Raw genomic sequence first — 230686 nt, forward strand, 5'->3', positions numbered from 1 at the left:
AATCAACATTTCCACTTGTCATTAACTGCTTCTGCTTGGCTAATGTCAGTTTTTACTTTTTCGGCAGTTTTTCTGGCTTTGCCAGGAGGTGGAATTGTCAGCAAATTAGGCCCTAAAAAGTTACTCATTGCTCTAATGAGTTGTCTTATTTTAGGTAATTTGTTAGGTCTAATGGCAAACAATTATCCTTTATTGTTATTGTCGCGCTTTATTGAAGGTATCCCTTTTGCCATGATTATTATGGTGGGGATTGTTTTTATTAATAAGTGGTTTCCTCAACACAATAGTGGCCTTGCAACCGGAATTTGGGGCACATTTTCCGCTGCGGGTTCGTTAATTGCAATGAATATCTTCAAACCCTTAAGTGTTCATTTTGGGTTAAAATCACCTTGGATTTTCATCAGCATTTTGGGCGTTATTTTATTAGTTTTATATTTAACTTACTTTGAAAATGACGCAGTACCTGCTTCAGACAAAAATTCAGCCTCAATGTTGCAATTGCTCAAACCAATTCTGCATAATCGTAGTATTTGGGCTTTAGCCATCGCCCAAGGAGCCATGGCCTTTGTCTTATATGCTTTTATTACTCTGTATCCACTGCTTTTTACTAATTTTTATCATGTCAGTGCTAATCAGGCCAACTTCCTTGCTAGTTTATTTGGTCTATTTGGGGTACCGTTTGGCTTATTAGCAGGTTACTTAATGGATAAGTTTCCACAGCACAATTCTTTAATTACCTTGATAGCTTTTGTCCTGATGACTTTAAGCTGTATTCCTATGCTTTGGCTGCACGGAACTGTCAGCTATATTGTTCAGGTATTTTGTCTCTCAGCTACCATTATGATGGCTTCTTCATGTGTAATGGTTTTGGCACCAAAAACCGTCGCGGCTGGACAATTAGTAGGTTATGCGGTTTCTTTTGTTAACTTTTTATATTATATTGGGATTATCATTGGTACCCCAATTGTTACTAGTATGATTGAAATTTCTTGGTCAGCAGCTAGTTGGCTGTTAGGAGGTGTTTGCCTGTTAGGAGCAATTAGTATTATTATGTTCATAATTTTTAATCATAGAAAGGAAATATCTTAATGAAATATCAATTTACTAATGACTTAAAACAAGCTCAAGAACTTGATCAAAACGATCCCTTAGCTTCAATTCGTGACCATTTTTATATTCAACCGGGTCAAATCTACATGGACGGTAATTCTTTGGGGTTAGCCTCTAAAGATGCTGAACAAGCTTTATTAAAAATGATGGACGTCTGGAAAACTCAGGGTATTAATATGTGGGATGACTATTTCCATTACGGAATGCAACTTGGTGCCAAATGTGCCCAATTAATTAATGCCAAGGACAATGAAGTACTTATTACCGGCAGCACTACTTCCAATGTTCATTCAGCTGTTAGTACCTTATATCATCCAACTAAAGAACGCTACAAAATTTTAGTTGATGATTTGAACTTTCCTACGGACCGTTACGCAATTGACAGCGAAGTCCGTTTGAAGGGCTATACTCCACAAGAAGCTGTTAAAGTGGTCAAAAGTCCTGATGGCAAGTATATTGACGAAGATGCTGTTATCGAAGCTATGACTGATGATGTAGCTTTAATTTTATTGCCTACTGTCTTATATCGGAGCGCGCAAATCTTAGATATGGAACGAATTACTAAGGCTGCCCATGAGCGAGATATTATCATTGGTTGGGATCTTTGCCATGCTATTGGTGCCATTCCGATGGACTTTGAAAAAGTACAACCAGACTTTGCTATTTGGTGTACTTATAAGTATCTATCCGCAGGTCCAGGCTCAATTGCCGGTTTGTATTTAAATCAAAAGCACTTCGACAAACAACCCGGACTAGCTGGATGGTGGGGAAATCGGGACGATACCCAATTTCAATTAAAACATCAATTTGAACATCAACAAGACGTCAGCGGTTGGCAAATCGGAACTCCAACCATGTTAGCTATGGCACCATTAGAAGGTACTTTAAATCTTATTAATAGTATTGGCATGGATAAAATTCGGACCAAATCATTAAAAATCACTGCCTATTTAATGTACTTAATTGATGAAAAGTTAGCACAATATGGCTGTACTGTTGGTAATCCTCGTGAAGATGATAAACGTGGCGGTCATGTCTGTTTGGAACATCCACATGGTTATCAAATTTCTTTAGCGCTAAAAGAACGTAATGTGATTCCAGATTTTCGGGAACCTGATGTTATCCGTCTGGCTCCAATTGCACTGTATACTTCTTATCAAGAAGTCTATCAAATGGTAGAAATTCTCGAAGATATTCTTAAAAACAAGACCTATGAACAGTACAGTGAAAAACGTGGCTTGGTAGTTTAGAAATTTTATTAATATGCAAAACAAAAAGGTATCCCAATTTGAAGGGGTACCTTTTATCTTGATATTAATAACTGCCTACCATATTATCAGATCGAATCCATTCATTAGTAGAAACTTGATAATAATCATAGCCATCTAATTTCAATCTATTGTTGGCTGCCCAGGCAGTATTTTCAGCTAATCTTCTGCCCGAATCAACCATTTGTAGCTTATCTTTCAATGCATAAACAATTGCACCAGCAGCTTTATTCGTTAATAAAGAAATATGAACAATTGCTGGCTTACCGTTCGAAGTGACATCCATCCCTCGGACAGTAACATCGCCATCTTTAAGCCATTCAACAGAAGAAACTTTATAATAATTGACACCGTTAACTTGCTTCATCGCAGCTGCATGCCAAGCTGAGCTTTGAGGCATTACTCTACTAGTAACAGAAACTTTATCGTCATTAATTGAATATACGGGAATGCTTTCTTTCTTAACTACTACTGTAGCACTAAAGTCTCTATCATCACGTCGATCAGAAGGTAAAATTCCTGGAGTAGTTGAGTTATTATTATCTTGATTTCTTAGATAAGTGACAGAATCACTTTGCGAAAGTTCAAAATTATCATTTGCTATAAATGTGACTGTTGGTCGACTAGGAGTATAACCTGCTATTTGAGGTACCGTAACTTGGACAGGAGTATTCTTATAAAAAGTATAAGAATCATCGGTCATAAAATATCTTTCTTGACCATCGATGGTCGCAGTAACTGGAACTCTGCCAGCAGTATATCCTATATAGTGTGTTCCATCAGGAAATTCATCACCAATAGCTGGTTCTGCTTTTACAATCTGTGAGGGTAAACCTATCAGTCCACCAATAGTTAAGAAAGCAATACTAAAAAATAATAACACGGTATTCTTTTTAATCATTAAATTACCTCAACACTACTGACATAGAATCTGCATCTAACCATTCATTAGGTGAAACTTGGTAATATACTTTACCATCAATAATTATAGCTGAAGTAGTAAGCCAAGGAGTTCTAGCAGCTAATACTCTGCCAGATAAAGTCAGCATATTATTTTTAATATTATAAACTTGAGATCCACTCTTTAACATAACTTTAATAACGTGTTGGCCGATACTTTGACCAGAGATTGATACATCTGCTGATTTAATCCATTCATTTGTAGAAACACGATAATAAACTACACCAGCAATGGTCTTACTCTTATCAGATCTCCAAGGAGTATTTAAGGCTAGGAAACGGTCAGTTTTAGTCACTGTATCGCCATTTATTGCGTAAAGTTGGGCATTATCTTTATTAGTCTTAACTACACCTCTAAATGAAACAACTTCATCGGTTCCATCTGGATTATGATGGATAATTCCATCTTTAGAGGTATCATCATCCATACCCACAATAGTTATATCTTCACCCTCATGGGTATCAGTAACAGGATGAGTTTCAGGAACATCATCAATGTAATTATTATCTATATTATCAGACGTTGCAACTGCTGCTGTTGCACCAGTATCAGGAACCTCAGAAATATCATCACTCTCTGGATCATAATTTGGTCCAGGTACGAATTCCTTAGATGAATCTGGTTTTCCAATGGAAGTTCCTGTAGCTGTATCAATTGCTGCATTTACCACTTGTGTAGTTGAACTTGCTAAACCACCTGTAGTTAAGAGAGCAATTGCTGCCAGTGAAGTTAAAACCAATTTTTTATTCTTTTTAAACATATAAAACATCCTCTTTCTTCATTCTTAAGTAAAAAAGTCGCTATGTGACTTGTTTTTTAGTACACTTTACGTGAACATAATATCTTTAATTTCTTACATTGTCAACACCAATTAACACATTACGTGTACTTAATGTATTAGCTTAATAATTAATCTTCTAACCTGCAAATAATTATTTCAATTTGATACCATCAGCTGCTAAATTATGCTGTATGGTAGTTAGCGATTTATTAACCGAGGTATGACTGGCATCATCATCAGTATTAATTTTATCAATATTTAGTACATTGTTTTGGTCCTTCAAGTTAGAAATAGTTACTTCAACATATTCTGGCTTGTTGTCCTCTTCTTGATCAACATATTGACATTGATATAGAGCAATAACTTTCACTCGTTTATTTAAAATTTTCTTAGCCGTATGATCATTAACTTCAACCTGAGATGTTATTTCTGCAGAATTAGAGCTATCATAACTAGAGTCATCCTTAGTCTTAGTAGAATTAGGGAAAGCATACAGATTAATGAAAGTCACCGTATAATGATCATCATCATAACTATCTTTAACAACTGAATCAGTTACTTTTTTAACTTCATCCACATTAGAAATTTTAGTAAATTCACTTAATCCTCGCACCTTAAATTTGACAGTGCGCCTGCCCACATATTTCACGCCATCTTCTTGAAATAAACTTTCTGGAGCTTTTACTGTAACTGTCTGTCCATTAGATAATGATCCATTTCTTTTTACAGTAAAAGTTGTATTACTCTTAATTTTATTACTACTTAAAACAACAGCCCCATAACCGTCAAACCCAACAAAGTCAGCTTTAATGCTCGACAATAAACTATTCGTCGACTTAGTTTTAACGGATTTCAATCCTTTAACTTTAAAAGTTTTTGTTTCAGCTTTAATTGGATTATTTTTGTCGTTACTAGTATCCACAGTAACTTTAATCTTATCACCATTGCTTAAATGTGAAGTTGGTTCAATATCCACTTTAGTTTCTTTAGCCCACTGAACCATTTTTATAATTTTATCACGCTGGTCTGACGTATAAGCGTATGAACTATACGGGTTAGTAGAATTCCACAAAGTAGTATCGCCACTTTCAAGTAACTTGTTCGCAACTGATTCGTCCAGTCCTACTTTCTTTGCTAAAGTATGAAACATATTTAAGTTAGCGGTTGTAGTATCATAAATAGCACTTCCCGAACCATCATAGCCACTAAATTTGACATTAGCAGCTTCACCAGTTAATATACTGGTCTTACGATTTAAATAAAAATATGTTCCCGCTACTAGGACTACAACTACTAAAGCAATACCTATCCAAGTTTGGCTGGGTACTTTATGGATTTTAGAAGCAACTTTCGAAACAGTTTCGTTTTCACTTAATTTTGTATTTTTAACTTGTTCTTCTTTATCTTGTTGTATATCATCCTTATTCTCTGACACCACTTATCCTCCTCTTTAAGTAACTATTGCTGTTTCTTTTCAAAGAACATGTTCAAATCAGTCTTATCAGTATCTTGAGCTAACATTTCAGTAATTGCATCTTGAATAGTTAATAATTTAGCTTTTTCAAAAAAGGGAACTGGAATTAAATAGTCTGAACCAGCACGTTGGATTACTAGCACATTTTGCAGACCACTACCTAAAATCCCTGCACCAATTAATAACAAAACAAGAGCCCCTAAAAAGCTTTGTCCTATAGCACTAAAAGCTAGAAAAATTATAATAATTCCTAGAATAATTGGTTTAATTTTATATTGTGAAGAAATCATTGTAGAACTAATATTTTTCAGAGGAATATTCTGATTATCTCTACCTGCAGGTATAAAACCTAAAATAGTATTTCCCTTAGAAACCCTAACAAATCTTGAGTCAACAGCAATAAAACCTTTGACCCAAAAAAATAACAGCGATAACGAAACATCAACTCTTTTTTCCATCTAACCTACTCCTTATTTAGATTTATTGATGATTTTGAATAAAAATAGTGTACAAAAGCTTGTTTAGCTCAATACACTAAATTCAAATCATTATAATCAATAGCGATATGTAACTATGTAGCGATTTGCTTTCGCTAAAAAGTTAACGCTATGTGTACATGTTATTCCATGCTTCGCCGTCTGTCAATATCCCTTGACAACAATTTGTGTACTTAGTTGTACTCTCTTGTATGAGACATTTATAATCTCGATGGGGGACTGCTAATGACCATTGGACAAAAAATCAAAAAACTGCGTCATGCCCAACACATCACACAAACCGAGTTAGGACAACATTTAAATATGACTAAGTCGACAGTCTCAATGTGGGAACGGGGAGAACGTACACCTGATATCTCGACAGTCATTAAGATAGCTCAATACTTTCAAGTTTCCACTGATTATTTATTAGATAAAAATGCTCCCTCAACAACTCTGAATGATTCTTCTATTAGTGATTTAGGTCTTATTTTAGAAGAATTACTATTAGTTATTAAGCAAAATTCTAATCTCCAATTTTGGGGACAACCAGCAACAAAATCTCAAATTGCACGCTTACAAACGGCTTTAGAAATTACCATTAAACTTAATAAGAATGAAAACAAATAAAGCAATCTATCGTTTATGATAGATTGCTTTTTAATATTATGAATATCTGCTTTAATCTGGGATGGGTGTTAGTTTGGTTTTGTTCAAGAGTAAGGAACTAGACACCACTGAAATTGAACTTAATGCCATCGCCAAACCAGCTATTTCTGGACTTAAAGTTAAGCCCCAGCCGACAAATAAACCCGCCGCAATCGGAATGCCCAAAGCATTATAGATAAAAGCCCAAAACAAGTTCAATTTGATTCGTTGAAAAGTTTTTTTACTTAATTCTAAGGCTTGAACTACTCCGCGCAAATCGTTTTTGACCAGAACAATTCCGCCGGATTCAATAGCAATATCAGTTCCTGAACCCATAGCAATTCCGACATCAGCAATTGTTAGAGCGGGCGCATCGTTAATTCCATCACCCACAAAGGCTACTCGACTTTGCTGCTGCAGTTCTTGGACTTTAGTGGCTTTATCTCCCGGCAAAACATTAGCAATTACTTGATCTATGCCAACTTGTTGCGCAATAGCCTGGGCTACTCGTTGATTATCACCTGTCAGCATCACTGTTTTTAGACCTTGCTTTTTTAAGGCTGTAATAGTTGGTCGAGCACTAGCTTTAGGTGTATCTTGAATTGCAATTAAACCAATAATTTTCTCCTGAAATCCAACTAAAACTACTGTTTTGGCTTGATTTTGCAACTGAACCATTTGTTGTTGCAAATCCTGACTCAATTGATAATTAGCTACCAATTTGTCATTACCCACAAAGGCTGTTTGGTGGTCAATTTCACCTTGAACCCCCTTGCCGGTAATAGCTTGAAAATTTTGAACAGTTGGTGTTGCAATGTGTTCTGTCTGAGCTTGGTGGAGAATTGCTGCGGCTAAAGGATGCTCGGAATTGGTTTCTAACGCTGCGGCAATTTGTAAAATTTGTGTGTGATTATCCCCCACAACATCAGTCACTTGGGGTTGTCCATTAGTAATGGTGCCGGTTTTATCAAAAACTACTGTCTGAATATTATTAGCTGCTTCCAAAACTTCACCATTTTTGATTAGTACACCCGACTTAGCACTGCGGCCAGTACCAACCATCAAAGCAGTCGGTGTCGCTAAGCCTAATGCACAAGGACAAGCAATAATGATTACAGATACCGCAAAGAGTAACGCTCTTACAGGAACAGCATTCAAAAAAACATTCCAAACGACAAAGGTAACAATCGCAATGATTAAAACAATCGGTACAAATATATTAGAAATTTGATCAGCTGTTTTTTGAATGGGCGCGCGACTGTTTTGAGCTTTTTTAACCATTTCTACAATTTGTGCCAGTAAGGTGTCGTTCCCAACTTTTTGAGCTGTATATCTAAAGGTACCTGTTTTATTAATAGTTGAGCCAATTACCTGATCACCAACTTTTTTGGTGATGGGCATACTTTCACCGGTTACCATTGACTCATCGACACTAGAAGAACCTGTGGTGATAATACCATCGACTGCAATTTTTTGCCCCGGCTTAACTTGCAGTGTATCACCCACTTGAATTTGTTCTAATGGTACTTTAACTACTTGACCATCGCGAATAACATCAGCTTCTTTGACCTGTAAATCCATCAATTTTTCAACAGCACTGGAAGCATTGGTTCGCATTTTTTCTTCCAGGACTTGACCTAATAAGATGAAGGTAATGACAAATGCTGCACTTTCAAAAAATACCCCTTGATGATGCAACAAAGCATAAACGCTATAGAGATAAGCGGTAGCAGTTCCAATTGCTACAAGAGTATCCATGTTAGCATGGTGGTTCTTAAAAGCTGCCCATGCACTGTGAATAAATGGCCGCGCAGATACCAACATAATTGCTGTTGTTAGAGCAAACATCGTCCAAGCCCCACCAGGTAACATCCAGCCAAAGGGCATTGCTATCATTTGCACCAACATTGGCAATGAAAGTACTAAAGAAAATATAAAGCGTTGTTTAATGCTCATGAGTCAATAACGACCTTTCCGTGAAACATATTCATTCCACAAGCAAATTCATATTCTCCTGGTTGACTAGTATCAATTGTGACAGTTTTTGTATCGCCGACTGCTAATTGTACCTTGAATTGAAGTGCTGTTGATTGTACTTCGCTTAAGCAAGGTGATGAGTCTTCTTGCTGAAAGATAATTTGTGCTGGTTGTTGAGCTTGAAAATAGACTTCAGTAGGTTGATAGCCGTTTTTAATAATGATAGTTGCTGTTTGCATTGTTATTTCTCCTTTTATTTGACAATTACTTTTCCATGAAACATGTTCATCCCACAAGCATAGTCATATTCTGCAGTTTGGCTAGTATCAATAGTAATAGGATGATCTGCTTGTTCTGGTAAGAACTCATTAATTCCTAAATCTGGAAACACGACCCGTTCCAGACAACTAGAAGGATCACGCCGCTTAAAGGTTACTTGGGCCGGAATGCCCTTTTTGAGCACTACTGTTTCTGGTTTATAACCGCCATCGACAATCACTTGCACATTTTGCTGATGAGCTGGTGATACATCCGCAGCTACAGCTGCTTGTTGGTGATTGCCGAAGAACCACCAACTAATAAAACCAATTAAGACTATAGCCACAATCATTACTACAATTTTACTCATTAATCAAACCTCCACCACTTTTGTTTACATTTGTAAATGTATCTTCATTATAGCATCAAATTTACAAATGTAAACTAATGAGACAATAATAAAGGGTTAAGACAATATTTTGCCCTAACCCCCTATTTATTAATCCAAACTATTAGTAGCACTCCAGGTCATCTTGCCTGCATAATGTCCTGTTTTATTCGGTTGCGCCCTCGTCTGCAAAAAAAGACCCGATTTTTGATTTTGTTTACTATCCCACCAATTATCTAAAATATGTTTCGTTTTTAGATTATCTGTTGGCGAACTCTTAATTGTATTAATGGTTGTTGTTTTATTCGTCAAAATTGTGAAAGATTTTATCGGTACTATTATTTAAAATATGATGACCATAATCAATAGTATCGGGAACTGTTAACAAGAGATAGTAAGGATTAGCAAATTTCAAAGATTTTGTTTGTGCTAATGGATGATCCAGCTCATTGCCAGCATGATTAACGGATGGCGTTTGCTTGTCATTAAAGATTAATGATTGTATTTGTATTACTGCTCAAAATTAGTATCCGACTGTGCAGATTGAGCAACATTAACTTACCATGAAATGAAAAATACCAGTATTATAAATAAATTTGTAAAAAGACCAACATGCTATTTCAAACATTAACAGAGATATTATATTAAGTAAATAGTATAAAAATACCAATCATAGTAAAATCAATCTAATTATAGGCAATAAAAAAGCTAAGACATCCTGATATCTCAGCTTTTTTATCGTTTAAAGTGATAATTAATTAATGCTGTTTTTTATTGTCCAAGTTATTTTGGTGGAATATTTACCAATAGTTACTCCCTTAGGTACATTCAAATGAATAGTATTACTATTCCAAGTTAACTTCAGTGATTCAGACTTATAAGTAGGACCTGATAATGTATTAGGAGTATCCTTTAATCCGTTCACTTTTAGAACTTGATGTTCCATCTTATCTAAAGGTAAAGTAAAGCCACTCTGTAAATAGGTGGAAAAACTGTCATTAATGGTAGGTTCGTTCTTAAGACCAGTCGATTTATATTCAATGTTTGACGGTTTATCAAATTTAATAGTAGGTATTACTGACATACTAGTGCCATTACTCAATTTGAAATTATCTGCTTGTACAGATAAATCCCATTCTCGATCAGGCCATTGCATACTCTTATCTGCATAAGTGAAACCATCGTCTATTTGAACGGTAACAGGATTAGCTTGATTCTTATTATCACGTTTTAAGTCTTCCAAAAATCCCTTACCAAAGTCAATATTGTTAGAAGTTTTTACACTAAGACCATTATCAGCATCTTTGGAAACATAGACAAAAACAATTACTTGATTATCCGCGCCATATTTTCCCATAGCCCACGCATTATTTTTAGTTTTATCTTTTTCCTTAATATTATAAGGATGGAAAACTCCTTGTGAAGTTCCCACGGTATATTGATAGTACCCTAAATAGCGATAATTTTTTATTTGAGGAGCTGGAGAGCCAGAATAAACTTTTTTCACTTTAGACGAATCTTCACCTTGAAATTTAGCCGGTGGAGTAATCGGCCCATCATCACTAGGATTAGTACTAGGAGATACTATTGGTTGGTTAATTGGCAGTTCTTCTGCGATTGGCACATCTTTGTTAACACCATTTTCAACATAGCTGCGAATAGTATAGTTACCATTTGTTGAATGAGCTTTTAGAGAATAAAGATTTAATGAGGGTGAATTGTTAGGCCAACTACTACTACCAGAACTAAAGTAATTAGATGGATCTAAAATATTAGAGCCTTTATTATTATTAACCGCCGCATATTGGAAAGTTACTCGACTTACAGTAGGACTATAATATACTTTGATAGTTTTTGCTTGATTATTATTATAAGTGAATTCTAAATTCGTCAAATCAGTAATGGTTAAAGGTGTTTCATTATTCTTGTCATCAACTAATACAGCTTTCTCAAAGAGATAGTCCTTTTTTGCAAAACTATTGAGATATTTTGGCACTGGTGTAGGACCATCTGTTGCATCAGGAGTTATAGCATTATAACTATTTCCAATTTCTTTAACAACCGAAGTTACATCAGCTGGATGTGTAGTATTCTTGGGATCATTAACATTAATTGGTCTATTATTAGTATTATCAACGTATTTAAAGTTATAAGTTCCATTAGGAACACGAACATTGGAAGTATATGAGTCTTGTAAATAATTTGTGGAATCTGTTATTGAATGATACTTTTCTACCTGTCCTTCCTTTCGGAAAACATCAGTATTCATACCTTGCATTTTAGCAGCAACATAATCTTGACCATCTATTTGTGTCACATCTTTTTTCCAAGGATATTCTCCATTAACCTTTTTATCCCAGTCAATTTTAAAATTCAAATCTCCTTTGATAAACAAGTTGCTGAATCCATTAAAACCAGGAGCAAGTCCTAACACCATGGATGTATCCAGTTTATAATTATATACTTTCTTGCCTGCAGGAGGATTGGCGCTTTCTTCTAAACTCTGTGGTTTATATTGTGGAAGAGAAGGCACACCATTGACAGCACTATCAAGCTGAGAATTATTCAATGCACTAATTTCAATATTTGACAAATCAATGCTGAGATAATTTGGAACCTCAACATTATTAACTTTAACCACTGAAGGAGCTACTGGTTTAGGAGTAATTGGCTGTGGTGGAAGCTTTTGGTATATTTTAAATTGCACCGTCTGAGGACTATATTTGCTTTTATTTGAAGTAACAATCTCATCGGAACTATCAGTTACATTTCCAAAATTATTCGTAGTACCCTCAAAATCAGTATAAGGAATCTCTGCTCTAAAGGTAGCATTATTACTCATATTAGTGTACATAGCACCACCAGTATCTCCTCTACCACTAAAGATATCTGTCACCCTTAAATGACCATGATTAAATAAATATAGAAAACCATTATCTAACCTTGTACCAGAGTTATCAATACCTACTCCGGAAACTTCAAAGTAATTTTCAGCGCCTGGTGCAGTATTTTGATGACCCTTAACCTGAGTAGGAGTACCGCTTATGACAGATTTTTTTCCATTGCTATTTTGTCCATAAGTTACTCCATTATTAATGAGTAAAAGTCGGTTGCCATCACCAGTACCTAAAGTATCTAAGTCAGCTTTATCAAATGCGTATATCTTACGTTCATTAACATTAAACACCTGAAAATTACCGGAAGCATCAATAGGCGTATCGTTTTTTTCGTTTGGAGTAGGATTAGCTTTAGTAGAACGATCATAAACAAACTTAATATCTATAATCCAGCGTGAAGCCTCTGGATTATTATTACGCATCTTTCTAGAAGCTACAGTTGTATAACTTACAGGGTTTAACCAATTTAATGTATTAGGATTACCAGGAGCCCCTAAGTTAAAATAAACGTCTGCATTATCATTACGAGGAATAGCTAGAGTATTAGGATCTATTCTTACAAAATTCATCCAAGCATCTGCAGTCGAATTAGTCCTATCCCAGCCTATAGGACTATTTTGATTTGTATTGCCATTAGTCCCTTCCAAAGTGAATGTGTACACCGCATCAACCCATTTACCTCGATAAAAACCTACTTTTTTAATAATAAAAGAAGCTGGTTTACGATGATCTTTAATTAAAAAACCATTTTGAAAAGGAGATTGCCAAGCCCATAAATTATTTGAAAATAGAAAATTATCAATATTGGTATAAACATTGTCAGGTTTAGTTTTATCTTTATTGTCAGGATTAGTGGGATCATATTGCGCAAAGTTGGCAGGTGCTGACAAGGTTAAATCACTATATTTACGCGGAATATAGTCAGTATCAGGATTATTAACATCCTTTATTTCTACAAAATTCGAAAAATCTTCCGTCGTCTGCTTATTCCTGCCATCTAAGAAATCCCATTTCCCAAATACATCAGTAAATTTTTGATATTCGTCGCCATCAAATATTGTTGGTCCCCCAGCACGTAGCAGAATATTACGATTGTTAATAATATCTTGAAAAGAATCTGCTCGTACAATAGTCAAATTGCAAACTAAAATTAAAAAAACTCCTAATATTGTACTACTCATATAACTGGTTATTTTATGATTCATTGTCATCACATTCCCTTCTCGAAAGCGACTAGTTTTCACTGATATTAATCAAAAAAACTAATTTCTCATAATTTTATAATTGGTTATCTCATCAAATAGTTAAAAATATCGCTGTTTGCTTATAAAAAATCAATTATAGACTTCGATCGCTGACTCTTTTAAACGTGGTTCTTGAACAAAAAATAACTCTACAATGTCTAGTAGTCTCCCAGCTCCTTAATTAAGATTATATTTTTATATAACATCAACAATTTGATTATTATCGCTCTTTTTTAATAAAAAGAGCATTTAATCTCTTACAATGATATAGGTAGTCTGCTAAATTAGCAAGAAAAAAAATTTCTAATTTAATAAAAATTATTTCTAATTTTTAATTAATAAAGCAAATAAAATAGCCTAAGAATCAAAGTAATTGCATAGACTGCAATACTTATCAAATTCTTAGGCTTGTACTATTATTTTGTCAGAATAATACTGTTAGATATGCTCTTATATTGATTTAAAGTCAAAGCCCCCAAAATGGACTTAATATCCACTCTTGAGGGCTTATTAATGTTTGTAATTTTAAAATAATTAATCTAAGTTAGCCCCATTAGAAGCAATGACTTGTTGATACCAAGCAAAGGATTTCTTCTTGTAACGATTAAAAGTTCCATGGCCAGCATCATCAACATCAACATAAATAAAGCCATAACGCTTTGACATTTCCCCAGTTGATGCACTTACCAAATCAATGCAACCCCACGGTGTGTAGCCCATCACATCAACACCATCGTCTAAAGCTTCACCGATAGCTTGAATGTGTTGGCGCAGATAATCAATACGATAATCATCGGCAACATAGTTATTTTCATCTAATTGATCCTTTGCGCCCAAACCATTTTCTACAATAAATAAAGGCTTTTGATAGCGATCGTATAACTGATTAAGTGCAATCCGCAATCCAGCTGGATCTATTTGCCAACCCCAATCACTTGTCTTTAAAAATGGGTTCCGAACTCCTCCCATTAAATTACCTTTTACGCTTTCGTGATTGGCTTGTGTAACTTCTTCAACAGCAGACATGTAGTAACTAAAGCCAATATAGTCAACAGGATATTGTGCAATTAAGTCTAACTCTGCTTCAGTATAATCGATATCTTGTGGTTGCAGATTATATTTTGCTAATAAGCTCGCCGTATAAGCTGGGTAGTGACCTCGTACTTGAACATCTGCGCAGAAGAAATTATTCTCTTGATTAGATTTCATAGCTGCAGTTTGATTAACGGGGTTAGCATCATAACTATAAGTGGTTGCATACAAAATCATACAGCCAATTTGTAAATTGGCATCCAATTCGTGGCCAATTTTAACAGCTTTGGCACTAGCTACAAATTGATTATGCCAAGCTTGGAAAATGTTCTTCTTATCAGTAGCACCATTAGAAACAGCCAATCCCTGACTCATAATTGGAAAATGTGCTGCACTATTAATTTCGTTAAAAGTCATCCAATATTTAACTTGGTCATGGTAACGGGTTAAAACTGTCCGAGCAAATTGTTCATAAAAATCAATCAATTGCTTATTTTTCCAGCCACCATATTTTTTTACTAGGTTTAAAGGTAATTCATAGTGCGAAATTGTAATTACAGGTTCAATATTATACTTAAGACATTCTGCAATTAAATCGTCATAAAACTTCAATCCTGCTTCATTTGGTTCTTGATCATCGCCATTAGGAAAAATCCGTGACCATGCAATGGAAAAGCGATAACACTTAAATCCCATCTCTGCAAATAAAGCAATGTCTTCTTTAAAATGATGATAATGATCAATCCCTATGTGGTTTGGATAAAAATACTTATCTTCATTCAAAGAAAAATCAAAATCAGGCTGATTCACGACGGTCATCCGTTCTTTGCCACCAGGTAAAATATCCGGCAACGAAAGGCCTTTACCATCTTCTTGATAAGCACCTTCTAATTGATTAGCGGCTGTAGCACCGCCCCATAAAAAGTCTTTTGGAAATTGTTGTACTGTCATTAAGTAACCTCCTTATTATTTAATAGTATACAGTAAAATGTCATCATTAGTCACAGTCGTTTGAGAAGGAATAGTAACTTCACTAAATTCAGAAGAATTAGTAATTACCACTGGTGTAGTGATATCATAATCAGCTTGTTTAATAGCATCTAAATCTACATCCATTAAAAGTTAGTTTGGAACAAGCAAAATCTATTAAGGACTTTAAAAAGAAATTAGAACAAAAAACAGTTATTTAAATCAATATTATTTGTTTTAAATGAGTTATATAAATTAAAAAATAAAAATATTTTTAATAAAATAATTAAAATATATTTTTTATTGCACTTTATATAGTTATTTGTTATTATTTGTTTCTAATATATTTTAATTATCGATTTAATGCTTACCATCAAAGGAGGTTAATATGGAAAAGTTATTTAACGCTTTTAATTATATTATTTGGATAGTTTTATTATCTTTTTATTTTCTTCTTATGTTTACTAAAAATGATATATTTTTAGTGCTTTTTATAATTGCATCTATTTGTTACTCTATTTATGGAGTGTTAATTTTTGCTAAATTTATAAATTCTTATGATGAAAAGGATAAGAAAAAATATAGATAAATTTTTAGACAACAAAGCAAAAAATTCTTCCTAAACTATTCTTAATTTGGTAGCTAAAAACACAAAAAGCGGCATTAGCTAGAAAGCTAATGCCGCTTTTACAAATAATATATTATTAAATAATTACATCAATTGGAATATTCAAAAGATCATGTAATTTTTGAATTTCACGCTTAGTAAAGTCAGTATGATTATTAATTTTTCGATTTGTCGCCGATAGCGAACGTCCAATAATTTTAGCAACTTGTTGTTGCTTGATATGATTTGCTTTCAGATACCCCAACAATTTATTTTCTTCCATCATTAATTATTCCCCCCTGATTTTAAATAATTTGATTATCAAACAAATTTTAAAAACCAGCTAATAGCTTTACTATTTATAAGCCAATTTTTTATTTTGATAATTGAAACAATATCGTATAATTGGAACATTGTCAATAATATAAATAATTTTTTTACGGCTTGAGATAATTCAGATATATAAATCCACAATAATATCATTTAGCTAATACTAACTATTAGTTAAAACGAAAGCAAGTACTAATCAACATTTTTTAAGCAAACCGATTCATAATCACTCCTTCAATTCAAAAATATTACAATTGGAATAAAATTATTCTTCTTATGAAGTTGAGGTGACCTTGGTTAACTATTCGTTCGACAAAAACTTTTTGAAAATAGCAGCGGATAGTCAAGCGCTTACACAATGCTCACTATATATTCAAAAATAGACAATTCATTAACTTTAAACAATAAAACTTTTTAATGAATTCAACATTTCATAGGAGTCAAATAATTATAATTTTCTAATTTCAAAACAACTATCCAACGAATAACATTTTTTATAAAATAAGAATGTTTGAGAACATATATCAACAAGTTAATTATCGTTTTCATTATGACCCCCTTAAGATTCTATCCAGCGCAATAAAAATAGCTAATTCAAGTATAATATAGCATATTTGTTCTTTAAATTAAATGATTAATTTTTAATTTTTAAACAAAATTAAAAACATTGTTCTCATTTTCTTATGGCCAAAATTTCATCCATAAGAAAAAATTCAAACAATGTTCTAATTATATCTGGCTGAATTAATTATTTTGTTAAATACTATTGGATAAATTCCAAATAATCTTACCTTTATATTTCCCCCAATGAGCGTCAGTTGCTTTACTTTTCAGAAATACACCAGCTACTTGCTTATCGTTATCCCACCAGTCATTACTTAAGTGCGTATTAACTGGACTATTCTGGGAACCATCAATTCTTGCAGGTAGTTGCTTATCATATATAGGTACGGATATCGGTTGTCCGTTATTATCATAGAAAGATACTTCACGGTGCGGCGCGACTGTTTGCTTAAAAAACAACGCATTCTTCCATATATTATTGCTATCATCAGTCAAATCATTTTGCAATTTCATAGTTACCTGTAAATGGTTGTTCGCAATTGGATCATAAACTAACAACAAGTTGTCATAAACACTCTGTTTATTAGTTAGAGAATAAGTGGTATCAGTAAATTTACCTACTCGATGCTTGCCAAAGTCTAAGCGGTTCGGCACCGTTAATTGAAGATAATAAACATTTCCAATCTTAATTTGGCCACTTTCCCCTAATTGGATATCTTCATGACTGCCATCGCTATGCGTAAAGTCTGTCTGCATATGCAGCGAGGCAAGTTTCAAATCTTTAGTCGGCTTCAAAACTCGGACATTCGTATCCACTTCAAAACTTGTTCCTTGTGGAAAACTACCGCCTACGGCAATTAAACCAAAATCTTTAGGCAACACTTTAATCGGATTACCATTGGTAATATAGGTATGCGTTTGTGATTTACCCGCCTTATTCGTGGCTATCACTTTGACTACATGATTAACCTGTACATCTGGCGAATCTGTATCAGCAGCAGTCCCATCACCTCGAGTAAAGGTGACATTATCAATGGTTGCTGTGTCATCCTTTGGTGTAAAGAAGTCCTTTTCGGTATAATTACCCATTCCCAGACGGTCGGGATTAGTGAATCCCGCTTCTGTACTGAATCGCTTATCCTGGCCTTGATACAGCTGTTTATTTCCAGAATAGCCTGGCAAATTCAGCACCGTATACTTATAAGAGATTAATTGGTCTGCCAAGATATTGCCACCATCATCAAAGGCATTGGTTGGACTTTGTCCACCCTGATCATCAGTACCATAAAATTTTAATTCGTAGTCTTTGGTACTGCCGGTAACTTTATTCGGAGGTGTTGCCGGAATCGTCCAAGTAAGCTGATTGGACTTATTATCACCCTTAATTGTCAAATCACTACTAAAGTCCGCCGCATTCGGTTTTAAAGTTGAGTGAGCCGTCGGATTCAGATAGCCTTTAACATTCATCTGCTTCGAAGAAGCAATATTTTCTTGATAAATCAGTGGTACTTGAATATCATCACCTAAAACGTAATATTTTTTGGCTTGCTTATCATTAAGATTCAGATACAAACTACTGATTTTGACAGTTTTAACCACTGACGCTTGAAAATTATTCACCACCGTTATTTGTAATTTATCATTAGGTACTAAAGTCCCAATTGGATTAGCAGCATTATTCTTATCGTATTCTGCCAGCAGCTTATCTACATCCAACTGGAAATGACCTGTATTATCCCAAGTGACTACCTTGGAATCAGTTACATAACGCCAAGGCTGTGCCAACAAATTGCCTTTGGCTGTCAAATCACTAGTAGCTATTCCAGAACTATCATGATGGTGTTCAAACCACAGTCCTTCATCAGGTTCAACTGCTGTGGGTGTTGGTGCTGGCGTAGCAAAGATATTTCCTGGATCTAAGGAATCTTTATTCGGATTCAACTCCGCAACTGTGGCCCCACTATCGCCCAAATCAATCGGAGTACTAGAACCTGTGCGAGTCAAAGTGACATGCAGACGTGCACCGATAGCAGGTTGACGTGCAGTATTATCATCTACAACATCACCTTCAATTAAACGATGTTGCGGATCAATAGTTGGTAAGGGCTTGGCAATCACTTGTCCCGGATCAATTGCAGTTGCATCAAACACTCTAAATTGTGGGAAGCTACTATTATTATTAGGAGATAGTTGGGCTAAAAGTTGTTTTAATTTAACCAGATTAGTCGCACTTGTTTGCGCGGACATTGTAGTACCATTAGCACTACTTTGCAATCTATCACTAGAAAAAGGTAAGTTCAAATATTGAAATTGTGTATCTCTTATAGAGATATCCGGACCTGAAGGGTCATCAGGATTATCTGCAAGCGCCGTTTCTTTAACACCATGCATTTCAACATTCCCTGTACCATGAAGCAGAACCGAAGCTTTATTAGGGCGCTCTAAATGAAGCTTCTTTGGTTTATAAATATTAATTCTACAAGAACCCCTACTATTAATTAAATAAACTCGCGATGTCGCTTTAGGAGCGCTCATTGAAAAACTCCCATTGCGATCAACAAAAATATTAGCTGCATTGGAAGTAGACAAGAGACTAGCTGTTGCCCCATTATTATTACCCAAATTCTTAGCTTCTACATTCATCTCGCCTTCACCAATATTGGCTTGACCACCAGTCAAATTAATTAAATTATTCGAACCAATGGCACCATCACTTTTAATATTAATCACCGAGTTAGAATTAGTAACATATTGTAAATTACCGCGACCAGATAAAGATAATGCTAGTGGTGTAGCATAAAATCCATCAGTCATTCTTGAATCATACCAAGTATCATTCTTATCTTTTAAAATTAATCCTTTATCAGCAGTTGGGATACTATCAGCTAAGGGCTTGCGGTCAACTATAATATTTAACTGTGCATTATGTTGCATCGTTAAATCACCTTGATTGCCAACAACTGCTAACCCAATAGGTGTATTACCTGCAGGAACTACTCCTGCTTCAGCTGCGGAATTATGGTTAGGTCCACCACGCATATAATGTGGATGTAATTCAACATTAGCTCTGTCGCCAACTGTTACATTACCTGTAACTAAAAGTACGTGGCCACCATACGTATAACCTTTAAAATTACAATCTGCATCAAAATTAATATTCTGACCTTCTAATAATTGTTGAGCAGAACCAGTAATAGTTCCTTGACAACTATATACATTACCATCAGGACCAATATAAGAATACAGTGCATAACCTGTACAATCACCTTGAAAATGGACTGTAACTCCAGAGTTACTATATAATAACTGCGATCCATAATAAGTTATATCTTTATACGTAAGTACAGTGGGTACCGAAGTCATATTCTCAGTTCTAATCGGACCAAAAAAATTACTGCCATATATTTTCATATTATTTAAAGTTATATTTGCAGCGCGACTTTGTCTTAAAAAAATACTAAAATTTCCTAAATTCCAAGTATGTCCTTGGCCATCAATAGTAAAAGTCGACTGTACTTTTCCTGATATTTCAGTAGTAAGATCGTCGGGCTTATTCGAAGAATGAATAATCCTCAAATTCCATTCTCCACCATCTTGTCCTGAATATTTTCCCGAATGAGGTGCTGATGGGCTCGTTAATGAACCATAATTATTAATTCGCGAAAAATTCAACATGTAAGGATCATGATTAACATTATTAATAGCTCCCGTACTGCGAACAGTGGCACCTGCTCCAGTCGATGGAGTAGCAAAGGTAATATCAGGATCATTGGCCAAATTAGGAATATCGATATCTTTAGTTAAAACGATTTTAGTAATATCTGAATATCCCCATGTACCAGTCCCACTACGAATGTCTATATTTTTATAATCCGTACCAAATCCATAGATAGCATGCAGAAGTTGTTTAGCATTATGCACATAAGCTATTTTGCCTCCATCTGGATTATCTGTCAGATAAAAATCATTATTGGTTGGCCAAGGAATAGTGCTGTCATCAACAACAAAAGTTGAGGGCATCCCTAATCTTTCTATATGATTATTTGTTGAGCGAGACTGTGTAGGCAAAATATTTTGCCTAAAATTAACCAGATTGTTGATATCATAATTGGCATCAGAAAAAGCAGCTGCATATCCAACATGGCCCCCCACAGCTAAGAAAAAGCTACTAATTAAAAAAGCAATAACTATTTGAGTTTTTTGAATACTTGTTTTCCAATATGTATTCACACTCTTTGGTTTTGTATCAATCATCTTTTCACCTCAATTATGATAATCTGTCCAACCATTAACTAAAATCATAAGCTCTAATCGAATGATAGGATCTAAAAGTTGCACTCACAATAAAATGTCAATCGGTATCTTTAAAATATCGTGTAATCTTTGAATTTCTTGTCTCGTGAAATCACTATGATTATTAATTTTACGGTTCGTAGATGATAAGGAACGCTCAATAATCTCTGCAACTTGTTGTTGCTTAATATGATTAGCCTTTAAATAACCTAATAATTTGTTTTCTTCTTTCATTTGTTCACCTTTCAACTTTTATAAATTTTTAAAACGATTACATTAAGTCCAAAACAATCTATAAATTAAAAAAGAAGTATAACTAGTTATTAAACCTAATATCTAATTCAGCCATTATGCTTCATTAACACAAAGTGCATGGACTTTTCTTATCATTTATATCCTATTCAAAAGATTAGACACTAATAATATAATTACTTTTTCAATATAACATACATTTATTTTAAGATTAAAGTTTTATGCTTAAATTTGTTTTTTTTAATTTATTGAATAAACACTAATATAGCAAGGATCATTTCCAATAAATGGTGATATTTAAAATAAAATATAGCTTGTTTTTGCGATTTTATTAAAAAAAATTAATAGAAAATAAAATTTATATACTCTATGCCTCAAACTATTATTTGTAACAAAAAAGAACATCGCTCAAAAAGTTTTTATTGATAAAATCCCATCAATAAAAGCATCTCAAACAATGTTCTACTTCAATCTGGCTGAATATTTAAATTATTTTGTTAAATACTATTAGTTAAATTCCATGTTATTTGACCTTTATATTTCCCCCAATGAGCATCAGTTGGCTTACTTTTTAGAAAAACACCGGCAACTTGCTTGTCAGAATTGTTCCACCAATTTTCACTTAAGTGCGTATTAACTGGTAAATTACCAGAATTTCCTACTGTTGTAGAATATACGGGAACAGCAACAGGATTGCCACTACTATCCTTCTGGAAAAATTGGGCCGCAGAAGCACTTGTCTGTTTAAAGAACAATGCATTTTCCCATATATCATTATTATCATTAGTCAAGTCGCTTTGCAGTTGCATAGTGACTTTGAGCTGATTTCTAGTAATCGGATCATAAACTAACAACAAGTTGTCATAAACACTCTGTTTATTAGTTAGAGAATAAGTGGTATCAGTAAATTTACCTACTCGATGCTTGCCAAAGTCTAAGCGGTTCGGCACCGTTAATTGAAGATAATAAACATTCCCAATCTTAATCTGCCCGCTTTCCCCTAATTGGATATCTTCATGACTGCCATCACTATGTGTAAAGTCTGTCTGCATATGCAGTGAGGCGAGTTTCAAATCTTTAGTCGGCTTCAAAACTCGGACATTCGTATCCACTTCAAAACTTGTTCCTTGTGGGAAACTACCGCCTACGGCAATTAAACCAAAATCTTTAGGCAACACTTTAATCGAATTACCATTGGTAATATAGGTATGCGTTTGTGATTTACCCGCCTTATTCGTGGCTATCACTTTGACTACATGATTAACCTGTACATCTGGCGAATCTGTATCAGCAGCAGTCCCATCACCTCGAGTAAAGGTGACATTATCAATGGTTGCTGTGTCATCCTTTGGTGTAAAGAAGTCCTTTTCGGTGTAATTCCCCATTCCTAAACGGTCGGGATTAGTGAATCCCGCTTCTGTACTGAATCGCTTATCCTGGCCTTGATACAGCTGTTTATTTCCAGAATAGCCTGGCAAATTCAACACCGTATACTTATAAGAGATTAATTGATCTGCCAAAATATTGCCACTATCATCAAAGGCATTGGTAGGACTTTGTCCGCCCTGATCATCAGTACCATAAAATTTTAATTCATAGTCTTGGGTACTGCCGGTAACTTTATTCGGAGGTGTTGCCGGAATCGTCCAAGTAAGCTGATTGGACTTATTATCACCCTTAATTGTAAAGTCACTACTAAAGTCAGCCGCATTCGGTTTTAAAGTTGAGTGAGCCGTCGGATTCAGATAGCCTTTAACATTCATCTGCTTTGAGGAAGCAATATTTTCTTGATAAATCAGTGGTACTTGAATATCATCACCTAAAACGTAATATTTTTTGGCTTGCTTATCATTAAGATTCAGATACAGACTACTGATTTTGACAGTATAAACAGTTGACGCTTGAAAGTTATCAACTGCAGTTACAGTTAGCTTATCACTTGGTAATAGTGTGCCTATTTTATTTACTGCAGTCTTATCATATGTCCGGACAATATCATCAATGTCTAAAGAAAAGTTATTATTATCTTTCCCACTCCAAGTAAGAGCAGAAGATGTTACATATTTCCATGGTTTAGACAATCTGTTACCAGGACTTGTCAAAGAATCTTGTACTACACCTGCAATATGATGGTCTGCAAACCAGCTAACTTTATCAGGTTCTACTGCAGCATAATTAGGCGTTGATAAATTTTGCGGATCTATGGAATCCAAATCTGGATCTAGCTTCGTAATGTCATCACTAGTATCGCCTAAATCAATTGCAGTAGGTGAACCTGCTCTTTGCAGCGTAACGTGTAGACGAGCATTATTAAACGGCTGAGTTTTATCATCAGCATCAACTACACTCCCAGTGATTTTTCTTTGTACCGGATCAATATTAAATTGATTTTTAGTAATATCTGGGCCATCATCAATTGTAGTTACATCAATTTTTTCAAATTGTTTAAATTGTGTATTAGATGGATTCGTTGGATTCGTTGATAATGATTGCAAAATTATATTTAACTTTTTCAAAGCACTGGTACTAGTTTGAGCATTCATTATATTACCATTACTACTACTATACATATAATTACCATAAAACGGTAACTTTAAATATTGAAATGGAATAGTTATTGGCTTACCAGTTCCTGTTGGATTAGGAATAATCTCTTTAACATCCCTCATTTCTACACTACCAGTACCATAAATAATATTACTTCCAGGATTAGTATTGGGACGAGCAATACTTAAGCTCTTAGGCTTATAAACATTGACTTTAAAAGTCCCTGAACTATAAACCATATTAACATTACCTGTAGCTTTAGGTGCTTGAATATCAAATGAACCATTTTTATTAACAAACACTTTACCAGTAGAGCCTAATTGGACTAAATTAACATTACTTGCGCCTAAATTATTGGCAGCTATATGCATATTACCTTCACCAATATCTATAACCCCACCTTGAATCAAGGCGATTCCGTATCCTGCCAAAGCGCCATCACTAGTTAAATTAATTGTTGAATTAGAATGATCAACATACTGAATTTTACTATTGGCAGCACTTAAAATTAGGGCAGTGGCAGGAGTCCTATAGCCAGTATCCATAATCGGATCATGATAAACAGTATCAGGATTAAGCTTGGTTAATACGTCAGCTAATGGCTTGCGATCAACTTGAATATTCAGTTGAGCATTTTTACCGATTTTTAATTGTGGTACTGATCCAGCAGTACCACCACCAAGCATATAAATACCCGCACCGGTACTATTACCATAAGAATCTTCAGGAATAAGATTAACCGCAGTAGTAATTCCGGTAGTAGGAGTACCAACTCCAGTATGGGGATAAAGGGTGACTTTAGCGCCATCATGCACGGTCGCTCCCCCTGTTAATTCCAAAACATTTCCCGCATAAGTATAACCGTTATAAATACAATCTTCACCAAAATCTACATTCTGCGCTTGCATATTCTGTTGGTTGCCATCACCCTGACAATGATAAGATCTAGAATCTCCCGGCACATAATACTCTCTTAGAGAAAAGGCATTAATGGTACCATAAGTTTCAATATTAACATTTCCACTACTATACAAAAATTGAGAACCATAATAATTAACATCGCGATATATTTCCTGCGTATTACCACGGCCCCAAATATATCCATAAAAGCTACTATTATAGATAGTGGCATTTTGTAATGCAATCGTCATTTTATAATTACCACCGACATCACAAGTTTGAATAGCCATATTACCTACATTTATAGAGTGATTATTAGCTTCAATAGTTAAGGTGTTGTCCTTTGAAGGCCGTTGTATTGCCATTGTTCTTGGAGCATCACCCCCCGTATGATTGCCAGAAATACCGCTTAATAAATTTCCCCAAATGGGTAGTGTAAATTTATTATTGGTATTGGGATAATTCATTGTGATATCAGGATTATTAGGATTCGGATTAGTTGGACTAGTAGCAGAAGTATTAACCAAATCAATATCGGCTACTAAAACAACTTTAGTAATATTTGATTTGTTTGTATAAGTGTCACTATTAGGAACTTGATCGTAATTTTGTGGATTAGGATCCCCTACGCTACTATACCCATAAATAGCATGTAAATATTGATTAGGTGTCCTAACGTAAGCAATGTATCCACCATTAGAATTAGGGTCTAAATCTGGCGCTAAAGCATAATCATTGTTGGCAGGCCAGACCAGATTGCTTGGTACTGGAGTTTGCGAACGAACATTTGCAGTATTGATGTTATTATTAGAAACCTTCGGAATGAGAACACCTAAGCCCTGAGAATTAATCAGCGTTGTAATATCCATATCCAAATCATTGGCTCGCACGTCAGATTTAGTAACCTGATAATTATTAAACAATCCAAAAATAACTATTACTAATAATAAGGGAAATAGAAATAACTTTTTTTCTTTAAAATAACTACTGCACAATTTAAACATTAAAAAACTTCCTTTTAGTAATAAAAATCAAATAATAATATCAATCGGTATATTTAAAGAACTATGCAATTTTTTAATTTCTCTTTTAGTAAAATCACTATGATTGTTAATTTTGCGATTTGTCGTAGATAATGAGCGGCCAATAATCTCTGCTACCTGTTGTTGTTTAATATGATTAGCTTTAAGGTAGCCTAATAATTTGTTTTCCTCGTTCAATTGCTTAACCTCCTTATAAATTATTTTTTGATTAATTTTGTCCTATATTTAGGACATTTAAGCATAATATACCATATTTCTCCCTAAAATCAAATTGCAAATAGTATCATTTGTTTGTTATGGCAAAAAGATACTAATAATCACAATGTTTTAGAAGGGGGAGAGCTATGACGGTTAATCAATTACTATGTAAAGAACGCAAAAAACAGCACTTAAGTGTTCGAAAATTAGCAGAAATCATTCAAATTAAGTATGATTATTTCGTTTCCAAATCGACTTTAAATTATATTGAGCAACCTGGCAAAGGTATTGATGCCAAATTGCTTTTTATTCTAATCGATTATTACCAATTAGATATTGTAAAGATTCAAAATATTTTTTTAGCTGAAAAAAACAAAAAAAGCTCGCATAAAGAATAAATTTTGTAACAAAACAACATAAATATTGCGGTTGACTTTTTGCCTTAACAACATCTTCAATGTCTGGCAATTCTAGAATTTGAAGATAATAAAAAACCATCGAAGTTAATTAAATAATTTCGGTGGTTTTTATCTCTTGTAGTAGTGATTTTTATTTAATTGTTCAGCAACCAATTGAGCCAACAAATAACCTAAAGCAATCGCGCCCGTCAGTAAAATTACGTGAAAACATTTGGTTACAAAGGCATTACGTTGACCGATAATTAATAATTCTAATGCTTGATAAGCGGTAGCCCCCGGTACTAGTGGTACTAATCCTGGAATATTAAAGGTCGTACTAGGTTGCTTACGTTGACGTGAAAGTAACATCCCCATAATTCCCACTAAAAAAGCGCCCGCGAAATTAGCAAAAATACTTCCTGTTCCCATTTGAAACAATAGCCAATAACATGTCCAGCCTAGACTGCCAGTAACTCCTGCCCACACTAACTCTTGGACAGGAACTTGAATAAATAATCCAAACGCGATTGTGCCCAAAAAACTCAAACTGATTTGTACGATTAAGTGCCACATATAATTACCTCACTAGATATGTAGATAAAATCCCACAGCCACTCCAATAGCAATCGCACCTACAACCATTAACGATTCCATCCCCCGCTGCATTCCTGCTAATAAGTTGCCTTCAATTAAATCTCGTAAGGCGTTAGTCATCGGCACACCAGGTACCAAAGGCATAATCGCGCCAATAATAATATTGCTTGCATTATGTCCTAAGCCACTTCGCACTAGCAATAACGTTAGTAAAGAAATAAAAAACGAGCCCAACAGCTCACTCACAAATCTAATCCGTGTTCGTTGACTAATTAAAGTAGTTAACAAATAACCACTAGCTCCAATCAAAAAACTCCACGGGAAATCCCACCAATCATAGTGCTGCGTAAAAATAATCATCAAACAGGCACTTTCCAGTCCAGCACCTAAAGTTTGTATCCACAATGGAAAAAGAGGCTTTTCTTGTTCAATTTGTTGTAATGCTTGTTGTAATTGAGCCAAAGATATTTCATGTTGAACAAATTGGCGGGACAAAGTATTTACTTTAGCAATGCGATTCATATCAATACCACGATGTGTTACTTGCATAAAACGTGTATATGGCGCTTGACGAATACTAATTAAAACTCCTGTCAAACTGGTAAAAGCTGCATTATGTTCTTCATCACCCGCACAAGCAATACGGCGCATTGTATCTTCAACCCGATACATTTCGGATCCTGATTCTACAAGAATTTTACCTGCTAATAAACAAGATTGCGTTAGTTCAACTTTGGCCATTGTTGACTCCTTTTTCCAAAACAACATAACTTTTCATTACTTTGGGTAACTAGTAGTATTAGAACAATTTATCATACATATGTTCCCTTTTACAACTTAGAATATCTCAAGTTGAAGTTACTTAGTTTGATATCTGACTAATTTGTCCTAACTTTTGATAGTCAACTCGATTATGATGGCGTAACTTGACTGACATCGTATTAAATCTTAAAACTACCGGTTTGGTATAATGCAGTTCTCGTTGAAAAGCATTTAAACTAGCTTGTAATTCTTGCTGGTCTTGAGCTCCTGCAACCGCACTTAATGTACCCTTGAGCATCACCGAAGAATGAGCGTCTTCATTGAAACTGATAACAGCCGCGCTAGATGAATTGAGCAAATTTTTAAAGGTGGTTGACTGTTCACTTGTGTAAAATAAAATTGATTTAACACTTCGATGGATGGGCAAGGGTGTCAGAACTACCAAACTAGGAAAGTTCATTTTATCAAGTGTTGCTACTTCTAGTACAGTAGCCTTTTTAATTTCTTGATTTGCCTGATCTAATGTATTGACCATTAATTTTCCTCATTTCATAATTTAAGTTTATTGTAGCTGATTTTTTAATCAAAAACAGCATTTTAAAATTATTTACGGACAATATACTAAAGTGCTAAGATAAAGACAAAGGAGGTGAGATTTTTGAACCGAGGTTGGAAATGGTTATTAACAATTATTACTTTGTTAGTGCTGCCCCTACCGGCTTTGGCTTTTAGTGCTAACTGGAACTTAATCCAGCCTTACATTAAATTGAAACTGCCACAAGTGACCTTAAACAATCAATATATTCGCTACTACTTGTTCTTCAGTGGTGCTGTTGTATTGGTATTTTTAATTATTATTTTAATTGTCGTACTGTGTTATCCAACCAGACGCAAATTTAATTTAATCAATAAAAATTATGGCCGCTTGACAGTCACTACCAAGGCAATTAATAATTTTGTCAAAGCTTCATTAGAAACCGAACCTTATTTAAAAAATCCCAAGGTTAGCTCTCGTCTGACTAAAAGACATCTTAAAATTAATGTCAGTGGTGATTTGTTATCTGGTTCTAATGCTCAGGCTAAGTTTGACAAATACTTACATAACTTAGAAGATGACTTGCGTAATCTTTTAGGAATTGAGCAAAAGCCAAAAGTCAGCATTAAACTAACGAATTATCATCCAGACAAGCAACAAAAGGATCGCGAATTGCAATAAGGGGTGGGAATAATGAAGGACTTTTTCAAACAATATCAACGAGAAATTATAGGCGGCGTAATTGGCTTCTTGATAGCTATTTGTTTTATAACTATCGGATTCATTAAAACTATTTTTGTAGCCTTTTTCGTTGTTATTGGTGGTTTGGGGGGACATTATTTGCCCCAGTTATTACATTTAATTCAAAAAAATTAGGAGGATATTTATTATGGCTAAAGAAGCAGAAAAAAAACAAACAGAAATAAAAGGCGAATTAACTTACGATCAAAAGGTTGTCCAAAAGATTATTGGCATGGCTTTATCTAGTATCAATGGTTTATTAACTGTTGATGGAGGCTTTTTCTCTAACTTAACAGATAAACTAGTGAACACTGATGATGTTACTTCTGGTATTAATGTTGAAGTCGGCAAAAAACAAGTCGCAGTGGACATTGATATTGTTGCTGAATATGGCACTAACATTTCCAAGTTGTACGACGAAATAAAAAATAAAATTTACGACAAAGTCATGAATATGACTGGACTAGAAGTCGTCGAAGTTAATGTTAATGTCGCAGATGTTAAAACAAAACAAGAACATGAAAAAGATTCCACCAGCTTACAAGATAAACTCACTCATGTAGGCAAAAATGTCAAGCAAGATACCGAAAAAGTCAAAGATAATGTCAAAGATAAGGCTGAAGATCAAACACGCGTCAAATAAGCTTTGCATTAATTCATGCAAAAAGGATACAAAGACAATCCTGTCTTTGTATCCTTTTTTGAACTCAACTAAATTTAACTTTTCTCTAATTCCAGCTGATCTAACAACTTTTTAACTTTTTGATTAGTGATCTTTTCATCTTGATCACTATTTAATTCCAGTAAAATTTGATTACCGACTACAAAGATAATCTCATCATTACTGTTATCATCAATCAAATATCCTAATTTTAAAAATGATTCCAGATTCTTAATTTGTTCTGGATCTCGTTTGGTCAGAATATCATGTACTAACTTATACAAAAATAGTTTCAAATTGCGCGTCCGTAATTTACTTTTACGATGTTCATCATAATATGGAAGAAACAACGCAACAATTACGGCTGCTATTTCTGCACTAGCAGTCACCCATTCTGAAAGTGGACCCCATTCCATAAGTATATCACCTCAACGTGATTATACTATTTCAAGTCCGCAGTTGCATCTTCTGGTTTTAAAGTTAACGCCAGAATTAAACCAGCTAAGGCCAACGCTAAAGTGAAGTATAAACCAAAATGCACGCCATTAGTAAATTGTGCTGCTTTGTCCATTCCATGATAAGCATTTTGTCCTAAACTCAAAAAGCTGGTTGCCAATGCTGTTGCCACTGCTCCAATGATTTGTTGCATTGTGTTTAAAATTGTACTCCCATCAGCTGATTCAGGTCCTTGCAAAGCATTCAAAGCATGTGTTTGCACTGGTGACATTGCCAAAGGACAGCCAATCATCAAAATAATATGAGCCGCAATAACATAGGCAATTGTTGATTTACTACTGGAGAAAATCAACATTATAATGCCAATTACAGCAATGGCAAATCCAGCCACTGCCGGCTTTTTGGCACCTAAAGAATCAAATAATCTTCCAGCAAAAGCAGAAACAATTGCGTTGATAATCCCCCCTGGCAACATAATAATACCGGTCAAGGCCACTGGTAACAATAGACCTCGTTGCAAATATTGTGGCAACAAATACATTGCTGATAGAATAATTGCAAAATCTAACATCACACCAAATGCCCCTTGGGCAAAGGCTACTTTTTTAAAAACATGCAAATTAATAATTGGCTGTTCCAAATGCAATTGCCGATAAGCATATAAAACAAGCACTATAATACCTATCACTAACATCATTAAAACTGCAGGTGAGCCCCAACCTAAATCGGAGGCAAAACTAACACCCATTACTAAACACGAAAAACCAATAATCGACTCTAATAACGATAATAAGTCAACTTTAGGTTTAGTAATTTGACCAACATTAGGCAGCCCTGCTATTGCACAAATTAACGCAATTAATAAGAACGGAATAAAAAACCAAAAAATCCAATTCCACGCCAACTTGCCCAATATAATTCCTGTAATGGTCGGTCCAATTGCAGGAGCCAGCATAATAACTAATGCACAGACACCCATGGCCGTTCCCATTTTATGGGGTGGAAAAATTAACATTGCCACTGTAAACATTAACGGCAAAATCAATCCTGTTCCTAATCCTTGAATCATTCGTCCAATTAACAAAATTGTAAAACTAGGTGCTAAAGCAGCAATTACGGCACCAATAATAAAATCCAATAAACCCGTAATAACAATTTGACGAGTAGTAAACCATTTAGTCAATAAGCTAGAAAACGGCAAAATAATTCCAATTACTAACATATAACCTGTAACTAGCCATTGAACACTTCCTGAATTAATTTGAAATGTTTTCATTAACTGAGGCAAAGCAATATTTAATGACGTTTCAGAAAGCATTCCGACAAACGCCCCAATCATCATACTTGCCATGGCAAACCAAGGGCGTTTAACATTAACCCTTGCTTGATTCTTTTTCATTAAAAAACTCCTCTCAACTTCTTGGCCCTTAGGGCAACTCGATTATCTTATCAAAATAAAAAAAATTGTGTAAGTCCTTTTAAATTATTTTCGGAAATTTTTTTGTAATTATATGAGAAATAAACTATCTTTTTGAGATTATTAACAAGCGCAAAAGCCTAATAAACTAATTAATTGAAACACCTTAAGCTTCATGTTATGATACTAAAAATACAGCTTGTTGATTTTATCGAACAAACTGAAGTTATACTTACTTAATGATATTTATAAAGGCGGTGTTTTAAATGTTTCCTATTTCTAGGACAGTTATCGCTGTACTCTTACTTTTTATTTCTATTACAACTATTTCTTTAATTACGTCCGCCATTATTTGGATTATTATTAAAAAACATCGAGATGGTTGGAATGGTTAAATTCTTTATCAGTATTTACGGTGGAATTCTCTTCATATTTTTAAATTATCTTTTCTTGCAGCTTTTGTTGGGACTATTTAGCTTTCATCATGATTATCCGCTTATTAAAAAACAACTTACTGCCAAGCAAATCGATCCTGAATTGTTTTATTTCATCATCATTCCTTGTTGTAATGAAGAAGCCGTCATTGCACGGACACTCACGCAACTTTGTCAACTTGATTTTCAGGGTAAAATTATCGCAATTGACGATGGTTCAACTGATCAAACTGCCCAACAAATTCAAACAGTTCACAATGACAAAATCCATTATTTAAAGCGGGTGCTCCCTAATGCCCAAACTGGTAAGGGTGAGGCTTTAAACCATGCCTTAAAAATATGTGAACAAATAATTCAACAAAAACATCTCAATCCTAATAAAGTGATTATTGGCGTCGTTGACGCCGACGGTGCCCTATCTAAAAATTCTTTTAATGTCTTAAACCACTATTTTTCTAATCCAAAAACTATTGCAGCACAATTACGTGTCAAGATGTATCCGCAATTTGAGAACACTTTACAAATCTCTCAAGATGCTGAATTTTTTACTATTATTAATTTATTGCAAAATATGCGCATGTATACCCGTACTGTTGGTTTAAGTGGTAATGGTCAATTCTTTCGTTTGCAGCCCATTGTAGAAAAAATTGGCCACCAACCTTGGGGCAATGCCCTTTTAGATAATTATGAATTGACCCTCAAGCTTATGCTACAAAAAATTCCCATTGATTATATTAGCCATGCTTGGGTTTATCAGCAATCTCTAAAAAATATGCGTGCTTACATTCGTCAACGCAGCCGCTGGGCTCAAGGAGATTTAGATTGTCTTAAATATTTAAAACCCGTACTTCAAAGTTCTGCTTTAGATTTTTGGCAAAAGGGGGGTATTCTACTGTTCTTTATTCAACCCTGGTTAAATTTCATGGCAGATATTGCTGTTTTTGGACTTTTTTTATTAACTGTCAAACAAGTTATTTTTATTTTAATAGCAAGACACTTTAACTTAGCTATTATCAACAAGCTTGTCATTAATATTGTTGTTTTATTTGTCAGTTCCAGTTCTTGGGGTGTTTTATTTACTTTTCTTTATCATTATGATTTAAAACATAACCATGAAACACGTCCTTCTAAAAAATATCTATTGAGATTACCTATCTTAATTGCTTATATGTATTTAATTTTATTTTTTAGTATTAGCATAGCCTTCTGGCGGCACTTACGTCATAAATCTAGCTGGATTAAGACTAAACATGAATAAAATAGGGAGTAGACTAATCTTGTCCAACTCCCTATTTATTATCCATCAATCACAGTAAAACGCTGTTGATGATGTGTCGGTTGCCAAATCTCTTGAGTCAATGCAGTTGCCATGGTTCCAGCAGTCGTTTGCGATTGACCTTGTTGATTAAACATTAACTTATTATCACCCGTTAAAATTTGTTGAGCTTTAGGTCCCGGAACAAAATTTAATCCAGGAGAAATACCAAACCAATCCACATTATCAACCAATTGTAAGAATTCTAACTCTTGATATTGATAATGTGGTACAGCAGTTTCAGCATTAGTATTGGCAGATTGTTCTATATCGGACAATAGTACATGTTGGTCATTGCCGATTAATAAACTGCCAGCTCCCAAGATGAATCCCAAGCGAACTTTTTTATTTTCACGAAATTGGCTTGCTAAACGTGTAGCTAAATCCACGTGCAAATAGGCTTTTTCTGGTGTAGTTGCAAAAGCATCAATAATAACATCACTATCAGCAAAATCGGTTAACTCAAGCTGAAAAGCATCTTTGGCCAAAATTTGGATAGCTGAATACTGTTTCTGCAAAGCTGTTAATTTATCAGTATTTCGTCCATTCGCAATTACAGCCATTCCTTGAGCGACTGCAGCTTGAACAAAAGCTGAACCGGCCATTCCTGTAGCACCAATTACGAATACTTGCATATACATCCTTCCTTTCACCTGTAAAATAACATAATCTATGCAGGTTAGCGAATAAAAGGAATTAAATTGCCCCAAACTATTTCATACTAAAAATTCATTTAATGATTTATAAATATAACTATATATAAACTGTTTTCACTTGATTATTTTTTCTAATTGATCAGCTATTTTTTCAGCAATTTGGCTTTTAGGTAATAAATCAGTTGTTATCGGCGGCTGATTAGAAGCAATCATCGTTACTCGATTTGTGTCACCATTAAAGCCTACTCCTGGTTTTGAAACATCATTAGCGATGACTAAGTCTAAATTTTTTTGAACTAACTTTTTCCGAGCATTTGCAACTAGATTTTGTGTTTCTGCTGCAAAGCCAATTGTAATTTGATCAGGACGTTTTATTTGCGCTACAGCTTGCAAAATATCTGGTGTCTTTTCTAATTCTAAAGACCATTGATTATTATCAGAATTTTTTTTGATTTTTTGCTGGGCCGTTGTTATTGGTTTAAAATCTGCCACTGCTGCTGTCATAATTAACGCATCTTGACTCGGAAATTTCTGTAAAACAGCTTCGTAGAGCTCTTCAGTGCTAGTAATCGACTGTAATTTAACCATCGTTGGGGCTGTTAATTTCGTTGGCGCTGAAATTAGGGTTACTTCTGCTCCACGCTGCTGTAAAGCTTGGGCAATAGCATAGCCCATTTTTCCCGAGGAATCATTAGCCAAAAAGCGTACTGGATCTAACCGTTCACGTGTACCACCAGCGGTTACTAAAATTTTTTTACCCGTTAATATTGTTGGCACAAACAAGCTAGCAGTAATCATTGCCAAGATTTGTTGAGGTTCTGCCATACGGCCTTTACCCTGATAACCTTCAGCCAAAAAACCAGTTTCAGGATCTATCAACTTTATACCATCTGCTTGCAGTAGTTGAATATTACGTCGGACTGCTGGATTAGACCACATATGATTATTCATTGCTGGTGCTACTAATTTAGGTGCTGTGGTTGCCATTAAAGTTAAACTCGCAAAATCATCTGCAATCCCTTGCGCCATTTTGCCGATTATATCAGCACTAGCTGGTGCAACTACCGCTAAATCTGTCCAGTCAGCCAATTCAATATGATCGACAATTGTCGGATGCTGTCCAGCAAAAGTGTCAGTCATGACTTCGTGCTTAGATAAAGTTTGAAAACTCAAAGGTGTTACAAATTTTTGGGCCGCAGCAGTCATTACCACCCGCACTTGAGCTTGTTGTTTAACCAGCATGCGAACTAAAGTTAATGCCTTATAAGCAGCGATACTACCAGTCACGTAAAGAGTAATATGTTGATTTTTGAGCATTATTACAATCCTCTTTTTCTTTAATTGTCTTTATTATCGCACAGCTGAAAACAGTATTAAATTAATTAGTGTTATAGTTGCGTCTGACCATCGCTTCTTGTTAATATTTAGCTTATGGAAAATATAAGAATAATCTTAAAAGACCAACGCCTACAAAATCATTATTCTATTCGTCAATTAAGTTTTATATTAAATAATCGGTATCATATTAAAGCTAGCAAATCAACTATTCAGCGTTTAGAAAATAGCAACACTGCTATTAGCGCTCAACTATTATGTGCCCTGGCTGATTTGTATGAATTAGATCTAGAAGAATTAAAAGGTATTATTTTAAAAAAATAAAAAATCATAATTTATACAATACCAAAATATTTTAGCAAAACTGTTAGAGCCATCATAATGATTATTAACATAGCTGCATGTTTTCCATTAGTTTTCTTTAAAATTAGATAAACAACAATTGTTACCAACAAGCTTAAAACTGATGGCATAATTTTATCAAACATAGATTGTAAAGCAATTGAGTTCCCTCCAATTTTCCCAGAAAGGTTAGAATGTACAGCAATTTTAACAGGAGTCTTCACTTTGATTACCGTTGCAATAAGTGAACCTACTACCATTAATCCAACTACATTAGCCATTGTAGATATTCGTTGAATAACATTGGTTTTCTTATTTTTATTTAAAAAATCAATACCTGCTTTATATCCATAAACAACAGCATAGTAACGACCTAAAATATTAACAATGTTATACAAGACAAACATTAAAATTGGACCTGCAATACTACCACTAAAGGCCAATGATGCTCCAATACTTCCGACAATAGGTACCCACGTGAATTTTACCAAACTATCACCTAATCCTGCCAAGGGTCCCATCAATCCTGTTTTTAGTGCATTAATACCTTCTTTTTCATCCGCACTAGTAGATTCTTCCATTGCAGCTGTTAAACCAAGAATAGCTGCGTCACCATTAACATGTGAATTATAAAATACTAAATGACGTTTCATAGCTTCAGACAAATCTTTTTTATCTGTGTAAATTTTAGATAAAGCAGGAGCAATTGCACGCATAAAACCTACACCTTGTAATGTTTCGTAGTTTAGCGTAATTCGCATTGTATTTAAACGCCAAAACATCTTCCAAAGATCTTTTTGATTCAATTTATGTTCCATTAGAGATCATAATCTCCTTCCTCATCATCCTCTTCACCATCAGGTGTTTCTATAACAGTAGTTGCAGACTGAACAGTTGTTGCGCTAACTTTTCTTGTAGCAACCTCATATAAGAATGCAAAAACTATTGCAATTAGAGTAATTGGTAGTACTTCTAATTTTAAGTAGGCTGCTAAAACAAAACCCAAAATTAAAAACATCCATAATTCAAATTTTTTAATCATTGACATCATTAGTAAAGCGATTCCGACAGAAGGAATAATAGATCCTGATGTACTTAATCCATTGATAACAAATTTTGGCAAAGAATTGATTACATTTTGAATTGCTCCTGCACCAAATTCTAAAGCAAGGAAAGTTGGTAATGCGCGTGCTAATCCAGTTAAAATTGCTGGTGGATAAATTAACCAAACAGTACTTTTAACATCTGCATTATCAGCCATTCGTTTAGCCCATCCATTTAACGAACAATTAGCTGTTTCAATTAAAACTAATAATTGTTGAGCTAAAATAGAAGTAGGAACTGCTAAAGTTACGGCTGTTGCAACCAAAGTAGGCAAGGGACGACTGCCACCACTCATAATGGCAAGTGAAGTACTAATAATTGTTCCGGTAATCAAATCTGGTGCCATATATGCACCTACATTACCAATACCCATCCACATAATTTCTAGTGTAGCACCTATAACTAATCCAGCAGGCAAATTACCTAATACCAAACCAACTAAAGGGGCTATTAATAGTGGTCGACGAAATAATTTTGTACTTACGTCATCAATACCTAAAACAAAGGATAAAATTGTAATTATTAAAATCTTCATTTAGCTATGACCTCACTCATCTTTTCAGCAGGATTAGTTGGAATCATCTGAATTTCAACATCCACTCCCTGAGCAATTAATCTTTCAAAAGCCGTCTTTTCATCATTAGTTAAGAAAACTGCTTTTGTATATTGTTTTCTTTGATCATTGCCTCTCATACCACCAACATTTAATTTATCTATCTCAAAACCGTTTTGAATCAGTTTTTCTACATCAAAGGGATTAGTGAATAGCAACATTGTTGAACGTGTTATTGGCGCTTTTTTTGTTACTCTTAAAAACTTATCTGGGGAAAAAATGTGAAGTTTAACATTACTAGGGATACTCATTTCTAAAACTTTAGATTGGATTTTATCTTTAGCAACAGTTTCATTAACAATAATTACTTGTTCAATCTTATAAACATTTAACCAAGTTGTAACTACTTGTCCATGAATTAAACGATCATCAATTCTACAAAATTTCACTGTCATCTTCTTGTTCCTCCTCTTGAAATCTTTCTGTTATATTTTGAAACCCAATTTGATAAGATTGTTGCAATGATTCTGCAATCTCCTCTAAACTGCGTTGACGATTTGTAAATAAATCCAGTAACATAGGAAGATTCAACCCACTAATAACTAATACATTGGGTTTAGTTAAACAAAAATTACCGCTAACATTTGATGGTGTACCGCCTAAAATATCTACCAAAATTACTGTTCCCGCACTAGTATCTAATGATTGATAAATATCTGTCATTTTTTGTGTTGCCTCTTCTAAATTCAAGTCCATTGTTACAGATAAGACCCCACAATTATTTTGCTTACCTACAATCATTTCAGCACTATCAAGCGCATATTTAGCAAAACTACCATGGCTAGCTAAAATTACAGCTACTGATTTTTTAGTCATTTATTTCCACTCCTTCCTCTAAGTAAAAATCACGCATTCTTTCAATTTCTTCTTTAGTAAAGTCAAAATGTTTAATCATATATTGATCTACACTTCCATATAATTCTTTAATTTTATCAATTGCTGCTTGAATATATTTTTCACGCGTATCAATCATTGCCATTAAGTAATCTAAGTACTCTTTTTTATCAACTAATTCACGATATTGATTGTATTTTAATTGATTTCGTTCCTGTCGAATCGTTTTGGTAAGCATATAATCCTTAACGATTTCTTCTTCTTTAACATTTAATAACAATAATATCAACATTGATGCAAAACCCGTCCGATCCTTACCTCCACGACAATGATGAAATAATGGTACATTATTCGGATTAGCGCAAGCATGTAAAAATTGCCCATAGGCTTTTTGAGCTGGTTTAGAGGTTACTAATTTTTGATAACTTAAAACAACATTTTCTCCTTTATCATTAATAAATTTCGAATCAACTTCACCATTCTCTAATGACTGAACCAATTTAACATTTTCACTATGTAAATCTACTACATTAGCAGCAGCCTCAGAAAAACTAGATTGTGGATCACAATTAAAAATTGTTAAAACTGTTGCCAATGATTTATTAGGATGGATCTTACGTTCATGTGAAGAACGATAATCAACAATCGTTTTAATTCCATATTTTTCTAGTATATTTATATCGTTTTCATTTATTTTAGATAGTTGATCACCTCTAAACAGTATTCCCCATTTAGTATAACGTCCATCATTACACTGGTATCCTCCCATATCACGGACGTTAATCGCATTTTCTAAAGGCAAAACTCTTTCCGAAAATATATTAGTTTGAAATTTCTCTGCCTTAACCATAAAATACTTTGGTAATTCCGTGATTGGTAAATTGATGGTAAAATTACCTGAAGAACTTTTTGCTACTTGTTCTTGTATCGCATTAATATTTGGAGCATCACCCATAAATAATTGATAATTTTGTTGTTCAGAATTTAATAAAGAAATCTTTAATTGATCACCTTTTCTCTGCATACTAATATTATTGATAACATATGGTTGTTTATCCATATCTGGAACCCCTTTCATATCTACAATTGCATTATAAAATATGAAAATTATTTTTGCAATAGTTTTTTTAGAAAATAGTTTTCGATTATATTTATCAAATTTAACAAACTAATTAATCAAGGAGATATCCATGGACATTTTACTAAATATGCAAAAAAAATATTTAAATTTTTCTAAAAGCGAAAAAAAAATAGCTGATTATATTTTAAGTCATAGTAATCAAATTAATAATATGAATATCAATGAATTATCACAAAAAACACAAACTTCTAATGCCACAATTACTCGTTTTGTTAAAAAAAACGGCTGTAAAACATATGCTGATATGAAATTAAGTATTAGTCAAAGTTTAATTCCTAATGAAACTATCAGCCAAGATGAAATAATTGATGAGGTTTTTCTTTTTTATCAGAAAGTAATTAAAAAAACTCAAAGATTTATCAAACCAGAGAAGTTTCAAAAATTTTATCAATTGCTAAAACAAAAAAAACATATTATTGTTATTGGGGCTAGTAGTTCTGGAGAAACTGCTAAAACTTTTAGTTTACGTCTAACACGAATGGGATTAGATTCACAGAGCTATAGTGATCCATTATGGATGGTTATGCGAGCTAATATTGCTAGTAAAGATGATTTATTTTTAGCAATATCTAACAGTGGTATTACTGATTGTATTGTTAGCACAATTAAAGCAGCAAAAAAACAAGGATCTACAATCGCTTCCATCACAAGCTATCACGATAATCCAGTATCTCAACTAAGTGATTTAACTTTTTATGTCTACAATACTCGTTTTGTAAATAACGAAAAATTTATTAATTCTCAGTTTTCTAATATGTATCTAATTGATGTTTTAACCACTTATTTACAAAAAGATGATATATTTAAAAATACCATGATTAAAACACGAAAAGCAATTAACGATATTTAAAAAATAATATAAATAAAAAGACACTATATATTGAAGTGTCTTTTTATTTCTTTTACAACAATTGCTTAGAAATTAACTTTTGCAATGCTTGTTTTATTTGTAACATTTGTTGATGATCATTAATTTGAGGAATTTTGTAACCCACAAAATAAGGTGATGTAACAAAACGCGGCACAATCTTGACCGCTACTTGTTGATTAAATTCGTAAAAAAATAAATTATAAGAATCACAACGACCACCTAAATAATCATTTAACAAATAGCGCACGACAATTTGAATAATGTCAGCCAAAGTAGTTTGCGCTTTTGAATTTGTCAGTAAAACATTAATTTCTACAAAACCAATTATTGGCTGTGTTGAAATATTAACTACCAAAGACTCTTGCTGCCAAATAGACATCCCTAAAACATTATTAATAGAAACATTATCGTGAATATCGATTTTATCTAATCCCACAATTTGCATATGTGGATGACTTAAACTTCCCCCAGACAAAGGACCAAAGTTTTTATACAAAAGTACACTTTGATATTTTTGACTAGCCATCACTGCTTGCCATTTTTGCAGGGCAAAATTTATTATTTGTCGATTCTGACTTTGCGAATAGTTAGCAATATCACCATCATGTTGGTGAGTCTCAATAATAATTGTTTGCAAAGTATCTTTTAAAGTGCGATATTTATTTACTAGCCAGATACGATCATCTTCATGTGCCAGAATATCACTTAAATTTTCATAATCGCAGAAGGGACAGACATTATTAGCATGTCTGATGGTTTCAGGTTTATTTTTAGCTATCTGTGGCTGAAATACCAAGTTTGTTTGTCGTTCCATTTTTAGCCCTTCTTTCCATGCTTATTCTGGTACAATTCTAACACTTGAATAGATTTGTTTTCTAAATAAAAGCAATTCTACAAATATTATATTTTAAAATTATCTTAACTATACAATAAAAAAGCGAAGGTCTGCTACCTTCCCTCTTTCAAATAAATATTAGTTTTACACTTTTAGATAATTAACAACAATATTCATTAAAATGTATTCCAAAATAAAAAAATCGCATAATTAACACTAAAATAAATCAAAGATTATATTTAAGTAAAAAACACAAACTAATAATTTTATTATAAATGCAACTTGATTTGCTTCTTAAAATTCCAATTTTATATTTATAAATATTTTATCCTTAATTTTTTAACTAAATTGTTGACATTGTTTTTTTCAATATACCCAGTTTTAGTTTCCATAGCGTTAGCTGTGCCTGATGCAATTGCATATCGAATCACATCTTCATATTCCATGTTACAATCCAAAGCATATAATAATCCACCAACAACTGAATCTCCAGATCCTTCTGTATTTATTACATTCACAGGATCAAAATCAACAAAAAGATAATCATTATAGTGTTTAACAATTGCGCCATATGATCCCAAAGAAACAAATATATTATTGACCCTTTCAAATAAAGAATTTTGCAAATATTGTTTTAAAATTTGTGGTATAACAGTTACTTTTGTTCCTAGTAGCTCTGCAAGTTCTTGTTCATTTGGTTTAATATAATCTAGTTGCTGTGAACTTTTCAAAACAGACTTTAATGCTGTTCCAGATGTATCTAAAATAATATTTATATCTGGATTAATTTTTCTAATTATAGAAATTACACTACTGTAAAAATTAAGTGGCAATTGTTTTGGAAAACTACCATTTATTGATACAGCTTTTATATTATTAGTTGTAATTAATAATCTAATTTTATCCAAAAGACGATCCAAATCAGATAAATTTATAGAATTATAAATTTCATTAATTTCCGTTTTAGTACTATTACTTTGAATAATAGTGTAACAATTCCGTGTTTCACCATTTACTTGTACAAAATTAGGAATATAACTATCTTTTTGTGCTTGCTTTAATATATATCGACCGTTTTCTCCTCCTAGAAAACCTGTAGCAATTGCTTTAGCACCAAGCTGAGAAGCAACTCTTGCGGCATTAATTCCTTTACCACCTACCATTTTTTTTATTAATTTTGCTCTATTAAGATTGCCAATCTTTAAGTCATCAATTTTATATAGCCGATCTATAGAAGGACTAATTGTAATAGTTAAAATCATTGTTTTCTCCTATTTTATTATTTTTACATATTGTGAATATTTTTTTTGATCTTCCAAACTAATTTGACTATCTGTGACAAAATAATCAAAATTAGATAAATTTTGAAAAGTAATAATATCTGAATGGTTTAATTTTGTATGATCAGCTACAATTACTGCTTTATCAGCATGATCAAAAGCGATATTTTGAATATTGCCTTCACTCATCATACTTGTAGTAACGTGATCGTTATTAATACCATTAGTCGAACAAATAGCAAAATCAAGATTCAAACCTTTAAACATACTTTCTGCTTTTCTACCCAAAAACTCTTCAGTATTTCGATGTAATTCACCTCCAGTTAGAAATATTCGACAATCACTATTAATTAATTCAGTAAAAGCAGGCAAACTATTAGTAACAAAAGTAGCTTTTTTCTTAGAAAGATAAGGTACTGCTAAAAGTATCGTTGTTCCAGCACCTAAATATACAGTTGAATTATCTGGAATTAATTCATTTAATCTTTGCGCAATCTCTTTCTTTTCAATAATATTCCGTTTCAATTTCTCATTAGTTGAAAATTCAGTTTGCTTTTTACTTTGTGCACCACCATAAATTCTTGTTAACTTACCTTCATCTTCTAATTTCTTTAAATCTCTTCTAATTGTCATAGAAGAAACCTGCAAAGTTTTTGCAATCTCATTAGTAGACATAAATCCAGCTTGATCAATTAAAGCATGGATTCTTGATAACCTTTCCTCTTGAAGCCCCATTATTAATCACTTCTCTTTATTAAAATTGTTTCCTATGTTTTGAATTATAACAAAGATAAACATTTTTAGGTATATTTTGTTTAACTTTGTTTATCTATGGTTGACATTGTAAAAATATGAGATTATACTGGAATCGTATTCAAAGAAGGGAGGAAAAAAATGGAAAATAAGATGTTCTATTCAGAGCTAATTGACTTGTCCATAGATGTAAATAGTGAATTACAGTTATTTGATTTAATTGGTAGTCGTGTTATTGATTCAAAATTTGCTAAATTAGGTTATATTTCTAGTTTAGAAAAACGTGAAATATCTTATCCAACTGGATTAAAATTTGAAAATATATCATTAGCATTACCCCATGTTGATAGTGCATATATAGATAAACCTTTTATTTATATCGCTCGAACTAAGCATCCATTATCACTTAAACAAATGGGAGATTCCATAGATATGGAAGCAAGTAACTTTTTATTTTTAGGTATTAAAGATAGTCGTAAACAACCAGAACTCTTAGCAAAAATAATGAATGCTTTTCAAGATAAAGAATTTGCCAATAAATTTCTATGTACTAACAATGAAACCGTTATGTATAAATTAGCAAATAAAAAATTTTAGGAGAATTAACATGAAAACTATCCTTGTTTGTTGTGGTTCAGGTGTTGCAACTAGTCCTCAAGTTGCTAATAAGATTAATGATTATTTAAGTGATAACAATTTAGATAGTAAAGCTAAGGCAACACCAAAACCTATTGAAACAGCAAAATCAACTATAGAAAACGACCCTAGCATTATTATTTATGTCGGCATTGCTCCAGCAGATGAAGAATTGCAAGAAGTACTGGATGAAAATAACGTAGTAGGTATGGTTGGCTTACCTTGGTTAACTGGAATGGGACAAGATGAGGCCAATAAAAAAGTTAAAGATATTATTATAAATGCTTAGTATCCAACTACCTACATAAGTAGAGGTGATGAATAATGGATTGGAACTCGGTAGTACAAGCAATTTTAGGAGTTGGAGCTCAAGTATTAGTTCCCATTTTGATTATTATTTTAGGATTAATATTTGGGATGAAACCTTCAAAAGCTGTTTTATCTGGATTATATCTTGGTACAGGTTTTATTGGAATGTCAATGGCTATTAACCAATTGACAGAAACGGTTAGCCCTGCAGCTAAGGCTTTAGCAAAATATACAGGCATCAATTTACCCGCTGTTGATTTTGGTTGGACCGGTGCAGCAGCAATAACATGGGGCTGGACATTAGCCTTTGTGTTTTTCTTAGTTGAAATTGCTATTAATCTAGTCATGTTATTAACAAAATTAACAGATACAATGAATGCTGATATGTGGAACGTCTGGGGCATAGCTTTAACAGCATACATGGTTTATCAAATCTCCGGAAGCTTGATTTGGGGATTCATTTGTGGAGGCATTCAAGTTATAATTTGCCTGAAATTAGGTGATATGTGGAGTAAAGAAATTGCTGATATGCTTGGTTATGAAGGAGTAACTGTTACACATATTGAAGCATTTACAGCTGTTATTATGTTTCCTATAAATAAATTAATGGATTATATTCCAATTTTTAATCGTGAATGGGATGCATCAGCTTTAAAACGGAAAATTGGTGTTTTAAGTGAACCTGTAGTAATGGGTGCAATTATAGGTTTAATCTTGGCATTAGCTGGTCATTATAGTATCGGAGATGCTCTTAATTTATCAGTTACTGTAGGAGCTGTCATGGCTATTTTCCCAGTTATGGCTAAGTTCTTCATGGATGCTTTAACTCCATTTGGATCTACTATGAGCGATTTTATGAAAAAACATGTTAAAGGTAGAACTTTTGTAATTGGTTTAGATTGGCCTATTCTTGGACAAAGTACCGAATTATGGGTAACTATGGTATTAATGATTCCTATTTCAATTATATTTGCAGCTATTTTACCTGGAAATACAATTTTACCTATTGCCGGAGTTATTAATTATTGCATTGGTGTAGGAGGATTATTATTAACTGGTTGTAACTTACTTAGAATGTTAGTATTAGGAATTATTTATGAACCACTTTTCTTATATGGTGCATCATATTTTGCCAACATATTCACAAAATTAGCAAAAGAATCTGCTGCTATTAAGGTACCTCATGGGGCACAAGTATCTTGGAGTTCCATTGAAGCTCCAGAATTGAGATTTTTAATGGCATGGTCAGGTAAAGGAAATATTCCAGCAATAATTGGATTAGTCGTTCTACTGTTATTATTCTTTTTGCTCTATAAATACTTTAAGAAGAATCCTATTCCAGCAATAAAATACAAGCAAAGTAACAATGATTAATAAAGGTTAAGGTAATATATATGTTGAACAACAAATTCAATTGGACCATGATAGCTTTTATTACTTTTGGGTTATTCATCTTTGCTATTATTAGTAAACTATACTGGATTAATATTTTTGTGATTATTTTAGGAATTCTTATCAATCATAAAGGCTCCCCTATCTTATTTTCTAATTTAAAAAAAAGTAACAAGACAATATCTAAAAAAAATATTAGGAGGAATTAAAACATTATGAAGTTTCCTGCAGGACGTATACCATTTGAATATGAACGTGAAGATTTAGCCAAAGTTGTAAGAGAAGTTATGGAAAGAAGAGATACTAATATCGTAGGAGGAAACATTAGCATTCGTGTTAAAGATGAAGATGGTAAAGATTATTATGTAATGACTCCCACGATGATGTCCGAAGCATATTTAGGTCATCTAACAGCAGATCAAATATTGGTAATTGAACCACATACAAGAAAAGTTGTTTCTGGTAATGGAAAAGCCACAAGAGAAATTAATATGCACGAAGCTATTTATGATACTAATCAAGATATTAAATGCGTATTTCATTCACATGCTGATCGTGCAATGTTTTGGGCGACTAGCGGTTTAAATATGCCCAATGTTACTGAAGCAACGCAAAAACTTAAAGAAATAAGAACGTTAAAATGGCATCCGATGTGCACGGAAGAATTAGCACAATATGTAGCCACAGAAATTAAAAACATTGGAGATAAAGCTTTACGGAATGGATTTTTGTTAAATTCTCACGGAACATTATTTACTTCCGGTGGAAAAAATATGGATCCACTTACTGCATTGCACAAATCACTAGCTGATGTTGATATTACTGAATATAATGCACAAGTTGCTTATGACCAAACTATTTTTCAACAAATGGGTGTTTTAGATGGTTATTACTCAGAAGATACAAAAATTGGAACTTGGGAAGATGTTAAAAATGGAAAAGCATTGTATAATAAAAATTCTTCACAAAATAAAAAAGGCGACTAACCTAAGTCAATCACCTTTTTAAGACTACACACACACTAATCTTATATCATTTCTTATAATAAAACAATACTTTATTTTTTACATCTTGTAATTGTTAAAGATATATCAACAATTACAAGATGTTTTTATTTACAAAAAAGATTGATTATAATAGGGAACAATATATCAACTCAAATAAATTTATATTATATTGAAAAAGAGTATTCTACACGATCACAACGGACAAATGACTTAGAATAATGAATAATATCATCATCTACCAAACTAATCTTATCTAAAACAAATAATGGGTCGCCCATGGTACATTGTAAAATATTTGCCATATGAGCATTGGCCACTATTCCATTAATCTTTAAGTTAGATTTATTGATATTAATTTGATATTCGTTTTTTAAAACTTCATATAAAGATTTTTTATTTGATAAATTTTCAATTATTTTGGGAAATCGTTCAGTTTCTACATAGATATTATCAATCGCAACTGGGGAATCATCTTCAACAATTAATCTACTAATTAACGTAATATTTGTACCCGATGAAAGATGCAATTTCCTATTAATCTGATTGTCTTCATTAATAATTGATGTTTTCAATATTTGTACATCAGTTTTATGTCCTTTGGGAGCTAAAAAATCATTAAATCCTAATGAATTTTTTCCAAGTGTCATATTTTCTTTCCTATATAATACAAAAGTTCCTTTTCCTCTAATCTTTTTAAGTAAACTTTTATCAACAAGAATTTGTATAGCTTTACGTATTGTAATCTTACTTACAGAAAAGCGTTCACATAATTCAGTTTCAGTAGGTAATTGTTGTTCTGGTTTATATTTTCCCATATATATATCAGATTGAATTTTAGTAGCAATCTGTTGATATAAAGGTTTATTCTCTTTTAATTCCATTAAACTACATCCGCTTCTAAAACTTTATATGGCTAAGTTATCATAATTAGAAATAAAATATATTCTTATAAAATTCCTAAAGCGCCAATTATGATACCAACAAGTATAATACCAATAAGTAAAGCATTTGTGTTAACTTTCTTTTTAATGAGATAGTAAATTATTAAAGTTATAACAAAAGGAAGTAATTTGGGGAAAATTTGATTAAGCATATCTTGAAGAACCAATTTAGTTCCACCAGTTGAAAATTTTAACGGAGTTGTAATATCTACCATGCTGGCAACCATGCCTCCAACAACTGATAAACCTACAATTGAAGCGAACTGCATAACTCGATTCATCAAACCTTCTTGATATAACTTAGTTAGATAGTTCTTTCCAGAATTATAACCTAAAAAAGTTCCATAATATGATACAAATAATGAAGGAATCATAAATAGTCCAACTGCTAATATAGGACCTAAAATACTACCTTGCTTAGCAAATGATAATCCTATACCAAAAGTAATAATTCGAATAGTTCCTTGAAAAAAAGAATCTCCTATGCCAGCAAATGGCCCCATCAAACTTGTTTTAATCATTGAAATAGATTCAGTATTAAAATCACCATTACTATTTGCATTTTCTTCTTCCATGGAAGCCGATAATCCCATAATAAAAGAAGTCAATTGTGGAGTACAATTATAAAATTCCATATGGCGTTCATAAGCTCGTTTTTTTTCTTCTTTATCATCATCATACAATTTATCTAACACTGGAGCCATGCCATACATAAATCCCATATTCATTTGTCGTTCATAATTCCACGAACACATAATAGCCATTGAGCGAAAAAAAACTTTTACTAAATCTTTTTTTGTTACATGTTTTTTAGGAGTGGTCATCACTTACCTCCTTACCATAATTAACTTTATCCATTATAAAGGCTAAAATTATCGAAAACAAAGTTACACCAATCAAATCTACTTTTAAATAAGCCACAATTAAAAATCCAAATAAAAAATACAAAAATAATTTTTTATTTAACATTGTACTTAATAGCATTGCAAATCCTAATGCTGATAAAAGATTACCAGCAACTGTTAAACCATGTGTAATAACTTTCGGAATCATATCTACAATATTTTTAACTGAATCGGCCCCAAAATAAATAGTAATAAAAATTAGTGCAAAATAAAGTATTGCATTTAGAGCAAATGCCCAATAAACATGAATATGTTGTGCCTTTTTAAAATGATTATTAGCGATTGCCTTATCAGCCATGTGTCCGAACTGAGCCATAATCATGCGCATCAATATATCTAAAAATTGAGCGGCAACAGCTATGGGTAGCGCAATTGCTAAAGCAGTCTGTGTACTAGCGTGTGAAAGGATAGCAAATGCTGTTGCAATTACACTACCAATTTGCATATTAGGTGGTGCTGCTGCTCCAATAGCGACAAAGCCCATTGATATTAATTCAAGTGAAGCTCCTAAAATTATCCCCTGTTGAACATTACCCAATACCAACCCTGCTAAAGTGCTTAAAATTAAGGGTCGTCCGATATTTTGACGACCAATGAGTCGAGAATCAATTACACCAACAACAGATACCAACCCTAGCATAATAGCTTTAAATAACATTATAATCACCTCTTAATCATTAAAATTAGCTTTTTCCACTGGTGAAGAAGGAACTTGTTGAATAAAAACCTTAACGTTATGATTAATAATGTCTTTTGTTTGTTTTAATTCTTCTGGTGTCAAAAAGACAGCTTGCCCATATTGTTTAGAATTGGCTTTTTTAGCAATTCCACCATAATTTATTTCTTTTATTTCTGGAATTATATTAATTAATTCTTTTGCTTGTTCTGGCCCTTTTACAAGAATCATGATTTTATCTTTAGAATTTTTAGATACTACATTTTGAACATCAGAAATTTTCACAATATCCATTTTTACGTCTTCAGGCTTGGCCATCTTTAGTGCAATGGAAGCAATGGGATCATTTTGAATCATATTATCGCCAATAATAATATGATTAATATCATATTGTTTAATCCATGAAAAAATAACCTGTCCATGTAATAAACGATGATCTACTCTAACAATTTTTATCATTATTTTTCCTCTCTTAACAAAAGTCTTTAAGCTTTTTATTAACAGACATTAATCCTTGTCGCGATTCACTAATTAAATCATCTATATTAATATCAGTTAGCTCCATTCCTTCATCACGATTAATAATTATTTGCAACAATAATTGCAAGTTTATTCCTGAAATGATTTCTACATATTTATTTTTGTTCATTTGTTTGATTGCAATATTAGTCGGTGTGCCACCGATAATATCAGTCAATATTAACAAGTCGTTCTCTTTACATTTTGTGGTTATGATTTTGTCTAATTCACTTTCAAAATTACTAGTTTCCATATTTTTTTTAAAAGAAAGTGCGTATACATTTTTTAACTTTATTCCAGAAATTAATTGACAAGCATTAATTAAGCCCTCACATAAATTCTCATGTGTAGCAATAATAATATCAAAACTTTTAGCCATATTATTTACTACTCCTATTAATACTTTTCGTGCCACATATATCTACGTACATCCAAAGAATGTCCTCTTTGAAACGCTATTGATTCGACTAATTGTCTTACTACTACTCCAGATAAAATAGCGGCAATATATTGTTTAGATTCTTCTTTAACCCCATCTAAATTTAAATCTTTTTGATCTAAAATAGTAATATTTTTAGTGTACTTAACAGCAAAATCTTCTACTCTTTGATCTAATTTTCTAGTATTACCAATACTTTTAATCATTAAAAAAGGTACATTATCATCAGTAATTTCAAATGGGCCATGGAAATATTCTCCAGAATGAATCATTGCAGAATTAATCCATTGCATTTCCATAAACCAACAATTAGCAGTAGAATACATTTCTCCGTAATTAATTCCGCTAGCTAAAGTATAAATAATTTTATCTCGTTTATTTTCTTTGCCCCACTGGTCTGCCAAAGGTTGATATTTTTTCTTGTTTTGAATAGTTAACTCTTGTAATTTATTTAATTCATTAAAGCAAGTGTCCCATTTTCCCTTATTAGTAAAATGTTTTAAAAGCTTAAAAATCAATCCATAAAATACAGGTTTATTTAAATCACTAGCATCAGCATCTTTACCCCAATCATAGTGAATAGGATATTCTGATTCATTCCATAAAAAAGAATCTTTTTCATGTGAAAAAGAAATAGTCGTAGCACCAGCTGCACGAGCTACTTTTGTAGCATTAACAGTTTCTGGTGTAGTTCCTGAATGAGACATAGTTATAACTACTGCATTTTCACCTAATAATTTAGGAGTGTCATTAATAAATTCATTTGCTGTATAAACTTGTGACACTAGTTCCGTTTCTCTATCAAAAATATATTGTCCTGGCATCAATACTGCTTGAGAACCACCACACGCTGCAAAATAAATACTTTTAATATTCTTATTCTCTAATGCAGCAACTGCATTATCAATTTCTTCAATATGCTCTTTTCTCATAGTCTTTCTCCTTCTAAAAAAATTAATATTAAAAGATTATATAATGTTATATAATCTTTTAATTGTAAGTTTATATTAACAGTCTTAAAATTACAACCCTTTAATTTAAAAAAATATTTTTAATATATCGCTTACATTTTTCAAGACGGGATATATTACACAAAAAAACAGTTTATTATTTTAAATAACAAACTGTTAATTAAACTATCTATACTTTATGGTGCTATTAATTGCAAAACATCAGCTGAATTGATTCCTGTAAAGTATTGTGATAAATCATTATTTTCCAAAACCATTTTCAGGCTTTTATAATCATAATTAATTCCTAACAACTGTTGCTCTAAATTCTGCACATCTCTTTCACCAAAAAATCACCATAAAATCTAGCAACACTGATTTTTCCATGTTCAACTAAAAATCGTGCATCAATGGTTCCCATAGAAAAATGATGCCGGCGTTGGATTGTAAATTTGGGTGACTTTCCATAAACCCAATCCCAATTGTAATAATATTTTTCTTTTAACTGATCAATAGCTGCTTGATCATCAGCAGTTAAATGATATTCTTTATCTTTAATCTCCTCCAGACTTTGTGCATGGAATAAGCTTAATAGTAATACATCTCGAAATTGCTCGGTTGTTAGATGTTGATATTTTTCTGCCAAATATGGACGAATATTAGTTACCCGACTACGAATTGACTTAATTCCTTTGGATTGAATTTTATCTTGGCGTACATGGAGAGCTTTGGATAAAACATCTAAATCAACATCATAAGATAAGGTCCCATGTGAGAAGGTTTTCCCATTTTTCGTGTACATGGCATTACCAGAAAACTTCTTTCCCTCAATTGTAATGTCATTGCGTCCTGTGACTTGAGCTCCTTGAGCTCCTAACCCGTGTAAGGCATCAACAATCGGTTGAACAATTTGTTTAAAATTGCCAAACTGTTCGTCATTAGCATCAACTACAAAGCTAAAGCATAAATTACCTAAATCATCATAAATACCGCCACCACCAGAAACTCTCCGGGTTACAGTAATATTGTGTTCACGAACATATTCATTATTTAATTCTTCAATAGTATTTTGATTACGCCCCACAATAATACAAGGCTTTTGAATATAGAATAAAACTAGCGGTTCCTTAAAATCTTTTTGATCTGTTAAATATTGTTCGGTAGCTAAATTATCTCTAATATCTTGTGATTTCATTACTACATATTGCAATAGTAAATTCCTCCCTTTAATTAAAACGATTTCAAAATTAGTATACAATATTATAATAGTCGCTGCTTCTATTAATTAAAGTATTTAATATGTATACTCGTGAGTTAATTTTTGTATGCAGCCATTACTATACTGAGACACTGAAATAAGCTTTATTAAACAACATATAGATACTTTAGAATTATTATAAAAATATTTTCAATCATAGATAAAGTTATACAGTATAGATTATAACTAAAAAAGCCATTCTTAAAACCATCGGCACAATGATTGCATAATGCTATATTATGTAAATTTTATCGAACCGTACTTTAGTGCGTTCCTCATAATAGCAACGCTGTTTAATAATTCTCAATTATACCTTCCAACAAAATTAGAATTTGTAAGTTTTTATAATCATTAATTTAAAATTAATAATAAGTCACTTTTCTATAATTATTCCTCAGTCAGTGTTAAGTTGTGAACAAGTTAATTAAAAAGAGGTGAACTTAATTAATGTAATTTGTCTATCGTGTTTTGTATTAGGAGGTTTTTCAATGAAAAGATTAGAAAATAAAGTTGCCATTATCACTGGCGGAGCAGCTGGAATAGGTTTAGCTACCACAAAGCGATTCATTTTAGAAGGTGCAAAAGTAGTTTTTACTGATGTTAATGATACAGAAGGCACTAAAGTCCAAAAGGAATTAGGAAATAAGGCAGTCTTTATAAAACAAAATGTAGCTTCTGAAAATGATTGGATTAAAGTCGTTCAAAACACATTAGATAAATTTGGAAAAATTGATATTCTTTTTAATAATGCAGGCATTTATCGAATTAAGCCAATTATCGATATCTCATTAGATGAATGGAAACAATTACTAGATATAAATATTAATGGTGTTTTCTTAGGGATGAAACATGTTTTGCCCAAAATGGCTTCTAACAATTCTGGTTCTGTTATTAACGCTTCTTCTATTGCAGGATTAATCGGATCAGCAGGACATGTTTTATATGGTGCTAGCAAGGGAGCTGTTCGCATAATGAGTAAAGATGAAGCAGCAGAATACGCCACACACAATATTAGAGTCAATTCGATTCATCCTGGTTATATAACAACCGCCATGAGTGATTATGCCTCCGAATCTTTAAAATTATCTAAAGAAGAACTAAATAAAACTTATCCATTAGGTAGAATGGGTAAACCTGAAGAAGTAGCTAATTTAGTGCTTTTCTTGGCTAGTGATGAAGCAGCATTTATTACTGGTACAGAAATACCAATTGATGGAGGCTTCACTTCCAAATAGAATTTTAATTATTAAAATACCCATAATCATTAGATAATAATTTAGTGATTATGGGATTTTATGTAAACAAAACAAATCAAATATATAATATTAGTTTGCTTATGAAAATTGTTCTTTTAGCCGCTATAAAACTATTACTTAAGCAAAAGACAATAACCAAGTTACTACATAAAGTACAATTACAACTAACTAATGCACTATTGCTGAACTTTGTTTGTAATGTTTGATTTGTCATAGTGTCTCTACTACAATTAACATAATTACCCACTAGATCCTAAAGCATCATTGATATCTGCTTTAGGAGTTAATTTCATAATTTTCTCTCAAAACCTAGCAATAGACTAAATCATGTTTACTAATTAGAATTATTTCTAACTAAACAAAAATTAGTAACAAATAAGTACTACAAATACTGATTTTGCTTTTTATATTTCCCAGGAAATAAGCCTTAACTTTCTTGTCAAAGCCCAATAACTACTGTAAATTAAAAGTAGTGACTTTATATTCAAGGAGCAGCTTATGTTAAAACAAAAAAGCTTCAATTCTCTTATTCGAATGTGGTTTTTAGTACAATATTTTTTAGAAATAGCAGTTATTGGTATTCTATTAATGAGGCGCTTATTAGGAGTTAGTTGGCAAAATAAACCGTTAGGTCTCGTTTTAACTACTTGTATTTTCTTACTAATTTTAACCGTTCCTGGCGTTTTCTTGCTTAATCCTCATGAAGCACACTCAAATCAAAGCAAACGTTGGCAGCGGCTATTATTAAGATTTAATCACTATTATCAAACGTTGGGACAATTAATAGTTTTGCCTACACTGTTGAGTATGCTTTGTTCTTTTTTGCCAACAGAAGTCACAATATTTAACAATCTTATTTTGTCACTCATTCTTATTTATAGTTTAGTCATGTATATCCCTATCGGTGTTTTGGCATTTGCTCGTATTCAATCACTCTTAGGTCGAATGTTAATGTCATTGATCGTAGCTTTTTTAATGCTTAGTCTGCCTTTAACAGGTCACACCGGCTTTGATCCTATTCTATTAGCCCTTAGTAATAGTGATATAATGGCTGCTTTGAGTTTTGTCATTTTAACGAGTATCGTTATGAAAATTTGGGGGTTTGAACTCCCCAAATTTTCTTGGGCACATAATAGTCAAAAGGGAATAATCCTTTTTTTGATTATCTTTTCTCTTATTACTATTATCTTTAACGCCTTTGGAACCGCCGAGAGTTGGCAACAAATATTGCAATTAGATTTTACTATTCGTTCTACTTCTTTGACTTTACTTTTAAATGGATTAGAAGCAGGCATTTTAGAAGAATGGTTATGCCGTTTTGTCTTACTTTATCTATTACTCCATGCTTTACGAAATCGTTTATTCCAATTTGATTTAGCAATTATTGGTAGTTCTTTGATTTTTAGCTTGGCACATATTCCTAATTTAGCAGTTCAAAGTCTGGATGCAACTATTTTACAAGCAATTTTTGCTTTTAGCTTAGGAATCTTATTTGCTGCTATTTACCTGTACACCAAAGCTTTTTGGTGGCCAATGCTGTTTCATGCTAGTATGGACATACTGGCTTTTATCACCAGTGGTAAAGAAACTATGAGTATTCCTACTAGTTTTGATTGGATGATACTCATTATTACAGCTATTATTTTCTTGGGAATTGCTGCTTTTCTCTTAAGTGGCCAGCGACGCGAAACTGTTAAAGAAAATTTTCCAGAATTGCTGTAATTAATTTTAGTCGTAAAAAAGAGTTAGCCTTTAAACTAACTCTTTTTTAGTATTTATTTCATTTTTTCACAATAAGTATTACTGCTATCAAAGTAATTACTCCAGCCAACAAAATTGCTAAGAAATAAGCACCTGTTCCTGATTTTCCAAGTCCAAAAAGTCCAATAATAAAAGCAACTAATAAAAAAATAATTATCCCACAAATTCCGCTTAATAATGGATGCCGTTCCAAATCTTTAGAAATCGCCATTTCCTTGAAGGCATTTAAAATAAAGCTAATATATAAAATGGCCATAATCGGTGCAGAGGTTAAATAGTATAATCCTTGTGTACAAACACCATAAATTGCAAAAATAATCAAAACACCAGTTTGTAAATAATATAAGCGTGACTCTAGCCGTTGTTTTTTTAAAATTAAACGTTCATCTTTTAATTTTTCCATCGTCGCTACCTCATTTTAGTGACTGGTTATTCTAGTTTTAATTAATTGTTTGTTGTAAGGAATTAAACAGAAGCTTCTATGAATATCTACTTTCAAAAAACATACTTTAGCTTTTTTTTGAACTGCTTTCTTCCCAAAATAAAGCATTTAAATCTGTTTTTAAAATGTGTGCTAACTTCAGACATAACGCTAAAGTAGGATTATACTTATCATTTTCAATCATATTAATTGTTTGACGAGAAACATCAATCTTATTAGCTAAGTCTAATTGTGAAAGTCTCATTTTTTTACGATAATAGCGCACATTATTCATGAATACTCCTTCAAAATATATCAAATATATTTGATATATTTAATCATAGTATAGCAACTCTTTTTTCAATGTCAAATATACCTGATAGAGTCATTTCTAATAGTTGTACTCAGATTAAAAAATATCTTTTTAGAAATAGTTCGATATTTATCATTGTCTTGAATATAATTGTTTATCTAAATTTGTTTTTAGTTTCTTTTATGCAAACGATGGTTGCTCAAAAACTTTTTGTAAAGACAGGAATTCAAGCAGGAAAACTCTTAATCTCACTGATTTAACAGAAATATTTAACTGTACTTTAGATAGTCTTATATTAGGCATTGATTCCAAAGAAAATAACACCCAAAATAAAAAGTGATAGTGGCAAATACATTAGACATTACAGTAATGTTTGGGACCTTATTGCTAGTTATTGATGGTTATTACTAGTATTTTCCCCCTTAGTTTCCTATTTAGTAAAGTAAAAAAGTTATTCTGCATTATCTTTTTGTGCTAATACTTTTGCTTTTTGATTCAATTTTTTTGCTTGTTCAAAGTCAGCTGTTATTACCCCACTATGGCTGCCCCAGTAATAAAATCCTAAAGAAATAACTACAATCACCAATTGATCCCAAGGATAATGCAGCCAATTTTGCCCGCCGAATTCCTGGCTGCCGCCATAAGAAAGCAGTGAGATTACTATTAAATAAATTATCATCCATAAACTAGCTTGCCAGTGCAAACGAAATTGTTGAAAGTGATTTTTTTGTTCGTAAAACAAATATATTGGTAAACCCAAAAGAATGATTCCAATCACTTCAATCGTTGTCGGCCACATTGACCAATAAATAGCCAAAGACGCCAGCACAAAAGATAATGGTGCTACTACAGATAAGTGCTTCAACTTAATTGGTCGAAATAGTTGGGGCCCAATTTTACGTAAAGCTACTGCTGTAACTGGTCCGGTAAGATACGCAATTAAGGTGGCTGCTGATAAAACTGTCGCTAATAACGACCATGATCTAAACAAGGCTACCATCACCATACTTAAAATTGCATTAACTACCATCGCTATTCTAGGAATTCGATATTTGGAATTCATTTTTCCTAAAAAGTGAGGCAAATGTCCGTTATCTTCCATCGCAGCTAAAGCCCTGGCTGCTGACGCCACAAAGGAAACTCCGGTGCCAAACGGGGAAACAAAAGCATCAATGTATAACAAAATTGCCAACCAATTAATGCCTAATAAAATTGCTAAATCAGCAAAAGGAGAATCAAATGTGATGTGCTGCCAGCCATTTGCTAATGATTTAGGCGGGATGGAAGTAATAAATGCACTTTGTAATAATAAGTAGATAACACCAGCAATTAACAGCGAAATAGTGATACCCAAACCAATGTAACGTTCTGGTTTTTTGATTTCACTCCCCATATTGATAACCGTTTGAAAAGCATTAAATGAAAAAATAATACCCGCCACTGAAGTTGCTGCTAATACTGGCGCTGTTCCATAAGGAAAAAACTCCTGTAAATTACTGCCATAATTACCCGGATGAAAACTAGAACACGTTAAAATAATAATTGTTAAAATGGGCAAGCCGATTTTAAATAGTGAAATTAAAGAAGTAAAATGCGTCATCAAAGTAATGGAGCCATAATTAATTAAAGTAAAAATAATAATAATTACAAAGACAACCATTAAACCCGAAGTAGTCACTTGGCCTTGTGCTACAAATTGGCGAGTCCAATTAGCCCACTCCCAAGGCCAAGTACTCATATATTGAACTGTTGCTACTGCTTCTATAGGAATAATCGTCACTAATGATACCCAGTTAGCCCAACCAGCGATAAAGCCCAATAACGAACCGTGAGAATATTGGGCATATTTGCTCATTCCGCCAGATTCTGGAAACATCGTGCCAATTTCGACGTAATTGTAAGCAATGGCGCCAATAATTAGTCCACCTAATGCCCAAGATAAAATTGCGGCTGGGCCAGCCAACTTAGAAGCTTCCCAAGAACCAAATAACCAGCCCGAACCAATTAAAGCACTCAAAGCCATCATTACAATCGAAAACAAGCTCATTTTTCGATGATTGTGCATTTTTACTCCCTCATTTCATTGACTGCAAGATAATTTTTAATACTTTTAATTGTGCCGAACAAACAGCTAGCGGTCAAGAAAATTTATAGCTATATTAAAAAAAAACGAAACAATAATGTTTCGTTTCTAGTAATTAAAATGTAATTAATTTTTATAATTATCATGTTATTGATTCATTTGACTGACATCATTCTTACCCTTAACCAGGAAAATTGCTGCAAATAAAGCAAAGCAACCGCAAATAACTCCTAAAATAAGATAAGTAGTGTGGAAGCCTAATTTATCATATCCAGCACCAATAACACCAGAAAAAATTGTCTGCGAAATTTGAACTGCCGAAACTGTGCTTAAAGATTGAATAGTGGCAAATTCATTTTTGTTAAAGACTGAGAAAATATAACCCATTGGGCAAATAAACCATAATGGTGTATATAATCCACCTAAAATCTGAGCAAATGCTACTATGACCCAATTAGTTGCAAACGATAGAAGTAATAATCTAATCGTCATAATGAAAGCCATAATTACTAAACCATTACGGTAACCAATTTTTTTGATAACTGCTGGAATAATTAACATCCCTATAAAAGCCAAAATTTGTTGAATAGTAGTAGAATAGGAAAACAACATCACGCCTTGATTATTATTTAAAAAAGTTTGAAAATAATTAGACACTTGTTGGTCAGCAATTTGAGAAAGCGGCACTGTTCCCAATAAAAAGATTACAAAGATGATAAAGGCTTTTGAAGACATACTCTTTAAAATACCATGAATGTTAACTTTTTCATGTTTTTCATCGTGTAAAACTCCCAAATTACTTTCATCGTGTTTTACAAAGAAAACTACCATAATTAAGAAAATGAAACCTGTGATAGACAAACTCCAGAAAAACTGTTTGGGTACTGTTGACAATAAATATCCACAAATGATTGGTGCAATAAATCCAGTAATTGTAACTCCAGAACGTACCCAACTATATTCAAAACCGTTAACAAAACTGATTCTTTGTTCATATGTTTCAATTGCTCCAGTTCCGCCATTCATAACCAGACCAAATACTAATCCCATAAGAATAGACATTACATACGTGTTACCCTTCATAGGTAAAATAAACCATTCCATAAATGGACCCATCAACACTGACAGCACAGCAATAAATTGAATCAGATACTTCTTTTCTAAAATTTTATCACCAATATAGCCAAAAAACGGTGCTGAAATTAGACCCATTAATGACATCATGGAAAAAGCTAACCCTACATTGGCATGTGAAAATCCCGCATATTTAACTAACCAAAATGAAGAATATGTCTGGATTACAGGCCAAATAAAATTATATGACATTTCAGAAATAATATATGACCAAAATTTATTGAATGAGTTATAGGGACTTTTTATTTTTTTTAAAATATTCATTGTCACACTCCTTAAAGGCTAAGAAACAATCATTTTAAAGTAATAGAAACCACACTCTTAGCAGGAACTTTTACATGTAACTGAGAATTTTCAAACTTTGCTTCATTAAATGGTTGCAATGTCACTTCAGAAGGATGATCAAACGTATTGTGTGAATCTATTTCTTTACCAGTGATAATGGCAGCCTCCACAATTTTTGTAAATTCAGAAGCAAATTCAAAGTCCAACTCTTGATTATTGGAAATATCATAATTACCTAGGCTAATAGTTAATTGACCATCTTTTTGTGATGCTGTATAGGTAATATGGTCTGGCAATACGCCTTCTATTTCGACCAAATTAGCATCCATGTGTTTTTGATACATATCAAACAAATAATATGTTGGAGTTTTCAACATCTGATCATCTTTAGTCAAAATCATGGCTTGTAAAACGTTGACCATCTGAGCAATATTAGCCATATGAACTCGATCAGCATGTTTATGAAAAATATTTAAGGTAATAGCTGCTGCTAAAACATCACGAATAGTATTTTGCTGATATAGAAAACCAGGGTTGGTACCATTTTCAACGTCATACCAAGTACCCCATTCATCAACAATCAAATCTACTTTTTTGTTAGGGTCATAATTATCCATAATTTCTGAATGTTTAGTGATTAAACGATCCATAAATTGGGCTTTGTTCATTGTAGAGTACCAGAGATCCTTGGTGAAGTTAGTAGCACTTCCTTTACTATGATTCCAATCTCCCGTTGGCAAAGTATAATAGTGCAGACTAATACCATCTAAAAATGGTGCTGCATTTTTCATAACTACATCTGTCCAGTTATAGTCATCTTCATTGGGACCACAAGCAACCTTATAAATGGGTTCTTGAGGATTATACTGTGGTAAAAATGTTTGATATTGGCGATAAATATCGGAATAATATTCTGGGCGCATATTGCCACCACCGCCCCAGGATTCATTACCAATACCAAAAAATTTAACCTTCCATGGTTGATCTTGTCCATTTTCATGCCGTAAATTGGACATCGGAGATTCCCCAGGCATTGTCATATATTCAATCCATTCAGACATCTCTTGTACGGTACCGCTACCAATATTGGCATTAATATAAGCATCGGCTCCCAATTGCTTTAACAATTCAAAATATTCATGTGTTCCAAAAGAATTATCCTCAGTGACAGAACCCCAATTAGTATTTACAATTTTTTTACGCTTATCTTTGGGACCAATTCCTTGCTGCCAATGGTAGGTATCCGCAAATAAACCACCAGGCCAACGTAAAACTGGCACATGAATTTCTTTTAAGGCATTAACTACGTCAGAGCGCATCCCATTAACATTAGGAATATCAGAATTTTCCCCTACATAAATTCCTCCATAAATGCCTCTACCTAAATGTTCAGAAAACTGTCCATAAATATATTTACTAATTTGTGGACCTTTTTTATTCGTGAGCAATTTAATCGTCATTATTAATCCAACCTTTTTAAATGTTTTTGTTTTAATATAATTGCAATTATATTTGTCAATTAGGCTGTTTTATTACTCTAACCTGCTTGACATCATCAGTATATCGCTTACATATAGTTTTAAAACCCATTCATTAATTAAACGTTAGGCTTGATTTTTTATCATAATTGAATTACTTTTAACAAAAAGGTTAAATGAGATGATGAAATGGACTTAGATGTAAGCGCTAAATCTCTACCAGTTTTTGCAGCTTTAGACAGTAACGTCCGGTTAACAATAATCCAACTTCTAAGTAAAAGAAAAATGAATGTAACTGAATTGGCATTTGCTTTAAATCTCAGCAATGCTATTACTACAAAACATTTAGATAAACTTGAAGCGGCTCATATTATTAAAACAGAAAAAAAAGGAAAACAACGAGTGTCTTCCTTAGCAGTTGATACAATTGATATTGGTTTTCCTAAAAAAGTTTATACCAAGCTTAACCATTGGCATTTGGAATTACCAATTGGTCAATATACGAATTTTCATGTGGCACCAACTTGTGGTTTAGCCGGGCAACATGGTTTTATCGGTAAAGTTGATAACCCCAGTTATTTCATGAATCCCCTGCGTTATCAAGCCGGAATGCTTTGGTTTGCACAAGGATTTATAGAATACCAAATGCCCAATTATTTAAAAGCAAACAAAAAACTATTTATGATTGAGTTAACAATGGAATTAAGCTCTGAATTCCCTTTTTCTAACAATCGTTGGCCTTCAGATATTACTGTTTCTTTAGATAACCATGAAATTGGCACTTGGACTAGCCCCGGAGATTTTTCAGATGTTCGTGGTCGTTATACCCCTTCTTGGGTATATAACGACATGAATCAATATGGCATTTTAAAATCTTTTCGTATTTCACGACATGGATCTTTTATTGATGGTCAACGTTCATCCAACACTAAGATAACAGATATTGATTTAACCAAACCTAGCTGGACCTTACGTTTTGAGGTCAAAACTGACAGTAAAAATCAAGGCGGCTGCACAATTTTTGGAAATAAATTTGGTAATCATGACCAAGGAATTAAAGGAACTTTTTATTATAGTCATGATTCACTTTAGTCTATGCAATTGTGACTCTTTTTAAATTGATAAGGAGTTATTTTATTATGTTCCCGGAATAATTTAATAAAATGAGACACATCTTCAAAGCCCACTGACTCAGCTATTTCTTGAATTTGCAGTTGTGGTGATGAAATCATAAGCTCCTTAGCTTTGCGTAAACGAAAATCAGTTAAATACTGCAGAGGGGTCATTTGATAATAATTTTTAAAAATTTTATTTGTATAAGCAATTGAAAATTTAGTAACCTCTTGAATTGTATTATTAGTAATTTTTTGAGTGTAATGGCTTCTTAGATACTCTACTAAGAGTTGAACAATAGCCTTTTGTGGGAAAGTAGTCATTTTATTAAGATTGCGTTGATGAAGCAACACTAAAAAATGATAAATAACAGCCGACTGCAAAGCAGTTGTTGTATCATCATCTTTTTGAAAGTCTGCATAATGGTGTTGGAGATAGTGGGCAACTTGATGATCTAGTTTCAAATAAGAATATTTTTGTGGAAAAAGATAATTGACAATTTCGGACGCTAATGCACCTGAAAAAGTTAAAAATGCAGTTTGCCAGTTACCGTCAGGATAATAACTATGCGCAACAAAAGGCGAAATCAATAGCCCCTCTTGAGGCTTTAATACAAAATGATCTTGTCCTATCAATACTTTCCCCATACCTGTTTCCGTTTGAAGCCAATGATAAAATGGATAACCCTGTGGCCGCTTAACACTACTTTGATGCCAATGATAACCAATAGTTTCTCCAGATAATGGCAAGCTTGAATTTAAACGTGTTATTAATCGCATCTTATTACCTCGGATATTAGTTACTTACTTTTAAAGTCATCATTAGTATATCAAAATCACATATTTTAAATGCTTTTTTTCATATTAAGTCTATTAAATAAAATTTATAATATATTTTATAAACTTTTATTAATGGAGGATATGAAATTGAAACCCAGTTTATCATGGTTAGACGATCCTGAAGTCTTCAGTGTAGGACAACTTGCGCCTCATAGCGACCATCAAATTTACGCTGATTTTACTGAAGCCCAGCAAAATTTCAGTAGCTTTGAACAATCGCTTAATGGTACATGGAAGTTCAAATTCTCTAACAATCCTCAAGAGCGGCCAGAAAAGTTCTATCAAGAAAACTTTGATGATCATCACTTTGATAGTATTAAAGTGCCTCAACATATTGAATTAGCCGGTTATAGTCAAATCCAATATATTAATACCTTTTATCCCTGGGAAGGAAAACAATTCCGCCGCCCTCCGTATACGTTAAAAAACACCTCATCGATGTCCGGACTCTTTAGCCAAGCAGCTGATAATAAAGTGGGCTCATATATTAAATATTTTGATTTAGATCCTCAATTACAAAACCAAAAAATTCGAATTAGGTTCGAAGGTGTAGAAAAAGCTTGTTACGTGTGGCTAAATGGTCATTTTTTAGGATATGCCGAAGACAGCTTTACTCCGTCAGAATTTGATCTCACACCTTTTATTAAGAATACCAATAATAAATTAGCTGTTGAAGTTTATAAGTACAGTAGTGCAGCATTTCTTGAAGACCAAGATTTCTTCAGATTTTTTGGAATTTTTCGTAATGTTAAATTGATTGCTCAACCGTCTGTTCACATTGAAGATTTGTCCATTAAACCGACCCTATCAGCTGATTTAAGTACTGGATTTCTCAAAGTGCAGTGTAAAATAAATCAACAAGATTCTGCATCTTTAAAGATAGCTGTTAAAGATGCTCAAGGTCATCAACTATTTACGACACAAAAACCGACTAACAAAGATTTTCAGTTATCGCCAATCAAAATCGCTCCTGTCCATCTCTGGAATAATATTGATCCCTATTTGTACACTTTGGAATTAACTATTCTTCAAAATGATAATATTTTAGAAGCAATTCCTTATCAATTTGGTTTTCGAAAAATTGAAATTAAAAATAAAATTATTTTACTTAATAATCAACGTTTAATCATCAAGGGAGTTAATCGCCATGAATGGAACGCCAAAAGCGGTCGCGTAATTTCCAAAGCAGACATGTTACAAGATATTGAGATTATGACAAATAATCATATCAACGCTGTTCGAACTTCTCATTATCCTAATCAAACTACTTGGTACCAACTATGTGATCAAAAAGGATTATACGTTATGGCTGAAAATAACCTTGAATCACATGGTTCTTGGCAAAAAAATAGTGTTATTGAGCCCTCGTATAATATTCCTGGATCTTTGCCACAATGGAAAGCAGTAGTTTTAAATCGTGCTCGTAATAATTATGAATTACTGAAAAACCATCCTAGTATTATATTTTGGTCACTTGGTAACGAATCTTTTGCGGGTACTAACTTAGTAGCGATGCAGCAATATTATCAAAGTGTAGATGATAGTAGATTAATTCATTATGAAGGTGTGGTTAACAACCGCAAGTATGAGCAGCAACTTTCAGACGTCGAAAGCCGCATGTATGCTTCACCACAAGAAATTGTTAATTATTTAGAAAATAACCCTCAAAAACCTTTCATACTATGTGAATATATGCATAGTATGGGTAATTCAGTAGGTGGATTAAATTCCTACATGAATTTATTAAAACAATACCCCATGTATCAAGGGGGATTTATTTGGGATTTTATTGATCAAGCTTTGTTTGTCAAAGATAACGTCACTAATAAATTAGTACTCAAATACGGTGGCGACTTTGATGATCGCGTCTCCGATTATGAATTTTCAGGTAATGGTTTATTATTTGCAGACCGAACTCCTAAACCAGCTTTACAAGAGGTGAATTATTATTATGGAAAATAATGAATATCTACGCATTATCTATGGTGATGGTACTTTAGGTATTAATGGCTCCAATTTTCATTATATTTTTAATTATAATCGTGAAGGTTTAGAATCATTAGTCATTGACCAAAAAGAATGGCTTTATCAAGAGCCATTACCTACTTTTTGGCGGGCTACAACCGATAATGATCGGGGCAATGGTTTTTCTAAAAAATCTATTCAGTGGCTTGGTGCAGATCAATTTATCAATATCAAAGATATTGCTATTCAAATTGATGATAAAAATATTCCTTTGCCGCTACCTCCTCTAAATAATAAGTATTCTAATAATGAGCAGGCGCAAACTGCCAAAATCATTTTTATTTACCAAACATTAACAATTCCAGCTACCTATGTAAAAGTGAGTTACAAAATATTAACTAATGGTATCATTGATGTCAATGTCCATTATTACGGTCATTCACAATTGCCAGAGTTACCAGCATTAGGATTGCGTTTTGTTCTACCCACTCCTGCCATATGGTATGAATATGAAGGGTTGTCAGGAGAAACTTATCCTGATCGGATGGCTGGTGCCAAAGAGGGCACCTATAAAATCCAAGGTTTGCCAGTAACTCCTTATTTAGTACCTCAAGATTGTGGTGTACACATGCAAACCAGACGTGTCACTATTGCTCGTAATACGGTTAACAACAACACTTTAAACAATCTAGAACCATTTTACCTTTCAATTTCTAATTTCAAACACCCTTTTGCTTTCAGTTGTTTGCCCTATACTGCTGAAGAATTAGAAAATGCCACTCACCAAGAAGAACTCCCTCCAATTCATCACACAGTATTAACCATCCTGGGAGCAGTCAGGGGCGTTGGCGGTATAGACAGTTGGGGTAGTGACGTAGAACCCAATTACCATATAGATGCTACCAAAGATATTGAATTTTCCTTTCAAATTGCCAGCAGAAAAGATACTAAAATTAATAGTTAACATCAAATAAGGCAAACACTTTTTGTGATACGCACAAAAGTTGTTTGCCTTTCTTCTTAACTCATAAAAATGCTATGATGAACAAACTAGGTATTTATTAGTCTTTCCAAATTTCTTTAGCGCGGTTGAAAGTCGACCAAGCATGGGGCCAACCAGTATAAAAAGCTAACTGGGTAATTTCTTCCACAATTTCATCTTTGGTGATGCCATTTTGTTTACCTAATGTTAAATGGGCTTCAATTTGTTCGGTATTACCTGTCGCAATTAGCGCAGCTATTGTAATCATGGAACGATCATGCGCAGACAATTTATTTTCACGACTCCAGACTTCACCAAACAACACGTCATCATTAAATGCTGCAAATTGTGGCGCAAAGTCGCCTAAATTATCGCGACCCGCAGTTTGTTTTTTCATTTTGATACCTCCAAAGTTAGATTTTCTTTTAGCATAAGACTTCGAGTATACTCGAAGTCAAGTCAGAAAGGATGATTGGTATGAAAACTGTAACGATTAACCATCAAGTACTTCCTGCCATTGGCATTGGAACTTGGCATTTAGGTGATCAGCCCCAACAACAAGCCAAGGAGATTGCAGCTATCCGTTTAGGAATTGAAATGGGGGCTCAAGTCATTGATACTGCTGAAATGTACGGTAATGGCCGCTCCGAACACTTAGTAGCCCAAGCTATTAAACCTTATTCACGCCAAAAGCTTTTTTTAATTTCTAAAGTTTTACCTCAAAACGCTTCTCATAAAAGAATGGCTCATAGTTTAAAAGCCAGTTTACAAAGATTACAAACTGATTATTTAGATTTATACCTTTATCATTGGCGTGGTCATGTCCCATTAGCTGAAACTATTTCAGAATTACAACATTTCCAAGATCAAGGTTCAATTCGTGCTTGGGGAGTGTCGAACTTTGATCTATCTGATATGCAAGAACTTTGGCAATTACCTCATGGCCCTAATGTGGCTGCTAACGAAGATTTATACAATCTTGGTAGTCGTGGTATTGAATATAGTTTGTTACCTTGGCAACAACAACACCATCTTCCCATGATTGCTTACAGTCCTGTTAGCAATGGTGATCAATTAGGTGCCCACCTCACACAACATCCAACGGTTTTACAAATTGCCCAGCAACATCAAGTGAGTCCTTATCAAATTATGCTTGCTTGGACAATTAGTCACCCTAATATCTTAGCAATTCCTAAAGCTAGTCAACCACAGCATATGCAAGATAATTTGGCCGCTTTAAATTTAAATCTTTCTGCAGCAGAGCTTGCCGCGCTTGATCAGGCATACCCCGCACCCCAACATAAAGAACCCTTAGACATTTTGTAATTAAAGAAGCATCCTGAAAATTTCAGGATGCTTTTTGATCTAAGAACTTAATCAATTGTATTTTGTTCAAAGTTTTTTAGATTTGGAATAGTTAACATCACGATAAAACTCAAAACATATAATAAAGCTAAAAAGCCCATGACTACAACCAAAGTATAACGATCCATTAAAAAGCCAATGACAACAGAGGAAAAGCCACCAATCGCACGGCCGACATTAACAATTACATTATTAGCTGTTGAACGGATTTCGGTTGGATATAAGCGACTAATAATGGCACCATATCCGCCAAACATTCCATTAGAAAAGAATCCTAATACTGCTCCTGCGAATAACATGGTAATTTCATTAAATACCAACGTAATACCAAAAACTGAGAGTGCCGAAGCAATTAAGAAAATGCCAAAAGCTCTGCGTGGCCCGAAATAATCTAAAATCCGACCAAAAGTCATCATCCCAATGCTCATTCCCACAATAGTAGCAATCATCCACAATGATGAACCAGCTACACTGAGACCTAATTTCTTTTGCATGATGGTTGGCAGCCAGTTCATTAAACCAAAGTAACCGGCAATTTGGACAACTACCATAAACATCAATGCCACAGTTTGAAAAGCTAATGGCCATGACTTGAACAATTGTCGTACTTGCCCTTTTTTCTTAACAGTTGTTTGTTGTTGAATAGCTATAAATTCATCACTTTCATGAACATGCTTACGAATAAAATATGTCAAAGCAACTGGAATTACTCCCAACAAAAATAGTGCTCGCCAACCTAAAGTAGGAATAATCATAGCCGCTGCAATCGCTGCTAAGATCGAACCAACTTGACCTCCAATAGCTGCAATCGAGGTCATAGTTCCAATATGATGACGATCAAAATTTTCAGCAATAAGAGTAATGCCAACGCCATATTCCCCACCGGCACCGACACCTGCCAAAAAACGAAAGAGATAAATCATCGTAATATTTTGTGCCCAGTACATTGCAGCTGTAGCGGCAGCAAAAATAAAAATTGTATATGAGAAAGTCTTAACGCGACCATAGCGATCACCAATAATACCAAATAAAACACCACCCGCTAACATTCCCAAATTAGTGATGGAAGAAATTAATCCCGCTTCAGCACCGTGCAAATGTAAGTTGGCTGCAATTGAAGAAAGTGCAAATGATAAAAACATTACATCCATATTCTCCAAAGCAAAGCCTGCTGAAGTTGAAGCAATTGTCCATTTTTGATTGGTTGTTAGTGCGTGGTGTTCATGACGCTCTAAAGCTGTTTCCATGTATTTCCCTCCAAAATGAATGCTCGCTGACATTCGTTATTTTTTCTGGTAACGAATTTAAATTGTTTATATTTTGCCACGATTTAATAAAAATAGCAACAGTAAATTATAAAATTGCATTAATATTCGTATTTGACGAATTGTAAAAAATAGTTTAAGCTGGCTCCAGCTAAAAATTAAGAAAGGTGATTGTTATGGGACCTGTGTTTATTGCACTAGATTTTGGTACATTATCCGAAGTTGAACACTTCTTAGATTTGTTTGCAGAAACTGAACAACTAGCTGTGAAAGTCGGAATGGAATTATATTATGCCCAAGGCCCACAAATTATTGAGCGTTTACATCAACGGGGCGTTAAAATCTTCTTAGATTTAAAATTATACGACATTCCTAATACAGTCCAACGAGCCGCTTTCCAACTAGCACAACAAAAAATCGACTATTTGACCATTCATGCTGCGGGCGGTTCCCAGATGATTCAAAGCGCAAAAGAGGGACTCATTGCTGGCAGCCAAGCTATTCAAGCTGCTACACCCAAACTTTTGGCTATTACTAAACTTACATCCTTTTCCCAAGCTCAAATGCAAGCAGAACAACAAATCTCAGTGAGTTTACCAGCAGCCGTCACCCACTTAGCCCAATTGGCTGCAGCTAATGGCGCTGATGGAGTTATTTGTTCCGCTCAAGAAAATCAAATCATTCACCAAGCAACTAATGCTGATTTTCTTTGTATTAATCCAGGCATTCGACTTGCCAATCACAGTGATGATGACCAACAACGTATCGCTACACCTCAAGCTGCTAAAGCGTGGGGAAGTAACGGCTTAGTAATTGGTCGGCCTATAACCCGCGCTAATAATCCAGTCACAACTTACCAACAAATTTTGACCCAATGGAGGACTAACTAATGACTACTATCGCTGAACAAATCGCACAAGATCTTTTACAAATCCAGGCTGTAACTCTGCGACCTCAAGAACCATTTACTTGGGCTAGCGGCTTAAAAGCACCGATTTATACAGATAATCGGCAAACTATTGCTTTTCCAGAAGTTCGTAATCACATTGCCGATGGATTAGCTGCCTTGATTCAAGAATGTTATCCTCACGCCACTGTAATTGCTGGCGTGGCTACTGCTGGAATCCCCCACGCAGCTTTGGTTGCTGACAGGCTCCATCTGCCTCTTAGTTATGTGCGGCCTAAACCTAAAGATCACGGAGCGGGCAAACAAATTGAAGGCCAGATTGACTCGAGCGATCAAGTAGTTTTAATTGATGACCTAATTTCAACAGGTGGTAGCGTACTCAATGCAGCCCAAGCTGTACAAACAAAAGCTTCTGTCATTGGTGTTGCAGCTATTTTTAGTTATGGTTTGCCAGATAGTCTAACTAACTTTCAACAAGCACAAATTTCCCTGCACACCTTAACTAATTATCAAACGCTTATTACAACTGCACACAATCAAAATAAAATCACGCCTGAAGATTTACAATTATTACAACAATGGCATCAAGATCCCCATCATTGGAATTAACGAATGAAAAATTCTGCAGGAGCAATGCGATTATAGTAACGCAAGAAGGCTTTACCAGTTTTTTCGTCTGCTCTTAAACTAATAACTCCTGCATTACGTACTTGCATAACCTGACTAATATCACTAATGCCTAAGACTGTTTGTACCAATGAACGTGAAACTGTCCCATGACAAACTAATAAGACCGCATTATCATGGTTATCCGTAACTAAATCTTGCCAAAAAGCTTGCAAGCGTTGGGCTAAATGTTGATAAGATTCCCCATTGCAAAAATCGCTATAATTGTCACGCAAGTATCCCTGATCATCAAAAGCCTGTGGATATTTGGCATGGACTTCATCAGCTGGTAACCCATCCCAATCGCCATAGTCTATTTCTTGCAAGCGATCATCAATCTGAATCTTACAATGATTATTATTAATAATTTCTGCAGTTTGACGCGCTCGTTTCATCGGACTAGAATAAACACGATCAATTTTATTTATATCAAAACTTTCATGAAGTGCCTGTGCTTGTCGCTTACCCAAATCATTTAACGGCAAATCCGTGGATGCTCCATTAATTTTGCCATCTTTATTTGTATCAGTTTCTCCATGACGCACTATATAAATATCTATCATCAATTCCACTCCTTAAATTAATTTATTATTGACACTAAATATAATTAGTTTTATTATAACAAAAATAAGTCCTTTAAAAATAGTCCTGTGAGACTGTGAAGGAGCTGCTAATGAAATCAACTATTAGTCAACCCTCATAGTCTTAGGACTATGGGGGGTTTTAATATGGGGAGGCAACAATGGCAACAAAGCAAAAAGACATTTTGATGGATATTCCTGATCGTCCCAGCTGGGGCCACTGGCTAGGATTATCAATACAGCATTTATTTGCCATGTTTGGTTCTACTGTTTTAGTACCAATTCTTGTAGGCTTAAATCCTGGAATTGCCTTATTTAGTTCTGGAGTTGGCACATTATTATATATTTTGATTACAAAGGGTAAAATTCCTGCTTATATGAGTTCCAGCTTTTCTTTTATTGTCCCCATGGTAGCATTAATGAAAACCGTTGGTTATCCTGGCATCGCTCAAGGAACTATTGCCGTCGGTGTGGTTTATTTAATAGCTGCTTTAATAGTTGGTTTAATTGGTTCTGAATGGATTGACAAAGCGTTACCGCCAATTGTTGTTGGCCCGATTATTATGGTCATTGGCCTTTCATTAGCTGGCACTGCTGCTAAAGATGCTACAATGAATGGCAGTCATTATGATATTAAATATTTTTTAGTAGCGATGGTTACAGCTTTAATTACGATTTTCTTTAATATGTATCTCAAAGGTTTCTGGAGCCAGGTTGCCATTTTACTTGGTATTATTGTGGGATATTTAATTGCGGTCCTTTGTGGATTAGTAGATTTTGCCCCGATTGCCAAAACGCCTTGGTTTCAGATTCCTAATTTTCAAATTCCTTATTTGACTTATCATCCTCACTTTTATTGGGGCGCCATTTTAAGTCTTGCACCGATTGCTTTTGTCACAATGACAGAACATATGGGACATATTATGGTGCTTGATGGGCTCACACATCGCAATTTCTTCAAAGATCCAGGGTTGAATCATACCTTAGCCGGTGATGGTACTGCCTCAATTATTGCCGGGCTCATCGGTGGTCCTCCAATTACTAGTTATGGTGAAAACATCGGTGTCATGGCTATTACTAAAATTTATAGTGTCTGGGTCATTGGCGGTGCTGCTACTTTAGCTATGATTTTTGGATTCATTGGTAAACTTAGTGCTTTAATTCAAAGTATTCCTGCGCCAGTTATTGGTGGTATTAGTTTTCTTTTATTTGGCGTAATTGCTTCCAGTGGTTTGCGCATCCTCATTGACAATCACGTGGATTTCAATCAAAAACGCAATCTCATGATTGGTTCTCTTATTTTAGTTGTAGGTATTGGCAATGCTTATCTACAAATGGGACAATACCAATTCTCAGGTTTAGCTGTAGCAACTGTTTTGGGCATTGTTTTAAATTTAATTTTGCCGCAAAAAGCTGCTAGTGAGAAATGAAAAATACTAAGTAATAATAAAGCTAGGACAACATTAGTCCTAGCTTTATTTTAATTAATCTTTCGTTTAGGATTTAAAATACCCAAGGGATCGAACAAATTCTTAATTTGGTGTTGAATTTGATCAACGTCATTGCCTAATTCTTCCACAGTCCATTGATTTTTTGACATTCCAACGGCATGTTCTCCAGAAATTGTGCCACCTAGGCTTAAAGTTTTTCTAAAGAGCAAACGAACTGCTGTTTTAACATTGTCAGGGGCTTCTGGTTGGTCATTCCATAATAAGCTAGGATGTAAATTACCATCACCAGCATGACCTGCCGTATAAATATCAACTTTTTGTTCTTCAGCCACTTTGGTAATATAATCTGTCATTTCTGCTAGTTTAGACAATGGTACTGCCATATCTTCCATGATGTAATACTTTGATTGCTCAAAAACCGCTGGCAGCATATCTTGGCGCAGTTTAATTAACTGTTGGGCTTGCGCTTTATCGCTAGTAATTTGAACTCCCCAAGCCTGATTATCTTGTAAAATCTTTTCAACCACGGCTTTTTCTGAACCAGATGCATCATCAAAGCCAAAAATTAACATGGAAGAAGTAGCTGATTTAGCATAATTAGTTTGCTCATATTTATCTAGTGCCTGTACCGTTTTACCATCTAGAGCTTCTAGCATAGAAAAATTTAAACCCGATAATCGTAATTGTTTGACGCCGCCAGCCAAAGCCGTCATATCCTTGAAAAAGGCTATTCCAGTAATCGCATCTCCCAAAGGTAAAGGCCGCAAACGTACCTTAATCTCAGTAATAATCCCTAAAGTTCCTTCTGAACCAATGAATAATTGCGTCAAATTGTAACCAAAGGCCTGCTTCAAAGTCCGACCACCCAATGATAACTCGCGGCCATCGGCTAACATCACTTTTAAACCTAAAATATTATCTTTCGTAGCACCATATTTAACACCACTCATGCCGCCAGCATTAGTAGAAACATTGCCCCCAATAGAAGAAATTGGTTTGGAAGCAGGATCAGGCGCATAAAACATCCCTTGCTTACGGGCCGCTTGGTCTAAGTCCTGATTAATGACACCTGGCTCCACTACTGCCAACGAATCTTCAGGACTTAATTCTTTAATATGATTTAAACGCGCCACCGATAAAATAATGCTGCCATCAATCCCATCAGCTCCAATCACAGTACTTGTATCTGCTGTTTGAGGCACTACTGGCAAATGAAATTGACGAGCAGTTTTCAAAACTCCACGAATATCTTCAATATCACCAACTGCCACATAAGCTAAAATCTCACCTTGAATATCACTTTGAGCTTTTCCATTAGCGCTGTGCTCTTGAGCTACTTGATCATTGAAATGAATTTTAGCATGTGGTGCTTGCTTTTTTAGATAATTTAGTATTTCCGTCTTCGTATTAGCTGTAAAAATTGTCATTGTACACGCTTCCTTTTCTACTTATTTTAGCATAAAATATTTTCCTTAGTAGTTTTAACTATTATCAACAAATATTCTATTCACAATTTAAATTGGTATGGTTATCTAATACATATTTATTGAACCAATAATAAAATTGGTTCTTTGTGCAAAAAAATTGACATTAATGGTATTCTCACGTAAATTTAAATAGTAAGTATAGTAAGCGATTTCAATTTTTGATTATTTAGTTGGAGGTCAACATGGTACAGCGATACATTATGGCAATTGATGAAGGTACAACGAGTACAAGGGCCATTATTTTTGACAAAAAAGGCAATAAAATAACTGATGCCCAGCGAGAATTTAGGCAATACTTCCCTAATCCTGGCTGGGTCGAGCATGATGCTAATGAAATTTGGAATGCTGTTTTGTCGACCATTGCTAATTGCTTTATTGAATCAGGTATTAAACCTGATCAAATTTCCGGTATTGGGATTACTAACCAGCGTGAAACCACCGTTATTTGGGACAAAAAAACTGGTTTACCTATTTATCACGCTATTGTTTGGCAATCACGCCAAACAGAAGCATTAGCACAAAAACTGCAGCAAGCTGGATTATCGGAAGAAATCCATCAAAAAACTGGTTTGCTGATTGATCCTTACTTTTCTGCCACAAAAATTCGGTGGATTTTAGATCATGTTAAAGGTGCCCAGCAAAGAGCTGAAAAAGGAGAATTACTCTTCGGTACCATTAACACTTGGTTACTCTGGAAGTTAACAGATGGCGAAGTATTTGCCACTGACTATACTAATGCTAGCCGGACAATGCTTTTTAATATTAACAATTTGCAGTGGGATGATGATATTCTACAAAAATTAAATATCCCCAAACAAATGTTACCAGAAGTTAAACCCAATTCGGCTATTTACGGCTATACGCGTCCCTATCATTTTTATGGTAGTGCTGTTCCTATAGCAGGTATGGCCGGCGATCAACAATCAGCTTTATTTGGGCAAATGGCTTTTGAACCAGGAATGGTTAAAAATACTTACGGCACTGGTGCCTTTGTTGTCATGAATACTGGTCAGGAAATTAAACTTTCTGAAAACAATCTCTTGACGACAATTGCTTATGGAATTAATGATCAAATCTATTATGCATTAGAAGGAAGTATTTATGTTGCCGGTTCGGCTTTACAATGGTTACGTGACTCATTGAAGTTAATTGCTTCTGCCCCAGAGTCTTATCAAGCCGCTTTAGACTCAACTAACAATGATGAAGTTTATCTTGTACCAGCATTCACTGGATTAGGTGCACCATATTGGGATGCTGAAGCTCGCGGAGCCATTTTTGGTCTTACTCGCGGCACTACAAGAAATGATTTGATTAAAGCCACGTTGCAAGCGATTGCATACCAATCACGTGATGTTTTAGATACAATGCAAGCAGATACTGGGACCACTATCCCTTTACTTAAAGTCGATGGTGGTGCTGCCAACAATGATTATTTACTACAATTTCAAGCTGACATTAGTAATACTCCCGTGCAAAGAGCCAATGACTTAGAAACTACAGCCTTAGGAGCTGCCTTCTTAGCTGGACTAGCCGTAGGATACTGGAAAGATATTGCAGAAATTAAAGAAGATTATACCGAAGGAAAAGTGTTCAAACCGCAAATGGCTGAACAACGTCGACAGCAATTATATGCTGGTTGGCAACAAGCTGTTGCTGCTACACGTTCATATAAACCACAACAATAAGGAGGAAAATTATGTCATTCTCACAAAAAACTCGCAGCGATATTATTAATCATTTAAAAAATGATCAATTGGATGTTTTAGCTATTGGGGGCGGAATTACAGGTGCCGGTGTTGCTCTTCAAGCTGCAGCTGCTCATTTAAAAACAGGCTTAATCGAAATGCAAGACTTTGCAGAAGGTACTTCATCAAGGTCTACTAAATTAGTACATGGTGGCATTCGTTATCTGAAAACTTTTGACGTTGAAGTGGTCGCAGACACTGTTCAAGAGCGGGCTGTTGTGCAGAGGATTGCTCCTCATATTCCGCGCCCGAAGCAAATGATTTTGCCAATTTATGATGAACCCGAAGCTACTTTCAGTATGTTTTCTGTCAAAATTGCTATGGATTTATATGATAAGTTAGCTAACGTCACCGGTGAATTTGCTAATAAAGTAATTTCTAAAGAAGAAGTATTACAATTAGAACCCGATTTAGATCCTCATAATTTATTAGGTGCTGGTATTTATTTAGATTTTGAAAATAATGATGCCCGCTTAGTTATTGAAAACATTAAACAGGCCGCTGCTGATGGTGGTTTGATGGCTAGTCATGTACAGGCTTTACAAATTAATCATAACGAAAAAGGCCAAGTTAATGGCGTACATGTCCGTGATCTTTTAACTCAAGAAGAATTTGATATACGTGCTAAAATTGTGATTAATACTGCGGGGCCATGGTCCGATCAAGTTCGAAAACTCGACACCAAATATCATGGCTCACAACAAATTCGCCCGACTAAGGGTGTTCATCTAGTAGTTGATGATTCCAAACTCAAAGTTCCTACAGCTACTTATTTTGATACTGGTAAGCAAGATGGCAGAATGGTTTTTGTTATCCCTCGATTTAATAAAACTTACTTCGGTACTACTGATACTGACTATCAAGGTGACTTTCAACATCCTGAAGTTACACAAGCTGATGTGGATTACCTTTTAGAAATTATCAATCGTCGTTACCCGCATGTCCATTTGACTATTGATGATATTGAAGCTAGCTGGGCAGGTTTGCGGCCATTGCTTTCAGCTAATGGTGGTTCTGATTATAATGGGGGTACGAAAAAATCCATCTCTGAAACTAGCTTTAACCAGTTGATTAAAGCTGTTAATCAATATCAATCAGGCAAAATCGGGCGTAGCGCTGTGGAAAAAGTTTTAAATAATTTGCAGGCTGCTCAATCTGAAAAAACGCCAAGCGCTTCATCCGTTTCTCGTGGTAGTTCACTGACTGTGGATGATGATGGTTTGTTGAATTTAGCTGGTGGTAAAATCACGGATTATCGTAAAATGGCTGCAGGAGCACTCCAAAAAATCAAATCTATTTTAGCTGCTGATTTTGCCATGCAAGTACAATTGCCAGATTCTAAAAAATTGCAAGTAGCTGGTGGTCACTTTGATCCTACACAAGTTGATGAAAATATTAAAAAATATACACAAATTGGTGTAGATAAAGGATTAAGTGAGGCTGCAGCAAATAAAATTGCTAATCTGTTTGGTTCTAACGCACCACAAATTTTTGCCTTAGCTGATCACACAACTGCTGCTCCAGGACTTAGTTTAGGCGAAACCCTCGCTCTCCACTATTCTTTAGATAACGAAATGACTTTAACGGCTGTTGATTATCTTTTGCGAAGAACTAATCATATTCTTTTTGAAGCTGATACCATTGACCAAATTAAACAGCCAGTTATTGATGAAATGGCTCGTTACTTCCAATGGGATAACCAACGCAAGCAACAAGAAACAGAAAATTTAGACAAGGCAATTCAACAATCACAACTGGCAGATTTAAAAGGACAGGATGATTAATCTATGAATAGCTCAGTAAGCGCACAATTAATGGGGGAATTTTTAGGAACAGCAATTTTAATTCTTTTAGGTGATGGTGTTGTTGCGGGCGTCAATTTAAACAAATCCAAGTCGCAAAATGCTGGGTGGCTGGCTATAACTTTGGGTTGGGGCTTAGCTGTTACTTTCGGCGTTTATTTAGTAGCTTGGATGAGTCCTGGTCATCTTAATCCAGCAGTTTCTTTGGCGATGGCAATAGCAGGGAAACTTTCTTGGAGTTTGGTGATTCCTTATATGATTGCACAGATTTTCGGAGCTCTCGTAGGTGCAGTTTTGGTTTGGCTCACCTATTATCCACATTGGCAACAAACCCAAGATTCCGCTACGATTTTAAGTATCTTTAGTACCACTCCTGCCATCCGTAATTATGGTGCTAATTTTTTGGCAGAGTTGGTTGGTACTTTCGTTTTAGTTTATGGACTGCTGGCTTTTACCAAGGGTAATTTTGCCAGTGGATTAAATCCAATTGTGGCTGGTTTACTAATCACTGTTATTGGGATTTCCTTAGGTGGTCCCACGGGTTATGCGATTAATCCCGCTCGAGATTTAGGTCCTCGAATTGCCCATCAATTATTGCCGATTGCCAATAAAGGCGATTCTGACTGGTCTTACAGCTGGGTTCCAATTTTAGGGCCATTAGTTGGTGGTATTTTAGCAGCATTATTATTTAATCTTTTAAAATAAAATGCAAAAAGCATTGTTTATCTTCAACGATTAAACAATGCTTTTTATATGGTTTCAATTTAATATTTATTCTTCATTAACTCGATAAGCTAATGCAAAGTTGCCTAAAGTCGCAGAACCATTATCTTGAACACGTGGCATTTGAATATATTTTTTTAAATCTGGTACATGTACATATCCATTCAGCATTTGGGAAAATTGTTCTCGCACTTTGTCTAAAAAGCCTTCACTGACTACACCACCACCAAAAACAATATTATCAGGCCGTAAAATCATGGTTTGTTGAATAGCTGCTTGGGCAACATAATAAGCCAAAATATCCCAGACGTGGTGATCTTTAGGAACTTGAGGACCGGGAATGCCTAAGCGAGCTTCAAAAGTTGGTCCTGATACTAAGCCTTCTAAGCAGTCTTTATGATACGGACAAATGCCGGCAAAATCTAAATCATCAGGATGGCGCTTCAAAAATGTATGCCCCATTTCGGGATGACCAATACCTTGTAAAATTTTACCATCTAAAACAGCACCACCACCGACACCAGTACCAATAGTATAGTAAACTAGCGAATCAATTTTTTCATTATATAATTGAGAAGTCACATACTCGCCATAAGCCGAGGCATTAACATCTGTAGTGAAATAAATAGGAACTTGTAAAGCCTTTTTTATCGGTCCAATAAGATCTGTTTGTCGCCATTTAATTTTAGGAGTATCAGTAACATAACCATAGTGAGGATTATTCTTTTTCAGTTCAATAGGACCAAAAGAAGCAATCGATAAAGCTGCTAAATCAGGAAATTGTTTAAAAAAATCAATTGTTTTTTGTATTGTAGTCTGCGGATCTGTGGTAGGAAATTGCGTCTTATGCAATACTCGATAATCTTCATTACCTACTGCACAAACAAATTTGGTTCCCCCACCTTCAACACTACCTAATAACATGAAATTTACCTCTCTTTTTGAAATATCATCACAATTGATTATATTATTAAGTTAATTTAATGCAAGTTAAGCTTGTTTTCTTGGAGCACCATTTAATAACAGATTCATCACGACTGCAGTCATACTACCAATAACCATACCATTACTTAAAATTGTTTGAACAGACGCTGGTAAAAAGTGAAACAGTTGCGGTTGTGACGTTACCCCTAGTCCCAAGCCCACAGAAATCGCAATAACGAGCAAGTTTTTAGTAGTCATTTCTACACTGGTAAGCATCTTGATGCCTTGAGCTCCAACCATACCAAACATAACCAACATTGCCCCACCTAATACAGAAGTAGGAATTAAATTAGCAATGGCGCCTACTTTTGGAATCATACCTAAAATTATTAGAAAGAAAGCAGAATAGTAAACCGGTTTTAATTTTTTAATACCGGAAAGCTGAACAATTCCTACATTTTGCGAAAAAGTAGAATATGGAAAAGTATTAAACAATCCTCCTAAAATAGCGGCAAGTCCTTCTGAACGATATCCATCTGCTAAATCTCGTTCATTCAAATCTGTTTCAACCACTTCGCTGAGGGCAAAATAAACACCTGTTGATTCAATCATACATGTCAAGGCTGCTAAAATCATCGTAGCAATTGAGGACCATTCAAATTTTGGTGTTGCAAAATAAAACAATTGCGGTATTTGGAACCAATGAGCTGCACTTACAGGAGCAAAACCCACTTGACCAAGAACCATAGCTAGTACTGTCCCTACAACAATCCCAATTAATACAGAAATTTGCTGGATAAAACCGTGCGTCCAAATATTAATACAAATAATGACTAAAGCAGTAACTAAACCCAAAAGCAAATTAATGGGTGCGCCAAAACTTTTAGCTGTACTATCACCACCGCCAATATTTTGAAAAGCTACTGGAATTAAGGTAAAACCAACTAAAGTAATAAGTGAGCCTGTAACCAAAGTTGGGAAAAAACGTTGTAGTTTAGCAAAAATTCCAGAAATTAAGAAAATAAAGATCCCAGCAGCAATAATACCACCATACATATAACCTGGTCCTAAAGTTTTTCCAATTTGTTGTAACGGTGCCACATACTCAACTGCGCAACCTAAGACCACCGGCAAACCAATTCCCGTCCACGGAGTTCGTTTAATTTGCAGTAAGGTCGCAATTCCACACATAAAAATATCAGCAGAAACTAGATACGTCATTTGTTGTGTATTAAAACCCAATGCCCCACCAACTAACAGTGGTACCAAGATATCCCCTGAATACATGGCTAACAAATGCTGTAAACCTAAGATAGCTGTTTTTATTATTGATTGCTGCTTCTCCAACACCTTAATCCTCCTAAATTTTAAAAGTATGTTTATTAGGATAACACGTAAAAGCAGAATTTTAAAGATAAAAATAGGATTAATGTTCGGATTTTCTTTAAATCAATTTGTTAATTTCGTTGCAATCTTATGGTAAACTAAAGATAATAAACTTAAGGAGGATTTTGTTGTGCAACAAAAATCTTTATCAGCATGTACTACTATTTTAGTAGGTAAAAAAGCATCTTTAGATGGCTCAACAATGATTGCTCGTAATGATGACACTTTTCATGCGGTAGCTCCACATAAATTTGAATATCATCAACCCCAAACTGGCCAAAAAGGCCAAATTGTTAAATCGTGGCTGAATGGTTTTCAAGCCCAAGTTCCTGAGGATAGTTATGGATGGCCTGGTGTGCCTAATGTTGATTATAAACATGAAGGTTACTATGATGAAAGTGGTATTAATACCAAAAATGTTGCCATGTCAGCCACTGAGAGCACTTATGGAAATGAGCGCGCTTTAGCGTACGATCCCTTGGTGAAAGACGGCTTAGACGAGGACTGTATTGTTCGTATGGTACTACCTTACGTAGACTCTGCTAAAGCTGCTGTTCAAAGAACCGGGGCCTTAATTGCTCAATATGGTTCTCCTGCAGGCAATTCTGTTTTATTCAGTGATAAAAATGACGTTTGGTATATGGAAATTGTTACTGGACATCACTGGGTTGCACAACGAATTCCTGATGATGCGTATGTCATTGCTGCCAATCGTGTTTCTATTCAACAAGTTGACTTTGACAATCCAGCCGAATTTATGTGGTCTGATGGCATTCAAAACTTTGTTGCAGACAACCATTTAAATACTGATAGCCAAGGATGGAATTTCCGACATATCTTTGGTACCAATAATCAAAAAGACCGCCATTATAATAATCCTCGTGTCTGGTTTGGTCAGCGTTATTTTAATCCGGAAATTCAACAAGATCCTGAAGATGGAGAATTGCCATTTATTTGTCGTACCAACCATAAAATTTCAGTTGATGACATTGAATATATTTTGGGTTCTCATTATAATGAAACTCCTTATGATCCATTGCAATCTAGTGAAACTCATGAAAAATATCTTTACCGTCCTATTGGTTTAAACCGGACCCAGAACTCCCATGTGCTCCAAATTAGAAATAACGTACCTGATGAATATGCGGCTATCATGTGGTTATGCCTAGGGTATCCTACTTTTTCACCATATCTACCATTTTATACGAATATGAACGACACAGCTCCTTCTTATAATGACACCAGCATGCATTTTAATTTAAAGGATGCTTACTGGCTCTATAAGGGTATGTCCGTTTTAGTAGAATCGCATTATAAAGAATTTATCCAAGGAAATATTGATTTTCTCACGGAATGTCGGCGCCAATTCCGCGCAGTAGTAGCGCAAACTGATCAAGCAGCCAATAAATATCATGGTCAAGAATTGACCGAATTCTTAACGAAACAAAATCAAGCATTGGTGCAAACCAATCAAACACAAACTCTCCAATACATGGGTGAGCTCATGACACAAGGTATTAATTTATCTAAGTTGACTTTTGATATGGATAAAAATTTATAAAAAACTTTCTTATAGTTCACTATTTTATTTTGTGAAATATTAAAATTAGATAACTAAGATTAGTTATAATGATTCAAAAAAGGGATGTTGAATTTATTCAGCATTCTCTTTTTGTTATACAGAAAGAATTTAAATCAATCCCACTTTTATAAAGCTAAATAGCCTAGATTACGACAGTATTTTAATGCATGCTTCACTCTCTTGTATTAAAATATTTAATTGGAGGTTTATTATGAATTCAAAACAAATGCTTCGCAAAGGTACATTGTTAGCTCTAACAGCTTCAATCATCTGGGGGATTTCTGGAACTGTTATGCAGTTTGTTGCCCAATCGACTTCAGTACCAGCTACCTGGTTTATTGGGACACGAACTTTAATTACCGGAATTATTTTATTACTGATTGTTTTTTTCAAAAATGGCAAGCAGCAATTTTTCCGCATTTTTAAAAATAAAAAAAGTGTAGTATTACTAATTTTATTCTCATTGCTAGGACTATTAGGCAATTTATATACCTTTTTTTATAGTGTTCAGTTAGGTAATTCTGCCGCAGCTACAATTTTACAATATTTAAGTCCCTTGTTTATTTTATTAGGAACCTTAATTTTCATGCATAAAATTCCTAGTAAAGTTGATTTGATCAGCTTTGGCATTGCTTTAATTGGCGTTTTTCTTCTAATTACTCAAGGCAATATTCATCACTTGGTTATTCCCTTTGCTGCTTTTATTTGGGGAATTCTTTCAGGTTTAACTGCGGCATTTTATGTAGTTTTTCCTAAATTATTAGTAGAAATGGATTTTGATCCTGTAGAAGTTACTGGCTGGGGGATGTTCCTCAGTGGTATCATTTCTCAATTTATTCGTCCAATCTGGCAATTGCCACCGCATTTTACACTGAGTGCAGCAATGGGTGTAGGTACAATTATTCTTTTGGGAACTCTATTGGCTTTTCTCATTATGATTACTGCTACTAAATATGTTTCTTCAGCAATTGTCAGCATTACAGATGCCGCTCAGCCCTTTGTAACTTTCATTTTGAGCATCATCTTTTTACAGGCTCATTTTTCCATAGCTGAAGTTATAGGTGCATGTTTAGTTGTTATTTCCATTTATATTTTAAATCGTTTTTCAGAAGAATAGCTATCTTGACTAGCTTTTTTCTATTATTCTTAATTGTATTCGTTTACATTGTATATTAAAATAATAATGGTAAAATTATTTTTGTAACTGAGTTAATTAGGAGGAAATAACATGAAAATTGTTAGTTATAGTATTCGTGAAGACGAGATGCCCGCCTTACAAAATTGGCAAAAAGAGCATCCTGAAGTCGAAGTTCAAATTGAAAAAGAACTTTTAACTCCAGAATCCGCAAAGAAAGCTCAAGGTGCTGATGGAGTTGTAGTTTATCAACAAAAGCCTTATACTCGTGAAACCTTACAGGCTTTGCATGATGCGGGCATTAATAAAATGTCTTTAAGAAATGTCGGTACTGATAATATTGATATGGATGCTGCTAAAGAGTTAAACTTTCAAATTACTAATGTTCCTGTTTATTCTCCAAATGCAATTGCTGAACATGCTGTTTGGTTAATGGGACGCTTATTGCGCCGCGAACCGGAATACAGTGCTAAAATTGCGAAACGTGACTTGCGGTGGGCTCCTGAAATTGGTCAAGAAATGCGGATGCAAACAGTTGGTGTAATTGGTACTGGTCATATTGGACAAGTTTTAATTGATATTGTCAGAGGCTTTGGTGCTAAAGTTGTTTGTTATGATATCTATCAAAATGAAAAATTAAAAAGTGAAGGACTCTATGTTGATAGCTTAGATGAATTATATAAGCAAGCTGATATTATTACCCTTCACGTACCATCAGTTAAAGAAAACATTCATATGGTTAATGATGATTCTATTAGTAAAATGAAAGACGGAGTAATCATTATTAATGCTTCCCGTGGTGATTTAATTGATACCGATGCACTTATTCGTGGTTTAGACAGTGGTAAAATCAAAGCTGCAGGCTTAGACGTTTACGAAAAAGAAGTCGGTGTCTTCAATGAAAATTGGGAAGGCAAACAATTTCCTGATGCCCGCCTAGAAAACTTATTAAACCGCAAAAATGTTATTGTGACTCCACATACAGCTTTCTACACTGAAACTGCTGTGAAAAATATGATTGAAATTGCGCATAATTCCAACGTGCAATTAATTAATGGTGAAACTCCTAAGAATTTAGTTAACTTAGGTTAAAATTTAAGATAAAAACAAAATTATACAGCTTATTGTTAAGGTTTTATTAATGATAAGCTGTATAATTTTGTTTAGAGATTTTTAAAGGAGCATAGTTTTGTCTGCAGCATTATTTATTAAAACCAAAACAATTGATTCATTAAACTTACCGCAGGCTATGGCTTGGTTGCAAAACCAGGCAGGTCCTAATTTTGCTTGGGAAAATCCCACTCAAGATCATTTAATGATTGCAAGCGGCCAAATCTTAGAAGTTTTCTCGCAACAAGCAGTCAATTTTAATGATTTAAATAATCTTTTGCAACAGGCTCAACAACAATTAGGTGATTTATCTGCAAAAGAATTGTCCCACTTAAAAGTCGTAGGGGGTTTTCCTTTTAATATCCACCAACTGGGAGCTGAAGTTTGGCAAAATTTAAAAGGCGGCCGACTTTGGATTCCCCATATTCTCATTGAACGCCGGCAAAATACTAACTATCTCACGTTGATAGAATCTAACCCTCATCAAATTAATTCTCATTGGGACAAAGTTTTTCATCAAATCCAAACAACATCCCCCTTAAAGGCTCAACGATATTCTTTAACAGATGTTCAAGAACTAGCGCTTTTGCAATATCAAAACAGTCTAAAAATAGCACTGCAAAAAATTGCAACCGGCTCTTTAAAAAAGGTCGTTGTGGGTCGTTTTGCTGTCGGTAATTTAACTGCTGTTCAACCTGCAGCGGTTTGGCTGCAGCTAAGAGATAGCCAACCCGATGTTTATCATATTCTTATTCAAGATCAACAAACTGCATTTTTAAGTGCTACTCCCGAAAGATTATTAGCCACCAAAAAGCAACATTTTCAAACGGCCGCTGTAGCTGGGACTATTAGACGTGATTCTAATCCGATAATTGATCAGCAATTACAGCAAGACTTACTTCATGATTATAAAAACTTACAGGAACAAGATTTAGTAGTGCAATGGATTAAAACAGCACTTCAAAAACTCCATTTACAAGTTAGTGCACCTATGACTCCACAAATTATCCAAACGGCTACTGTGCAACACCTTTATACACCTATTCAAGCTGACGGCTTCGCTAATCCTGCCCAAGTTTTGGCCCAATTGCATCCCACTCCCGCCTTAGGTGGCTTACCCAAAGCAGCAGCCTTAAATTTCTTAAAAAATCATGAATCAGAATCCCGTGGCATGTTTGGCGCGCCTATTGGTTACTTAGATGCTAATAATCAAGGCGAATTTGCTGTGGGTATTCGAAGTTGCTTACTGACTCCTAATCAAATTCGCTTATTTGCTGGTTCAGGCATCATAAACGGCTCAGAAATTAATACTGAAACTCAAGAAACTTATAATAAATTACAAGCTATGCTATCAGCTTTTCAAATCGAGGACAGATAATAATGAAACCAATTCAATCGGCGTTAACTAAGCAAGTGCTGACTATTTTACAAACAATTTATACTCAAGGAATTACCCAAGTAGTCCTATCACCCGGTTCTCGTTCGACGCCCGTAGCAATTTTACTAGGAAAAATGCAAGATCAAGGTTTAATTGATTTATATGTAGATGTAGACGAGCGCTCGGCGGCTTTTTTTGCTCTGGGCCTTGCAAAAACTAAATTACAACCGGTTCTTTTAGTCTGCACATCAGGTACTGCTGCTGCTAATTATTATCCCGCCATTTGTGAAGCTAATGCCAGTCATATTCCCTTAATTGTTTTAACTACCGATCGCCCACCAGAATTACAAGATATTGGGGCTCCCCAAACTCTTAATCAAACTAACTTTTATTATCAACAAGTTAAACATTCTTGGAATTTACCTACTATTGATTCGTCTAATCAAGAAACTGAAATTAAATATTCCCAATACTTAGTTCAAAAGGCTATTCAGTGTGCTGTCAGTAGTCCTTGTGGGCCAGTACATTTAAACTTGCCTTTGCGTAAACCTTTAATGCCCGATTTAAACGTCCATTTTGAACCAGTTGCACCCCATAATCCTATCAAAATCCACAACGAGTTAACTTCTGCTGCCTTACAAGAATTACAACAGCAGCTAACTGGTAAACGCGGTCTGATTCTCGCTGGTCCTCAAGTGGGCATAAATTCTTATCAAGACGAATTAATAGAATTTGCTAACGCAATGAATTGGCCGCTAATTGCGGACTCGTTGAGTAATCTACGTGATTATCCGCAAACAATTACTACGGGAAAATGGATTTTCCAATTTTATCAATTTTTGCCATTGTCAATGCAGCCAGAAGTCATTTTACGTACTGGTGGGACATTAGTGTCAGCAGAAATTGCTGCTTGGCTGAAACAAGTTCAATTACCCATCGTTTATTTAGATGCTGATCATGCCCAATTAGATGATACTTTGGCAACTACCTTAGCCTTAAATGCTAACCCCGCCACGGTTTTACCCCAGTTAAAACTAAACCCTAGCCAACCCCAATGGTTAAAATCTTGGCAACAACTGGATCAAAATATTCAAACATTGCTCCAACAAACCGTACACACTACCGCTTTAACAGAGCCTCAAATCGCTTGGACTTTAGGACAAAACTTGCCGAAAACAGCGCAACTATTTGTCAGCAATTCCATGCCTATCCGCGAAATTGAAGCTTATTTTGGTCATCTGCAAGCTAATGTTAACGTATATTGCAATCGTGGAGTCAATGGGATTGATGGCGTGAACTCTACAGCACTTGGTATGGCCGCTGCTCATAATCAAAAACCTGCTTATCTTTATATTGGTGACTTAGCTTTTTTTCATGATTTAACTGGCTTAATGTTAAGTAATAATTATTCACTGAATTTAACTATCTTGCTGCAAAATAATAATGGTGGAGGGATTTTTTCCTTTTTGCCTCAAAATCAAGCTGTTGATCAATTTGAAAAAGTTTTTGGCACTCCGCAAAACTTAAATATCAAAGCTCTTGCTCAATTTTATCAAGCACGTTATTACAAATGTACTGACTGCCAAACTTTACAAGCTTTAATCCAACAAATTCCCCAAGGTCTAACTATCGTTGAACTCTCCACCAAGCGCAGTCAATTAACGACTGTCGATAATCAGATTAGTCAACAAGTTAAAAAATTAATTCAGGACCAAAATTATGAAAATCAAGATTAATCACGCCACATATTCACTAAAAATCACGGGAGTAGGAGCCCCGGTTTGGTTATTATTGCATGGGTTTATGGGGAGCAAATATGACTTTGATAACATCCGCTCTGCTTTACCTGGTCAAGTAATTACTCTAGACTTACTAGGTCACGGTCAAACCATTTGTGACTTAACACCCACGCGCCTCGCTTTTTCGCAGCAAATCAAAGATTTACAAATTTTCTTAGAGAAATATTTTACTCAACCGATTAACCTTGTTGGTTATTCCATGGGTGGACGTCTCGCCTTAGGCTTAGCCATTTCAGCCCCGCAGTTAATTGCTCAACTTTTTCTAGAAAATTGCACTGCCGGCATTGCTGATAGACAAAAACAACAATTGCGTCAACACCAAGATGCCCTCTTAGCTCAACAACTAAGACAAGAATCGTTAGACCAATTCATCGATAATTGGGAAAATCTGCCCTTATTTGCTTCACAAAAAAATTTATCTACAAAATTGCAACAACAAATCCGACTACAACGCCAACATCAAAATCCGCTGGCACTAGCTGCCAGCTTAGAAGGTATGGGTACTGGTGTAATGCCCAATTACTGGCCGCGATTAGCGCAATTAACATTGCCTACTACTATAATTACTGGTGACTTAGATGCTAAATTTCAAAAAATTACTGCCCAGATGACTGCTTTATTGCCCCACGCACATCGATTTGTAGTTACTAACGCAGGTCATAATGTGCATTTAGAACAACCTAATCAATACCTTACTATTTTGCAGGAGCAATCATATGCAAATTAAATCAATTAAATTATTACCTGTCCACTTAACTTTTAAGCAACCTTTTGTTTCGGCTCATGAAACTCTAACAACTAGAGATTTAGTAATAGTTGAAGTTTTAGATGAGTATGGAAATCAAGGATTAGGGGAGTTAGATGCTTTTGTAAATCCTTATTACAACGCAGAAACTTTAACAACAGCGAGTTGGATAATCAAACAGATCTTAGCACCCAAAATCAAAGATTTAGAATTTCAAAAACCACAGGAAATCAGCAACTGCTGGCAAGCTGTTCGTAGCAATAACTTAGCCAAGGCTGCTTTAGAAACTGCTATTTGGGTGGCATTTGCCCAACGACAACATCAACCCTTGCGCCAAGTGTTGGCTCAAGCTGCTGGGGTTAATAGTCGTATGCATATTCGCACTGGGATTAGTTTAGGAATCAATAATTTAGCTCAAACTCAAGCTGCTATGAGCCAAGCTTTAGAATTGGGATATCAAAAAATCAAGTTAAAAGTTCACGGCAACAACGACTTGCCCAAAATCGCTCAACTACGACAACAATTCCCACAAGCTCCGCTTATGATTGACGCCAATGGTTCATTACAAAATACTGATACATTAGCTGCAACCATTGATGATTTGAATTTACTAATGATTGAGGATCCTTTTGCTCCTAGTGATCTAAAAGCTGCTCAAAAGTTACAAAACCAGATGCAAACTCCAATTTGCTTTGATGAACCCATTACCGGTGTGGCAGCAGCTCTGAATGCATTGGCTTTTGATCAATGTCGTATTATTAGCTGCAAAATTGGCGCTCTTGGTGGCTTTGGACCTTTAATTCAGCTAATTAAAGCTCAACAAAAATTCCATTTTCCACTTTGGTGTGGCGCTATGCTTGAAGGTGGTATTGGTCGGGCTTTGAATCTAGCAGCTGCTAGTCTCGAGACGTTTGCTTTTGTCAGTGATATTGGTGAAACTCGCAAATATTATCAAAAAGATCTCACATTAGAAACTTTTCAACTACATCATGGCTGCTTTCAATTGCCAACAACTTCTGGCCTGGGCGTATCATTATTGTCACAATATCAAGCTCAATTGGCGCAAACACCATCCTTGATTTAAATAAACAATAAAAGACGGTAAACTTTTTACCGTCTTTTTAAACGTTGGTTCCAATAATCAGGATTTTGTTGATCAAAACGATCATTTACCCAGACAAATTTTCGATAAGGTACGTGCTTGTTTAGCAGCCGTTGGTGTTGCTCATAAGCTGGTTCTTGGACGCGCATTAAATTGGCTTCATAGTTAGTCTGCATAATGATTTGATAATGTGTTGCTGCTCCCGCAACCATAATCATGGTAATGACTAATAACAAACGGTTGATTTTTAATTTGTGACTAGCTGTTTGTACAAATTTTATCATGATTAAATACATAAAAACATAAGTCGGAAAGATTCCGCGACAATTAACTGGTGCAGCCACGAATAATAGAGGACCAAAGAATAAACCTGCACACACATAAAATAACCAAATCATTTTATCAAAAGGTAATAAATAATAAATACAACAGCCAATATATCCAATGAATAACAAACTTACAATTGCATCAATATCTGCAAAATGAATATTTACTAAATAGTCATAAATCATATCAGTTTTTACTGTATGCAAATATCTGCTAACGAATAGATAATAAATTAAAAAGATAACTGCCCCTAATAAAAGACTACCTTTGGTCAATTTAGAAAGTTGACTTTGCCATGCTAAAACAATAATTGCCACTAACAGTATAGCTAATAAAATAGTATTCAAACTAATCAACCAAATATGGTTACTAGTAGTATAAATATACCAAATTTTTGATAAATCAAATGTTGTCTGGCGATAAGGAACCTGTAAACGATAACCAGGATGAGAAAACATCATTCCAAAAGACAGAATAGCTCCCAACAAATAGGTAAAGTGATAAAGCTGCTTATGACTTGTGAAAAACACTAATAAAATTAAACCAAGAAAAATTTGACATATTGTTATCGACTCTAAAAACAATCCTGCTGTTAATCCTAGTCCTAAAGTTAACAGTGCATAAATTGCAGATAGATGCTGTTGTTCCCCCTTTTGAACAATTACCAAATATAATAGTAATAATGCCATCGGTGGTACATAGTTGATAAAACCCGCATTCCAAACCAAAATAGTATTTAAAAAAGCATCATTTAATGTAAAAATAAAGCCACACGCTAAAACTAGCGACCACCAAGTTTTCCCACTTAATTGCCAGATAGTCCAAATTAATAACGTCCAAAAACCGCCAAAAACTATGACCGCAAGCTTTAAATGCCGCATGGTTAATATTTCTAAAAAATTACCTAAATAACGGCCATTAATACTGCCACCATAAATTTTTATTGGTCCATAAAATCCGTGATGTAACAAATATTCACCTTGAGTGCCCCACCAGAAATAATCATCACCGGAAGGAATTAGAAAATAACGAAAAATCCCAAAATAGCAGAAAATTAATAGAAAGATTAAAAAATAAAGCCAATTACGCTCTATAAGCTGCAATAATTTTGATTTAGATATGTTCATAATGTTCTTATCATACTTTAACCAAGAGCAATAATCAAAGTTCATTTGCCATAATTTAGGGATTCTTATTCTGTGTTAACTTATGAATCATATCTTTACCTAATAAAGCTTGTATATCTACAGAATAAAAACGGGAACGCCACAATATAATTAAACCTAAAACTGCCCAAATTGCTAGTAATAGATACTCAATAGGCCAGATTAACGAATATTTGGTAATGGGTAAAAAATTAATTACAGCAATGGATAACGAAGCTACTCCTCCTATAATTGGCCATAATAAATGACGGTTACGAAAACCTGCTGGCAAATGAGGATACTGATGGCGAATTTTGAGTAGGCATAAAACATTAAAAGCCCACGCTAACGCAATCAAAAAGCCACCTACATCTAAGAAATATACTAAAGCACCCTTACCCAGCCAACCTAAAGCTAGTACTAAAACCAACACTACACTGACAGCTCGTGCTGGCGTTTGATAACGGGCATGTAATTGCGCTATTCCTTGCGGTAGCAAATTGCCTCGTGCCAAAGAAAATAACAATCGTGAAGAAGCTGAAAATAAATTCAAAAAACCCGTCATCAAGCCTAAAGAAGAGATGCCAAACGCAATCATCCCTAGTATTGGAAATCCGGCAGCAGTAAAGGCATCGATTGTTCCCATGGTCATTTGGGCTGTTTTTTGCCAAGGCCAAATCCACGCTGATGCCAATAACACACTAATATAATAAGTGGCCGCTAAGACAATTGAAAAAATGACAATTAAACCAATTTTTCTAGCAGGCATTTGAGCCTCTTCAGCTAAAGTCGCAACTGACTCCCAGCCTGTTAAAAAAGTCATTGCTGGAATGACAAATCGAATAATTGCTGGCAAAGGCTTTTGCTGATTATGAAATGCTGGCCAAAAATTATGCATTGATCCGTGACTGAAACCTATAACTATTAAAATAAGACCTAAAATAATTAAACCACTCAGTAAAACAACTTGTACCTTACTCGTTAAATGTGCGCCACGATAAGTAACCCCATAAACTACCAAAGTAATTAAAACACCAATTGCTAATTCGACCAATGAAATTCGCACTCCAGCAAAGCTATAACCAATTCCTTTAGTGATAATCGGAAATAAACGCGCTAATAACAAGCTTGAAGCGGTTACATAAAACCCTAGCAAACTAATGTATCCTCCCAGTAAAGCCCAGGCAGCAAAAATGGCCCCTGGTTTGCCAAAAGCTACATATCCATAAACCACCTCGCCACCGGCACGCACAAAAGTGGTAGCTAATTCAGCAAATGATAAAGCGGCAAAAATGGCCAATACAGCAGCCAGCAACAAGCCGCCAATCTCACCACCAGCACCATATTCACGAAAAAACTGGCTATTTGTATAAATCCAACTACTGCCAATTGTACCACCAGCACCGAGAGCAATTAATCCACTCGAAGTAATACTCTTTTTAACTATTTTTGTACTCATGATTCCCTCCCTTGTTCAATCTTTTACATTGAATATCAATTAAGTGATGAGCTTAATTTTGATCTTCAATACTTCACAAACTCTCATAGAAACTATACTGTAACCGATATCATTGCAAATGTCAATTGTGAAATACTACTAAAAATAAAAGGGTAGAAACAAAATTTTGTTTCCACCCTAAATGTTTATTTAAATAATAATTTTAATTTAACGCATACTTCTCAATAGCAGCTGCCAGACCATCTTCATCATTAGTACCAGTAACAAAATCAGCATGTTGCTTAGCTAAGTCGGTCCCATTGCCCATTGCCACAGCAGTCCCGGCAAATTCAAACATCGGTAAATCATTTTTTTCATCGCCGACAGCCATCACTTCAGCAGCAGACAAATTCAAATGTTGAGCCAGTTGTTGCAAAGCAACTCCTTTATTAACTCCTAAATGCATCACTTCTAAAAAATTAGGCCCCGAACGAACTACAGATAACTCTTGGCCAAAAACTTGTTCTACTGTCGGCTCAATTTGATCCAGTAAAGAACTATCTCCAACAAATAACCCTTTAGCAATTACAAAATCAGCGGGCAATTCATCAGGCTTGCGAATGAACACACCGGCACTATTTTCCCAAGCTTGAACCACAGTCAGCCAATTAACATCATGATCAGCAGTATAAATTTGACTATCAGGAGCTACAACATTAAACGGAATCTTATGCTCTTGACTAAAAGCAGTTAGTTGGCGGTACCACTGATTATTAACTAATTTTTTGGAAATAATATCACCTGCTACTGCTTCAATAATTGCACCATTATAGGTAATAGCATATTGTTGAGAACCGCTAATGTTTAAAGCTTGTAAATAAGGAGTTAACCCTGCTAATGGTCGTCCTGAACATAAAACCACTTTAATTCCCTGTTCTAAACAAGCAGCAACAGCTTTTCTTGTAGATGGCAATAATTTGCCTTGTGAATCTAATAGAGTATCATCGACATCGACTGCTAGTAAGCGAATTGTCATTTGTTTGCTCCTTTTCGTTTAAAAATAATTGTAACAAATACCTGATTTGAAAGAAATAATTTTCCAAATCGGAACGCAAATAAAAAAGCTGGAACAAATCTAGTTTGTCTCAGCTTCCAGTACTTATACGTGATGTGTAATTTTTATTTCTTAGCAGACTTTTTAGCTTCAGCCTTTTTCATATCATCAAGACCATTCATCAAGAATGATAGTACTTCATCAGTATGTTGACGACGCTTAGCTGAATTAAGCTTAGATGTTGGGCGGCGACGTCCCGTAACGCCTTTATGTGTATTAACCATGATATGTCCTCCTCCCCACTATAGACTTAACCTCTATATTTTAAGAGAAAGCCAGCTAATATTCAAGTTTAATTACCATTTAAGCTACAAAAAAATATGCGTAGTAGCTGAATTTTATTAGTTAGTATGCTAACATAAATATAGAGGTGTTGCCAATGACAGAAAATATCATACATTTAGTTAAAATTGTCTCCAATCAGTTATCCCGGAAAATGAACAAATTTGCCAAACAATTTGGTCTAACTGGGGTACAAATTCAAATCATTGATTATTTAAATCATTTACCGCAGAATCAATTCGTCTATCAGAAAGACATCGAACGAGAATTTAATATTCGTCGTTCGACTGCAACCAGTGTTCTCCAAAAAATGGAAGAAAATCAACTGATTATGCGGAATGTTTCTCCATCTGATTCACGGATTAAAATTATTTCTGCTTTGCCGAAAGCTGAAGAAATTCAGCCGCAAATTTCTGAATTTTTAGCTGCTACTAATGCTGAATTATTAAACAGTATTAGCACGTTTCAACGTCGAGGCTTTTTGAAAGCCCTCGATAAAATTTCCACAGAATTAGCTGCGGAAGAAAAAAAGGAGCATAATAATAATGACACAGAACATCCTCTTTGATTGTGACCCCGGTAGCGATGATGCTATTGCGATTTTAGAAACTTTTGCCCATCCTGAAGCTATTAAAGTTCTTGGAATGACAACAGTCGGTGGCAATGGTATTTTGAAAAATGTTACTCGTAATTTGCAACATTTATTATGGTTTTTAAAACAAGAAACTCCGATGGCTCCAGGACAAGCTGAACCAATTATTAAAAATCTCAAAAATGCCACTGAAATTCATGGTGAAAATGGCTTAGCTGGTCCAACTTTTCCTGAAGAAGCTGACCAATATCCAATTGCCAGCAATAATGGAGTGACCTTTTTACATCAAATTATCAGCCAAAGTGAAACTCCAGTTACAATAGTAGCAACTGCTCCCTTAACTAATATTGCTTTATTATTGAAAGTCTTTCCTGAAGACCGTCAAAATATTGAAAAATTAGTGATTATGGGTGGTACTTTAAGCGCAGGTAATGTTACGCCCGCTGCCGAATTTAACTTTTATGTTGATCCTGATGCGGCTGATATTGTTTTACGGGCAGGAATTCCTACGGTCTTATGTGGCTTAGATATCACTAATAACACCGGTTTAAGTGCTGACCAAATTAAATCTTTAGAAAATCGTGGCCCTGCTAGCCACTTAGCTTATGAAATTTTAATGCCTTATTTTCAAGCGGAACAAGGCGAAGGTTTAAAGCGGGCTGCCATTCATGATTTAGCTACAATCACTTACTTATTAGACCCAACAGTTTACCAAGGTCACCAATATGGTTTAAAGATTAACAATACTTGGGGAGAGCTTAGAGGCAAGGTCGAAATTGATGATAAAGCTAGCCAAAAAAATGTTTTAGTTTTAGATCAAGTTGACATTGAACGAGCATCCCAGTTACTCTTAGATTCTTTAGCTATTTTAGACAAACAGTTACAATAAACTGAAAACAAATTGCTTAATTACATTTACAGATTCATCGTGCTAGTTTATAATGATTATAAACTAGTTTTTTTATTGAGGAAGCGATTTGATGCATTTTCGGAAATTGATGATTATTTTTGGTATTGGTATTGTGGCCCTAATTTTGGAATTTGGTTTTCACCAAAATTTATGGGCGCAAATTATTATTAGTGTTGTTGGCCTGGCCTTAGCCGTGTCAATGACTATTGAAATGATTAAGACCTTGCGTTCTGGTAAATATGGCGTAGATCTTTTGGCTATCATGGCAATTTTATCGACGTTAGCGGTAAGTCAATATTGGGCCAGCTTGATTATTCTTTTAATGTTAGTCGGTGGCGATACTTTGGAAGATTATGCCGCTAACAAAGCTGGTAGTGAACTCAAAGCTCTTTTAGAGCATGCACCCGAACAAGCCCATTTACTGCAAAAAGATGGCACAATTAAAGATGTAGAATTAGATGATGTGGCTATCGGCGCCGATTTGATTGTAAAACCTGGAGAACAAGTTCCTGTTGATGGAATTGTTACCAAAGGTAGTGGTACTTTTGATGAATCTTCACTAACAGGTGAATCAAAGCCCGTCGATAAAAAAGTTCATGATGAACTAATGTCTGGTTCAATTAATGGTTCCACCGCGATTGAATATCGAGCTACCAAGTTAGCTACTGATTCTCAGTATCAAAAAATTATTCGTTTGGTTAAAGAATCCCAAAACCAACCTGCTCACTTTGTCCGTTTGGCTGATCGTTATGCTGTGCCCTTTACAATTGTAGCCTTAGTTATTTCTGGAGTCGCTTGGTTCATTTCTGGAGATCCTAATCGCTTTGCACAAGTTTTGGTGGTTGCCTCTCCTTGCCCACTAATCTTAGCAGCTCCTATTGCTTTAGTATCAGGTATGAGTCGCACCAGTCGTAACGGAATTATTGTAAAAAGCGGAACCTCCATTGAAAAAATGGCGTTGCTCAAAACTATTTATTTCGACAAAACGGGCACTATTACAACGGGTGAATTGGCTTTAAATCAAGTTCAACCAGCTAACGACTTTACGGCTGAACAGTTATTAAAGTACGCAGCTAGTGCTGAACAGCAATCTAACCATGTCTTGGCAATTTCTTTATTGCGCAATTATCATGAACAATTATTGCCTTTAACCCATTTAGAAGAAAAAACTGCCCAAGGTGTCCAAGCCCAAATTGAAGGTCATGTAGTCAAAGCGGGAAAAATGGACTTTGTTAATCCGGGACACAAAGCAGATAACGATGATCCTACTATTTTTGTAGCAATTGATAATCAATATGCTGGTAAAATTACTTTCATTGATCAAATTCGACCAGAAGCCCAACAGACGATTACTGATTTACGTAATTTAGATATTAAACACCTCAAAATGTTAACTGGCGATAATAAGCCCACTGCCCAAAGAATCTCACAAACCGCTGGTTTGACTGAATTTCAAGCTAACTTATTACCCGAAGATAAAATCAAAGCTTTGAAAAATACACCTGAAAATGAACGGCCCATGGGAATGGTGGGCGATGGCGTTAATGATGCTCCTTCCCTAGCTGTAGCTGATGTAGGGATTGCGATGGGTGCAAAAGGATCGACTGCCGCTAGTGAGTCAGCCGATGTGGTCATTTTAAAAGATGACTTAAGCCGCCTTGTTCGCGGAGTAATTATTTCCCGGGAAACAATGTCCATTGCTAAACAGGCTGTTTTGATTGGAATTTTTATTTGTACGGCTTTAATGTTAGTGGCTGCTGTCGGTATTATTCCCACTATTATCGGCGCTTTATTGCAGGAAGTAATTGACACGGTATCTATTCTTTGGTCTTTGAAAGCTCGTCATGGTAAGACAACCTTTGAACAACCATTACCAACAACTCCCAAAGCTAACAATTAATAAATAATAATAAGAGGTTGAGACATTGTTTGTTTCAGCCTCTTTTTGTATCTTATAATAAAGTCATAAAGGAGGATTTTATAATGGCTCATTTACAAATTATTAAAGGTGATATTACCAAAATACCCGCCGATGCAATCGTTAATGCTGCCAATACCGAATTAAAAGGCGGTGGTGGTGTGGACGGTGCGATTCACCAAGCGGCAGGAATAAAAGCATTAAATGCCGCTTGTGCTAAATTGCATGGTTGCCCTACAGGTCAAGCTAAAGTGACACCCGCTTTTCAACTAGCTGCTAAAATTATTATTCATACGCCGGGACCTATTTGGCGTGGCGGTGATAATCAAGAAGCAAAGCTTCTCGCTGCTTGTTATCACAACAGCTTACAAAAAGCCCAGGAATATCATTGCCAAACGGTTTTATTTCCCTCTATTAGTACTGGTGTCTATGGCTATCCCTTGCATTTAGCTGCACCAATTGCTATCCATGCTATTCGAATTTTTCCTACTGATTTATCAGTTCAAATGGTTTGCTTGGATGAAGCTACTTATCAAGCTTATTTAATTGCTGACGCTGCCAAATAATATAATAATTAGTGACAAAAACCACCATGATGACTCCTAGAATACCTAATAGTAATTCTAAGATTGCTGAAACTAAAATCGCATTATTCATGACTTTCACCAGTGAATAATGTAGCTGAATCATCCATAAACCTAAAGTCAAATAACTACCGAAAAAACCAAATAGTAATGTATTTAATGCGGTGGCAATATTTTTACGGCCAATTTCTTGACCAGCATGTAATAATTGTTGCTTGCTGATTTGAGGTTGATAAGCAACAATTTCCCAAACACCAGAACTCACAGCAATACTAGCCTCGGCTATTGCCCCTAGCGTGCTAAATAATAACACCACAACTTGAATCTGCGGGAAAGATACTCCGACAGGCAAAATAAATTGTTCGATTTCGTCAGTATCTTCAATAGAAAATCCTTGACTGAAAGAAAAGCGAACAGCTACAATTGCCATCCCTAAAATTACCACCAAGACTATTAAAGTACTTACAATCGCGCTTTGGCGGATTTGTTGATTTTGTGTATGCGGATAAATTGCTAAAAATACTAACCCCACCGCAAAAACACTACCAACAATCAAAGGATTAAATTCATCAGCAATTAACATAATTACCAACATTAAAACAACAAAACCACCAACTAAACTTAAAAAAATTTTTAAACCTTGTTTGCCAACAACTAAAATTAAAGCCAGTAATAAGATGCCAGTTAATACCCACATTAAGCTTCACCTCGAAATAATTTTGCTGCTAAAAATGCAGTAATCGGTACTGCTAACACAATACCTAAAGCACTAATGACTGTTTGTGTATATTCTAAAGTCATAGTTCGAGATAAAGCAAAATTAAGAGTGTTGCCGTTCCGCAAGTACAAAACCACTAAAGGAATTAATTCTGCTAAGAACAAATAAAACAAAATATTAATTAAAGGACCAATAATTTCCCGGCCTACTGTCAAACCCGAAGTGAATAATTGTTGTTGGGTGATAGTTGGCTGTTCTTGTAATAATTGATACACTGACGCAGTAATATCCGTAGTTTCGTCCATGCAGGCCCCTAAAACTCCTAATAACGTTTCTGCCAAAAAAATTACTTGAAAAGGCTGAATCCCATAAGCTAAAGTTTCATAATGAATACCTTGACTATGTGTCCCCACAAGCACTAACACACTTACTCCTAACGCTAAAAATGTACTCAAAATAGTGGCACTGCTAGCAATGATAGTTTGGCGCGAATAACCAAAAATAATCCCTAAAGTTAAGAGCGTTGCCGCAATAGTTAATATAATAGTTAAAAATAAAATATGTTGATTCTGCCAATGTGTGGCTAATAACAATAGCCCGGCAAATAAACTGCAATTCACTACCGCACTCAGCAAAGCTCGGGCGCCATGATTTTTTAAAAGTCCCAATAGACTCAAAATCACAATTGCTAACAATAGCCACACAATATTGTCCCGTTTAGGATTTAATAAGGTTAAATGCTGTACATGGCGACCAGGACTCAGAATGACATAGTCATATCTGTGGTACTGATTAGAGTCAGCTTGTGATTGATAATAGGTATTAGATAATTGTACTTGTTGCTGTTTTAACGGCCCCTTAACAAGTTTAAGTTTTAAACGTTGAGTAATTTGAGTATCTTGATTTTGATATTCACTTGTAATAGTTCGTTTTTGAACTGTTTGTACTTGTTGCACCACAGCAATGTTTTGATTGCGATAAGACCATTGAACAAAGATTATAATTATTAGCCATAAGCCTATTGCGCCTAAAAACCACGCATGTTTTTTTAGTTGCGCCACAAATAAGACCTCCAATTTTGTGAAATACAGAAAGCTGCTGAAAAAACTAATATACACATAATAAATCTAATTTTTCTGAAAGTCTTATATTTTTGTTTGTTAAGAATTCTGTTATTGCTATATTTTTATCTGGATAATACCATAAACCAGTTCATTTCCAGATAATGATATATTATACTAACCATACAACTCAATTAAAGGAATGGTGAAATCATGCATAAAAAAACTCTGGCCATCATAATCTCTATGCTATTATTAAGTTTGGGCACTGAAACTTCTCTTGTTGCTGCAAAAACAAATCAGTATAATCATGATTACATAGTTGTATATAACGCTCAGAACCAAAAAATCACCACGATTACATCGAAAAAAAGCATCAAGTATCTCTCAGATTTTGCGGGTGACGTCGGTGGAAATGAAAAAGGTATTCATAAAAAGCTAACTAACAATGCTCAGCTTAGTTATAAATATGTCTTTCATAGTGGCAAAAAAAGCAAATTATCTTACAAATTGAATTTGTATGTTTATCCCAACGTTAAAGAAGTCAAGATGACTAATCTACCTATCGTATCTAACGGTGTTTGGCAAATAGATAAAAAGCAACTGCACAAGTTAGATAACCCTAAAAAATTTAATAATAATTAAGCAACAATTAAAAAATTTGCTCATTGCTTTTATGATTTTTGTTATTATAACTATCATATTATATTTTAACTTCAAAAAGTGAATGCACCGCAGATAACTATAACCAAGTGACTTAAATTTGAGTCCTAATGCTTGTATTTCTGCTTATAATGTTTCAGATTAAAGATTGGAATTTTAAATAAAATAAAAAGTAACCCAGAAATTCTTCATCGATTTCTGGGTTATTTTATGAGATATTAGGCTTTCTTGCTCAGATAAATTCTAAAATGAAGCGATTGGTACATATCTAGTTTTTCTGTATAATATTAATCAGCAAGAAGTTTTATGGGCGGTGGCTGTTTGATCTTCAAGGAGGTGCTTGCGTATGAAGATACGGAAGAATACTCAAGAAAGGATATACAGCTCACTTGGATACATTTCAAGTTCGGTCACTTATGATTTCCTTTGCGCTACTTATCGTAGCAATTATGGATCATCATGACGGAAAATAAAAAGCCGCCCTGTGTAACTTTGGCATGTTACAGGACGACCAATAAATTGTCTTAACACTTGCCACCGCCTTTAAAGCGGCTTGCACAAGAAGTCCTGCTGGAACAGGGCTTCTTTTTATATTTCTATAATAACATATTCTTAATTTTTTTGTTGCCAAGAAACAATCCACTATAACTTTAATAAGCTATAGAATATGCTAGTGAATTATAAAATAGGAATTCATGAAACTCATACCCTATGTCTTCATGCTGCAGTTTTGTTGCTGATATATACGGCAATTTAGGTTTTAAAATAGCCACCTTTGACTAAGCTGTAGAATCCAATATTGGCGATCAAATATTGTTATTAATATAAGATATAAATTATTACAGCACTAATAATATTAATTATACTTTCTATACCTAAACTATTAACTGCTAGTTTACGGAGTTTTAATCTTTTATAAAATTTTTTTATAATCATTGGATCATTAATCGTTGGATCATTAATTATTTTTTTAAAATAAAAACAACTAATACCAAAAAATATTCCAGACCAAACAAAATAAATAAATATTGGTAATGATGAATGTGATAAAACAAAAAAACAGAAAGATCCCAAAATAAATAATAGTAGAGCTTGGATTGCGATAACAAAATTTTTGATTTGATGATCGATGTTATGATTTTTAAAAGTTTTTATCTTTTGTTCATTTGTAAGATTAGTTGAAGTGTTATGAAAACAGTAAAACATTATAACGATAATTAAAAAAAATAGTATATTTAAAATAGTTAAAATTAATATCATTGATAATTGCTCCTGGTTAATTTATTTTTAAGGTACCAAACTATGAAGATACAGAAGAAAACTCAAGAAAGGATATACAGCTCACTTGGATATTTTTCAAGTTCTATCACTTAATGATTCCTTTACACTAATAAAAAGCCGTCCTGTGGTAACTTTGGCTAGTTACAGGACGACTAAATTTTAGTCTAATAGTACTGCCGCCTTTAAAGCAGCTTGCATCAGAAGTCCTGCTCAAACAGGGCTTATTATATTTGTATAATACCATAATTTCATGGTTTGGGGACGCTGAAGACGGTAAGTCAATCATTATCGATGATAAATTATTTCAAACAAATTAAAAGTGTTATTTTATCCCTCCCCAAAATGACTAACAATTACTTAAGCATAATTTCTCCACCATTACTATATAATCCCAATTTACTACCATTGACATACATATCTCGAGATTTATTTTTGAAATTACCGCCGTTTAAAAACGCATAATATGAAATTTTTGAATGAGTAGAATTGTTAATTTTGATACTACCACCATTAGTTTTTATCTTTAATTTATCCAAATTTTGTAATTGCTTACTAGAAACATTCACATTAACTATTGGCCTTTTCTTAGATAAGATAACCCCCAAGTTCTTCTTTTCCGTATCAAAATTCATACTAATTATATTTTTAGAAGTTAAAACAATCTCCTTAGTATTTTTGATTGGCGCATAGCCATTGGTTACAACCTGTGGCGTATTCCCTGACTCAATGTTTAAGTTAACATCTGTCCCGCCAGTATTAATAACTAACTCCTTAATGTTTTTATTCACTTCTACATTTTTTTGAAAAGAGTTATAAGGATGATTAAACATCAGTCTAATTAAAACGCCGACTATTAAGACAACCACAATAATCGTTGCTCCTATCGCAAATATCTTCTTATTCATGTGTTCCCTCCTTCAATGTCTATATATTAACCCAGCCAAAAGTTGACTAATCAAAATTTCTTTAACGGTTGATTTCTTTCTTGAACGGTCAAAATTAAATAAAAATGACTGCATCCATTTAGTGAATACAGTCATGATTAATATTATTTTTCTAATAATTTAATTTTTCTACGTGCAATTAGACAGCTGGCGCCAGTCTTTAATCTTAGAAGATTTTGCTTTTTATCGATGTAATCAAGATAATCCAAATTAACCAAAAAAGATTTATGGCAACGAAAGAAGTTATCAGGCAATCGTTCCTCTAACTCTTTTAAATCCCCCGTAACTAATGATTCTTTGTCAGTTGAATGCAGCAAAAGCTTATGATTGCTGGCAGTTTCAACGTAAGTCAGAGAATTTAAATTAAGATAAAGCACGCGATCATTGAGATTAATCGCAATCACTTTATTATCTACCGCATCTATAGCCAATTGTTGCTTGATCGTTTGAAATACCTTTCTTACATTAGACTGTAAATCGCCTTGATCTTTTAGAATAAAATCTAAAGCAGCTACTTGATATTTAAAGGTTTCAAATGCCATTTCATCATGGGTAGTAATAAAAATAATATATCCATGACTGTCCTTGGCTCTAATTTGACTCGCTAATTCAATCCCATTCAAATCGCTGTGCAAATCAATATCTAGAAAATAAATCCCCTGCTGATTATCTAAACATTGTAATACTTGATGAGGATTAGCAGTTGATAAAACTACCTGCATATCCAAATTTTCAATAAAAATATAATTTTTAATAATTGTGGTTATTTCTTTTCTTTGACTAGGATCGTCTTCACATATATAAATATTCATCAGCTATACCTTACTTAAAGTTAATTTCTGAATAAAAAAATCAGGCGTAATTTCTGTGTCTATAGAACTGTGCGGATATTGTTGTAATATTTCATTAATGTTAGCTAAACCCAGACCTTGATGCCCTTTTTTATTAGTAAATCCAGATTTATAAATCTCTGATAAATTAATTTTTTGAAAATAACGATTTTTAATTACCATCACTAGTTGTTGCTCTTTTTGATAAAAGACGATTGATAAATATGTTTTTTTGTCACTAGAATCAATTTGACTAAAATCTAAAGCTTCCATCGCATTATCAAGCAAAATGCCTAGACACCGATTATATTCATAAATAGGCATTGCATTCGGTAAATTTTGGATTGGATTAATAATTTCAATGCGAAAATTATTCTGATATTGATTAAATTTGCTCAACTTTAAAGCCAATAAGCCCTTAACTTCAATAATTTTCATATTTTGCAATGATTTCAAGTTAAATAAATCATTAGTTTGATTGATATTGTTATTATTCACAACTTGATAAAAATACTTTTTCAAACCTTCCAAATCTTGATTTTCAATGTAGCCAGTTAACCCTGCTAAAACATTTAAATAATCATGCTTAAATTTGCGAAATTCTGTTTGGGCATATTCTAAATTAGAAAGATACTCTACTAACTGCTGATTAGTTTCTTGTTCATGCCTTAATTGCAAAAGTTGTTGTTGACTGCGTAACCAAATTATACTGACAAAACTCACGATCACTATAATCAATAAAAAAAGCAAACTTACTTTAGTAGTAGTACTATTACTATTAGAATTATCAATTTGACTAAAAAATGCTATAACAATTAATAAAATAGTACTGCCTACTCCTAAGGAATTCATACTGTGCGTACGCAATAGTGCATATACTTTAAAGTGTTTAAATAAGTAATGTAATCCTTGAGCCAGCAATAGTACTATTATCGTCATCAAAATAGTATTACTCAAAATTAATTTCCAGTTACTTTCCTGTAAAGCATAAGGGATCTTAAATAATGCATATACTAGCACTTCACTGGTTTGAGCGGCAAAAAGAATTATTAAAAAACTCAATATTAAAAAGAAAAAATTAGCCAGCAATTTTTTTTGCAGCAATAAGTAAAGAGCCACTATTAATATTTCTACAGCAAATAAAACCATCAAAATTACATTATAATCAAAATAAACAATCCCTAAAATAATTATTCCAAAAGTAATAATTGAGCTCAACGCTAGCTTTAAAAAATCCAGCAAAGTTAAATTTATTTGAAAAATATGTAAGCATAGCCAATATAACAAACAATAATAGCCTAAAATTAATAACATCCTACCCTACCTATAATTTTAATTAATCATTATTCAAGTCATTTATAAACTTATCATACTGCTTATTCATGCGTAAAAACTAACTACATAATTAAATTTGAAATCTAATTTTTTGTGTTAATCCAATCATTGAATCAGCGTCAATTCTTCAAAAACAAACGTTTCTCATTCAATGAAATTTAATTGCCGTATTAATGCTACTATTATACATAAGGAGAAACTTAAAATTAATAAATGGTTTCCTTGGATATCCAAATAATAATATCAAAAAATTGGAGATGATAAGTTGGTCACTGTTAGTAAATTGGCTGATTTTATAGATAATACACTTATTATTTATTTAATGGCTAATTTAACTCATATATATAATTATAATTATAAAAAATATTTTTTCATTATAGATATTATCCAGTCTCTTTTACTTGGATACATAGGCTTATATATAGAAAATTTGAATGTGCTTCTTTGGTTTTTGATTACCTTTTTGATTCAAAAAATATTTCATCGGTTAAATTATCAATTTCTAAGCGCTAGATTATTATCAATAATAACAATTGTATTTATTACCATAATATCAGCCTGTATCGAACCAATTGTAAAATTTTCTATATTTAGATTATTTCATCTACGATATTCTAATGATGTTAGGCTTTATATTCGTATTATCTTTTATATATTTATCGCATTACTCCTGATGTTTGTACTGTATAAACACAACAATCAAATCATTATTATTAAACAACAAATTAAAAAGCTGGGTTTAGAAACTAGAATTTTTAAATTATTAGTTTTCTTATTGGTGTCCTTAATTTTTATTATAGTTCTTACACAAATAACCAATATAACGAAGACTGTTATGATTCCATTATTAATTATTTTTATAATCTTTATAGTTTTAACTTTTATCCAAGTCTTTTCTTTTATCCAAGCTTACAGTTATCGGCAAGAGACTGAAGCTAAAATCGTGCAAAATCAACAATTACAAGAGTATCTCCAAAACACAGAACAGCAATATCAAGAATTACGTCACTTTAAACACGACTATCAAAATATGCTGTTGGCTTTGGAAGGCTTCGCCAAAAAGGGTAATCAACAACAATTTAAAGATTATTATCACCAACTAGTACAACAACGACCCCAGACAGAAAATTTAGAAGAACTAACAATCAGCCATATTGATTACTTAAAAAATGAACCTTTGCGGGGATTAATTATTCAAAAGTTCTTTGCTGCAAAACAAGATAACATTCAATTACAGTTAGAAATTGATCAAAATATTGAAATTCATAACCCGGATATTCTCTCCATTGTCCGTATTTTAGGCATTTTGCTGGATAATGCTCTAGAACAAACAGCCCAAGAAAATGAAAAGGTCGTTACTTGTGCTTTTAATCAAACTGCTGATCAAATTATTGAAATCACAATTGCTAATCCTGCAACTAACCTGACCAATATCGATCAATTATTTGCCAATGGTTACACCACCAAACAAGATCACCATGGATTTGGTCTCAATAATGTCCAAAAAATGGTTAAACAAAATAAAAATTTGTTTTTAGAAACCGAACTTTTAAAGCAACATCTAAATATCACACTAATGATTACAGGCGAAGAATAATGTTATCTATCTTCACTAAGACATAAATTATTCTTGCTAAAAGAACAGAAAAAAGCCATTCCAACATAGGAGTGGCTTTTTTCTGTGGTTAAAAGACAGCTCAGCTTTTTAAAATAACGTTTATCTGCCAAAAATTAACGTTTAAAAAAATTGAAACTATTTTTTATCAAAATTAATTAATATATAGACATCAGCTAATTAGTTATTCACATCAAATGATTATTTTATTAATTAAAAAGATTAGAAAGGAGAAATTGAAGATTATAAAGTTCTAGAGATTTTCACTAAACATCTAATCTTAAATCACAACTATTATAAGGAGACAACATGAAAAAATTAATAATAAGTTCCATTATCGCCAACACCGTTATTTTTGGAATCACCTATTCTTTTATCGCTAATATGTCCTCAATTGCCTTTGCCATTATGATCTATCTCTTGCCCCTCATATATAATGTTGGCGCAACTTGGTTTGCATCCAAAAAACTAAGCAGCAAACAATTAAATCAACTATTTATCGGATTACCAACAATATCCACTATTTTCTATTATGTATTTGGCCTCTCAATGAAAAATAACAGCATGTGGGAAATGTTTATCAATAAAAATACCATGACTAGTGGTTCCGTATCATTTAGCGTCGGACATAATCTTATTTCCCCAAGTCAAATTATTTTCATTATTGCTCTATACGGCTGTATTGAATTTTTAACCAAATTAGTATTAAAAAACAAAAAGTTAGAGGTAATTTAAAATGCAAGAGCTAGTAAAAATTAACAATCTCAGTAAAAAATATCGCAAAAACTCTTTCTACTCTTTAAAAGATGTCAATGTAACTATCAACGATGGAGATATTATTGGTCTAATTGGAAAAAATGGCGCGGGTAAATCAACGTTTTTGAAGTTAATCACGAAAGCAATTAATCCTACTACAGGATCAATTGAATATAAAGGACAAAATATTCATCAAGCCGATAACGTTTTAGAACCTTTTGGTATCATGATTGAAACTGTCTTTCTACCATATTTATCCGTAATTGATAATTTAAACTTCTATTTAGAAATTCACAATAAAACGGAATACAAAGATAATATAAAAAATACCTTAAATTTGGTGGGATTGTGGGCACACCGTAATAGAAAGCCCGCTGATTTCTCCTTTGGTATGAAACAACGCGTGGCTTTGGCCATTGCTCTAGTAACCGAACCCAGCTTTTTAATTTTAGATGAACCTTTTGTGGGCTTGGATCCGGTCGGAGTTTCTAATTTAATTGATATCTTAAAACAATGGGCTTCTAAGAGACAAGTAACCATGATCATTTCTAGTCACCAATTAGAAGAACTAGAGAGCTTATGTACGAGATATATCTTTATCGATCAAGGTCAGCTCCGTAAAGCCTTTAATAAAAACGTGGCTTTAATGGAAATTCAGACTACTAAATTATCTGATAATCTTATCAAGACCTTAAAGCAATACGGTCAGACGGTCGAATATAATGCACAAAACAACAAAATAGTTATTTCCAAAGATATCTCCCAAAAGGACCTCAATGATTTGCTACTAATTTTAACTCAAGCACAAGTCATTAATAGTATTTCCAACAATAACAGTCAATTAAAAGGATTTTTTGATACAGAAAAGGGGTAAAAAATGCTTAGCTTAACAAACACATTAACCAAAGTAACATTCAAGAAAAAAGAAACTTGGCTATTTCTAGTATTTTGTGCAGTGCCTTTATTATTAATAGTAGGAGATTTATTGGGATCTAATTTCCTACAACTCAATGCTATGGGCAATAAGATTAGCTTCATGGATTTCTTCAATGCTGTACTGTCACTACAATATAAAATCACTTTACCAATTATGTCTTTAACGTTTTTGATTTCTTCGTCAATCCATGATGAAATCAAAAATGGCGTGCTCTTCTTATATAAAGATATGAATAGAAGCAAAATTTTAAACTCTAAATTGTTAACTTTTATCACTGTCTTATTCAATTACATCGTCTTACTCTTCATTGCTTGTTTAGTAACCTACTATACAGATTTAAGAACCAAAAGCTATACAACCGGTAAATTCTGGGGCAGTGTTGCAGCTAATCAAGATGCTATCGCTGGTATTGTAGGCTTAGTTTGCCTCATGGTAATTATTATCTTTCTTTCAACAGCTGTTTCTTTAAACTTAAGCAATGGTTTCACTTTATTAATTGGCACAGTATTCGCAGTTCTTTCAACGACATTATCCCAAGTTAAAAACATTAAATATATTTTCCCTAATAGCTACGCTAATGATTTTCATAAATATGGTTTTAATAATACCTTACTCATTACGTTAGGAATTACTCTTATTTATTTGATCGTAATATACGTATATTCATCATATAAGTTTAAACATCTTGAATATTAAAAAAGTTGGTGGTCACGCACCAACTTTTTTGTTCACACTCAAAAGGATGATTTAAAAATCAGATGAACTTGTATCTAATTTTTTGTGTTAATCTAATAATTGGATCAATATTAATCTTTGGAGATGATGAGTTGATTAATATTAATATGTTAACTGATTTTATAGATAATACACTTATTATTTATTTAATAGCTAATTTAACTCATATATTTAATCATAATTACAAAAACTATTTTTTTATTTTGGATATTATCCAATCTTTCATACTTGGATACATAGGCTTATATATAGAAAATTTAAATGTGCTTTTTTGGTTTTTAATTACCTTTTTGCTTCAAAAAATATCTCATCGGTTAAATTATCAATTCTTAAATGCTCGATTATTATCCATTTTAACAATTTTATTTATTACTATTATATCAGCCTGTATTGAACCAATAATAAGATTTTCTTTATTGAGATTATTTTATCTAAGATATTCTAATGATGGTATTTTTTATATTCGCTTTATTTTATATATATTTATTTCATTATCCTTAATATTGATCATATATAAATACACTAATCCACTAATTATCATTAAACAAAAAATTAAAATGCTGGGTTTAGAACCTAAAATTTTTAAAATATTAGTTTTCCTATTGGTATCATTCATTTTTATTATATTTCTTACACAAATAACCAATATAACAAAGACAGTTAGGATTCCATTACTACTTATTTTTCTAATCTTTATAGCTTTAACTTTTATTCAAGTCTTTTATTTTATCCAAGCTTATAGTTATCGGCAAGAAACTGAAGCTAAAATTGTGCAAAATCAGCAATTACAAGAGTATTTACAAACTATGGAACAGCAATATCAAGAATTACGTCATTTTAAACATGACTATCAAAATATGCTGCTGGCTTTGGAAGGTTTTGCAAAAAAAGGTAATCAGCAACAATTTAGAGATTATTATCAACAATTAGTTCAACAACAGCCCCAGACAGAAAATTTAAAAAATCTAACAATTAGTCATATTGATTACTTGAAAAATGAACCCTTGCGGGGGTTAATTATTCAAAAGTTCTTTGCCGCTCAACAGGCTAATATCCAGCTCCAATTAGAAATTGAACAAGATATCCAAATTCATAATTCAGATATTCTCTCAATTGTCCGTATTTTAGGCATTTTATTGGATAATGCTCTAGAACAAACAGCACAAGAAACTGAAAAAGTCATCCAATGCTCATTTAATATAATTGATAAAAAGGTTATTGAAATTACTGTGGCTAATCCCGCAACTAACTTGACCAATATTGATCAATTATTTATCAATGGTTATACTACGAAGCAAGGTCATCACGGTTTTGGTCTTACTAATGTTCAAAAACTAGCCAAACAAAATAAAAATTTATTTTTAGAAACTGAACTTTTAAAACAACATTTAAATATCACACTAATGATTACAGGAGAAGAATAATGTTCCCCATTTATCTTTTAGAAGACAGCTTTGAACAGAGAACTAATTATGCACAAATCATTACCAATACCATTATGATTAATGACTTACCCATGAAGTTAGTTTGTCAAACAGATACCGCGGCCGATTTATTAGCTGCTATTGATCAACAATATGAAGGTCTTTTCTTTTTAGACATGGAAATTCAAGGTCAAGCTGAAGTTGGCCTTCAAACAGCGGTACAAATTCGCGACCAAATACCTGCAGCGCAGATTGTTTTTATTACTACCCATGGCGAATTGTCTTTTTTAACCCTCGAACGTAAAATTGCTCCTTTGGATTATGTATTAAAAGATCGAGGGATGGAACATATTAAAGCCAATATCCGAGAAGATATTTTAAAAACTAACGATTTAATCAAATCCGGTAAATATAAGAAAGAAAATTTATTTACTTATCACATTGGTCCACGTTACTTTTCTTTACCACTCTCAGAAGTCGTTTATCTGAATACTTCTAAATTTAATCCCGGGCGCGTGCAGTTACATGCCCTCAAAAAGGACTCCGAATTTGTTGATAATCTCAATGACCTCGAACAAAAATATCCAATGTTGTTTCGCAGCGATAAAAGTTATCTCATTAATTTAGATTTGTTAGATCACTTTGATAATCAAAAACGCGAAATTCACTTTATCAATGGCAGCATCGCCTATGCTTCTATCCGCAAGGCTCGTGAATTGGTAAAAATACTTAAATAATTATATTGGCAAGCTGTATTATGTCTCTAATATTAGAAAAATCCAAGTTATGTAATTAACTTCTTTACGTCTACCAGCCGCTGTCATCAAAATCGGATAAGTTAGCATCCCAAACAGAAATTTTATTTAACAAAAAAAGATTAGCCAGAAATTTTCCTGCTAATCTTTTTATTAATGATTAAATATTTTATTTATTAAATAAGACCACCATGATTGTTGACCAGTAATAATTGTCCCAGACCCATTTACACCAGAACGTAACTGCCGCATCTGCTTAGGAGAAGCCTTAACTTGTGCTGTCACACTTTGACCTTGCTGGCGGACAACAGTACCTTTTAATAGTTGATGCGATAAGGTAATCAAGACCTTTTGTCCTTTATGAATTTGTGAATTATCAGGATTATTAATTTTTGCTTGAACTGTCAAAGGCTGCTTATTATTAAGAAGTGGATCGATTTGTGCCCAAGTTATAGTATCTTTATTAATATCCTGCTTAAATGTATGCACAATGCCTGCTGCGGGTGCTTGATAGGTCACAATTTGGTTTTTTCTTTGAGCTAGCTTAATTTGTTGTTGAGTATTGTGTTGTTGCTGTGATAACTGCTTTTGCAGCTGCTCACAAAACTGCAATTGTTCTGCTTGCAGATTATCCATATTTTGTTGATTAGTGTCACTATTATATTGCCCATAATCAAATTGCAAGCTTTGAAATTGAACTTCTTGTAAATTATTCTGTAATTGCGCAATCCCAATTTGTAAATCCGCCAAATAAGTCTCTTGAAGTTCCTTTTTGGCTACTGGTATTTCTGTTGTGGACAATCGCTGAGAATATAAATGATAAAGATTGTAATAAAGATTGTTCTTAGATAAAGATTTGCCTGATCTAATTGCTTGTTGCAGCTTTTGTAAATCTCGCAAATGTCGTCGATAAGTCTGCTGACTAAAGCTCAAATCATGTTCTATTTGTGTTTTGGTAGCTCGCAGCGGCTGCATTGCAAAGTCATTTTGCAATACATAAACTTGACGGCGCTGGGCATAACTTTGATATAAATCAGCATAGTTGTTTGAATGATTTTGATTAAATAAATTTTTATTTTGTTGCACGCTGTCAGTTAAAGTTTTTAAGTTAGTTATTTGTTCATTTAAAACTTGATTTTGCCATTGCAAATCTTTTAATTGCTGTTGTCGCGCAAACGAGCGATATACCAATAAAGTTTGCCCTTTTTTGACTTGAGCATCATTACGTAAATAGTTATGTTTAATCTGATCATGTTTATGTGTTTGAACTAATGGAACTTGATGTTGACTTGCAAGTTTTCCAGTTATCGAAACTGTAGTTTCTCGCGGAGCCCACAATAAAAATAACAGTCCCAAAATCACAAAAACTAACAATGGAATGATAATAATGCGTGGATAATGATTGATACGTTGCCGATAAAAATTGCTCCTCTCCCACACTTTTTTATCCATTTTTTCTACTCCTAGCTGCTTTAAAAAGTTGGTAATACTCACCTTTTTGAGCTAATAATTCTCGTTGCGATCCTTGCTCCACAATTTTACCTTGCTCCAGAACTGCAATGTTATTAATTTTGCGTGCCAATTCCAAATTTTGGGTAATAAAGACTACGGTCTGCTGACTTGCCAGCAACTGTTTGATAATTTGAGCTTCTGTAATTGCATCAATGGCACCAGTTGCTTCATCCAAAATCAAGATTTGTGCCTTAGACAATAAGGCCCGTGCCAACAGCAATTGCTGCTTTTGACCAGTCGATAAAATTGGGCGAAAATAGTCTAAATGCGTATCATATTTAAGTGGTAATTTTTCAATTTTATCTTTAATTTGAACTGCCGCACAAGCGGCTTCAATTTCCGTCCAAGTTAAGTTATCTCGCCCACCCAACTTCAAATTGTCCAAAATTGTCCCGGGAATGAGTTGCGGAATTTGAGGTAAATAAGTTATTTGTTGACGTAATAGCGGTGCAGTAATAGTCACTAATTCATGACCATTCAGTTGAATTTGACCACTAGTTGGTTGCTGTAAACCGGCTAATAGCTGGGCCAACGTGGTTTTACCGCTACCACTTCTCCCTACAATGGCAAGTTTGTCTTGAGGCATTAAGGTTAGATCAATATTTTTAATCAGATTATGATACTCCAATTGCTTAATAAACAATGGACCTTGTACTTGCTCAGCTGTAGCAACTGTTGCTGTCGATGCTGTGGGTGCCAAGGATTTTAATTGCTGTTGTGCCCAAAAGGTTCGTTGAAGTTGTGGTTGTAAGTTAACTATCTTTTGCACAGCTAACATAAAGTAAACCAGCAAAATACTAAAAGTCACTAACTGTCCGCTCGTTAACCAACTTTTAACTACCAAATTAGCACCAACAAGCAATACTAAACCACTCAAACAGAATAATAGGCCTAGCTGAAAAGCTTGTTGCAATAAGCGTTTATGTTTATATTCTAGTTGACTTTGTAACCAAGCAGAAAAATTTTGGTCAAACAATTGATAGGCTTGTTCTTCAATACCGAAAGCCTTTAATGTTTCTATTTTCGCTAAACTTTGCTCTAAAACTTCATTCCAAGGCATCCGGTTAGTTAATTGTTGTTGTTGTAATTGATACAATGGCTGATTAAAAAGCCAGATTATCAAAGCACTCAGTGGCAAACTCAAAACTGCCAGCACCAATAAAATACCATTTTGAAAGGCTAAAATAACACCTAAAACAATAACAACTGCCACATCCAAAATAATATTCAACAGTTGACTAATGCCTGGTTCAGCCATTTGATTAATTAAATTTAACAACTCGGCAGGGGCCTTATTTTGCCAAAAAGCCAAAGGTAACTTCAATAATTGTCTAGTAGCGGCCAAAACCCGATCTAAAGTCCAATGTTGATCAAAAATAGTCATTAAGAAATGACGCCCAAAAGCAAAAACTGCTTGAAATAAATACGCAACAAGTAACCCAAGCACCACAATAGTAAAAGTTTTAATCATTTTATTAGGTAGATAAGTATCAATCAAACCTTCTATAAAGAAAGCACCCAAGATACTAACGACTAATTCACAAAGGGCTGCCACCATAATACCCATGACAATAGTTTTTTGTTGGCGCATTATACTAAGTAGCTGCTGTTTTAATGATTGCTGATTATCAACCACATCAGGACTTAAAGGTGCAGCAAATAAAGCTAGACCTGTCCATTCGCGCTGAAATTGCTCATAAGATAGTCGTACTATCCCAATTTTGGGATTAGGATCAGCAACTAATAAATCCTTTTTATCAGCTTGCAAAACTACGTAGTAATGGTCTAACTCTTGTCCCTTAACTACATGTGCGATAAAAGGATAAGAAAGATGCTGTTCCTTAAAAAGACGCATATCAGTCTGAATAACTTGCGCTTCTAAGCCAAAATGTGCAGCCACTTTTTGTAAGCGTGCTATCGAAGTATCGGCACTAACTTGATGATAATATTCTTGTAATTGCTTTTCTGAAACTGCTTGATGATAATGCTTGAATAACATCAGCAAAGCTGCTAACCCACTATCTTGAGTTGAGGTTTGCGCACTGTAAATTTTTTGTGGTTTCATATTTTTTCCCAAAAGTAATAATTATTTTAACATTAATTTAAATATTTACGACTGTCAAGGCACAAAGAATCGCAACAATCTATATTACTACTATAATACAACAAAAGCACTCTGTCAGTTGAATAGTTGACAGAGCGCTTAAATCATTGTTGTCAGACTGGGTAAAGCAACGAAAAAGAGAAGATAAATAAGTTCACGAGTAAAAAGAGTCAAATTAAGTCTAACGGATCATTTTATTTAATTAATTTTAGTACCAGCCATGAGTCATCCAGAATTGTTGAGCACCTTCCCATGAACCATAACGAGAAGCAACATAGTTATTAGCAACTCGTTCTTGGTTAGCTGGTGAGTAGTCTCCACCCAAGTAAGAAACATCTAATTGATACTTACCATAGTAGCGACCATTTTGAGCGGAATAAGAACCACCTGATTCGCGGCTAGCAATCCATTCACGCGCACTGGAATAACCAGTATTAGCATTAGAATAATTGGAATAATCATTCTGAACAGATTGTGTTGGTTGAGCTTGATAAGAATTGTTGGTGACAGCTTGCTGAACACTTCCAGCTGCTGGAGTACTTTGTACTTCATTGTCTGTAGCAACTGAAACTTGACCATCATCTTTGATGAGTAATTTCTGGCCAACATAAATCATATTAATATTTTGAATATTGTTGTCAGCAGCAACTTGGTTAACTAAGCTTAAATCATTTTTAAGCTGCATGGAAATTCCAGATAAAGTATCACCTGGTTTAACTGTATAAATACTATCTGCTTTAGCAACATTAGAAACACCGAAGAAAGAAGCCATACCAATGGCTGTTGCAAATGCGACCTGTCTAAATTTCATATAAATAATACTCTCCTTTAATTTAAAAAACACGATAATAAACTGAAATAGTAACGTTCACCAACAGGACCTATACTATCAAACGAATATTACGGAATTATTTCAATCTAATGATAAATTTCGAGTAATGTTACAAACAGATTACAAAAGTCCAATTATTTATGATATGGATTCCCTGCATTAATCATAAACGCTCGATAAATTTGCTCAGATAAAACCAAGCGCATTAGTTGGTGCGGCATAGTAAAACGCCCAAAGGACACTGCTTGATCAGAGCGTTGAATCACCTTGGGACTAAGGCCGAGCGACCCTCCAATCACAAAAGTAATTTTACTATGGCCATATGTCATCAACTCAGACAATTTAGTTGCAAATTCTTCGGAAGAATATTCTTTCCCTAAAATTTCTAACGTAAAAACATAATCATCAGGATTGATTTTTTGTAATATTCTATCACCTTCGACTGTTTTAACTTGCTCCATCTGCGCTGCACTTAAAGTTTCGGGAGCTTTTTCATCAGCCACTTCTACAATATCTAATTGGCAATAAGGATGTAATCGTTGGACATATTCTTGAATTCCCTGTTTAAAAAATTTTTTCTTGACCTTGCCCACAGCAATCACTTTAATTTTCATAGTTTCTCCTTTAAAGTTTTCCACAATTTAAAATTAGTTCGATTTTTAATCTTAAAGTTGATTTAATAGTATTTGTAATGGATTCCATATCAGACAATTAATTTTATCCACAAGTTATCCCCAACTTAGTGGATAACTCTTCCCAAATAATAAATCCACTTATTAACTTTATAAACAGATTTTTCCACAAGTTTGTGGAAAACTTTTTCCTAAGTTATTCTTTCAATTATTTAAATTACCACAAAAAAGGCGATTGTTTTAATTAAATACACAAAAAAACGTAAAGCAGGAGCTTTACGTTTTTTTAGTCAAGACCTTAATCAGCTTTAGTTAACTTCATATCTACTGTTTGTGCCTTACCATCACGGTAAAATTGTATTTTTACATTATCGCCTACGTTATGACTGTAAAGTTGTGTATGCAAGTCTGCAACATTCTTAATCTTTTTATTATCTAAACCAACAATAACATCATATTTGCGTAAACCTGCTTGACGGGAAACAGAATCAGCACTAACTGACCCGATTAAGACACCTTCATTAACATTTTCTGGTAATTTTAAGACACTACGTTGTTGTCTACTTGGTACTTGATCAAGATCAACCACTTTAACTCCTAATTGTGGACGCTGAATCTTACCATTTTGTACTAATTGATTAATAATCTTAACAACTTCGTTACTTGGAATAGCAAAGCCCATCCCTTCCACGGAAGTTCCATCAGTACTAGATGCCAATTTCATTGAATTGATTCCCACTACTTGTCCAGCAGCATTAACTAAAGGACCACCAGAATTACCAGGGTTGATTGCTGCGTCTGTTTGCAAGACTGTTGCTTGTCCTGTTACTTGACCCGTTTTTTCATCAGTTGTATCAACAGTCCGATTTTTTGCGGAAATAATACCTTCAGTTACTGATGTAGCATATTTACTACCTAATGGCGAACCAATAGCAATCACCGATTCTCCTGGTGTCACTGCATCTGAATTACCAAATGCGGCTGTATCATGGACTTTATCTGCAGAAACTGATAATACTGCTAAATCCGTAATTGCATCAGTACCGACTTTTTTAGCATCAACTTTGGTTCCATCACTTAAAATTACTTCGAGTTTTTCGGAACCAGCAACTACGTGATTATTAGTTACAATATAAGCATTCCCATTTTGCTTACTATAGATTAAACCAGAGCCTTCGCTGGACTCTTGCAATTTATTACGCTTAGAGTCGTCGCTATTATTTTCACCATTGCCATAAATACTGCCAAATAAAGCTCCTAAACTGTCATCATCTTGTTGCTGACGCTGATAATTAATTACAGAAACTACCGAGCCTTTAACTTTTTTAAAGGCATTGGTCATTTGATTATTAGATTTAACAGTGACATTACTTACTTTAGTGGTTCCGGCTTTTCCATTAGTTTGAACTGTATCAGTTGCGTTATTCTGTCCAGCTAATCCCGAGCCCCAATGGCTAAATCCATAAAAGCCCAGACCAACTCCAATAAAGGCTGAAATTAGTGCCACTAGTGCTATTTTCCATAGTCCTGAACGATTATTATTCAAGAAAACACCCTCCCCTAATACTTTTTAACTAAATTAATTATTGATCAGCACTACTTTGCTGAAACCTAGAAGCCAAGGTCTTACTTCTAGTCTTGATACTATTGTAGCCAATAAATTTGAATATTGCATGAAAATTATTAGATTGTCGTAAGTTTTGTTGCCTGCTCCGGATCTGTATCATGTAAGAAAAAATCATGATTGACTCCCAAATCTTCTTTGGTTAAAACATCAACAACCGTTTCGTGAGCTAAGGTCTTAAAATTATTTTCAGGACTTAAATGTCCTAAAAAAACTTGGTGAGTTTGATTACCAATCACATCACATAAAGCTTGCGCACCATCTAAATTAGATAAATGTCCCTCATCGCTAATAATCCTTTGTTTCAATGACCAAGGATAAAGACCATCCCGCAACATTTGCAGATCATGGTTACATTCCATCAAAATGCCATCGGCATTTTGAATAATATATTTAACTTGGTCTGATACATAGCCGGTATCAGTTAAGTCCACGAATGATTTGCCAGCATAATGCACATTATAAAATTGCGGATCAACTGCATCATGCGACACACTAAAACTTTCAATATCAATCCCGCCAATGTTGATAACAGAATTGGCTTCAAAACAATGCTGTTGTTCTGGCGGAACTTTACCGATTTTCGGCAACATTGCCTGCCAAGTTTTTTGATTGGCATAGATATTTAATCCATATCTGCGCGCCAACACTCCAACGCCGCGAATATGATCACTATGTTCATGAGTTACCAATATAGCATCAATTTTAGTAATATCTTGACCAATACTTGCTAATAAATTTTTAATTTTTTTGCCCGACAAACCGGCATCAATTAAAATTTGCTGCTGGGGTGTTTTAATTAATAAGCTATTACCCTGACTACTGCTGGCCAAAATACTAACTTGCAACTGATCATCATTCACTAACTTTCACCTGCCGATTTTGATCTTCCTTAATGATTGCGCCACTAAAAGCATTGACTTTGCTGATTTGCATAGATTTACTGCCTTTCGTGGTAAAACCAACATACCACATAGGAATATAAATGGTATTTTCTTTGACTTTTAACAGCCGGCCATAAGCCAATTCAATCCAACGAATTTGTGAGTTACTGGGAATCTCATTATTAGTATAAAGACTATCGACAGCATGGCGTTCACTAATGGTTGCTTGTTTTTCACGGAGAACATTAATGTCATCTATATAACGTTGCTGATAGCCAACCAAGCGATTATCTTCAATCTGAAAATTAATACGACCATCAAATTCATAAAATTGGCCAATTTTGCGCTTTTCAATATAAACAATATTATTTTTGGTAGATAAATTAGGTTCATAACTATATTGATTACCAAATAAAATATTTTGCTGCTTAGCTAAAAAACGATTCAGTGTTTGCTGCGGGGCTTGAGCAGCTAACAAAATCGGAGAATCTAAAATACTATTTAATTGGTGTTTTTCTTCATTATAGCTCACACTTTGATTACGTAATTTATTTTGATTATCTCGCAATATTTGACTATCCTTGCTCGCCAAATAGTAACCTTGACTGGGATGATTATTCAATTTTTTATTAATTGCAATATTATCTTTATCCATTTCTTTAGCTAAACTGATATGACCGGAATTATTAGTAATCACTACTGCGTTACGACTTTTGATATAGGAGGTAAATAAAAAAACATCTAGTGCAATAAAAACAAATAAAAAAATCATTTCGATTCTCTTAAAATCCATAATTTCCTCCCTTATTCAATCCAGTCTGCGTACGATTTCCATTGATCATTTATCTTAATATAATAAGTCGGTGTCAAATCAACAATATCATGATTTTGACTATCATCACTCCATTTATATCCAATAGTAATTTTTTGAATATTATGGATATTATAACCATTATCCTTGAGTCCCGAAATAATATCCGCCGTTGCTGGCAAACGTACAGCATTGCGTTCTGCAGGTACCGGTACTTGTAAGATTTTTTTAGAAAATAAAATCGTTTGCCCTTCTTGTGAAAAGTTAATCTTCACCGCGCCGTTTTTACTTTGTTGAAAAATTGGAAAGCCTTCAACATAATTGCGAAAGATAAAACTATGATTTTTGCGGTCATAATTAAATAAGTACATCCCATTTAAAGGATTACCTATCTTAACTAAAGAACGATACGTATCTTCAAATAAGTCCGGAGTATTAGTGGGAATATTTGTTTTGGAATAATCATTAAAGGTCGCCATATCAGTTTTATTATCAATGTTCAATAGGCGATACATCCCACTCCGGTAAACAACTTGCCCTTCGGTTTTATGGGAAGTAATATCAGCCCCCTGCTTGGAGTTTAACAAATTAGAAATATAATTATTATTATTTTGAACAGTAATTAAATAGCTGACTGGCTTCAATTTCAGGGGCTTAAGATACATTAATTGGACATCATGAGCTATTACTTGCGTATTAACAGGAACAGAAAAATTATTATCTTTAATTAATTTTTGAATCTGTTGATAATTCAAGTCTCGCTCTTGTACTTGGTAAATTGCAAAATTATAATCATTTAAAAAATAAATTAAATGTTGATTACCCTTTAAAACTAAGACAATCCGATTAATATCATGATCTTTGCGCTGTTGTAAACGACGTTGTGAGGTTAAACGTGCAATGGTATTTACAGTAACTGATGTCGGATAAACTAATTGCAGTGAATGCTTTTGATGCAACAAGCGCTGGTAACGATTGCTATCATTAAGCGAAATTTGTTCAAAATCACTTAAGTGTGCCTGTTTTAATTGCTGAAAAATTTCTCGCACACTGCTGTATTTATAGTTATAAATCAAACGTTGCGACTTAGCAGTATTATTGATAATTTTCGTAGGTGCAAATACTTCATTCATCGTTTTCGTAGTAGAAACTGAGCGTCGATTAACAGTTTGAATCGTACCTGATTGAACTCCTTGTTGATATTTAGCGTTATTTGTCCAAATCAGCCACGAAAGTATCAAACTAATGCCAATTGCCACAATTAATAATGTGCGCAAAATAATATTACTAAAGCGTTGCATCCCAATCACCTCCAGTTTCACTAGGATCATAAGGAAGTGAAATATAAAAAGTTGAACCCTGATTTTCCATACTATTGACCCAAACGTGACCACCTTGAGCTTCAACAACCTCTTTCGAAATTGATAAACCTAAACCCGTTCCTCCTTGTTTGCGCGAACGAGCTTTATCCACACGATAAAAGCGATCAAAGACTTTTTTCAAGTCCTTGCGCGGAATACCTAAACCTTGATCAGTAATACTTAAAATAATATAACGTTGCGTATCGATTAAACGACAAGTAATTGTTCCCCCATCCGGTGAATATTTCAGTGCATTATTCATAATATTATCAATTGCCTGCGTCATTTTATCGGGATCAATTTCTACCCATAAATCTTTTTTAGTAAAAATACGTTTAATTGTATATTTCTTAGCTTTTGTTGATTTTTCATGGTTGTTCTTAATTAACATATCAAACCGATCTAAAATAAAATTAAAAAATTCATTAAAATTGACTAACTCAACATTAATTTTGGCTGTACCTTGATCAAAACGCGACAAATCTAACAACGAATTAACCATACGAATCATTCGCTCAGTCTCATCTTGAGTTACTTTCAAAAATCTTGGTGCTAATTGGGGATCTTGCCAAGCACCATCATTAAGAGTTTCAATATAACTCCGTAAACTGGTTAACGGTGTCCGCAATTCATGTGAAACATTAGATACAAATTGGCGCCGATCACGATCAATCTTTTGTTGCTCCGTCACATCATGCAAAACACAAATAATTCCGGTCACAAAGCCTGTAGTCCGTTTAATTAATGAAAAGTCCGCCTGCAAAATCAAACTGTCACCATCACTATCAACTTCTGGCTCAATTATGCGCTCATCTTGATTAGCTAATAAATCATCAAAAGATACTTCTGGGCTAATTTCTAGTAAATCTACCAGCGGCTGTGATAAGGCTGACTTTCGATCCACATTTAAAAATGACTGTGCAGCCTCGTTAATAATAGTTATTTTGCCATGGCGATCAGTCGCTACAACACCATCTGTCATTTGGGTTAATACACTATCTAGACGATTGCGCTCAGCATCAGAATTTTCTTGTTCTTCTTCGACTCGGACAGAGAGATTATTGACAGCAACTGCCAGTTGACCTAGCTCATCTTCACTATATACACGCACTTGCCCTGAATAATCACCATTAGCCATTCTAATAGCCTGCTTGCGCATTTCGGCGATAGGCCGCGTAATTGCACGCGCAACCACAATAGAAATCAAAGCACCTAATAAACCTGCAACTAAAGAGGCTACAAAAAAGATAAACACAATGCTATTTATGCTCTTATAGACTTGATCCATGTCTGCCCGAATATAAACCGCACCAACAACTGTATTACTGTCACCATTTGAACTAATTAATGGTGTAATGGACAGATAATAACTACCATCGCGATCATTATGCGAAATCTGCGTTCTTTTGCGTCCAGAGTAGATAACATCTTTAATCTGAGAATTAGTAGTACGCTGTCCCACCATATTTTGACTATTATTGTTGCGAACAGCGATAATCTTGCCTTGACTATCCACTACTTCAATATCAGAATTTTGAATTGTACTAATATCGTTAATTGTGGTTCGAATATTGCGCCGCGAACGTGCTGAGGAACTGGACAAATTATTAGCTAGTGAAGTTGTTACATAAGATGGCAACTGGACTTGTGCTTCAAAGCTTTCAATATTTTGTTGTTCTAAGCGATGCACAAAATAGGCCCCAATAATTTCAATAGTAATAAGCAGTAGCAACATAAAAATGGCTGCTATTTTAAATTGAATAGAACTAAAAAATTTAATCTTGTTATTCACTACTTACTTCTCCAACTATCATTTTTGTTACACAGCTAACTTTAATCTTCGTTATTATCGGTTTTTAAATAATAACCAACACCTCGTCGTGTAATTAAATATTCTGGATGACTAGGGTCTGTTTCAATTTTTTCTCGTAATCGCCGCACAGTAACGTCCACTGTCCGTACATCCCCAAAATAATCATAGCCCCAAACAGTTTGTAAAAGATTTTCTCGTGTCATTACTTGTCCTAAATGTTGAGCCAAATAATATAAAAGCTCAAATTCACGATGTGTTAATTCGATCTCTTTACCGTTTTTAGTTATGGTATAAGCATCAGGTAAAATGATTAAATCACCTACTTGAATATTGGAGCTAGTTTCTTCATTATTATTATCCAAATTAACCTTTTGCCGACGCAAATTAGCTTTGACTCGAGCAACCAATTCACGATTAGAAAACGGCTTAGTTACATAATCATCAGCGCCCATTTCCAAGCCTAAAACCTTGTCCAACTCCGAATCCTTAGCAGTCAGCATAATAATTGGTGTGTCTTTGGTTTTACGCACTTGACGAGCTACTTCTAATCCATCAATTTTAGGCAGCATCAAATCTAAAATAATTAAATCCGGATTTTCTTGCTCTACTTTGTCTAAAGCATCTTCGCCGTCGAAAGAAATTTCGGTTTCGTATCCTTCTTTTTCTAAATTATATTTGATAATATCTGTGATTGGTTTTTCATCATCAACAATTAAAATTTTATTTGCCATATAGGTAAATTTACCTCCTTGGTATAAGTTCAGTATACTATCTTCTAGAAAATTCTGAAAATAAAGTTGCCACTTTTTTAAAATTATGCTATTATATTTCCTGTACTTAATTGGGTGGTTAGCTCAGCTGGCAGAGCAACGGACTCTTAATCCGTGGGTCCAGGGTTCGATCCCCTGACCACCCACTAATTATTAAGAAGCCGATATACAACTTTTGATAATTGTATATCGGCTTTTTTAGTGTCTAAATTAAAGCCATTAAAATTAGGGATATCCCCTTAGATGGTGCCTATTTATTTAGACTTTTTAATATTCTATTATTTTTAATTTTGTTATCATTGCCTCTTTAATAATATTGTGAGAAAATATTAATATTATTAATGGAATGGTGAGGAAAACTTGCAATGAAGAAAAAATTATTATTAATTTTTAGTATGCTGTTTTTCTGGACAATTTTGGGACCAACCAATTTAGTTCAAGCACAAAAAGTCTATCAGATTGGAACTGACGTTACTTACCCGCCCTTTGAGTTTGCCAATAAAAATAATCAATATGTCGGTATTGATATTGATATTATCAAGGCTATTGCCAAAGAAGAAGGTTTTAAAGTTCAAATTAAATCAGTTGGTTTCAATGCTGCTGTTCAGTCCATGGAAGCAGGTCAATTAGATGGTGTTATTGCAGGGATGACGATGACTCCTGAACGAAAAGTTAAATTTGATTTTTCTCAACCTTATTTTGATACTGGGATTATCATGGCCGTCGGTAAAAAGAGTAATATTAAATCTTTCACGCAACTACATGGTCAAAAGGTTGCTGTCAAAACTGGTACTGCTGGCGCGAATTACGCTAATAGTATCAAAAATAAATATGGATTTAAAACGGTCACTTTTGATGACTCTAATAACATGTATCAGGATGTGATTACGGGAAACTCTGTTGCTTGTTTTGAAGATCAACCTGTTATGCAATATGCTATCAAGCAAGGTACACCCTTAAAAATTCCGATTAAACCAATCAATAAAAATTCCTATGGTTTTGCGGTCCGTAAGGGACATAATCAAGAATTAATTGCCAAGTTCAACAAAGGCTTAAATAAAATTAAAGCTAATGGAACTTACGACAAAATTAAAGCTAAATATCTGGGCACTAAAAACCATGCAACACCTAAACAACCTACCGAAGATCGTAGTGTCTGGGGCTTGTTAAAACAAAACAAAGATGCTTTACTTGGTGGTCTCGGTGAAACTATTTGGCTAACAATAGCAGCCATTTTTTTCGCTACAATCTTTGGAATTATTGTGGGTTTATTAGGTGTCCTACCAAATAAATTTAGTAATGGCATATCTACTACTATTATTTACATTTTTCGCGGATTACCATTGCTAGTTTTGGCATTATTCATATATACCGGCATCCCTAGTTTAACTGGTCAAAAAATTCCTGCCTTTGTAGCCGGAATTATTACTTTGACCTTTAATGAAGGAGCTTATATTGCTGCCTTTGTTAAAGGCGGTATTGAGGCAGTAGACCCCGGACAAATGGAAGCCGCTCGCAGTCTAGGACTCCCCTTCAGCAAAGCGATGCGGCGCGTTATTCTGCCACAAGGTATTAAAATTATGATTCCTTCTTTTATCAATCAATTTATTATTACTCTCAAAGATACTTCTATTTTATCAGTTATCGGCATTTTGGAATTAACTCAAACTGGTAAAATTATTATCGCCCGCAACTTAGAAGGATTTAAAGTTTGGGCAATTATTGCCATCATTTATTTAATTATTATTACATTATTAACCTGGCTTTCTAACTGGGTTCAAAGGAGAACTCAATCATGACTTTAAAAGTTCAAGTAACTAATTTAAATAAAAATTTTGGCACTAATCATGTGTTAAAAAATGTTAATTTAGATGTTCAGGCAAACGAAGTAGTAGTTATTATTGGTCCTTCGGGATCAGGAAAAAGCACTTTTTTACGAACCCTTAATCGATTAGAAGAGCCAACTTCTGGATCAATTATAATTGATGGTGTCGATATTGCCACTTCCAATTCCAATATTAATCAAGTACGAGAAAATGTGGGTATGGTTTTCCAGCACTTTAATTTATTTAATAATCTTTCTGTCGCCCAAAATATTATGTTGGCGCCGCAAGAATTAAAAAAATTGAATGCTCAAGAAGCGAGCGAAGAAGCACATCGCTTACTAAAAACCGTTGGTTTAGAAGAAAAATTTGATGCCACCGTCCAATCTTTGTCAGGTGGGCAACAACAGCGAGTTGCTATTGCTCGAGCTTTAGCCATGCATCCCGATTTAATGTTGTTTGATGAACCAACCAGTGCACTAGATCCTGAAATGGTGGGCGATGTTTTACAAGTTATGAAAAAATTAGCCCAGCAAGGCATGACAATGGTTGTAGTAACTCATGAAATGGGCTTTGCCAAAGAAGTAGCTGATCGAGTTTTGTTTTTCGATGATGGTCAAATCTTAGAAGAAGGTACTCCAACACAAATTTTTAACCATCCACAAAATCCTCGTTTACAAGAATTTCTCAATAAGATATTAAATGTATAAAATATTTCCCAGGAAATAAAAAACGGCATCTATGATAGATGTCGTTTTTATTATTCTTCAATACTGCTTAATTTGGCTGTCAAATCTTTATAGAACGCTGCGTATGTGGCATTCTTGTAAGGTATTAACCAAATTGAGCCTAATCCTAAAACAATCCAATTTAATATTTCCCAACCTAAAAAACTTAATTGTAAAATAAATAATCGCCATTTGCGGCCATTCATTAGCTTGCGACTACGCGTAATACAATCAAAATAATTAACATCACTATTAGGATTAGCATCTACAGCATCTTTAAAGATATAAGATGCCTGTGAGTAAGAATAGTTCTTAACAATTCCTGGAACAATCAGTAAAAGAGCCCACAAAAAAATAAAAATACGTTTCAAAATTTCAATTACTAGAGCTCCTATAAAATATCGTTTGCTAAAAACAGAGAAAGAATCACGTAAAATTGTTTGGGGCTGTTCTTTAGTCCTTAACCAATCAATCGTAGTAAACATAATACTCATATTAATTAGTCCTACTACAAAATTCCAGATAATACCACCGCTATTAGAACCGGTTTTTGACATATTATTCATTTCCGAAGTGAACTGTCCACTATCTGGTCTAGAAACTAAATATGATATCAATGCTATCAATATACTGATAATAATAATCAGTACTATTCGACCGATAATTCCTAGCACAATTGGGAATAGATTCAATTTAATAGCCGTTTTCCAATTACCTCGATAAAGTTCTTTCACTTCTTGTTTGAGTTCTGCACGCGTTTTTAACCGATCATTATCCATTACCTGTTCCTCCTCCAAGCGACTATGACCTCTAAAAGTAATTAAATTATACCATTATTAACCTCAGCTAGCCTTAAAAACTTTGATTCTTATGCTAAATTGGCTCTACATTAGTATTCTTTTTTGCGATATAATTATTGCATCTTAAATAAAGGAGGAGAAATATGTTTTTTCGCGCATTAAGCAAGCAAACCATCCGTAAACTAGTTACATATGGTTTGCTTTTATTGGGAACTGAGATTGGTTATTTGACAGCAGCTAACATAAACGTAGTGCAAGCTGATGTTAATTTTGTTACCAGTCAAGTGACCTTTACAGACACCCCCCTAGCAGGTGTGGTCACAGTCAAAAATCAGGCAGCACCACTTTATAATGATCAAGGTCAACAAATTGCTGATCGAATTTTAATACCTCATTCTGCTTGGAGAACTGTACTTTTACATGTTAGCAGTGATGGTCACAAATATTACCAAGTGTCCACCCATGAATATATTGCCTATGATCAAGTAACATTTCAATCAGGGAATGTTGACGGTACTGCTCATCCGCTAGAAAACGAAATGAAACCAGGTTCTGGTAATGCTGACGTCTGTATTATCAAAGGCAGTGGTGTCACCTTGTATAACGGTTATGGAGCCAATGCTGTCAGTTCAGGAAGAACTTTAGCAAGTGGCAGTGCTTGGAAAGTTTTAAACCATGTTTACGCTAATGGCCACTATTGGTATGAAGTGGGCGACAATGCTTGGGTAAATGAAAGTTTTATTGTTGTGATTCATGCAGATGACTATCAACCAGCTGTCCATTTACAAAACGTTCCTTTAATTGCACAACGCCCCGAATTACCTAATGGTTGTGAAATCACCGCAGTTACTATGATGCTTCAATATGCGGGTGCTAAAGTTGATAAGATGCAATTAGCTCGTGAAATGCCCCGTAGTAAAAATCCTAATTATGGATACATTGGTGATCCTTGGAATGGTACTGGAGTAACAATTTTCCCACCTGCGCTCATGCGCTTAGTCCAAAATTATACTCCTAACCACACTGCCAAAGATTTAACTGGATTGGGCTTTGATGCAATTAAGTATCAATTAGGTCTAGGACATCCGGTTGTTACTTGGAATACAATGCATGGTTTTCCTTACCATGCCTTAGTAATAACTGGTTATGATAACCAGTATGTTTATTACAATGATTGTTGGACCAATAAACGTTCTAGTTGGTCTATTAATTCTTTTGTTAATAATTGGAATAGCCAGGCTCAAAGAGCTATCAGCTATTAAAAGTGAGGAAGAAAATGAATAAAAAATTATTTTCCAGTATTGTAATTGGAGCTAGTCTTTTTAGTAGTTTAGCTTTCAATTCTAATAATACTCAAGCAAAAACTGTAACTCCAAAACCAGGTATTGTTACAACAGTTAGATTAGCACACTTATATGATGATGATGGCAATCTTATTTCCGATCGAGTTTTACTAGCCAATACCCCTTGGAGAAGCGGAGATTATATCCAAATCCCCAACGTGGGCAACTTTTATCAAGTATCAACCCATGAATTTGTTAAAGAAGAAGACGTCAATTTCCAGCATGGACAAGCTGCTAAAGGCGTAGTTTGGGCAGGAAATAACGGCGCCATTGAATAAGTTATATTAATAATCAATATCAAGCAACAGCTAATAAATTAGCTCCTAATAGTGCTTGGCAATATAGCTATACTGATAATGCAAAAGGCAAAACCTGGTATCAGGTAGCCAATAATACCTGGATTAATAGTGATGATGTAGCGACACCAAAATATACTAATCCAGATGGTTGGTATCCAATCCATAATACTCAAATCAGCCAGCAACAAAAAGCTGGATATGATTTGTACAATGGCGTTGAAGGCATTAAGGTCTACAAAGTCAGACAATTCTTTGGTCTTTCTAATGCTCATACTATCTATGACAGCAATGTAATTTCTCGTGTGCGTAATTGGCAAGCCAATCATGGATTACCAGCAACCGGAATTGTCGATTATAATACCTGGACACATATGGGATTCAGCGGCAAGGATTGGTACGATATTGATAATTACGTTGCACCATTAAGAACTAACATAAATAGTACTCGCAATGACCACATAGAAGCCATGATTGCTCAAGCTAAAGAATATTTAGGAAAACCTTGGATTTCGGGAGCCGCATCCTCTCCTGCTTATGGTGTTGATTGTTCTGGCTTAGTTACACAAGCTTTATACGCATCTGGTATTGATCCGCAACCGACAAGTAACATTCAACATGCCCAACCGGGAAATGAATGGAATTGCCAACGACTTTACAGTAGTCCCTATGTCCATAGTGTTGCCTACTCACAAAGATTACGCGGAGATTTAATCTTCTATCAAAGTCCTTATGATGGTAGTATTTGGCATGTAGGAATCTACCTTGGCAATAACGAAGTTCTTGATTCGTGGCCAAATTCTGTTGCTGTTCGCCCTATTACCAATAGTCAAAGAAATATTGTTGCTAAAGTTGGACGTGTCTTCTACTAAAAACTCAAAAACCTAAGACTCTTTTGTCTTAGGTTTTTTAAATATCCAAATAATTTAATGCGTGTTTATAATATACAACTGGGAAGGTTCTATCCAAGTTAATATCAGCAAATTTCTTTTTTACTATTATGAACTACATAATTATATTTAAAAAAACCTCTAGCAATGCAAGTAACATTTTAATAATTTATTTAATATTTAATTGATTGAACTGGCCTGACATTTTTAAAAATAAACAATTTTCTACTTATATTTCCCGGGAAATATTTTAATAATAATTGAAATAAAAATTATATTTTCCAAAGATAAATAGATGGTCATCTAAAATTAATTATAATAGTTTTATACATCATAATATAATGGTACGTTTTAATAGCTTGATATTTTTTTGCAAATCAGCTGCCAATTCATAATTGCATATTCAATGTTAGCTACACATTAAGTGAGTCACTTTTATTTTATAGTTATTGTTATTTTCTATTAGTGATTATTTGCACAAAATTAGCGATTGGGGCTGCTTTTTTACCAATATTAAAATCATCAATACCAACTTTTTAAAATTGGCTATTGATGATTTTGACAAGCCTCTTTGTGATATCAGCTTATAAAACTTAATTTATTAACACTATATATTACTCGAATATGATTACATACTATGTGTAAAATCTCTGAAGACTCACCAAAATCACTGCTTGTTTACTATGCTACTAAATTAGCCTTCAACTATTCGATAGGCAATCAACGTATTAACACCTATAATACGCATTTACTTACCTCTAGAGACGTTTAATAATGAGTTGTTATAAATTATATGGCGACTTCTAAAAACTAAAATTCGGGCTCTATGAATCATTTTTCAGCATTATAGTTAATTCTATCTTAATTATTAAAATTAAATTAAAAATGTGTCAATCTTAATTGTAGATTGACACATTAACAAGCAGAAGGACCTTTATTATTTAATTTTAAAGGAAATAGGAGAGGTTCAATGTCACCTAAAATAGTCCTTCGCACAAGTATTGAGTGCTACTCTCGAATACTTGTCTTGTATTTTATCCTTTTAAATGAGAATTGCAAGTATTTTTTAATCTTTTATAATTTTAGTGTAATTTTAAATAAGTATTTATTCCAAAAAGTCTATCATGTTAGTAAAAGCCTCTAAGATCAGCAATCAAATAATTAAAAATTATCATAACTTAAAAGTAGATTACAGTTCGATATCTAACATTTATTACAGATACTGGACTACATTTTTTATATTCTTTGATTTTTTTATTATCATACTAATATCATAACTGTATTTTAAAACGGAATACTTTTAAATCTATTTAAAAAATTAAATTGAGACTTCCTTTAATAAATATAAGATATTTTCCATAGCATCAACAACACTATTAGATTATTATTTATTAAATAATTATCAAAATGACTTATCATATAATTAGTCAAAATAAATTAATTTTGTTAATGCATTAAAACATTTTTATCTCCTGTTTAGCTTTCCAAAAAATAAAAATTATTTCTACAACACTATAGGGATTGAGGATAATAATTATTTTGTTTAAGTTGATTAGTATTTACATGACTGATTGTTTTGAAATTTTATCATAAATATAGTTTGGGTTTTATCGTGCACATTAAGCAACCCATCATCTCATTATTAATGATTGTGTTTATCTTTCTTGATAATATACTTGTAAGTTTAGTATGACTTGGCAGCGAAAAATAAATTATTTTTATTCTATTCTTAAAATATTTCCCGGGAAATATTTTAAGAATATATTTTTTGCTTTTGTAAACAGATGTCTAATACACTTATTTGAGCTAGCAAATGTGATATTTTTATGTATTTATTATTAATCTCTTTATGTGATTATTTTTATAATAATCTATCTGTCGGTTTATTTCTCTTTAAAGATAAATACCTTACTGAAGACATAATTGGCTATTACGACAATGATATTATCTAGTAATTTAACAATGAGGCTATTAGCCTGCATTATGCCTATTCCAACCTTTAAAATACCCATATCTATGATTAAACTTAAAAAGCGAAAGAAAAAGAAGGACTCTAATTCTTTTAGAACGGCTTTTTTAGATGATTGGTGGGAATTAAAGACGAATTGTTTATTTGTTAAGTATGCAAAGATCACTGACAACAACCAGGCAATGACATTAGCTACTTGATATCCTAAAATGTGGTGCCAAGTATATAATTCATAAAATACTAGTAAATTAATTAAAGTTGTTAAGCCCCCAAAGATTAAATAAGAAATAACATCCCAATATTTTTTAATTAGATTCTTCATATTAACTCCTGTATAATTAATAGGCGTTTGCCCTTATCAATATACCTATCTTACTATATTTAGACAAGGAGTTACTATGGAAAATAAAAAACAATTGCGGTGGTTCAATATTGCTCTAGTTGCCTTTACAACAGTCTGGGGGCTATCTAACGTCGTCAATAACTTTGCCAATCAAGGCATGATGGTGGTAGTCTCGTGGATCCTCATAATGCTACTTTACTTTATTCCCTATACCTTAATGGTGGGACAATTAGGCGCCACTTTTAAAACTGATGGTGGGGGAGTATCCTCTTGGATTAAAGAATTAACTAATAGCAAGTTTGCCTATCTGGCTGCGTGGACTTATTGGGTAGTTCATGTGCCTTATTTAGCTCAAAAGCCACAAATTATTATGGTTGGTTTTAGCTGGTTGTTTACTGGTAATGGTAATTTTGTCAATCAGGCACCTGTCTTTTTAGTTCAAGCTTTAAGTTTGGTTATTTTCTTAATATTTTTGTGGTTAGCTTCACGCGGTTTGACAACATTAAGCCGTATCGGTAGTATTGCCGGGGTAGCCATGTTTTCTATGTCAATTCTCTTTATTATTTTAGGTATAGCTGCCCCTTTCATGACCAAAATGACCATACAAACTGCCCATATGAACCAATTATCAACCTACATGCCGAAGTTTGATTTTAACTACTTTACGACGATTTCTATGTTAGTTTTTGCTGTCGGTGGTGCTGAAAAAATATCGCCATATGTGAATCAAACTAAAAATCCTAGTAAAGAATTTCCTAAAGGTATGATTACTTTAGCAATTATGGTAGCAGTTTCTGCTATTTTAGGTTCTTTTTCAATGGGAATTATCTTTAATGCGCATCATATTCCCTCTGATTTGATGGCTAATGGTGCCTATTATGCGTTCCAACTTCTGGGTCAATATTTTCATGTCGGTAATTTTTTCATGTGGTTATTTGCTTTGGCTAACATATTAGCTTCAGCAGCCGCTTTAGCAGTTTCTATCGATGCTCCCTTACAAATTCTTCTTAATGATGCTGATAGCCGCTATATTCCCGCAAAATTAAGCCAAAAAAATCAGCGTAATATTCCCATTTATGGCTATCTTTTGACTGGAATTTTAGTTTCCATCCTCATTATTGTTCCTGCATTGGGAATTAACGGAATGAATGATTTATATAAATGGTTATTAAATTTGAATTCTATTGTGATGCCTTTGCGTTATTTATGGGTTTTCGTTGCTTATATGTTACTAAGTCGTAAACTCCACAAATTTCAAAGTGATTATCTTTTTATTAAAAACCAAACTCTGGGCTTTATCATGGGTTTATGGTGTTTTGTCTTTACTGCTTTTGCTTGCATTTTAGGTATGGTGCCTAAATTATCCTATGCAGCTAATCCTACTAGCTGGTGGTTCCAATTAGCCTTAAATATCATCACACCCTTTGCTTTAATTGCTTTGGGTATTATCCTCCCAATAATTGCTCGAAGAACTACAGAGTAACAAAAAGACGTGTCTATAAAGTGTAATAACTTCTCCAGATTAAACCTGGGAAAATTCACTTTAGACACGTCTTTTTTAGTGCTTAATTTACTTCAATTACAGGATCAGGAACATTGCCGCCATAACTGCGAATCTCATTAATTAGTCTTTCTAATTGTTGCTTTAATTGCTCTTTATCAGCTGTATCATTCTGATAGGCAGTTTTAACCTTGTCTAATAAGGGTTGATACTGCTTCATTAAGCGATCAATATTCGCCTTGCGTTTAGCCTCTCGCTCAGCTTCTATTTGACTCTTTTCAGCTTCAAAATTAGCTAAACGATTATTTTCCTTTTGTGCTTGCAACTGTGCTTGTTTCAAATTCAAATCCCGCTGCAAGTCCATAATCGTTCGATTAAACTCGGCCTTGGCCGTCATCCGTTTCACATTTTCATTTTTATAACGAATTTTTTGTAATTGCGCAACTTTTTGATTATATTGTCCTAATTCATTAAAGGGTACCTGCTGGTACTTTTCAATGGCTCGCTTAACAACTTGTTCACGCTCTTGTTCTTGCTTTTTAGTCAAATGATAGATCAATCGATAATCCAAATTATTCAAGCGATTCTTATTAGCATTAATTTCAGCACTATTAAATGCTAAATAATTTTCTGTGATTATTTGCGCGACACTTTTTTGAACTGCTTCTTGCCGTACATATAGACTATCACCAACGCGTCGTACTGTATTAGGTACTTTGAAGTCAGTATTAGGCACTTTTAAATAGTCTACTAAAAACTCACCTTCGGCTCGAAAAGTTTGGATAGGCAAATGTAATTGGTCTTCAGTTAATGGCTGCTGATGGTCATATCCAGTCCAATTAGCAATTGTAAAGCGTGGCGTCATACCCACGAAGTAGCCATCATGATTAAAGTCAGTCGTCCCAGTTTTACCAGCAACGTAAGAATAATTATGCAAAGCAGCATTTTTGCCCAAACCATTAGTTACCACACTCTGCATAGCATTAATTATCATATAACTAGCACTAGAATTATAGATAGGAACTTTGGTGTGTGTATTTTGATATATAGTTCGATTATTAACTGTATCTTCAATACTTTTCAAATTACTTGGAGCTACAAATTTACCATTGCGCGCAAATGAACTATAGGCCGAAGCCATTTCCGTAGTGGTTACACCTTTAGTAAAGCCCCCAACTGCTAAAATAGGATTATTATCTGCCGGATAAAGGCCTTGAAATTGCATTTTTCCTAAAAGTTGATAAAAAGATTTATCTTTGTCAGACAAAGCCAATTTAAAAGCTACCGTGTTAATGGAATCGGCTAAAGCCTGGCGCAAAGTGACTGAACCGCGATAACCACTATACCAGTTTTGAACATTACCAACTGGACCATCAATTACTCGACTTTGGGGTGCATATCCGCGTTCAAAAGCTGGTGCATAAGCAATGATTGGCTTAGCTGTGGAACCAGGTTGACGATAAGCACTAATGGCACGATTTAATTGATCGTCTTGTGTAGTGCGGCCACCGATAATAGCCAGTACATTACCAGTTTGATTATCAATAATTGTACTAGCAACTTGTGGTTCTAACTTACCTTCAGCATCACGCTGGTTATAGCTTGCATATTGCTGTTGTACAATTTTTAATAATTGCTGCTGCAAATCTTGGTTAATAGTAGTTTTGATGATAAAACCACCATTTAACAATTCCCCATAATATTTATCATAAACTTGTGAATAACGACTCCGATATTCATTTTTTTCTTGATCACTATTAAACAAATATTTCATTTCAAATCCGTGGGCTGTCATTAATTGCTTAACAGCATTATCTACCGCATAATTCAAAGCATAATCTTGCGATACATCATTATCATAGGTAAAATTATGAATTTGCAGTTTAATATTTGGATGTGAATAATGATTGAACTGGGATTTAGACAGTAATCCTTGTTGATACCAAGAATATAAAACTGTGTTACGGCGATTTTTGGCTGCTGTGGGATGAACGACGGGATCATAAAGTACCTGATTATTGGGAATCCCAATCAAGAGCGCAGCTTGTCCAGGATTAAGTTGGTTTTGATTTTTAGAAAAATAATACTGGGCTGCACTGCCCATGCCGTAGCAACCATGACCTAAATAAACATTATTTAAATAGAACTCTAATATTTTTTGCTTAGAAAATTTTTGTTCAATTTGTTGAGCAATCACCATTTCTTTAATTTTACGGTCAAAACTCTGCGATTGATCTTTTAATATAATATTTTTTACTAATTGCTGGGTTAATGTTGATCCACCCTGGACCTGTCGATGAAACACTGATAAGGTTAATGCACGTACAACTCCTGTTAAATCCACGCCGTGATGTTGATAATAACGTCGATCTTCCACCGCAACTATTCCTTTGCGCAGCATAGGATTAATTTGCTGATAAGGTACATAGTCGGCTTGACTATGAGTTAAAGTTTTCATAACGTTATTGGCATTATCTTTAATAACGGTGGGTTGTTTCGGATGAAAATTTTTTTCGTTGACGTCACTACTAATTACATAACCGTCAGTAATGTCTTTTTGAACTTCGCCTAAATACTTATGACAAAATACTATTATCAAGACAATAATTAACACTAAAAAAATTAACAAACAATATTTCAAACTTTTTCTTATCGGATGTGTTTTAAAATTACTAACCCAGCGTTGCCATCTTTGTTGCACAAATCTTCTCCTTAGTCTGGTCAAAATATTGCTTAATAAAAACCAATATAATTTTAGTTAATGTATAGAGTAGTACCACTATTAATTAAATTTGTTAACGTAATTAAATCGGAATTCTCAACTACAATTCCGTTATTCAAAGCTGAACTACCACTATAAATAAATCCAATAGTTCGACTATTACCGAACATGATTGACATTTGTAATGCTGGATTATTTTTTAACCAAAAAGTCGGCTGAGCATGATTATAATCGCTGACGGAATTAGTAGTTGAATCGACGACTGTAGCATCTGAATAGTAACGACCAAAAGTTGGCTGAGTCCGATCCGTAACTACTCCAGCTGTATCAGCCGGGTTAGTAATAACTTCACGAATTCGATATAAGCCACTATTTGTATTATTGGCTATAATACGAATGAGCGGACCAGACGTGCGATAACGGCCATTACTTCGCCGCAAAAGTGATAAAGTCTGATCACTTTGAGATAAATACAAAACCTCATTAGCTGTGATTCCTGCAGCTTGTAAGGCTTTATTAGCATCATCAGCCACTTGCACATTATCAACAATCGTCACGTGTGCTGGTTGATAACTTTGAGTTAATGGGGCATTTTTAAGAGCTACTAGTTGATCTTTTTCTTGTTGTAATTGGTTTTTATCTCGATTAGCTTGCGAATTTTTAAAATATGCTAAAATTTCATTAATTTGTGGTTTCCAATAACGTTGCCACCGCCGATTTTTTATTAATTTATAATAAGCATTAGCCTGTGACACTTGCGTTAAATCTAGCTGATCATGATTTACTTTGAAGGCCTCTGTCGTCTTTTTCAAAAATTGATTAGCATCTTGCGTTTGATCAAACCAAATACGAATAGTATCCAAACGATTTTTTTGCCGTTGGTAAACCGTTTGATTCTTTTCTTTTAATAAATTTTGATCTGTACGGTCCAAGCGCTTTTTAGTTACTGTATTAGCGTAATAATTGCCATCAAAATAACTAGCAATTTGGTGTTGATTCTGTTGGCGATTATTAAATAATCGCATAATTTTTTGTAAATCTTGTTTGGTTTGTGGACTAAAAACTAATCCGCAAACATCAGCTTTTATTAACTTATTAAAAAGCTGAATTTTTTTGGTATCTACATGGGTTATTAGTGCTTGCTGTTGACGAGTTTGATATTGATGAAGCAAGGTACTTTGAGCTGATACATCCACACCACCGCCACACAACAGCAATACAAAAGTTGTAACACCAATAACAAGAATTGTCTGGCACACACGTCGAACCAGTTTAAATTTCTTTTTAAGAGCCTTCATAAAAGCCAATCTTTCTCAGAATAATTTTGTTGCTATGAGCCCCACGAATTGAGATATAGTATAAAATAATATTGTTACAAAAACCATAAATCTCTTTTATCTTAGCGTAGTACTATAGTTGATTTTAGCTTATACTACTTTAAGTATCAAAATTCTTTTCTAAGATAACTATCAGATTATTCAAATTAAATATTATTGAGGTCTCAATTTGAAAAAAACTAAAAAACGCATCATCTTCTTGAGTACAATTTTGATTGTCTGTATTTCTTTATTTACCATTTATTATAATCGAAAGCCTTTGCTGAAAGCTACTTCCAATTGGCTGACAGCTCAAACAATTCCCTTTAATTTGTTAGTCAATCCAAATAAAATCAATAAAAGTATCCATCCGCATGCCATTGCTCTTAATGAAATTGACAACCAAAAATACCAAGAAGACTTGACTGAAATTGATAATTTAATTAACTCATTTAATCGTCATCAACAAAAATTCAGTTGGTTATCGCCTACGCAAACCAAAAAATTGCAAAAACGAATTAAACAAAAACCGCATCGTTATATTAGTAGTATTACGCCGTTGTTATTGGGCCAGGATCGAACAGGCCAATATACTGTTCTTAGTATTAATTGTTATGATGATACAACTCAAATTCGTAGTTATCGCTATCGGGTATATTTTCGTAACCATCGATCAGTAAAAAGTCACTATCTAAAAACGACAACTAATACTAAACCACCTAAATTTATTGGTTTTACCAATACTTTAGGGGTCTCAGGAATTACCAAAGCGCCCAATTTCATTGATACTATTAATAGTACTCTCACCAATTCAGATGTTGCTAATCAGCCTAATGCTTCATCACATCAATATAGTCAACTAGGCAAAAATATTGGTTTAAAAAATAGTGGCTCTGCGTTACAGCAATATGCACTTAATTCTGATGCTAATTATAAAAACAGTGCTATTACAGGTTACGAAATTTCCGATGTTCCACGTGAAACAAAATTCTTTATTACCCAAATTAACAAGGAAACTAAGCATTATTACACACTCATTTATAATCGCAATCAAGGAAATTTTACTGGTTTTCAAACTGGCAAGCATACAGTAGCTGATATTAAATAGCTTACTCAATTAAAAATTATGGAATATCTAAAAAGCTGAGACAAATTTCTGTCTCAGCTTTTTTAAATTTTAAAATCTCTACTTACCAGATATTTTTTAACACAATCGTTTCATCCCGATTTGGTCCTACAGACACACTCACAAAATCTAAACCTGTTAATTCTTTGATTTTTGCTAAATAATTACGTGCTTCTTGTGGCCAAGCATCCATATCTGTTATTCCTCGTAACGGTTGCTGCCAACCGGGCATTGTAACATATACTGGCTGACATTGGTCTAAAATATTCAAACTAGCCGGATATTCATTAATAATCTGACCATCAGGCAATTTATAGCCTGTACAAATTTTAACTTCCTGTAGTCCGCTTAAAACATCAATACTATTCAGTGCAATATCAGTTATGCCTGCAACTCGTTGAGCATGTTGTAAAACGACTGCATCCAGCCAGCCAATTCGCCGAGGACGTTTGGTTACAACGCCATATTCATGTCCTGCATCACGAATAAAATCACCAGTAGCATCAGTTAATTCTGTTGGAAATGGTCCAGCTCCTACACGTGAAGTATAAGCCTTAGCTACGCCAACAATACGATGAATCTGAGTTGGTCCCACACCCAAGCCAGCAGTGTAGCCGCCAACAGGATTAGAAGAAGTGACAAAAGGATATGTACCGTGATCAATATCCAACATAATTCCTTGTGCACCTTCAAATAAAACCTTTGCTCCTGAATTTAATTCTTCGTTCAATAATTTAGAAGTATCACAAACATAAGGACGTAACTGTTGACCATATTGATAATATTCAGTGAAAATTTCTTCAAATTGTAAAGGTTCACTATCATATAATTTAGTAAATTCACGATTCTTAACAGCTAAATTTGCTTTTAATTTAGCAGCAAAGGTATCTTTTTCAATTAAATCAGCCATCCGAATACCGACACGTGCCACTTTATCCATATAGGCTGGTCCAATACCACGATTAGTGGTACCTATTTTATTAGCACCCTTACTTTGTTCTTGAAGTCCATCTAATTTAATATGATAAGGTAAAATCACTTGTGCCCGATTAGAAATTTTAAAATTAGCGAAGCTAACACCTTGATCCTGTAAAGTTGCCATTTCTGCTACTAAGGATTTAGGATTAACTACCACTCCATTGCCAATCATTGCAATACGATCTGCATTCAAAATTCCTGAGGGTACCAACCGCATTTTGTAAGCCTTATCATCAACTTCCACAGTATGTCCCGCATTGTCTCCCCCTTGATACCGGGCTACAATCTGCGCTTTACGGCTTAAAAAGTCAGTGATTTTTCCTTTACCTTCGTCACCCCACTGCATTCCTACAACTACTACACCAGTCATTTTTCATCATCCTCTTTAAATTAATCTTACCCTTTAAGTTTACCAATACTGAACATTTATGCAACATTTAATTGATTAATTCGGCTTTTGTAAAATATGAGTTTAAATATCCAAAGGTTATTCGCGCAAAATCATCATATTTAAATTCTTGAATTTGTGTGGTCTGCCGTTGCAAATCATCAAACACAGCTAATTTAACACTCTTTTCTTTGGCTTGTAGTCCGTAAGCGAGAAAATCCGTATTTAGTTGCCGAAATTGAACTCGCAACATTAATTTTTGTAATGTAGCCTGTTGAAACACTGATTGCCAGAGATTTTGATTATCAAACTGCATTTTATCATCCAAGACCGGCTGAACAAATGTTTGATCTTGTTGATGCCACGTACGATAAGTGGCAATTATCCGTAAATAATCAGTCTGCGTTGAAACAAAACTCACTTCACTCAGACGAATCAAAGCATAACCACCAAAATATCCATCTTGATCAACTAATGACAAAACCATTTCTTGATTAGTTATATTAATAATTTTACCAACATAAAAATTGTTATTTGAGGTATTTATATAAACCATTATCAAAGTTTCTGTATCTTTTAAACTTTTTAATAATGGAATTAAATGCAAATTAGCTTTAACCATAATAGGTAATTGATGTTTATGCGGCTGTAAAAAAAATTTTGTTGCTTGATTTAATTCTTGGCCCCCAAATTCAATCGCATCAAATTGATTTTTCATAAAAGCAATGGGCTGATTATTATACGCAAAATCAAAAAAATCAACTGTTGCTATTTTCACCTGTTGCTTATTTAACGCCTGAATTTTTGCCTGTTGGTATTGGTAGTTAGTAGCCCCAATAATTAAAACAATCAGTTGCTGATCAATAAGATATTTCAATACAGTAGTTAATAGATGATCTGCGGAAAATGGTGGCACTGTTAATTTTTGCGAAGCAAATAATTCTTTGCTTTGTGCAATTTTAATCCGTTGCTTAATTCGCTCTAAATCTGCTCCATGATCGCTCACAAAAGCAATTGCTCTAATTGCAATTAGAACATAACCATTCAATAAACCATAATCATTATAAACACGCATCAAAAGATATCTGGAATTCAGTTGACAAATAGTACCCGTATAAATATCTTTAGTGGGACGCATAACAACATCAATTAACTGTTGTTGCTGATAAGAGTGCTGTAATTGTTTATATTTACTCATGACTGCCCTTCCGTCAATGGTGAAATAGCAGCAAATTTGTTGTAAGACTTCACAAATAATAATTTGACCGTTCCTCGAGGTCCCGATCGATTCTTACCAACAATTACTTCCACTTCACCTGCATTGGTATCTTCTGTTTCATCTTCATCTTCATTACCATCATTGTAATAATCATCACGATATAAAAAAGCAACAACATCAGCATCTTGTTCAATTGAGCCAGATTCGCGAATATCAGAAAGCATCGGTCGTTTATCTTGACGTTGCTCTACTCCACGCGATAATTGCGATAAGGCAATAACGGGAACATGTAATTCCTTGGCTAACTTTTTTAATTGTCGCGATATTACGGAAACTTCCTGCTGCCGGTTTTCTTGCCCAGTACCTTCGATTAATTGTAAATAATCAACTATTATAAGACCTAAATTCCCTGTTTCTTTAGCTAGACGCCGGCATTTTGCCCGGATTTCTGCCATTTTGACTCCCGGAGTATCATCAATATACATTGATGTTCTCGACAAAATACCCGTAGCAACAATTAAATTTTGCCATTCTTCGTCATTTAAATTACCAGTCCGTAAATTATTAGCGTCAATGCTGCCTTGGGCACACAATAACCGGCTAGCCAACTGTTCTGCACCCATTTCTAAGCTAAAAATTGCAACTGTTGTTGGTGTATGCACGGCGACATTTTCAGCAACATTTAAGGCAAAGGCTGTTTTTCCTACTCCAGGACGAGCAGCTAATATTATCAATTCATCTTCATGTAAACCAGCTGTTACTTTATCTAATTCCGAATATCCAGTAGATAGTCCCGTTACTTGAGAATCTTCTTGGGCGCGTTGATCAATATTTTCAATAGTAGTATTTAAAACATCGCCAATTTTTTTAAAACCACCACTGGCCTGTTCTTCACCTACATTCATAATTCGCCGCTCAGCTTCATCTAAGATGTTGGTAACATCAGCATCTTGATCTTCATACCCTTGAGCAACAATATCTGTTGCGGTGGCAATTAAACGACGTAATAAGGCTTTATCAGCTACAATTTTTGCATAATACATTACATTGGCAGCTGTGGGAACTACGCTAGCTAATTCTGCTAAATAACTCACACCACCAATATCATCTAATTGATTTTTATCATCAAGAATATTTTTTACAGTTACAACATCAATTCCTTGATCATTTTCATTTAATTCCACCATTGCAGCAAAAATCAACTGATGAGCATGTTGATAAAAGGACTCCTCAGTTACATATTCCATAGCTTCAATGATAGCTTCTGGACGCAATAAAATTGAGCCTAAAACTGATTGTTCTGCCTCTTTGTTATTAGGTGGTATTCTTTGAATCAGTTCATTATTCATTAGCTAAATCTCCCAATTTTTACTATGGTTAATTCTAACATAGAACCTAAATGCTAGTTAACAGAATGAAATGATTAAGTTATTGCCACAAATATATTTATTTTTATAAAATTGGAGTAATAAAAAACCAGTTAGACTAAAAAGTCTAGCTGGAATATATATAATCTAATTAAAATTTATAAGCCCAGCAACCGTGCGAAAATCGGTACAGCCACATTATCAATTACCCCGATTAAAACCACAGAAACTGCTGCCATTGCTCCTTGAACTGAGCCTAACTTCAAAGCAAAGGCAGAACCAACTGTATGTCCAGCAGTTCCTAATCCTAGTCCTTCACCTACAGGATCTGATTCTAGACGAAACCACTTAACTAATGGCTTACCTAGAGCATAAATAATAACCGCATTCAAAATACAAGCCATGGCAGTGACTGCAGGATTTCCTCCAACTGCTGTTGAGAGTGGTAATGCAATTGCTGTTGTAGCAGATTGGCTAAGCATTGAAGCTACTCCGACTTTGCTTAAACCAATTAATTTAGCAATACCAGTAATTGCAAATAAAGAAATAAAGGTACCAACTAACAAACTGCATACAATAATAACCCAATTCTTCTTAAAAACATCATTACGTTTATATAAAGGTACCGCAAACGCAATAGTTGCTGGATTTAAAAACCAAAAAATTAGATCACCACCTGGTTTATAAGCCTTAGTATACATTTCAGCAGTTGAAACATTAAACACTTTAGCCATGATTACTAAGATTATAATTCCCAAAACCATTGCTACAAATAAAGGTTGTGTTAAAAAGAACCCCTTAGTTTTCTTAAATAAATACTCACCAATTTCATAGACTACTAATGATAAAAATACCCCAAATAATGGATTAGCTAAATAATGCATAGTTATTTTCCTCCCTTAGCAGTAGAACTAACATCTTGGTGTGTTAATTTAATTTTTATCCAGTTGAAAAAACGCGTCGTATAAGCTGTTACAACTAATAAAATGACTGTTGCAATCAAAATAACAATCACTAATTGCACACCTTCCGCCTGCATAATTTTTAAATTCCCAGCTAAAGAAATACCTGATGGAACAAATAAAAATCCGATTAGTCCAATCATTGCTGCTCCAAATGAATCTACCCATTCAACTTTAATTACTTTAAAAGTAAGTAATAAATATAAGAGCACTAATCCAATTACAGCAGTTGGTAAAGGAAAAGATTTTGGCATTGAATCTGAAATAAACTGTGCCACAAATAAAATTGCCGCATAAATTAGCATTTGAATTAACAATGGCGCAGACTTTTTGTTTTCATTTGATTTTTCCATTAATTGTGCCTCCCTCAAACTACATTAACCGTCTATATCATAACATTAGAAAGACAATCTGCGGCAGTTGTGAGTCTTAATTACACTTTTTTGTCCCTCAACTGCAACGGTTGCTAACCTAAATACTTTAAATTTATACGCCAAGAAGTTGTTTGACCTTCTTTTGATACGAACGCCCGACTTGAACTTTATCACCATTAGTCATTATTAAAATTATTGTATGGTTAAACCACGGTTGAACTTCTTTAACTGCTTCTAAATTAACCAAAGATTTACGATGTACTTGCACAAATTTAGTTCCTGTCAAGCGTTTCTTAATCCAACTGAGTGTATTTTTAGTTTGATACTGCTCTGTCTTCGTTATAATTGTCAAAATACCATCATTAACTGTAGCTGAAATTAGACTATCTTGTTTAATTACAACATTTCGATCTTGTAATTCAATAGTTAATAAATTTGTTAAAGATTCTGTAGTAATATCTGACCGTTTATTTAACGCTTTGATTGCCTTAAAAAGAGCTTGGTCAATTCTTTTTGGTTCAAATGGTTTTAACACATAATCAATCGCATCTACATTAAAAGCCTTAGCTGCGAATTCATCATAGGCAGTTGCAAAAATAATTAACGGTGAATACGACAATTGATGCAATTGTTGAGCTAATTCAAAACCATTTTCACCATTCAGTGAGATATCTAAAAAAATAATATCAATTTGTTCTTTTATCAGAATTCCTAACCCATGATTAATATCCTCACTTTGAAAAATGTTCACTTGCTCATTATTAAAACAAGAACTTTGGTTAATTAAATAGGCTAATTCCGTACGTGCCAATTGTTCATCATCAATAATTAAAATTTTCATGATGGTGATTCCCCCTTTTTATGTTGCCAAGGTATTAATATTGTAAAACATGTTCCTGTTGGTTTAGTAGTAATCTTAATTTGACTAATACTGCCATAAAGTCCATTTAAACGCCGATTAAGATTATATAATGCCGTACCCGTACCACGTGTTTGTTGAATTGGTTTTTCCAAAATTTGCGGTAAAATTTGCGGATTAATACCTTGTCCATTATCTTGAACTTGAATTTTAAAATAATCTTGGTTGTATGGAACTATTTTAACGACAATCAAATTATTCTTTTTTTGCCCTTTAAAAGCATGGCGAACAGCATTTTCAACAAATATTTGCAGACAAAAAGCTGGAATTAACACTTCTTGAGAAACTTCAATTTGATATTTGAGCTGAAAGCGATCAGGAAAACGCAAATTCTCTAAATTCATATAAGCATCAATATGCTTTTTTTCTTGTTCTAATGTTACTTCTTTTTCTTGACCATTTTGCAAACTAGATCTAAAAAAAACACTCAGTTGAACCACAGCTTCGCGAGCTTTGTCTTGACTAACTCTCATTAGTGCTGCAATGGTATTTAAAGCATTAAAAAAGAAATGTGGACTAATTTGAACTTGTAAGGCCTTAATTTCAGCCTCATTAATTAGCGAAGTTTGTTCTTCTGCAATACCAATTGCTAATTGTCCAGAAAAAATTGTTCCTAAGCCATCAACTAAATTTTCTTCAACTACGGTTAACTTATCAGAATCAGTAAAATAGACTTTTAAAGCACCTATAGTTTCTTGATTAACTTGTAAAGGAATTACAATTGCTGCAGCCAATGGGCAATGGTCATGTGGACAGCCAATTTCGGACTTCGTATATGCTATTTGCTTCTTACCAGTTAAAATAACCGTCTTTGAAAGATCCGTTAATACTGGTTCATTAGCTATATGATGATCAGCACCTGCTCCGACATGAGCTAAGACGTTCACTTTATCAGTAAGACCTACAGCATCAAAATTGGTATATTTTTTAATAATTTCACACACATGACGTGCAGAATCTAAATCTAATCCCTTCCGAAAATATGGCAAAGTTTTATTTGTTAATTCCAATACATCTTTAGTTTGAACTGCTCGCAACTGTCGTTCATTAGATAGGTATGTTTTTAAAATTTCAATAAATAAGCAAGAGCCCACTGTATTTAAAAAAGTCATAGGAACAATAACTAATTTTACCAAACCAAATCCTCGGAAAATGCAAATAAAAGCCATTTGAACAAATTCGGCACTCAAACCTAAGATAGCAACCCAGATATTAGATGGATAAAGTTGATTTCCCTTAACACGATCTCCAATTTTGCCCACCAAAAATCCAATTAAAACTGAACTAACTATGTAAAAAGAATCCGAAAAATTACTAAAAATAAACCGATGTACTCCGCCTACTAAACCCACAAAGACGCCTACCCAAGGTCCAGCAGTTAAACTTGCAGTAGTAATAACTAAAGTTCTAGTATTTGCAATTGAATATGATTGCGACAAATTAGTAATGATAGTCGGCATTACTACTTCTCTAGAATTAGTAATTTCCACTCCAGTTAAATTAGAAATAATCACAAAAATAGAAAAAATTAAGGCTAACCATATTTGTGATTTTAGTTTACGACTTTTAATTAGATTTCGAAAAAAGCTCGTATTTACAAGTAAAAAAGCTAAAATCAAGATGAATCCTAAACGTTCAGCCAAGAGAATTAATAAATTAAACACTTGCTTTTCCTTTCTTAATATCAAGATTTCTCGCTGTTAATTAAAACAAAAAATCTTCCTAAAAACTATCGAAAAATAATTTGATTTCGAATAATTTAAGAAGATTAGTAGATATTTATTAATAATTATTATTTTTCACTAACGTGAACACGAATTTTTGCTTCTACTCCCGGATATAATTTCACAGGTACATTCGTATATCCCAAAGACTTAATGGGTTCTGGCAAAACAATTTTACGTTTATCAATATCAATTTGATATTGATCTGCTAAGGCTTGCGCGATTTGCTTACTAGGAATTGAGCCAAATAAGCGGCTATCATTTCCTGCTTTAGAATGTAATTCGACCACAGTTTCATCTTTTTCCAAAAAAGACTTAATCATTTCAGCACTTGCATATTCTTCATCTTTTTCTCGCTGATCAGCAGCCTTTTGGGCATTCAATGCCTTCATGGCTGCAGGAGTAGCTTTTTTTGCTTTGCCATTTTTAATTAGAAAATTTTGGGCATATCCATCAGCTACTTCTTTAACTTCACCGCGTTTACCACGGCCACGTACATCTTGGGTAAAAATTACTCGCATAAAATGGCCTCCTAAGAATTATTATTAGTTTTTTTGGTACTCTTATTTTCTACTTTTTGTTGGACAATTGCAATCAATTGTTGTTTGGCATCCGCAATTGTTGTTTCCGCTAATTGTGTCGCAGCATTAGACAAGTGACCCCCGCCACCCATTTCTTCCATAATTACCTGAACATTAATTTTACCTAAACTACGGGCAGAAATAGCAATTTTGCCGTCATTGCGCTTAGTAATTACGAAGGCAGCTTCAATGTTGTTTAGTGACAATAATGTATCGGCTGCTTGGGCTGCAATAACTGAATCATAGACCTGGTCATCTTGACCAGCACATAAAGCTATATCAGAAGTAATCATCGTAATCGTATCAATTAAATGACTTTTTTGAATATAAGAATCAACATTTTCTTTCAAAAGATTTTGCACCAAAGTTCCATCAGCGCCTACTGAGCGTAAGTAACTAGCGGCATCAAAAGTTCTAGTTCCTGAACGTAAAGTAAATGAGCGTGTATCTACAGAAATACCAGCTAGCATGGCTGTTGCTTCTAATTTACTTAATGACGCACGAGTTTGAGGCTGGTATTCAACCATTTCTGTAATTAATTCACAGGCTGAGGAAGCATAAGGTTCAATGTAGACTAACAGCGGATTAGGCGGAAATTCTTCTCCACGACGATGATGATCAATTACCACTAGATGATCAGCTAATTTTTGACATAACTTAGTACTCATTGAAATTGAAGGTTTTGAAGTATCAACCATAATCAGCATGCTATCACTATTTGCCTGTTCTATGGCAGCAGCTGGTGAAATTAAATCTGCCTTCAAATCTGCATCGTCATCAATTAATTTTAACAAACGCTCAATATCTGTATGGTTATTATTTCGATCAACCACAATATGGCACTTTTTGTCATTCATCTGTGCTATCCGATGAATGCCCAAACAAGCTCCTAAAACATCCATATCAGGCTGAGCATGCCCCATTACATAAATATCAGCGGTTTGATTAAACAAGTCGCGTAAGGCTTGACTAATCATTCGGGCCCGTACTCGTGTTCGTTTTTCCATTGGATTAGTATTTCCACCATAAAAGCGAGCTTTTTCATCGGCCTTTTTGACCACTACTTGATCGCCACCACGACCTAAAGCCAAATCCAGATTTTTTTGGGCATCACGAGCTAATTCTCCTAAATCCGAGCGGCCATAAGCAAAACCAACACTTAAAGTTAATGGATAATTTTGCTTAGAAGTATCCCGCCGAATTTTATCAAGAATAGCAAAATTATCTTGCTCAACTGCCGCCAATGAGCGAGCATAAGCTATTACAATAAATTGATCTTCACTAACGCGCTTAATAAACATTGAATTACTTTTAGCCCAATCGGTCAATTGGTTAGTAACATAATTAGTTAAATTAGATTGGTCGCGATCTTCCATAGATTGTGTTACTTCATCATAATTATCTAAGAAGATTTGTCCGATCGCAATTTTTTCTTCTTCATAGTGCTTTTGAATATTTTCGTATGTTGTCACATCTAGTAAGTAGATAACTCGTAAATCTGTTTGGACGGTAGCTTTAAAACGCGATTTTCCAATTTTAATTAAGTTAATATTAGTTGGATGTTCAGCATCTTGTTTAATCAGTTGTTCTAGTTGTGAATCAACCTTGGCCAATGGATTGCCAATAATATCTTTTTTACCAAAATAATTTTGTAATTTGGGATTAATCCATTGAACTGTGTGTTCCTTATTATCACTATAAAGTAACATTCCTAAAGGAATATTGATTAAAGCTTCTTGTTCACCACGGTCTTCGCGAAACGATAAATCATCAAGATATTTAGTAGTTTGTTTAATTAAGCTGATAAATGCATAAATACCTATACTTAAAATAAATGCCAGAATAATTGCTTCTAAAAAGGCTAAAATCGGGTTAACAAAAAAGCCCACAATAACCAAGCTAATTGCTAAAATCAAAATCACTATTAGACTTATTTTTAACGGCCAATTAAGTGCTAAAAGACTTTTTTTAGCCATTTTATCTTTATCCATATTCTCCTCTTTTAAACGGAACATGACTTTATTTTAACATAATTATTAAGACTGCGCTTAAATCAAAAAAGCCCGCCAATGGCGAGCTTTTAAAGTATTTATTAATCTTCAGCAACAAATGGTAACAAGCCCATAATTCGAGCACGTTTAATTGCAATTGTTAAACGACGTTGATTTTTAGCACCAGTTCCAGTTACTCGACGAGGTAAAATCTTACCTCGTTCAGAAATAAATCTTTTCAATAAATCAGTATCTTTGTAATCAATATAATCAATATGGTTAGCAGCAATGAAGTCCACCTTACGGCGACGACGGCCACCACGACGTTGTTGTGGCATAATTTTCTCCTTTCTCTATAAATAGCTTAGATAATTTCATTCAAATTAGAATGGTAAATCATCATCAGAAATATCAATCGATTGTGTATTATCAGCAAATGGATCCTCGCTAGGACTAGCTGCAGAATTATTTGCTGGATTATTATTTCCACCATTAGATTGACTAGGATTAGGAATATTATTATTTGATTGTGAAGGATGATTATTATTAGCAGACTTAGGCTCTAACAAGGAAAAATTATCAACGACTACTTCAGTAACATATACTCGTTGTCCTTGTTGATTTTCGTAGTTACGAGTTTGGATTCGCCCATCAATTCCAACTAATGACCCTTTATGAGTAAAGTTAGAAAAGTTTTCGGCAGCCTTGCGCCAAATCACGCAATTGATAAAGTCTGCATCCCGATCCCCGTTGGCATTTGTAAATTGTCGATTAACGGCAATAGTAAAAGTAGCCACGGCTGTACCATTAGCGGTATAGCGTAAATCAACATCACGGGTCAATCTACCAACCAACACACTTCTATTAATCATTTATCCAATCTCCCTCAAAATGTTTCACATGAAACAATTAATCTTCGCGGTTAATAATCATATGGCGAAGAATACTATCATCAATTTTAGAAAGACGATCAAATTCATTGATAGCAGCTTGATCTGATGCGTTTACGTTTACAATATGGTAAGTACCTTCTGTATAACCACCAATTTCATAAGCAAAACGCCGCTTTTGCCAGTCTTTAGAATCTAAGACTTCAGCACCGTTATCCTTAAGAACTTTATCGAAACGATCAATCAAAGCTTTTTTATCTTCTTCAGCAATATCAGGCTTAATGATATACGTAATTTCGTAATGAGTTTGAGCCATAATTGCACACCTCCTTTTGGACTAATGGAAAATGACCAACGATCATTTTCAAGGAGTATTTAACTTAATTCAAGTTTAATACTCACAAATAGTAAGTCTATCATTTTTACTGATAAATTTCCAGATAAAAAAGCTCTTTGGCATAATAATTACTAAACGTCTAGTTTAGATTACGCAAAAAGCTTTAATAAATTTTATTCAGATTCATTTTCAGCGACATCTTCATGATCAACTTTGGCCATCGTTGATACTTTGGCATCATCATTAATCTTAATTAGTCGCACACCCATTGTTGCCCGCTTGGTTTGAGACACATTAGCGACCTCAAATCTAATCATAACGCCGTTACTGGTGATGACCATGATATCTTCATTGCCCATTACAGTAACTATACCTGCTAAAGGACCATTTTTTGCAGTTACATTGGCAGTCTTAATTCCTTTACCGCCACGACCTTTAATCGGATACTCTGTAGCTGCAGTCCGCTTACCATAACCATTTTCAGAAATTATCAAGACTTCACTTTGTGGTCGTAAAACATCCGAGCCCACGACATAGTCTTGCTCACGCAAGCGGATACCCCGGACGCCAGCCGCTGTTCGTCCCATGATTCGAACATCATCTTCTGCAAAAGTTACGGCATAACCTAAATGGGTTCCAATTAAAATATTTTGTTGACCGTTAGTTAAAATCACATTATCTAGAGAATCATTTTCTCTTAAAGTGATTGCCCGCAGACCATTTTTTCGAATATTTTGAAATTCTGCTAAAGAAGTCCGTTTCACTGTTCCTAAACGTGTCACAAAGAACAGATACTTTTCAGACTCATTTGCAGATGCATCACGTTTGATATGCACTACGGTTTGCACTCGTTCATCATTATCAATTCCTAACAAATTGATAACAGGAATGCCTTTGGCACTGCGCCCATATTCTGGAATTTCATAACCCTTAGAATGATATATTTTGCCAGAGTTAGTGAAGAAGAGAAGGTCATCATGTGTCGAAGTGTAAATCAAATGTTCAATAAAGTCATCATCATTAACTCCCATACCTTTAATGCCTCGACCACCGCGATTTTGCACTTTAAATTCATCGGCAGGCAAACGTTTAATATAACCGTTATGCGTCAAAACAACTAAGACATTTTCTTCTTCAATTAAGTCTTCATCTTCAAGACTAAGTACTTCTCCGACTAATAGTTCTGTGCGACGATCATCACCATATTTATCTCGTATTTCTAACAATTCTTGATAAATAATCTGGTCAATTCGTTCTGGCTTAGCCAAAATATCTTGATAATCGCTAATTTTAGCCATTAATTCCTGATATTCTGCTTCAATTTTATCTCGTTCTAAACCTGTTAAACGAACCATCCGCATATCTAAAATCGCTTGCGACTGTTTATCTGACAAATTAAATTGTGTCATCAAAGCGCTCTTAGCAATTTCAGCTGTTTTGGAGTTCCGAATAATTTTAATGATTGCATCAATGTTATCTAGAGCAATCCGCAAACCTTCTAAAATGTGCGCCCGACTTTTAGCCTTTTTCAGATCAAATTCTGTGCGCCGTCGAATAACTTCTTCTTGATGCTCTAAATAATACTGCAAAATTTCTTTCAGTGATAAGACTTTAGGCGCCCCGTTAACAATCGCTACCATATTAAAGCCAAAAGAAGTTTGTAATGCTGTCAGCTTGTACAAATTATTTAAAACAACTTCAGCACTCATATCTCGCCGAATATCAATCGTAATACGCATTCCGGTTCGATCAGATTCATCAATTAAATTAGTAATCCCATCTAGGCGATGATCACGAGCTAATTCAGCAATACGTTCAATTAATTTAGCCTTGTTGACCGCATAGGGCAATTCCGTAACAATAATACGTTCGCGCCCATTTTTTAAAGTTTCAATATCTACTTTGGCCCGCACAGTAATCGTTCCATGACCCGTTTCATAAGCCTGGCGAATGCCCGATTTTCCCATAACGACACCACCAGTCGGAAAATCTGGCCCAGGAATGGCTTGCATTAATTCAGCAATTGTAATATCAGGATTTTTCATCAAGAGATGTATACCGTTAACAACTTCTCGCAAGTTATGCGGCGGAATATTAGTAGTCATCCCAACAGCAATACCTGTAGCACCATTAACTAATAAATTAGGAAAACGAGCCGGCAAAACTCGCGGTTCTTTTTCAGTGCCATCATAATTATCCATAAAATCAACGGTATCTTTATTGATATCGCGCAATATTTCAGTAGCTATTTTACTCATCTTAGCTTCTGTATAACGCATAGCAGCAGCATGATCGCCATCCACAGAACCAAAATTACCATGACCATCAACTAAGACATAACGATAACTAAATTTTTGTGCCATCCGCACCATAGATTCATAAATAGCTGAATCACCATGTGGATGAAATTTACCCATCACATCGCCAACAATCCGGGCGGATTTTTTATAAGGTTTATCTGGTGTTACCCCTAGTTCACTCATTCCATACAAAATTCGCCGATGTACTGGTTTTAAACCATCACGCACATCAGGCAAGGCCCGAGCCACAATTACACTCATGGCATAATCTAGAAACGAGCTGCGCATCGTTTTAGTTAAGTCTACCGTTTGAATCCGGCGATCATTAGTCTCACTCATTACTTATAACTCCTTTCTAGATTACAAATCCAATTCAGCATAACGGGCATTTTTTTCAATGAATTCACGTCTTGGAGCCACTTTATCACCCATCAACATTGAAAATACACGATCGGCATCAGCAGCATCATCACCAGTTACGCGATCTAATCTGCGGTTTTCTGGATTCATTGTTGTATCCCACAATTGCTCAGCATCCATTTCACCTAACCCTTTATACCGTTGAATGACAGGTTTTGGACTAGGCTGCAAGGTCACCATAACATCTTTAAGTTCTTCGTTAGAATCAATATAGCGAACCATTTTACCTTGACGGACTTGATATAGCGGTGGCTTAGCAATATATACATAGCCAGCATCTAAAATCGGTCGCATGTAACGATAAATTAAAGTTAACAAGAGTGTTCGAATATGGGCACCATCCACATCAGCATCAGTCATAATAATCAACTTATGATAACGTGCCTTGCTGACATCAAAATCTTCTCCAAAACCTGTTCCCATAGCCGTAAACAAAGTTCGGATTTCATCGTTTGCTAAGATGCGATCCATCGAAGCTTTTTCAACGTTTAAAATTTTACCGCGAATTGGTAGAATTGCTTGTGTTAAACGTGAACGTCCTTCTTTAGCAGAACCACCAGCAGAATCTCCCTCGACGATGAATAATTCGGAAATTTCTGGATCTTTACTCGAATTATCAGCCAATTTACCTGGTAAATTACTAATTTCTAAGCCTGACTTTTTCCGTGTTACTTCCCGTGCTCTTTTAGCTGCAACTCGAGCGCGAGAGGCTAACATCCCTTTTTCAACAATTTGGCGCGCTTCATTCGGATTTTCCAGCAAAAACTTATTAAAATGTTCCGAAAACATCCGATCGGTAACAGTTCGGGCATCAGAATTACCTAATTTAGTCTTTGTTTGTCCTTCAAATTGTGGATCTGGATGTTTAATGCTAACTACAGCAGTCATCCCTTCACGGACGTCATCACCAGAAAGTTTTTCGCTTTCTTTCAAAATATTATTACGATGTCCATAATCATTGATGACCCGAGTTAAAGCCGCCTTAAACCCGGCTTCATGCGTTCCACCTTCATAAGTATGGATATTATTGGCAAAAGTCATTAAATTAGAATGATAATCATCAGTATATTGAATGGCTACCTCAACCGTAATGCCATTTTGCATGCCTTCAACATAGATAGGTTCTGGAAAAATAACATCTTTGTTTTCATTTAAATATTCAACATAACTTTTGATACCACCAACATAATGAAATTCTAATTTTTCCGCTGAATCTTTACGCTTATCAGTAAAGGTTAATTTCAATCCCTTATTCAAAAAAGCTAATTCGCGAATGCGCGTTTCTAAAGTATGATCATCATAAACTGTTGTTTCTGTAAAAATATCTGGATCCGGCTTAAAATGAACTTTAGTTCCGTGTTTATTCTCATCAACGTCACCAATAACTTTCATTGGTGTTTTCACTTTACCGCGTTCAAAATCCATATAATAACGATGACCATTGCGATGAACTTCTACATCAAGATTCGTACTTAAAGCATTAACTACTGAAGCACCAACCCCATGTAGACCACCAGAAACCTTATAGCCGCCACCGCCAAATTTACCACCAGCATGCAAAACATTAAAAACAGTTTCTAGTGCTGGGCGGCCAGTTTTAGCTTGAATATCAACAGGAATACCACGGCCATCATCAATGACAGTAACACTATTATCCGGTTCAACTTCAATATTTATTTCAGTAGCAAAACCAGCTAAAGCTTCATCAATTCCGTTATCAATAATTTCCCAAACCAAATGATGCAAACCCTGTGCACTTGTAGAACCAATATACATTCCTGGACGTTTACGCACTGCTTCTAATCCAGAAAGAACTTGAATTTGGCTAGCATCATATTCTTGTGCCTTTTGTGCTAGTGTTTCATTTTGAGCAGTATCTGGTTCGTTAACATGTAAATCTTGATCGCTCATAATATTCCTCCAGCTTTAATCTTAAATATTTTTGGGGCCTCAATTACTGATAAATCAACATTTTCCAAACTTGTGGTAGTAATAAAAGTTTGAATCCGATTTTGAATAGTCTGTAATAAATGTGTTTGTCGAAATTGATCCAACTCAGATAAAACATCATCTAGTAGTAGAATCGGATAATCACCGACAGCCTCTTTAAAAAGGTCTAATTCAGCGAGTTTGAGACTTAACACAGCAGTTCGTTGCTGCCCTTGTGAACCAAATTTCTGCAAATCATTATCATTAACTAAAAAGCGAAAATCATCACGATGTGGTCCAACACTCGTTGAACCAGAAAAAATATCATGCTGCTTTTGCTGATTTAATTTGGTTAATAATTGTTGGTAAAGAGTATCAATTGCAACAGCAGCATCTTTGACAGGTGCTTGATATTCTAAAGTAATCTGCTCTTGATTGCCTGTAATATCTCGATGAATCGGTTGTAAAAATTGTTGAATTTTATTTAAAAAACTTTGCCGAGCTGCAATTACTGCAGCCCCATAACCAGCTAATTGATCAGAAATTACATCCAAGTAAACTTGATCATGAGCTTGCTTTTTTTGCAATTGCTTTAAATAATTATTTCTTTGTCGCAAAACTTGGCGGTAACGGGAACTATTCGTGAGATAAGCTTGGTCAATTTGACCTAGTTCCATATCAATAAAACGGCGGCGAATGCTAGGAGCTCCTTTAATCAAGTTCAAATCTTCTGGAGCAAACAAGACTACATTTAACTTACCGATATAAGAGGACAATTTTTTTTGTTCAATATGATTCAAGGAAGCCTTTTTGCCAGCAAGGCTTAAAATTAATTCTAAAGTTAAATGGGTTGTGGCTCTTTGAACGTGAGCTTCTAACTTACTAAAGTCACTCCCCCAACTAATTAACTCTTGATTATTACTAGTTCGATGAGAACGCACTAAAGCTACAACGTAAATCGCCTCTAACAAATTTGTCTTTCCTTGCGCATTTTGGCCAATAAAAATATTTGTTTGCGGTGAAAATTGCAAAGACAATTGTGCATAATTTCGAAAATTACGCAATTTAATATTTTGTAAATACATTTTAAACAATCTTCAAAATTTGATCTGGTTCTAAAGTGACCGTATCACCTGGATAAAGCTTTTTGCCACGTCGTCTTTCAATCACATTATTGACTTGAACATCATTTTCTTGTAAATACCATTTGGCTTGTCCACCAGTACTAATTACTCCTACTTCTTTAAGTGCTTGGGTGAGGGTAATATATTCATTCTTGATTTTAATTTCTGCCATCTTATTTCACATCCCGTCCACCAGTCTATATGATAATAATTATAGCGCTTTTCTATTTATAACGCAATTATAGCTAGTTTGAGCGTCTTTAATAAAATTTGGGTAAAAAGTCCAAATTTAATTTTTGCGCTATAACAGCTCTTATAAAGCACTCAATAGTTTAAATTACACTAAAAAAAGAGCCCGACTGGCATCGGCTCTTTTTTGCTGCCTTTAATTTAAAAAGTTCTCACGGGTGTAATTAATTGAATAAAGTTTTCAGCATTACTGATAGGCTTTAAGGTGAATGGATGCAAGGCTGCCGTGAATTCTAATTGAATTTTGGTATCACCAAAAGCTCTCAATGCATCTTTCAAGTAATCTGGATTAAACGATATTTCTAAATCTTCACCACTAATATTAGTTGGTTGTAAGACCTCTTCAACCGTACCTACTTCAGGAGAATTACCATAAATAATTGCCTTTTTCGTAGCTACTTCAATTACTAAACGGACAACATTATTACGACTGGCATGAGCTAACAAAGAAGCTCTTTCCACCGAAGCTAATAAGGATTTTGCATCAAATTCTAGTTGAGTAGTAGATTCATTTGGGATTAAGCGATCGGTTGCTGGATAATTACCTTCTAAAAGTCGTGAATAAAACAAAGTATTTGAGAATTCGAATAAGATTTGATTTTCTGAAATGGAAATTTTTACATCTTGATCGCGATCACTAAAGCTTCTTACTAATTCCGTTAAACTTTTAGCTGGAATCACCAAATCATATTCATTTTGATTTTGATTAGTAATTGTAACTTTTCTTTGTGCCAGACGGTGACTATCGGTTGCCACAGCTAATAACTCATTACCAGAAATTTTTAAATGTAAACCAGTTAAAATGGGCCGATTTTCTTGTGTAGAAGCACTGAATACCGTTTCGCTAACTAATTGATGCAAAATTTCTGCAGAAATCGTTAATTGATCGTTAGTTTCAACTTCTGGTAAATGGGGATAATTATTAGCATCTAAGCCATTGAGGGTAAATTCAGAATTTCCAGAAGTAATAAGAGTTTGATTATTTTCAATGATTTCTAGAGTGAATTGTTCACCAGGTAATTTTTTAATAATATCATTGAAAAAACGGGCAGGTAAGACAATAGCTCCAGTTGATTCAATAGTTAAATCATTATCGGCGTCTTGTTGTTCTATTAAATTTTGAACAGAAATATCCACATCACTACCAGTTACAAGTAGTCCTTTATCGGTTGCAACTAATTTCATACCTGTCAAAATCGGAATTGTTGTTTTAGCAGAAATAGCTCGCTGAACATTATTAATCTGATTAATAAATTGATTGCGGTTAATTGTAAATTTCATCTTAGATAACTCCTTAATTATTAATTAATAATAATAAAACTTAGTAGTAATAGTAGTAGGTCCTGTTAATTCTGTGGATTTGTCCACAAACGCTAGTTTTAGTCTAACATGTTCTGTTAATAACCTGTGGAAAAAGTTTGTTAAAAACTTAAAAGTTTTCCCCCGTTTCCCCATGTTAATTTTTTAGACTCGCTTTTAAATTCGTAATATCATGTTGAATTGTCAAATCATTTTCTAATAATTTAGTAATTTTATCGCAAGAGTGTAAAACAGTTGTATGATCTTTTCCGCCAAAATCTTGGCCAATCTTTGGTAAAGAGCTGTCAGTTAACTCACGAGCTAGATACATTGCGATTTGTCTAGGTAAGACAATGGTTTTGTTGCGGCGCTTACCTTTGAGGTCGTCAACAGTCACTTTATAATATTTAGCGACTTGACTTTGAATTTTATCAATTGTCAGTCCAGCTTGATGTTTAGAGTCTTTTAAGTCTTTTAAAGCTTCTGCCGCTAGGCCAATGGTAATATCTTCATTATTCATGGTGGAATATGCTTGCACACGGACCAAAGCACCTTCTAGTTCACGGACGTTACTATCGATTTGACTAGCAATGTAAGATAAGGCATCATCAGGAATTTCTAGATTTTCGGCAATTGCTTTTTTTCGAAGAATGGCGGTTCTTGTTTCTAAGTCCGGCGCAGTAATATCGACTGATAAGCCCCATTTAAAACGGGAAACTAAGCGTTCTTGCAGCTTAGGAATTTCATTAGGCAGCCGATCAGAAGTCAGGACAATTTGTTTTTTAGTATTATAGAGCGTATTAAAAGTATGGAAGAATTCTTCTTGAGTTCCTTCTTTATCAGCAAAAAATTGGATATCATCGACTAACAGCAAGTCAACGGTACGATATTCATTGCGAAAACTTTCCTGGGTACGGTTTTGAATAGAATTAATAAAGTCATTAGCGAAAGATTCACTCGAAATATATTTAACATTGGCTTGCGGCTTTCGATCTAATAAACGATGTCCGATAGCCTGCATTAAATGGGTTTTGCCTAAGCCAACACCGCCATAAATAAATAACGGATTATACATAGTTCCAGGTTCCTCGGAAACAACTAATGCCGCTGCATGAGCCATTTGATTACCAGTACCAGTGACAAAAGAATCAAAAGTATATTTACTATTTAAATGCGCTTCTTGTAAAGGAGACCTTTTTTGAATATTTTCGGAAGTCTCAGTAGTTGGATTAAGTGCAGCAGTGGTTGTTGGCTTTTTAAGTTCGGATTCTAAAATAACGACAGGAACAATTTCTTGATTGCCATATTCATAAGCAGCTTCAACGACTTTAGTGCTAATATTGCGTTCCCAGTAATCTTTGTGCAAACCTGAAGGAACGGCAATATAAATTTTTTGGTTTTCTAATTTGATGGGCTGGGCACTTTCAATCCAGGTTTGATAGCTGACCGCAGCAAATTCTTGTTTGAATTTTTTTTGTAAAAATTCCCAAAAAGAGTCTAATTCACCGTTTGTAATTTCAGCCACTGGATTTTCCTCCCTAAATGATAAAAACTTTTGACTGTGATATTCTAGCATTATTTAAAGAAGTTTTCCACAGCTGAATAACTTTTATTCACTTTTCCTTAAAATTAACTGAATTATCGGCAATATTAAAAATAAAACTGTGGAAAATTTTGTTTTTAAAGAAATATCCACAAAAAATTAATGCGATAAAAACCTAAGAAATTAATAAAAAAATAAAGTTATTCACCATTGTGGAAAAACTGTGAACAACACTGTGACTTGTGTAAAAATTGGGATTTTGACTGTGGAAAAAGAAAGAAAGAATAAAATTAAAAAAGTTATCCACCCTTTTTCAACAAGTGGATAACTTAAAAATCATTAAATTATCAAAAAAATTATTTGCTTTGCTAAAGTAATATGATAAACTATTTAGGTGATTATCTTAGACTAGTACAGTGACAATACGGTTGAGAAAGTTATGGAGGTGTTACAAACATGACTACAAAAAGAACTTACCAACCTAAGAAACGCCATCGCGAGCGGGTTCATGGTTTTATGAAACGTATGAGTACCAGCAACGGTCGGAAAGTTTTAGCACGGCGTCGTAAAAAAGGTAGAAAAGTTTTATCCGCCTAGGCCACTGAATTATTCAGTGGTTTTTTTATTGGAACCAAATCAGCAAAGGATTGATTATGAAAAAAAGTTATCGTATTAAAAAAGAAACAGAATTTCAGGCAGTATTTGATTATCATCAGTCCGTCGCTAATAAAACTTTCGTACTTTATCAAATGCCCAAACCTGATCAAAAACATTTTCGAGTAGGAATTTCTGTTGGTAAAAAAATCGCGCATACAGCTGTTCAACGTAATCAAATAAAACGTTATATCAGACAATCCTTATTAGAATTCAAGCCCCAATTACCTGCCGAAATTGACTTTTTAATAATTGCTCGTCAGCCTGCTACTAAATTAAATATGGCAGAAACTAAAAAAAATCTGTTGCATCTTTTAAAATTAGGTAAAATGTTATAATAATATTACTCAAAGGAAAATAATTATGTCGAAGAAGAAAAAACGCCTACTTTTACTCGTTTCTATGTTGTTCTTAGTAGTTTTAGTGGTCAGTGGCTGTTCCAATATTAATGAACCAATTACCAAAAGTAGTCCTGGATTTTGGAATCATTACGTTTTATATCAATTTTCGCGCTTTATTTTATGGCTGGCTAGTTTAGTTGGTAATAGTTACGGTTGGGCAATTGTGATTTTTACTGTTGTCGTACGGATTATTTTGTTGCCTTTAAATTGGTGGCAAATCAGAAGTATGAATAAGCAGATGAAAGTGCAGCCGCAAATGAAGGCTTTACAAGAAAAATATTCTGCAAAAGATATGGAAACCCAACAAAAACTGCAGGAAGAGACTAAAAAACTTTATGCAGAAGCTGGAGTTAATCCTGTAGCTGGTTGTTTGCCCTTACTTATTCAATTACCAGTTATGTGGGCTTTGTATCAAGCTATTTATCGGACAACAGAATTACGTAATGGTCACTTTTTATGGATGGAATTAGGGAAACCTGATCCTATTTATGTATTACCTATTTTAGCAGCACTTTTTACTTTTATTAGTACATGGATTGCTAATTTGTCCCAGCCGGATCAGCCGCAATCAACAAAAATGATGATGTGGTTTATGCCGTTCATGATTTTAATTCCAGCCATCACGATTGCTTCGGCAATTTCTGTTTACTGGGTTGTATCTAATGCTTTTCAAGTGTTACAAACTTTGCTTTTACAAAATCCATTTAAATATAGACGTGAGCAACAAGAAAAATTGGAACAAGAAAAACAACGCCAAAAAGCACTGCGAAAAGCCAAAAAACGGGCCTTTAAAAAACGTTAGTTTAGAGGAGTTTTGAAAAATTTATGACAGAATTTCAAGGGACAACAATTCAAGATGCCATTGAAACTGGTTTAAAGGAACTAAAATTACAACGAGAACAAATAGCAGTGGATGTGATTAGTGAGGGACATAAAGGTTTTTTAGGAATCGGACGTCATCCAGCCATTGTCGATATTAAGCCATTAGATAGTATCAAAAACATCGTGGACGCTGCTAATAACACCAATGAACAAATTGATAAAATTCAAACCTATTTAGAAAATATTGTTGATAAGTTAGATTACGCACAAACAGTTGTATGGGTCAAAAATCCTGAAAATCTTAAATTTGAAATTAAGACTGATGAACCAGATCAAGCTCGAGTTATTGGCAAGCATGGCAAAAATATCAATGCCTTGCAAACGATTGTGCAAGAATATGCTTATTATTTGGATTTTCGTGATCAGCCAGTTTTATTAGACTGCGGTGGTTATCGTCAAAGACGCCAAGAAGCATTGATTGCCCTCTCAACTTTTAAAGCAGAGCAAGTTCAAGTAACACATAAGCCCACATATTTAGATCCGATGCCGGCTTTAGAACGAAAAGTTATTTACGAAAATTTGGCCGATAATAAACAAGTAGTTGTGCGGACTCAAGGACATGGCTTAGAGAGGTATTTAGTGATTCGACCACGTTAATGAAATCTATTTGAAATTATTCTTTACAGCATGGCATTTTTAATGCGATGCTTTTTTATTTGTGATTTTTAAGTTTTAGCAAATTGACCGCAATATCGTTGTAAATAAGCGCAATTGTTTGACAAAATTTCACAAATAGTTAATAATGAAAGCGTTAGCAAAAGAAAGGAGCAGATACATGAATTTTCTGAAACCACCTATATCACAAACCAAGGTTCCTCAAGCCAAGGTTGATTCGACATATCGTCGGTTGCGTTGGCAGGTTTTTATTGGGATTTTTATTGGTTATGCGGGTTATTATTTATTAAGAAATAATTTTTCCATTGCAATGCCCCAACTAATGCATGAAGGATTTACTAAGTCGCAATTAGGATGGGCTTTTTCAGCTGTTTCAATTGCCTATGGTTTTAGTAAGTTTGTAATGGGAACTGTTTCTGATCGGAGTAATGCGCGGATATTTTTGCCGTTGGGATTAATTTTAACTGCAGTTATTAATTTATTTTTTGGACTAGTGCCGATATTAACTAAATCTTTAGGAGTTATGTTTGTTTTATTGTTTTTAATTGGCTGGGCTGAAGGAATGGGCTGGCCCCCTTCTGGTCGGGTATTGACGCATTGGTTTTCGATTAGTGAGCGTGGCGGTTGGACTTCAGTTTGGAATGTTGCTCATAATGTTGGTGGTGCCTTCATGGCGCCGTTAGCTACTGCGGGAATTGCTTTTGCTGCAGCTCATTTTGCAGGATTAAAACCATTTACTGGCGCCTTTATCATTCCTGCTATTGTCGGAATTGTCATTGCGCTTATTGCTTATTCACTTATTCGAGACACTCCTGAGTCCATGGGTCTGCCACCAATTGAGGTCTATCGTAATGATTATCCTAACCAAGAACACAAAATTTATGAAGAAGAATTAACAACCAAAGAAATTCTTTTTAAGTATGTTTTGAATAATAAATGGGTATGGTTGATTGCTTTTGCTAATATTTTTGTATATTTTGTTCGTTATGGTGTAGAAAATTGGGCACCAGCTTATTTAACAGAAGTTAAACATATTACTTTAGCTGCTTCTAGTAACTCATATTTCTTATATGAAATTGCAGGTATTCCAGGTACTATTTTTGCTGGTTGGGTATCTGATAAAATCTTTCATGGTCGACGTGGACCAGCAGGTTTTGTCTTTATGCTCGTAGTAAGTGTTTTTGTGCTTTTATATTGGCAAGCTAATAGTATGATAATGATTAATTTTTCATTAATTATGATTGGATTTTTAATTTATGGTCCGGTAATGTTAATTGGCTTACAGGCATTAGATTCGGTTCCTAAAAAAGCCGTAGGGACAGCAGCTGGCTTGACCGGGTTATTTGGTTATTTATTTGGTTCCGTAGCTGCTAATGCGATTATGGGGATGATTGTTGATCATTTTGGTTGGTCAGTAGGATTTATCACAATCTTTGTTTCTGCACTCTTAGCGGCTGGAATCTTTGCTCTGACCTGGAATTTAAGAGGACAAGAAGCAAGTAAGTAACATTTATTTTGACAAATATGTTAGAAAAAGTTATATTATTAAATTAGTTATTAAAAAGTAGTCAAAGTGCTTTTTATCTAGACCTGTCGGGCTAGATTGATGGCGCTTTTTTTGTGTTCTTAGGAGGAATAATTTTGACAGAAATTACGGAGTTTGACACAATTGCTGCTATTTCTACACCGCTTGGTGAAGGAGCAATTTCAATAGTTCGCCTGTCAGGTGAACAGGCAATAGAGATTGCTAATAAGGTAACACGTAAAGTGGATTTAACTCAAGTAGCCTCACACACCATTAATTATGGGCATGTTTTTGATCCAGAAACTGACCAAAATATTGATGAAGTGATGATTTCTGTGATGCGGGCTCCTAAAACCTTTACGCGAGAAGATGTTGTGGAAATTAATACTCATGGTGGGATTATGGCCACTAATTTGGTTTTGCAGACGTTATTAAGCAATGGCGCCCGGTTAGCAGAACCCGGGGAATTCACTAAACGAGCATTTTTGAATGGCAGAATTGATTTGACTCAGGCAGAGTCAGTAATGGATATTATTCGCGCTAAAACGGATAAGGCCATGCAACAAGCCTTGAATCAATTAGATGGTTCGTTAGCACATTTAATTCATAATTTACGCCAAGAAATCTTGGAAGTTTTGGCGCAAGTAGAAGTTAATATCGATTATCCGGAATATGATACTGATGAAATGACTACTAAATTACTTCTGGAAAAAGCACAAGAAGTTTCACAACAAATCGCCGGTTTGTTAAAAACAGCTAATGAAGGGCAAATTTTGAATCATGGATTACAAACAGCAATTATTGGCAAACCTAACGTGGGTAAATCTAGTTTGTTAAATGTTTTGGCACACCAGCAGCGCGCTATTGTTACCGACGTTGCAGGCACTACTCGAGATGTTATTGAACAAATGACTAATATTAATGGCATTCCGCTGCAATTAGTCGATACTGCTGGCATCCACGAAACTGACAATAAAGTAGAGCGTTTGGGTGTGGACCGCAGTTTACAAGCTATAAATGATGCAGATTTAGTTTTAATGTTATTAGATGGTAGTCGCCCTTTGGAAGCAGAAGATCAAAGATTACTATTTTTAACGCAAAATAAAAAACGAATTATTATTATTAATAAAATGGATTTACCACAGGCCTTAGAGATAGAACAATTGCCAACAAATATACAGCAGGAAAATGTGGTGAAGATTTCTGCTGTCGCTCAGCAAGGAATTGATCAAATCGAAGAGCGAATAGAACAATTGTTTTTTACAGGAATTGAAAATACCGCCAATAACGCTGTTGTTACCAATGCTCGTCAAGTAGGCCTTTTAAAACAAGCGCAACAAGCTTTAGAAGATGTAAAAAGTGGTATTAAAAACCAAATGCCGATTGATTTGGTACAAATTGATATGACTAATTGTTGGGATAAATTAGGTGAAATTACGGGCGAAAGTGCTCCTGATGAATTAATTACGCAATTATTTAGCCAATTTTGTGTAGGAAAATAATAAAAGATGAGAGGGTTACTTGATGCGAGAATATGATGTTCAAGAACATTACGATGTAATTGTCGTGGGAGCAGGTCACGCTGGCTGTGAGGCTGCTTTGGCAGCTGCACGTATGGGGCAAAAGACACTGTTGCTCACAATTAATCTAGATATGGTTGCTTTTATGCCCTGCAATCCTTCAATTGGAGGACCAGCCAAAGGCATCGTAGTACGCGAAATTGATGCTTTGGGTGGTCAAATGGGAAGGAATATTGATGCAACATATATTCAAATGCGCATGTTAAATACGGGCAAGGGACCTGCAGTGCGCGCTTTACGAGCTCAAGCAGATAAAAATGAATATCACCGCGTAATGAAAGCAACTTTGGAGCAAGAACCTAATTTAACCTTACGCCAAGGTTTGGCCGATAAATTAATTGTAGAAAATGGTGTTTGTCAAGGTGTCATTACCAATACTGGTGCTCGTTATCACGCTCAGGCGGTTGTCTTAACTGCAGGTACTTCTTCACGGGGAAAAATTATTATTGGCGAGTTGATGTATTCTTCTGGTCCTAATAATTCTTTGCCTTCAATAAAACTATCAGAAGATTTAGAACGTCGTGGTTTAAAATTGCAACGTTTTAAAACCGGTACGCCGCCACGTGTCAATAAGGATTCTTTAGATTTTACACGAATGCAAGAACAACCGGGTGATGATACTCCGCGGGCCTTTTCTTATGAAACTAATCCCCAAGATTATTTGCAAGAACAGATTTCTTGTTGGATGACGTATACTAATGAAAATACCCATCAAATTATTCGTGATAATTTAGATCGTGCACCAATGTTTTCTGGAATTATTAAGGGTGTCGGTCCTCGTTACTGCCCTTCTATTGAAGATAAGGTTGTCCGATTTGCTGATAAACCACGGCACCAGTTATTTATTGAACCAGAAGGCAAAGATACCCAAGAATATTATGTAGGTGACTTTTCTACATCTATGCCTGAAGAAATTCAACAAAAAATGTTGCATTCTGTAGCTGGATTGGAACATGCTCAAATGATGCGTCCAGGTTACGCTATCGAATATGATATTGTCGAACCGTGGCAATTAAAGCAGACTTTAGAAACTAAAAAAATTAAGAATTTGTATACAGCTGGACAAATGAATGGAACTTCAGGCTATGAAGAAGCTGCTGGTCAAGGCATTATTGCCGGTATTAATGCGGCTTTAAGAGTCCAAAATAAGGCTCCTTTCATCTTAAAGCGTAATGAAGCCTATATTGGTGTGATGATTGATGATTTAGTTACTAAAGGAACAAATGAACCTTATCGGCTTTTGACTAGTCGTGCTGAATATCGGCTTATTTTAAGACATGATAATGCTGACTTACGTTTGACAGAAAAAGGACACAAATTGGGATTAATTAGTGATGAGCGCTTTGCTAAATTACAGCAAAAACAGCAACAAATAGCTGCTGAAATGCAACGTTTAGCAACAACACGCATTAAACCTAATCAACAAGTTAATGAATTTTTAGCACAACAACAAATGCCTGCATTGCAAGATGGCGTCATCGCTGCCGATTTCTTGAAAAGACCACAAGTACATTATCAAGATATTATTAATTTTATTGGTCCAGCAGCTACCCCCGTACCTGATGCTGTCAGCGAACAAGTGGAAATTTCTATTAAATATGCAGGTTATATCAAAAAAGAAGAGGCCCAAATAGCACATCTAAAAAAATTAGAAGCTAAAAAAATACCAGATAATATTGATTACGATGCAATTAGCGGTTTGGCTACAGAAGCCTTACAAAAGCTCAAAAAAATCAACCCTACGACAATTGCTCAAGCTGAGCGTATTTCAGGTGTCAATCCTGCAGATATCAGCATTCTCATGGTCTATATCCAACGCGGACGAATAGCTAAAGTTAGTGATCAAACTCAAAAAGTTAACGATTAATATGACTAATAAAAAAACTTCTCATAAGATTGAGAAGTTTTTTATTTCCTGGGAAATGTTAATCCAATTTGGATGCAGCAGCTTCATCAACAATGATGGTTGCATGTGGATGATTTTGCAAAATGCTAGCAGGACAATCTTCACTAATTGGTCCCTTAACAGTCTGATAAATTGCCTCAGCTTTGTTAGCACCCCAAGCCATTAATATAATATGTTTACTTTTCATAATTGAAGCAATACCCATTGAAATAGCTTCTTTAGGTACGTCATTTTTGTCTGTAAAAAAGCGTGCATTAGCTTCAATAGTAGATTGTGTCAACTGAACACGATGAGTAGTACAGTCAAAAGGTGTCTTGGGTTCATTAAAACCAATATGGCCATTTTGACCGATGCCTAGGATTTGAATATCAATTGGATTATCAGCAATTATTTGATCATAATTTTTGATTTCGGCATCGATATCTGAAGCTACCCCATTAGGGACATAGGAATTTTTAAATTTTTTAAATTGGAATAAATTCTGATTCATAAAGTAGTGATAACTTTGAGGGTTATCGGCATCTAATCCAATATATTCATCTAAATTGATTGATGTTATTTGTGAAAAATCTAAATTACTCTTAACCATTTCTTGATATAATTTAATAGGTGTACTACCGGTCGCAAGACCCAATACGTGGGCATTATTTTGCAGTCCTTGAGCAATGAGTTCAAAAGCTTTTTGGCTACCACTTTGTTGATCTTTAACTTTGATAATTTCCATAGTTTGTCGCCTCTCAATATTGGTATAGTCCAATAATAGCGCACCCTTCTTAAAAAGTCAATGAAGTAAGAAAAAGAGGGTAAGAAAAAACTTGGCTTTAACAGATAAAACAGATTCAAAACTTTGAATTTATTTTATTTACTGTTTAGCGTAAGTTATTTATCATAATTAGCCCAATAAATTCACTGTTATTAATAGGATTTTTAATTCGTTTGAAACCACCTCTTTGCTTCATTACGGAATAAGTTTAATTGGTACATCTCTTTTAAGAAAGGAATCAAGGTCTGAGTATCAATGGGATTAGAAAAAGACCATAGTTTAAAACAAACTGGCCTTTTAGTTTAAAGTTCAAGGGCAGTAGTATTTTAAAAATCGAAAATATCTCCACTGCTACTCCTTGACGACGTTCTTGCTTGATTATAAAAAGTAAAATCAAATCATGTTATAACTAAATTGTAAAATGTTATTAAATCTTAAACAAGAAGCACTCCCTAACGGTTCAAGGTGTTAAAAATAAATTATACAATTCTAAGAATAAAAATTAGAAAACATTAAAATATATAACAATAAAAACAGTACTAATAATGCTTTTTTTAATATTAAACACAAATAAAATTAAAAAATATATTGACTTTTAATTTTATTTTTAGATATAATCTCATCATAAAAATTTATAAAAACATGAAGGTGTCACCAATGAAACAAAATATCAAAAGAGCAGGTACAATTACCCTTTTAGCTATTTTACTCAGCGCAACAATAACTCCATCATGCTGGTGCAGCCACATTTAATAAAGAAGTCAAAAAAATAAATTTTAGATTATGGTAAGCAACAAGATCCTAAAGCATACGCAAAAATTCTTTAATCTATCATAAATGAACAAAGGAAATTATATTAGAAGCAACAGAAATGGATTTACAATATATTTAAATTCAGTAAAGATGGGATACCAATAATGAAAAAATTTGTAGAAAGACTAATACCATTAATACCTTTATACTTGCTTTTTTTGCCGTCTAGTTATTACTTTATTCCATTATTTAAAAATAAAATATTAGGATTTATAGTAGTAACATCAATATGTTCGATAATATATATAATTGTAAGTAAACTTATAGAGTCAATAAAAAAATAAAAGCATAGGAAAATTTATGCTTTTATTTTTTTATTGGATTCTATCCTTTCTTTGTACTTAATATTTGAATAATTTTTGAATGCTTAATGAATATAAGAATATTAATGTTTGGTTTTTTTCTTATTAAATTTCAAGAAAATAGCATAGGTCTTATTCTAGTATTTTTATATATAGTTATTTTTGTTTATTAATAAATGTAATTCCGATAATTACCAGTAATATTATTAATATAGCAAATGGTAAATTAGAATTGAAATATTTATAATTTATAAAAATCATAATCAATAATACAAATGAAAGAAATATTCTATATTTAGTTATCAATTTCATAATAGCTACCTCTTTTTTATTCCAGACTATTGCCAACCGCAGCTTCCATTTCCTAAAACATAGTTATAATCAAACCAAATACCATTTTTGCATAGACTAATCGATACTCACTTTAACTACTACCCCTTCTGGAATCCAGCTTCCTCTTACTGTTAAACCAACACCTATACTTCTAAATGTATTTGCGGATAAAAATTATAGCACAGTATGTTTCCGTTTATTTAAATAATTTCGAACTATAGGTACAGCTTATTTCACTAAAGAAGATTTTTTTGAATTTATTGGATATTTTTAAAAGTTACTCTAGGAAACTATTAAATATAGATTAGTTTGATAAAAGAAGAACTATCACCACACTCTTTATTGTTGTAATAATTGTTCAATTTCACTTGAAATTTTTCCATCATGAAGAAATTTGGAAATTTCTAATATTTTCAAAAGCTTATTTTTACCTTCTATTTTATCTACAGATAAATATATAATTTTTGCCTCAAGATATTTAGACAAAAGATAAAATCCATTCATTGTAATATCGAATGCTATTTTATTCAAAAATCTTATAAAAGTATTAGCAATCTTAAAATCTTTTTCTGATATCATTCGCTCTATACAATTAATGAGCAGCGTTGCAAAAACTTTGTCACTATTGGGATAATATTTATACTTATTTAAAACCTTCAAGGATTCTTTAAGTAGGTTAATCATGAGAGTATATGGCAAAATATAACAATTATTAGCAAAAAATTTAATATCTTCCAGAGTCCATGAAGATAAATTAGAGAAATAATTAATAACTATGTTTAGTTCTTTTTCATTTGTTTTTTCATTTTCTTGATAACTATTAAGTAACTTATAACTAGCTAGTTTTACTCTTTCTATACTCATAGGATTCGTTTCTAATTTTTTAATACTATCTTTAAAAGCCTCGGTTTTATTAGAATTCCATAGTTTACTAAGTTTGTAATTGTAGTAATACTTACTTTCAGGTTCATAGTCATTCATAATCCATTGAAATTCTTCCATACTAATCATTAAATTGTTTATAACCTTAACAAATTTATCAACAGTAAGTATACGTTCATCTTTTTCAAACTTGATAGCATTAGTTTTTGAGCATACTCCCAAATATACAGACTTCAACAGCAGCCCTTTATTTATTCTAATTTTTTTAATTGTTTTTCCATACAAGATTATCACTCCATCCATGTAATTAAGTAAACTTTTGTTTACTTAATTATATAGAGTTATTGATTTTATACATAATAATTCTATTCGGAATAGGATGGAGGATTAATTTTAATGTTTGAATTTATAAAATATAATAAGACCTTTTCTAAGGTGGCAGGAATTAATCTATTATCCAAAATAGGAGATAGACTATTTTATACAGCAATGTTATCAATGGCCGTCTCATTATCTCAACAAAACAGCATAGCTGTTGTAATCGTATCTATCTCCGAAACTTTACCAATTTTATTTAGTTTTTTTTTAGGAACATTAGCAGATCAAAAATCCAATAAAGTTAATTTATTAATTAATAATTCTTTTATAAGATTTATTTTATATATGATAATAGGAGCCATAGCAGACTATAAAAACACTTTAATGCTAATTTTCTGCGTGGCATTACTAAATTTTATTTCTGATTTATCAGGAAATTATTCATCAGCATTAATTGCACCATTTACAAAAAAATTAGTAGCCAAAAAAGATATGGAACAGGCACAAGGATTAATTAGCATAACCTCCCAACTAATGAATGTGTTGGCAACTTTTTTGGGATCTATTCTCTTATATTTCTTCCAAAAAGGATTAGTTGCTTACTTTAATTCATTTATATTTTTATCTGTATGCATAGGGTTTTTATTAATAAAGAAAGATATGAAACTAGTAGAAGAAAGAATTGAAAATATAAATAATAAAGATACATTTAAGAATACTGTAACCAATTTTAAATTTCTTTTGAAAGATAAAAAAATTTTTAAATCTCTTTGTCAATTGTCTTTATTAAATGGTTTTTTTGGTGGATTAACCCCTATTTTTGCATTATTTATTAATAATAATAATTCTCTAAAAATCATCTCTAACCCTATAAAAATATCATTATTGTCGGGGATAATTACCTTATCAATGATAATAGGAAATAATTTGAGTTCTAAAATTTTAAAAAATATTTCAATAAGTTTATTAAATATTATTTCTACTATTTTTTTGTTATTTATATCTATTTCTTTTATTTTCAATAATCTATATTTAATTTTGTTCAATTCTAGTATACTTTCACTTTTTCTGGGTATTATTTCTCCTCGTTTTTCAGCTCTGGTAATAAATAAATATCCTACTGAAAGATTAGGAGGAATTATAACTACAACTAATTCTTTATTAGTTATAATTCCTCCAATAGCCAGTATTATTTTTCCTTCTTTAGCTAATATTAGCTTGATGTATGCTTATATTGGATTTTTTATATATAGCTTATTACTTTTTTTATTAAATATTTTAATTAAGTAAAAGTAACAAAAAATTGAGATGAAGGAAATAAAAGAGTTAGTGTTGCACCCTCTTTTCAAGTTGCAATGTCTGACAATTGGGGTTACTTTTAACTATTTCCATTATATTTATCATTAGTCTTAGAAGCTCAAAAATAAATTATATAATTCTAAGAATTAAAAATTAGAAAACATTAAAATATATAACGATAAAAACAATACTAATAATGTATTTTTAGATATAATCTCAGCATAAAAATTTATAAAAACATGAAGGTGTCACCAATGAAACAAAATATCAAAAGAGCAGGTACAGTACCCTTTTAGCTATTTTATTCAGCGCAACAATAACTCTATCATGCTGGTGCAGCCACATTTAATAAAGAAGTCAAAAAAATAAATTTTAGATTATGGTAAACAACAAAATCCCAAAGCATACGTAAAAATTCAGTATGGTAATGGAAAAATACCATACAGAAAGTGTAATAACTTTAATATCTTCAGTAATAGTTAACATTGCATATAAAATTCCAGAATCAAAAAAATAAAAGCATACAAAAAATGAAGTGCTTCATAATTGTTAGACAAAGACTAGCAATTGTGAGGTATTATTATGACTAAATATTCTAAGGGGTTTAAAGCTAAAGTTGTTCAAGAATATACTCAACGTCTTTCTTTAAAACGCCAAGGCTTAATATCTAGCGAATATCGAAAACAAGCCCTAGCTTAATAAAAAATTTATTTAGTATACCTTAAAATTTCTAAGCGATTAGTTAAAAGAACAAAACAAAAAGCAAAAACCAAAATTAGTTTAAAATGGTTTTTGCTTTTTAAGATTTTGCTTATGCAGTTTAAGAAGTTTTAAAGTATCTAACTTTTTTGTTGCACTTCAAAGCTGAGTTTTTCCCAGCTTCTTTTATTATAAATTAAGTGGACCTTAAACTTTTTTAAGTCCCTTAACTCCTCCAACGCCAAATAATACTTTTTCAAAGGATGCACTCTTAGCTAAGGAAGCTAGATGACCCTTTAATTTAATATGTGGACTGGTCATTTCGATAATACCATGATTTGGTCCTAAGGACGCTACAGTTCCCATTGACTTATAAACGAATTTCTTTTGTGGTGCATCATTAATGGCAGCAGCAATATTTACAGCTGCAACTGCAGCTTGAGCTTGAGCCAATTGACCTGTGGTAGGTAATGGCCGGCCAGATTGTGGATCCATTGAAGCAGAATCATCACCTAATACGTAAATTTCAGGATGATCTTCAACATTTAAATAATCAGTAACGACAATCCGATTACGTTTAGCATCAAAGCCGGAATTCTTAATAACATCACTGCCGCTGACACCTACAGTCCAAATAATTGAATTGGCGTAAACACGTTGCTCTTCATCACTATCGCCAGTGGTATAAACTACAGCATTTTGTTCAATCTTCTTAATTTTAGCTCCAGTTAAAATCTTAATCCCATTCTTAGATAAAAAGTCATAAGCATATTGAGCTAATTCAGAATCAAACATTGGCAAAATTTGTGGTGCCATTTCTAAGCTAGTAATGTTAATTTCGGGAACATTATATTTAGCTTTTAAGACTTTAGCGGTATCGATTAATTCACCTAATAATTCAATACCTGTAAAACCAGCACCACAAACTGCAATGTTTAAATCGTTAGGATCTTGTGTTTGCTTATAATCACGAATATTAGAATTAATAACTTGATAAATTTTTTCAGCGGTAGGAATGTCTTGCAGTTTGTATGAATACTTATCTGCACCTTCCATGCCGAAGTTTTCTGACCGAAAACCAAGACTTAAAACAACATAATCATATGAAATCTCAGCATGATCTTCAAATTCTACTTTTTTATTTTCATAATCAACTTTAGAAACAGTTGCTTGAATAAAGTTCACATTATCAGGTATAACTGAAGCAATATCCAGACTAATGTCATCAGCTTGAGCAGTTCCCGCTGCAACACGATAAAGTTGAATCGACTCCACATGTTTAGTATTACGATCAATTAAATCAATGGTAGTTCCTTCTGGTGCAATTTTTGCTAATTTTCTGGCAGTGCCTAATCCGGCATAACCAGCGCCTAAAATAACGATATGAGCCATAAATTCAATCCTTCCTTCTTCTGTATGTAATCTAACTATATTATATGCTTAATCTCCAGTTCTGAAAACAAATATACTGTTATTTTTTAATCATTTAAAGATTTTTATGCCAATATTAGAAAATCACTAAATTTCTGATTAATAGTTTTGTGTAAACGATTGCTCTAGCGTATAATTTGTTTATATGAATTGAAAGAGGTGTCTGTTATGTTAATTATGGCAATAAATGCCGGAAGTTCAAGCTTGAAATGGCAGATTTATGATATGCCTAGTGAAAAACGAATTGCTAAAGGAATGATTGATCGTTTAGGTAAACAAGATGCAATTTTTAAGGCTGATTATGGTGATGGAGAGAAATTTGAGCGACAAGAACCTATTACTTCCAAAGAAAAAGCTGCTACCTTAATTTTAACGCGGTTGAAAAGTTTACACATTGTTCAACGCTTAGAAGATATTAAAGGAGTGGGACATCGAGTTGTTTCAGGAGGCGAAGTTTTTGATAAGTCAACAGTCATCACTTCTGATGTTTTACTCCAGATAAAAAATTTATCCGAACTAGCTCCGTTACATAATAATATTGAAGCTTATTATGTCAGCGTATTTGCGCAATTATTGCCTCATTCTCAACAAGTAGCGGTATTTGATACATCCTTTTTTTCTAGTTTGAAACCGGTTAATTATTTATATCCTATTGATACTAAATATTATGATCAATACGGCGTGCGGAAGTATGGTGCTCACGGTACTAGTCACCGTTATGTTACCCAACGAACAGCGGAAATTTTGCAGCAACCATTAGAAAAAACCAACCTCATTACCTTGCATTTAGGTAACGGCGCTTCAGTTTCAGCAATTGCTCATGGGAAAGCGATTGATACATCTATGGGTTTCACGCCATTGGCTGGATTAATGATGGGCACGCGTTCTGGAGATGTTGATCCGTCTATTATTCCTTATATCATGGAAAAAGATCATCTACAAAATATTTCCGAAATGATTAGTATTCTAAATAAAAAGTCGGGTTTATTAGGTGTATCAGGAGTTTCTAATGATAAGCGCGATATTGATGATGCCGCTGATAATGGTGATAAACGTGCACAATTAGCTCAAGAAATGTTTGTTAATCGGATTGTGAAATATGTCGGTTCCTACTTAGCATTATTGGATGAATTACCAGATGCCTTAGTCTTTACTGCTGGTGTAGGAGAGAATGATCAGCCAGTTCGGCAAGCAGTTTGTGATCAATTGCAACATTTGGGTGTTAAAATTGATGCCGCAAAAAATCAAGCTAAGGGTCAAGAACTGTTAATTAGTACCCCGGATTCAGCAATTAAGGTCTTTGTAGTCCCAACCAACGAAGAATTAATGATTGCTAGAGATACTTATGATTTAGCACAAAAATAATAGACACGTTTGACAAAATGATTTTGGTAAATTTACCGAAATCATTTTTTGCATAAAAATCTTTTATGGAACGCGTTGCACCAACTATAATAAAAATAATTATTCAAGAGAAATGAGGTCAGTAAATGGCAACTATTCGGGATGTGGCTCGTTTAAGTGGTTATTCTATTACTACAGTTTCACGGGTACTTAATCATAGCGGTTATGTTTCGCAACAAGCTTTACGCAAAATAAAACAAGTGATGCAACAATTAGATTATGTACCAAATGAAACTGCCCGGGATTTAAGCAATGGTCAAAATCATAAAATTGGGGTTATTTTACCGCAGATCCGGACGCCTTATTTTGCCCAAATTCTCAATGGTGTTGCTGAAGCAGCTTTTTCCACGGACTATTCCATAACGTTATTGCCATCAGAGTATAATGAACAAGCAGAAGTCTACTATTTAGAACAATTGCGACGCAAAGAATATGCAGGACTTATTATCACTTCTCACGGGCTTCCCTTAGAAAAATTAGCTGCCTATACAAAGTATGGTTCGTTAGTTCTTTGCGAAGATCCTGGAAACATTTCATTGGCTGCAGTTTTTACAGATCGCTATGCGGTTTTTATTAAAATCTTTCGTTGGTTACAACAACAGCAAATTAAACGCATTGCTTGTATGTTTTATCGGCCAGCAAAATCTAGTGCAACTACGCGTTTAACCTTAACTGCTTATCAAGAAATTTATCAAACACAATTAGCCGCAAATTTAGTAATGACAGGCATTTCTTCGCCACGAACTGCCTATTTGGCTGCCCAAAAATTAGCACAGCAAGTTCAGGCTCCACAATGTATTTTGACTAATAGTGATAGTAATGCAGTGGCTGTCCGCCAATACTATATTGATCAACAATTGCCAATTCCAATAATTATTGGTCAAGGATACGAAATGGCCAGTTTTGCAGTTAAATTGCCGACAATTAATTATCATTTGTACGAATTAGGCCAAAAAGCTTTCGAAATTGCACTTGCAGACGCTCCTTTAACTACTAAAATTAAACTACCCGCAGATTTTATTTCGCAAAATGATCATTTTATCTTATAAACAAAAAAAACAAGACAACAATTTGTCTTGTTCGCTAGTACTATGAAAATTGCTTGATAATTAAACCCAGCGCAAAGCTTAATACTTGTGTCAAAGTGATAATAAAAAGATTTTTGACTGCTAAGGGAAAAGTCTTTTTCTTAATATGCACAGCAAAAAATTGTTTAGTATTACGGTAAATAATGGGAATAACTAAAAATGTTAACAATAAAGACCAGGGTAAAATTCTCATAAAAATAGCTGCTAATAAGAAAATATAACCAATAATTAATAAAGCTGCATAAAACCAGAGGCTTTTTGGGACACCCAAGAAACGGACGATTGTGTGTCGGTTGAGGTCAATGTCTTCTTGATAGTCACAAATATTATTAGCTAATAATAAAGCGCCAATTGCACATTGGGATAGTCCTGATGCGATAAAAATAGGTACAATTAAGTGCCAATCAAAGGCAATGGCTTGATAAACATTAATATATACAGCAATCAGAAAGATAACAAATCCCATAGTAAAACCAGCAAAAAATTCACCCACGGGCAAAGAATTGATTGGATAAGGACCACCAGCATAGAAGAAGCCCACTGCAAAACAAAAAATTCCTAACACTAATAGAATCCATCCAACTCGGGTAACAAGAAAAATTCCTAGTAAAGCAGCTATCGCAGCCATACTAAAATCCAGCCAGCCAATTTTTTTGATATTTAAATGATTAACGCCAATGACATTGGTTTTTTTACGAAATTCTTCTTGCTCAGTCGCATTTTGATAATCCCAATAGTTGTCGTTAATATCTACAGACATGTTAAACAGTAACATGGCGACAAAAAAGCAAATTACATTGATCCAATTTAAATGATGAAAATGATAAACTGCATAGAAAGTTCCCAATAAAAAGGGAAAAATACTAGCAGTTTTAGCTTTAATTTCAACCAATTCTAAAAACACAGATAATTTCAAAGTTTTTATAATCCTCGTTTCTGTTTTTGATATACTATAATAGATTATAATACAGAAAAAGGTGGAGCCAATGATTAACTCCCTATGGAGCCAAATTCCTGAGTTGAATCAGCAGTTAGAACAAGTTCAAGGAATTATTTTAAAACAAATTAAACCTTTAAATGATCCTGTTGCTAGTTTAATCAAACAACAGATAACTAGTGGTGGGAAAATGTTACGACCAGCTTGTTTGCTCTTGTTCAGCAAGTTTGGTCCACACCAAGATAAGAACCAAAAATTACAAGCAGCAGCGGCAATGGAAGTTTTACATTTAGCAACATTAATTCATGATGATGTGATTGATGATTCTGACTTACGCCGTAATGTGCCCACGATTCAAGTTCAGTTAGGGGATCGGAATGCTATTTATGCGGGAGATTATTTATTAACGGTATATTTCGATTTAATTAGCCAAGTTGCTAATCATCAAAGTGAGATTATTTTTAATGCTCGTGGTATTAAAAAAATTTTACGTGGTGAATTGGATCAATTACAAATTAATCGAAATGTAGAAGCCACTGTGAAAATGTATTTACGTGAAATTGCGGGTAAAACGGCCCAATTGATTGAATTAAGTGCGCAATTTGGCGCAATGCTGGCGCAAGCTGATAAGCATATTATTCATAAAGCGCGTTTTATTGGTCATAATTTAGGAATGGCTTTTCAAATTCAAGATGATGTTTTAGATTATTTAGGTTCATCTAAGTTAGGCAAGCCCAAACTGGAAGATTTAAAAAATGGTGTTTATACTCTACCGTTAATTTATACCTTATGCCAAGAAAATAGTCAATTGCCGCAGTTTTTAAAACAACATCCGCAATTAAATGATTCCCAGATACAAGATGTGGCCCAGATTGTTAAGGAACAAGGCGGTTTGACAGCAGCTCAATCATTAGCTCAAAAATACACTAATAAAGCATTAGGATTAATTAGAGAATTACCGCAGAACCAATATCGGCGTTATTTAGAACAAATCACCAAAGAATTATTACAGCGCCAACAATAGATAGTAATGGTATTTAAACAAAAAACAGCTCAAACAAAAGTTTGTCTGAGCTGTTTTGTAATCATTTAATCAAAATACCCTGATCCATTTTATATAATTCTTGAAAATGCTGATTATTTTGATATAAGTCTTGTGGATGACCTTGCATTTCGATTTGTCCATTTTTAAGAAAAATAACTTGGTCAACATTTTTGATACCTTGTAAATGATGTGTCACCCAAATAATAGTTTTGTCTGCTAAAACACTAAAAATTGTTTGTAACAGATCATTTTCTGTAATGGGATCTAAGCCCACTGTCGGCTCGTCTAAGAGTACAATAGGGGCATCTTGGAGAAGTATTCGCGCTAAGGCTAAACGTTGTTGTTCGCCCCCAGAAAAGCGGGAGCCAGCTTCTTGAACTGAAGTTTCATATCCTTTAGGTAAAGATTCAATCAAATCTTGCATTTTAACAGCAGCTAAGGCTTGCTTAACTTCACTGTCAGTTTTATTTTCGTTGCCTAAACGAACGTTATTAATAATCGAAGTATTGAACAAAAATGGTTGCTGATTTAAAAAGGCAAATAATTTTTGTCTTTCAGCTTGCAAGGTCAAAACATTTATATCATTAATCAAAACTTGCCCTTTTTGAGGGGCTAAATCACCATTAATTAACTGCAATAAAGTAGTTTTACCAGTACCACTAGGTCCAATCAAGGCCAATTTATCGCCACGTTTAATAGTTTGCTGAAAATTTTTGATTAAAACCGGTGAATCTGAATTATATTCAAATTGGAGATGATCTAAAGTCAAAGTTTGAAAAGCAGCAGGATCTATAGTTTGCTGTGGCGGCAATTTTGTTGGTGTGGGATGCAAATTATTTAATCTTACAATCGAATCTCTATAAGTGGGATATTCTTCAAAGCCCTGACTAATGGGGATGATAGTTTCTCCAACAGGCGCAATGGCCAAAACGAACGCAGCCACATAATTAGCACGTGCCATACTATTAGTAAAGTGCAAATTTGTAAAAACTAAGAGTGCGATAAAAATTAATCCTAAAACTGCTTGTAAATAAAAGTCACGCCGCCAGCGAAAATGTTTGCTGTAATTTTTAGAATCGTTTAACTGAGTTACCGTATCTTGGGTTGCTTTTCTAAAATCTTGTTGACGACCAGATAAAACCCAGTCATTAGCTCCCAAGATATTATCAGTTAAGTTAGTGTATAAGTCATCTTTAAGGGCTTTTTGTTTTTGTCTGCGGCCAGCTTCAACAGCCACAGAAATTAACGGTGCAATCAGCACTTCTATAGCTAACAGTAGCAAAATTAATAAGCCAAACCACAAATCAAAATAACCAATTCCAATGACGATAATTAAACTGAGCAAAATACCTACCACTGTAGGGAAAACAGTCCGTAAATAAAGATTTTGCAGATGGTCAATATCTTCTGAAAGTAATCCTAAAATATTACCAGTTTGATATTTTTCATCGAAAAAAGCGGCATCTTGTTCCACAGTTTTATAAAGCCGAGTTCTAAGTTTAGAAGTGACTCTGAGCACCCAATTGTGGCTTTTTAAGCGTTCAACATACTTAAAAGTTGGTCGTCCAATTCCAAAAGCTCGAGTCAGTAAAATAGCTGGATAAATGATTAAAATATTGTAGGGATGAGTAGCAGACCGATCAATGGTGTAGCCCGAAGTGAACATCAAGGCACCCCCACAAAAAGTTGTTAGCACACCTAAAATTAAGACAGTGGCTAATAAAGATTTGTACTGTTTAAGATAGGGTTTAACCCAAGTATCATGACGCCACATTATTGCTCACCTCGCATATGTGCACTTAATTCGTAAAAAGGTCCAGAATTTTTTTGAATAATTTGTTGTACTGGTCCTTGTTCCACGATTTGACCTTGATCTAACACGATAACGTAATCCATTTGTTCCAACCAATGCAGTCGATGGGTTGCAAAAATGACTAAATGGTTTTCAAATAAAGGTAACATAGTCTGTTTTAAGGAATATTCAGTTTCAATATCTAAATGAGCTGTAGGTTCATCAAATATCAAAATATGGCGTTCCTTGGCTAAAAATGCTCGCGCCAACATGATTCTTTGGGCTTGTCCGCCTGAAATGCCTCGACCACCTTGGCCAACTTTGGTCTCTAAGCCAGCAGGTAATGATTTAATAAATTGAGTTAAGTCAGCCTGCTCCACAGCATGTTGAACATCTTGATTAGAAGCATCAGGTACATAAAAGCGAATATTGTTAGCAATTGTATCACTAAATAAATAGGGCTTTTGTGGCAAATACGTAAATTGTTGTTGCCAGCCATCTTGAGCTAAATGAGGCAAATTGTGGCCATCGACTTGAATATTACCTTCTTGCGGAATTAGAAAACCGCTGAGCACATCTAATAAAGTTGATTTACCAGCACCAGATTGCCCAACAATACCAATACGTTTGTAACCTTGAATTTGTAAATTAATATTTTGTAAATCGTTGGGCTGTTGCTTAGCTTCATATTGAAAGCTAAGATTTTTAATGATTAGTTGACTATCTTGGTTCCAAGTGAATTCAGGTAATAATTGACGCTGCTTTGTAGTAGGCATGGCTAAGATTTTCATGGTTGCTGTAAAGGCATTTTTACCATTGAGAGTTGCATGATAATCATTAGCAAAATTACGCAAAGGCAAGAAATATTCCGGAGCCAAGATTAAAGTTACCATCGCTGGATACAAAGGAATTGTTCCTTTGATTAAAGCCAAACCTAGAAAAACTGCCAAAATAGCAATTGATAAAGTAGTAAACCAATCTAAAGCAAATGTTGATAAAATAGCAATTCTTAAAGTACTTAAGGTCTTTTTACGGTATTGTTCACTAACAGTATAAATATTGTGAGCATATTCCTTACTCAGACCTAGCATTTTTAAAGTTGTCAAACCACGTAAAGCATCTAAAAAGTGATTAGATAAAACTACATATTTGGCATATTGGGAGTCTGCTTTATCTTGAGCAGCATAACCCAGAATAATCATAAATAAGATAATAATGGGAAAAACCAGAATTAATACAATACCAGAAGTAACATTTTTAAAAAAGACAAAAACTAAGATAATCCAAGGAATAATCATCATATTCATAAATTTAGAAAGAATAAGATTTAAATAATTATTAATTTCATCCATTCCATCTAAAGCATTAGTTACAATATTTCCTGAACCGTTTTTGGCAATCATTTGGGGACCAGTAGTATAAATTTTATCCAATAACTGTCCGCGAATATCTTCGGTAGTTTTAGTGGCATATTTATCTAAAAGAGCATCTTTAACCCAAGTTAAGAAATGCCGACATAAAAATGCAATAATAAAAAAAATTGTCGGTTGCACAATGCTATTTAAATTATGTCGTTGCCAAGAAATTACTAACGCTTCTGCAAGAAACTTTGCTTGCAGTAATATCATAAAAGCTTGCAGAATCGTTAATCCTGCAAGCATTTTAAAGAGCGGTTTAATTTCAGGCAATTGAAATAAACGCTTATCTATCATTTTTTAATCCATAACTTTCTTGTGCGAAGGGGTGCGCTTGGTAAAAATCAAATAAGACCAAATGAAGTAAATCAAAACGATTGGCAATAAGATGCAAACAACGATCGTCATAACCTTTAAAGCGGTTGGTGAAGATGATGCATCTTTAATCAAAATATCATGTGCTGGATTAGTAGCAATCATGACTCTTGGGAATAAGCCATTGAAGATTAAAATCACAACAAATGAAAGTGATAATCCACTACCAACAAGACTCCAGCCTTCATGATCTTTATAAACGCCCCAAGCACCAATTAATGACATCACAACAATGAGTAAAGTAATAATTAAACTAGATACAAATTTTTCTTTGAAAAAGTCGGTCTGGAAAAATACCAACAAGGCAAAAACAACCTCACCAACAAAAAGTATCGGATATAAGAAACGATTTAAATTCTCTGCTCGTTCTCTTAAAATACCGGTTGTATTTAAACGAACATAATTCAAACCATGAATTAAAGACATTAAAACTCCCGCAATTCCACCGACTAATGATAGCCAGTTAATAATGTCGAAGAATCCTAAGTTTAAATCACCTTTAGCGTTAATAGGAACACCTTGAATCATACTAAAGAAAATAATGCAAAGCATCAAGGGTGCTAATAAACTTCCTAATACGAAAGTGTTATACCAAAAATTACGTCCACGCGAAGTTTCAGCATGATTAGCAAATTCAAATGATACCCCCCGAATGATTAATCCTACTAAAACTAAAAGAAACATGATGTAATATCCGGAAAACAAACTAGCATACCACATTGGAAATGAAGCAAACATTGCGCCCCCAGCTGTTACCAACCAAGTTTCATTTACCATCCAATGAGGACCAATAATATCGAGCATCACAGATTTTTCTTCCTCAGTCCGTGCAATAATGCCAGAAGCCATACCAACACCAAAGTCAAAGCCTTCTAAGAAGAAAAAACCGACAAAAAGAACACAAATTAAAAGAAACCAAATAAATTGTAAGGCACTCATTAGTTAAAAGCCTCCTTTGAAAATGGATCGGAGTTAATCGCTACATTATCAGTAGCACTAGGGCCAGCAATACCATCTAATCCCTTATGCAAGGTTTGACGAGCATAATAAATCATGACACCACCTAAAATTGAGAACAACAAGAAATAGACAATATTACTGAAAATTAACTGGCCAACCGTAGTTGAAGGCGAAACTGCATCAGCAATCGTATAAAGTCCATAAACAATCCATGGATAACGACCTAATTCAGTAATTAACCAACCAGAGGTATTAGCTAAGAAAGGTACCCAAATCATTAATCCCAAAACAAGCAAGAACCAACGTTTATCAGTTATTGTATTTTTGCTAGGACGAGTCCAAATTAATCCTAAAATAGAAACTAAAATCATTAAGAAACCAAAGCCAGCCATAAATCTAAAACTCCAAAAGAGAGTATTGACCGGTACATAGTAATTTTTAATGTTACGAATACTCTTACTCTTATTATTATCAAATTTTTGTTTTAATTCTTTATTAAGAGTATTCATTCCCTTAACTGAACCAGTAGTTTTATGATAAGTCAATAAACTTAACATATAAGGAACAGAAATTTCATGGGTAGTTTTATGATTCTTAGTATCAAAAGTGGCAACAATTTTCCAGGATGCAGGAGAACCAGTATCTTTGTATTCTCCTTCTGTAGCAGCAAACTTCATGGGTTGATCTTTGACAATTTCTTGAGTTTGTAAATCACCAGCAGCAACTACACCGATGGCAGCAATTAATCCAATCCAAAGACCAAAACGCATTGACTTCTTAAAGAAAACTCCATCTTTTTGTTTACGCCAAAGGCCCCAGGCACTCATACCTACAACAACAAAGGCTCCTGTACAAAAAGCACCTAAAATTAAGTGAGGAAAGACTTTCCATAATTGAGGGTTACTTACCACTTCAGCAAAACTACTCATTTCAGCACGATGAGTTTGCGGATTAATAATAAAACCTGTTGGATGCTGCATAAAGCTATTAGCAGCTAAAATCCAAATTGCTGATAACATTGTACCGATAGAAGTTAACCAAATGAAAAGTGCGTGAATACCTGGTTTGAAACGATCCCAAGTAAACATCCAGACACCGATAAAAGTTGATTCCAGAAAGAAGGCCAATAAAGCTTCAATCGCTAGAGGGGCACCGAAGATATCACCCATAAAGCGTGAATAATTAGACCAATTCATACCAAACTGGAACTCTTGAATAATCCCTGTAACAATCCCAACAGCAAAGCTCAAGAGAAAAATCTTCCCCCAGAACTGAGCCATTTTTTTGTATATTTCATCTTTTTTAACCGCATAAATGGTTTCCATAATGGCAACAATAAATCCTAGCCCAATAGAAAACGGTACAAAAAAGAAGTGGAAGACTGTTGTCATAGCAAATTGAAAACGGGCTAATGACAAAAGTGATACTCCCAAACTTAACATAACGCTCACACTCCTTAATGTATGTAACTCTACTTATCTTATAATACTTTTAAATGCTGATAATTACAAATAAAAAACCGAAAAAAAGCCCGATAAATCGCATAAGAGACTGCATATTATGTAATTAGATTAATTATGAATTTAGTTCGATTATAAACGATATTATTTACCTGCAATCGGTTTTTTGTTAGAACAAAAAAAGTACCAGTAAATATTTACTGGTACTTTCGGAGGAGTAAGGATGTGAATACAATTTATATGTTCTAGTCAATCTCTCAACTGACTATATTCATAGTATACAAATAAATTATGATGAAATTGTGAAGAAATGTTGTTTTAAGTTAGCCTTTAGAATTGTAGTGATAGTCGTTTTTAACTTGGTTTTGATCACTGGTTTTGAATTTACGTTTATAAGAAGACTGTGGTTGGGCGTTAGGATAAGGCTGATACCCTGGTTGCACACCCGGATTAGTTGGATTAAATTCAGAATTATTTCGATTGTTAGAAGGGTAACCATTATTGTTGGAAGCTGTCAACGGTGTTTGTGGATTAGGTCCTTGATTAACAGCAGTCGGAGATTGAGGACCTTGCGTTGGTGGATAGTTATTAGTGTTTGGTTGTTGGTATGATTGATTAGCTGCAGGGTTTGCAGGATTGTTGGGCATTGGGGCAGATGGTTGTGGAGCTTGGTTATTCATGGGGCTATAATTAGTCGGATTATTGTAATTATTAGGCTGATTATTAGGATATTGTTGGGGATTATTGTAAGACGGATTGGGAGTATTGGTTACGGCTTGATTGTTGTTAAGTGGAACATTTGGATCGTTTGGATAAGGTTGCTGATAGTTATTAGTGTTTGGTTGTTGCTGAGGTATTTGTGGATTGGCGTTATAATTTTGTGGACCTGTTGGCTGTTGATTAGGCTGGTTATTCATGGAGCCATAGTTAGTTGGATTATTGTAATTATTTGATTGATTGTTAGGATACTGTTGGGAATTATTGTTATCATAGTAACTATTGCTATGAGCATTGCCATATTGATCGACTGCAGGTTCGAAGAAGTAGTCCATTACAATCGTTACAACTGCCATGACCAACCCAATAATAATGCCTGCCCATGACCACAGCATTAAGCCAGGGAAGCGGGCAGCGTTAAAAATCCCCATAACTCCCCCCAATGTTAAAATAATAAAGCTGATAATTGGTGGCAAGACACTAGTGCTGGAGTGACAAATAATATAAATAGCACCAGCTACGAGCAAGGCAATTGCTAAGAGAATACTTGCAGTAGCTCCTAAATCTGCATATCCTAAAAGTGCTTGGATAAAACTATCGAATTTAAACTGGAACATCACCACAATTGCCATGATGACTAAAATTCCACCCGTAATTAATTTAGTTATTTTCATATAAAGAAAACCCCCTGATACTTCATAAAATATATAAAAGATATTAATACGCTTCAAAATTACATTACTACTTAGCATTTTAACGCATTAATACTCATGAAACCAATAATTAATCAAATTTTAAAAAATAGCGGACAATATTTTTCGTTTAATGGGAAAAAGTGATAAATTGAAGATGATATAATTATACGATAAAAATAAATTTAAGAGGTGTTTTTAATGAAAGTTGGTTTTGTTGGTGCTGGCCAAATTGGTCAAGCCTTGATTCAAGGATTATTAACCGCTGGTATGAATAATAATGACATTATGGTTTTACAAAGCCAACATGCCACGGCACAAAAAGTGGCTGAAAAATACCAGTTGCAATTAGCTGATAGCTATAGTGATTTAAATTTTAGTGATATCTTAATTATAGCAGTTCCAGCCAAAGCATTAGCGGATGTAATGGATCATTTAAAAACATCATATCATGGCATTATTGTTTCTACTTCTGGTGGTGATTTGAAACAAATTAATGTGCAATTACCAGTTGATGCTACTTTTGTTAAAGCAGTCCCTAATACCCCGGTAAAATTAGATAGTGGTATTACGGCTGTAAGTTTTATCGAGACAGAATCGCAGGCTAATCAAGACTTGGTAACTGACCTATTTAAAAAATTAGGCCAAGTATATGTTGTTCCAGAAAATCTTTTGGGCATTTACGGAACTATCGCAGGCTGTACGCCAGCATTCATTGATATGTTGATGGAAGCTTTGAGTGATGCTGCTGTGATGAATGGGATTAATCGTGCACAATCTTATCAGATTATCACGCAAATGTTGTTAGGCACGGCGCAATTAGCACAAGCAAGTGGTAAGCATCCGGGTGAACTCAAAGATGAAGTAACTACTCCTGGTGGTTCGACAATTCGTGGCGTGGCAAAGTTAGAAGAAACTGGTTTTCGTAATGCCTTAATTCAAGCTGTGAAAGCCGCTAATGAATAAGCAGTTGCAGTAATTTAAAAGGAGTTGAGATAAGTTAATCTCAACTCCTTTTAATATGAAAACAATTATTCTGACCGTAAAGCAATAGCAGCATTTTTTCGAGCAGCCATACGTGCAGGGATATGTCCGCCCAAAACAGTTAAAACAGTACTAATAACTACTAAAATAATTGCGTGTAATGGATTCAATTGCGCCACATTATTAAGGTTAGTCATATTATACAAAATACTGTTGGCTGGAAAAGTTAAGAGCCAGGCAATAATAATACCTAAAATGCCAGATCCTAAACCTAAAATGGCTGTTTCTGCATCAAAAACACGGGTGATATCTTTTTTGCGTGCTCCTAGTGCCTTAAGAACACCAATTTCTTTAGTTCTTTCAATCACTGAGGTGTAGGTAATAATAGCAATCATAATCATAGAAGTAACTAGTGAAATTGCCGCAAAGCCGACGAGAACATAAGTGATAGCATTCATCAAGCCACCAGTAATACTAGTAATATTGCCCGCTAAATCCATATATAAAATTTTATTCTTCTTATTTTGACCATGATTATATTGATCTAGATAGTGGGTGATATGGTCTTTTTCTTGAAAACTATTAGGATAAATTTGAATCGAACTAGCAGTATTATCAGCTCCTAAAGCGGTCAATAACATAACGCGTTCTTGCTTACTCAATTTAGCTCCAGTCAGCACATTATGAGTGCTGTTTTTTTGAGCTTGAGCAATTTGGGAATTTTGATTAGAATGTACAATTTGCTGTGTTAATTGGTCACTATAAGCGACGCCGTTGGCTAGTATGCCATCAGAATTTTTGGACTTTGTGCGCAGAATAGCAACAATATGCAAAGTCTTCGTAGTTGGAGCTTGGGCCATTTGTTCATAGTTATTGTTAGGAATAAAGTTACCTGTGGGTAGTTTTTGATAATAACTATCATTGGCAACGACTTTAATCGATGTACCAAGCAGTTTTTGCGGTTGTAGCTGTTGCTTGTTTTTGATGTCCAAGCCGAGATTAGTTAAAGCATTTAAGTTGATATGATTACGCTTATCAGCAATTAAGACAATATCGGTAGCCTTTTTAGGATAATGACCATGTAAAACGCGATAGTTTTTCTTCAAAAAATTTTGCTTACCTTGATTATGAGCGGGATATATACTGCCGCCAACACCCAGATTAGAAGTCATCATACTTTGGGCATTATTGGCATCGGTACTGTTGTTCGCAGTAGTGGAAAAAGTAACTGGTTGATATTGACCATTTACTTTACGTAATAAGTTGAGACTTGTAGTTGATGCAAAAGAGATATTTTGAGCATCGGTTTTTTTGATTTTTTTGAGATAGTTAATATATTGAGGAGTGATGTTATTAATATGTTGGGCAGCATTTACAGGGTTAACCTGCGCAAAAACAGCCTTGCTATGAATGAATTTTTGTTTACTATTGCTACTATTATCGCCTTTTTGCAATTCCTTTTGATCGGCGGTTACTTGTGAAATAGTAATCGGAAATTGTGCTAAAGCTTCCGATTGCGTTGCATCAATTTGTTTTTGAAAACCATTAGATAATGCTAAGACAATGCCAATACTGATAATACCAATACTAGAAGCTAAAATCGTTAAAAATGTACGGCCTTTTTTAGTAGCAATATTGGTAAAAGAAAGTTTGAGCGCGGTGGCAAAACTCATTTTTGTTTGGCGGGGATGAAAATTTTCTGCTGGAATCGGTTCATTATCGGGGTTAGAATCAGATAAAATTTTTCCATCAGCAAAGTTAATAATACGATCAGCATATTGCTGAGCTAATTCAGGGTTATGTGTAACCATGATAACTAAGCGTTCCTGGGCTAATTCTTTAATTAAATCCATAATTTCCTTGCTGGTTGTGGTATCTAAAGCACCAGTAGGTTCATCAGCCAATAAAATTTCCGGATCATTAGCTAAAGCTCGGGCAATAGCAACTCGCTGTAATTGCCCACCAGATAATTGACTAGGTTTTTTATGGATATGCTTTTTAAGCCCAACGCGTTCTAAAGCTTCTTTAGCACGTTGCTTTTTAGTAGAATTATCGACGCCACTTAACGTCATTCCTAAAGTAACATTATCCAAAATACTTAAATGACTAATAATGTTATAATCTTGAAAAATAAAACCCACAGTATTATTTCGATAAGCATCCCAATCTTGTTCTTGAAAATTTTGGGTGGATTTACCGTTAATGATTAAATTACCCGAATCATAACGATCTAAACCACCAATGATGTTTAAAAGTGTAGTTTTACCTGAGCCCGAAGTCCCCAAAATAGCTACAAATTCTTGATTTCGAAAGTTAACACTGACATCATCTAAGGCTTTAGTAGTGGTATCGCCGACTTGATAATATTTTTTTAAATGTTGCAAATTTAACATATAATTTCACATCCCTTATTATTGCTGTTGCTATCATACCAGAAAGATAGTCAAAATACTGTAATTATGGAATTTAATATGTATTCTGAATAAGGGCAAGAAATTATATAATTTAAAGGTTAAATTTTTTGACAATGAAGCACAAATACACAAAAAAGACGAGGAAATTTTCCTCGTCTTTTAATTAAGCCCACCATAGCTTTACTAGTGCTTGGGTGCCTAAATCGCCTAAATTTTTTTCATCTACTAGTTGCTCATATAACTTTTTAGCTTGTTGAGTAGCTGGCAAATCAATCTCCATTTCTTGGGCTGTATCCAAAGCAATCCGTAAATCTTTCAAAAAATGCTTACTAAAAAATCCCGGTGTATAATCGTTTTTTAAAATGCGAGGACCATAGTTGGTTAAACTCCAATTAGCAGCACTGCCAGCACCGACAGTTTCTAACACTTTCTGTAAATCTAAGTGCGCTGCTTTAGCATAGACTAACATCTCGCTTAACCCGGTCATGGTACCTGCAATCATAATTTGGTTGGCCATCTTGGTGTTTTGTCCAGCTCCAGCAGCACCGAAAAGTTGAGCTTGCGAGCTAATTGCTGCAAACAATGGCTGACAAGATGTAAAGACATCTTGCTGGCCACCAACCATGATAGTTAAGGTGCCATTTTTTGCTCCAATATCGCCTCCAGAAACAGGAGCATCTAATACGTTAGCTCCCATTTCTTGACCAGTATGGGCAATTTTTTGGGCCAATTGTGGTTTAGAAGTAGTCATATCAATTAAAGTTTTTTGACGAACATTAGCTTGAAAAATACCATTATCGCCATAGTAAACTTGTTCAACATCTTTAGGAAAGCCTAACATTGTAAAGATTACATCAGAATTTTCAACCACGGTTTGAGGGTTAGCACACCAAGTGGCACCTAAGGCGACAAGGTTATCTGTCTTAGCCTTGGTCCGGTTATAAACCCATAAGTTATGACCAGCCTTGATTAAGTTGTGAGCGATTGCATTGCCCATCACACCAGTTCCAATAAATCCCAGTTTCAATTTTAGAGCCTCCTTAAATGAAATGATTAATTGGGCCATACTTATGGCCAACTTGAATTTCATGAGCGATGGCTTGATGAGTATAATCTTCTGCAATTTTGATACTATCTTTTAAAGAATTTCCTAAAGCCAATTGGGCTGCAATAGCAGCTGATAAGGTATCACCAGTTCCATTAACTCTTTGCGTGGGAATTAGCTCAGATTCTAACCATAAGTGGCTGCCATCAGCAAATAGTGCATAATCACGAACTACTTTTTGTTGTGGATTATCATGAGCTCCTTTGATTAAAACATTTTGTGCACCTAATTGCTGCAATTTCTGGGCAGCTTGTTGAATTTCAGTATCATTCTTCAAAGACAAGCCCGACAATTTTTGTGCTTCAAAAAAATTAGGAGTTACAATTAAAGCCAATGGTAACAACTCAGTAACTAGCGTTTGATAAGCATCTGCTGCTAAAAGTAATGCTTGGTGTTTCGTGATAATTACAGGATCCAAGACTAAATTAGGCCAATTATATTTACGTAAGTTGGAGACTACACATTTAATAGTAGCCTGATCGGTTAACATACCTGTTTTCACAGCTTTAATCTGGAAATCAGATGCAAGAGCTTGAAATTGAGCATCAATAAAGTCAGCAGATAAAGCTATAGAATTGGAAATGCCATAGGAATTACCAGCGACAGCAGCGGTGAGAATCGACATACCATAAGTTTTTTGGGCTTGAAAAGTTTTTAAATCAGCCTGCAAACCGGCACTGCCATCACAATCAGAACCAGCAATAGTCACTACTTGTGGAAATGAATTAGACATAACATCCCTCCTCTTAATTACTTGCACGTTTTTGAATTTGAGTAACTACTAGTACTATGATAATAATAGCACTTAAAACAATCATGGCGATGAAAGTTCCAATTAAATTATTAGTACTAAAAAGAGGTGCAGTGTACTTAAAGAACCAAGCTGAGAAAGCAAATCCAAGACTAGTTAGTGCTGAGAAAGTTCCCATAACAATAGGATATACTTTGGCAGAGGCTAGGTTAGATAATAAAAAGGGAATAGTAATTAAAGCAACAGAACCACCGGTACCAATCAAAAAGGCGGCTAAAGCACTAGTCCAAAAAGTGTGTACATAAATTAAAATTAAAGCACCAATAATAATTGAGCCAAATCCAGCAGCTAACAAATAGTTGCCAAAAGCTTTACGATAAAAACTAATAAATATACCCGCAACAATAGAAGCAGCGCGAACAAAGAGTAATGCTTGACCAGCTGTGCTAGGTCCGCCAATGTGGTAATAATTTAAATAAAGAGCCATTTTATTAGTCATGACTGCTACTAAAACTTCAACTAACATTGAAATTACCACGAGTGCAATAATAAAACCCCATTGATCTTTTTGTTGATTAGTATCGACGGCATTAGTAGCACTATTGTCTGTGGGTTGGATATTAGGAACAAAGAAAATTGCCAAAACTAAAGCGACAAGGGTAATTGCGTAAACATAATAATTATGAATCCAGCTAATCGTGGCTAAGTATCCGCCTAAAACAATCCAGACCATCGCGAACCCATCTTCTAAAGCTACATTAAAACCGAATTGATTAGAACGCCGTTCACCTTGATAAGCTGCGGCTGACAAACTAGGCAAAATAGTAGTAATTGCACCACTGCCTAAACCTACAATCAAAGCAAAGAAGATTAATTGCGCGACACTTTTATGAATGAAGATCGGTAATAAACCACCAGCAGCTAACAAAGTTAATCCTAAAATAGCTGCATGCTTGTAAGTAATTCTAGTCAAAATAAAACCAAAAATAAAAGAAGCAACCATTGAAGCTACATCACCAATAGAGGCAATGGACTCCACTTGAGTAGGATCCGCATTGGGAAAAGCTTGTTGAATTTTTACAATTGATGGCGCCATCACTGAATCTAAACGAGTAACAGTGGTTAACGCGATAATTCCAATTAAAGTTTCCCAGCGTTGAAATTTATGTGCCAAAATAATTCCTCCTAAAAATAAAAAACTGCTCCTCTAAAAGGAGCAGCGATATAATTTGATCTTAATTGTCATTATTACCAAAGATAGACAAAAGACTGAGCAAAAGATTAATAAAATCGAGCACCAAATTGATGGAAGCAATTAAAGCAATTGCACCTAAATTGGCTCCTTGATTTTGTTGATAAATTTGTTTCAGATTTTGTGAATCAAAAGCAATAAATCCAAGAAATAAAATCATGGTAATCGCATTAATAATTAGCATTGCTAGTGAACTTTTAAATAAAATTAAATTTAAAATAGAAACCACAATCACTGCAATCAGGCCAATCATTAAGGTTTTACTCCAAGTCATCAAGTTTGTCCTTGTAAAGTAGCCATATCCTGCCATTACTATGAAAGCAATTGCCGTCATGCTTGTTGCTTGTACAATACTTTTAGCAGAATAAGCAAAGAAAATCGGCATACCTGTAATGGAAAAGGACGCTAAGAAAGCTATATAACAGACAAATGTTAAAAAATAAGAACGTTGGGCTAAGGACTGACACAAATAGAGTAAACCGATTGGGATAGCAATTGCTAAAACCGTAGCTAATAAACGATGTTGGGCGCCCCACATTAAGATGGGCATAGAGAACGCTTGATTTTTAGCAAGAGCAAAAGCTGACAACAACCAAAAGGCAACGCCTAAACCTGTATACAAATAAACAAGGGATGTAAATTTAGCTAAGGCACCATCTTTGGTTTGTTCCATAACTGGCATATAATTACCTCCATATTAAACTAAGAAATCATTGATTTCATTAAATCATATTCTCATTAAATTACAAAGAAAAAGCCTTGCCAATTTAAGACAAGACCAGAAATTAATTATTAATTTAAGCTAATTTTTTCTTTTTAGGTGCTGTTTTAGGGTTGCCTGCGTCATCTTCACGATAGCCGAATAAGTACGTTAAAGTAAAGGCGGCAATGATAGTAACAACAGAAGCAATCCAAAAGTATAAGAGGTTATTAGGATTTCCTTGGCCAGCTTTAGGAACAAAAGATGGGAAACCAATTAAACTACCAGTAAAACCATACATATCAACTTTCAGTAAACCATTAACAAGACCACCAATAGCTGCTCCAATACTTGAAGTTAGAAAAACGCGACCATATTTCAGATTGACACCATACATTGCGGGTTCTGTAATTCCAACTGCAGCAGAAATTGCGGCACTAAGAGACAAACCCTTTAAGTCTGGATTTTTTTTGGTTTTAATCCATACAGCAAGGGCACCGGCTCCTTGGGCAATCATAGTAATTGAAACAATACCATTTAACACACTATGACCATGAGCAGCAATATCATTGGCAATCAGTGGTATAACGGCCCAATGCAATCCAAAAATGACTAAAACTTGATATAAACCACCAATAATAAGTCCTGATAAGGCACTATTAACTGTTAAAAGCCATTGCAAAACAGAAGCTATTCCTTCAGAAATAAATGAAATAATCGGTCCAACGATTACTAAAACAGTTATTCCAACTAAGAGAATTTCAACTAAAGGTGTAAAAATTAATCTTAGAGTAACAGGCATCCACTTTTTAATCCAAGGTTCAATTTTAGCGGCCATCCAAGCAGCAAAAATCATAGGGAAAATGGAATAAGTATATTGAGGAATATGAATTGGAATGCCAAAGAAGTTAGCATTAATTCCAACGCCTGCTATATAATAATTAAATTTTCCTGAAGATACAATCTTTACTAAATCAGGATAAATTAAAAAACACGCTATAAGAGCAACAACAATAGGATTAGAGCCTAATTTTTTTGCTGCAGTAAAGCCCACTATTACTGGTAAAAAATAAAATGCAGAATCCGCCATTGCATTAATAATAATGTAAGTGGAAGAGGTAGTAGACATATGACAAAAATTAGTTAAAATATTCAATACCCCTTTTAACATACCGCTAGCTGCTAATAATCCAATTACGGGCATCATAGAACCAGTAATAATACCAATCAATTGGGAAAATCCACGTTTAGTTTTTGCTAACAAAGAATTATCTACAGGCTTTTTTGTTGATTCACCTTGATCTTCAGATTGTTCAAAACCACTTCCCAATTGACTAATTACTTCGTCATAAACATCATCAACTGTTTGACCAATTACAACTTGATATTGATCATTAGCTCGAGCCACATCTAAAACTCCAGGGATGTCATTGACTATTTTATCTTGGGGAATTGTATCGTCTTTAAGGGAAAATCTTAAACGTGTAAAACAATGAATAACACTATTAATGTTTTTCTTTCCCCCAATTGCTTTAATTACTAAACGGGCAGTTTTATGAAATTTATTTTCGCCATTATCTGATTTTATCGATGAGGTTTTAGTGGTGGCTGATTTTAAGTTAGCGGTAGCTGCAAGATCTCCTGCAGTTACTATGCCTAAATTCAGGGTTAACTTGTCTAAAACATCATCAGTATTGGTAATAGTAACTATAATAGTGGTTAATTTGCCAGCTTTTTTAATGGCTTTTAAATCCATTAAACCAATTGTGTCACCTTTATGAACAGTGTTTCCTTGTTCGACAGAAATTTTAAAAGGTGCACCCTTGAGTTCTACAGTATCAATACCTAAATGAAGTAACAGTTCAACACCGTCAGTAGTTTTAATTCCTATTGCATGCTTTGTTTCAGCAATCATGACAATTTCCCCAGTGACTGGGGCTGTAATTTGTCCATCATTAGGTTCTAACCCAAATCCGTCACCAAGTGTTTTTTGAGAAAAAACCTGATCTTGAACTTTACTTAAGGGTATTATTTCACCACTTGTAGGAGCTAATAGTTGTAATTGCTTCTTCATTTTAATTCCCCCTTACTATTATAAGTAATCCAACAATTGTGTTACATCTGATATCGTTTTCAAATAAATAATACAGCTTGTATAGACAAGTGTCAACATAATGCTTGTAAATATTAATTTTATACAGTTTAATTGATGTTATTTTTGTACGTACAAGAATGGTATAATCTAGATTTAAAAGGCGTATAATAAATAGTAAATTTAAAAAATGGAGTTTACTGAATGGTAATTGCTAAATACTTACAAATTGCTCAAGATTTAACCGATAAAATTAAACATGGCCAATATCCAGCAGGTGATTTTTTGCCAAGTGAACCAGCGTTAGCACAGTTATATAGTTCTTCTCGGGAAACAATTCGTAAAGCACTGAATGAATTGATTGATGCTTGTTTAATTCAAAAAATAAAAGGCAAAGGTTCAATGGTGTTGGATATTAATCGGTTTGTATTTCCGGTGTCTGATATTACAACTTTTTCAGAGTTGAATCTGAGTCAAAAAATGAACGCCACTACTCAGGTATTGGCCTTAGAAAATCGTAATTTACCACAAGCAATTGCTCACCAGCTAGCTTTAACAGATCCTGCTGCTATCTTTGTACGGCGTTTGCGAACGGTTGATAGCGAACCTATTGTAATTGACGAAGATTATGTATTAAAAAAATATGTACCAGCGATTACTAAAGAGCAAGCACAGACGTCTTTATATTCTTATTTTGAAAAAGAATTAAATTTAGAAATTGCTTATGCTACTAAGACGATTACTGTAGAACCTGTTGATGAATTAATTGCGGAAAAATTGCATTTGCAACAGCCTAATTTAGCAGTTTTTGTGCGTAGTCTAACTTATTTAAAAGATACATCGTTTTTCCAATATACTGTTTCAATGCATCGGCCTGATAAATTTAAGTTTGTGGATTTTGCTCGCCGTAAATCAGCTCATGGAGGATTAGTTTTATGAATTTTAAAAATAAGGTTATTTATCAAATTTATCCAAAGTCGTTTTATGATAGCGATGGTGATGGTATTGGTGATTTAAAAGGAATAATAGCTAAAATTCCATATTTACAGCGATTGAATATTGATATGATTTGGTTCAATCCCTTTTTTGTTTCTCCACAAAATGATAATGGTTATGATATTGCTGATTATTATGCAATTGATCCCTTATTCGGTACCATGGCTGATTTTGATGAATTGGTTCAACAATTGGCTAAAAATAATATTGGTGTGATGTTGGATATGGTCTTGAATCATTGTTCCACCCAACACGAATGGTTTCAAAAGGCACTCGCAGGCGATGATAAATACCAAAAATTTTTTTATTTGCGCGATCCTAAACCTGATGGTAGTTTACCCAATAATTGGACTTCTAAATTTGGCGGTCCTGCTTGGTCTCCATTTGGGACTACTGGTAAATATTATTTACATCTATATGATCCATCTCAAGCAGATTTAAATTGGCATAATCCACAAGTCAGAAGTGAGTTATTTAAGGTTGTTAATTTTTGGCGTAATAAGGGCGTCAAAGGTTTTCGGTTTGATGTAATTAATGTGACCGGCAAAGATGAAGATTTGCGTGATGCACCTGAGGGTATGGATAGCAAGATGATGTATACTGATACTCCGATTGTTCAAGATTATTTGCAAGAGTTAAATCAGGCTACTTTTGGTCAAGACAAAGATATTATTACTGTAGGGGAAATGTCTTCTACGGATATTCAAAACTCAGTCTTATATACTCGGCCAGATCGCCATGAGTTAACCATGGTATTTACTTTTCATCATTTAAAAGTTGATTACCAAAATGGAGAAAAGTGGACACGCGTTCCTTTTGACTTTAAGCAGTTAAAACAATCATTAAACGAATGGCAAGTAGGAATGAATAATGGTGGTGGTTGGAATGCCTTGTTTTGGAATAATCATGATCAACCTTGGGCTTTAAATCGCTTTGGAGACCCTCAACATTATCGCGTTAAATCGGCAGAAATGTTAGCAACTAGCATGCATTTATTGCGAGGCACCCCTTATATTTATCAAGGCGAAGAAATTGGGATGATAAATCCCGATTACCAAAGTATTGATGACTATGTTGATATTGAAACAAAGAATGCTTATCAAAAAATGCTCGATAATGGCAAAACAGCAAAACAAGCTCTGACAATTATTCAAGCCAAGTCTAGAGATAATAGCCGTACACCCATGCACTGGAATAGCAGTACTAATTCAGGATTTACCACAGGGAAGCCGTGGCTGCGACCAACTAATCAAAAACAAATTAATGTTGCTGATGAGTTAGATCATGGTGAAATTTTTAATTACTACCAAAAATTAATTAAATTACGTAAAGCTTATGCTATCATTGCGCAGGGAGATTATGAACCACTAGATTTAACCCATCCGCAAGTCTTTGGCTATTTACGCAAATATCAAAAACAAATTTTAATAGTTTTAAATAATTATTACGGACAAACGACCAAATTTTTATTGCCGCAAAAATATCAAGAGCTATCAACGCAAGTGCTAATTAATAATTATCATCAAGTTATCTCGAAAGTTCCTAAATATGTTGAGTTACAGCCTTATGAAGCGATTGCGCTATTGATTAACAAATAAGTATAAAAAAATAACCACTTTCAATGAAGAGTGGTTATTTTTTTATACTTATTTTTCACTAGAAAGATCAATATCTTCTAGAGGAATAATCTTAGTATGGTGTTTGAATTTGTAACCAAAATACAAGATTAAAACTAGCGGTACACTAATATAAGTAACACCAATTTGTTGCCAATCCCAATTAATAAAGGCATCAATATTTTGGCCACCAATAACGATAATACATAAAATTAATGCAATAATCGGTCCCAATGGGAATAATTTGGCATGATATTTGAGTTCGCTTAAATCATGTCCTTGCTTAATAAAAGCTCTCCGAAAGCGGTAATGGCTCAAAGCAATACCTACCCAAGCAATAAATCCAGTTAATCCAGAAGCAGCAACCAACCACATATAAATTTTTTGACCAAAAATACTAGTCGTAAAGGTTAATAAGGAAACAATAATTGTAGCAAGCAGTGCATAAAAGGGAATCCCACTTTTAGTAGTTTTTGCGAAAATCTTGGGAGCGTAGTTATCCTTAGCTAGTGCATATAACATTCTGGTAGAAGCATAAGCACCAGAATTAGCGGAAGATAAAACTGATGTTAAAACAACTGTATTCATTAGACTAGCAGCAAAAGCTAAACCAGCACGTTTAAAGACCAAGGTAAATGGTGAAACAGCGATATTACCATCAGCAGCACTTAACAAATTAGGACTGGTATAAGGTATTAAAGCAGCAATAACAAAAATAGATAAAATATAAAATAATAAAATCCGCCAGAAAACATCATTGATAGCCTTTGGTACGGCTTCTTCAGGATTTTCAGATTCACCAGCAGTTACACCGATTAATTCTGTTCCCTGAAAAGAAAATCCAGCAATTAAAAAGACGTTAATAATAGCTGGTAAGCCACCCACAAAAGGGGCCTTTTTATAGGTGAAGTTTTTCAACCCCACTGCTGGACCAGTCATAATACCAAAAATCATAGCAAAACCAATAATCAAAAACACAATAACTGTAATTACTTTAATAATGGATAACCAGTACTCAGTCTCTCCAAAAGTAGAAACTGTTAAGGCATTAATCAAAAAAATAACAACTAAAACTAATAAACTCCAAATCCAACCGGGCGATTTAGGCAGCCAGTATTGAATTAGCAAAGCAGCCGTAGAAATATCAACAGCCACTGTAATGGCCCAATTAAACCAATAATTCCAGCCCATCGCAAATCCTAAAGCGGGGTCTACATATTTAGCATTGTAAGTAGCAAATGAACCAGAAACAGGCAAATTAGTTGCTAGTTCGCCTAAACTAGTCATTAAGAAGTAAACCATGATTCCCATAGCAATATAAGCTACCAGACCTCCACCAGGTCCGGCTTTAGAGATGGTAGAACCAGAAGTCATGAATAATCCAGTTCCAATACATCCCCCCAAAGCAATCATTGTTACGTGACGCGTTTTTAAATTCCGTTGGACAGTATCTTTTTCAGCCACAATAATTCTCCTTTACCTTGTAAGAAGAACTCTAAAAACGATTAAAAGCCTCTTAACAAAAAGCGCTAAGAGGCCTACGGGTATAATCGTAGATAGCGCTCCGCAACGATTGGGTTGCGACAGTCCTAGATTTATTAAATCTAGTCCCAACCGAATATTAAAACAGTAATAAACGATTTCGGCCAAAAATCCTTTCAACTTATATCTACAACGCTGTATCGTCTTCATAAGTTTACTGATAAGTTTGGCAACCTCTTCTTTGATTTATATTAAATAAGTTTAAATTAAATTAAGACAAAGTCAAGAAAAAACGCAAATTGATACAAATTATTAATAATTAGAGGATATTTTGTAATATAATAACAACAACACATTTATAGGATGAAAAAATGAGAAAACATAAAGCATATAAACTAGCAATTCGGGCTATTTTAATAGCGATTATTTTGGTTCAATCAATGACTCCCTTTCTGGGTTTTATTCCTTTAGGATTAGTCAATGTAACGATTATTCATTTAACCGTAATTGTAGCGGCAATTGTTTTAGGACCTGGAGATGGCGCATTAGTGGGCTTGATTTGGGGATTAGGGACGATGATTCGCGCTTATAGCGCGCCAACGAGTCCTTTGGATACAATGATCTTCACTAATCCAATCATTGCAGTATTACCACGGATTTTGGTGGGCTATTTAGCGGGGATTATTTATCGCAGCACTAAAAACAAAATCAAATCGCAAACAGTACGCATGGCTTTAGCGGCAGCGATTGGTTCTTTAACCAATACAATCACCGTTTTAGGCTTGATGCGCTTAATGTTTGCCGGTGCCATGGCGAGTGCTTATAAAGTGACTTCAGGAGCTTTAAATGGAGTCATTATGACCGTAGTGGCTACTAATGGCATTCCAGAATTAATTGCAGCTATAATTATTGTGCCCATGATTTGTTTGGCAGTGTTACGTGCAAATAAGTTTTTAGATAATTAAATTCCAAAAAAAAGACTGGAGCAAGTTTAATTGTTCCAGCCTTTTTAGACAGTTTTTAGTTTTCTTTAGCTAATAAACGCCAACCAGTTAAGACGGTAGCGATTAAACAAATAACAGCGGAAATAAAGAAGACAACATGCATACCATAAATAAAGACTTCTGGATGCTGAGGCAAGTAAGTGGTGACATGATGACCATAATTATGACTCATGGCCGCAAATAAAATCGTGGTAGCACTAGAAATACCAATTACCATACCCAAATTCCGTGATAGTGAATTAATACTGCCAGCAATACCTAAATCTTTGGTAGCAACTGAACTCATAACCAAAGAATTATTAGGAGAGCTAAAGATTCCGTTGCCTAGACCCATGAAAGCTACACTAACTATAAAGAGTCCCATTGAAGTGTGCAGGCCACATAGGACATATCCGATTTGACTTAACAAAATGAAAATTAAACCTATAAAAGTAATTAACTTAGGTCCAATTTTATCCGAGGCACTACCGGCTAAAGGAGCAGCAATTACCTGAATAATTGGGAAAATCATAAGGATATAGCCAGTTTGGCTAGGAGTTAACTGGCGGGCATTTTCCAGATAGAAAGGGGTAACTACATTGAAAAAGAAATTAGTGATAAAAATTAAAAGTGCACATAATAGACTTAATGAGAAATTGGGATTTTTAAAGAGAGAAAACGATAGTAATGGATTGTCATAACTTAATTCGGTTCGCACAAAGGTAATGACAGCAATAAGAGCGACGATGAATAATACCAACACGCCTATTTGTTTAAAGCCTACTTGCTGGCCCACAAAGACACCGCCAAATAAGGAAATCATCGTAACAGCAAAACTGCCAGCCCCCATTTTGTCAAGAGGTGCATGAGCTAAGGTAATATCTTTGGGAAAGACAAAATAGCCGACCACAATTGCAATTAAACCAATCGGGACATTAATCCAAAAAATATAACTCCAGCTGAATTTTGCTAACAACAAACCACCAATACCGGGTCCTGCAATCGAGCCCAAGGCGACAAAAGAGCCAATCAATCCTAAAGCTTGACCACGTTGGGTACTAGGGAAAATTTCCGTAATAATACCATTATTAGTGGCCATAGTCATTGCGGCACCTAAAGCTTGAATCGTCCGCGCAAATAATAAAAAGAACAAACTAATTCGAAAGCCTGCAAGTAATGAACCCAAAATAAAAAGGACAGTACCAAAACGAAAAACTTTAATCTTACCTAGATTGTCGCTTAACTTGCCAAAAAATAAAAGTAAAGCACAAATAATAATTAGATATAAGGAAACTACCCACTCCGCTTGATTCATCGGAATATGTAAATCCCGACTAATCACTGGCAAAGCAATATTGACAATACTACCATCGAGTGTTGACATAAAAGTAAATAAACCTACAGCAGTGAGAATTAACCACCGGTGTTTTTGCACTTGAGCATCATTTTGATAGCTGGCAATTTTATCGGCCATCAGCTCCATCTCCCTTGAATGATAAAGTTGTAGCCTATTATACACACAAGTTTGTATAAAAAAAACTATTTTGTTAGGAAAAAATTTAAAAAACTAATTATTAATTTAATACTTGCAGAAAGCGTTGAAAGGCCTCTTCTCCTACTGGATTATTTTTAAAGACGCCAGCATCTTCAAGAACCCGTGCAAAAATTTGGCCAACAGAATCTTTAATAATTTGCTCAACGTTAGAATCATTAATTGTGTGGCTCTTTTGCAAACTTTGAGCCCAAGTTAAATGATAATCGGCAATATGATTAGGTTCTTGTAATAAGTAATGTTTAACTTCCTGTAGTTCTTGTTGCAATCTACCTGGTAAAATTGCCCGACCCATAACTTCAATGAGGCCGATATTTTCTTTTTTGATGTGTTGAACATCTTGATGAGGATGAAAAATGCCATCAGGATACTGCTGAGAGGTTTGATTGTCGCGCAAGACTAAATCAATTATCCATTGTTGATTTTGGCGATAAACAATCGGGGTAATTGTATGATGCTGTTTGTCAGCAACAATTGCTCTAACGTTGACTGATTCGTCACTATAATGTTGCCAAGCAGTCAAAATTTCTTGGCTAGCTTGAATCAAATCAGTCGGATTATTACCTGCTAATCTAATAACCGACATCGGCCAATTTACGATACCAGCTGTAATTTGGGGGTGATTTTTTAACTGGAAGCTTGTTTTTAAAGGAGCTTTCATCATTGGAAAAAGATGACGACCGCCTTGATAATGATCGTGGCTTAATACTGAGCCACCAACAATAGGTAAATCAGCATTACTGCCAACAAAATAATGGGGAAAAAGGCGAACAATTTCAAACAAATTAGTAAAAGTTTCGCTGTCAATGTGCATGGGGCGCTGCTGATTTGAAAGAAAAATACAATGCTCATTAAAATAAGCATAAGGAGAATATTGAAAACCCCAAGTCTCGCCTCCCAAAGTCAGACGAATAATTCGATGATTAGTACGAGCTGGAAAATCTGCCCGTCCCAAATAACCTTCATTTTCCATGCTCAGTTTATCAGCAGGATAACCATTATTTTTTTGTAAACGTGCTGCTGCAATGGCTTTAGGATCTTTTTCTGGTTTGGCCAAGTTAATAGTGATTTCTAAATCACCATAAGCAGTTGAAGTTTGATAACTGATATTTTTAGCATTATCTTTAGTTTTGATGTAGTTGTTTTGCTCACAAATCTGATAAAAATAATCAGTTGCTGCTTGAGGACTTAATTGATATTGATTCCAAAAGTGTTGATTAATTTGACTTGGGGCGGGAGTATAAAGATCTGTTAGCTGGCAAGCCAAAATTTCGCGACTATTGGAATCAGCAGCAATTTGTTGGTTAGCAACTGCATTATCAACTAATAGTTGAACAATATCTAACATTTCAAGATTTTTCGTTGTTGGATAATCAATAACGAAATCGCCAACTAAAGCATAAACTTTATTAATCAGATAATTACGATCAAGTGGGTAAAAGGTTTTTTGTTGCGTAATAATTTTATCGGCAAATAAAGTAACTAAATTTTCTGACATTTTCTCTTCTTCTTTATTTAATTTTTTGGGGTCCACCAACTATTTCAGCAGGGTAAAAATCAGCAGCATAGCCAATACGAGTTTGATAATCCTGATTGACTGCTTGAATAAACTGGTCAAGATTATTTTTTTCAACTAAGGCTAAGGCACAACCGCCAAAACCTGCTCCTGTCATACGTGCGCCTAAAGCACCATGCTTCCAAGCACTGTGAACTAAGGTATCTAATTCTTTTCCAGTAACTTCATAATCATATTCTAATGAAACATGAGAAGCGTTCATTAAACGGCCGAAAATAGCTAGTTGATCATGTTTTAGTGCTTCGCCAGCTTTGATAGTACGCTGATTTTCAAACACTGCATGGCGAGCTCGTTTAATTAAAGTTTCATCAGCAATTGCGTAAGTATAAGTGTCAAAACTATCTTTATCTAAAGCTCCTAGATCGGATATATCGGAAATTTTTTGAATACGTTTTAATGCTTCTTCACACTCTTGCCGGCGCTCATTATATTTAGAATCAGCCAGGGTCCGCTTTTTATTAGTGTTCATAATAATGATTTGATAATCTTGTAAATTAACTGGAACCATTTCGAACTTTAAAGTGTTGGTATCTAACAAAATAGCTTGATTGGGTTGTCCCATACCTACAGCAAATTGATCCATAATTCCTGATTGGACATCAATAAATTTATTTTCTACTTCTTGACCCATTTTCACTAAGTCAATTTGAGCAATCTGGTCTTGATATTGATCTGCTAAAATCTTACCAAAAAGCATTTCAATTGATGCTGAAGACGATAAACCGCCTCCAGCAGGAATATTTCCTTGAACTAAAATATCTAAACCATGAGTACAAGCATGCCCGTGTTCTTGCCAATATTTGAACATTCCTTTAGGGTAATTAGTCCAACTATGAGCCACATATTCTAATTTAGTAAAATTAAAAGTAGTAATACCGTCTTCAGCAAAATTAACTGAATATAGGCGGATTTTTTGATCGTCGCGTGCTTTAACAGCAGCATATGTACCTAGACTAATGGCACAGGGGAAAACTTGACCACCATTATAATCAGTATGTTCACCAATTAAATTGATTCGACCTGGTGCAAAATAGTAATCTGTAGGCTCACTATGAAAAATTTTAGTAAATTCTGTTTTTAAAGAAGTAGTGTTAATTTGATTATCCATTAGCTAAAAATCCTCCTAATTATTTGTAATTACTGCAATTATTATAACGATTAAATGAATTAAAATCAGATAAAATTTGCAATTTTTAAAAGATTAAAAAGAATAATAATGTTATTGATGTAATACTAACGAATAGAGGCTACTTCGTGATAAAGTAATTGTGTAAGAATTCTCATTCAAAACATTTTGGAGGAATATAATGACTACTGTAACAGTAATTGGAAGTATTAATTTAGACCGTAATATTCGGGTTGTCCGTGCACCTCAAGCAGGAGAAACCATTCATACAAAAGAAATCTTTTCTGCTGCAGGAGGTAAAGGTGCTAATCAGGCAGTAGCTTCTCAAAGATCAGGTGCACAAACAAATTTTATTGGCGCTATAGGTGACGATGAAGCTGGTAAATCAATGTTCGATTTATTAAAACGAGAAAAAATGAATGTTAATGGAATAAAAATAATTTCTAATCAAACTACTGGTCAGGCATATATTATTGTAGATGATGCAGGTGAAAACCGCATTATGATTCACTCAGGAGCTAATATGTTATTTGAGCCTGATTATGTGCAGACTCAAGCGAGTTTGATTGAAGCTAGCGACTTTGTGATTGCACAATTTGAAAGTCCAGTAGATAGTACGATTAAAGCATTTGAAATTGCACGTCAATCTGGTGTCAAAACTATTTTAAATCCTGCCCCAGCAATGGAACATGTTCCTAACGAATTATTAGCAGTAACTGATTTGATTATCCCTAACGAAACGGAAACAGAAACTTTAACAGGGATTAAAGTAACCGATTTGGATAGTATGCAAAAATCAGCTCAATATTTCCATAATTTAGGAATTAAAGCGGTAATTATTACTATTGGAAGCAAAGGAGCCTTTTATGATGTTGACCATCAAGGAAGTGGGATTGTCCCAGCATTTAAAGTGAAAGCAGTTGATACTACCGCCGCAGGCGACACCTTCATTGGAGCTTTGTGCAGTGTCTTACAAAAAGACTTTAATAATTTGCCCGCCGCCATTAAATATGGAAATCGGGCATCTTCACTTACAGTACAACGTTTTGGCGCACAACCAGCGATTCCATTTAAACAAGAAATTATAGATGCAGAAAATTAATAATTGGTGATGGTTATACTGTTAACTATGCCCAAATAATTATAAAGAAAATTATTTCCCAGGAAATAGAGGTTTCGTGTACTTTATTGATGCCCCAATAACTATTTATGTCAAATTACAACAACACTGAAATAAACGCCATAATTCTGCCGAGTTTAAGTGAGTAAAAAATTTTGTGAAAGCTGTATCAGCAGCTGATTTTATTGTTTTAGATTCCGATATGAATCTCTGGCAGACTTATTTAAATGGTGAAGTTCGTTATCAAGTTAAATAAAATGTTAAAATACTCTTATCATGCGTTAAAATATGATAAGAGTATTTTAATTTAGATATTAAGGGGGGCAAGTACAGAGATCAAATCACGTTTGGTCTGTACTACACAAATAAATGAAAAAATTAAATAATCAAAAAAATTTGCAGCACTCATTTACTATTAAATTGGCCAATGGTGTGCAGGAACGCATTACTTTTACAGCTGCAAATATTGTGCATATTGTTGGCTATCAAGGTAGCTATCCCAAATCACAACCAACAACTATGAAATCTCAACAAGTCAATACTGGTGGAGATCCAACTATTGCTACTGGTAAAATAAATAAAAAACGCGCATTGCCTTTTGTAGAAAAGACTACCTTAATACCCTTTACAATATCGGTTAAAAAGAACTATTACTTATTACAAACAGCGCAAATCATTTTAAAAATTGACACTTATAATGGGCAGATTAGTTGTTATGAACGTCACGCAGAAAAGCCATTGTTCACTCAAGTGTTGCCCGTTTTTAAAAATGGCCGAGTGTCCACTACACTCAAAAATATTAATCCAACAGCCCGCTATTTTGGTGGCGGGATGCAAAATGGTCATTATGATCATACAGGTAAGATAATTAAAATTGAAAATACGAATGATTGGCTAGATCGGGGAGTAACCTCACCAGCACCGTTTATTTGGTCTAACAGTGGTTTTGGTATTGTCAACAATACGTATGGACAAGGCAATTATGATTGTCAAAATCCGCAACAAATTAACTTTAATTTTCAAGATTATAAAGCTGATAATTACTATTTAATTGGTTTTAAACCTGAGAAAATTTTACAGGCTTATTTTAAATTAACAGGTAAACCCTTATTGTTACCGAAGTTTGCCTGGTATCCAGCACATTTAAATGCTTATAATCGCGATACTTGGATTCAAGTCACTGCCGATTCTGCAGGAGCTCGTTTATTTGAAGATGGTAAATATTATAAAGAGTACCAACCAATTAATCCCAAGAGTTTTAATGTGCAACGTCCGGGTAAAATAACTTTAAATAACCAACAGTTTGTACCCGCAGTTCAGGGTAATGGGGACGTGACTTTTGAAAAAGACAAATCTAATAACCTGCAGGCAGTAAGAGAATCATTAAATGGTGAACAAAATAATTATCAATTTTCTGCTCGCCAAATTATTGATCGCTATCAACAAGCTGATATGCCATTAGGCTGGTTTTTGCCCAATGATGGCTACGGTGCTGGCTATGGTCAAACTGCTGACTTAAAGCAAAATATTGCTAATTTAGCAGAATTTTCACAGTATGCCGCTAGTCATGGTATAAAAACTGGATTATGGACACAAGAAAATTTACTACCACAAAATCCGGCACATCCGCGCGCAGATGAAAGAGACTTTCCCCAAGAAGTTGCTCAAGCTCAAGTTGCAGCAATTAAAACTGACGTAGCATGGGTTGGTGACGGCTATCAAGCAGGAATTGGAGCGCTCCACGATGCTAGCTTTTATATGAGAAAATATGGCCATAATCAACGTCCCTTTGCAGTAACTGTTGACGGTTGGGCGGGCACGCAAAAATATGCAGCAGTTTGGACTGGAGATCAAGCTGGTGGCACTTGGGAAAATATTGGTTATCAAATACCTACGTATCTGAGTAGTTCGTTATCTGGTTTAGCGAATGTTGGTGGTGATATTGATGGGATTTACGGTGGCGGCAAGCCGATTATTCAAACTCGTGATTTGCAATGGAAGTCTTTTACCCCACTTCAATTAAATATGGATGGTTGGGGTTCAGAAAACAAAACTCCTTTTACTTTTGGTCAGCCTTATACTGCTATTAATCGATTTTATTTAAAACTTAAAAGTCAATTACTACCTTATTTTTACTCAGCAGCTTATCAAAATACTTTTCATGGCCAGCCTTTGTTGGCTCCGGTGGTCTATGATAGGAATTTACAATTAACAAAAACGCCAGATTTAGATCACGAATTTTTAGTTGGAGAGCATATTTTAGTAGCTCCTATTTATCAAGATGCGAAAATGGATGCGCAAGGTCAAGATTTTCGCGATGGCATCTATTTGCCAGGGAAAAATGATGTTTGGATTGATTATTTTACTGGAGAAGAATATCGAGGTCATCAAGTATTAAATAATTTTGTTGTGCCACTTTGGAAAACACCAGTTTTTATTAAGAAGGGTGCTATTATTCCAGAAAACAATCCCAATAATAATCCCACAGAAATTGATACACAGACACAAATGATTAGTATCTATCCGGCTAATCGAGAAACAACAACGCTAATTTATGATGATGATGGTGTTAGTGAAGCTTACTTACAAGGTAAAAGTGTCCAAACCTTGGTTAAATGCAAGCAAGATTTGCATAAAATTATAGTTGAAGTTGGTATGACAGAAGGAGACTATCAAGGATTTGAATCTCAAAAGCAAACAATTATTAAGGTAAAAACTGATCATTCACCACAACAAGTGTTAGTCAATGGGCAAAAGCTGGCGGTAACAGCGTATGAATTTCAAGTACAGCATCCATTGCCATTTCTTTCTCAAATAGAAGGATTAAAACATGTGACTAATGGTAGTTGGCTCACCATTAAAATTCCAATGCATGATGTGACAAAACAAGAATTAAAAATTGAAATAGATGAGTAGTATGAATGATAAATTAATTAGTATGTTAAATAAATCACAAGTTTTACTTGTGGGGAGTTAGAAGAGCTTTAGCGAGAAAAACTTCCTTTCGGTATAATAGTTTCGGCTACCAACCAAAGCTATCCGAAAGGAAGTTTTTGCATTGTCTAAAGACGATAATAGCTTAGCACATACACGCTGGAATTGTAAATATCATATCGTATTTACACCTAAATACCGAAGGAAAGTAATTTATGGGAAATTGAGACAAGATATCGGTCACATTTTGCGACGCTTATGCGAACTTAAAGAAGTAGAAATCATTGAAGCTCATGCAATGCCAGACCATATTCATATGCTGGTTAAGATTCCTCCAAAAATCAGTGTTGCCAGTTTTATGGGATATCTAAAAGGCAGAAGTGCTGTCATTATCCATGAGCGGCATGCGAATCTGAAATATAAATATGGCAATCGCAGTTTTTGGGCTAGAGGATATTATGCCAGTACCGTCGGGTTAAATCAAAAAACGATTGAAAAATATATTCGAGAACAGGAAGCAGAAGACCGCTTACAAGATACGATTAGTAAAAGAGAATATCTAGATCCCTTTAAGAAACATTAAATCTAAAAACAATTAGAATAGTCGCGGTTGGTAGGCTTTTGTTGGGCCCCTTCAAGGGGCTATTTGTCTAACAATTATGAGGCACTTCACTACGTTGGTGGATAGTTACTTATATACTCCAGTAAGAATTAATTTTTAATATTATAAGTAGTTATATATTATGATTCATATTAGGTGGCTAATGCAGTGGACAGATTATTGATAGCGCTTACTAATATTAAATCTATAATTAGAGCATGTAAGGGGGCGTAGAAAGATGTTAGCTCACAACGAAAAAGAAATTATTGATTTTTTGATAAATAGTAATTCCTATGTAACAGCTAAAGAAATTGCTAATCAATTATTATTATCTACCAAAACAGTTTATCGTACAATTAAACATCTAAATTCTACATACTCCTCTAACAAATTGATAGATAGCAAAAAAGGAAGGGGGTTTAGAATTAACTATTATAACTATTTAAAGGAGGTTAAAATTCATAAATTTTCTAAAAAATATACAGCTGATGATCGTAGAAAAGAAATTTTATTGAAACTATTAATGGTTTCGCCGCATTCAGTGAAATTAAGGTCACTTTTTGGACAATTTTATTTGAGCGATACTGTTATTAATCATGATTTAAAAGTAATAAAGTCGATACTAAAATCTTATTCTCTTTCGCTCTCAAGAAGAAATTATCGAATAAAAATTATTGGTAAAGAAATTAATATTAGAAAGGCATTACAAGATATTCTTATTAAGCAAAATACTTCTTATCTATATACTAAAAATGGAATAGATTTTAACACAATTAGATTTTGCGTTAAAGAACTAGAATTTATAAATAAAAAATTAAAAGAAGAAGTTCCTTATCCTTATAATGTTAACATATTATCACATTTATATATATTAATTATGCGTTATAACAGTGATTCAATTAAACATCCAAGTTTAAATAATTTAACTCAAGAAGATATAAATATTATAAAAAATAACAAAACTGCTTATGTTTTAGCAAAACAAGTAATTGAACATGTTGAAACTTTTTTAAAAGCCAGATTACCTAATAATGAAATTTATTTTCTTTTGCAATATCTTTTATCTTCCCATTTAGATATTATGGATAAAATTGAAGATTATGGTTTTAAATATGATTTGGTAAAAAGAGTCACCAATTTTTATATTAAGAATGTAATAAATAGTTTAGATTTGCATACGGTAGATAATGAATTTAAAAAAGATTTATCTAATCATATTAGACCTATGATTAATCGTCTTTATAATAGTATCAATATTCATAATATTTTATTACAAGATATTAAACGAGAATATTTACCACTTTTTAATATTATTGTTGAGACTTCTCGTCAATTAAGTAAAAAATACAAACTACCAAAAATTTCGGATGCAGAAAATGGATTTATTACATTATATTTTGCTCGTTATTTAGAACAAAATAGGCAATATATTCGTGCTTTAGTTGTGTGTACAACTGGAATAGCAACAGCACAATTAATTAAAACAAAAATTCAAGCATGTTTTAATAATATTATTGTTGTTGGTGATGCAGCAAGTGCTGATATAAAAAGGCAATTGATAAAGTATTCGCCTATTGATTTAATTATTTCTACAATTCCGTTAAATGAAAATTTAGGAATACCTATAGTAATAGTTGGAGCTTTACTGACTCAACAAGATAAAAAAAGAATTAACGACATGATTAGTCGCATTTTAGGAAGTGAAAAAATGTTAAGCGACATTACTAATGAATCATTAATTAACTTAAATATTAAAGCTACAGATTGGAAAGATGCTATTAGAAAAAGTTCCGCTTCCTTAGTAAGAGAAGGTTATGCTACTAAAGAGTATGTTGAGGGAATGATTAAAGCTTCTGAAGAATCTGGTCCTTATATTGTTATTAGCAAAGGGGTAGCCTTGCCACATGCTCGCCCAGAATTAGGGGCAAAAAAAATTGGTATAACAATTACAACTTTAAATACGCCAATTAATTTTGGAAATTATAATAATGATCCTGTGAAATTTGTTTTTTCTTTATGTGCAATTGATAATAAATCACATTTAAAGGCCATGTCAGAATTGGTTAATTTTATAAGTAATCGTATTTTTTTAAAAAAATTAGAAAAAGAGAATAATCCTAGTGATGTCTATAAACTTATTCAGGAATTTGAAATGAGGTATAACGAAAATGAGTAAAATATATTCAGCTTTGATTGCATGTAGAACAGGAATGGGTTCTTCTATGATGTTGAAAATTAAAGTAAATCAAGTTGTGCGTGAAAACAAATTTCCATTTGATGTAGCCCATGATGTTATTGATGCAGCTAAAGGGATTAATCCAGATTTATTAATAACAATGGAAGATCTTGTGCCAGATGTTAAGGGGGAAGTACGTAATATTATTGGTATTAAAGATTTGACTGATAAAGCAGAGATTAAAGAGAAGTTACAAAAGTTTTTAAACGATCAAAATGATAATTCTTAGAATCCTAAAAGGAGTTGAACTATTTTGAATGGTATTTTAGCGTTTATCGTAGATTTGCTTAGTACCGCTTCTATTATGATTGGCTTAATTTCTTTTGTTGGTTTAGTAGTCCAAAAGGAAACGCCTACAAAAGTAATTAATGGAACTATTAAAACTATTGTTGGATTTTTGGTTTTTAGCATTGGTAGCGCAGCAGCAACAACAGCATTAAATGATTTTCAAGCCTTATTTGCTAAAGGGTTTCACTTACAAGGTGTATTGCCTTTAGCAGAAGCTGTTACCGCATTAGCTCAACAACGATTTGGTACAGTAGTTGCTTTAGTTATGACTTTAGGTTTTGTCATTAATTTAGTTGTTGCTCGTCTAACTCCTATGAAATATATCTTTTTAACAGGACAACATAGTTTATATTTATCAGCTTTATGTACTATCATGCTTAAATCAGTTGGCTTAAGTAACACTTATATTATTATTATTGGTGGTTTAATTGTTGGATTTATGTCAGCAGCTATGCCTGCAATTGCGCAACCAGGGATGCGTAAAGTCACTGGTGGCGATGATATTGCTTTAGGGCACTACGTTTCATTAGGATACGCACTGTCTAGCTGGCTAGGAAAAAAATTTGGCGACTCAGAAAAAAGTACTGAAAAGATGAAGCTACCTGGCTGGTTAAGTATTTTTAAAGATTATGTTATTGGTGTGTCTATTACAATGGTTATATTTTATTATATAGCAGCTTTTTTTGCTGGACAATCTCAAGTAGAACATCTTTCTCATGGTGTTAATTGGCTTATATACCCATTGCTTCAAGGTTTACAGTTTTCAGCATCTTTATATGTAATTATTACTGGAGTTCGTCTTTTATTAGGCGAGATTGTTAATGCATTTGTAGGTATTTCAGAAAAAATTATTCCTAATGCTAAACCAGCTCTTGATGTTCCTGTTGTATTTCCGTATGCTCCTACAGCAACTGTTATTGGTTTCATTTCTGCTTATGCAGCAGGCTTATTAATGATGTTTGTATTTGCAGCTTTTCATATGCCAGTTATTATACCAGTTGCTGTTCCTTACTTTTTTATTGGTGCTACTGCAGGTGTATTTGGTAATGCTACTGGTGGCTGGAAAGGATGTATTATTGGATCCTTTGTTGTAGGTATTTTAATTGCTGTGGGTCCTTCTTTAGTTTATCCAGTTTTATCTTCAATTGGATTAAAAGGGACCGCCTTTCCAGAAACAGATTTCAATGCTGTTGCTTTAATTATTAAATATGTTGGTCAATTATTTCAAAGTATCTTTTAATTATGATTGGAGTTAAAAAATGAATACAAAATTAGACGAATTATCGATAAATACAATTAGGAATTTAACTTTAGATGCAGTACAAAAAGCTCAACATGGACATTTAGGTATGCCCTTAGGTGCTGCTGCCATGGGATATACATTATGGAGGTATCATTTAAAAGTAAATCCTAAAGATGCTAATTGGTTTGATCGTGACAGATTTATTCTCAGTGCTGGACATGGTTCTATGCTATTATACGCTTTATTAAATTTATCTGGCTTTCCTTTAACAGTTGATGATATAAAACAGTTTCGACAACTGCATAGTTTAACTCCAGGACATCCAGAATATGGTAAGACTATAGGTGTTGATGCCAGTACAGGACCTCTAGGTCAAGGATTTGCTATGGGAGTAGGAATGGCCATCGCTCAAGCTCACTTAGCAGATCGTTTTAATAAACCTGATTTTCCTATTATTAATCACTATACTTATGTAATTTCTGGAGACGGTGATTTAGAAGAAGGAGTTTGTCAAGAAGCAGCCTCTATTGCTGGTAATTTGGGACTTAATAAATTAATTGTTTTGTGGGATTCTAATAAAGTAACTTCGGATGCTGATTTGAGTTCTTCTAATACTGAGGATGAATTACAAAAGTTTCAATCAATGGGTTGGAATACAATAGAAGTTTTAGATGGTAATAATTGTCAACAAATAAGTTCAGCAATTTCTCAAGCTCAACAATGTTCAGATAAGCCTACTTTAATTAAAGTAAATACAATTATTGGATTTGGTTCTACTTTACAAGGTACTAGTTCTATTCATAGTGATCCTGTATCAGATGTTGAAGCGCAGTATATGAAAAAACAGTTTGGTTTTGTAAACCAGCCTCCTTTTTATATACCACAGGAAGTGAAAAAATGGTTTGAATCAGTTGGAAAAAATGGATCACAGGAAGAACAATCATGGTTTGATTTAAAGCAAAAATATATTCAAAAATATCCTGAATTAGGCCGTTTATTAGAAGACATTATACAAAAGCGGGTAGAAATACCGGATATTGACAAAATAACACTTACTGGTAATCAAGCAACTAGAGCAGCTTCAGAAAAAATTTTAAATACTATTTATTCTCAATATCCTATTTTAGTTGGTGGTAGTGGTGATTTAGGTTCGTCAAATAAAACAACTATTAAAAAAGAATTTTTTATGTCGAAACATCGTTATCAGGGTCCTAATATCTATTTTGGAGTTAGAGAGTTTTCTATGGGAGCAATTGCCAATGGATTAACACTTCATGGAGGACTAAAAGGATATGCAGGTACATTTTTAGTTTTTTCCGATTATATGAGAAATGCCATCAGGCAAGCTGCTATTATGAAAGTTCCTACTATTTTTATCTTTACACATGATAGTCTATATGTTGGTCAAGATGGACCTACACATCAACCTGTTGAACAATTAATGTCATTAAGGGCAATGCCTAATCTTACGGTGTTTAGGGCTGCTGATAATATAGAAGTGAAAGCAGCATGGGAAATAGCATTACAATCATCTACAACACCTACAGTTATAGTCTTAAATCGTCAATCTGTACCACAATTATCAAGTAGTAGTTTTGTCAAAGCTCAAAAGGGTGCTTATATTATATCTGAAGCTTCTAACAATCATCCTCAAGGTATTATAATAGCTAGTGGATCCGAAGTATCATTAGCTTTAAAAGCACAATCAATTTTATCAAAAAATAAGGTGTTCGTTAGAGTAGTATCAATGCCATCATGGGAAATTTTTGACTCACAATCATTAGAATATAAGCATGCGATTTTACCATCAGAGATACAAAATAGAATGTCTATTGAATTAGGTGCCACAATGGGATGGCAACAATATGTGGGAATCAATGGTGTTAGGATGGGCTATGACAAATTTGGAGAATCTGCACCAGCAGCAGATATTATAAAAATGATTGATTTTAATGCTGAACATGCAGCTAGCTTATATTTGAAATCTTTCTTAAAATAATAATGTAATTATTTTACAACTATAATCATTATTAAATATTACTTTTATTATTAAATAAATGAGGTGGTAATAAGTAACTTTAATTGCAGTAGCAATTAAGTGATTAATTAATAGTCATTGCCCATTGATGATTTATCAGTATCATATTTATTAAAGTTTTTAGAATTTGTTAAGATTAAACAATCTATCATCAATAATATATAAAATGTTTTGCTAAAACGCTCATTTAAAATAATCGCAAAGTAAAAATTTATTTTGCGGCTATTTTTAAGTTACCATGGCTTTTAACTGCAATTCAAAATCTATGAAGTGAATTGATATTAGCCAGCAACAGAGAGAGTTAAATGATTTGTCCCAAACATCTAGAAATCGCAAAAAAGCATTATGCCATTAGTTTTAGACTTTGGCATAATGCTTTTTTCGTTAGGGTGAAGGTTTGTCCCATCTCCCATTTTTGTTAATTTGATACCGTTGATTGTTGTTGATGCCAAGCGATGATATTTTTTGTAATTGCTTTTGCGACGTTTAAATTTTTCAGCAACGGTCCATGAGAATAGCTGCCAATGACATTCTTATACTGCATGCCCTCAACACCATCATCAGGATTGTTGCCATAGCCATTAATCATTTTTCCAAAGGGTTGTAATTTGTTTTTATCATCAAAAAAAGTTTGACCACTGTGATTTTCAAATGCAGTAACTTCACCATATTTAGTTGTGTATTTCGTATCACCAATCATTCTTTTTTGAGGATTAAAAACTGTATGCAATGGTAATAAGTTCAAACATTTGATAGTTTGACCACCACTAGTTTGATAATAGCTGCCTAAGAATTGATAACCACCACAGATGCAAAGCATGGGACCACCAGCTTCAATAAAATCTTGAATAGTTTGGCGATGACGGATAATATCATTTGCCACCACCGATTGTTCAAAGTCTTGACCACCACCAAAAAAGAGAAAGTCAAAATCAAAAGCATTAAAGTTATCACCTAAACTGATATTGGTAACGGTGCAGTCTAAACCTTGTTGTTTTAAGAGATATTTGATGATTTTAACATCACCACAGTCACCATAGGTATTCATTAAGTCTTCATAAAGATAAGCAATTTTGATTGTTGTCATGATTAAAATTTCCTCATTATAATGGTTTACTATCTATTGTTACTAGTTTAAACTGACTTATAATAAAAGTCTAGAGGAGTGATTTGTGTGTCTCATGCAATCAACGAAGAACAATTAAAAAAATTCCAACATCAATTTCATAGTCAAAAAGTCAACGAAGTGCTTGCTAATACCGTTCAAAATAATGGTATAAATCAAGTTGCCCAAAGTTTAACCGTTGAAACTCAATTGGATCCAACTTTTTCTATTGAAGTCAAAACCGGCGCGGTGTCTAATCAAAAACAGTCCGGACGCTGCTGGCTATTTGCAGCATTAACGACCCTGCGAACTAAATTTGCAACTGAATATCAAACCAAGGATTTTGAATTGTCACAAAACTATTTATCTTTTTATGATCGTTTGGAAAAAGCTAATTGGTTTTACCAACAAGTAATAGCAACAGCTAGTTTGCCACTTGAAGACCGCAAAGTGGCTCACTTACTGGCCAATCCAGATGATGATGGTGGTCAATGGTCTTATGCAGTTAATTTAATCAAGAAATATGGAGTAGTGCCTAAGTATGTAATGCCGGAAACTTATAATTCTGAACATACTAATGAATTTTCCACTATTTTAAAAACCAAACTGCGAAAAGATGCAATTGAACTACGACACCTGGTGAATGAAGGTTCTCATCACACAGATTTAGATAAAATAGTAGAGACCAAAATGGCTGATATTTATCGGATTTGTGTTTATGCCTTTGGTCAACCCCCAAAACAATTTAAGTTAGAATTACGCAATGATAATCACAATTTAATTCAGGAACGTTCGATTACTCCCCAAGAGTTTGCCCAAAAATATTGTGCATTTCCTTTAGACGATTTTGTGGGAATTTTAAATGCACCGCAGCCAAGTAAAGAATTTGGACAAACATACTGTTTAGAAGGCAATGGCAATATGGTGGGAGCACAGCAGGCTAAGGATTTGAATTTACCTATTGAACGTTTACAACAATTAGCTATTAAGCAATTGCAGGCTGGTGAAACTGTCTGGTTTGGTAATGATGTCTTAGAACAATTAAACCGCAAAAAAGGATTGCTAGCTTCCGAACTGTATGATTATAATCACTTATTTAATATCGATTTAAATATGGATAAGGGCGAACGATTGGATTTTGCCCAAGGACAAATGTCCCACGCCATGGTTTTGACGGGGGTAGACTTAGATGAAAATGGTCAGCCCTTGAAATGGAAAGTCGAGAATTCTTGGGGTGACAAAATCGGCACTAAAGGCTATTTTGTCATGAGTAATCAGTGGTTTAAGGATTATGTTTATGAAGTGATTATCAATAAAGAATATTTGACGGATACTGAACGAGCACAATTTAATCAAGAGCCAATTGTCTTGCCACCATGGGATGCTATTGGATAAAGGGAATATTTATGAAAATTTTAGTTACCGGATTTAATCCATTCGGCAAGGAACCGATTAATCCAGCTATTGAAGCTGTAAAATTGTTGCCGGAATCTATCAATAATGCGCACATTGTAAAATTAGAAATTCCTACTGAATTTAACAAGTGTGTGGCAGTTGTTAAAAAGGAAGTTGAACTGCAGCAACCTGATTATGTAATAAATATTGGACAAGCAGGTGGTCGAGCTGCAATTACGCCAGAACGAGTTGCAATTAATTTAGATGATGGTCGGATACCAGATAATGCAGGCTATCAGCCACATAATCAAACAATACAAGAATCGGGTCCGACAGCCTATTTTACCCAATTACCTTTGCAGGCAATGGTTGACGCCATTCATCAAGCGGGATTGCCAGCAGAAATTTCCAATACTGCTGGAACCTATGTTTGTAATCACATTTTTTATCAAATGCAATATTTACGAGAACATGAATTTCCTCAAATCAAAGCAGGCTTTATCCATATTCCATTTTTACCAGCACAGGTTATAAAACGTCCCAATGCTCCCTCTTTATCCTTGGCCGATAGTGTTCGGGGATTAACCGCAGCCTTGGTGGCTATCACAGAGGCTAATAATTAACAAATTAATTATTATGAGAAATTTATTAGAATAATGCTTGCAAAATGAAAATGATGTGATATGATAATTTCAATAAAAAATAAAAACCAACAAAAAGACCAGTAAGATGATGAGCACTGACAGTGAATTGAGAATAGTGAGAACTCAAACCAGTAAAGCTATCATGTGAAAAACACTTTTTGAAGTTGCTTAGCTGAACTTGACCGCAGTAAGCTAAGACGCAACCGGAGCGTTACTATCGGCAGTGTATGTATGTACACTAGTGAGGTGGTTTATCTTTGATAAACAACTTGGGTGGTACCGCGAAGTCTTTCGTCCCTTGAAGTTAGGGATGAAGGACTTTTTTTATTGAATTGAAGGAGGAAATGATAATGCATTTAACTATTCCCAAGGATTATGATCCTAAATTGACAGTACGGCAAACAGAAGAGGCAATTCGTTATATTCGTGAGACTTTTCAAGATGAAATTGGGCAAGAATTAAATCTAACACGTTTATCTGCACCAATGTTTGTGGAGCGTTCTACCGGATTAAATGACAATTTGAATGGTGTGGAACAACCAGTATCGTTTACTATGCAAGATTTACCGGATCAAACTTTAGAAATTGTCCACTCATTAGCAAAATGGAAACGAGTAGCTTTACAAAAATATGGCTTTGGTTTACACGAAGGTTTGTATACTAATATGAATGCCATTCGCAAAGATGAAGATTTAGACAACTTGCACTCTAGTTATGTTGATCAATGGGACTGGGAGAAAGTTATTACTAAAGATGAACGTAATGAAGCTACTTTAAAAGCTACAGTACGTCAAGTCTTCAAAGTAATTAAACATATGGAAGATGAAGTCTGGTATAAATATCCCGATGCGGTGTATCACTTGCCAGATGAGATTCATTTTGTCACTACTCAAGAGTTAGAAGACCGCTATCCCAAATTAGCACCATGGGAACGTGAAAAAGCTATCTGTCAAGAATTGGGCGCTGTATTTCTCATGAATATTGGGGGCCCATTGAAAAGCGGTCAACGCCACGACGGCCGAGCACCTGATTATGATGATTGGCAGTTGAATGGTGATATTATTTTCTGGTATGAGCCTCTGCAATGTGCTTTGGAGGTTTCTAGTATGGGAATTCGGGTAGATGCAGCTTCTCTAAAGTCCCAACTTAAAGCTGCCCATGCCGAAGATAGATTACAATTACCATATCATCAAATGATTTTGCATGAAGAAGTACCATATACCATTGGTGGTGGAATTGGTCAATCGCGTATTTGTATGTTGCTTTTGGGAAAGGCTCATATTGGAGAAGTACAAGCAAGTGCATGGCCTCAAGCAATGCTAGACGAATGTGCTCAACATCGCATTCAAATTCTATAATTATTACAAAGTAAATTTCTAAAGGCAAAAGTAAGTTTGGTAAAAACTTATTTTTGCCTTTTTTATAACAATTATAAATTCAATTCATAGGCTAAGCGTGGTTTTTTAGGATTTTTATTTAAACAGATGCTTCCACGATAAGTAAAGCCTGCCTCGTTGATGAGATGTTGCATCCGTAAATTATTAGGATGGGTATCAATGCGGAAGTTACAAAAACCTCGTTGATAACCTAACGTAATAAGATGTGAGAGTAACTGATTACCTAAATGTTGCCCTTGGTGTGTTTGTGCTATTGCAAAACGATGAATGGTAGCATAGACAGTTTGACTGTGCCAAGCTGTTTGCAGTTGCGAATAGTTAGGTTCTGGCTGTTGTAATAAAACTGCTGTACCACAAATGTGCTGCTTGCTTATTAAAACATAACTTTGCTGGTGCAATATGTCTTGTTGTAGCTGTGCCAAAGATGGTTGTCCATCTTGCCATTGATCGATATGTTCATTCTTTAAAAGGGTTTGAGCCTGTTTAATAATAGTAAAAACTGTCTGCAAATCCTTCATTTGAGTTGCTCGCAGATAAATTAAAGTCATAGTTTTTGCTCCTAGAGATATTGTTGGAGTTGTTGATAACCTGCTTGATTAGTAGAAACCTGTAAGGTATCACCGACTTGGATAATAGTATCACCATTGGGAACTAGTTGATGCTCACCACGTTGAATATTAATTAGCAAAGTTTGTGCAGTCCATTTAATATTTTTTACTTGTTGATTAGCAATCAAACTATCATTAAAAATCGGCAAGCTAAAAAGTTGATTTGTCGCTAAATGTGGTTAAAGTTCGTTTAAGTTGCATATTTTCTAAAAGTGAAGTATAAGTAGGGGCACCTCCCAAGAAATCTACAACCACATAGGCACTTAAAGCAGTTAAAGCCAGGGGCATGAGATGATTAAGTGAACCGACCATTTCGGTAATTAACAAAATTGCAGTAAACGGAGCCTTACTGATATAGGTAGTTGGCAGCCATTGCCAACTTACAAATAATAGGCCTAAGATAGCTCTTAAAGATAAAATAGTTAAAAAAATTCCTCCTGGTAAACCAGAGCCGTAATCAATCATTGAAACGATAAACCGGATTAAAAAAAGAGCAATAATCCCGATAATTGGCCAATGAATCGTTGCTAAGGGTAAAATTAACTTGTTGCCCCCGCCTAGTAAATCAGGATAAAAATAGCCTAAACAAAAAATTTCCCGCTAATGGAGCATTGAAAGCTGCTGCGAGACCAGCTGCCGCACCTGCAGCAAAGATAACTTTTTGATTAGGAAGATTATCTTCAAAATATTCGCCTAATCCCTGGCCTAAAGTAGCACCTAGCTGAATGGAGGGACCTTCACGACCTAAAATTAATCCAGAACCAATTGCCAAAGTTCCGGCTACAAATTTTCGCCAAAAAATTGGCCACCAAGCAAGCTGTAATTGATTGTTGATTTGGCCTTCGACTTCTGGTATGCCAGATCCCATAATATGGGGTTGCGATTGACTCAGGTATCCGATAAAGAGACCAATACCAAGATTAGCGATTAAAATAATTAAAATTAACGTAGGATTTGTTGAAGCTTGTTGATAGAGCAATTGCCAAAAAGATAAGATTTTTCAATCGACCAGCTAAAACAGCTAACCGCAATTTCTACTACCAGTCCGACGCATACAGATTTGAGAATAAATTGTAAGTGTATAATTTGTAAACGACTGTGCATAATTGCCTCGATTTCTTTCCTAAGTATCATGATAGCTGACGAGATAGCAAATTTAATTTATAATTAGTTTAACTTAAACTTTGAAAGTGGGGTCATTAATGGAGTTATTTTTTAGTATCTTATTATTAATTATAGCGACGGTAGGCGCTAATATTATCTACTCGTTTTACCCACGAATTCCTTTAGCCTTTTATCAAATTGGTACGGGTTTTATTTTATCATGGTTACCACAATTTAATCATTTTCAATTAGAACCGGAAGTTTTTTTTCTGATTATCTTAGCGCCATTAATGTTTTATGAAGGTAAAAATACTTCTTACTTGAGTTTGCGTCATAATTGGAAAGCCATTATCTCGCTAGCAATTGTTTTAGCATTAGTAACAATTGTAATAGCGGGTGGCTTGACTTCTTGGTTGTGGCCAGCATTGCCTTTGGCCTTAGCTTTAAGCTTAGCAGCCATTGTGACACCTACAGATGCAGTAGCAGTATCATCTATTACAGCTGGGGTTGAAGTGCCAGAGCCAGTGATGGAAACTTTGGAAAACGAATCTTTATTTAACGATGCTTCTGGTATCGTAGCTTTGAATTTAGCGGTAGTAGCTTTTAGTACAGGCCATTTTTCGCTATTTGGCAGCGTAGGTCGCTTTTTGGTTGTATTTGTCGGTGGCGTTATTATTGGTATTATTTTAGGCAGTTTATTAGTCTTGCTGCAATTGTTTTTTCAACGGCACTCTTTTAATGTGGCAGCAGTAATTTTACCAGTAAATATTTTAGCTCCCTTTTTAGTTTATTTAGCAGCGGAAGAATTACATTTGTCCGGTATTTTAGCGGTAGTGGCTGCAGGTATTATTCATGGTATTTATCAAAAACAATTACGACTAACATCTACGGGTAATCAAGTTGTTTTGACTACTAGTTGGGAAATTTTATCTCGTTTATTAAATGGATTTGTCTTTGTATTATTAGGTGTCACATTACCACGTAATATGATTGACCTGGCCGATTTTGGCAGTCAGCACTTCATCGTATTGATGGTGTTAGCAGTAGGTTTATATGTAGTAATGACTTTGTTACGTTTTTTGTGGGCTCAATTTGGATTAGTCAAAGTTCCAGCTGCCAATGATCGCGAACATCAAAAAAACAGCTGGGTCATTGCTTTTAGTGGAGTTCATGGAACAATTACTTTAGCTATGGCCTTTACGCTGCCGCTAGTAGTTAATAATCAGATATTACCATTTAGAACCGATTTGATTTTTATTGCAGAAACTATCATTGTGATTAGCTTAATTGTTCCTACTTTAGTACTGCCTAAATTATTACCCCCACAAAAAAAGGCTTTTACAATTAAGCAATTTAATCGTGTAGTAACCCAAATGGTTGATTATGCGATTCAAGAATTACAAGCGCATCATAATGAAGACTATCTTACTCTTAGTCGAGTGATTGACTTATTACACACTCAACGTGGCCACCGTGAGCACGCCAGTGCTAAAAAAATCTCGCATTTATTTCAACGCACCCAAAGTTTAGAAGCGGCGATTATTAATGATTACGCCCGCAATGGTGAAATTAGTTGGGAAAGTGCGCAACGTTATGAAATTAAGCAATTATTTTATTTGCGGAAAATTTTGTTAAAGCCATGGACACGTTTCAAATTAGCTTGGACCATTTTGCGGCTCTTGTTTTTTAATCAACGTCAATTATTAATTAAAGCTTATCAATTTAAGAAACATCCCACACCTGAATCAGAAAACTATCAAACTGATGTGCGGAAGATGGAAAATTGGGGTTATCATGCAGTTATAAAGTATTTACGCCGGATGCAACGTCCTGATAATAAAGCGGAAATCCGAATTTTAAGACACTATTATGAATTGCGGCATCAGCGAATTAATAATCCGGTTGATAATGCTGCCAATGAAAGTGAATTATTAATTGCTGCTTTTCAATATGAATATTCTTTTGTCCAACAAGCAGCACAAAAGCAAGAACTTTCAGAAGACTTGGTCCAAGCAATTAATGAAAAAATTTCTACTGACCAATTTGTTTATATGACATCTGATGATTAATAAGGAAGAAAAATGCTGAAATACAATCAAGATTTCTTAAAACGCTATTTAAAATGGGGCTGGCTAGCTTTTATAAGTATTACTGTTATTTTTGCTGGAATTACTGGCTATCTCGCACATGTTTATCCCACAGCGATTCATAACATGATTAAATTGCTGCGATCAATTCTGCCTACTAGTGGCAACAACACCCAAATGTTTTGGGGGATTTTGTTGAATAATGAAAAAGCGACCCTAATCATTTTATTGTTGGCACTGATTCCTATACCTGGTTTTTATTGGTTGACCTTTATTATGACTTCTTTATCTGTAGGATTTGTGTTAGGTGTTAGAGGGGCGCAGAGTGGCTGGCTGTTGGCAGTTAAAGCTTTTGTTTTAGGAATATTACCACATGGAATTTTTGAAATGTCTGCATTATTGTTAGTGGTAGCTTTGGCAGCACAATTAAATCGTGGTTGGCGAAATTTTTTATTTAGTCGGCAGTTGCAGCAGCCTATATCAGTCAAAGCTCTCTTATTACAATATTTATTAATAGTAGTGCCATTAATTGCTTTGGCGGCGTTAATAGAAGGCTTTATTACGCCTATTTTATTGCAATGGGCATAAATCTGGATAAAAACAGGGTCTTGTTGCCCTGTTTTTTTGTATAGAAAAATTTTGAAATAATTAAATATTGAAAAACTCTAACCAAAAAAAATTTAAAAAAAATGTATAATTACTAGTTAGATGATTGCGTTAAGTGCCAGTTTAGGTTAGGATTGACTGTGAAACATTATACTGTTTCACGTAAGGAGTTAAGATGAATCCACAAGAATTACAATTAAGTTTAGCGCACCAAAACATTAATTTATCTGATCAACAAATGGCTCAATTACAGCAATATTTCCAATTATTGGTTGAAACTAATAAAGTGATGAATTTAACCAATATTACTGAAGAATCCGCTGTTTATGTCAAACACTTTTATGATTCTTTGACACCAATGTTTTATGATCAGCAATTGACACAAGCAGTTTCAGTGGCTGATATCGGAACTGGAGCGGGTTTTCCAGGCATAGTTTTAAAAATTGCTAATCCCAAATTGCATTTAACTTTAGTTGATTCTTTGAATAAGCGTTTGAATTTTTTGCAACAGGTAGTGGATCAATTACAATTATCTAAAGTACAACTCGTTCATGCGCGGGCCGAAGAGTTTGGACAACAAGCACAATATCGTCAACAATATGATTATGTGGTGGCTCGAGCAGTTGCCAATTTGCCAGTTTTATTGGAGCTTTGCTTGCCAGTAGTAAAGCAAGGCGGTTATTTTATTGCTCTAAAGGGTGCTCAAGCCGAAACAGAAATGGCCGCAGCAAAGTCTGCATTATTTAAATTGGGGGGGCAGATTGAGCGCGTTGAAAAGTTGGAATTACCACAGGCGGCGGGGGAACGTCAGTTAATTTGGATTCAAAAGATTAAGTCAACACCTGCTAAATTCCCACGGAAGCCGGGTATACCAGCTCGTAATCCCCTTTAGGAGGAAAAGTTATGTCAATTTTTGATAGATTTGTGGATAGTAAACCAGTAGCTGAGGATGATGAAATTCAAGTTCAAGAATTGCCAGTTGAACAAATTATACCTAATACTTATCAGCCACGACATGATTTTAATGAAGTGCAAATTAATGAATTAGCTCAATCAATTCAAGCTAATGGCTTGTTGCAGCCGATTATTGTACGGCAAAACGATGAACAAAAGTATGAAATCATCGCGGGAGAACGGCGTTTTCGAGCTATCCAACGCTTGAATTGGACTAGTATTCCAGCAATTATTCGAGAATACACTAACCAAGAAAGTGCTGCTTTGGCTCTCATTGAAAACTTACAAAGGGAAGATTTAAATCCGATTGAAGAAGCACAAGCATATGCCAAATTAGAACAAATGGAACAATTACAGCAAAAAGATCTTGCTCGTAAATTAGGTAAAAGTCAGTCTTATGTTGCTAACAAATTGCGGTTATTAAAATTAGCTCCACAAGTTCAACAAGCAATTTCTAATGGTCAAATTTCACAACGGCATGGTCGGGCTTTGCTTAATTTGAATTTAGAACAACAACAAGCCTTATTACCACAAATAATTAATAAGAAGCTCACAGTCAAAGCTACTGAGGATTTAGTTGAAAAAACACTCCATCCACAAGTCAAAAAGCAAACAAAAGTAAGAGCTTTAACCTCAAACAATTCCAAATTGAGTATTAATACTCTTCATGATTCCATTAAACTAGCTCAAAAAAATGGTGCTCAATTTACTTATCAAGAAGTGGACACAGATCAAGAATATAAAATGATTATTACAGTTAAAAAGGAGGATCAACATGGCTAGAGTCATTTCCTTAGCCAATCAAAAGGGCGGAGTCGGTAAAACGACCACTACAATCAATTTAGGTGCTTGCTTATCAGAACTAGGCAAACAAGTATTGGTAATTGATATTGATCCTCAAGGTAACGCTACTAGTGGTTTGGGAATTAAAAAAGTTGATGTTACTCAAGATATTTATGATGTAATTATTAATGAGTTGCCGTTGCAAAAAACAATCATGAAAACTGAACGTTCTGGTCTGGATATTGTGCCCGCTACGATTCAATTAGCCGGGGCAGAAATGGAATTGACATCCATGATGGCCCGTGAAACTCGTTTGAAAGAGGCTATCATGACTATTCAGGATAATTACGATTATATTTTAATTGATTGTCCACCTTCTTTAGGCCAATTATCAATTAATGCTTTTACTGCCAGCAATTCTATTATTATTCCTGTTCAAAGTGAATACTATGCCTTGGAGGGATTAAGTCAATTATTAAATACTATTCGTTTGGTACAAAAACATTTTAATCCTAATTTAGCTATTGAAGGTGTTTTGTTAACCATGTTTGATGCTCGAACTAATTTAGGAACACAAGTAGTTAATGAAGTTCAAAGTTACTTTGGCGATCGAGTTTACAAGACCATTATTCCCCGCAATACTCGCTTAGCTGAAGCTCCTAGTTATGGCTTACCCATCATTGATTTTGATCGTAAATCGCGGGGAGCAGAAACCTACTTACAACTAGCTGAGGAGGTAGTGAAAAACGATGACTGAAAAAAAGCGTGGCGGCTTAGGCCGCGGAATTGATGCTATCTTTTCTGATTTTGAAGCAGATGAAATCAATTCCGAAAATATAGTAGAAATTAATTTAAATGAAATTCGTCCGAATCCTTATCAGCCTCGTAAAGAATTTGATGAAGCATCTTTAGATGAGTTAGCACAGTCGATTAGAGAAAACGGCGTTTTTCAACCAATTGTTGTACGAAAAAGTGTCAACGGCTACCAAATTGTAGTTGGTGAACGGCGTTTTCGTGCCAGCAAAATTGCCCAACGAAAAACTATTCCTGCCATTGTCCGTGACTTAGATGAAAGTCAAATGATGGAAATTGGCGTCTTAGAAAATTTGCAGCGCGAAGATTTGAATCCCATCGAAGAAGCGCAAGCGTATCAGACTTTAATTGAAAAATTACATTTGACCCAAGAACAGATATCTGAAAAGTTAGGTAAAAGTCGACCTTATATTGCTAATTATTTACGATTATTAACTTTGCCTCCGAAAACTAAACAATTGTTAACAGATTCCAAATTAACAATGGCGCAAGCTCGGACTTTATTAACATTTAAAGATCCTAATAAAATCGATCAAGTAGCGCAAATGGTAGTTGATCAAGGCTTAACGGTGCGACAACTGGAAAAAATGGTGGCACAGCCACAACCGAAAACATCCAAAAAAAATACTAATAAAAAATCCCCTTTTATCAAAGAAACAGAAGAACAACTAATTAATAAATTTGGTACCAGTGTTCGCGTTGTTGATACTAAGGGAGGCAAGGGAAAAATCCAAATTGATTTTTCTTCAACTAAAGATTTGAATCGTATCTTAGAATTGTTAAATATTTCGTTAAATTAATGGAGGGCTGCGGATGTATAATCTTGGAGATATTGTCATGATGAAAAAACCGCATGCTTGCGGTCAAAATCGCTGGGAAATTACGCGCCTCGGTGCAGATATTAAGTTGCGCTGTTTAGGCTGTGGTCATGCAGTAATGTTGAAACGGGCCTATTTTAATAAGCGTTTCAAAAAAATTATTACCCAAGCTCATGAAGTAAAACAAGATCAAGAGGAATTCTATCTTGATCCGCAAAAATTACAGTTACCCAATCTATTAAATTAAGGAGTTTGATTATGTCATTAACAGCAGGAATTGTTGGTTTACCTAATGTTGGTAAATCAACCTTATTTAACGCCATTACAAAGGCTGGTGCCGAAATGGCAAACTATCCATTTGCAACTATTGACCCTAATGTTGGGATGGTTGAGGTTCCTGATCCTCGACTGAAACGTATTGATGAGTTGATCCCCGCCAAAAAGATTGTGCATACCACTTTTGAATTTACTGATATTGCCGGCATTGTTAAGGGTGCTAGCAAAGGCGAAGGTTTAGGAAATAAGTTTTTAGAAAATATCCGTCAAGTTGATGCTATTGTCCATGTTGTTCGTGCTTTTGCGGATGATAATATTACTCATGTCAACGGCAAAATTGATCCAGTTGATGATATTGAAACGATTAATTTGGAATTAAGCATTGCCGATTTAGATAGCATCAACAAACGTTATGCGCGCGTGGAAAAAGTAGCACGGACTAAAGACAAAGAAGCACAAGCAGAACTAGCGGTCTTACAAAAGATTAAGCCTGTATTAGAAGCAGGAGGTGCAGTGCGAGAAATTGACTTTAATGAAGAAGAACAAAAAATTGTTCATAATCTCTTCTTGTTGACTTCTAAACCAGTTTTGTATGTAGCTAACATTGCAGAAGATGACATGGCGCATCCAGAACAGTCAGAGTATTACCAGCAGGTGAAAGCATATGCTGAACAAGCTGGCGCTGAAGTGATTGGCATCTCTGCTAAGACTGAAGAGGAAATTGCTGAACTAGATGACCAAGATCGTCAAGATTTCTTAGAAGCTGAAGGTGTTGAAGAATCAGGTTTAGATCGGTTAATTAGAGCTAGTTATCATCTTTTAGGCTTGGCAACATTTTTCACAGCTGGTGGTCCAGAAACCCGAGCTTGGACTTTCCATCAAGGAATGAAGGCTCCACAAGTCGCAGGAGTTATTCATTCAGATTTTGAACGGGGTTTTATTCGTGCGGAAACTATCTCATTTGCTGATCTTGACCAATATGGGAGCGTGCAAGCTGTTCGTGAAGCTGGCAAATTACGCTTAGAAGGCAAAGAATATGAAGTGCAAGACGGCGATATTATCGAATTTAGATTCAATGTTTAAGGGAGGATAAGATGGATCCACGCGAAAAAAATAAGCAAGCGCAAAGTAAACAGCAAGCTAAAGTTGCGAAAAAGCATGAACAAGCCAAAATTGCTCAAGAAGTTGCCCAAGCTACACCAGAACAATTACAGGCTAAATTAAGCAAGCGCAATGAAGATTATTTATTTAAGCTGCATAAAGCACTCGTTGAAAATGGACAAACTGACCAGGAAGCTCAAAAACAAGTTGATAATTTACTGCAAGAAGTAATTGATAATCAAATTAAAGGTATCCCGGCACGTCAACTTTATGGAACTGTTGCCACCAAGGTTGATGCAATTTTTCATAAAAAAATTGAAGCTAAAAACCATGTTGAATTTTGGAAATTAAGTGTCGATAGTTCGTTATTTATTGCAGCCCTGTTTTTGGTAATGTTTGGAATCATGGGCTTTTTTGTGAAGCATCCTAGCCGTGAAAATCAAATGGGAATTGTGACTACCATTTTAATTTGTATCTTCTGGGGGATTTTACTTTCCTGGTTTAACCAACAAATGATGCTTGATAAAAAGAAACGGAAACCAATGTGGCAAAGCGTTGTGATTCTAATAGTCGGCTTAATAGTTATGTATGTTGGTTCAATGCTTGTTCAATTATTACCAGCTGCAATTAATCCAATTTTGCCACCGATTGTCAATGTTATATTGGCGGCATTAGTCTATGGTATTCGTTGGCTTTTCCGGCATTATTATCACATCACCATCAATACTTTTTCGGGTAGATAAATAGGTAATTTTAAGCGTTGAGTTTATCAGCGCTTTTTTGCTAAATTTTAAAATAATTTGATACAAAAATGAGGATGAGTAATGGCAAATATTAGAAACATTGCAAAACTTTCCGGTGTATCTAAAGCAACAGTATCTAGGATTCTTAATCAAGATGAGTCTTTTTCAGTTTCAGATACTACAAGAAAAAGGGTATTAGAAACAGCTCGTCGCTTAAATTACATTCCAGCTAGTAATGCTAGTAAAGATAGTGTAGAAAGATTACACCTTGGAATTGTTAATTGTGTCAGTGCAGAAGATGAATTAAAAGACCCCTACTTTAGGGAAATAAAAATTGGTATTGAAGAACAAGCTGAATTATGGGGAATGATGTTATTTAAAGAAATTCATTTACCCAGTTATGATTATGATTTAAAAGATCTTTCGCTATGTGGAGCTGTTATTGTCATTGGAACATTAACAGAGGCTTTTTTAGCAAATATTTATCATTATAATCATAATATTATTATTATTGATGATTCACGGCATTTCTTAAATTACGATGTAATTCATAATGATTTTGATCAGCAAACTCAAAATGTATTAGATTTAATGAAGTCTAAAGGCCATCAAAAAATTGCTTTTATCGGTGGTCGTAAAAATCTGAGTGATAATAAAAGCATTAAACATAATGAATTATTAGATGTGCGCGAACAAAGTTATCTTAACTGGATGAAATTAAATGATTTAGAAAAGTATATTAATGTTCAAGTTACACAATGGTCTACTGAAGGTGCAATGAAAGCCGCAAAAAAAATTTTAGCTCTAGATCGACCTACAGCAATACTAACTGCTAGTGACCCACAGGCAATTGGTGTTTATCGTATCATTCAAGAATTTGGTCTGTCTATTCCGAAAGATATTGCTGTTGTTAGTTTTGATGATATTGAGATGGCTCAGTATCTTTATCCATCTTTAACTACTGTCAAGCCGGCAGCTAAAATTATGGGTAAAGAAGCTATTAATTTAGTAAGAGAAAGATTAGTAGATAATCGTAAAGTGTCTTTGGAAATTACAGTTAACTCAAATTTAATTATAAGAGAAAGTCTCTAAGATATGGCAAATAAAAAGCTGGAACAATAGTTCTGGCTTTTTATTTGTTTACTAAATTGTGGATTTACATTTTATATAAAAGACTTGCAAAAAAGGTGAAAAGCGGTTACACTAATTTTAGTAAACAAGTAAACGATAGCTTTGATATTGTTTACTAACTAAAATTTTGATTAGGAGTAAAAAATGGTAAATTCAACTGGTAATCCAAAATCTAGTAAATTAAAGAATATTATATCTAGGGTATCCTATGCTTTTGGGGCTTTTGGAAATGATATGTTTTATGGTGCTTTATCTACATATTTTATTATGTTTGTGACAACTCATTTATTTAACAGTGGTAATAAGACAGAAAATAATAGAATGATTGTGTATATTACTACAATTATTACAGTTTTAAGAATTGTTGAATTACTAATTGATCCTTTTATTGGTAATTGGATTGATCGAACTAAAACACGATTTGGACAGTTCAAACCATGGGTAGTAGTTGGTGGAACGATTACCTCCGTTATATTAATGTTCTTATTTACAGATTTAGGAGGCATTAATAAAACGCATCCTTTACTATATTTAATTGTTTTTGCTGTTCTTTATATAACGATGGATATTTTTTATTCTTTTAAAGATGTGGCTTTTTGGTCAATGGTGCCAGCGCTTTCATTTAGTTCAAAAGAGCGGGAACGAACTGCTTCATCAGCAAGAATTGGATCTACTCTTGGTGGAGGACTAGTTGGAGTAGTAGTAATGCCATTAGTACTATTTTTTTCTTTAAATAAAACTGGTGGTACAGGAGATGCACACGGCTGGTTTGCCTTTGGCTTAATGATAGCTATTGTAGGTATCATTACATCAATAGCTGTTGGTTTAGGAACACATGAAGTTCAATCAGATTTAAGAAAAAACAAAGAGAATACAGTTGGTTTTAAAAAAATTTTTCGGACTTTAACTCAAAATGATCAACTGATGTGGATTGCATTGACTTATGGTATTTACGCCGTTGGTATTAATATTTTAAATTCTTTAGTTCTCTATTACTTTACATTTATTATGGGTAAATCAACGTTATTTTCAGTTTTTCAAACCATAAATATTGTGATTAGTTTGGTGTCTGTGTCTATATTTCCTAAATTAGTGGATAAATTTAATAGAAGAAGAGTATTTGCTAGTTGTATTGGTATCATGTTGGCAGGAATATTATTATTTTCAGTAGCGGGAAAATCTTTGTTTTTAGTTTTAGTAGCTGCAGAAATGTTTCAAGTTCCGCAAGCAGTAATCTTTTTAGTAGTTTTAATGATTATTACTGATTCAGTTGAATATGGTCAATTAAAATTGGGACATCGTGATGAGTCATTAACTCTTTCCATTCGTCCTTTATTAGATAAATTAGGGGGAGCTATTTCTAATGGTGTTGTTGGTCAAGTAGCCGTAATAGCTGGTATGACTACTGGTGCTACCGCGGCATCTATCACATCCGATGGACAGTTTAAATTTAAAGTTATGATGTTTGCAGTCCCAG

Annotated in this window: 203 protein-coding genes, 1 tRNA gene, 1 pseudogene, 1 riboswitch and 1 other annotated feature (2 of these 207 only partly in view); of the genes and pseudogenes, 89 read left to right on the forward strand and 116 right to left on the reverse strand. The window is 34.2% G+C overall.

What is annotated here, in order from left to right:
• Together DS830_RS06760 and kynU are read left to right on the forward strand one after the other, a co-directional pair.
• Positions 1–1089: the 3' portion of an MFS transporter gene (locus tag DS830_RS06760; RefSeq protein ID WP_118903063.1), read on the forward strand. 99 nt of this gene lie to the left of the window's left edge; 1089 of the gene's 1188 nt are visible here — the last part of the coding sequence; its start codon lies off the left edge, out of view; it ends in the stop codon at positions 1087–1089.
• Positions 1089–2360, forward strand: a complete 1272-nt coding sequence (gene kynU, locus DS830_RS06765) for a kynureninase (RefSeq protein WP_118903060.1) — start codon at positions 1089–1091, stop codon at positions 2358–2360. The genes DS830_RS06760 and kynU overlap by 1 nt, the downstream gene beginning before the upstream one ends.
• Before the next feature lie 64 nt (positions 2361–2424).
• Here kynU and DS830_RS06770 read toward each other — a convergent pair whose 3' ends face one another.
• From DS830_RS06770 to DS830_RS06785, 4 genes are all read right to left on the reverse strand, one after another.
• Positions 2425–3279, reverse strand: a complete 855-nt coding sequence (locus DS830_RS06770; RefSeq protein ID WP_118908743.1) for a hypothetical protein — start codon at positions 3277–3279, stop codon at positions 2425–2427.
• A gap of 4 nt (positions 3280–3283) precedes the next feature.
• Positions 3284–4099, reverse strand: coding sequence for an SLAP domain-containing protein (locus tag DS830_RS06775; protein ID WP_162887545.1), 816 nt, complete (start codon positions 4097–4099; stop codon positions 3284–3286).
• 172 nt (positions 4100–4271) lie between these two features.
• A complete protein-coding gene (locus DS830_RS06780) occupies positions 4272–5555 on the reverse strand; it encodes a hypothetical protein (protein WP_118908744.1) in 1284 nt (427 codons plus the stop codon).
• 23 nt (positions 5556–5578) lie between these two features.
• The gene (locus DS830_RS06785) at positions 5579–6052 is read right to left on the reverse strand and encodes a hypothetical protein (protein ID WP_118908745.1); all 474 of its coding nucleotides are present in this window, start codon (positions 6050–6052) and stop codon (positions 5579–5581) included.
• A gap of 264 nt (positions 6053–6316) precedes the next feature.
• On the opposite strand from DS830_RS06785, the gene DS830_RS06790 reads away from it, so the two are divergent.
• Positions 6317–6700: a helix-turn-helix domain-containing protein gene (locus tag DS830_RS06790; protein WP_118908746.1), complete on the forward strand. Its 384-nt coding sequence runs from the start codon at positions 6317–6319 to the stop codon at positions 6698–6700.
• Positions 6701–6751: 51 nt separating this feature from the next.
• Here DS830_RS06790 and DS830_RS06795 read toward each other — a convergent pair whose 3' ends face one another.
• The 7 genes from DS830_RS06795 to DS830_RS06820 all read right to left on the reverse strand — a co-directional run bounded on the left by DS830_RS06795 (position 6752) and on the right by DS830_RS06820 (position 15630).
• A complete protein-coding gene (locus DS830_RS06795) occupies positions 6752–8674 on the reverse strand; it encodes a copper-translocating P-type ATPase (protein ID WP_118908747.1) in 1923 nt (640 codons plus the stop codon).
• Complete coding sequence (locus DS830_RS06800) at positions 8671–8934, reverse strand: cupredoxin domain-containing protein (protein WP_118908748.1); 264 nt, start codon at positions 8932–8934, stop codon at positions 8671–8673. Before DS830_RS06800 ends, DS830_RS06795 begins: the two co-directional genes overlap by 4 nt.
• A 14-nt stretch (positions 8935–8948) precedes the next feature.
• Complete coding sequence (locus DS830_RS06805) at positions 8949–9323, reverse strand: cupredoxin domain-containing protein (RefSeq protein ID WP_118908749.1); 375 nt, start codon at positions 9321–9323, stop codon at positions 8949–8951.
• Between the two features lie 129 nt (positions 9324–9452).
• Complete coding sequence (locus tag DS830_RS08895) at positions 9453–9653, reverse strand: hypothetical protein (RefSeq protein WP_162887546.1); 201 nt, start codon at positions 9651–9653, stop codon at positions 9453–9455.
• 442 nt (positions 9654–10095) lie between these two features.
• Positions 10096–13449, reverse strand: a complete 3354-nt coding sequence (locus DS830_RS06810) for a hypothetical protein (RefSeq protein WP_118908750.1) — start codon at positions 13447–13449, stop codon at positions 10096–10098.
• 567 nt (positions 13450–14016) lie between these two features.
• Positions 14017–15465 carry a glycoside hydrolase family 1 protein gene (locus DS830_RS06815; RefSeq protein ID WP_118908751.1) on the reverse strand — a complete coding sequence of 483 codons (1449 nt, stop codon included), beginning with the start codon at positions 15463–15465 and terminating at the stop codon, positions 14017–14019.
• A gap of 15 nt (positions 15466–15480) precedes the next feature.
• On the reverse strand, positions 15481–15630 hold the full coding sequence (locus tag DS830_RS06820; RefSeq protein WP_118903028.1) for a PTS sugar transporter subunit IIABC family protein: 150 nt from the start codon (positions 15628–15630) through the stop codon (positions 15481–15483).
• 241 nt (positions 15631–15871) lie between these two features.
• On the opposite strand from DS830_RS06820, the gene DS830_RS06825 reads away from it, so the two are divergent.
• Entirely contained in the window at positions 15872–16072 is a 201-nt protein-coding gene (locus tag DS830_RS06825; protein WP_118908752.1) for a hypothetical protein, read from the forward strand.
• Positions 16073–16187: 115 nt separating this feature from the next.
• Here the strand turns inward: DS830_RS06825 and DS830_RS06830 are convergent, their stop codons facing one another.
• From DS830_RS06830 to DS830_RS06850, 5 genes are all read right to left on the reverse strand, one after another.
• Positions 16188–16376, reverse strand: coding sequence for a helix-turn-helix domain-containing protein (locus tag DS830_RS06830; RefSeq protein ID WP_118903023.1), 189 nt, complete (start codon positions 16374–16376; stop codon positions 16188–16190).
• A gap of 800 nt (positions 16377–17176) precedes the next feature.
• Positions 17177–21238 (reverse strand): pectate lyase-like adhesive domain-containing protein, encoded by a 4062-nt coding sequence (locus tag DS830_RS06835; RefSeq protein WP_118908753.1) that lies wholly within the window; start codon positions 21236–21238, stop codon positions 17177–17179.
• An 84-nt stretch (positions 21239–21322) separates the two neighbouring features.
• Positions 21323–21511, reverse strand: coding sequence for a helix-turn-helix domain-containing protein (locus DS830_RS06840; protein ID WP_118901024.1), 189 nt, complete (start codon positions 21509–21511; stop codon positions 21323–21325).
• Between the two features lie 515 nt (positions 21512–22026).
• Positions 22027–25980 (reverse strand): pectate lyase-like adhesive domain-containing protein, encoded by a 3954-nt coding sequence (locus tag DS830_RS06845; protein WP_118908754.1) that lies wholly within the window; start codon positions 25978–25980, stop codon positions 22027–22029.
• Positions 25981–26007: 27 nt separating this feature from the next.
• Entirely contained in the window at positions 26008–26196 is a 189-nt protein-coding gene (locus tag DS830_RS06850; protein WP_118900373.1) for a helix-turn-helix domain-containing protein, read from the reverse strand.
• Between the two features lie 167 nt (positions 26197–26363).
• On the opposite strand from DS830_RS06850, the gene DS830_RS06855 reads away from it, so the two are divergent.
• Entirely contained in the window at positions 26364–26615 is a 252-nt protein-coding gene (locus DS830_RS06855) for a helix-turn-helix domain-containing protein (protein ID WP_118908755.1), read from the forward strand.
• 129 nt (positions 26616–26744) lie between these two features.
• On the opposite strand, the gene DS830_RS06860 is transcribed toward DS830_RS06855, so the two are convergent.
• From DS830_RS06860 to DS830_RS06870, 3 genes are all read right to left on the reverse strand, one after another.
• Complete coding sequence (locus DS830_RS06860; RefSeq protein ID WP_118908756.1) at positions 26745–27188, reverse strand: threonine/serine exporter family protein; 444 nt, start codon at positions 27186–27188, stop codon at positions 26745–26747.
• A gap of 12 nt (positions 27189–27200) precedes the next feature.
• Complete coding sequence (locus DS830_RS06865) at positions 27201–27950, reverse strand: threonine/serine exporter family protein (RefSeq protein WP_118900368.1); 750 nt, start codon at positions 27948–27950, stop codon at positions 27201–27203.
• Between the two features lie 121 nt (positions 27951–28071).
• A complete protein-coding gene (locus DS830_RS06870) occupies positions 28072–28506 on the reverse strand; it encodes a pyridoxamine 5'-phosphate oxidase family protein (protein ID WP_118900366.1) in 435 nt (144 codons plus the stop codon).
• Positions 28507–28629: 123 nt separating this feature from the next.
• On the opposite strand from DS830_RS06870, the gene amaP reads away from it, so the two are divergent.
• The 3 genes from amaP to DS830_RS06885 are packed head-to-tail and all read left to right on the forward strand — an operon-like array spanning position 28630 to position 29890.
• Positions 28630–29187 carry an alkaline shock response membrane anchor protein AmaP gene (amaP, locus tag DS830_RS06875; RefSeq protein ID WP_162887547.1) on the forward strand — a complete coding sequence of 186 codons (558 nt, stop codon included), beginning with the start codon at positions 28630–28632 and terminating at the stop codon, positions 29185–29187.
• A 12-nt stretch (positions 29188–29199) separates the two neighbouring features.
• Complete coding sequence (locus DS830_RS06880) at positions 29200–29382, forward strand: DUF2273 domain-containing protein (RefSeq protein ID WP_118908758.1); 183 nt, start codon at positions 29200–29202, stop codon at positions 29380–29382.
• 13 nt (positions 29383–29395) lie between these two features.
• The gene (locus tag DS830_RS06885; RefSeq protein ID WP_118908759.1) at positions 29396–29890 is read left to right on the forward strand and encodes an Asp23/Gls24 family envelope stress response protein; all 495 of its coding nucleotides are present in this window, start codon (positions 29396–29398) and stop codon (positions 29888–29890) included.
• Positions 29891–29964: 74 nt separating this feature from the next.
• Here DS830_RS06885 and DS830_RS06890 read toward each other — a convergent pair whose 3' ends face one another.
• Both DS830_RS06890 and DS830_RS06895 read right to left on the reverse strand, forming a co-directional pair.
• Complete coding sequence (locus DS830_RS06890; RefSeq protein WP_118908760.1) at positions 29965–30324, reverse strand: hypothetical protein; 360 nt, start codon at positions 30322–30324, stop codon at positions 29965–29967.
• A 26-nt stretch (positions 30325–30350) separates the two neighbouring features.
• Positions 30351–31763, reverse strand: a complete 1413-nt coding sequence (locus DS830_RS06895; RefSeq protein ID WP_118908761.1) for a DHA2 family efflux MFS transporter permease subunit — start codon at positions 31761–31763, stop codon at positions 30351–30353.
• A 396-nt stretch (positions 31764–32159) separates the two neighbouring features.
• On the opposite strand from DS830_RS06895, the gene DS830_RS06900 reads away from it, so the two are divergent.
• On the forward strand, positions 32160–33473 hold the full coding sequence (locus tag DS830_RS06900) for a glycosyltransferase (RefSeq protein ID WP_240366796.1): 1314 nt from the start codon (positions 32160–32162) through the stop codon (positions 33471–33473).
• Between the two features lie 38 nt (positions 33474–33511).
• Here DS830_RS06900 and DS830_RS06905 read toward each other — a convergent pair whose 3' ends face one another.
• Positions 33512–34165 carry an NAD(P)-binding domain-containing protein gene (locus DS830_RS06905; RefSeq protein ID WP_118908763.1) on the reverse strand — a complete coding sequence of 218 codons (654 nt, stop codon included), beginning with the start codon at positions 34163–34165 and terminating at the stop codon, positions 33512–33514.
• A gap of 135 nt (positions 34166–34300) precedes the next feature.
• Entirely contained in the window at positions 34301–35503 is a 1203-nt protein-coding gene (gene coaBC, locus DS830_RS06910; RefSeq protein WP_118908764.1) for a bifunctional phosphopantothenoylcysteine decarboxylase/phosphopantothenate--cysteine ligase CoaBC, read from the reverse strand.
• A 114-nt stretch (positions 35504–35617) separates the two neighbouring features.
• Between coaBC and DS830_RS06915 the strand changes: the two genes are divergently transcribed.
• The gene (locus tag DS830_RS06915) at positions 35618–35845 is read left to right on the forward strand and encodes a helix-turn-helix domain-containing protein (protein WP_118908765.1); all 228 of its coding nucleotides are present in this window, start codon (positions 35618–35620) and stop codon (positions 35843–35845) included.
• Between the two features lie 11 nt (positions 35846–35856).
• Here DS830_RS06915 and DS830_RS06920 read toward each other — a convergent pair whose 3' ends face one another.
• Genes DS830_RS06920 through DS830_RS06940 form a run of 5 tightly spaced genes read right to left on the reverse strand, consistent with a single transcriptional unit; the run spans position 35857 to position 39474 of the window.
• Positions 35857–36681: a PTS system mannose/fructose/sorbose family transporter subunit IID gene (locus tag DS830_RS06920; RefSeq protein ID WP_118908766.1), complete on the reverse strand. Its 825-nt coding sequence runs from the start codon at positions 36679–36681 to the stop codon at positions 35857–35859.
• Complete coding sequence (locus DS830_RS06925) at positions 36681–37502, reverse strand: PTS mannose/fructose/sorbose/N-acetylgalactosamine transporter subunit IIC (RefSeq protein ID WP_118908767.1); 822 nt, start codon at positions 37500–37502, stop codon at positions 36681–36683. Before DS830_RS06925 ends, DS830_RS06920 begins: the two co-directional genes overlap by 1 nt.
• Positions 37499–37975, reverse strand: a complete 477-nt coding sequence (locus DS830_RS06930; protein ID WP_118908768.1) for a PTS sugar transporter subunit IIB — start codon at positions 37973–37975, stop codon at positions 37499–37501. Before DS830_RS06930 ends, DS830_RS06925 begins: the two co-directional genes overlap by 4 nt.
• Positions 37956–38396 carry a PTS sugar transporter subunit IIA gene (locus tag DS830_RS06935; RefSeq protein WP_118908769.1) on the reverse strand — a complete coding sequence of 147 codons (441 nt, stop codon included), beginning with the start codon at positions 38394–38396 and terminating at the stop codon, positions 37956–37958. The genes DS830_RS06930 and DS830_RS06935 overlap by 20 nt, the downstream gene beginning before the upstream one ends.
• Positions 38389–39474 (reverse strand): tyrosine-protein phosphatase, encoded by a 1086-nt coding sequence (locus DS830_RS06940; protein WP_162887548.1) that lies wholly within the window; start codon positions 39472–39474, stop codon positions 38389–38391. Before DS830_RS06940 ends, DS830_RS06935 begins: the two co-directional genes overlap by 8 nt.
• Positions 39475–39604: 130 nt before the next feature.
• Between DS830_RS06940 and DS830_RS06945 the strand changes: the two genes are divergently transcribed.
• Complete coding sequence (locus DS830_RS06945; protein ID WP_118908771.1) at positions 39605–40405, forward strand: MurR/RpiR family transcriptional regulator; 801 nt, start codon at positions 39605–39607, stop codon at positions 40403–40405.
• Positions 40406–40457: 52 nt separating this feature from the next.
• Here the strand turns inward: DS830_RS06945 and DS830_RS06950 are convergent, their stop codons facing one another.
• The 3 genes from DS830_RS06950 to DS830_RS06960 form a co-directional block, all read right to left on the reverse strand.
• Positions 40458–41240, reverse strand: a complete 783-nt coding sequence (locus DS830_RS06950; protein WP_118908772.1) for a DUF4931 domain-containing protein — start codon at positions 41238–41240, stop codon at positions 40458–40460.
• Positions 41241–41575: 335 nt separating this feature from the next.
• Positions 41576–42523 carry a 1-phosphofructokinase family hexose kinase gene (locus DS830_RS06955; RefSeq protein ID WP_118908773.1) on the reverse strand — a complete coding sequence of 316 codons (948 nt, stop codon included), beginning with the start codon at positions 42521–42523 and terminating at the stop codon, positions 41576–41578.
• A 9-nt stretch (positions 42524–42532) separates the two neighbouring features.
• Positions 42533–43276 (reverse strand): DeoR/GlpR family DNA-binding transcription regulator, encoded by a 744-nt coding sequence (locus DS830_RS06960; protein ID WP_162887549.1) that lies wholly within the window; start codon positions 43274–43276, stop codon positions 42533–42535.
• 159 nt (positions 43277–43435) lie between these two features.
• Between DS830_RS06960 and DS830_RS06965 the strand changes: the two genes are divergently transcribed.
• The 4 genes from DS830_RS06965 to DS830_RS06980 all read left to right on the forward strand — a co-directional run bounded on the left by DS830_RS06965 (position 43436) and on the right by DS830_RS06980 (position 46617).
• Positions 43436–43891 carry a PTS sugar transporter subunit IIA gene (locus tag DS830_RS06965; protein ID WP_118908775.1) on the forward strand — a complete coding sequence of 152 codons (456 nt, stop codon included), beginning with the start codon at positions 43436–43438 and terminating at the stop codon, positions 43889–43891.
• 10 nt (positions 43892–43901) lie between these two features.
• Positions 43902–44219 carry a PTS sugar transporter subunit IIB gene (locus DS830_RS06970; RefSeq protein ID WP_118908776.1) on the forward strand — a complete coding sequence of 106 codons (318 nt, stop codon included), beginning with the start codon at positions 43902–43904 and terminating at the stop codon, positions 44217–44219.
• 35 nt (positions 44220–44254) lie between these two features.
• The gene (locus DS830_RS06975) at positions 44255–45613 is read left to right on the forward strand and encodes a PTS galactitol transporter subunit IIC (RefSeq protein WP_118908777.1); all 1359 of its coding nucleotides are present in this window, start codon (positions 44255–44257) and stop codon (positions 45611–45613) included.
• Positions 45614–45846: 233 nt separating this feature from the next.
• Positions 45847–46617, forward strand: coding sequence for a class II aldolase/adducin family protein (locus DS830_RS06980; protein WP_118908778.1), 771 nt, complete (start codon positions 45847–45849; stop codon positions 46615–46617).
• 185 nt (positions 46618–46802) lie between these two features.
• Here DS830_RS06980 and DS830_RS06985 read toward each other — a convergent pair whose 3' ends face one another.
• From DS830_RS06985 to DS830_RS07015, 7 genes and pseudogenes are all read right to left on the reverse strand, one after another.
• Positions 46803–47519, reverse strand: coding sequence for a GntR family transcriptional regulator (locus tag DS830_RS06985; RefSeq protein ID WP_118908779.1), 717 nt, complete (start codon positions 47517–47519; stop codon positions 46803–46805).
• 65 nt (positions 47520–47584) lie between these two features.
• Complete coding sequence (locus DS830_RS06990) at positions 47585–48403, reverse strand: PTS system mannose/fructose/sorbose family transporter subunit IID (RefSeq protein WP_118908780.1); 819 nt, start codon at positions 48401–48403, stop codon at positions 47585–47587.
• Positions 48390–49142 carry a PTS mannose/fructose/sorbose/N-acetylgalactosamine transporter subunit IIC gene (locus DS830_RS06995; RefSeq protein WP_118908781.1) on the reverse strand — a complete coding sequence of 251 codons (753 nt, stop codon included), beginning with the start codon at positions 49140–49142 and terminating at the stop codon, positions 48390–48392. The genes DS830_RS06990 and DS830_RS06995 overlap by 14 nt, the downstream gene beginning before the upstream one ends.
• A gap of 12 nt (positions 49143–49154) precedes the next feature.
• Entirely contained in the window at positions 49155–49619 is a 465-nt protein-coding gene (locus tag DS830_RS07000; RefSeq protein ID WP_118908782.1) for a PTS sugar transporter subunit IIB, read from the reverse strand.
• Between the two features lie 13 nt (positions 49620–49632).
• Positions 49633–50058, reverse strand: a complete 426-nt coding sequence (locus DS830_RS07005; protein WP_118908783.1) for a PTS sugar transporter subunit IIA — start codon at positions 50056–50058, stop codon at positions 49633–49635.
• Between the two features lie 17 nt (positions 50059–50075).
• Positions 50076–51050 (reverse strand): SIS domain-containing protein, encoded by a 975-nt coding sequence (locus DS830_RS07010; protein WP_118908784.1) that lies wholly within the window; start codon positions 51048–51050, stop codon positions 50076–50078.
• Positions 51051–51265: 215 nt separating this feature from the next.
• Positions 51266–52278: pseudogene (locus DS830_RS07015) on the reverse strand (lipoate--protein ligase).
• A 536-nt stretch (positions 52279–52814) separates the two neighbouring features.
• On the opposite strand from DS830_RS07015, the gene DS830_RS07020 reads away from it, so the two are divergent.
• Together DS830_RS07020 and DS830_RS07025 are read left to right on the forward strand one after the other, a co-directional pair.
• A complete protein-coding gene (locus DS830_RS07020; RefSeq protein WP_118900313.1) occupies positions 52815–53561 on the forward strand; it encodes an SDR family NAD(P)-dependent oxidoreductase in 747 nt (248 codons plus the stop codon).
• A gap of 519 nt (positions 53562–54080) precedes the next feature.
• A complete protein-coding gene (locus DS830_RS07025) occupies positions 54081–55304 on the forward strand; it encodes a CPBP family intramembrane glutamic endopeptidase (RefSeq protein WP_118908785.1) in 1224 nt (407 codons plus the stop codon).
• A gap of 58 nt (positions 55305–55362) precedes the next feature.
• Here DS830_RS07025 and DS830_RS07030 read toward each other — a convergent pair whose 3' ends face one another.
• The 5 genes from DS830_RS07030 to DS830_RS07050 all read right to left on the reverse strand — a co-directional run bounded on the left by DS830_RS07030 (position 55363) and on the right by DS830_RS07050 (position 61039).
• Positions 55363–55746 carry a hypothetical protein gene (locus DS830_RS07030; protein ID WP_118908786.1) on the reverse strand — a complete coding sequence of 128 codons (384 nt, stop codon included), beginning with the start codon at positions 55744–55746 and terminating at the stop codon, positions 55363–55365.
• 106 nt (positions 55747–55852) lie between these two features.
• Entirely contained in the window at positions 55853–56059 is a 207-nt protein-coding gene (locus tag DS830_RS07035; RefSeq protein WP_118900308.1) for a helix-turn-helix transcriptional regulator, read from the reverse strand.
• Positions 56060–56528: 469 nt separating this feature from the next.
• Positions 56529–58142 (reverse strand): APC family permease, encoded by a 1614-nt coding sequence (locus DS830_RS07040; RefSeq protein WP_118908787.1) that lies wholly within the window; start codon positions 58140–58142, stop codon positions 56529–56531.
• A 165-nt stretch (positions 58143–58307) separates the two neighbouring features.
• Positions 58308–59558, reverse strand: coding sequence for an MFS transporter (locus tag DS830_RS07045; RefSeq protein WP_118908788.1), 1251 nt, complete (start codon positions 59556–59558; stop codon positions 58308–58310).
• Between the two features lie 29 nt (positions 59559–59587).
• On the reverse strand, positions 59588–61039 hold the full coding sequence (locus DS830_RS07050; protein WP_118908789.1) for an alpha-N-arabinofuranosidase: 1452 nt from the start codon (positions 61037–61039) through the stop codon (positions 59588–59590).
• A 207-nt stretch (positions 61040–61246) separates the two neighbouring features.
• On the opposite strand from DS830_RS07050, the gene DS830_RS07055 reads away from it, so the two are divergent.
• The gene (locus tag DS830_RS07055) at positions 61247–62149 is read left to right on the forward strand and encodes an ArsR/SmtB family transcription factor (protein WP_118908790.1); all 903 of its coding nucleotides are present in this window, start codon (positions 61247–61249) and stop codon (positions 62147–62149) included.
• Here DS830_RS07055 and DS830_RS07060 read toward each other — a convergent pair.
• The gene (locus DS830_RS07060) at positions 62146–62949 is read right to left on the reverse strand and encodes an AraC family transcriptional regulator (protein WP_118908791.1); all 804 of its coding nucleotides are present in this window, start codon (positions 62947–62949) and stop codon (positions 62146–62148) included. The two genes, DS830_RS07055 and DS830_RS07060, sit on opposite strands and share 4 nt — an antisense overlap.
• 147 nt (positions 62950–63096) lie before the next feature.
• Between DS830_RS07060 and DS830_RS07065 the strand changes: the two genes are divergently transcribed.
• Positions 63097–64971, forward strand: a complete 1875-nt coding sequence (locus DS830_RS07065; protein WP_118908792.1) for a glycoside hydrolase family 2 TIM barrel-domain containing protein — start codon at positions 63097–63099, stop codon at positions 64969–64971.
• Positions 64961–65938 carry a beta-galactosidase small subunit gene (locus DS830_RS07070; protein ID WP_118908793.1) on the forward strand — a complete coding sequence of 326 codons (978 nt, stop codon included), beginning with the start codon at positions 64961–64963 and terminating at the stop codon, positions 65936–65938. Before DS830_RS07065 ends, DS830_RS07070 begins: the two co-directional genes overlap by 11 nt.
• 97 nt (positions 65939–66035) lie before the next feature.
• On the opposite strand, the gene DS830_RS07075 is transcribed toward DS830_RS07070, so the two are convergent.
• The gene (locus tag DS830_RS07075) at positions 66036–66353 is read right to left on the reverse strand and encodes a carboxymuconolactone decarboxylase family protein (protein WP_118908794.1); all 318 of its coding nucleotides are present in this window, start codon (positions 66351–66353) and stop codon (positions 66036–66038) included.
• A gap of 80 nt (positions 66354–66433) precedes the next feature.
• On the opposite strand from DS830_RS07075, the gene DS830_RS07080 reads away from it, so the two are divergent.
• A complete protein-coding gene (locus tag DS830_RS07080) occupies positions 66434–67282 on the forward strand; it encodes an aldo/keto reductase (RefSeq protein ID WP_118908795.1) in 849 nt (282 codons plus the stop codon).
• Between the two features lie 47 nt (positions 67283–67329).
• Here DS830_RS07080 and DS830_RS07085 read toward each other — a convergent pair whose 3' ends face one another.
• Complete coding sequence (locus DS830_RS07085) at positions 67330–68568, reverse strand: MFS transporter (protein WP_118900290.1); 1239 nt, start codon at positions 68566–68568, stop codon at positions 67330–67332.
• Between the two features lie 194 nt (positions 68569–68762).
• On the opposite strand from DS830_RS07085, the gene pyrF reads away from it, so the two are divergent.
• Both pyrF and pyrE read left to right on the forward strand, forming a co-directional pair.
• Positions 68763–69476, forward strand: a complete 714-nt coding sequence (pyrF, locus tag DS830_RS07090; protein WP_118908796.1) for an orotidine-5'-phosphate decarboxylase — start codon at positions 68763–68765, stop codon at positions 69474–69476.
• A complete protein-coding gene (gene pyrE / locus DS830_RS07095; protein WP_118908797.1) occupies positions 69476–70102 on the forward strand; it encodes an orotate phosphoribosyltransferase in 627 nt (208 codons plus the stop codon). The genes pyrF and pyrE overlap by 1 nt, the downstream gene beginning before the upstream one ends.
• Here the strand turns inward: pyrE and DS830_RS07100 are convergent.
• A complete protein-coding gene (locus tag DS830_RS07100; protein ID WP_118900284.1) occupies positions 70099–70722 on the reverse strand; it encodes a histidine phosphatase family protein in 624 nt (207 codons plus the stop codon). The genes pyrE and DS830_RS07100 overlap by 4 nt on opposite strands.
• 179 nt (positions 70723–70901) lie before the next feature.
• Between DS830_RS07100 and DS830_RS07105 the strand changes: the two genes are divergently transcribed.
• Positions 70902–72170 carry a uracil-xanthine permease family protein gene (locus DS830_RS07105; RefSeq protein ID WP_118908798.1) on the forward strand — a complete coding sequence of 423 codons (1269 nt, stop codon included), beginning with the start codon at positions 70902–70904 and terminating at the stop codon, positions 72168–72170.
• Between the two features lie 50 nt (positions 72171–72220).
• Here the strand turns inward: DS830_RS07105 and DS830_RS07110 are convergent, their stop codons facing one another.
• Positions 72221–73618, reverse strand: a complete 1398-nt coding sequence (locus DS830_RS07110; protein ID WP_118908799.1) for an FAD-binding oxidoreductase — start codon at positions 73616–73618, stop codon at positions 72221–72223.
• 242 nt (positions 73619–73860) lie between these two features.
• On the opposite strand from DS830_RS07110, the gene glpK reads away from it, so the two are divergent.
• The 3 genes from glpK to DS830_RS07125 are packed head-to-tail and all read left to right on the forward strand — an operon-like array spanning position 73861 to position 77930.
• Positions 73861–75363 (forward strand): glycerol kinase GlpK, encoded by a 1503-nt coding sequence (gene glpK / locus DS830_RS07115; RefSeq protein WP_118908800.1) that lies wholly within the window; start codon positions 73861–73863, stop codon positions 75361–75363.
• Between the two features lie 11 nt (positions 75364–75374).
• Positions 75375–77207, forward strand: a complete 1833-nt coding sequence (glpO, locus tag DS830_RS07120) for a type 1 glycerol-3-phosphate oxidase (RefSeq protein WP_118908801.1) — start codon at positions 75375–75377, stop codon at positions 77205–77207.
• 3 nt (positions 77208–77210) lie between these two features.
• Positions 77211–77930, forward strand: coding sequence for an MIP/aquaporin family protein (locus DS830_RS07125; RefSeq protein WP_118908802.1), 720 nt, complete (start codon positions 77211–77213; stop codon positions 77928–77930).
• Between the two features lie 66 nt (positions 77931–77996).
• On the opposite strand, the gene scrK is transcribed toward DS830_RS07125, so the two are convergent.
• Both scrK and DS830_RS07135 read right to left on the reverse strand, forming a co-directional pair.
• Positions 77997–78872: a fructokinase ScrK gene (gene scrK, locus DS830_RS07130; RefSeq protein WP_118900273.1), complete on the reverse strand. Its 876-nt coding sequence runs from the start codon at positions 78870–78872 to the stop codon at positions 77997–77999.
• Between the two features lie 66 nt (positions 78873–78938).
• Positions 78939–80219 (reverse strand): nucleobase:cation symporter-2 family protein, encoded by a 1281-nt coding sequence (locus DS830_RS07135; RefSeq protein ID WP_420836982.1) that lies wholly within the window; start codon positions 80217–80219, stop codon positions 78939–78941.
• A 169-nt stretch (positions 80220–80388) separates the two neighbouring features.
• Here DS830_RS07135 and DS830_RS07140 point away from each other — a divergent pair, with 169 nt between their 5' ends.
• The 7 genes from DS830_RS07140 (at position 80389) to menC (ending at position 89091) form a co-directional block, all read left to right on the forward strand.
• Complete coding sequence (locus tag DS830_RS07140; RefSeq protein WP_118908803.1) at positions 80389–81819, forward strand: C69 family dipeptidase; 1431 nt, start codon at positions 80389–80391, stop codon at positions 81817–81819.
• 232 nt (positions 81820–82051) lie between these two features.
• Entirely contained in the window at positions 82052–82957 is a 906-nt protein-coding gene (locus tag DS830_RS07145; RefSeq protein WP_118900259.1) for a DMT family transporter, read from the forward strand.
• A gap of 111 nt (positions 82958–83068) precedes the next feature.
• Positions 83069–84067: a D-2-hydroxyacid dehydrogenase gene (locus tag DS830_RS07150; RefSeq protein ID WP_118908804.1), complete on the forward strand. Its 999-nt coding sequence runs from the start codon at positions 83069–83071 to the stop codon at positions 84065–84067.
• 97 nt (positions 84068–84164) lie between these two features.
• Entirely contained in the window at positions 84165–85463 is a 1299-nt protein-coding gene (locus DS830_RS07155; RefSeq protein WP_118908805.1) for an isochorismate synthase, read from the forward strand.
• Between the two features lie 2 nt (positions 85464–85465).
• Positions 85466–87199 carry a 2-succinyl-5-enolpyruvyl-6-hydroxy-3-cyclohexene-1-carboxylic-acid synthase gene (menD, locus tag DS830_RS07160; protein WP_118908806.1) on the forward strand — a complete coding sequence of 578 codons (1734 nt, stop codon included), beginning with the start codon at positions 85466–85468 and terminating at the stop codon, positions 87197–87199.
• A complete protein-coding gene (gene menH / locus DS830_RS07165; RefSeq protein ID WP_118908807.1) occupies positions 87183–87989 on the forward strand; it encodes a 2-succinyl-6-hydroxy-2,4-cyclohexadiene-1-carboxylate synthase in 807 nt (268 codons plus the stop codon). The genes menD and menH overlap by 17 nt, the downstream gene beginning before the upstream one ends.
• A complete protein-coding gene (gene menC, locus DS830_RS07170) occupies positions 87979–89091 on the forward strand; it encodes an o-succinylbenzoate synthase (protein WP_118908808.1) in 1113 nt (370 codons plus the stop codon). Before menH ends, menC begins: the two co-directional genes overlap by 11 nt.
• Positions 89092–89117: 26 nt before the next feature.
• Here the strand turns inward: menC and DS830_RS07175 are convergent, their stop codons facing one another.
• From DS830_RS07175 to DS830_RS08900, 4 genes are all read right to left on the reverse strand, one after another.
• Positions 89118–90563 carry a hypothetical protein gene (locus DS830_RS07175; protein WP_118908809.1) on the reverse strand — a complete coding sequence of 482 codons (1446 nt, stop codon included), beginning with the start codon at positions 90561–90563 and terminating at the stop codon, positions 89118–89120.
• Between the two features lie 55 nt (positions 90564–90618).
• On the reverse strand, positions 90619–92040 hold the full coding sequence (locus DS830_RS07180) for an APC family permease (RefSeq protein WP_118908810.1): 1422 nt from the start codon (positions 92038–92040) through the stop codon (positions 90619–90621).
• A 202-nt stretch (positions 92041–92242) separates the two neighbouring features.
• On the reverse strand, positions 92243–93055 hold the full coding sequence (locus tag DS830_RS07185; protein WP_118908811.1) for a Cof-type HAD-IIB family hydrolase: 813 nt from the start codon (positions 93053–93055) through the stop codon (positions 92243–92245).
• Positions 93056–93198: 143 nt separating this feature from the next.
• Positions 93199–93357, reverse strand: a complete 159-nt coding sequence (locus tag DS830_RS08900) for a hypothetical protein (protein WP_162887550.1) — start codon at positions 93355–93357, stop codon at positions 93199–93201.
• A gap of 155 nt (positions 93358–93512) precedes the next feature.
• Here DS830_RS08900 and DS830_RS07190 point away from each other — a divergent pair, with 155 nt between their 5' ends.
• From DS830_RS07190 to DS830_RS07205, 4 genes are all read left to right on the forward strand, one after another.
• Entirely contained in the window at positions 93513–93983 is a 471-nt protein-coding gene (locus DS830_RS07190) for a MarR family winged helix-turn-helix transcriptional regulator (RefSeq protein WP_118908812.1), read from the forward strand.
• Positions 93961–94896 (forward strand): nucleoside hydrolase, encoded by a 936-nt coding sequence (locus DS830_RS07195; RefSeq protein WP_118908813.1) that lies wholly within the window; start codon positions 93961–93963, stop codon positions 94894–94896. Before DS830_RS07190 ends, DS830_RS07195 begins: the two co-directional genes overlap by 23 nt.
• A gap of 91 nt (positions 94897–94987) precedes the next feature.
• A complete protein-coding gene (locus DS830_RS07200; protein ID WP_205526777.1) occupies positions 94988–96817 on the forward strand; it encodes a heavy metal translocating P-type ATPase in 1830 nt (609 codons plus the stop codon).
• An 83-nt stretch (positions 96818–96900) separates the two neighbouring features.
• Positions 96901–97401 (forward strand): macro domain-containing protein, encoded by a 501-nt coding sequence (locus DS830_RS07205; protein WP_118908815.1) that lies wholly within the window; start codon positions 96901–96903, stop codon positions 97399–97401.
• Here the strand turns inward: DS830_RS07205 and DS830_RS07210 are convergent.
• Together DS830_RS07210 and DS830_RS07215 are read right to left on the reverse strand one after the other, a co-directional pair.
• Complete coding sequence (locus DS830_RS07210) at positions 97361–98116, reverse strand: YibE/F family protein (RefSeq protein ID WP_118900229.1); 756 nt, start codon at positions 98114–98116, stop codon at positions 97361–97363. The two genes, DS830_RS07205 and DS830_RS07210, sit on opposite strands and share 41 nt — an antisense overlap.
• The gene (locus DS830_RS07215) at positions 98116–99198 is read right to left on the reverse strand and encodes a YibE/F family protein (RefSeq protein WP_162887551.1); all 1083 of its coding nucleotides are present in this window, start codon (positions 99196–99198) and stop codon (positions 98116–98118) included. The genes DS830_RS07210 and DS830_RS07215 overlap by 1 nt, the downstream gene beginning before the upstream one ends.
• Before the next feature lie 246 nt (positions 99199–99444).
• Between DS830_RS07215 and DS830_RS07220 the strand changes: the two genes are divergently transcribed.
• A complete protein-coding gene (locus DS830_RS07220; protein WP_205526778.1) occupies positions 99445–99843 on the forward strand; it encodes a hypothetical protein in 399 nt (132 codons plus the stop codon).
• An 837-nt stretch (positions 99844–100680) separates the two neighbouring features.
• Here DS830_RS07220 and DS830_RS07225 read toward each other — a convergent pair.
• From DS830_RS07225 to DS830_RS07240, 4 genes are all read right to left on the reverse strand, one after another.
• Entirely contained in the window at positions 100681–101121 is a 441-nt protein-coding gene (locus tag DS830_RS07225; protein WP_118908818.1) for a hypothetical protein, read from the reverse strand.
• Between the two features lie 374 nt (positions 101122–101495).
• On the reverse strand, positions 101496–102047 hold the full coding sequence (locus tag DS830_RS07230) for a hypothetical protein (RefSeq protein WP_118908819.1): 552 nt from the start codon (positions 102045–102047) through the stop codon (positions 101496–101498).
• A gap of 143 nt (positions 102048–102190) precedes the next feature.
• Complete coding sequence (locus DS830_RS07235) at positions 102191–102898, reverse strand: LytR/AlgR family response regulator transcription factor (RefSeq protein ID WP_118900219.1); 708 nt, start codon at positions 102896–102898, stop codon at positions 102191–102193.
• Between the two features lie 3 nt (positions 102899–102901).
• Complete coding sequence (locus DS830_RS07240; RefSeq protein ID WP_205526779.1) at positions 102902–104134, reverse strand: GHKL domain-containing protein; 1233 nt, start codon at positions 104132–104134, stop codon at positions 102902–102904.
• Positions 104135–105086: 952 nt separating this feature from the next.
• Here DS830_RS07240 and DS830_RS08905 point away from each other — a divergent pair.
• The 6 genes from DS830_RS08905 to DS830_RS07270 all read left to right on the forward strand — a co-directional run bounded on the left by DS830_RS08905 (position 105087) and on the right by DS830_RS07270 (position 110455).
• Positions 105087–105848: a sensor histidine kinase gene (locus tag DS830_RS08905; RefSeq protein ID WP_162887552.1), complete on the forward strand. Its 762-nt coding sequence runs from the start codon at positions 105087–105089 to the stop codon at positions 105846–105848.
• A 327-nt stretch (positions 105849–106175) separates the two neighbouring features.
• Positions 106176–106601: an Msa family membrane protein gene (locus DS830_RS07250; RefSeq protein WP_118908822.1), complete on the forward strand. Its 426-nt coding sequence runs from the start codon at positions 106176–106178 to the stop codon at positions 106599–106601.
• A 1-nt stretch (position 106602) separates the two neighbouring features.
• Positions 106603–107496, forward strand: coding sequence for an ABC transporter ATP-binding protein (locus tag DS830_RS07255; protein WP_118908823.1), 894 nt, complete (start codon positions 106603–106605; stop codon positions 107494–107496).
• Between the two features lie 3 nt (positions 107497–107499).
• Positions 107500–108255, forward strand: a complete 756-nt coding sequence (locus tag DS830_RS07260; RefSeq protein ID WP_118908824.1) for a hypothetical protein — start codon at positions 107500–107502, stop codon at positions 108253–108255.
• 809 nt (positions 108256–109064) lie between these two features.
• Positions 109065–109718 (forward strand): sensor histidine kinase, encoded by a 654-nt coding sequence (locus DS830_RS08910; RefSeq protein WP_162887553.1) that lies wholly within the window; start codon positions 109065–109067, stop codon positions 109716–109718.
• Complete coding sequence (locus DS830_RS07270; RefSeq protein WP_118908826.1) at positions 109718–110455, forward strand: response regulator transcription factor; 738 nt, start codon at positions 109718–109720, stop codon at positions 110453–110455. Before DS830_RS08910 ends, DS830_RS07270 begins: the two co-directional genes overlap by 1 nt.
• A gap of 171 nt (positions 110456–110626) precedes the next feature.
• Here DS830_RS07270 and DS830_RS07275 read toward each other — a convergent pair whose 3' ends face one another.
• The 10 genes from DS830_RS07275 to yycF form a co-directional block, all read right to left on the reverse strand.
• On the reverse strand, positions 110627–111925 hold the full coding sequence (locus tag DS830_RS07275) for a hypothetical protein (RefSeq protein ID WP_118908827.1): 1299 nt from the start codon (positions 111923–111925) through the stop codon (positions 110627–110629).
• On the reverse strand, positions 111918–114050 hold the full coding sequence (locus DS830_RS07280) for a peptide cleavage/export ABC transporter (protein ID WP_118908828.1): 2133 nt from the start codon (positions 114048–114050) through the stop codon (positions 111918–111920). The genes DS830_RS07275 and DS830_RS07280 overlap by 8 nt, the downstream gene beginning before the upstream one ends.
• A 247-nt stretch (positions 114051–114297) precedes the next feature.
• Positions 114298–114900: an aggregation-promoting factor gene (gene apf / locus DS830_RS07285; protein WP_118908829.1), complete on the reverse strand. Its 603-nt coding sequence runs from the start codon at positions 114898–114900 to the stop codon at positions 114298–114300.
• 155 nt (positions 114901–115055) lie between these two features.
• Positions 115056–115535 (reverse strand): 23S rRNA (pseudouridine(1915)-N(3))-methyltransferase RlmH, encoded by a 480-nt coding sequence (rlmH, locus tag DS830_RS07290; protein WP_118900195.1) that lies wholly within the window; start codon positions 115533–115535, stop codon positions 115056–115058.
• 316 nt (positions 115536–115851) lie between these two features.
• Positions 115852–117099, reverse strand: a complete 1248-nt coding sequence (locus DS830_RS07295) for a S1C family serine protease (RefSeq protein WP_118908830.1) — start codon at positions 117097–117099, stop codon at positions 115852–115854.
• Between the two features lie 137 nt (positions 117100–117236).
• A complete protein-coding gene (locus tag DS830_RS07300) occupies positions 117237–118040 on the reverse strand; it encodes an MBL fold metallo-hydrolase (RefSeq protein ID WP_118908831.1) in 804 nt (267 codons plus the stop codon).
• Positions 118033–118854 carry a two-component system regulatory protein YycI gene (locus DS830_RS07305; protein ID WP_118908832.1) on the reverse strand — a complete coding sequence of 274 codons (822 nt, stop codon included), beginning with the start codon at positions 118852–118854 and terminating at the stop codon, positions 118033–118035. Before DS830_RS07305 ends, DS830_RS07300 begins: the two co-directional genes overlap by 8 nt.
• A gap of 11 nt (positions 118855–118865) precedes the next feature.
• Positions 118866–120173, reverse strand: coding sequence for a YycH family regulatory protein (locus tag DS830_RS07310; protein WP_162887554.1), 1308 nt, complete (start codon positions 120171–120173; stop codon positions 118866–118868).
• Positions 120160–122025 (reverse strand): cell wall metabolism sensor histidine kinase WalK, encoded by a 1866-nt coding sequence (gene walK / locus DS830_RS07315; RefSeq protein ID WP_118908834.1) that lies wholly within the window; start codon positions 122023–122025, stop codon positions 120160–120162. Before walK ends, DS830_RS07310 begins: the two co-directional genes overlap by 14 nt.
• A 41-nt stretch (positions 122026–122066) precedes the next feature.
• Complete coding sequence (yycF, locus tag DS830_RS07320) at positions 122067–122777, reverse strand: response regulator YycF (protein WP_118908835.1); 711 nt, start codon at positions 122775–122777, stop codon at positions 122067–122069.
• Between the two features lie 112 nt (positions 122778–122889).
• On the opposite strand from yycF, the gene DS830_RS07325 reads away from it, so the two are divergent.
• The 3 genes from DS830_RS07325 (at position 122890) to DS830_RS07335 (ending at position 125349) form a co-directional block, all read left to right on the forward strand.
• Positions 122890–122962, forward strand: a tRNA-Lys gene (locus DS830_RS07325).
• A 219-nt stretch (positions 122963–123181) separates the two neighbouring features.
• Positions 123182–124615 (forward strand): ABC transporter substrate-binding protein/permease, encoded by a 1434-nt coding sequence (locus DS830_RS07330; RefSeq protein WP_118908836.1) that lies wholly within the window; start codon positions 123182–123184, stop codon positions 124613–124615.
• Entirely contained in the window at positions 124612–125349 is a 738-nt protein-coding gene (locus DS830_RS07335) for an amino acid ABC transporter ATP-binding protein (RefSeq protein ID WP_118908837.1), read from the forward strand. The genes DS830_RS07330 and DS830_RS07335 overlap by 4 nt, the downstream gene beginning before the upstream one ends.
• A gap of 50 nt (positions 125350–125399) precedes the next feature.
• Here DS830_RS07335 and DS830_RS07340 read toward each other — a convergent pair whose 3' ends face one another.
• Complete coding sequence (locus tag DS830_RS07340; RefSeq protein ID WP_118908838.1) at positions 125400–126146, reverse strand: DUF975 family protein; 747 nt, start codon at positions 126144–126146, stop codon at positions 125400–125402.
• Between the two features lie 164 nt (positions 126147–126310).
• Between DS830_RS07340 and DS830_RS07345 the strand changes: the two genes are divergently transcribed.
• The 3 genes from DS830_RS07345 (at position 126311) to DS830_RS07355 (ending at position 128678) form a co-directional block, all read left to right on the forward strand.
• Positions 126311–127429, forward strand: coding sequence for a C39 family peptidase (locus DS830_RS07345; protein ID WP_118908839.1), 1119 nt, complete (start codon positions 126311–126313; stop codon positions 127427–127429).
• Positions 127430–127443: 14 nt separating this feature from the next.
• On the forward strand, positions 127444–127788 hold the full coding sequence (locus DS830_RS07350) for a hypothetical protein (protein WP_118908840.1): 345 nt from the start codon (positions 127444–127446) through the stop codon (positions 127786–127788).
• A 224-nt stretch (positions 127789–128012) separates the two neighbouring features.
• Positions 128013–128678 carry a C40 family peptidase gene (locus DS830_RS07355; protein ID WP_118908841.1) on the forward strand — a complete coding sequence of 222 codons (666 nt, stop codon included), beginning with the start codon at positions 128013–128015 and terminating at the stop codon, positions 128676–128678.
• Positions 128679–130579: 1901 nt separating this feature from the next.
• On the opposite strand, the gene DS830_RS07360 is transcribed toward DS830_RS07355, so the two are convergent.
• Entirely contained in the window at positions 130580–130987 is a 408-nt protein-coding gene (locus DS830_RS07360; RefSeq protein ID WP_118900163.1) for a GtrA family protein, read from the reverse strand.
• Positions 130988–131063: 76 nt separating this feature from the next.
• Here DS830_RS07360 and DS830_RS07365 point away from each other — a divergent pair, with 76 nt between their 5' ends.
• Positions 131064–132491: an amino acid permease gene (locus DS830_RS07365; protein ID WP_118908842.1), complete on the forward strand. Its 1428-nt coding sequence runs from the start codon at positions 131064–131066 to the stop codon at positions 132489–132491.
• A gap of 82 nt (positions 132492–132573) precedes the next feature.
• Here DS830_RS07365 and DS830_RS07370 read toward each other — a convergent pair whose 3' ends face one another.
• Both DS830_RS07370 and DS830_RS07375 read right to left on the reverse strand, forming a co-directional pair.
• Positions 132574–135210 (reverse strand): transglycosylase domain-containing protein, encoded by a 2637-nt coding sequence (locus DS830_RS07370; RefSeq protein ID WP_240366797.1) that lies wholly within the window; start codon positions 135208–135210, stop codon positions 132574–132576.
• A gap of 53 nt (positions 135211–135263) precedes the next feature.
• Positions 135264–136538, reverse strand: coding sequence for a hypothetical protein (locus tag DS830_RS07375; RefSeq protein WP_205526780.1), 1275 nt, complete (start codon positions 136536–136538; stop codon positions 135264–135266).
• A gap of 199 nt (positions 136539–136737) precedes the next feature.
• Between DS830_RS07375 and DS830_RS07380 the strand changes: the two genes are divergently transcribed.
• Complete coding sequence (locus tag DS830_RS07380; RefSeq protein WP_118908844.1) at positions 136738–137655, forward strand: hypothetical protein; 918 nt, start codon at positions 136738–136740, stop codon at positions 137653–137655.
• Between the two features lie 82 nt (positions 137656–137737).
• Here the strand turns inward: DS830_RS07380 and DS830_RS07385 are convergent, their stop codons facing one another.
• From DS830_RS07385 to dnaA, 18 genes are all read right to left on the reverse strand, one after another.
• Positions 137738–139021 (reverse strand): adenylosuccinate synthase, encoded by a 1284-nt coding sequence (locus DS830_RS07385; RefSeq protein WP_118908845.1) that lies wholly within the window; start codon positions 139019–139021, stop codon positions 137738–137740.
• A gap of 67 nt (positions 139022–139088) precedes the next feature.
• Positions 139089–140237 (reverse strand): hypothetical protein, encoded by a 1149-nt coding sequence (locus DS830_RS07390; protein WP_118908846.1) that lies wholly within the window; start codon positions 140235–140237, stop codon positions 139089–139091.
• Positions 140234–141607 (reverse strand): replicative DNA helicase, encoded by a 1374-nt coding sequence (dnaB, locus tag DS830_RS07395; RefSeq protein ID WP_118908847.1) that lies wholly within the window; start codon positions 141605–141607, stop codon positions 140234–140236. Before dnaB ends, DS830_RS07390 begins: the two co-directional genes overlap by 4 nt.
• Positions 141608–141783: 176 nt before the next feature.
• On the reverse strand, positions 141784–142509 hold the full coding sequence (locus DS830_RS07400; RefSeq protein WP_118908848.1) for an LrgB family protein: 726 nt from the start codon (positions 142507–142509) through the stop codon (positions 141784–141786).
• Between the two features lie 2 nt (positions 142510–142511).
• Entirely contained in the window at positions 142512–142940 is a 429-nt protein-coding gene (locus DS830_RS07405; protein WP_118908849.1) for a CidA/LrgA family protein, read from the reverse strand.
• Between the two features lie 133 nt (positions 142941–143073).
• The gene (locus DS830_RS07410; protein ID WP_118908850.1) at positions 143074–143802 is read right to left on the reverse strand and encodes a LytTR family transcriptional regulator DNA-binding domain-containing protein; all 729 of its coding nucleotides are present in this window, start codon (positions 143800–143802) and stop codon (positions 143074–143076) included.
• On the reverse strand, positions 143799–145544 hold the full coding sequence (locus DS830_RS07415; RefSeq protein ID WP_118900432.1) for a LytS/YhcK type 5TM receptor domain-containing protein: 1746 nt from the start codon (positions 145542–145544) through the stop codon (positions 143799–143801). Before DS830_RS07415 ends, DS830_RS07410 begins: the two co-directional genes overlap by 4 nt.
• Positions 145545–145672: 128 nt before the next feature.
• A complete protein-coding gene (gene rplI, locus DS830_RS07420; RefSeq protein WP_118900148.1) occupies positions 145673–146125 on the reverse strand; it encodes a 50S ribosomal protein L9 in 453 nt (150 codons plus the stop codon).
• A gap of 11 nt (positions 146126–146136) precedes the next feature.
• Entirely contained in the window at positions 146137–148176 is a 2040-nt protein-coding gene (locus DS830_RS07425; protein WP_118908851.1) for a DHH family phosphoesterase, read from the reverse strand.
• 101 nt (positions 148177–148277) lie between these two features.
• The gene (rpsR, locus tag DS830_RS07430; protein WP_045921944.1) at positions 148278–148514 is read right to left on the reverse strand and encodes a 30S ribosomal protein S18; all 237 of its coding nucleotides are present in this window, start codon (positions 148512–148514) and stop codon (positions 148278–148280) included.
• A 45-nt stretch (positions 148515–148559) separates the two neighbouring features.
• Positions 148560–149048: a single-stranded DNA-binding protein gene (gene ssb, locus DS830_RS07435; RefSeq protein WP_118900145.1), complete on the reverse strand. Its 489-nt coding sequence runs from the start codon at positions 149046–149048 to the stop codon at positions 148560–148562.
• 37 nt (positions 149049–149085) lie between these two features.
• A complete protein-coding gene (gene rpsF / locus DS830_RS07440; protein ID WP_118900143.1) occupies positions 149086–149382 on the reverse strand; it encodes a 30S ribosomal protein S6 in 297 nt (98 codons plus the stop codon).
• 194 nt (positions 149383–149576) lie between these two features.
• The gene (gene gyrA / locus DS830_RS07445; protein ID WP_118908852.1) at positions 149577–152042 is read right to left on the reverse strand and encodes a DNA gyrase subunit A; all 2466 of its coding nucleotides are present in this window, start codon (positions 152040–152042) and stop codon (positions 149577–149579) included.
• Positions 152043–152063: 21 nt separating this feature from the next.
• A complete protein-coding gene (gene gyrB, locus DS830_RS07450) occupies positions 152064–154034 on the reverse strand; it encodes a DNA topoisomerase (ATP-hydrolyzing) subunit B (RefSeq protein WP_118900140.1) in 1971 nt (656 codons plus the stop codon).
• Positions 154031–155137 (reverse strand): DNA replication/repair protein RecF, encoded by a 1107-nt coding sequence (gene recF, locus DS830_RS07455; RefSeq protein ID WP_118908853.1) that lies wholly within the window; start codon positions 155135–155137, stop codon positions 154031–154033. Before recF ends, gyrB begins: the two co-directional genes overlap by 4 nt.
• A gap of 1 nt (position 155138) precedes the next feature.
• Positions 155139–155348: a S4 domain-containing protein YaaA gene (gene yaaA, locus DS830_RS07460; RefSeq protein WP_118908854.1), complete on the reverse strand. Its 210-nt coding sequence runs from the start codon at positions 155346–155348 to the stop codon at positions 155139–155141.
• Positions 155349–155566: 218 nt separating this feature from the next.
• Positions 155567–156706, reverse strand: a complete 1140-nt coding sequence (dnaN, locus tag DS830_RS07465) for a DNA polymerase III subunit beta (protein WP_118900134.1) — start codon at positions 156704–156706, stop codon at positions 155567–155569.
• A 175-nt stretch (positions 156707–156881) separates the two neighbouring features.
• Positions 156882–158240, reverse strand: a complete 1359-nt coding sequence (gene dnaA, locus DS830_RS07470) for a chromosomal replication initiator protein DnaA (protein ID WP_240366854.1) — start codon at positions 158238–158240, stop codon at positions 156882–156884.
• A gap of 483 nt (positions 158241–158723) precedes the next feature.
• Between dnaA and rpmH the strand changes: the two genes are divergently transcribed.
• The 7 genes from rpmH to mnmG all read left to right on the forward strand — a co-directional run bounded on the left by rpmH (position 158724) and on the right by mnmG (position 165791).
• Positions 158724–158864 carry a 50S ribosomal protein L34 gene (gene rpmH / locus DS830_RS07475; RefSeq protein WP_025085419.1) on the forward strand — a complete coding sequence of 47 codons (141 nt, stop codon included), beginning with the start codon at positions 158724–158726 and terminating at the stop codon, positions 158862–158864.
• A gap of 56 nt (positions 158865–158920) precedes the next feature.
• Positions 158921–159259, forward strand: coding sequence for a ribonuclease P protein component (rnpA, locus tag DS830_RS07480; RefSeq protein ID WP_118900130.1), 339 nt, complete (start codon positions 158921–158923; stop codon positions 159257–159259).
• A gap of 25 nt (positions 159260–159284) precedes the next feature.
• The gene (yidC, locus tag DS830_RS07485; protein WP_118900128.1) at positions 159285–160124 is read left to right on the forward strand and encodes a membrane protein insertase YidC; all 840 of its coding nucleotides are present in this window, start codon (positions 159285–159287) and stop codon (positions 160122–160124) included.
• A gap of 23 nt (positions 160125–160147) precedes the next feature.
• Positions 160148–160801, forward strand: coding sequence for an RNA-binding cell elongation regulator Jag/EloR (gene jag, locus DS830_RS07490; protein ID WP_118908856.1), 654 nt, complete (start codon positions 160148–160150; stop codon positions 160799–160801).
• A 178-nt stretch (positions 160802–160979) separates the two neighbouring features.
• Positions 160980–162326, forward strand: a complete 1347-nt coding sequence (gene pgtP / locus DS830_RS07495; protein WP_118908857.1) for a phosphoglycerate transporter protein PgtP — start codon at positions 160980–160982, stop codon at positions 162324–162326.
• Positions 162327–162457: 131 nt separating this feature from the next.
• Positions 162458–163846, forward strand: a complete 1389-nt coding sequence (mnmE, locus tag DS830_RS07500; RefSeq protein ID WP_118909111.1) for a tRNA uridine-5-carboxymethylaminomethyl(34) synthesis GTPase MnmE — start codon at positions 162458–162460, stop codon at positions 163844–163846.
• 22 nt (positions 163847–163868) lie between these two features.
• Positions 163869–165791, forward strand: coding sequence for a tRNA uridine-5-carboxymethylaminomethyl(34) synthesis enzyme MnmG (gene mnmG / locus DS830_RS07505; RefSeq protein WP_118908858.1), 1923 nt, complete (start codon positions 163869–163871; stop codon positions 165789–165791).
• 58 nt (positions 165792–165849) lie between these two features.
• Here the strand turns inward: mnmG and nagB are convergent, their stop codons facing one another.
• Together nagB and DS830_RS07520 are read right to left on the reverse strand one after the other, a co-directional pair.
• Positions 165850–166554, reverse strand: coding sequence for a glucosamine-6-phosphate deaminase (gene nagB, locus DS830_RS07510; protein ID WP_118908859.1), 705 nt, complete (start codon positions 166552–166554; stop codon positions 165850–165852).
• 1826 nt (positions 166555–168380) lie between these two features.
• Complete coding sequence (locus DS830_RS07520; protein ID WP_162887555.1) at positions 168381–169208, reverse strand: Rgg family transcriptional regulator; 828 nt, start codon at positions 169206–169208, stop codon at positions 168381–168383.
• A gap of 111 nt (positions 169209–169319) precedes the next feature.
• On the opposite strand from DS830_RS07520, the gene DS830_RS07525 reads away from it, so the two are divergent.
• Complete coding sequence (locus DS830_RS07525) at positions 169320–170531, forward strand: MFS transporter (RefSeq protein ID WP_118908862.1); 1212 nt, start codon at positions 169320–169322, stop codon at positions 170529–170531.
• Positions 170532–171446: 915 nt separating this feature from the next.
• Here DS830_RS07525 and DS830_RS07530 read toward each other — a convergent pair.
• Positions 171447–172631: an NAD(P)/FAD-dependent oxidoreductase gene (locus DS830_RS07530; protein ID WP_118908863.1), complete on the reverse strand. Its 1185-nt coding sequence runs from the start codon at positions 172629–172631 to the stop codon at positions 171447–171449.
• A 207-nt stretch (positions 172632–172838) separates the two neighbouring features.
• Between DS830_RS07530 and DS830_RS07535 the strand changes: the two genes are divergently transcribed.
• Both DS830_RS07535 and DS830_RS07540 read left to right on the forward strand, forming a co-directional pair.
• Positions 172839–174035, forward strand: coding sequence for an acetate/propionate family kinase (locus tag DS830_RS07535; protein ID WP_118908864.1), 1197 nt, complete (start codon positions 172839–172841; stop codon positions 174033–174035).
• Positions 174036–174160: 125 nt separating this feature from the next.
• The gene (locus DS830_RS07540; protein ID WP_118908865.1) at positions 174161–175123 is read left to right on the forward strand and encodes a LacI family DNA-binding transcriptional regulator; all 963 of its coding nucleotides are present in this window, start codon (positions 174161–174163) and stop codon (positions 175121–175123) included.
• A gap of 40 nt (positions 175124–175163) precedes the next feature.
• Here the strand turns inward: DS830_RS07540 and DS830_RS07545 are convergent, their stop codons facing one another.
• Positions 175164–176078: a 1,4-dihydroxy-2-naphthoate polyprenyltransferase gene (locus DS830_RS07545; RefSeq protein WP_118908866.1), complete on the reverse strand. Its 915-nt coding sequence runs from the start codon at positions 176076–176078 to the stop codon at positions 175164–175166.
• 70 nt (positions 176079–176148) lie between these two features.
• On the opposite strand from DS830_RS07545, the gene DS830_RS07550 reads away from it, so the two are divergent.
• Positions 176149–177123 (forward strand): polyprenyl synthetase family protein, encoded by a 975-nt coding sequence (locus DS830_RS07550; RefSeq protein ID WP_118900113.1) that lies wholly within the window; start codon positions 176149–176151, stop codon positions 177121–177123.
• A gap of 61 nt (positions 177124–177184) precedes the next feature.
• Here DS830_RS07550 and cydC read toward each other — a convergent pair whose 3' ends face one another.
• The 5 genes from cydC to DS830_RS07575 form a co-directional block, all read right to left on the reverse strand.
• On the reverse strand, positions 177185–178918 hold the full coding sequence (gene cydC / locus DS830_RS07555; RefSeq protein ID WP_118908867.1) for a thiol reductant ABC exporter subunit CydC: 1734 nt from the start codon (positions 178916–178918) through the stop codon (positions 177185–177187).
• Positions 178918–180648 carry a thiol reductant ABC exporter subunit CydD gene (gene cydD / locus DS830_RS07560; RefSeq protein WP_118908868.1) on the reverse strand — a complete coding sequence of 577 codons (1731 nt, stop codon included), beginning with the start codon at positions 180646–180648 and terminating at the stop codon, positions 178918–178920. The genes cydC and cydD overlap by 1 nt, the downstream gene beginning before the upstream one ends.
• 3 nt (positions 180649–180651) lie before the next feature.
• Positions 180652–181665, reverse strand: coding sequence for a cytochrome d ubiquinol oxidase subunit II (gene cydB / locus DS830_RS07565; protein WP_118908869.1), 1014 nt, complete (start codon positions 181663–181665; stop codon positions 180652–180654).
• Positions 181665–183128 carry a cytochrome ubiquinol oxidase subunit I gene (locus tag DS830_RS07570; RefSeq protein WP_118908870.1) on the reverse strand — a complete coding sequence of 488 codons (1464 nt, stop codon included), beginning with the start codon at positions 183126–183128 and terminating at the stop codon, positions 181665–181667. The genes cydB and DS830_RS07570 overlap by 1 nt, the downstream gene beginning before the upstream one ends.
• Positions 183129–183469: 341 nt before the next feature.
• Positions 183470–184537 (reverse strand): DMT family transporter, encoded by a 1068-nt coding sequence (locus DS830_RS07575; protein ID WP_118908871.1) that lies wholly within the window; start codon positions 184535–184537, stop codon positions 183470–183472.
• Between the two features lie 219 nt (positions 184538–184756).
• On the opposite strand from DS830_RS07575, the gene proC reads away from it, so the two are divergent.
• Entirely contained in the window at positions 184757–185521 is a 765-nt protein-coding gene (proC, locus tag DS830_RS07580) for a pyrroline-5-carboxylate reductase (protein ID WP_118908872.1), read from the forward strand.
• Between the two features lie 65 nt (positions 185522–185586).
• Here proC and DS830_RS07585 read toward each other — a convergent pair whose 3' ends face one another.
• The 6 genes from DS830_RS07585 to DS830_RS07610 form a co-directional block, all read right to left on the reverse strand.
• Positions 185587–187932 carry an ABC transporter ATP-binding protein/permease gene (locus DS830_RS07585; RefSeq protein WP_118908873.1) on the reverse strand — a complete coding sequence of 782 codons (2346 nt, stop codon included), beginning with the start codon at positions 187930–187932 and terminating at the stop codon, positions 185587–185589.
• Between the two features lie 184 nt (positions 187933–188116).
• Positions 188117–189019 (reverse strand): NAD(P)-dependent oxidoreductase, encoded by a 903-nt coding sequence (locus tag DS830_RS07590; protein WP_276102875.1) that lies wholly within the window; start codon positions 189017–189019, stop codon positions 188117–188119.
• Positions 188994–189791: a bifunctional hydroxymethylpyrimidine kinase/phosphomethylpyrimidine kinase gene (gene thiD / locus DS830_RS07595; RefSeq protein ID WP_118900096.1), complete on the reverse strand. Its 798-nt coding sequence runs from the start codon at positions 189789–189791 to the stop codon at positions 188994–188996. The genes DS830_RS07590 and thiD overlap by 26 nt, the downstream gene beginning before the upstream one ends.
• A gap of 13 nt (positions 189792–189804) precedes the next feature.
• Entirely contained in the window at positions 189805–190983 is a 1179-nt protein-coding gene (locus tag DS830_RS07600; protein WP_118908875.1) for an MFS transporter, read from the reverse strand.
• 61 nt (positions 190984–191044) lie between these two features.
• Positions 191045–191743 (reverse strand): Bax inhibitor-1 family protein, encoded by a 699-nt coding sequence (locus DS830_RS07605; RefSeq protein ID WP_118908876.1) that lies wholly within the window; start codon positions 191741–191743, stop codon positions 191045–191047.
• A gap of 115 nt (positions 191744–191858) precedes the next feature.
• A complete protein-coding gene (locus DS830_RS07610) occupies positions 191859–193835 on the reverse strand; it encodes a PTS sugar transporter subunit IIABC (protein ID WP_118908877.1) in 1977 nt (658 codons plus the stop codon).
• A gap of 222 nt (positions 193836–194057) precedes the next feature.
• On the opposite strand from DS830_RS07610, the gene treR reads away from it, so the two are divergent.
• Entirely contained in the window at positions 194058–194792 is a 735-nt protein-coding gene (gene treR / locus DS830_RS07615; RefSeq protein WP_118900082.1) for a trehalose operon repressor, read from the forward strand.
• The gene (gene treC / locus DS830_RS07620; RefSeq protein WP_118908878.1) at positions 194789–196447 is read left to right on the forward strand and encodes an alpha,alpha-phosphotrehalase; all 1659 of its coding nucleotides are present in this window, start codon (positions 194789–194791) and stop codon (positions 196445–196447) included. Before treR ends, treC begins: the two co-directional genes overlap by 4 nt.
• A gap of 48 nt (positions 196448–196495) precedes the next feature.
• Here treC and DS830_RS07625 read toward each other — a convergent pair whose 3' ends face one another.
• The gene (locus tag DS830_RS07625; protein ID WP_276102880.1) at positions 196496–197929 is read right to left on the reverse strand and encodes an amino acid permease; all 1434 of its coding nucleotides are present in this window, start codon (positions 197927–197929) and stop codon (positions 196496–196498) included.
• 85 nt (positions 197930–198014) lie between these two features.
• Positions 198015–198194: riboswitch (Lysine riboswitch) on the reverse strand.
• A gap of 124 nt (positions 198195–198318) precedes the next feature.
• Between DS830_RS07625 and DS830_RS07630 the strand changes: the two genes are divergently transcribed.
• A complete protein-coding gene (locus tag DS830_RS07630; RefSeq protein WP_118908879.1) occupies positions 198319–198912 on the forward strand; it encodes an ECF transporter S component in 594 nt (197 codons plus the stop codon).
• A 55-nt stretch (positions 198913–198967) separates the two neighbouring features.
• On the opposite strand, the gene DS830_RS07635 is transcribed toward DS830_RS07630, so the two are convergent.
• From DS830_RS07635 to DS830_RS07645, 3 genes are all read right to left on the reverse strand, one after another.
• Positions 198968–200404, reverse strand: coding sequence for an MFS transporter (locus tag DS830_RS07635; RefSeq protein ID WP_118900077.1), 1437 nt, complete (start codon positions 200402–200404; stop codon positions 198968–198970).
• Positions 200405–200504: 100 nt separating this feature from the next.
• Positions 200505–201980: a UDP-glucose--hexose-1-phosphate uridylyltransferase gene (locus DS830_RS07640; protein WP_118908880.1), complete on the reverse strand. Its 1476-nt coding sequence runs from the start codon at positions 201978–201980 to the stop codon at positions 200505–200507.
• Between the two features lie 13 nt (positions 201981–201993).
• Positions 201994–203154, reverse strand: a complete 1161-nt coding sequence (locus tag DS830_RS07645; protein ID WP_240366856.1) for a galactokinase — start codon at positions 203152–203154, stop codon at positions 201994–201996.
• Positions 203155–203365: 211 nt separating this feature from the next.
• Here DS830_RS07645 and rbsK point away from each other — a divergent pair, with 211 nt between their 5' ends.
• The 7 genes from rbsK (at position 203366) to tkt (ending at position 213605) form a co-directional block, all read left to right on the forward strand.
• Positions 203366–204286 (forward strand): ribokinase, encoded by a 921-nt coding sequence (rbsK, locus tag DS830_RS07650; protein WP_118908882.1) that lies wholly within the window; start codon positions 203366–203368, stop codon positions 204284–204286.
• A 387-nt stretch (positions 204287–204673) separates the two neighbouring features.
• Positions 204674–207220: a TIM-barrel domain-containing protein gene (locus tag DS830_RS07655; RefSeq protein WP_118908883.1), complete on the forward strand. Its 2547-nt coding sequence runs from the start codon at positions 204674–204676 to the stop codon at positions 207218–207220.
• 142 nt (positions 207221–207362) lie between these two features.
• Positions 207363–207821 (forward strand): IS200/IS605 family transposase, encoded by a 459-nt coding sequence (tnpA, locus tag DS830_RS07660; RefSeq protein ID WP_118908884.1) that lies wholly within the window; start codon positions 207363–207365, stop codon positions 207819–207821.
• A gap of 256 nt (positions 207822–208077) precedes the next feature.
• Positions 208078–210015 carry a BglG family transcription antiterminator gene (locus DS830_RS07665; protein ID WP_118908885.1) on the forward strand — a complete coding sequence of 646 codons (1938 nt, stop codon included), beginning with the start codon at positions 208078–208080 and terminating at the stop codon, positions 210013–210015.
• Positions 210008–210304, forward strand: coding sequence for a PTS sugar transporter subunit IIB (locus DS830_RS07670; RefSeq protein WP_118908886.1), 297 nt, complete (start codon positions 210008–210010; stop codon positions 210302–210304). The genes DS830_RS07665 and DS830_RS07670 overlap by 8 nt, the downstream gene beginning before the upstream one ends.
• Before the next feature lie 24 nt (positions 210305–210328).
• Positions 210329–211603, forward strand: coding sequence for a PTS ascorbate transporter subunit IIC (locus DS830_RS07675; RefSeq protein WP_205526781.1), 1275 nt, complete (start codon positions 210329–210331; stop codon positions 211601–211603).
• A 19-nt stretch (positions 211604–211622) separates the two neighbouring features.
• The gene (tkt, locus tag DS830_RS07680) at positions 211623–213605 is read left to right on the forward strand and encodes a transketolase (RefSeq protein ID WP_118908888.1); all 1983 of its coding nucleotides are present in this window, start codon (positions 211623–211625) and stop codon (positions 213603–213605) included.
• 457 nt (positions 213606–214062) lie between these two features.
• Here tkt and DS830_RS07685 read toward each other — a convergent pair whose 3' ends face one another.
• The gene (locus tag DS830_RS07685) at positions 214063–214734 is read right to left on the reverse strand and encodes a type 1 glutamine amidotransferase (RefSeq protein WP_162887575.1); all 672 of its coding nucleotides are present in this window, start codon (positions 214732–214734) and stop codon (positions 214063–214065) included.
• An 84-nt stretch (positions 214735–214818) separates the two neighbouring features.
• Between DS830_RS07685 and DS830_RS07690 the strand changes: the two genes are divergently transcribed.
• The 3 genes from DS830_RS07690 to asnA all read left to right on the forward strand — a co-directional run bounded on the left by DS830_RS07690 (position 214819) and on the right by asnA (position 218146).
• Complete coding sequence (locus DS830_RS07690; RefSeq protein ID WP_240366798.1) at positions 214819–216144, forward strand: C1 family peptidase; 1326 nt, start codon at positions 214819–214821, stop codon at positions 216142–216144.
• Positions 216145–216155: 11 nt separating this feature from the next.
• Positions 216156–216767 (forward strand): pyroglutamyl-peptidase I, encoded by a 612-nt coding sequence (gene pcp / locus DS830_RS07695; protein ID WP_118908890.1) that lies wholly within the window; start codon positions 216156–216158, stop codon positions 216765–216767.
• A gap of 79 nt (positions 216768–216846) precedes the next feature.
• Positions 216847–217090 (forward strand) — a binding site (T-box leader).
• Between the two features lie 48 nt (positions 217091–217138).
• Positions 217139–218146: an aspartate--ammonia ligase gene (gene asnA / locus DS830_RS07700; protein WP_118908891.1), complete on the forward strand. Its 1008-nt coding sequence runs from the start codon at positions 217139–217141 to the stop codon at positions 218144–218146.
• Positions 218147–218217: 71 nt separating this feature from the next.
• On the opposite strand, the gene DS830_RS07705 is transcribed toward asnA, so the two are convergent.
• Genes DS830_RS07705 through DS830_RS07720 form a run of 4 tightly spaced genes read right to left on the reverse strand, consistent with a single transcriptional unit; the run spans position 218218 to position 219772 of the window.
• Positions 218218–218733, reverse strand: coding sequence for a GNAT family N-acetyltransferase (locus DS830_RS07705; RefSeq protein ID WP_118908892.1), 516 nt, complete (start codon positions 218731–218733; stop codon positions 218218–218220).
• Between the two features lie 11 nt (positions 218734–218744).
• Complete coding sequence (locus DS830_RS07710; protein WP_118908893.1) at positions 218745–218942, reverse strand: TrkA C-terminal domain-containing protein; 198 nt, start codon at positions 218940–218942, stop codon at positions 218745–218747.
• Position 218943: 1 nt separating this feature from the next.
• Positions 218944–219387, reverse strand: coding sequence for a chloride channel protein (locus DS830_RS07715; protein WP_118908894.1), 444 nt, complete (start codon positions 219385–219387; stop codon positions 218944–218946).
• Positions 219359–219772 carry a chloride channel protein gene (locus DS830_RS07720; protein WP_118908895.1) on the reverse strand — a complete coding sequence of 138 codons (414 nt, stop codon included), beginning with the start codon at positions 219770–219772 and terminating at the stop codon, positions 219359–219361. Before DS830_RS07720 ends, DS830_RS07715 begins: the two co-directional genes overlap by 29 nt.
• Positions 219773–219995: 223 nt before the next feature.
• Between DS830_RS07720 and DS830_RS07725 the strand changes: the two genes are divergently transcribed.
• The 11 genes from DS830_RS07725 to DS830_RS07775 form a co-directional block, all read left to right on the forward strand.
• Complete coding sequence (locus DS830_RS07725; protein WP_118900059.1) at positions 219996–221966, forward strand: cation:proton antiporter; 1971 nt, start codon at positions 219996–219998, stop codon at positions 221964–221966.
• Between the two features lie 12 nt (positions 221967–221978).
• Entirely contained in the window at positions 221979–222572 is a 594-nt protein-coding gene (locus DS830_RS07730) for a stage II sporulation protein M (protein ID WP_118908896.1), read from the forward strand.
• Positions 222573–222765: 193 nt separating this feature from the next.
• Positions 222766–223482, forward strand: coding sequence for a 16S rRNA (guanine(527)-N(7))-methyltransferase RsmG (gene rsmG, locus DS830_RS07735; protein ID WP_118908897.1), 717 nt, complete (start codon positions 222766–222768; stop codon positions 223480–223482).
• An 11-nt stretch (positions 223483–223493) separates the two neighbouring features.
• Positions 223494–224327 carry a ParB/RepB/Spo0J family partition protein gene (locus DS830_RS07740; RefSeq protein WP_118908898.1) on the forward strand — a complete coding sequence of 278 codons (834 nt, stop codon included), beginning with the start codon at positions 223494–223496 and terminating at the stop codon, positions 224325–224327.
• Complete coding sequence (locus DS830_RS07745; protein WP_118900051.1) at positions 224320–225084, forward strand: ParA family protein; 765 nt, start codon at positions 224320–224322, stop codon at positions 225082–225084. The genes DS830_RS07740 and DS830_RS07745 overlap by 8 nt, the downstream gene beginning before the upstream one ends.
• The gene (locus tag DS830_RS07750; RefSeq protein ID WP_118908899.1) at positions 225077–225940 is read left to right on the forward strand and encodes a ParB/RepB/Spo0J family partition protein; all 864 of its coding nucleotides are present in this window, start codon (positions 225077–225079) and stop codon (positions 225938–225940) included. Before DS830_RS07745 ends, DS830_RS07750 begins: the two co-directional genes overlap by 8 nt.
• Before the next feature lie 13 nt (positions 225941–225953).
• A complete protein-coding gene (locus tag DS830_RS07755; RefSeq protein ID WP_118900047.1) occupies positions 225954–226205 on the forward strand; it encodes a DUF951 domain-containing protein in 252 nt (83 codons plus the stop codon).
• Positions 226206–226216: 11 nt separating this feature from the next.
• Positions 226217–227317 carry a redox-regulated ATPase YchF gene (gene ychF, locus DS830_RS07760; RefSeq protein WP_118900046.1) on the forward strand — a complete coding sequence of 367 codons (1101 nt, stop codon included), beginning with the start codon at positions 226217–226219 and terminating at the stop codon, positions 227315–227317.
• Between the two features lie 11 nt (positions 227318–227328).
• Positions 227329–228078, forward strand: a complete 750-nt coding sequence (locus DS830_RS07765; RefSeq protein ID WP_118900044.1) for a DUF1129 family protein — start codon at positions 227329–227331, stop codon at positions 228076–228078.
• 81 nt (positions 228079–228159) lie between these two features.
• On the forward strand, positions 228160–229170 hold the full coding sequence (locus DS830_RS07770; protein ID WP_118908900.1) for a LacI family DNA-binding transcriptional regulator: 1011 nt from the start codon (positions 228160–228162) through the stop codon (positions 229168–229170).
• Positions 229171–229353: 183 nt separating this feature from the next.
• Positions 229354–230686 carry the 5' portion of a glycoside-pentoside-hexuronide (GPH):cation symporter gene (locus DS830_RS07775; protein ID WP_118908901.1) on the forward strand. It continues 602 nt past the right edge of the window, so 1333 of the gene's 1935 nt are visible here — the first part of the coding sequence; the start codon lies at positions 229354–229356; the stop codon falls past the right edge of the window.

Origin of the sequence: Bombilactobacillus bombi (assembly GCF_003522965.1) — a bacterium.
Lineage (GTDB): Bacteria > Bacillota > Bacilli > Lactobacillales > Lactobacillaceae > Bombilactobacillus > Bombilactobacillus bombi.

Bases quoted from the DNA above. Each gene is read 5' to 3' on its own strand.
- DS830_RS07530 (WP_118908863.1), bottom strand. From the start codon at position 172,631: ATGGCTCATATCGTTATTTTAGGCGCTGGTTATGCCGGATTAGGCACT.
- DS830_RS06810 (WP_118908750.1), bottom strand. From the start codon at position 13,449: ATGACAATGAATCATAAAATAACCAGTTATATGAGTAGTACAATATTA.
- tkt (WP_118908888.1), top strand. From the start codon at position 211,623: ATGAATACAAAATTAGACGAATTATCGATAAATACAATTAGGAATTTA.
- DS830_RS06895 (WP_118908761.1), bottom strand. From the start codon at position 31,763: ATGAAAAAGAATCAAGCAAGGGTTAATGTTAAACGCCCTTGGTTTGCC.
- DS830_RS06775 (WP_162887545.1), bottom strand. From the start codon at position 4,099: ATGTTTAAAAAGAATAAAAAATTGGTTTTAACTTCACTGGCAGCAATT.
- cydC (WP_118908867.1), bottom strand. From the start codon at position 178,918: ATGTGGCGTCATGATACTTGGGTTAAACCCTATCTTAAACAGTACAAA.
- DS830_RS07235 (WP_118900219.1), bottom strand. From the start codon at position 102,898: ATGAATATTTATATATGTGAAGACGATCCTAGTCAAAGAAAAGAAATA.
- rnpA (WP_118900130.1), top strand. From the start codon at position 158,921: ATGAAAAAAAGTTATCGTATTAAAAAAGAAACAGAATTTCAGGCAGTA.
- DS830_RS06930 (WP_118908768.1), bottom strand. From the start codon at position 37,975: ATGACAGTGAAATTTTGTAGAATTGATGATCGTTTAATTCATGGACAA.
- DS830_RS07640 (WP_118908880.1), bottom strand. From the start codon at position 201,980: ATGTCAGAAAATTTAGTTACTTTATTTGCCGATAAAATTATTACGCAA.
- DS830_RS07035 (WP_118900308.1), bottom strand. From the start codon at position 56,059: ATGAATAATGTGCGCTATTATCGTAAAAAAATGAGACTTTCACAATTA.
- DS830_RS07725 (WP_118900059.1), top strand. From the start codon at position 219,996: ATGGAGTTATTTTTTAGTATCTTATTATTAATTATAGCGACGGTAGGC.
- yycF (WP_118908835.1), bottom strand. From the start codon at position 122,777: ATGGCAAATAAAATTTTAATTGTTGATGATGAAAAACCAATCACAGAT.
- DS830_RS06865 (WP_118900368.1), bottom strand. From the start codon at position 27,950: ATGGCCAAAGTTGAACTAACGCAATCTTGTTTATTAGCAGGTAAAATT.
- DS830_RS07050 (WP_118908789.1), bottom strand. From the start codon at position 61,039: ATGACGATTAAATTGCTCACGAATAAAAAAGGTCCACAAATTAGTAAA.
- DS830_RS06835 (WP_118908753.1), bottom strand. From the start codon at position 21,238: ATGATTGATACAAAACCAAAGAGTGTGAATACATATTGGAAAACAAGT.
- pyrE (WP_118908797.1), top strand. From the start codon at position 69,476: ATGACTACTATCGCTGAACAAATCGCACAAGATCTTTTACAAATCCAG.
- scrK (WP_118900273.1), bottom strand. From the start codon at position 78,872: ATGTTATTAGGTAGTGTTGAAGGTGGGGGAACCAAATTTGTTTGTGCA.
- treR (WP_118900082.1), top strand. From the start codon at position 194,058: ATGGTAATTGCTAAATACTTACAAATTGCTCAAGATTTAACCGATAAA.
- DS830_RS06795 (WP_118908747.1), bottom strand. From the start codon at position 8,674: ATGAGCATTAAACAACGCTTTATATTTTCTTTAGTACTTTCATTGCCA.
- DS830_RS07540 (WP_118908865.1), top strand. From the start codon at position 174,161: ATGGCAACTATTCGGGATGTGGCTCGTTTAAGTGGTTATTCTATTACT.
- DS830_RS07230 (WP_118908819.1), bottom strand. From the start codon at position 102,047: ATGAATAAGAAGATATTTGCGATAGGAGCAACGATTATTGTGGTTGTC.
- DS830_RS06905 (WP_118908763.1), bottom strand. From the start codon at position 34,165: ATGCAAGTATTCGTAATTGGTGCTACAGGAATGGCCGGTTCAGCTTTT.
- DS830_RS07655 (WP_118908883.1), top strand. From the start codon at position 204,674: ATGAAAAAATTAAATAATCAAAAAAATTTGCAGCACTCATTTACTATT.
- rsmG (WP_118908897.1), top strand. From the start codon at position 222,766: ATGAATCCACAAGAATTACAATTAAGTTTAGCGCACCAAAACATTAAT.
- DS830_RS07330 (WP_118908836.1), top strand. From the start codon at position 123,182: ATGAAGAAAAAATTATTATTAATTTTTAGTATGCTGTTTTTCTGGACA.
- rplI (WP_118900148.1), bottom strand. From the start codon at position 146,125: ATGCGAGTAATTTTTACCCAAGATGTACGTGGCCGTGGTAAACGCGGT.
- DS830_RS06880 (WP_118908758.1), top strand. From the start codon at position 29,200: ATGAAGGACTTTTTCAAACAATATCAACGAGAAATTATAGGCGGCGTA.
- rpmH (WP_025085419.1), top strand. From the start codon at position 158,724: ATGACTACAAAAAGAACTTACCAACCTAAGAAACGCCATCGCGAGCGG.
- menH (WP_118908807.1), top strand. From the start codon at position 87,183: ATGAAAATCAAGATTAATCACGCCACATATTCACTAAAAATCACGGGA.
- pyrF (WP_118908796.1), top strand. From the start codon at position 68,763: ATGGGACCTGTGTTTATTGCACTAGATTTTGGTACATTATCCGAAGTT.
- DS830_RS06885 (WP_118908759.1), top strand. From the start codon at position 29,396: ATGGCTAAAGAAGCAGAAAAAAAACAAACAGAAATAAAAGGCGAATTA.
- DS830_RS07105 (WP_118908798.1), top strand. From the start codon at position 70,902: ATGGCAACAAAGCAAAAAGACATTTTGATGGATATTCCTGATCGTCCC.
- DS830_RS07260 (WP_118908824.1), top strand. From the start codon at position 107,500: ATGCTTAGCTTAACAAACACATTAACCAAAGTAACATTCAAGAAAAAA.
- asnA (WP_118908891.1), top strand. From the start codon at position 217,139: ATGCATTTAACTATTCCCAAGGATTATGATCCTAAATTGACAGTACGG.
- DS830_RS07310 (WP_162887554.1), bottom strand. From the start codon at position 120,173: ATGCAACGCTTTAGTAATATTATTTTGCGCACATTATTAATTGTGGCA.
- DS830_RS07550 (WP_118900113.1), top strand. From the start codon at position 176,149: ATGATTAACTCCCTATGGAGCCAAATTCCTGAGTTGAATCAGCAGTTA.
- DS830_RS06970 (WP_118908776.1), top strand. From the start codon at position 43,902: ATGAAAACTATCCTTGTTTGTTGTGGTTCAGGTGTTGCAACTAGTCCT.
- DS830_RS07070 (WP_118908793.1), top strand. From the start codon at position 64,961: ATGGAAAATAATGAATATCTACGCATTATCTATGGTGATGGTACTTTA.
- recF (WP_118908853.1), bottom strand. From the start codon at position 155,137: ATGTATTTACAAAATATTAAATTGCGTAATTTTCGAAATTATGCACAA.
- gyrA (WP_118908852.1), bottom strand. From the start codon at position 152,042: ATGAGTGAGACTAATGATCGCCGGATTCAAACGGTAGACTTAACTAAA.
- nagB (WP_118908859.1), bottom strand. From the start codon at position 166,554: ATGGAAATTATCAAAGTTAAAGATCAACAAAGTGGTAGCCAAAAAGCT.
- DS830_RS08900 (WP_162887550.1), bottom strand. From the start codon at position 93,357: ATGGTTAATACACATAAAGGCGTTACGGGACGTCGCCGCCCAACATCT.
- DS830_RS07340 (WP_118908838.1), bottom strand. From the start codon at position 126,146: ATGGATAATGATCGGTTAAAAACGCGTGCAGAACTCAAACAAGAAGTG.
- DS830_RS07150 (WP_118908804.1), top strand. From the start codon at position 83,069: ATGAAAATTGTTAGTTATAGTATTCGTGAAGACGAGATGCCCGCCTTA.
- DS830_RS07250 (WP_118908822.1), top strand. From the start codon at position 106,176: ATGAAAAAATTAATAATAAGTTCCATTATCGCCAACACCGTTATTTTT.
- DS830_RS07080 (WP_118908795.1), top strand. From the start codon at position 66,434: ATGAAAACTGTAACGATTAACCATCAAGTACTTCCTGCCATTGGCATT.
- DS830_RS06870 (WP_118900366.1), bottom strand. From the start codon at position 28,506: ATGGTCAATACATTAGATCAGGCAAATCAAGAAATTAAAAAGGCTACT.
- DS830_RS07180 (WP_118908810.1), bottom strand. From the start codon at position 92,040: ATGAGTACAAAAATAGTTAAAAAGAGTATTACTTCGAGTGGATTAATT.
- DS830_RS07270 (WP_118908826.1), top strand. From the start codon at position 109,718: ATGTTCCCCATTTATCTTTTAGAAGACAGCTTTGAACAGAGAACTAAT.
- yidC (WP_118900128.1), top strand. From the start codon at position 159,285: ATGTCGAAGAAGAAAAAACGCCTACTTTTACTCGTTTCTATGTTGTTC.
- DS830_RS07425 (WP_118908851.1), bottom strand. From the start codon at position 148,176: ATGGATAAAGATAAAATGGCTAAAAAAAGTCTTTTAGCACTTAATTGG.
- DS830_RS07020 (WP_118900313.1), top strand. From the start codon at position 52,815: ATGAAAAGATTAGAAAATAAAGTTGCCATTATCACTGGCGGAGCAGCT.
- DS830_RS06925 (WP_118908767.1), bottom strand. From the start codon at position 37,502: ATGAAGATTTTAATAATTACAATTTTATCCTTTGTTTTAGGTATTGAT.
- DS830_RS07055 (WP_118908790.1), top strand. From the start codon at position 61,247: ATGGACTTAGATGTAAGCGCTAAATCTCTACCAGTTTTTGCAGCTTTA.
- DS830_RS07060 (WP_118908791.1), bottom strand. From the start codon at position 62,949: ATGCGATTAATAACACGTTTAAATTCAAGCTTGCCATTATCTGGAGAA.
- DS830_RS07005 (WP_118908783.1), bottom strand. From the start codon at position 50,058: ATGGCTAAAAGTTTTGATATTATTATTGCTACACATGAGAATTTATGT.
- dnaB (WP_118908847.1), bottom strand. From the start codon at position 141,607: ATGAATAATGAACTGATTCAAAGAATACCACCTAATAACAAAGAGGCA.
- DS830_RS07305 (WP_118908832.1), bottom strand. From the start codon at position 118,854: ATGGATTTTAAGAGAATCGAAATGATTTTTTTATTTGTTTTTATTGCA.
- DS830_RS07405 (WP_118908849.1), bottom strand. From the start codon at position 142,940: ATGGAAAAATCAAATGAAAACAAAAAGTCTGCGCCATTGTTAATTCAA.
- DS830_RS07145 (WP_118900259.1), top strand. From the start codon at position 82,052: ATGAATTCAAAACAAATGCTTCGCAAAGGTACATTGTTAGCTCTAACA.
- glpO (WP_118908801.1), top strand. From the start codon at position 75,375: ATGTCATTCTCACAAAAAACTCGCAGCGATATTATTAATCATTTAAAA.
- cydD (WP_118908868.1), bottom strand. From the start codon at position 180,648: ATGATAGATAAGCGTTTATTTCAATTGCCTGAAATTAAACCGCTCTTT.
- DS830_RS07605 (WP_118908876.1), bottom strand. From the start codon at position 191,743: ATGCCAGTTATGGAACAAACCAAAGATGGTGCCTTAGCTAAATTTACA.
- DS830_RS07190 (WP_118908812.1), top strand. From the start codon at position 93,513: ATGACAGAAAATATCATACATTTAGTTAAAATTGTCTCCAATCAGTTA.
- DS830_RS07570 (WP_118908870.1), bottom strand. From the start codon at position 183,128: ATGTTAAGTTTGGGAGTATCACTTTTGTCATTAGCCCGTTTTCAATTT.
- rpsF (WP_118900143.1), bottom strand. From the start codon at position 149,382: ATGGCTCAAACTCATTACGAAATTACGTATATCATTAAGCCTGATATT.
- rpsR (WP_045921944.1), bottom strand. From the start codon at position 148,514: ATGCCACAACAACGTCGTGGTGGCCGTCGTCGCCGTAAGGTGGACTTC.
- DS830_RS06770 (WP_118908743.1), bottom strand. From the start codon at position 3,279: ATGATTAAAAAGAATACCGTGTTATTATTTTTTAGTATTGCTTTCTTA.
- DS830_RS07630 (WP_118908879.1), top strand. From the start codon at position 198,319: ATGAGAAAACATAAAGCATATAAACTAGCAATTCGGGCTATTTTAATA.
- DS830_RS07125 (WP_118908802.1), top strand. From the start codon at position 77,211: ATGAATAGCTCAGTAAGCGCACAATTAATGGGGGAATTTTTAGGAACA.
- DS830_RS06855 (WP_118908755.1), top strand. From the start codon at position 26,364: ATGACGGTTAATCAATTACTATGTAAAGAACGCAAAAAACAGCACTTA.
- DS830_RS07410 (WP_118908850.1), bottom strand. From the start codon at position 143,802: ATGAAAATTTTAATTATTGATGATGAACAATTGGCACGTACGGAATTA.
- DS830_RS07275 (WP_118908827.1), bottom strand. From the start codon at position 111,925: ATGGATAAAAAAGTGTGGGAGAGGAGCAATTTTTATCGGCAACGTATC.
- DS830_RS06975 (WP_118908777.1), top strand. From the start codon at position 44,255: ATGGATTGGAACTCGGTAGTACAAGCAATTTTAGGAGTTGGAGCTCAA.
- DS830_RS07750 (WP_118908899.1), top strand. From the start codon at position 225,077: ATGACTGAAAAAAAGCGTGGCGGCTTAGGCCGCGGAATTGATGCTATC.
- DS830_RS07755 (WP_118900047.1), top strand. From the start codon at position 225,954: ATGTATAATCTTGGAGATATTGTCATGATGAAAAAACCGCATGCTTGC.
- DS830_RS07740 (WP_118908898.1), top strand. From the start codon at position 223,494: ATGTCAATTTTTGATAGATTTGTGGATAGTAAACCAGTAGCTGAGGAT.
- DS830_RS06995 (WP_118908781.1), bottom strand. From the start codon at position 49,142: ATGTTATTTAAAGCTATTATGCTAGGGTTGGTATCTGTTGTTGGTGTA.
- DS830_RS08905 (WP_162887552.1), top strand. From the start codon at position 105,087: ATGATTCCATTATTAATTATTTTTATAATCTTTATAGTTTTAACTTTT.
- menC (WP_118908808.1), top strand. From the start codon at position 87,979: ATGCAAATTAAATCAATTAAATTATTACCTGTCCACTTAACTTTTAAG.
- DS830_RS07200 (WP_205526777.1), top strand. From the start codon at position 94,988: ATGCATTTTCGGAAATTGATGATTATTTTTGGTATTGGTATTGTGGCC.
- yaaA (WP_118908854.1), bottom strand. From the start codon at position 155,348: ATGGCAGAAATTAAAATCAAGAATGAATATATTACCCTCACCCAAGCA.
- DS830_RS06980 (WP_118908778.1), top strand. From the start codon at position 45,847: ATGAAGTTTCCTGCAGGACGTATACCATTTGAATATGAACGTGAAGAT.
- DS830_RS07585 (WP_118908873.1), bottom strand. From the start codon at position 187,932: ATGTTAAATTTGCAACATTTAAAAAAATATTATCAAGTCGGCGATACC.
- DS830_RS07280 (WP_118908828.1), bottom strand. From the start codon at position 114,050: ATGAAACCACAAAAAATTTACAGTGCGCAAACCTCAACTCAAGATAGT.
- DS830_RS07665 (WP_118908885.1), top strand. From the start codon at position 208,078: ATGTTAGCTCACAACGAAAAAGAAATTATTGATTTTTTGATAAATAGT.
- DS830_RS06820 (WP_118903028.1), bottom strand. From the start codon at position 15,630: ATGGATGTAGATTTAGATGCTATTAAACAAGCTGATTATGATATCACT.
- DS830_RS07000 (WP_118908782.1), bottom strand. From the start codon at position 49,619: ATGATAAAAATTGTTAGAGTAGATCATCGTTTATTACATGGACAGGTT.
- pcp (WP_118908890.1), top strand. From the start codon at position 216,156: ATGAAAATTTTAGTTACCGGATTTAATCCATTCGGCAAGGAACCGATT.
- DS830_RS07045 (WP_118908788.1), bottom strand. From the start codon at position 59,558: ATGAATATTTTAAAAAAAATAAAAAGTCCCTATAACTCATTCAATAAA.
- DS830_RS06965 (WP_118908775.1), top strand. From the start codon at position 43,436: ATGGAAAATAAGATGTTCTATTCAGAGCTAATTGACTTGTCCATAGAT.
- DS830_RS07205 (WP_118908815.1), top strand. From the start codon at position 96,901: ATGGCTCATTTACAAATTATTAAAGGTGATATTACCAAAATACCCGCC.
- DS830_RS06890 (WP_118908760.1), bottom strand. From the start codon at position 30,324: ATGGAATGGGGTCCACTTTCAGAATGGGTGACTGCTAGTGCAGAAATA.
- DS830_RS07635 (WP_118900077.1), bottom strand. From the start codon at position 200,404: ATGGCCGATAAAATTGCCAGCTATCAAAATGATGCTCAAGTGCAAAAA.
- DS830_RS07365 (WP_118908842.1), top strand. From the start codon at position 131,064: ATGGAAAATAAAAAACAATTGCGGTGGTTCAATATTGCTCTAGTTGCC.
- apf (WP_118908829.1), bottom strand. From the start codon at position 114,900: ATGAAATTTAGACAGGTCGCATTTGCAACAGCCATTGGTATGGCTTCT.
- DS830_RS07345 (WP_118908839.1), top strand. From the start codon at position 126,311: ATGTTTTTTCGCGCATTAAGCAAGCAAACCATCCGTAAACTAGTTACA.
- glpK (WP_118908800.1), top strand. From the start codon at position 73,861: ATGGTACAGCGATACATTATGGCAATTGATGAAGGTACAACGAGTACA.
- DS830_RS06955 (WP_118908773.1), bottom strand. From the start codon at position 42,523: ATGATTTTAACTATTACAATTAGTCCTTCTATAGATCGGCTATATAAA.
- DS830_RS06825 (WP_118908752.1), top strand. From the start codon at position 15,872: ATGGAAAAGTTATTTAACGCTTTTAATTATATTATTTGGATAGTTTTA.
- DS830_RS06785 (WP_118908745.1), bottom strand. From the start codon at position 6,052: ATGGAAAAAAGAGTTGATGTTTCGTTATCGCTGTTATTTTTTTGGGTC.
- DS830_RS07225 (WP_118908818.1), bottom strand. From the start codon at position 101,121: ATGATATTAATTTTAACTATTTTAAATATACTATTTTTTTTAATTATC.
- pgtP (WP_118908857.1), top strand. From the start codon at position 160,980: ATGAATTTTCTGAAACCACCTATATCACAAACCAAGGTTCCTCAAGCC.
- DS830_RS07010 (WP_118908784.1), bottom strand. From the start codon at position 51,050: ATGAGAAAAGAGCATATTGAAGAAATTGATAATGCAGTTGCTGCATTA.
- DS830_RS06790 (WP_118908746.1), top strand. From the start codon at position 6,317: ATGACCATTGGACAAAAAATCAAAAAACTGCGTCATGCCCAACACATC.
- DS830_RS06845 (WP_118908754.1), bottom strand. From the start codon at position 25,980: ATGTTTAAATTGTGCAGTAGTTATTTTAAAGAAAAAAAGTTATTTCTA.
- DS830_RS07535 (WP_118908864.1), top strand. From the start codon at position 172,839: ATGTTAATTATGGCAATAAATGCCGGAAGTTCAAGCTTGAAATGGCAG.
- DS830_RS07385 (WP_118908845.1), bottom strand. From the start codon at position 139,021: ATGACTGGTGTAGTAGTTGTAGGAATGCAGTGGGGTGACGAAGGTAAA.
- DS830_RS06920 (WP_118908766.1), bottom strand. From the start codon at position 36,681: ATGGAACATAAATTGAATCAAAAAGATCTTTGGAAGATGTTTTGGCGT.
- menD (WP_118908806.1), top strand. From the start codon at position 85,466: ATGAAACCAATTCAATCGGCGTTAACTAAGCAAGTGCTGACTATTTTA.
- DS830_RS06950 (WP_118908772.1), bottom strand. From the start codon at position 41,240: ATGGAACGACAAACAAACTTGGTATTTCAGCCACAGATAGCTAAAAAT.
- ychF (WP_118900046.1), top strand. From the start codon at position 226,217: ATGTCATTAACAGCAGGAATTGTTGGTTTACCTAATGTTGGTAAATCA.
- jag (WP_118908856.1), top strand. From the start codon at position 160,148: ATGACAGAATTTCAAGGGACAACAATTCAAGATGCCATTGAAACTGGT.
- DS830_RS06815 (WP_118908751.1), bottom strand. From the start codon at position 15,465: ATGACAGTACAACAATTTCCAAAAGACTTTTTATGGGGCGGTGCTACA.
- DS830_RS07765 (WP_118900044.1), top strand. From the start codon at position 227,329: ATGGATCCACGCGAAAAAAATAAGCAAGCGCAAAGTAAACAGCAAGCT.
- DS830_RS06985 (WP_118908779.1), bottom strand. From the start codon at position 47,519: ATGGAATTAAAAGAGAATAAACCTTTATATCAACAGATTGCTACTAAA.
- DS830_RS06805 (WP_118908749.1), bottom strand. From the start codon at position 9,323: ATGAGTAAAATTGTAGTAATGATTGTGGCTATAGTCTTAATTGGTTTT.
- rlmH (WP_118900195.1), bottom strand. From the start codon at position 115,535: ATGAAAATTAAAGTGATTGCTGTGGGCAAGGTCAAGAAAAAATTTTTT.
- DS830_RS06915 (WP_118908765.1), top strand. From the start codon at position 35,618: ATGGAAAATATAAGAATAATCTTAAAAGACCAACGCCTACAAAATCAT.
- DS830_RS07670 (WP_118908886.1), top strand. From the start codon at position 210,008: ATGAGTAAAATATATTCAGCTTTGATTGCATGTAGAACAGGAATGGGT.
- DS830_RS07075 (WP_118908794.1), bottom strand. From the start codon at position 66,353: ATGAAAAAACAAACTGCGGGTCGCGATAATTTAGGCGACTTTGCGCCA.
- DS830_RS07610 (WP_118908877.1), bottom strand. From the start codon at position 193,835: ATGAAGAAGCAATTACAACTATTAGCTCCTACAAGTGGTGAAATAATA.
- DS830_RS07335 (WP_118908837.1), top strand. From the start codon at position 124,612: ATGACTTTAAAAGTTCAAGTAACTAATTTAAATAAAAATTTTGGCACT.
- DS830_RS06945 (WP_118908771.1), top strand. From the start codon at position 39,605: ATGGACATTTTACTAAATATGCAAAAAAAATATTTAAATTTTTCTAAA.
- DS830_RS07770 (WP_118908900.1), top strand. From the start codon at position 228,160: ATGGCAAATATTAGAAACATTGCAAAACTTTCCGGTGTATCTAAAGCA.
- DS830_RS07110 (WP_118908799.1), bottom strand. From the start codon at position 73,618: ATGACAATTTTTACAGCTAATACGAAGACGGAAATACTAAATTATCTA.
- coaBC (WP_118908764.1), bottom strand. From the start codon at position 35,503: ATGCTCAAAAATCAACATATTACTCTTTACGTGACTGGTAGTATCGCT.
- DS830_RS07030 (WP_118908786.1), bottom strand. From the start codon at position 55,746: ATGGAAAAATTAAAAGATGAACGTTTAATTTTAAAAAAACAACGGCTA.
- DS830_RS07590 (WP_276102875.1), bottom strand. From the start codon at position 189,019: ATGGCCCAATTAATCATTTCATTTAAGGAGGCTCTAAAATTGAAACTG.
- DS830_RS07085 (WP_118900290.1), bottom strand. From the start codon at position 68,568: ATGGAAACAGCTTTAGAGCGTCATGAACACCACGCACTAACAACCAAT.
- DS830_RS06935 (WP_118908769.1), bottom strand. From the start codon at position 38,396: ATGACTAAAAAATCAGTAGCTGTAATTTTAGCTAGCCATGGTAGTTTT.
- DS830_RS07575 (WP_118908871.1), bottom strand. From the start codon at position 184,537: ATGAAAATAACTAAATTAATTACGGGTGGAATTTTAGTCATCATGGCA.
- DS830_RS06830 (WP_118903023.1), bottom strand. From the start codon at position 16,376: ATGATGGAAGAAAATAAATTGTTGGGGTATCTGAAAGCAAATCATATC.
- DS830_RS07195 (WP_118908813.1), top strand. From the start codon at position 93,961: ATGACACAGAACATCCTCTTTGATTGTGACCCCGGTAGCGATGATGCT.
- gyrB (WP_118900140.1), bottom strand. From the start codon at position 154,034: ATGAGCGATCAAGATTTACATGTTAACGAACCAGATACTGCTCAAAAT.
- DS830_RS07350 (WP_118908840.1), top strand. From the start codon at position 127,444: ATGAATAAAAAATTATTTTCCAGTATTGTAATTGGAGCTAGTCTTTTT.
- cydB (WP_118908869.1), bottom strand. From the start codon at position 181,665: ATGAGTGCCTTACAATTTATTTGGTTTCTTTTAATTTGTGTTCTTTTT.
- DS830_RS06860 (WP_118908756.1), bottom strand. From the start codon at position 27,188: ATGTGGCACTTAATCGTACAAATCAGTTTGAGTTTTTTGGGCACAATC.
- DS830_RS07390 (WP_118908846.1), bottom strand. From the start codon at position 140,237: ATGAGTAAATATAAACAATTACAGCACTCTTATCAGCAACAACAGTTA.
- DS830_RS07220 (WP_205526778.1), top strand. From the start codon at position 99,445: ATGCTATTATTAAGTTTGGGCACTGAAACTTCTCTTGTTGCTGCAAAA.
- DS830_RS06990 (WP_118908780.1), bottom strand. From the start codon at position 48,403: ATGACCACTCCTAAAAAACATGTAACAAAAAAAGATTTAGTAAAAGTT.
- treC (WP_118908878.1), top strand. From the start codon at position 194,789: ATGAATTTTAAAAATAAGGTTATTTATCAAATTTATCCAAAGTCGTTT.
- dnaN (WP_118900134.1), bottom strand. From the start codon at position 156,706: ATGAAATTTACAATTAACCGCAATCAATTTATTAATCAGATTAATAAT.
- mnmG (WP_118908858.1), top strand. From the start codon at position 163,869: ATGCGAGAATATGATGTTCAAGAACATTACGATGTAATTGTCGTGGGA.
- ssb (WP_118900145.1), bottom strand. From the start codon at position 149,048: ATGATTAATAGAAGTGTGTTGGTTGGTAGATTGACCCGTGATGTTGAT.
- DS830_RS06900 (WP_240366796.1), top strand. From the start codon at position 32,160: ATGGTTGGAATGGTTAAATTCTTTATCAGTATTTACGGTGGAATTCTC.
- DS830_RS07360 (WP_118900163.1), bottom strand. From the start codon at position 130,987: ATGAAGAATCTAATTAAAAAATATTGGGATGTTATTTCTTATTTAATC.
- rbsK (WP_118908882.1), top strand. From the start codon at position 203,366: ATGACTACTGTAACAGTAATTGGAAGTATTAATTTAGACCGTAATATT.
- proC (WP_118908872.1), top strand. From the start codon at position 184,757: ATGAAAGTTGGTTTTGTTGGTGCTGGCCAAATTGGTCAAGCCTTGATT.
- DS830_RS07400 (WP_118908848.1), bottom strand. From the start codon at position 142,509: ATGCATTATTTAGCTAATCCATTATTTGGGGTATTTTTATCATTAGTA.
- DS830_RS06960 (WP_162887549.1), bottom strand. From the start codon at position 43,276: ATGGGGCTTCAAGAGGAAAGGTTATCAAGAATCCATGCTTTAATTGAT.
- DS830_RS07525 (WP_118908862.1), top strand. From the start codon at position 169,320: ATGTTTGAATTTATAAAATATAATAAGACCTTTTCTAAGGTGGCAGGA.
- DS830_RS06800 (WP_118908748.1), bottom strand. From the start codon at position 8,934: ATGCAAACAGCAACTATCATTATTAAAAACGGCTATCAACCTACTGAA.
- DS830_RS07255 (WP_118908823.1), top strand. From the start codon at position 106,603: ATGCAAGAGCTAGTAAAAATTAACAATCTCAGTAAAAAATATCGCAAA.
- thiD (WP_118900096.1), bottom strand. From the start codon at position 189,791: ATGTCTAATTCATTTCCACAAGTAGTGACTATTGCTGGTTCTGATTGT.
- kynU (WP_118903060.1), top strand. From the start codon at position 1,089: ATGAAATATCAATTTACTAATGACTTAAAACAAGCTCAAGAACTTGAT.
- DS830_RS07025 (WP_118908785.1), top strand. From the start codon at position 54,081: ATGTTAAAACAAAAAAGCTTCAATTCTCTTATTCGAATGTGGTTTTTA.
- DS830_RS07705 (WP_118908892.1), bottom strand. From the start codon at position 218,733: ATGACTTTAATTTATCTGCGAGCAACTCAAATGAAGGATTTGCAGACA.
- DS830_RS06940 (WP_162887548.1), bottom strand. From the start codon at position 39,474: ATGGATAAACAACCATATGTTATCAATAATATTAGTATGCAGAGAAAA.
- DS830_RS07210 (WP_118900229.1), bottom strand. From the start codon at position 98,116: ATGTGGGTATTAACTGGCATCTTATTACTGGCTTTAATTTTAGTTGTT.
- DS830_RS06840 (WP_118901024.1), bottom strand. From the start codon at position 21,511: ATGAAAGAAGAAAACAAATTATTAGGTTATTTAAAGGCTAATCATATT.
- DS830_RS07100 (WP_118900284.1), bottom strand. From the start codon at position 70,722: ATGATAGATATTTATATAGTGCGTCATGGAGAAACTGATACAAATAAA.
- DS830_RS07175 (WP_118908809.1), bottom strand. From the start codon at position 90,563: ATGAACATATCTAAATCAAAATTATTGCAGCTTATAGAGCGTAATTGG.
- DS830_RS07040 (WP_118908787.1), bottom strand. From the start codon at position 58,142: ATGCACAATCATCGAAAAATGAGCTTGTTTTCGATTGTAATGATGGCT.
- DS830_RS07730 (WP_118908896.1), top strand. From the start codon at position 221,979: ATGCTGAAATACAATCAAGATTTCTTAAAACGCTATTTAAAATGGGGC.
- DS830_RS07745 (WP_118900051.1), top strand. From the start codon at position 224,320: ATGGCTAGAGTCATTTCCTTAGCCAATCAAAAGGGCGGAGTCGGTAAA.
- DS830_RS07185 (WP_118908811.1), bottom strand. From the start codon at position 93,055: ATGACAATTCGCTTACTAGCAGTCGATGTCGATGATACTCTATTAGAT.